The 226342-nt window shown below is 62.0% G+C and carries 209 protein-coding genes and 4 tRNA genes (1 of these 213 running past the window's edge); 96 read left to right on the top strand and 117 right to left on the bottom strand.

Annotation, left to right across the window (positions count from 1 at the left end):
• Positions 1-74 precede the first annotated feature (74 nt).
• The 13 genes from gyrA to AC1D11_RS09960 all read left to right on the top strand — a co-directional run bounded on the left by gyrA (position 75) and on the right by AC1D11_RS09960 (position 14968).
• The gene (gene gyrA, locus AC1D11_RS09900) at positions 75-2723 is read left to right on the top strand and encodes a DNA gyrase subunit A (protein ID WP_477646286.1); all 2649 of its coding nucleotides are present in this window, start codon (positions 75-77) and stop codon (positions 2721-2723) included.
• On the top strand, positions 2723-3298 hold the full coding sequence (locus tag AC1D11_RS09905; protein WP_477646287.1) for a DUF2059 domain-containing protein: 576 nt from the start codon (positions 2723-2725) through the stop codon (positions 3296-3298). Before gyrA ends, AC1D11_RS09905 begins: the two co-directional genes overlap by 1 nt.
• Positions 3295-4401, top strand: coding sequence for a 3-phosphoserine/phosphohydroxythreonine transaminase (serC, locus tag AC1D11_RS09910; RefSeq protein ID WP_477646288.1), 1107 nt, complete (start codon positions 3295-3297; stop codon positions 4399-4401). The genes AC1D11_RS09905 and serC overlap by 4 nt, the downstream gene beginning before the upstream one ends.
• Positions 4402-4484: 83 nt before the next feature.
• Complete coding sequence (pheA, locus tag AC1D11_RS09915; protein ID WP_477646289.1) at positions 4485-5567, top strand: prephenate dehydratase; 1083 nt, start codon at positions 4485-4487, stop codon at positions 5565-5567.
• 33 nt (positions 5568-5600) lie between these two features.
• A complete protein-coding gene (locus AC1D11_RS09920; protein ID WP_457280056.1) occupies positions 5601-6479 on the top strand; it encodes a prephenate dehydrogenase in 879 nt (292 codons plus the stop codon).
• Between the two features lie 11 nt (positions 6480-6490).
• Complete coding sequence (locus AC1D11_RS09925; RefSeq protein ID WP_477646290.1) at positions 6491-8479, top strand: bifunctional 3-phosphoshikimate 1-carboxyvinyltransferase/cytidylate kinase; 1989 nt, start codon at positions 6491-6493, stop codon at positions 8477-8479.
• A gap of 150 nt (positions 8480-8629) precedes the next feature.
• Complete coding sequence (gene rpsA / locus AC1D11_RS09930; protein ID WP_457280054.1) at positions 8630-10315, top strand: 30S ribosomal protein S1; 1686 nt, start codon at positions 8630-8632, stop codon at positions 10313-10315.
• A gap of 63 nt (positions 10316-10378) precedes the next feature.
• On the top strand, positions 10379-10693 hold the full coding sequence (locus tag AC1D11_RS09935; RefSeq protein WP_348043247.1) for an integration host factor subunit beta: 315 nt from the start codon (positions 10379-10381) through the stop codon (positions 10691-10693).
• A 63-nt stretch (positions 10694-10756) separates the two neighbouring features.
• The gene (locus AC1D11_RS09940) at positions 10757-11041 is read left to right on the top strand and encodes a LapA family protein (RefSeq protein ID WP_457280053.1); all 285 of its coding nucleotides are present in this window, start codon (positions 10757-10759) and stop codon (positions 11039-11041) included.
• On the top strand, positions 11031-12176 hold the full coding sequence (lapB, locus tag AC1D11_RS09945; RefSeq protein ID WP_477646292.1) for a lipopolysaccharide assembly protein LapB: 1146 nt from the start codon (positions 11031-11033) through the stop codon (positions 12174-12176). Before AC1D11_RS09940 ends, lapB begins: the two co-directional genes overlap by 11 nt.
• Before the next feature lie 122 nt (positions 12177-12298).
• On the top strand, positions 12299-13246 hold the full coding sequence (gene rfaE1 / locus AC1D11_RS09950; protein WP_477646293.1) for a D-glycero-beta-D-manno-heptose-7-phosphate kinase: 948 nt from the start codon (positions 12299-12301) through the stop codon (positions 13244-13246).
• Positions 13247-13273: 27 nt separating this feature from the next.
• Positions 13274-14278, top strand: coding sequence for an ADP-glyceromanno-heptose 6-epimerase (gene rfaD / locus AC1D11_RS09955; RefSeq protein ID WP_477646294.1), 1005 nt, complete (start codon positions 13274-13276; stop codon positions 14276-14278).
• A gap of 129 nt (positions 14279-14407) precedes the next feature.
• Entirely contained in the window at positions 14408-14968 is a 561-nt protein-coding gene (locus AC1D11_RS09960) for a ComEA family DNA-binding protein (protein ID WP_477646295.1), read from the top strand.
• A gap of 116 nt (positions 14969-15084) precedes the next feature.
• On the opposite strand, the gene AC1D11_RS09965 is transcribed toward AC1D11_RS09960, so the two are convergent.
• The 11 genes from AC1D11_RS09965 to AC1D11_RS10015 form a co-directional block, all read right to left on the bottom strand.
• The gene (locus AC1D11_RS09965) at positions 15085-15630 is read right to left on the bottom strand and encodes a DinB family protein (protein WP_477646296.1); all 546 of its coding nucleotides are present in this window, start codon (positions 15628-15630) and stop codon (positions 15085-15087) included.
• Between the two features lie 410 nt (positions 15631-16040).
• The gene (locus tag AC1D11_RS09970; protein ID WP_477646297.1) at positions 16041-19673 is read right to left on the bottom strand and encodes a hydantoinase B/oxoprolinase family protein; all 3633 of its coding nucleotides are present in this window, start codon (positions 19671-19673) and stop codon (positions 16041-16043) included.
• Between the two features lie 57 nt (positions 19674-19730).
• Positions 19731-20333, bottom strand: a complete 603-nt coding sequence (locus tag AC1D11_RS09975; RefSeq protein WP_477646298.1) for a nuclear transport factor 2 family protein — start codon at positions 20331-20333, stop codon at positions 19731-19733.
• An 18-nt stretch (positions 20334-20351) separates the two neighbouring features.
• On the bottom strand, positions 20352-21314 hold the full coding sequence (locus AC1D11_RS09980) for a TRAP transporter substrate-binding protein (protein WP_477646299.1): 963 nt from the start codon (positions 21312-21314) through the stop codon (positions 20352-20354).
• 49 nt (positions 21315-21363) lie between these two features.
• A complete protein-coding gene (locus AC1D11_RS09985) occupies positions 21364-22131 on the bottom strand; it encodes a putative hydro-lyase (protein ID WP_457280044.1) in 768 nt (255 codons plus the stop codon).
• A 56-nt stretch (positions 22132-22187) separates the two neighbouring features.
• Entirely contained in the window at positions 22188-22892 is a 705-nt protein-coding gene (locus tag AC1D11_RS09990; protein ID WP_477646300.1) for an ABC transporter ATP-binding protein, read from the bottom strand.
• A 2-nt stretch (positions 22893-22894) separates the two neighbouring features.
• Positions 22895-23605, bottom strand: coding sequence for an ABC transporter ATP-binding protein (locus AC1D11_RS09995; protein ID WP_477646301.1), 711 nt, complete (start codon positions 23603-23605; stop codon positions 22895-22897).
• Positions 23602-24618, bottom strand: coding sequence for a branched-chain amino acid ABC transporter permease (locus AC1D11_RS10000; protein ID WP_477646302.1), 1017 nt, complete (start codon positions 24616-24618; stop codon positions 23602-23604). Before AC1D11_RS10000 ends, AC1D11_RS09995 begins: the two co-directional genes overlap by 4 nt.
• Positions 24619-24620: 2 nt before the next feature.
• On the bottom strand, positions 24621-25487 hold the full coding sequence (locus AC1D11_RS10005; RefSeq protein WP_477651003.1) for a branched-chain amino acid ABC transporter permease: 867 nt from the start codon (positions 25485-25487) through the stop codon (positions 24621-24623).
• 35 nt (positions 25488-25522) lie between these two features.
• Positions 25523-26788: an ABC transporter substrate-binding protein gene (locus tag AC1D11_RS10010; RefSeq protein WP_457280039.1), complete on the bottom strand. Its 1266-nt coding sequence runs from the start codon at positions 26786-26788 to the stop codon at positions 25523-25525.
• Between the two features lie 121 nt (positions 26789-26909).
• The gene (locus AC1D11_RS10015) at positions 26910-27863 is read right to left on the bottom strand and encodes a LysR family transcriptional regulator (RefSeq protein WP_477646304.1); all 954 of its coding nucleotides are present in this window, start codon (positions 27861-27863) and stop codon (positions 26910-26912) included.
• A gap of 122 nt (positions 27864-27985) precedes the next feature.
• Here AC1D11_RS10015 and AC1D11_RS10020 point away from each other — a divergent pair, with 122 nt between their 5' ends.
• Genes AC1D11_RS10020 through AC1D11_RS10030 form a run of 3 tightly spaced genes read left to right on the top strand, consistent with a single transcriptional unit; the run spans position 27986 to position 30891 of the window.
• Positions 27986-28969, top strand: a complete 984-nt coding sequence (locus AC1D11_RS10020) for a TRAP transporter substrate-binding protein (RefSeq protein WP_477646305.1) — start codon at positions 27986-27988, stop codon at positions 28967-28969.
• 20 nt (positions 28970-28989) lie between these two features.
• Positions 28990-29523, top strand: a complete 534-nt coding sequence (locus AC1D11_RS10025) for a TRAP transporter small permease (protein WP_477646306.1) — start codon at positions 28990-28992, stop codon at positions 29521-29523.
• A 57-nt stretch (positions 29524-29580) separates the two neighbouring features.
• Positions 29581-30891 carry a TRAP transporter large permease gene (locus AC1D11_RS10030; protein ID WP_477646307.1) on the top strand — a complete coding sequence of 437 codons (1311 nt, stop codon included), beginning with the start codon at positions 29581-29583 and terminating at the stop codon, positions 30889-30891.
• 8 nt (positions 30892-30899) lie between these two features.
• Here AC1D11_RS10030 and AC1D11_RS10035 read toward each other — a convergent pair whose 3' ends face one another.
• Positions 30900-31622, bottom strand: a complete 723-nt coding sequence (locus AC1D11_RS10035) for an aspartate/glutamate racemase family protein (protein WP_477646308.1) — start codon at positions 31620-31622, stop codon at positions 30900-30902.
• Positions 31623-31670: 48 nt separating this feature from the next.
• Here AC1D11_RS10035 and crcB point away from each other — a divergent pair, with 48 nt between their 5' ends.
• Positions 31671-32057, top strand: a complete 387-nt coding sequence (gene crcB / locus AC1D11_RS10040) for a fluoride efflux transporter CrcB (RefSeq protein WP_477646309.1) — start codon at positions 31671-31673, stop codon at positions 32055-32057.
• Between the two features lie 127 nt (positions 32058-32184).
• Positions 32185-33348 carry a helix-turn-helix domain-containing protein gene (locus AC1D11_RS10045; protein WP_477646310.1) on the top strand — a complete coding sequence of 388 codons (1164 nt, stop codon included), beginning with the start codon at positions 32185-32187 and terminating at the stop codon, positions 33346-33348.
• A gap of 15 nt (positions 33349-33363) precedes the next feature.
• Here AC1D11_RS10045 and AC1D11_RS10050 read toward each other — a convergent pair whose 3' ends face one another.
• From AC1D11_RS10050 to AC1D11_RS10080, 7 genes are all read right to left on the bottom strand, one after another.
• On the bottom strand, positions 33364-33849 hold the full coding sequence (locus AC1D11_RS10050; protein WP_477646311.1) for a copper chaperone PCu(A)C: 486 nt from the start codon (positions 33847-33849) through the stop codon (positions 33364-33366).
• Between the two features lie 57 nt (positions 33850-33906).
• Positions 33907-34479, bottom strand: coding sequence for a YcnI family copper-binding membrane protein (locus AC1D11_RS10055; RefSeq protein WP_477646312.1), 573 nt, complete (start codon positions 34477-34479; stop codon positions 33907-33909).
• A gap of 251 nt (positions 34480-34730) precedes the next feature.
• The gene (locus AC1D11_RS10060) at positions 34731-35111 is read right to left on the bottom strand and encodes a DUF2946 family protein (protein WP_477646313.1); all 381 of its coding nucleotides are present in this window, start codon (positions 35109-35111) and stop codon (positions 34731-34733) included.
• A gap of 175 nt (positions 35112-35286) precedes the next feature.
• Positions 35287-36060, bottom strand: a complete 774-nt coding sequence (locus AC1D11_RS10065) for a molybdate ABC transporter substrate-binding protein (RefSeq protein WP_477646314.1) — start codon at positions 36058-36060, stop codon at positions 35287-35289.
• A 140-nt stretch (positions 36061-36200) separates the two neighbouring features.
• Positions 36201-37049, bottom strand: a complete 849-nt coding sequence (locus AC1D11_RS10070; protein ID WP_477646315.1) for an ABC transporter substrate-binding protein — start codon at positions 37047-37049, stop codon at positions 36201-36203.
• Positions 37046-37735 carry an ABC transporter ATP-binding protein gene (locus tag AC1D11_RS10075; protein ID WP_477646316.1) on the bottom strand — a complete coding sequence of 230 codons (690 nt, stop codon included), beginning with the start codon at positions 37733-37735 and terminating at the stop codon, positions 37046-37048. Before AC1D11_RS10075 ends, AC1D11_RS10070 begins: the two co-directional genes overlap by 4 nt.
• Positions 37732-38478: an ABC transporter permease gene (locus AC1D11_RS10080; protein WP_477646317.1), complete on the bottom strand. Its 747-nt coding sequence runs from the start codon at positions 38476-38478 to the stop codon at positions 37732-37734. The genes AC1D11_RS10075 and AC1D11_RS10080 overlap by 4 nt, the downstream gene beginning before the upstream one ends.
• A gap of 167 nt (positions 38479-38645) precedes the next feature.
• On the opposite strand from AC1D11_RS10080, the gene AC1D11_RS10085 reads away from it, so the two are divergent.
• Positions 38646-39758 (top strand): substrate-binding domain-containing protein, encoded by a 1113-nt coding sequence (locus AC1D11_RS10085; RefSeq protein ID WP_477646318.1) that lies wholly within the window; start codon positions 38646-38648, stop codon positions 39756-39758.
• A gap of 35 nt (positions 39759-39793) precedes the next feature.
• Here the strand turns inward: AC1D11_RS10085 and senA are convergent, their stop codons facing one another.
• Positions 39794-41050, bottom strand: a complete 1257-nt coding sequence (senA, locus tag AC1D11_RS10090) for a selenoneine synthase SenA (protein ID WP_477646319.1) — start codon at positions 41048-41050, stop codon at positions 39794-39796.
• Positions 41051-41474: 424 nt separating this feature from the next.
• On the opposite strand from senA, the gene AC1D11_RS10095 reads away from it, so the two are divergent.
• The 5 genes from AC1D11_RS10095 (at position 41475) to AC1D11_RS10115 (ending at position 47326) form a co-directional block, all read left to right on the top strand.
• A complete protein-coding gene (locus tag AC1D11_RS10095; protein WP_477646320.1) occupies positions 41475-43241 on the top strand; it encodes a FimL-related protein in 1767 nt (588 codons plus the stop codon).
• 136 nt (positions 43242-43377) lie between these two features.
• Positions 43378-44439, top strand: coding sequence for a selenide, water dikinase SelD (gene selD / locus AC1D11_RS10100; RefSeq protein WP_477646321.1), 1062 nt, complete (start codon positions 43378-43380; stop codon positions 44437-44439).
• 164 nt (positions 44440-44603) lie between these two features.
• A complete protein-coding gene (locus tag AC1D11_RS10105; protein WP_477646322.1) occupies positions 44604-45143 on the top strand; it encodes a TRAP transporter small permease subunit in 540 nt (179 codons plus the stop codon).
• 47 nt (positions 45144-45190) lie between these two features.
• Positions 45191-46732, top strand: a complete 1542-nt coding sequence (locus AC1D11_RS10110) for a TRAP transporter large permease (protein ID WP_477646323.1) — start codon at positions 45191-45193, stop codon at positions 46730-46732.
• A 96-nt stretch (positions 46733-46828) separates the two neighbouring features.
• On the top strand, positions 46829-47326 hold the full coding sequence (locus tag AC1D11_RS10115) for a hypothetical protein (protein WP_477646324.1): 498 nt from the start codon (positions 46829-46831) through the stop codon (positions 47324-47326).
• Positions 47327-47529: 203 nt separating this feature from the next.
• Here the strand turns inward: AC1D11_RS10115 and AC1D11_RS10120 are convergent, their stop codons facing one another.
• The 6 genes from AC1D11_RS10120 to AC1D11_RS10145 form a co-directional block, all read right to left on the bottom strand.
• Positions 47530-48609 (bottom strand): TRAP transporter substrate-binding protein, encoded by a 1080-nt coding sequence (locus AC1D11_RS10120; protein WP_477651005.1) that lies wholly within the window; start codon positions 48607-48609, stop codon positions 47530-47532.
• Between the two features lie 222 nt (positions 48610-48831).
• Complete coding sequence (locus tag AC1D11_RS10125) at positions 48832-49911, bottom strand: TRAP transporter substrate-binding protein (RefSeq protein ID WP_477646326.1); 1080 nt, start codon at positions 49909-49911, stop codon at positions 48832-48834.
• Positions 49912-50171: 260 nt separating this feature from the next.
• Positions 50172-51251: a TRAP transporter substrate-binding protein gene (locus tag AC1D11_RS10130; protein WP_457280015.1), complete on the bottom strand. Its 1080-nt coding sequence runs from the start codon at positions 51249-51251 to the stop codon at positions 50172-50174.
• A gap of 280 nt (positions 51252-51531) precedes the next feature.
• Positions 51532-53442, bottom strand: coding sequence for a 1-deoxy-D-xylulose-5-phosphate synthase (dxs, locus tag AC1D11_RS10135; protein WP_477651006.1), 1911 nt, complete (start codon positions 53440-53442; stop codon positions 51532-51534).
• A gap of 65 nt (positions 53443-53507) precedes the next feature.
• Complete coding sequence (locus AC1D11_RS10140; protein ID WP_477646328.1) at positions 53508-54428, bottom strand: polyprenyl synthetase family protein; 921 nt, start codon at positions 54426-54428, stop codon at positions 53508-53510.
• Between the two features lie 52 nt (positions 54429-54480).
• Positions 54481-54732 (bottom strand): exodeoxyribonuclease VII small subunit, encoded by a 252-nt coding sequence (locus AC1D11_RS10145; protein WP_477646329.1) that lies wholly within the window; start codon positions 54730-54732, stop codon positions 54481-54483.
• Positions 54733-55011: 279 nt separating this feature from the next.
• Here AC1D11_RS10145 and AC1D11_RS10150 point away from each other — a divergent pair, with 279 nt between their 5' ends.
• From AC1D11_RS10150 to AC1D11_RS10165, 4 genes are all read left to right on the top strand, one after another.
• The gene (locus tag AC1D11_RS10150; protein ID WP_477646330.1) at positions 55012-56130 is read left to right on the top strand and encodes an aromatic ring-hydroxylating oxygenase subunit alpha; all 1119 of its coding nucleotides are present in this window, start codon (positions 55012-55014) and stop codon (positions 56128-56130) included.
• Positions 56131-56227: 97 nt separating this feature from the next.
• Positions 56228-57130 carry a DMT family transporter gene (locus AC1D11_RS10155; protein WP_477646331.1) on the top strand — a complete coding sequence of 301 codons (903 nt, stop codon included), beginning with the start codon at positions 56228-56230 and terminating at the stop codon, positions 57128-57130.
• 10 nt (positions 57131-57140) lie between these two features.
• Positions 57141-58040 (top strand): sulfurtransferase, encoded by a 900-nt coding sequence (locus AC1D11_RS10160; RefSeq protein WP_477646332.1) that lies wholly within the window; start codon positions 57141-57143, stop codon positions 58038-58040.
• A gap of 69 nt (positions 58041-58109) precedes the next feature.
• Positions 58110-58502: a hypothetical protein gene (locus tag AC1D11_RS10165; RefSeq protein ID WP_477646333.1), complete on the top strand. Its 393-nt coding sequence runs from the start codon at positions 58110-58112 to the stop codon at positions 58500-58502.
• A 709-nt stretch (positions 58503-59211) separates the two neighbouring features.
• On the opposite strand, the gene AC1D11_RS10170 is transcribed toward AC1D11_RS10165, so the two are convergent.
• The 6 genes from AC1D11_RS10170 to AC1D11_RS10195 form a co-directional block, all read right to left on the bottom strand.
• On the bottom strand, positions 59212-60474 hold the full coding sequence (locus AC1D11_RS10170; protein WP_477646335.1) for an FAD-dependent oxidoreductase: 1263 nt from the start codon (positions 60472-60474) through the stop codon (positions 59212-59214).
• Positions 60475-60892: 418 nt separating this feature from the next.
• Positions 60893-61117 carry a hypothetical protein gene (locus AC1D11_RS10175; protein ID WP_477646336.1) on the bottom strand — a complete coding sequence of 75 codons (225 nt, stop codon included), beginning with the start codon at positions 61115-61117 and terminating at the stop codon, positions 60893-60895.
• Positions 61118-61282: 165 nt separating this feature from the next.
• Positions 61283-62131, bottom strand: a complete 849-nt coding sequence (locus tag AC1D11_RS10180; RefSeq protein ID WP_477646337.1) for a ZIP family metal transporter — start codon at positions 62129-62131, stop codon at positions 61283-61285.
• Positions 62132-62516: 385 nt separating this feature from the next.
• Positions 62517-63428, bottom strand: a complete 912-nt coding sequence (locus tag AC1D11_RS10185; protein ID WP_477646338.1) for a dienelactone hydrolase family protein — start codon at positions 63426-63428, stop codon at positions 62517-62519.
• Positions 63429-63575: 147 nt separating this feature from the next.
• Positions 63576-64376 (bottom strand): fumarylacetoacetate hydrolase family protein, encoded by an 801-nt coding sequence (locus AC1D11_RS10190; RefSeq protein ID WP_477646339.1) that lies wholly within the window; start codon positions 64374-64376, stop codon positions 63576-63578.
• A gap of 164 nt (positions 64377-64540) precedes the next feature.
• Positions 64541-65449, bottom strand: a complete 909-nt coding sequence (locus tag AC1D11_RS10195) for a helix-turn-helix transcriptional regulator (RefSeq protein ID WP_477646340.1) — start codon at positions 65447-65449, stop codon at positions 64541-64543.
• A 97-nt stretch (positions 65450-65546) separates the two neighbouring features.
• Between AC1D11_RS10195 and AC1D11_RS10200 the strand changes: the two genes are divergently transcribed.
• The 5 genes from AC1D11_RS10200 (at position 65547) to AC1D11_RS10220 (ending at position 69188) form a co-directional block, all read left to right on the top strand.
• Positions 65547-66119 carry a GbsR/MarR family transcriptional regulator gene (locus AC1D11_RS10200; protein WP_457280000.1) on the top strand — a complete coding sequence of 191 codons (573 nt, stop codon included), beginning with the start codon at positions 65547-65549 and terminating at the stop codon, positions 66117-66119.
• A gap of 66 nt (positions 66120-66185) precedes the next feature.
• Positions 66186-66698, top strand: coding sequence for a thiol-disulfide oxidoreductase DCC family protein (locus AC1D11_RS10205; protein WP_477646341.1), 513 nt, complete (start codon positions 66186-66188; stop codon positions 66696-66698).
• 33 nt (positions 66699-66731) lie between these two features.
• Positions 66732-67133, top strand: a complete 402-nt coding sequence (locus AC1D11_RS10210; RefSeq protein ID WP_477646342.1) for a hypothetical protein — start codon at positions 66732-66734, stop codon at positions 67131-67133.
• 50 nt (positions 67134-67183) lie between these two features.
• On the top strand, positions 67184-68122 hold the full coding sequence (locus tag AC1D11_RS10215; RefSeq protein ID WP_477646343.1) for an SAM-dependent methyltransferase: 939 nt from the start codon (positions 67184-67186) through the stop codon (positions 68120-68122).
• Between the two features lie 16 nt (positions 68123-68138).
• Positions 68139-69188 carry an SRPBCC family protein gene (locus tag AC1D11_RS10220; protein ID WP_477646344.1) on the top strand — a complete coding sequence of 350 codons (1050 nt, stop codon included), beginning with the start codon at positions 68139-68141 and terminating at the stop codon, positions 69186-69188.
• 3 nt (positions 69189-69191) lie between these two features.
• On the opposite strand, the gene AC1D11_RS10225 is transcribed toward AC1D11_RS10220, so the two are convergent.
• The gene (locus AC1D11_RS10225) at positions 69192-70217 is read right to left on the bottom strand and encodes a M28 family peptidase (RefSeq protein ID WP_477651007.1); all 1026 of its coding nucleotides are present in this window, start codon (positions 70215-70217) and stop codon (positions 69192-69194) included.
• 21 nt (positions 70218-70238) lie between these two features.
• Positions 70239-73070 (bottom strand): DNA polymerase I, encoded by a 2832-nt coding sequence (gene polA / locus AC1D11_RS10230; RefSeq protein ID WP_477646346.1) that lies wholly within the window; start codon positions 73068-73070, stop codon positions 70239-70241.
• A gap of 153 nt (positions 73071-73223) precedes the next feature.
• Here polA and AC1D11_RS10235 point away from each other — a divergent pair, with 153 nt between their 5' ends.
• From AC1D11_RS10235 to AC1D11_RS10250, 4 genes are all read left to right on the top strand, one after another.
• Positions 73224-73571, top strand: a complete 348-nt coding sequence (locus AC1D11_RS10235; protein WP_477646347.1) for a hypothetical protein — start codon at positions 73224-73226, stop codon at positions 73569-73571.
• Positions 73572-73628: 57 nt separating this feature from the next.
• Positions 73629-74579: a homoserine kinase gene (locus AC1D11_RS10240; RefSeq protein ID WP_477651008.1), complete on the top strand. Its 951-nt coding sequence runs from the start codon at positions 73629-73631 to the stop codon at positions 74577-74579.
• 136 nt (positions 74580-74715) lie between these two features.
• Positions 74716-75558 carry a BPSS1780 family membrane protein gene (locus tag AC1D11_RS10245; RefSeq protein ID WP_477646349.1) on the top strand — a complete coding sequence of 281 codons (843 nt, stop codon included), beginning with the start codon at positions 74716-74718 and terminating at the stop codon, positions 75556-75558.
• The gene (locus AC1D11_RS10250; protein ID WP_477646350.1) at positions 75555-76274 is read left to right on the top strand and encodes a FecR family protein; all 720 of its coding nucleotides are present in this window, start codon (positions 75555-75557) and stop codon (positions 76272-76274) included. The genes AC1D11_RS10245 and AC1D11_RS10250 overlap by 4 nt, the downstream gene beginning before the upstream one ends.
• A 20-nt stretch (positions 76275-76294) precedes the next feature.
• Here the strand turns inward: AC1D11_RS10250 and AC1D11_RS10255 are convergent, their stop codons facing one another.
• Positions 76295-77131, bottom strand: coding sequence for an IclR family transcriptional regulator (locus tag AC1D11_RS10255; RefSeq protein WP_477646351.1), 837 nt, complete (start codon positions 77129-77131; stop codon positions 76295-76297).
• A 185-nt stretch (positions 77132-77316) separates the two neighbouring features.
• Here AC1D11_RS10255 and AC1D11_RS10260 point away from each other — a divergent pair, with 185 nt between their 5' ends.
• Entirely contained in the window at positions 77317-78474 is a 1158-nt protein-coding gene (locus AC1D11_RS10260; protein ID WP_477646352.1) for an ABC transporter substrate-binding protein, read from the top strand.
• On the opposite strand, the gene AC1D11_RS10265 is transcribed toward AC1D11_RS10260, so the two are convergent.
• From AC1D11_RS10265 to AC1D11_RS10275, 3 genes are all read right to left on the bottom strand, one after another.
• On the bottom strand, positions 78467-78868 hold the full coding sequence (locus AC1D11_RS10265; protein WP_477646353.1) for a hypothetical protein: 402 nt from the start codon (positions 78866-78868) through the stop codon (positions 78467-78469). The genes AC1D11_RS10260 and AC1D11_RS10265 overlap by 8 nt on opposite strands.
• A gap of 50 nt (positions 78869-78918) precedes the next feature.
• Positions 78919-81351: a UvrD-helicase domain-containing protein gene (locus AC1D11_RS10270; protein WP_477646354.1), complete on the bottom strand. Its 2433-nt coding sequence runs from the start codon at positions 81349-81351 to the stop codon at positions 78919-78921.
• Between the two features lie 138 nt (positions 81352-81489).
• Positions 81490-82845, bottom strand: a complete 1356-nt coding sequence (locus tag AC1D11_RS10275; RefSeq protein ID WP_477646355.1) for an NAD(P)/FAD-dependent oxidoreductase — start codon at positions 82843-82845, stop codon at positions 81490-81492.
• Positions 82846-83076: 231 nt separating this feature from the next.
• Here AC1D11_RS10275 and AC1D11_RS10280 point away from each other — a divergent pair, with 231 nt between their 5' ends.
• The 4 genes from AC1D11_RS10280 to AC1D11_RS10295 all read left to right on the top strand — a co-directional run bounded on the left by AC1D11_RS10280 (position 83077) and on the right by AC1D11_RS10295 (position 88565).
• The gene (locus tag AC1D11_RS10280) at positions 83077-83802 is read left to right on the top strand and encodes a hypothetical protein (protein WP_477646357.1); all 726 of its coding nucleotides are present in this window, start codon (positions 83077-83079) and stop codon (positions 83800-83802) included.
• A 78-nt stretch (positions 83803-83880) separates the two neighbouring features.
• The gene (locus AC1D11_RS10285; protein WP_477646358.1) at positions 83881-86895 is read left to right on the top strand and encodes a VIT domain-containing protein; all 3015 of its coding nucleotides are present in this window, start codon (positions 83881-83883) and stop codon (positions 86893-86895) included.
• Positions 86896-87124: 229 nt separating this feature from the next.
• Positions 87125-88102, top strand: coding sequence for a GMP reductase (locus tag AC1D11_RS10290; RefSeq protein ID WP_477646359.1), 978 nt, complete (start codon positions 87125-87127; stop codon positions 88100-88102).
• A 73-nt stretch (positions 88103-88175) separates the two neighbouring features.
• The gene (locus AC1D11_RS10295) at positions 88176-88565 is read left to right on the top strand and encodes a tautomerase family protein (protein WP_477646360.1); all 390 of its coding nucleotides are present in this window, start codon (positions 88176-88178) and stop codon (positions 88563-88565) included.
• A 9-nt stretch (positions 88566-88574) separates the two neighbouring features.
• On the opposite strand, the gene AC1D11_RS10300 is transcribed toward AC1D11_RS10295, so the two are convergent.
• Complete coding sequence (locus AC1D11_RS10300; protein ID WP_477646361.1) at positions 88575-89465, bottom strand: alpha/beta hydrolase; 891 nt, start codon at positions 89463-89465, stop codon at positions 88575-88577.
• A gap of 136 nt (positions 89466-89601) precedes the next feature.
• Here AC1D11_RS10300 and AC1D11_RS10305 point away from each other — a divergent pair, with 136 nt between their 5' ends.
• The 4 genes from AC1D11_RS10305 (at position 89602) to AC1D11_RS10320 (ending at position 93689) form a co-directional block, all read left to right on the top strand.
• Positions 89602-90288, top strand: a complete 687-nt coding sequence (locus tag AC1D11_RS10305) for a GntR family transcriptional regulator (protein WP_477646362.1) — start codon at positions 89602-89604, stop codon at positions 90286-90288.
• A gap of 31 nt (positions 90289-90319) precedes the next feature.
• Complete coding sequence (locus AC1D11_RS10310; protein WP_477646363.1) at positions 90320-91201, top strand: phytanoyl-CoA dioxygenase family protein; 882 nt, start codon at positions 90320-90322, stop codon at positions 91199-91201.
• Positions 91202-91364: 163 nt separating this feature from the next.
• Positions 91365-92723, top strand: a complete 1359-nt coding sequence (locus tag AC1D11_RS10315; RefSeq protein WP_477646364.1) for an NAD(P)H-dependent oxidoreductase — start codon at positions 91365-91367, stop codon at positions 92721-92723.
• Positions 92724-92792: 69 nt separating this feature from the next.
• Positions 92793-93689, top strand: a complete 897-nt coding sequence (locus tag AC1D11_RS10320) for an NAD(P)-dependent oxidoreductase (protein WP_477646365.1) — start codon at positions 92793-92795, stop codon at positions 93687-93689.
• 204 nt (positions 93690-93893) lie between these two features.
• Here AC1D11_RS10320 and AC1D11_RS10325 read toward each other — a convergent pair whose 3' ends face one another.
• A complete protein-coding gene (locus AC1D11_RS10325; RefSeq protein WP_477646366.1) occupies positions 93894-95831 on the bottom strand; it encodes a DEAD/DEAH box helicase in 1938 nt (645 codons plus the stop codon).
• A gap of 381 nt (positions 95832-96212) precedes the next feature.
• Positions 96213-96776: an oligoribonuclease gene (gene orn, locus AC1D11_RS10330; protein WP_457279974.1), complete on the bottom strand. Its 564-nt coding sequence runs from the start codon at positions 96774-96776 to the stop codon at positions 96213-96215.
• A 35-nt stretch (positions 96777-96811) separates the two neighbouring features.
• Between orn and AC1D11_RS10335 the strand changes: the two genes are divergently transcribed.
• Genes AC1D11_RS10335 through rsgA form a run of 3 tightly spaced genes read left to right on the top strand, consistent with a single transcriptional unit; the run spans position 96812 to position 99479 of the window.
• The gene (locus AC1D11_RS10335) at positions 96812-98182 is read left to right on the top strand and encodes a M48 family metallopeptidase (RefSeq protein ID WP_477646367.1); all 1371 of its coding nucleotides are present in this window, start codon (positions 96812-96814) and stop codon (positions 98180-98182) included.
• A complete protein-coding gene (locus AC1D11_RS10340) occupies positions 98179-98499 on the top strand; it encodes a 4a-hydroxytetrahydrobiopterin dehydratase (RefSeq protein WP_477646368.1) in 321 nt (106 codons plus the stop codon). Before AC1D11_RS10335 ends, AC1D11_RS10340 begins: the two co-directional genes overlap by 4 nt.
• Positions 98496-99479, top strand: a complete 984-nt coding sequence (gene rsgA, locus AC1D11_RS10345; RefSeq protein WP_477651009.1) for a ribosome small subunit-dependent GTPase A — start codon at positions 98496-98498, stop codon at positions 99477-99479. Before AC1D11_RS10340 ends, rsgA begins: the two co-directional genes overlap by 4 nt.
• 38 nt (positions 99480-99517) lie before the next feature.
• On the opposite strand, the gene hisC is transcribed toward rsgA, so the two are convergent.
• The 7 genes from hisC to rpsP form a co-directional block, all read right to left on the bottom strand.
• A complete protein-coding gene (gene hisC / locus AC1D11_RS10350) occupies positions 99518-100600 on the bottom strand; it encodes a histidinol-phosphate transaminase (RefSeq protein WP_477651010.1) in 1083 nt (360 codons plus the stop codon).
• Positions 100597-101625 (bottom strand): CobD/CbiB family protein, encoded by a 1029-nt coding sequence (locus AC1D11_RS10355; RefSeq protein ID WP_477646371.1) that lies wholly within the window; start codon positions 101623-101625, stop codon positions 100597-100599. Before AC1D11_RS10355 ends, hisC begins: the two co-directional genes overlap by 4 nt.
• A 243-nt stretch (positions 101626-101868) precedes the next feature.
• Entirely contained in the window at positions 101869-102576 is a 708-nt protein-coding gene (locus tag AC1D11_RS10360) for a CoA pyrophosphatase (RefSeq protein ID WP_477646373.1), read from the bottom strand.
• Between the two features lie 66 nt (positions 102577-102642).
• Positions 102643-103008 (bottom strand): 50S ribosomal protein L19, encoded by a 366-nt coding sequence (gene rplS, locus AC1D11_RS10365; protein ID WP_077595343.1) that lies wholly within the window; start codon positions 103006-103008, stop codon positions 102643-102645.
• Positions 103009-103151: 143 nt separating this feature from the next.
• Positions 103152-103931: a tRNA (guanosine(37)-N1)-methyltransferase TrmD gene (trmD, locus tag AC1D11_RS10370; RefSeq protein WP_477646374.1), complete on the bottom strand. Its 780-nt coding sequence runs from the start codon at positions 103929-103931 to the stop codon at positions 103152-103154.
• 58 nt (positions 103932-103989) lie between these two features.
• A complete protein-coding gene (rimM, locus tag AC1D11_RS10375; protein ID WP_477646375.1) occupies positions 103990-104598 on the bottom strand; it encodes a ribosome maturation factor RimM in 609 nt (202 codons plus the stop codon).
• 25 nt (positions 104599-104623) lie between these two features.
• Positions 104624-104884, bottom strand: a complete 261-nt coding sequence (gene rpsP / locus AC1D11_RS10380) for a 30S ribosomal protein S16 (protein WP_457279965.1) — start codon at positions 104882-104884, stop codon at positions 104624-104626.
• Positions 104885-105070: 186 nt separating this feature from the next.
• On the opposite strand from rpsP, the gene AC1D11_RS10385 reads away from it, so the two are divergent.
• Complete coding sequence (locus AC1D11_RS10385) at positions 105071-105607, top strand: N-acetyltransferase family protein (protein ID WP_477651011.1); 537 nt, start codon at positions 105071-105073, stop codon at positions 105605-105607.
• 7 nt (positions 105608-105614) lie between these two features.
• Positions 105615-106091, top strand: coding sequence for a hypothetical protein (locus AC1D11_RS10390; protein ID WP_477646377.1), 477 nt, complete (start codon positions 105615-105617; stop codon positions 106089-106091).
• Positions 106092-106325: 234 nt separating this feature from the next.
• Here the strand turns inward: AC1D11_RS10390 and AC1D11_RS10395 are convergent, their stop codons facing one another.
• The 9 genes from AC1D11_RS10395 to AC1D11_RS10435 form a co-directional block, all read right to left on the bottom strand.
• Complete coding sequence (locus tag AC1D11_RS10395; protein ID WP_477646378.1) at positions 106326-107363, bottom strand: inorganic phosphate transporter; 1038 nt, start codon at positions 107361-107363, stop codon at positions 106326-106328.
• A gap of 127 nt (positions 107364-107490) precedes the next feature.
• On the bottom strand, positions 107491-108138 hold the full coding sequence (locus tag AC1D11_RS10400; protein ID WP_457279961.1) for a DUF47 domain-containing protein: 648 nt from the start codon (positions 108136-108138) through the stop codon (positions 107491-107493).
• Positions 108139-108520: 382 nt separating this feature from the next.
• Positions 108521-108883, bottom strand: a complete 363-nt coding sequence (locus AC1D11_RS10405; RefSeq protein ID WP_457279960.1) for a DMT family protein — start codon at positions 108881-108883, stop codon at positions 108521-108523.
• A 21-nt stretch (positions 108884-108904) separates the two neighbouring features.
• Entirely contained in the window at positions 108905-109867 is a 963-nt protein-coding gene (locus AC1D11_RS10410; RefSeq protein ID WP_477646379.1) for an AEC family transporter, read from the bottom strand.
• Between the two features lie 108 nt (positions 109868-109975).
• Entirely contained in the window at positions 109976-110557 is a 582-nt protein-coding gene (locus AC1D11_RS10415) for a DUF3299 domain-containing protein (RefSeq protein ID WP_477646380.1), read from the bottom strand.
• A gap of 55 nt (positions 110558-110612) precedes the next feature.
• Entirely contained in the window at positions 110613-110897 is a 285-nt protein-coding gene (locus AC1D11_RS10420; protein ID WP_477646381.1) for a hypothetical protein, read from the bottom strand.
• Between the two features lie 7 nt (positions 110898-110904).
• Positions 110905-112122, bottom strand: a complete 1218-nt coding sequence (locus AC1D11_RS10425) for an ABC transporter permease (protein WP_477651012.1) — start codon at positions 112120-112122, stop codon at positions 110905-110907.
• A complete protein-coding gene (locus tag AC1D11_RS10430; protein ID WP_477646383.1) occupies positions 112119-112775 on the bottom strand; it encodes an ATP-binding cassette domain-containing protein in 657 nt (218 codons plus the stop codon). The genes AC1D11_RS10425 and AC1D11_RS10430 overlap by 4 nt, the downstream gene beginning before the upstream one ends.
• Positions 112772-113332 carry a Fur family transcriptional regulator gene (locus AC1D11_RS10435; protein WP_477646384.1) on the bottom strand — a complete coding sequence of 187 codons (561 nt, stop codon included), beginning with the start codon at positions 113330-113332 and terminating at the stop codon, positions 112772-112774. The genes AC1D11_RS10430 and AC1D11_RS10435 overlap by 4 nt, the downstream gene beginning before the upstream one ends.
• Before the next feature lie 174 nt (positions 113333-113506).
• Between AC1D11_RS10435 and AC1D11_RS10440 the strand changes: the two genes are divergently transcribed.
• Genes AC1D11_RS10440 through AC1D11_RS10455 form a run of 4 tightly spaced genes read left to right on the top strand, consistent with a single transcriptional unit; the run spans position 113507 to position 116285 of the window.
• Entirely contained in the window at positions 113507-113662 is a 156-nt protein-coding gene (locus tag AC1D11_RS10440) for a hypothetical protein (protein ID WP_477646385.1), read from the top strand.
• Entirely contained in the window at positions 113656-114441 is a 786-nt protein-coding gene (locus AC1D11_RS10445; protein WP_477646386.1) for a metal ABC transporter ATP-binding protein, read from the top strand. Before AC1D11_RS10440 ends, AC1D11_RS10445 begins: the two co-directional genes overlap by 7 nt.
• Complete coding sequence (locus tag AC1D11_RS10450) at positions 114441-115343, top strand: metal ABC transporter permease (protein WP_477646441.1); 903 nt, start codon at positions 114441-114443, stop codon at positions 115341-115343. The genes AC1D11_RS10445 and AC1D11_RS10450 overlap by 1 nt, the downstream gene beginning before the upstream one ends.
• A 27-nt stretch (positions 115344-115370) precedes the next feature.
• Positions 115371-116285, top strand: coding sequence for a metal ABC transporter substrate-binding protein (locus AC1D11_RS10455; protein ID WP_477646387.1), 915 nt, complete (start codon positions 115371-115373; stop codon positions 116283-116285).
• 69 nt (positions 116286-116354) lie between these two features.
• Here the strand turns inward: AC1D11_RS10455 and AC1D11_RS10460 are convergent, their stop codons facing one another.
• Positions 116355-116624 (bottom strand): hypothetical protein, encoded by a 270-nt coding sequence (locus tag AC1D11_RS10460; protein WP_477646388.1) that lies wholly within the window; start codon positions 116622-116624, stop codon positions 116355-116357.
• 92 nt (positions 116625-116716) lie between these two features.
• Positions 116717-117898, bottom strand: a complete 1182-nt coding sequence (locus AC1D11_RS10465) for an FAD-dependent oxidoreductase (RefSeq protein ID WP_477646389.1) — start codon at positions 117896-117898, stop codon at positions 116717-116719.
• A gap of 101 nt (positions 117899-117999) precedes the next feature.
• Here AC1D11_RS10465 and AC1D11_RS10470 point away from each other — a divergent pair, with 101 nt between their 5' ends.
• Positions 118000-118581: a TetR/AcrR family transcriptional regulator gene (locus AC1D11_RS10470; RefSeq protein ID WP_477646390.1), complete on the top strand. Its 582-nt coding sequence runs from the start codon at positions 118000-118002 to the stop codon at positions 118579-118581.
• Between the two features lie 343 nt (positions 118582-118924).
• Here AC1D11_RS10470 and AC1D11_RS10475 read toward each other — a convergent pair whose 3' ends face one another.
• Positions 118925-122614, bottom strand: a complete 3690-nt coding sequence (locus tag AC1D11_RS10475; RefSeq protein ID WP_477646391.1) for a DUF2339 domain-containing protein — start codon at positions 122612-122614, stop codon at positions 118925-118927.
• Between the two features lie 222 nt (positions 122615-122836).
• Here AC1D11_RS10475 and AC1D11_RS10480 point away from each other — a divergent pair, with 222 nt between their 5' ends.
• Entirely contained in the window at positions 122837-123817 is a 981-nt protein-coding gene (locus AC1D11_RS10480) for a M14 family metallopeptidase (protein WP_477646392.1), read from the top strand.
• Between the two features lie 257 nt (positions 123818-124074).
• Here the strand turns inward: AC1D11_RS10480 and msrA are convergent, their stop codons facing one another.
• The 3 genes from msrA to AC1D11_RS10495 all read right to left on the bottom strand — a co-directional run bounded on the left by msrA (position 124075) and on the right by AC1D11_RS10495 (position 126041).
• Positions 124075-124617 carry a peptide-methionine (S)-S-oxide reductase MsrA gene (gene msrA, locus AC1D11_RS10485; protein ID WP_477646393.1) on the bottom strand — a complete coding sequence of 181 codons (543 nt, stop codon included), beginning with the start codon at positions 124615-124617 and terminating at the stop codon, positions 124075-124077.
• Positions 124618-124733: 116 nt separating this feature from the next.
• Positions 124734-125012, bottom strand: a complete 279-nt coding sequence (locus tag AC1D11_RS10490) for a hypothetical protein (RefSeq protein ID WP_477646394.1) — start codon at positions 125010-125012, stop codon at positions 124734-124736.
• 135 nt (positions 125013-125147) lie between these two features.
• On the bottom strand, positions 125148-126041 hold the full coding sequence (locus AC1D11_RS10495; protein ID WP_477646395.1) for a LysR family transcriptional regulator: 894 nt from the start codon (positions 126039-126041) through the stop codon (positions 125148-125150).
• Between the two features lie 150 nt (positions 126042-126191).
• On the opposite strand from AC1D11_RS10495, the gene AC1D11_RS10500 reads away from it, so the two are divergent.
• The 9 genes from AC1D11_RS10500 to AC1D11_RS10540 all read left to right on the top strand — a co-directional run bounded on the left by AC1D11_RS10500 (position 126192) and on the right by AC1D11_RS10540 (position 137239).
• A complete protein-coding gene (locus AC1D11_RS10500) occupies positions 126192-127388 on the top strand; it encodes an acyl-CoA dehydrogenase (RefSeq protein WP_477646396.1) in 1197 nt (398 codons plus the stop codon).
• A gap of 74 nt (positions 127389-127462) precedes the next feature.
• Entirely contained in the window at positions 127463-128239 is a 777-nt protein-coding gene (locus AC1D11_RS10505; protein ID WP_477646397.1) for a YdcF family protein, read from the top strand.
• Between the two features lie 196 nt (positions 128240-128435).
• A complete protein-coding gene (locus AC1D11_RS10510) occupies positions 128436-129137 on the top strand; it encodes a TetR/AcrR family transcriptional regulator (RefSeq protein ID WP_477646398.1) in 702 nt (233 codons plus the stop codon).
• Positions 129134-130327 (top strand): efflux RND transporter periplasmic adaptor subunit, encoded by a 1194-nt coding sequence (locus AC1D11_RS10515; RefSeq protein ID WP_477646399.1) that lies wholly within the window; start codon positions 129134-129136, stop codon positions 130325-130327. Before AC1D11_RS10510 ends, AC1D11_RS10515 begins: the two co-directional genes overlap by 4 nt.
• A gap of 12 nt (positions 130328-130339) precedes the next feature.
• Positions 130340-133570 carry an efflux RND transporter permease subunit gene (locus AC1D11_RS10520; RefSeq protein ID WP_477646400.1) on the top strand — a complete coding sequence of 1077 codons (3231 nt, stop codon included), beginning with the start codon at positions 130340-130342 and terminating at the stop codon, positions 133568-133570.
• 62 nt (positions 133571-133632) lie between these two features.
• Positions 133633-134316: a protein-L-isoaspartate O-methyltransferase family protein gene (locus AC1D11_RS10525; protein WP_477646401.1), complete on the top strand. Its 684-nt coding sequence runs from the start codon at positions 133633-133635 to the stop codon at positions 134314-134316.
• Between the two features lie 63 nt (positions 134317-134379).
• A complete protein-coding gene (locus AC1D11_RS10530; protein WP_477646402.1) occupies positions 134380-134742 on the top strand; it encodes a rhodanese-like domain-containing protein in 363 nt (120 codons plus the stop codon).
• Positions 134743-134808: 66 nt separating this feature from the next.
• The gene (locus AC1D11_RS10535) at positions 134809-136170 is read left to right on the top strand and encodes a TolC family outer membrane protein (RefSeq protein ID WP_477646403.1); all 1362 of its coding nucleotides are present in this window, start codon (positions 134809-134811) and stop codon (positions 136168-136170) included.
• Between the two features lie 55 nt (positions 136171-136225).
• Positions 136226-137239, top strand: coding sequence for a cupin-like domain-containing protein (locus AC1D11_RS10540; protein WP_477646404.1), 1014 nt, complete (start codon positions 136226-136228; stop codon positions 137237-137239).
• Positions 137240-137537: 298 nt separating this feature from the next.
• Here AC1D11_RS10540 and AC1D11_RS10545 read toward each other — a convergent pair whose 3' ends face one another.
• The 3 genes from AC1D11_RS10545 to AC1D11_RS10555 all read right to left on the bottom strand — a co-directional run bounded on the left by AC1D11_RS10545 (position 137538) and on the right by AC1D11_RS10555 (position 141589).
• Positions 137538-138914 carry a 3-deoxy-D-manno-octulosonic acid transferase gene (locus AC1D11_RS10545; RefSeq protein ID WP_477646405.1) on the bottom strand — a complete coding sequence of 459 codons (1377 nt, stop codon included), beginning with the start codon at positions 138912-138914 and terminating at the stop codon, positions 137538-137540.
• Positions 138911-139969, bottom strand: coding sequence for a lipopolysaccharide heptosyltransferase I (gene waaC, locus AC1D11_RS10550; RefSeq protein WP_477646406.1), 1059 nt, complete (start codon positions 139967-139969; stop codon positions 138911-138913). Before waaC ends, AC1D11_RS10545 begins: the two co-directional genes overlap by 4 nt.
• A gap of 234 nt (positions 139970-140203) precedes the next feature.
• Positions 140204-141589, bottom strand: coding sequence for a phosphomannomutase/phosphoglucomutase (locus AC1D11_RS10555; protein WP_477646407.1), 1386 nt, complete (start codon positions 141587-141589; stop codon positions 140204-140206).
• A 231-nt stretch (positions 141590-141820) separates the two neighbouring features.
• On the opposite strand from AC1D11_RS10555, the gene AC1D11_RS10560 reads away from it, so the two are divergent.
• From AC1D11_RS10560 to AC1D11_RS10575, 4 genes are all read left to right on the top strand, one after another.
• Positions 141821-143329, top strand: coding sequence for a DNA-3-methyladenine glycosylase 2 family protein (locus tag AC1D11_RS10560; RefSeq protein ID WP_477646408.1), 1509 nt, complete (start codon positions 141821-141823; stop codon positions 143327-143329).
• 215 nt (positions 143330-143544) lie between these two features.
• A complete protein-coding gene (locus AC1D11_RS10565) occupies positions 143545-144066 on the top strand; it encodes a methylated-DNA--[protein]-cysteine S-methyltransferase (protein WP_477646409.1) in 522 nt (173 codons plus the stop codon).
• The gene (locus tag AC1D11_RS10570) at positions 144063-145013 is read left to right on the top strand and encodes a DMT family transporter (RefSeq protein ID WP_477646410.1); all 951 of its coding nucleotides are present in this window, start codon (positions 144063-144065) and stop codon (positions 145011-145013) included. The genes AC1D11_RS10565 and AC1D11_RS10570 overlap by 4 nt, the downstream gene beginning before the upstream one ends.
• A complete protein-coding gene (locus AC1D11_RS10575; RefSeq protein WP_477646411.1) occupies positions 145010-145174 on the top strand; it encodes a hypothetical protein in 165 nt (54 codons plus the stop codon). Before AC1D11_RS10570 ends, AC1D11_RS10575 begins: the two co-directional genes overlap by 4 nt.
• A 46-nt stretch (positions 145175-145220) precedes the next feature.
• Here AC1D11_RS10575 and AC1D11_RS10580 read toward each other — a convergent pair whose 3' ends face one another.
• The 11 genes from AC1D11_RS10580 to AC1D11_RS10630 all read right to left on the bottom strand — a co-directional run bounded on the left by AC1D11_RS10580 (position 145221) and on the right by AC1D11_RS10630 (position 158156).
• Positions 145221-145880: a DUF1345 domain-containing protein gene (locus AC1D11_RS10580; protein WP_477646412.1), complete on the bottom strand. Its 660-nt coding sequence runs from the start codon at positions 145878-145880 to the stop codon at positions 145221-145223.
• A gap of 32 nt (positions 145881-145912) precedes the next feature.
• A complete protein-coding gene (locus AC1D11_RS10585) occupies positions 145913-147067 on the bottom strand; it encodes an aromatic ring-hydroxylating oxygenase subunit alpha (RefSeq protein WP_477646413.1) in 1155 nt (384 codons plus the stop codon).
• Positions 147068-147142: 75 nt separating this feature from the next.
• Entirely contained in the window at positions 147143-147967 is an 825-nt protein-coding gene (locus AC1D11_RS10590; RefSeq protein WP_477646414.1) for a siderophore ferric iron reductase, read from the bottom strand.
• Positions 147964-149847, bottom strand: coding sequence for an IucA/IucC family protein (locus tag AC1D11_RS10595; RefSeq protein ID WP_477646415.1), 1884 nt, complete (start codon positions 149845-149847; stop codon positions 147964-147966). Before AC1D11_RS10595 ends, AC1D11_RS10590 begins: the two co-directional genes overlap by 4 nt.
• On the bottom strand, positions 149844-150455 hold the full coding sequence (locus tag AC1D11_RS10600) for a GNAT family N-acetyltransferase (protein ID WP_477646416.1): 612 nt from the start codon (positions 150453-150455) through the stop codon (positions 149844-149846). The genes AC1D11_RS10595 and AC1D11_RS10600 overlap by 4 nt, the downstream gene beginning before the upstream one ends.
• Positions 150445-151683, bottom strand: a complete 1239-nt coding sequence (locus tag AC1D11_RS10605; protein WP_477646417.1) for an MFS transporter — start codon at positions 151681-151683, stop codon at positions 150445-150447. Before AC1D11_RS10605 ends, AC1D11_RS10600 begins: the two co-directional genes overlap by 11 nt.
• A 21-nt stretch (positions 151684-151704) precedes the next feature.
• Positions 151705-153018 carry a lysine N(6)-hydroxylase/L-ornithine N(5)-oxygenase family protein gene (locus tag AC1D11_RS10610; protein ID WP_477646418.1) on the bottom strand — a complete coding sequence of 438 codons (1314 nt, stop codon included), beginning with the start codon at positions 153016-153018 and terminating at the stop codon, positions 151705-151707.
• Between the two features lie 92 nt (positions 153019-153110).
• Positions 153111-155504, bottom strand: a complete 2394-nt coding sequence (locus tag AC1D11_RS10615) for a TonB-dependent siderophore receptor (protein WP_477646419.1) — start codon at positions 155502-155504, stop codon at positions 153111-153113.
• 126 nt (positions 155505-155630) lie between these two features.
• Positions 155631-156695: a FecR family protein gene (locus tag AC1D11_RS10620; protein ID WP_477646420.1), complete on the bottom strand. Its 1065-nt coding sequence runs from the start codon at positions 156693-156695 to the stop codon at positions 155631-155633.
• A 99-nt stretch (positions 156696-156794) separates the two neighbouring features.
• The gene (locus tag AC1D11_RS10625; RefSeq protein WP_477646421.1) at positions 156795-157373 is read right to left on the bottom strand and encodes a sigma-70 family RNA polymerase sigma factor; all 579 of its coding nucleotides are present in this window, start codon (positions 157371-157373) and stop codon (positions 156795-156797) included.
• A 288-nt stretch (positions 157374-157661) separates the two neighbouring features.
• Positions 157662-158156, bottom strand: a complete 495-nt coding sequence (locus AC1D11_RS10630) for an Lrp/AsnC family transcriptional regulator (RefSeq protein WP_477646422.1) — start codon at positions 158154-158156, stop codon at positions 157662-157664.
• A 271-nt stretch (positions 158157-158427) separates the two neighbouring features.
• Between AC1D11_RS10630 and AC1D11_RS10635 the strand changes: the two genes are divergently transcribed.
• Positions 158428-159414, top strand: coding sequence for a Bug family tripartite tricarboxylate transporter substrate binding protein (locus tag AC1D11_RS10635; RefSeq protein WP_477651042.1), 987 nt, complete (start codon positions 158428-158430; stop codon positions 159412-159414).
• 83 nt (positions 159415-159497) lie between these two features.
• Positions 159498-160682: an ABC transporter substrate-binding protein gene (locus AC1D11_RS10640; RefSeq protein ID WP_477651015.1), complete on the top strand. Its 1185-nt coding sequence runs from the start codon at positions 159498-159500 to the stop codon at positions 160680-160682.
• A gap of 122 nt (positions 160683-160804) precedes the next feature.
• Here the strand turns inward: AC1D11_RS10640 and AC1D11_RS10645 are convergent.
• From AC1D11_RS10645 to pip, 10 genes are all read right to left on the bottom strand, one after another.
• Positions 160805-160881, bottom strand: a tRNA-Asp gene (locus AC1D11_RS10645).
• A gap of 104 nt (positions 160882-160985) precedes the next feature.
• A tRNA-Glu gene (locus AC1D11_RS10650) sits at positions 160986-161061 on the bottom strand.
• A gap of 83 nt (positions 161062-161144) precedes the next feature.
• A tRNA-Ala gene (locus AC1D11_RS10655) sits at positions 161145-161220 on the bottom strand.
• A gap of 74 nt (positions 161221-161294) precedes the next feature.
• Positions 161295-162689, bottom strand: coding sequence for a glutamate--tRNA ligase (gene gltX / locus AC1D11_RS10660; protein WP_477646424.1), 1395 nt, complete (start codon positions 162687-162689; stop codon positions 161295-161297).
• Positions 162690-162705: 16 nt separating this feature from the next.
• Positions 162706-163920, bottom strand: a complete 1215-nt coding sequence (locus AC1D11_RS10665) for an O-succinylhomoserine sulfhydrylase (protein WP_477646425.1) — start codon at positions 163918-163920, stop codon at positions 162706-162708.
• A gap of 4 nt (positions 163921-163924) precedes the next feature.
• Positions 163925-165454 carry an amidophosphoribosyltransferase gene (gene purF, locus AC1D11_RS10670; RefSeq protein WP_477646426.1) on the bottom strand — a complete coding sequence of 510 codons (1530 nt, stop codon included), beginning with the start codon at positions 165452-165454 and terminating at the stop codon, positions 163925-163927.
• Positions 165455-165488: 34 nt separating this feature from the next.
• Complete coding sequence (locus tag AC1D11_RS10675; RefSeq protein WP_477646427.1) at positions 165489-165974, bottom strand: CvpA family protein; 486 nt, start codon at positions 165972-165974, stop codon at positions 165489-165491.
• A 19-nt stretch (positions 165975-165993) separates the two neighbouring features.
• Complete coding sequence (locus tag AC1D11_RS10680) at positions 165994-166797, bottom strand: SPOR domain-containing protein (protein WP_477646428.1); 804 nt, start codon at positions 166795-166797, stop codon at positions 165994-165996.
• Positions 166798-166888: 91 nt separating this feature from the next.
• Positions 166889-168199 (bottom strand): bifunctional tetrahydrofolate synthase/dihydrofolate synthase, encoded by a 1311-nt coding sequence (gene folC / locus AC1D11_RS10685; RefSeq protein ID WP_477646429.1) that lies wholly within the window; start codon positions 168197-168199, stop codon positions 166889-166891.
• A 133-nt stretch (positions 168200-168332) separates the two neighbouring features.
• Positions 168333-169304, bottom strand: coding sequence for a prolyl aminopeptidase (pip, locus tag AC1D11_RS10690; RefSeq protein ID WP_477646430.1), 972 nt, complete (start codon positions 169302-169304; stop codon positions 168333-168335).
• A 190-nt stretch (positions 169305-169494) separates the two neighbouring features.
• Between pip and AC1D11_RS10695 the strand changes: the two genes are divergently transcribed.
• Both AC1D11_RS10695 and AC1D11_RS10700 read left to right on the top strand, forming a co-directional pair.
• Positions 169495-169839 carry an ArsC family reductase gene (locus AC1D11_RS10695; protein ID WP_477651016.1) on the top strand — a complete coding sequence of 115 codons (345 nt, stop codon included), beginning with the start codon at positions 169495-169497 and terminating at the stop codon, positions 169837-169839.
• Positions 169840-170045: 206 nt separating this feature from the next.
• Positions 170046-170753 (top strand): glycine zipper 2TM domain-containing protein, encoded by a 708-nt coding sequence (locus tag AC1D11_RS10700; protein ID WP_477646432.1) that lies wholly within the window; start codon positions 170046-170048, stop codon positions 170751-170753.
• 75 nt (positions 170754-170828) lie between these two features.
• On the opposite strand, the gene AC1D11_RS10705 is transcribed toward AC1D11_RS10700, so the two are convergent.
• Both AC1D11_RS10705 and AC1D11_RS10710 read right to left on the bottom strand, forming a co-directional pair.
• Complete coding sequence (locus AC1D11_RS10705; protein ID WP_477650165.1) at positions 170829-171599, bottom strand: anti-sigma factor; 771 nt, start codon at positions 171597-171599, stop codon at positions 170829-170831.
• A complete protein-coding gene (locus AC1D11_RS10710; protein WP_477650164.1) occupies positions 171599-172174 on the bottom strand; it encodes an RNA polymerase sigma factor in 576 nt (191 codons plus the stop codon). The genes AC1D11_RS10705 and AC1D11_RS10710 overlap by 1 nt, the downstream gene beginning before the upstream one ends.
• Before the next feature lie 230 nt (positions 172175-172404).
• Here AC1D11_RS10710 and ppnP point away from each other — a divergent pair, with 230 nt between their 5' ends.
• Together ppnP and argG are read left to right on the top strand one after the other, a co-directional pair.
• Positions 172405-172731, top strand: a complete 327-nt coding sequence (ppnP, locus tag AC1D11_RS10715; protein WP_477650163.1) for a pyrimidine/purine nucleoside phosphorylase — start codon at positions 172405-172407, stop codon at positions 172729-172731.
• Positions 172732-172829: 98 nt separating this feature from the next.
• The gene (argG, locus tag AC1D11_RS10720) at positions 172830-174161 is read left to right on the top strand and encodes an argininosuccinate synthase (protein ID WP_457279903.1); all 1332 of its coding nucleotides are present in this window, start codon (positions 172830-172832) and stop codon (positions 174159-174161) included.
• A 74-nt stretch (positions 174162-174235) separates the two neighbouring features.
• Here argG and AC1D11_RS10725 read toward each other — a convergent pair whose 3' ends face one another.
• The 5 genes from AC1D11_RS10725 to murB form a co-directional block, all read right to left on the bottom strand.
• Positions 174236-176833: a DEAD/DEAH box helicase gene (locus tag AC1D11_RS10725; RefSeq protein WP_477651017.1), complete on the bottom strand. Its 2598-nt coding sequence runs from the start codon at positions 176831-176833 to the stop codon at positions 174236-174238.
• A 28-nt stretch (positions 176834-176861) separates the two neighbouring features.
• Positions 176862-179039, bottom strand: a complete 2178-nt coding sequence (locus AC1D11_RS10730) for a site-specific DNA-methyltransferase (RefSeq protein WP_477651018.1) — start codon at positions 179037-179039, stop codon at positions 176862-176864.
• 5 nt (positions 179040-179044) lie between these two features.
• Positions 179045-179998: a nuclease-related domain-containing protein gene (locus tag AC1D11_RS10735; RefSeq protein WP_477651019.1), complete on the bottom strand. Its 954-nt coding sequence runs from the start codon at positions 179996-179998 to the stop codon at positions 179045-179047.
• A 276-nt stretch (positions 179999-180274) separates the two neighbouring features.
• Positions 180275-181132 (bottom strand): glycine-rich domain-containing protein, encoded by an 858-nt coding sequence (locus AC1D11_RS10740; RefSeq protein ID WP_477651020.1) that lies wholly within the window; start codon positions 181130-181132, stop codon positions 180275-180277.
• The gene (murB, locus tag AC1D11_RS10745) at positions 181132-182196 is read right to left on the bottom strand and encodes a UDP-N-acetylmuramate dehydrogenase (RefSeq protein WP_477647889.1); all 1065 of its coding nucleotides are present in this window, start codon (positions 182194-182196) and stop codon (positions 181132-181134) included. The genes AC1D11_RS10740 and murB overlap by 1 nt, the downstream gene beginning before the upstream one ends.
• Before the next feature lie 45 nt (positions 182197-182241).
• On the opposite strand from murB, the gene AC1D11_RS10750 reads away from it, so the two are divergent.
• Positions 182242-182727: a YajQ family cyclic di-GMP-binding protein gene (locus AC1D11_RS10750; RefSeq protein ID WP_477647888.1), complete on the top strand. Its 486-nt coding sequence runs from the start codon at positions 182242-182244 to the stop codon at positions 182725-182727.
• Positions 182728-182734: 7 nt separating this feature from the next.
• Positions 182735-183412: a retropepsin-like aspartic protease family protein gene (locus AC1D11_RS10755; RefSeq protein ID WP_477647887.1), complete on the top strand. Its 678-nt coding sequence runs from the start codon at positions 182735-182737 to the stop codon at positions 183410-183412.
• A 27-nt stretch (positions 183413-183439) separates the two neighbouring features.
• Here the strand turns inward: AC1D11_RS10755 and plsY are convergent, their stop codons facing one another.
• The 3 genes from plsY to AC1D11_RS10770 all read right to left on the bottom strand — a co-directional run bounded on the left by plsY (position 183440) and on the right by AC1D11_RS10770 (position 185827).
• Positions 183440-184078, bottom strand: a complete 639-nt coding sequence (gene plsY, locus AC1D11_RS10760; RefSeq protein WP_477647896.1) for a glycerol-3-phosphate 1-O-acyltransferase PlsY — start codon at positions 184076-184078, stop codon at positions 183440-183442.
• A gap of 36 nt (positions 184079-184114) precedes the next feature.
• On the bottom strand, positions 184115-184627 hold the full coding sequence (locus AC1D11_RS10765; protein WP_477647886.1) for an aminoacyl-tRNA deacylase: 513 nt from the start codon (positions 184625-184627) through the stop codon (positions 184115-184117).
• Positions 184628-184765: 138 nt separating this feature from the next.
• Positions 184766-185827: an aldo/keto reductase gene (locus tag AC1D11_RS10770; RefSeq protein WP_477647885.1), complete on the bottom strand. Its 1062-nt coding sequence runs from the start codon at positions 185825-185827 to the stop codon at positions 184766-184768.
• A 263-nt stretch (positions 185828-186090) separates the two neighbouring features.
• Here AC1D11_RS10770 and AC1D11_RS10775 point away from each other — a divergent pair, with 263 nt between their 5' ends.
• Positions 186091-186756 (top strand): YiaD family glycine zipper/OmpA-like lipoprotein, encoded by a 666-nt coding sequence (locus tag AC1D11_RS10775; protein ID WP_477647884.1) that lies wholly within the window; start codon positions 186091-186093, stop codon positions 186754-186756.
• Positions 186757-186901: 145 nt separating this feature from the next.
• On the opposite strand, the gene AC1D11_RS10780 is transcribed toward AC1D11_RS10775, so the two are convergent.
• Positions 186902-188710, bottom strand: a complete 1809-nt coding sequence (locus tag AC1D11_RS10780) for an acetate--CoA ligase (protein WP_477647883.1) — start codon at positions 188708-188710, stop codon at positions 186902-186904.
• Positions 188711-188718: 8 nt separating this feature from the next.
• Between AC1D11_RS10780 and AC1D11_RS10785 the strand changes: the two genes are divergently transcribed.
• The 8 genes from AC1D11_RS10785 to AC1D11_RS10820 all read left to right on the top strand — a co-directional run bounded on the left by AC1D11_RS10785 (position 188719) and on the right by AC1D11_RS10820 (position 197378).
• Positions 188719-189657 carry an alpha/beta fold hydrolase gene (locus AC1D11_RS10785; RefSeq protein ID WP_477647882.1) on the top strand — a complete coding sequence of 313 codons (939 nt, stop codon included), beginning with the start codon at positions 188719-188721 and terminating at the stop codon, positions 189655-189657.
• Positions 189658-189810: 153 nt separating this feature from the next.
• Positions 189811-190915, top strand: a protein-coding gene (prfB, locus tag AC1D11_RS10790; protein ID WP_477647881.1) for a peptide chain release factor 2 whose coding sequence is annotated in 2 segments (ribosomal slippage) — positions 189811-189891 and positions 189893-190915 — 1104 coding nt in all. Because the reading frame shifts where the segments join, the coding sequence is not laid out codon by codon here.
• A 23-nt stretch (positions 190916-190938) separates the two neighbouring features.
• Positions 190939-191499 carry a hypothetical protein gene (locus AC1D11_RS10795; protein ID WP_477647880.1) on the top strand — a complete coding sequence of 187 codons (561 nt, stop codon included), beginning with the start codon at positions 190939-190941 and terminating at the stop codon, positions 191497-191499.
• 57 nt (positions 191500-191556) lie between these two features.
• Entirely contained in the window at positions 191557-194265 is a 2709-nt protein-coding gene (gene pepN, locus AC1D11_RS10800; RefSeq protein ID WP_477651021.1) for an aminopeptidase N, read from the top strand.
• A gap of 18 nt (positions 194266-194283) precedes the next feature.
• A complete protein-coding gene (locus AC1D11_RS10805; protein ID WP_477647878.1) occupies positions 194284-195141 on the top strand; it encodes a tetratricopeptide repeat protein in 858 nt (285 codons plus the stop codon).
• Between the two features lie 60 nt (positions 195142-195201).
• Positions 195202-196209: a class 1 fructose-bisphosphatase gene (locus tag AC1D11_RS10810; protein WP_477647877.1), complete on the top strand. Its 1008-nt coding sequence runs from the start codon at positions 195202-195204 to the stop codon at positions 196207-196209.
• A gap of 23 nt (positions 196210-196232) precedes the next feature.
• Positions 196233-196308: transfer RNA gene (locus tag AC1D11_RS10815), tRNA-Thr, on the top strand.
• Between the two features lie 164 nt (positions 196309-196472).
• Positions 196473-197378 (top strand): amino acid ABC transporter substrate-binding protein, encoded by a 906-nt coding sequence (locus tag AC1D11_RS10820; protein ID WP_477647876.1) that lies wholly within the window; start codon positions 196473-196475, stop codon positions 197376-197378.
• Positions 197379-197419: 41 nt separating this feature from the next.
• On the opposite strand, the gene AC1D11_RS10825 is transcribed toward AC1D11_RS10820, so the two are convergent.
• On the bottom strand, positions 197420-198265 hold the full coding sequence (locus AC1D11_RS10825) for a DUF2726 domain-containing protein (RefSeq protein ID WP_477647875.1): 846 nt from the start codon (positions 198263-198265) through the stop codon (positions 197420-197422).
• A 173-nt stretch (positions 198266-198438) separates the two neighbouring features.
• A complete protein-coding gene (locus AC1D11_RS10830; RefSeq protein WP_477647874.1) occupies positions 198439-199776 on the bottom strand; it encodes a hemolysin family protein in 1338 nt (445 codons plus the stop codon).
• A gap of 23 nt (positions 199777-199799) precedes the next feature.
• Between AC1D11_RS10830 and AC1D11_RS10835 the strand changes: the two genes are divergently transcribed.
• A complete protein-coding gene (locus AC1D11_RS10835) occupies positions 199800-200684 on the top strand; it encodes a symmetrical bis(5'-nucleosyl)-tetraphosphatase (protein ID WP_477647873.1) in 885 nt (294 codons plus the stop codon).
• On the opposite strand, the gene AC1D11_RS10840 is transcribed toward AC1D11_RS10835, so the two are convergent.
• The 3 genes from AC1D11_RS10840 to ypfJ form a co-directional block, all read right to left on the bottom strand.
• A complete protein-coding gene (locus AC1D11_RS10840; RefSeq protein WP_477651441.1) occupies positions 200681-201637 on the bottom strand; it encodes a YihY/virulence factor BrkB family protein in 957 nt (318 codons plus the stop codon). The two genes, AC1D11_RS10835 and AC1D11_RS10840, sit on opposite strands and share 4 nt — an antisense overlap.
• Before the next feature lie 97 nt (positions 201638-201734).
• Positions 201735-203180: a DEAD/DEAH box helicase gene (locus AC1D11_RS10845; protein ID WP_477647871.1), complete on the bottom strand. Its 1446-nt coding sequence runs from the start codon at positions 203178-203180 to the stop codon at positions 201735-201737.
• A gap of 359 nt (positions 203181-203539) precedes the next feature.
• Positions 203540-204415 carry a KPN_02809 family neutral zinc metallopeptidase gene (ypfJ, locus tag AC1D11_RS10850; protein WP_477647870.1) on the bottom strand — a complete coding sequence of 292 codons (876 nt, stop codon included), beginning with the start codon at positions 204413-204415 and terminating at the stop codon, positions 203540-203542.
• A 152-nt stretch (positions 204416-204567) separates the two neighbouring features.
• On the opposite strand from ypfJ, the gene AC1D11_RS10855 reads away from it, so the two are divergent.
• Positions 204568-205290 carry a DUF4136 domain-containing protein gene (locus AC1D11_RS10855; protein WP_477647869.1) on the top strand — a complete coding sequence of 241 codons (723 nt, stop codon included), beginning with the start codon at positions 204568-204570 and terminating at the stop codon, positions 205288-205290.
• Between the two features lie 148 nt (positions 205291-205438).
• Positions 205439-206119 (top strand): pyroglutamyl-peptidase I, encoded by a 681-nt coding sequence (gene pcp, locus AC1D11_RS10860; protein ID WP_477647868.1) that lies wholly within the window; start codon positions 205439-205441, stop codon positions 206117-206119.
• On the opposite strand, the gene AC1D11_RS10865 is transcribed toward pcp, so the two are convergent.
• Both AC1D11_RS10865 and AC1D11_RS10870 read right to left on the bottom strand, forming a co-directional pair.
• Positions 206112-206375: a hypothetical protein gene (locus tag AC1D11_RS10865; RefSeq protein WP_477647867.1), complete on the bottom strand. Its 264-nt coding sequence runs from the start codon at positions 206373-206375 to the stop codon at positions 206112-206114. The genes pcp and AC1D11_RS10865 overlap by 8 nt on opposite strands.
• Positions 206376-206427: 52 nt before the next feature.
• Entirely contained in the window at positions 206428-206844 is a 417-nt protein-coding gene (locus AC1D11_RS10870; protein WP_477647866.1) for a hypothetical protein, read from the bottom strand.
• 177 nt (positions 206845-207021) lie between these two features.
• Between AC1D11_RS10870 and AC1D11_RS10875 the strand changes: the two genes are divergently transcribed.
• The 3 genes from AC1D11_RS10875 to AC1D11_RS10885 all read left to right on the top strand — a co-directional run bounded on the left by AC1D11_RS10875 (position 207022) and on the right by AC1D11_RS10885 (position 209486).
• Entirely contained in the window at positions 207022-207927 is a 906-nt protein-coding gene (locus AC1D11_RS10875; protein WP_477647865.1) for a delta(1)-pyrroline-2-carboxylate reductase family protein, read from the top strand.
• Between the two features lie 124 nt (positions 207928-208051).
• Positions 208052-208474: a universal stress protein gene (locus AC1D11_RS10880; RefSeq protein WP_477647864.1), complete on the top strand. Its 423-nt coding sequence runs from the start codon at positions 208052-208054 to the stop codon at positions 208472-208474.
• Positions 208475-208589: 115 nt separating this feature from the next.
• Complete coding sequence (locus tag AC1D11_RS10885; protein ID WP_477647863.1) at positions 208590-209486, top strand: alpha/beta hydrolase; 897 nt, start codon at positions 208590-208592, stop codon at positions 209484-209486.
• Positions 209487-209558: 72 nt separating this feature from the next.
• Here AC1D11_RS10885 and dcd read toward each other — a convergent pair whose 3' ends face one another.
• Complete coding sequence (dcd, locus tag AC1D11_RS10890) at positions 209559-210131, bottom strand: dCTP deaminase (protein ID WP_457279872.1); 573 nt, start codon at positions 210129-210131, stop codon at positions 209559-209561.
• A gap of 297 nt (positions 210132-210428) precedes the next feature.
• Here dcd and AC1D11_RS10895 point away from each other — a divergent pair, with 297 nt between their 5' ends.
• Positions 210429-212645 carry a PAS domain-containing protein gene (locus tag AC1D11_RS10895; RefSeq protein WP_477651024.1) on the top strand — a complete coding sequence of 739 codons (2217 nt, stop codon included), beginning with the start codon at positions 210429-210431 and terminating at the stop codon, positions 212643-212645.
• Positions 212646-212685: 40 nt separating this feature from the next.
• Here the strand turns inward: AC1D11_RS10895 and guaD are convergent, their stop codons facing one another.
• The 4 genes from guaD to AC1D11_RS10915 all read right to left on the bottom strand — a co-directional run bounded on the left by guaD (position 212686) and on the right by AC1D11_RS10915 (position 216233).
• Positions 212686-213969, bottom strand: coding sequence for a guanine deaminase (gene guaD, locus AC1D11_RS10900; RefSeq protein ID WP_477651025.1), 1284 nt, complete (start codon positions 213967-213969; stop codon positions 212686-212688).
• A 106-nt stretch (positions 213970-214075) separates the two neighbouring features.
• Positions 214076-214438, bottom strand: a complete 363-nt coding sequence (locus AC1D11_RS10905) for a 6-pyruvoyl trahydropterin synthase family protein (protein ID WP_477647895.1) — start codon at positions 214436-214438, stop codon at positions 214076-214078.
• Positions 214439-214464: 26 nt separating this feature from the next.
• On the bottom strand, positions 214465-215100 hold the full coding sequence (gene queE / locus AC1D11_RS10910) for a 7-carboxy-7-deazaguanine synthase (protein WP_477647860.1): 636 nt from the start codon (positions 215098-215100) through the stop codon (positions 214465-214467).
• A 245-nt stretch (positions 215101-215345) separates the two neighbouring features.
• Positions 215346-216233 (bottom strand): LysR substrate-binding domain-containing protein, encoded by an 888-nt coding sequence (locus AC1D11_RS10915; RefSeq protein WP_477647859.1) that lies wholly within the window; start codon positions 216231-216233, stop codon positions 215346-215348.
• Between the two features lie 129 nt (positions 216234-216362).
• On the opposite strand from AC1D11_RS10915, the gene AC1D11_RS10920 reads away from it, so the two are divergent.
• Positions 216363-216767 carry a tautomerase family protein gene (locus tag AC1D11_RS10920; RefSeq protein WP_477647858.1) on the top strand — a complete coding sequence of 135 codons (405 nt, stop codon included), beginning with the start codon at positions 216363-216365 and terminating at the stop codon, positions 216765-216767.
• 23 nt (positions 216768-216790) lie between these two features.
• Here the strand turns inward: AC1D11_RS10920 and AC1D11_RS10925 are convergent, their stop codons facing one another.
• The 7 genes from AC1D11_RS10925 to AC1D11_RS10955 form a co-directional block, all read right to left on the bottom strand.
• On the bottom strand, positions 216791-218068 hold the full coding sequence (locus AC1D11_RS10925; RefSeq protein ID WP_477647857.1) for a YbfB/YjiJ family MFS transporter: 1278 nt from the start codon (positions 218066-218068) through the stop codon (positions 216791-216793).
• Positions 218069-218127: 59 nt separating this feature from the next.
• Positions 218128-219180 (bottom strand): adenosine deaminase, encoded by a 1053-nt coding sequence (locus AC1D11_RS10930; RefSeq protein WP_477647856.1) that lies wholly within the window; start codon positions 219178-219180, stop codon positions 218128-218130.
• A 108-nt stretch (positions 219181-219288) separates the two neighbouring features.
• Positions 219289-220443: a BMP family ABC transporter substrate-binding protein gene (locus AC1D11_RS10935; protein WP_477647855.1), complete on the bottom strand. Its 1155-nt coding sequence runs from the start codon at positions 220441-220443 to the stop codon at positions 219289-219291.
• 99 nt (positions 220444-220542) lie between these two features.
• Positions 220543-221463, bottom strand: a complete 921-nt coding sequence (locus AC1D11_RS10940; protein ID WP_477647854.1) for an ABC transporter permease — start codon at positions 221461-221463, stop codon at positions 220543-220545.
• Positions 221463-222572: an ABC transporter permease gene (locus AC1D11_RS10945; protein WP_477647853.1), complete on the bottom strand. Its 1110-nt coding sequence runs from the start codon at positions 222570-222572 to the stop codon at positions 221463-221465. The genes AC1D11_RS10940 and AC1D11_RS10945 overlap by 1 nt, the downstream gene beginning before the upstream one ends.
• Positions 222569-224152, bottom strand: a complete 1584-nt coding sequence (locus tag AC1D11_RS10950; RefSeq protein WP_477647852.1) for an ABC transporter ATP-binding protein — start codon at positions 224150-224152, stop codon at positions 222569-222571. Before AC1D11_RS10950 ends, AC1D11_RS10945 begins: the two co-directional genes overlap by 4 nt.
• Before the next feature lie 76 nt (positions 224153-224228).
• Complete coding sequence (locus AC1D11_RS10955; RefSeq protein ID WP_477647851.1) at positions 224229-225161, bottom strand: LysR family transcriptional regulator; 933 nt, start codon at positions 225159-225161, stop codon at positions 224229-224231.
• Positions 225162-225231: 70 nt separating this feature from the next.
• On the opposite strand from AC1D11_RS10955, the gene xdhA reads away from it, so the two are divergent.
• A protein-coding gene (gene xdhA / locus AC1D11_RS10960) for a xanthine dehydrogenase small subunit (RefSeq protein WP_477647850.1) crosses the window boundary here: on the top strand, positions 225232-226342 show its 5' portion. 362 nt of this gene lie beyond the right edge of the window; 1111 of the gene's 1473 nt are visible here — the first part of the coding sequence; it begins with the start codon at positions 225232-225234; its stop codon lies beyond the right edge, outside the window.

The following is a 226342-nucleotide window of genomic DNA, read 5'->3' on the forward strand; positions in this document are numbered from 1 at the left end:
GGCCATCGCTTTGAACTCCGGCCTTAAAATCAGCGGTTTCCTTCAAGAATCTCGAAATCCCAACCAGGCCGCTCATGACCCAGTTCGCTAAAGAAACCCTGCCCATCAGTCTTGAAGAGGAAATGCGGCGAAGCTACCTCGATTACGCGATGAGTGTGATCGTGGGGCGGGCCCTGCCTGATGCTAGGGACGGCCTCAAGCCGGTACACCGGCGCGTGCTTTTTGCCATGCACGAACTGAACAACGACTGGAACCGCCCTTACAAAAAGTCAGCGCGTATCGTCGGCGACGTGATCGGCAAGTACCATCCGCACGGCGACCAGTCAGTCTACGACACCATTGTGCGGATGGCCCAGGATTTTTCCTTGCGCCACCTGCTGGTTGACGGTCAGGGGAATTTCGGCTCTGTCGATGGCGACAACGCCGCGGCCATGCGCTACACCGAAATTCGCCTGTCGAAAATTGCCCATGAGCTGCTCGCCGACCTTGACAAGGAAACCGTCGATTTCGGCCCCAACTACGACGGCAGCGAGCAGGAACCTCTGGTCATGCCGACCCGCTTGCCGAACCTGCTGGTCAACGGGTCGGGCGGCATTGCGGTGGGGATGGCGACCAACATTCCGCCCCACAACCTCAATGAAGTGGTCGATGCGTGCCTTCACATGCTGAAGAACCCGGGGGCCTCCATTGACGAATTGATGGAGATCGTGCCTGCGCCGGACTTCCCCACGGGCGGCATTATTTACGGCATCAACGGCGTCAAGGACGGCTACCGCACCGGCCGCGGCAAGGTGGTCATGCGTGCCAAGTGCCACTTCGAGGACATCGACAAGGGCCAACGCCAGTCCATCATCGTCGACGAACTCCCCTACCAGGTCAACAAAAAGACGCTTCAGGAGCGCATGGCCGAGCTGGTGCACGAGAAGAAAATCGAAGGCATCAGCCATATCCAGGATGAGAGCGACAAGTCGGGCATGCGCCTGGTAATTGAACTCAAGCGCGGCGAAGTGCCCGAAGTGGTGCTGAACAACCTGTACAAGCAGACCCAGCTACAGGACACCTTCGGCATCAATATGGTGGCGCTGGTCAATGGCCAGCCCAAGCTTTGCAACCTGAAGGACCTGATCCAGGTTTTCCTGTCGCATCGCCGTGAAGTCGTGACGCGCCGTACCGTGTTCACGCTGCGAAAGGCACGGGAGCGCGGACACGTGCTGGAAGGCCTGGCAGTGGCCCTGGCCAATATTGACGACTTCATCGCCATCATCCGAAATGCCCCCACGCCTCCCGTCGCCAAGGCCGAGTTGATGCTGCGCCCCTGGGACAGCAGCCTGGTGCGCGAAATGCTGACCCGCACGCGCGCCGATGGCGGCGTGGTCAACGCCGATGACTACCGCCCCGACGGCCTCGAGAAGATGTTTGGCATGGGCAACGACGGGCTGTACCGCCTCTCGGAAACACAGGCACAGGAAATCCTGCAGATGCGCCTGCAACGCCTGACCGGCCTGGAGCAGGACAAGATCGTGGCTGAGTACAAGGAAGTCATGGCTGAGATCGATGACTTGCTCGACATCCTGGCAAAACCGGAACGGGTTTCCATCATCATTGGCGAAGAACTGTCGGCCATCAAGCTGGAATTCGGCCAGACAAAGCTCGGCGCCCGCCGTAGCCAGATCGAACACAGCTCGTTTGATCTCAGTACCGAAGACCTGATCACCCCCACCGACATGGTGGTGACACTTTCCCACACCGGCTACATCAAGAGCCAGCCGCTGTCTGAATACCGGGCGCAAAAGCGCGGCGGCCGCGGCAAGTTGGCCACTGCCACCAAGGAAGACGACTGGGTTGACCAGCTCTTCATCGCCAACACGCACGATTACATCCTGTGCTTTTCCAACCGCGGCCGGCTCTACTGGCTCAAGGTATGGGAAGTTCCCGCCGGTTCGCGCGGCTCGCGCGGGCGTCCCATCGTCAACATGTTCCCCTTGCAGGAGGGCGAAAAAATCACCGTCGTCCTGCCTCTGACAGGCGAAAAGCGCAGCTTCCCGGCTGATCAATACGTCTTCATGGCCACCTCCATGGGCACCGTGAAGAAAACCGCCCTCGACGAGTTCAACAATCCGCGTAAGGCCGGCATCATCGCGGTCGACCTTGACGCAGGCGACTACCTGATTGGTGCGTCGCTGACCGACGGCAAGCACGACGTGATGCTGTTCAGCGACGGTGGCAAGGCCGTGCGCTTCGATGAGAACGACGTGCGTCCCATGGGCCGCAATGCACGCGGCGTGCGCGGCATGATGCTCGAAGACGGCCAGGGCGTGATCGCCATGCTGGTTGCCGAAGACGAGCAGCAAAGTGTGCTGACAGCCACCCAGAACGGATATGGCAAACGTACGTCCATCACCGAATACACGCGTCACGGCCGCGGCACCAAGGGCATGATCGCCATCCAGCAGAGCGAGCGCAACGGCAAGGTGGTTGCGGCCACACTGGTTCACGTGGACGATGAAATCATGCTGATCACCGACAAGGGCGTGCTGGTCCGCACGCGCGTCAGCGAAATCCGCGAAATGGGAAGGGCTACACAGGGTGTTACGCTCATCGGCCTTGATGAAGGTTCACAATTAAGCGGCCTTCAGCGCATCGTTGAAAACGATGCCACGCTGGATGAACCCGATACTGAAACCGGTACCGGCACAGACACCCCCAACATCGAAAGTACCTGATGAAAAACATCCTTACCGCTATCACGATCGCTGCCATGGCCTGCGGCGCCACAGCTGTTCACGCGCAAGCGGCAGATCCGAAAACAGAGCTGGCCAAAAAAGTGGTCGCGCTGCAGCAAGGGCCGGAGCTTGACCGGCTGGTGAACCAGCTTGCGGGCACCACGGCGCAGGAACTCATTGTTAAATGGGCTCCAAAAATGGAGGCAAATGTTCCCAAAGCCAAGCAGCCAAAAGCGTCTGAGGAACTTAACGCCGAACTCAAGAAATATGCCGATGATGCGAGCCAGCTGATCAGCAAACAGGTTAGCAAAGTCAGCGCCGAATCGCTGGTACCAGCGTATGCAGAACGGTTCACACAGGAAGAACTCCAGCAGCTTGCTGCTTTTTTTGAATCTCCTGCCGTCAAGAAATACCAGTCTACGGCGCCCGAGCTGGGCAATGTCTTTGTACAGAAGCTGGTAGAAGCCTCGCGTGCCGACGTCCTCGCACGTGCCAAGCAGTTCGACGACGTGGCGCTGAAGATCATTGGCACCGGCCCCGCGCCGGGAGCAAGCAAGCCGCCCGCCAAGAAATGACCCGCCCTTTCAATTTTTCCGCTGGCCCGGCGAACTTACCCGAAGAGGTTTTGCGGCAGGCGGCGGGCGAAATGCTGGACTGGCACGGCAGCGGCATGAGCGTGATGGAGATGAGTCACCGCGGAAAGGAGTTCATTTCCATTTATGAAAACGCGGAGGCTGATTTTCGTGAGCTGATGGCCATTCCGGCCCACTTCAAGATCCTGTTCATGCAGGGCGGCGGACTTGCCGAAAATGCCATTGTTCCCCTTAATGTCTCGCAGGGTCGTTCGGCCGATTTCGTGGTAACAGGCAGCTGGAGTGAAAAATCGCAAAAAGAAGCACGCAAGTATTGCGATGTCCAGATCGCTGCGAGCAATGCAGACAACGGGCACACGCTGCTACCACCTCCGTCCGGCTGGAAGCTGCGGCCGGACGCAAGCTACGTCCACCTGTGCACCAATGAAACCATCCACGGTGTGGAGTTTCATAGCCTTCCAGACCTTAAGGCCCTGGGAAGCGATGCGCCACTGGTTATCGATTTTTCCTCTCATGTAGCATCGCGGCCGGTTGACTGGTCCCTCGTTGGCCTGGCATTTGGAGGTGCACAAAAAAACCTGGGGCCTGCAGGTGTCACGCTGGTGGTCATCCGGGAAGACCTGCTTGGCCGTGCGCTGGCGATTTGCCCCAGCGCCTTTGACTACAAGACCGTAGCGGACAACCAGTCCATGTACAACACGCCCCCCACGTATGCAATCTACATTGCCGGCCTTACCTTCGCGTGGCTCAAGCGCCAGCAAGAAGGCGCCGTTACCGGCATTGCCGCAATGGAAGCGCGCAACAAAACCAAGGCGCAGCTTCTGTATGAAGCCATTGACGGCTCGCAGTTTTATCTCAACAAGGTCGACAAAAACTGCCGGTCCCGGATGAACGTTCCATTTTTCTTGCGGGACGAATCACGGAATGACGCGTTTCTCTCAGGTGCCAAGGCACGGGGCTTGCTTCAGCTCAAGGGTCACAAGTCAGTGGGAGGGCTGCGCGCCAGCATTTACAACGCCATGCCGCTGGCCGGTGTCCAGGCACTGGTGGAGTACATGCGAGAATTCGAACAAAAACACGCCTAGGATGAAATGTTTTCTCGCCCCCGTTATGCTTCGCAGCCCAAGCGGGCTTTCTGCGCTCCCCGTACGGTCGGGCGGTCTCTGACATGACCACCCATCTTGCAGATTTGCGCGTACAGATTGATGCACTGGACCGAGAACTGCTCGCCCTGCTGAATCGCCGCGCCCAAGTCGCGGAGCAGGTAGGCGAAGTGAAGAAGCGCGAGGGTACGCCCTTCTTCCGCCCGGATCGCGTTGCCCAGGTCATTGAGCAGATCCAGCAAGCCAATCAAGGGCCGCTCAAAAACGAACATGTTGCTGCCGTATGGCGTGAAATCATGTCGGCTTGCCTGGCACTGGAATCTCCGGTGCGTGTGGCGTACCTCGGTCCGGCCGGCACTTTCAGCGAGCAGGCGGCGCTGCAGTTTTTTGGCGCCAGCATCGAGCACGTTCCCTGTGTCAGCATCGACGAGGTTTTTCGTGCAACGGCTGCCGGCAGCGCCAGCTACGGCGTTGTGCCGGTCGAAAACTCGACCGAGGGCGTCGTGTCCCGATCTCTAGACCTGTTTCTGAACTCCCCGCTGCATATCGTCGGCGAGATCAGCCTGATGGTGCGCCACAACCTCCTGCGGCTTTCCGAGTCCCTGGAAGGTATCGAAGCCGTGTATGCACACCCCCAGGCCCTGGCTCAATGCCAGGGCTGGTTGACCACGCACCTGCCCAATGTGGAGCGCCGGGCAGCCTCCAGCAATGCGGAAGGCGCACGCCTTGCCTCCACCAACCCTGCATGGGCCGGCATTGCCAGTGACCGGGCCGCCACCCAGTTTGGCCTGTATACGGCCGCCCACGCCATTCAGGACGACGCGTTTAACCGCACGCGCTTTGCTGTGGTGTGCCTGCCGCAAACTCTGCCCTCCCCGCCCGTCTCCGGCAAAGACTGTGTCAGCCTGGTGGTTTCCGTACCCAACCGCCCCGGCGCCGTCCACGACATCCTGATGCCGTTGAAAGCTCATGGCGTCTCCATGACCCGCTTTGAATCGCGCCCGGCACGCTCTGGCCAGTGGGAATATTATTTTTATATCGATTTGCAAGGCCACCCGTCGCAGAACCACGTCAAGGCGGCACTGGCTGACTTGCAACAAATGTGTGCCTTTTACAAGGTTCTCGGAACCTATCCTGTCAGCGATTAATGCACGAACTCACAAAACCCCTGGTACCACGACATGTTTGAACAATTAGGTCTCATTGGATGCGGCCTGATGGGCGGTTCTTTTGCGCTGGCCCTCAAGCGCGCCGGCCTGGTCAAACGCGTGGTGGGCTATAGCAAGTCGCCTTCTACGACTGAGCGCGCACGCCAGATGGGTGTCATTGACGTAGAGGCACCTTCCGCCCTGCTGGCGGTCTCGGGGGCTGACATTGTTTTGCTGGCGGTGCCGGTTTCTGCAACCGAAGCCACCTTCAAGGCGATCCGCCACCTTGTTGGCCCAAACACCCTGATCATGGATGTCGGCTCCACCAAGCGCGACGTGGTCGATGCCGCACGACGGGTCCTGCAGGGCAACGTCGGCTCTTTCGTCCCCTGCCATCCCATTACCGGCAAAGAGGTGTCGGGTGTCGAGCACGCCGATGTAGACCTCTACAACGGAAAGCAGGTCATCCTGACGCCCATAGAACGGACTTTCACGGTCCAGCTGCAAAAAGCCACCGATGTGTGGACCGCCATGGGCTGCCATGTCCTCAAGATGTCACCGCAGGCACATGACGCTGCGTACGCCGCAGTCAGCCATCTGCCCCACCTGATCGCCTTTGCACTGATCAACGGCATTACCGGACAGGAGCACGGGAAGGACTACATGTCCCTGGCCGGGCCCGGCTTTCGCGACTTCACACGCATCGCTGCGAGCGATCCGAAAATGTGGCGCGACATCCTGATTGCCAACCGCGAAGAGTTGCTGGCGCAGTCCAAGATCTTTCAGCAGACCCTGCAGTCCCTCGAAGTACTCATTTCGAGCAGCAACGGCGACGGCCTGGAAGCGCTCATTGAGCAAGCCAGCGAGACGCGCGCCAACTGGCGCATCTCCTCCCAAAAATCGCATAAATAAACCTGCGATTCATGTTCGACATCGAGTTCCTGGACATCCCGCCCCTCAGTGGAGCGGGAGGCACTGTCCGCCTGCCCGGATCCAAAAGCATTTCCAATCGCGTCTTGTTGCTGGCTGCCCTGAGCCGCGGGGAAACCACAGTTCACGATCTCCTGGCGTCTGACGACACCGCCGTGATGCTGACGGCGCTCAGGCAGCTTGGCTGCGAAGTAAAACAAGAGGGCAGCACCGCGATGATCACCGGCCTTGGCGGCCGCAACGTCCACACACCGGTCAAGCTGTTTCTGGGCAATGCCGGTACGGCCATGCGTCCATTGACGGCCGCTCTGGCCTTGCTGGGCGGGGAATTTGAGCTGTCGGGCGTGGCCCGTATGCACGAAAGGCCTATCGGCGACCTGGTGGATGCCCTCCGGCAGCTGGGCTGCTCAATCGACTACCTGGGAAATGAAGGTTTTCCGCCCCTGCGCCTGCGTTCCGGCCAATTGAACCTGAAAGACCCCATCCGGGTGCGCGGAGATGTTTCCAGCCAGTTCCTGACCGCCCTGCTGATGGCTCTGCCCATTGTGGCTGTTGACGACATCTGCATTGAGGTCGTGGGGGAGCTGATTTCACGGCCCTACATTGAAATCACGCTCAAGCTGCTCAAACGTTTCGGCATTGACGTGCAGCGCAAAGGGTGGGAGCAGTTCGTCATCCCCGCCGGCAGCCGCTACCAGTCGCCCGGAGAAATCCACGTTGAAGGCGACGCCTCCTCTGCTAGCTATTTCATAGCGCTTGGCGCAATAGCATCGGGCGCTGCAGGCCAAAATGGCATAGAAGTTTTGGGGGTCGGGGCAGACTCCATTCAGGGCGACATCCGTTTCGTGGAGGCCGCACGAATGATGGGCGCGCAAATCGACAGCACGCCCAATTCATTGCGCATCTCGCGCGGTGCGTGGCCGCTCAAGGCGATTGATCTGGACTGCAACCATATTCCCGATGCCGCGATGACGCTGGCCGTGATGGCGCTGTACGCCGAGGGATGCACCACCTTGCGCAACATCGCCAGCTGGCGCGTCAAGGAAACCGACCGCATCGCCGCGATGGCCTGCGAGTTGCAAAAGCTCGGCGCCACGGTGGAAGAAGGAGCGGATTACCTCAAAATCACTCCGCCCCTGCCCGGCGAATGGAAAACCGCACCCATTCACACCTACGACGACCACCGCGTGGCCATGTGTTTTTCGCTGGCCGCTTTCAACCCGGCCCGGTTGCCCATCCGGATTCTTGACCCCAAATGTGTCGGCAAAACATTTCCGGACTACTTCGAGGCCCTGTTCATGGCGGTCAAAGCAGATGTCAACCATATTCCGGTGATTTGCGTCGATGGCCCCACCGCCTCGGGCAAGGGTACCCTGGCAGCCTTGACGGCCCAACGACTCGGCTACCACTATCTTGACTCCGGCGCCTTGTACCGCTTGAGCGCATTTGCCGCCCTGCGTGCCGACGTTTCGCTCGACGACGGGGCGGCTGTCGCCCAAGTCGCCAGTACCATGCCGGTTCGTTTTCAGGGCGACCGGATTTTCCTCGGGGCGGAAGATGTGTCAGAAGCCATCCGCTCCGAAGCTGCCGGGATGGCCGCTTCCCGGGTCTCAGCTCATCCCCAGGTTCGCGCCGCACTGCTGACCCTACAACACAGTTTCCGGCGGTTGCCCGGGCTGGTAGCAGACGGGCGGGACATGGGAACCGTCATTTTTCCCGATGCGCCGCTCAAAATCTTCCTGACGGCCAGCGCCCGGCACCGCGCTGAACGACGGCATAAGCAGTTGATTTCAAAGGGAAATTCAGCTATAATCAGCGAGATTCAGCAAGATTTAGAGGCACGTGACGCCCGTGATTCATCGCGAAAAGCCGCCCCTTTGAAGCCTGCTGATGACGCCCGTCCCCTGGACAATTCCTATCTGTCGATTGAAAAATCGGTTGATCATGTGATTGACTGGTGGCAAGGCACCCGGCCCTTCTGACCCCCGACGCGCACCCTGCGCTTGGTCAGCAGGTTCATTAACGTAACCCGCAGCCTTATTCAACGTCTGGCCGCAAGCAACCGCCGCAAGCAGCTATAAAAACAATAGCAATTCCGCTATTGGAACCCTGTTGTGTGGATGAGGAAAATCATGTCTGAATCTTTTGCCGATCTATTTAACGAATCGCTCCAGCGCTCTGAAATGCGCACCGGTGAAGTCATCACCGCTGAAGTCGTTCGCATCGACCACAACCACGTCGTCGTCAACGCCGGACTGAAGTCCGAGGCCTATGTGCCGCTCGAAGAATTCAAGAACGACCAGGGTGAACTCGAAGTCCAGGTCGGCGACTTTGTCTCCGTGGCCATCGACTCCGTCGAAAACGGCTATGGCGACACCCTGCTGTCCCGCGACAAGGCCAAGCGCCTGGCTTCGTGGATGAGCCTGGAAAAAGCCCTGGAATCCGGCGAATTCGTCACCGGCCAGACCAGCGGCAAGGTCAAGGGCGGCCTCACCGTCCTCGTCAACGGCATCCGCGCCTTCCTGCCCGGCTCGCTCATCGACACCCGCCCCATCAAGGACTTGTCTCCGTACGAGAACAAGACCATGGAATTCAAGGTCATCAAGCTGGACCGCAAGCGCAACAACGTCGTGTTGTCACGCCGTGCCGTGGTCGAAGCCAGCATGGGCGAAGAACGCGCCAAGCTGATGGAAACCCTGAAAGAAGGCTCCTCCGTCAAGGGCGTCGTCAAGAACATCACCGAATACGGTGCGTTCGTTGACCTGGGCGGCATTGACGGCCTGCTGCACATCACCGACATGGCATGGCGCCGCGTGCGTCACCCAAGCGAAGTGGTGACGGCTGGCCAGGAAATCGTGGCCAAGATCCTGAAGTTCGACACCGAAAAGAACCGTGTCTCGCTGGGTCTGAAACAGATGGGTGACGACCCATGGATGGGCGTGAACCGCCGTTATCCACAAGGCACGCGCCTGTTCGGCAAGATCACCAACATCGCCGACTACGGCGCATTTGTTGAACTCGAGCCAGGTATCGAAGGCCTGGTCCACGTGTCCGAAATGGACTGGACCAACAAGAATGTGGCACCGAGCAAGCTCGTGGCACTGGGCGACGAAGTCGAAGTCATGGTCCTCGAGATCGACGAAGACAAGCGCCGTATCAGCCTGGGCATGAAGCAGTGCAAGGCCAACCCATGGCAAGAATTTGCACAGGAAACCAAGCGCGGCGACCGTGTCAAGGGCCCGATCAAGTCGATCACCGACTTCGGCGTCTTTGTGGGCCTGGCTGCCGGCATCGACGGCCTCGTGCACCTGTCCGACCTCTCGTGGAACGAACCCGGCGAAGCCGCCGTTCGCAACTACAAAAAGGGCCAGGAAGTCGAAGCGATCGTTCTTGCAGTCGACGTCGACCGCGAGCGCATCTCCCTGGGCATCAAGCAGCTGGATTCCGATCCGTTCACCACGTTCGTGTCGATCAACGACAAGGGCGCGATTGTGACCGGCAAGGTCAAGACTGTTGATGCCAAGGGCGCTGAAATCGATCTCGGCGAAGACATCATCGGCTACCTGCGCGCCAGCGAAATCAGCCGTGACCGTGTCGAAGACGCGCGCAACGTGCTGAAAGAAGGCGACGAAGTGTCCGCAGTTGTGGTGAATGTGGATCGCAAGACCCGCAACATCCAGCTGTCGGTCAAAGCCAAGGACAACGCTGACCAGCAGGAAGCCATGGCAACCCTGAGCCAGCAGTCTTCGCGTGAAAGCGCCGGCCTGACCAACCTTGGCGCCCTGTTGCGCGCCAAGCTGGACAACAACGAAAAGTAAGGCGACCGTGCAGCGGTGTGATGCGCCCCCGGCGGGTTGCATCGCTGTACAGCTACTTTATCCATGACCCGAAGCGATCTTGTCGAAGAACTGGCAGCCCGATTCAGCCAGCTGACGCACCGCGACGCCGAATATGCCGTCAAGACGATTCTTGATGCCATGAGCGACGCGTTGGTGCGCGGCCACCGGATCGAAATCAGGGGATTTGGCAGTTTTTCCATCAACCGCCGCCCGCCTCGCATGGGCCGCAATCCGCGTTCCGGTGAAAGCGTGGCCATCCCCGAAAAACGGGTGCCCCATTTCAAGCCGGGCAAGGCGTTGCGGGAAGCGGTGGATGCCCGTACCCAGGAGCTCCTGGCGGTCACGGATCCGAAGTAAGGTCTTGCTGTTTTCCCCCGGTGGTCTGGCTACAATCGCGAGACCACCACGGGGGATGACCAAGTGAAATACCTCATGTGGCTGCTCAAGGCAGCCATTTTTTTTACGCTGTTTGCTTTTGCACTGAATAACCAGCAAACGGTTTCGGTGAATTTTTTCTTTGGCACGATGTGGCGAGCACCTCTGGTGCTGGTTGTCCTGAGTGTCTTCGCCTGCGGACTGGCGCTCGGTATTCTTGTCATGATGCCGCGCTGGTGGAAAAAGCGCAGATCGGCCAAATATGCCTCCTCCACCATGGGCCCCCACACCGTGACCGAAGACCCCTCCACGCTCCACCATGGAATTTGATTTCACCTGGGTCCTGCTCGGGTTTCCGATCGCCTTTACCCTGGGCTGGCTGGCTTCGCGACTGGATTTGCGGCAACTGCGTATCGAAAACCGCCAGGCACCCAAAGCCTACTTCAAGGGCCTGAATTTTCTGCTCAATGAGCAGCAGGACCAGGCCATTGATGCCTTTATCGAAGCCGTACAGAACGACCCCGACACGTCCGAGCTTCACTTCGCCCTGGGTAACCTGTTCCGCCGCCGCGGTGAATACGAACGCGCCGTGCGGGTGCACGAACACCTGATGTCGCGCGGCGACCTGACGCAACCGGAACGCGACCGCGCCCAGCATGCACTGGCCCTGGATTTCCTCAAGGCCGGCCTGCTCGACCGTGCCGAAATCGCACTGCGCAAACTGGAGGGAACGCCGTTCGAGGAAGAGGCCCGGCTTGCATTGCTGTCCATTTATGAACGTTCGCGCGATTGGCCTAACGCGACCGAAATCGCCGCCAGACTGGGCACCTCCAGTCATGGCAGCTTCAGTGCCCGGCAGGCGCATTACCTCTGCGAGCAGGCCATTGCGTCCGCGGCGGCAGGCGACACCAGCCAGGCCCTGGAGACATTGCAGCAGGCTGTGGCCATGGCCCCGGTGTCGGCCCGCCCGCTGATTGACCTGGCCAAACTGCAGCACCAGCTCGGCAAGCCACAGGACGCTTTGCACACATTGCAAAAGCTGGAAGGCCTGGCGCCGCAAGGCCTGCCGCTTGCCGCCGGCTTGATTGCCAATATCGCCCAGGCAAGCGGCCAGGAAGCCGCCGCACTGGAATTGCTGAAGACCAGTTACGCCAACGCACCGTCCATCGACGTGGTTGAAGCCATCGTCAAACTGGAAAAAGACCCTGCGTCGGCACGCCAGTGGTATGCCAGGCACATGGAACGCCAGGCGTCCCTGGTCGCCGCCGGCAAGTGGATAGAAGGGGAAAAACTCCAGGATGAGCATCACCACGCCTTGGTGCAGCGCTCGCTGGGTCAGGCAACCAAGCCCTTGATGCGCTATCGTTGTGCCGCGTGCGGCTTTGAAGCCACGCAGCACTTCTGGCACTGCCCCGGCTGCCAGGCCTGGGACAGCTACCCGACCCGCCGGATAGAAGAACTATGAACACCCCCGTGGAGAGTTACGGCACACCCCGTGGAGGCTTCGCCTCCTCCCCCTTGCAGGGGCAACAGCTGTGGCCCGGCAAAGCCGGTTCCACGCTATTCCTAGCTTGAATACAGACATTCATGACCACTATCCCCACACTATCCGCAGAACGAATCGCCAAGGCCCGTGTCCTCGTGGTGGGCGATGCCATGCTCGACCGGTACTGGTACGGCGCGGTAGACCGCATCTCGCCTGAGGCCCCGGTGCCCGTGGTACGTGTCACGCGCACCGAAGAGCGCATAGGCGCCGCTGCCAACGTGGCCTACAACATCGTCACGCTGGGCGCGCAAGCCTCGCTGCTGACCGTAGTGGGTGACGATGAGGCCAGCCACCAATTGGAGGCGCTGGTCGAAAAAACCGGCATCGCCCCTTACTTTGGCCGCGATGCACGGCTCAAAACAACGGTCAAGCTGCGCGTCATTGGCCGCCAGCAACAGCTGATCCGGCTCGACTTCGAGAACACACCGGAAAACGAGGTGCTCGCCTCCCAGTCCGCCACATTTGAAAAACTGCACACGCAGCACGACGCAGTGCTTTTTTCCGACTACGGCAAGGGCGGCCTCGCACATATCGTGCTGATGATCGCCCAGGCGCGCGCTGCCGGCAAGGTGGTGCTGGTCGACCCCAAGGGGGCGGACTACGCGCGCTACAAAAACGCCAGCATCATTACGCCGAATCGCGCCGAGCTCGAGCACGTGATCGGTACCTGGAGCGACGAAGCCGAGCTTCGCACCAAAGCCCACAACCTGCGCACCGCACTCAATCTTGATGCCCTGCTGCTGACACGTAGCGAAGAAGGCATGACACTGTTTGACGCCCAGGGTGAGTTGAATGTACCGGCCGTGGCACGTGAGGTGTTCGACGTCACCGGCGCCGGCGATACGGTGATCGCCACACTGGCTGCCATGGCGGCCACGGGCATGAGCCTTCGTGATGCGGTGCCTATTGCCAACCGTGCCGGCGGCATCGTGGTTGGCAAATTTGGTACCGCAACGGTCAGTTACGACGAGCTTTTTGCTGCGCATTGAATTGCGGCCCAAGTTAAAGGAATCATCATGAAAATAGTTGTGACGGGCGCGGCCGGCTTTATCGGCAGCAATATCATCAAGGGCCTCAACGCCCGCGGTATCGACGACATCATCGCCGTCGACGACCTGACCGAGGGCGACAAGTTTCGCAACCTGGCCAGCCTGCAGATAGCCGACTATGTGGATGCCGACGATTTTTACGACCTGTTTGCCGAAGGCGCTTATGGCCAGGTCGAAGCGGTATTCCATGAAGGGGCCTGCAGCGACACCATGGAGCCCGACGGCAAGTACATGATGGACAACAACTACACGCTGTCGTGCGAGTTGTTTCATGCCTGCCAGGACCAGGGCACGCGACTGTTGTACGCCTCCTCGGCCGCCACCTACGGCGGGTCCGACACATTCAGGGAGTCGCCGGAGTTCGAGCGGCCGCTCAACGTCTACGGCTATTCCAAGCTGCTCTTTGACCAGCGCCTGCGGCGTGAACTCGGCAACCGGTTTGAAGGCGCAGCCACCCAGGTTGCGGGCTTTCGCTACTTCAATGTCTACGGCCCCCACGAACAGCACAAGGGCCGTATGGCCAGCGTGGCCTTTCACCAGTTCAACCAGTTCCAGGCGGAAGGCAAAGTCAAGCTGTTTGGTGAATACGGCGGCTACGGCGCCGGCGGCCAGATGCGCGACTTCGTCTTCATCGACGATGTGGTGGCCGTGAACCTCTGGTTTTTTGACCATCCAGAACAATCCGGCATTTTCAACCTCGGCACCGGAAAGGCCCAGCCCTTCAACGATGTCGCGCTCGCCGTCGTGAACACCTTGCGCAAAGGGCAGGATGCCGCGGCGCTGAGCCTGGAAGATGCCGTGCGCGGCGGACTCATCGACTACATCACCTTCCCGCCGGCACTGGTGGGTAAATACCAAAGCTACACGCAGGCCGACCTCGGCGCCCTGCGTGCCGCTGGGTGCGACCATGTTTTTGCTGATGTGAAAGCGGGTGTAACTGCTTACATGCAGTGGCTGGGCAAGAATCGCTGAAGCCTGGGGTTCCCCAACCCAATCGCGCCAGGCAGGTCAACGCGGTGTGAAACCGGGCCGTTATAAACACAGCATTCTTATTCACAGGATGCATAACGCGCTTCGTCACTCACCATTGAGGAGATTTCCATGTTCAAGAAAGTACTGGCGTTTTTCGCCGCCATGTCTCTCGTTGCAGCCTTTGCTGCGGTCGACGTCAACAAAGCCACAGAGGCCGAACTCGACGGCATCAAACACATCGGCCCCGTCACCTCCAAGCTGATCATCTCCGAGCGCAAGAAAAGCGAGTTCAAAAACTGGGATGACTTCATCACCCGCGTCAAAGGCGTTGGAGACAAACGCGCAGCCGAGTTCTCCGCCGCGGGGCTGACCGTTGGCGGTGCCGCCTATACCGGCCCGGCCGCCGCAGATGCCAAGGCAAAAACCAAGGCCGAAGCCAAAGCGGATGCCAAAGCCAGCAAGAAGGCCGACAAGCCGGTCACTGAAAAGGCCAAAGACGCAGCCATCGCCACCAAGGATGCAGTCAAGGGCGCGGCTATCGCGACCAAAGACGCCGTGGTGGAATCGGCCAAAGATGCCAAAGAGGCGGTAACGTCCAAAAAAGACGCCAAGAAAGACGCCAAAAAAGAAACCAAGACCGAAGTCAAGGTTGAGGCAGCCAAGCCTGCCGCAAGCGCTGCCAAGAAGTAATTGGCCCGCACCCATAAAAAACCCGCTCATAGCGGGTTTTTTTATGTTCATTTTGGCTTCCAACCCTTTAGGGTCGGGCGCAAGCAGCTATCTATTTCATAGCAATTTAAAGACCTCTACACCAGCGCAATCAGGTCCGTCACTCCCACCCCTGCACCAGCCTGCGTGACCAGTGTCGTCACTTGCCCTCTATGGTGTGTCTGGTGGTTGAAAAAATGCGTGAGGGCCTTCCAGACCCCGTGTTCGCGCTGCACCCCTTTCGAGTTGGCGTAGCGCATGGTCATGGCCGGGTAAGCCTCAGGCATGTCGGCAGCCCACTGCTCGATGGCACCATCGAGCTGCTGCCGTTTGGCTTTCAGCCCGGCCCAGTCTTCGTAGAGCACCATGTCCAGTGTGTAGGCCTGCGGCATGTCCAGCACTTCAGCGCCCAGCGACGTGAAACGGATTCCGTTCTCATTACCGCACTGTGCAAAGCGCCTGAGCCAGACCTGGTCGGCCAGGACAAGATGGCCCAGCGTGTGATGGATCGAGCCGAAAAAGGCACCGCGCTCACGCTTGCGCTCCTCATCCGACAGGGTTTCACAGGCGTCATACAGCCGTTCATTCATCCAGCGGTTGTATTGAGCCAGAAGTCGGTAGTTGTCGGAAAATGCACCGGTCATACATGCTCCTGAATTGATAGCTGCTCGCGCCCGTATTGATTGGCCCAGGGCCGGATTTCATTTGAAATTACGGCATTCCGCACCCCTAAAAGCCTGCCTGGCCCCGTCACAAGGTGCGCTGGCTCCACTGCAGATTTTCCACTGTCCTGGCGATGGCCGATCGTTGCCATGCAAAAAAAGATAGTGCTAAACGGGAGGGAGGTCCAGTTTACGGCGCGTCCGCGAAGCACAGCGTCGAGCCGTTTGCAGGTACTAAAGCCAGCCCCAAGTGTTACGGGCGGCTGAGCAGATGACTTCGCGAATGACGATCAGGCGCACGCGTGAACGGGCAGGCGCTTTACCCACCCGTCACAGCTGCGCGGTCGCTCCGCTTGGGAAGCAGGCCGGCATACACCGGCCCGTGATTGGCATCAAGCTTTCCCGAAGCCGCCGCCGCCCGGCGTATGGATTTCAAAAATATCACCGGGCTGCATCTCGGCCTGCCCGATATGGCCCAGTGTTTCGATCTGGCCTTGCGCCCGAACCACAACGTTTTGCCCGACCTGCCCGGCTTGACCGCCGGCCATGCCAAAGGCGCCATGTTTGCGCCCGTTCGACAGGATGCTGGCCGTCATGGCTTCCAGGAAGCGGACACGGCGCACACCGCCGTTGCCGCCCTGCCACCGGCCCGCGCCGCCGGAACCCTGGCGAATCTCGTAGCTTTCCAGCCGCACCGGGAAGCGGAATTCCAGTACCTCCGGGTCGGTCAGCCGCGAATTGGTCATATGCGCCTGCACAACAGAGGTGCCATCAAAACCCGACACCAGCTTGCCCGCATCATCCAGCTTTCCGCCGGCACCCGACCCACCCGAAATGGTTTCGTAGTACTGGTGACGGGCATTGCCGAACGTGAAGTTGTTCATCGTGCACTGGCCGGCTGCCATCACACCCAGTGCGCCGTAAAGCGCATTGGTGATGCAGGTGGACGTTTCCACATTACCCGCCACCACCGAAGCCGGCGGGTTCGGGTTGAGCATGGAGCCCGGTGGGATGATGACCTTGAGCGGCTTCAGGCAGCCGGCGTTCAGCGGGATGTCGTCGTCAACCAGCGTGCGGAACACATACAACACTGCGGCCATGCACACCGCCGTCGGCGCGTTGAAGTTATTGGTCTGCTGCGGCGATGTGCCGGTGAAGTCGATCTCGGCGCTGCGCCCTTTGACGTCAACGCGAATGGACACCTTGATCTGGGCGCCGTTGTCCAGCGGCAAGGTGAACTCGCCATTCTTGAGGCGCGTGATCACGCGGCGCACCGACTCCTCGGCGTTATCCTGCACATGGCGCATATAAGCCAGCACCACCTCCAGGCTGAAGGTGTCCACCATCTTGCGCAGCTCCTGCACGCCCTTTTCATTGGCGGCGATCTGCGCTTTCAGGTCGGCCATATTCTGCTGCGGGTTACGGCTCGGGTATTTGCCGCTTTTGAGCAGCGCAATCATTTCGGCCTCGCGCAGCACGCCGCGTTCCACCAGTTTGACGTTGTTGATCTGCACGCCCTCTTCTTCAATCAATGTCGAGAACGGCGGCATGGAGCCGGGCGTGGTGCCGCCGATGTCGGCATGGTGTCCGCGCGAACCGACATAAAACGTCGGCTGTGTGGCCGCACCAAGGTAGACCGGTGTGATAACGGTGATGTCGGGCAGGTGCGTGCCGCCATGGTAAGGGTCGTTCAGCACGTACACATCGCCAGGCTGCATCTTTCCGGCGTTCTCGCGAATCACCGTCTTGATGCTTTCGCCCATGGAACCCAGATGCACCGGCATGTGCGGCGCATTGGCGATCAGGTTGCCTTCGGTGTCAAACAGCGCGCAGCTGAAGTCCAGGCGTTCCTTGATGTTGACCGAGTAAGCGGTGTTCTGCAGCTGCAGGCCCATCTGCTCGGCAATGTTCATGAAGAGGTTGTTGAAGACCTCCAGCAGCACCGGATCTACCGTGGTGCCCGCCGCAAATTTCACGGCACGTTCAGCCCGGCGGTCGAGCACCAGGTGGTCCAGCGCCGTCAGCGCGGCTTCCCAGCCCGGTTCCACGACCGTGGTGGCGTTCTTCTCGGCAATGATGGCCGGCCCCGAGATGATGTCGCCCGGCCGCAGGTCTTCACGCACGACCAGCGCGGCGTCGTGCCACTGGCCGCCCGAGTACATGCGCACGGTTTCGCGGCGAGATACTTCGCGCGGCTCATGCGTGGTGTGGCGCGGCTCGGCAGGCGCGTCGCCCGCCACCACGGACTCTACCGACACGGCCTCAACCACCAGGCCCTTGCCCTGCATCAGGAAGGCAAATCGCTGGCGGTAAGCCGCTTCAAAGCCGGACTCGATCTCGTCCAGCGTACCAAAGGGCACGATCAACGCCGAGTCACTGCCTTCATAACGCACATGCACGCGGTGATGCGTAGTGATGCTGCCGGTGCTGACCTGCTGGCGCTGCAGCTCGGCCTCTGCCGTTGCAGCGAGCGAGTTGAGCTTGTCGGCAATTTCCGGAAGCACGGCGGCCGAGAGCTTGAGCTCCACCGCCTGCTCACGAATCACATTCTGGTCGGCCAGGCCCATGCCATAGGCGCTCAGCACACCCGCCAGCGGATGCACAAACACCTTGGTCATGCCCAGCGCATCAGCCACCAGGCAAGCGTGCTGCCCACCCGCACCGCCAAAGCATTGCAGCGTGTAGCGTGTCACGTCATAGCCGCGTGCCACTGAAATTTTCTTGATGGCGTTGGCCATCTGCTGGACCGCGATGTTGATGAAACCTTCAGCCACCACCTCGGCACTGCGCCCGGTCTGCCCGGCCAGTTCGTTGAACTGGGCCTCTACCGCTTCGTAACTCAACGGCTCATCGGCATTGGGACCAAATACTTTCGGAAAGTAGCGCGGCTGCACCTTGCCGACCATCACGTTGGCATCGGTCACCGCCAGGCGGCCACCGCGCCGGTAACTGGCGGGGCCTGGGTTGGCGCCTGCGCTCTGTGGACCAACCCGGAAGCGCTCGCCGTCAAACTTGAGGATGGAGCCGCCGCCCGCCGCCACGGTGTGGATACTCATCATGGGTGCCCGCATGCGCACACCGGCGACCTGGGTCTCGAATTCGCGCTCGAACTCCCCGGCGTAATGCGACACGTCGGTGGAGGTGCCGCCCATGTCAAAGCCTATGACCTTGGCATGCCCGGCGATTGCGGCCGTGCGGGCCATGCCCACAATGCCGCCCGCCGGGCCGCTCAGAATGGCGTCCTTGCCCTGAAATACGTGCGCATCGGTCAACCCACCGGAAGACTGCATGAAAAAGAGGCGCACGCCCGGCATCTCACTGGCGACCTGCTCCACATAACGGCGCAGGATGGGGGAGAGGTAGGCGTCCACCACCGTGGTGTCGCCACGGCTCACAAACTTCATCATCGGGCTGGTTTCATGCGAGGTGCTGATCTGGGTAAAACCCACCTCGGCCGCGATGCGTTTGGCGGCTTTTTCGTGCTCCGTGAACCGGTAACCATGCATAAAAACAATCGCAAGGCTTCGCAGCCCTTTCTGGTACTGCGCAAGCAGCTCCTTTTTTAATAGCACTTCGTCGAGCGCCTGAAGCACCTCGCCCTGCGCGCCCACACGTTCCTGGGCCTCCACCACCGCGCTGTAAAGCAATTCGGGCAGCACGATGTGGCGGTCAAACAGCCGGGGGCGGTTTTGGTAGGCAATGCGCAGCGCATCCCTAAAGCCGCGCGTGGTCACCAGCAATGTCGGCTCACCCTTGCGCTCCAGCAGTGCATTGGTCGCCACGGTGGTGCCCATCTTCACGCAGTCCACCACGTCGGCGCGTATCGGTTCGCCCGTTTTCAGGCCCAACAGGTGGCGGATGCCGGCCACCGCTGCATCGCGGTACTGCTCCGGGTTTTCCGACAGCAGCTTGTGCGTGACCAGCGAACCATTGGGCTTCTTGGCCACGATGTCCGTGAAAGTGCCGCCGCGGTCTATCCAGAATTGCCAACGGTCGCCGCCCGGTTTTGAAGTGGTGTCTTGCATGGTTTTTAATTTCAAAGTTAACGTGTTCTTTGCTGATCTTGATGGATCTTGCTGCTGTCAGACCTGGCTTGGCACGACGCTGTGAGGCGTTGCCGGCCGGGACTTCTTGTCCGGAAAATTGGCCATCTGCGCCCTGCCAATGTACCCAAGTACCGGCGCCAGGTGCTGGATGTCTGGCGCGCCCCGCAGGGACGTCGAAGCCGGGCACCAGGGATAGGGAAGACCGGCGACCCAACCCATTACCTCGTCGGTGTGCGAGGCCGGCAGGGTCTGCATGCTCGCGATGGTGATTGAAAGGCTTTCCGCCAGAGATGAGGGCGGCGAAAAACACCAATCGTAGCGGCCGCACCCGACCCGCACGGCGCGGCTGTCTTTTTCCGTCATGGCAACCAGCCAGTCACAGCAAAACACCTGCGCGCCGGCCTCCGGCGGCGAGCCCAGGCAGAAGGTGTAGACATTTTCATAGGATTGGCCAAACCGGCGCACCAGCACCTCACCGATGGCGTCCCTTCCCCGGGACACCGGGGGAAACGAGATCGCACCGGTGTGGACGGTGACCTGCAGCAGGGCATCGTCCGTAAAGGCTTGCGCCAGCAGGTGAGGCCGGTTGCCATCCTTGGCATGAAGGTAGGCGGCGATGGATGCGGAAGGAGTTTTCATGCGATTCGAAGCCTGTGCTTATTGCGGCATGTAGTACGGCACGAAAATATCATTGGCTTCATTGCCCACCGATCGTATCCACTCGCGCGAGAACTTCTCGCCCATACGCTTGATCTCAGTGTCCAGCTCGGGGGGAATGCGTTCTATCTTCACGCCGTTGGCGCGCAATTCCTCGGTCGCGCTGGTCGCCAGCGCCTGGCTGGCCTGCCAGCCGCGGACTTCCGCCTCACCCGCCGCCTTGAGCACGGCGGCGCGCGTCTCGGGCTTCAGTGCATCGAAGACCTTGCTGTTCACAAACACCGCATTTTTGGGGAACCAGGCATTGATCTCGTAGTAATACTTGATCGGACCCCACACCTTGTTCTCCACACCGGTCAGCGCCGACGTGATCATGTTGTCCATCCGGCCTTCGGCCAATGCCTTGCCCACATCGACCATGGTCACATCCACCGGCTTGGCGCCCAGCATTTCCGCGATACGCATGGTAGTCTGGTTGTAGGTGCGCATCTGGGTGCCCCGAAAGTCTGTCGGGCCCCGCACCGGCTTGTTCGAATGCAGGCCTTGCGGCGGCCACGGCACTGCGTACAGGAGCTTCATGCCATGCTCGGTGAAATGCTTTTCAAGGCCTGGCCGCTGCAGTTTCCAGAGGCGTTGTGCGTCCTTGTAGGAGGCCACGACGAAGGGAATGGAGTCCGCGCCCGCCAGCGGAATTTCCTTGACCATGCTCGCCATGATGGTCTCGCCCGCTTCGGCCTTTCCCTGCTGCACGGCCGCGCTGATGTCCGCCAGCTTGGCCAGGGTGTTGTTGGGGTACACCTGTATGACCAGCTGTCCGCGCGTGGCCAGATCCACATCGCGCCCAAACTGCAGGAGGTTCTGCGTATGGAAGGACTCTGCCCGGTAGCCCGTGGCCAGCTTCCAGGTTGTCTGGGCGTGCGCCGCCCCCGCCGCGACGAGCACGGCTATTAAAACTGCTTTCATGGGAACTCCTTGGGAGTTGAGAATTAGCCCGGCGGCGGGTGCATGGAACTCACCCTTTCAGGTCTGTCACAAACATCTTGCCCGGCGCGTGGGTGATGCACATCGACAGTCGGCTCTTCTGGGCAACCCATTGCGGCGTGACGCCGCAACCCCAGAACACCGGGATTTCATCATCCTTGATGTCGACTGCATCGCCGTAATCCGGTCGCGACAGGTCGGTGATGCCGATCGCCTCCGGATTGCCGATGTGAACGGGCGCACCATGCGCAACGTCAAACCGGCCAGAAATCTCCACCACCTTTGCCACATCGCGACTCTTGATGGGTCGCATGGTGACGACCATTTCGCCGCTGAACACACCAGCAGGCTGGCACTGGAGACTGGTACGGAACATCGAGACATTGCGGCCCTGCTCGACATGCCTCAGGGGAATGCCGGCCTGGGTGACCGCGGCCTCGAAAGAAAAACTGCAGCCGATCAGGAAGGCCACATAGTCGTCCTTCCAGATCGAACGGATCTCGTCCCGCTCCTCGACAAACTCGCCGTCGCGGTAAACGCGGTAACCCGGAATGTCGGTCGTGATGTCCGCCCCCGGTGCGCACAAAGGCTCCGTGGCGCCCGGCTTCAGAACCTCCACCAATGGGCAGGGCTTGGGGTTGCGCTGGCAGAACAACAGGAAGTCAAAGGCCTGGGCCTGGGGGACGATCATGAGGTTGGCCTGGATATGGCCGTTCGCATGTCCCGCGGTGGGCAGGGCAAACTCGCCGCAGCGGCTGGCCATCCGGAGGTCTGCGGGACGATCAAAAATCTTGTTCATGGTTGAAAAGCGTATTGGCAATAGAAATAAAAGGGGCGGTACGGCGGGTTCTGCCTTCAAAGGCCCAGGTAGGCCTTCTTGATCCGGTCATCATTGAGGAGATCATGACCCTTGCCCTGCATCACGATACGGCCGGTCTGGATGACATAGCCGTAATGCGCGATGCCCAGGGCTTTTTGCAGGTTCTGTTCCACCAGCAATATCGACACACCGGTGGCATTGACCTGCTGGATAACCTCCAGCACCTTGGTCACAAACTTGGGCGCGATGCCCCACGAAGGCTCATCCAGCATCAGCAGCTTGGGCCGTGCCATCAGCCCACGGGCGATGGCCAGCATCTGCTGCTCACCGCCGCTCATGGTGCCGGCCAGTTGCGTGGCGCGCTCCTTGAGGATGGGGAACAGCTGCAGCATCTCTTCAATGCCCTGCGCCACCTCGTGCTTGTCGGTCCGTGTGAAGGCACCGAGCTCCAGGTTGCGAAGCACTGTCAGCCGGGGAAACAGGCGCCGGCCTTCCGGCACCAGCGACAGGCCCAGCGGAACGCGTTTGTGCGCCGGCATGCGGTGAACCGGCTCACCGTTGAAGGTAATGCTGCCCGCTGCGGCGGCATTGAGGCCTGCCACAGCGCGCAAGGTGGTGGACTTGCCGTTGCCGTTGCCGCCTACCAGCGCCACGATCTTGCCGGGCTCGACCTGGAGGCTGACGTCGGAGATGGCCAGCACGTCGTCGTAGCAGACCTTGAGGTTTTTGATTTCCAGCATCTTCAGTCCCCGAGGTAGGCGGTAATCACGGCAGCGTCGTTCGACACCTGCTGCGGCGTGCCTTCGGCGATCTTCACGCCGCGGTCCAGCACGACGATCTTGTCGGCGATCGGCATGATGCCTTCCAGCACATGTTCGACGATCAGGCACGCAATGCCCTTGTCACGGATCTTGAGAACGACGTCGACCGCTTCGCGAACTTCCGACGGATTGAGGCCCGCCATCACTTCATCCATCAGCAGGATACGCGGCTGTATGGCCAGCGCACGCGCCACGGCCAGGCGCCGCTGCTCGCTGATGGTCATGCTGGCGGCAGGCCGGTCGGCAAAGCGTTCAAGCCCGGCAAAAGCCAGCCAGTCCATGGCAGCCCGGCGTGCCTTCGCAACGTTGTGCTGCAGCAGCATGGCCGCGGTCATCACATTCTCGCAGGCCGTCATGCTGGTGAAGGTACGCGCGATCTGGAAAGTACGTGCCACACCGGCACGGGCGCATGTTTCGGGCGGCAGGCCTGCGATGTCGCGGCCGCCCAGCATGATGCTGCCCGATGTGGGAGCGAAAAACCCCGCCACGCAATTGAACATGGTGGTCTTGCCGGCGCCGTTGGGGCCGATCAGGCCCACCACCTGCCCGGCGTCCACGCTGAAGGAAACATCCTGGTTGGCGACCAGCCCGCCGAAACGCTTGCTGACCTGTTTGACTTCCAGCAACTTCATACAGCCTCCTTGCCGGCGTTCTGCACGGCAGCGGTGGGCACCGCCATCTGCCGCGATGCATCGGCGCGTGCCTCACGGCGCTCCCGGAAGCTGCGCAGCCAGCCAATGAGGCCCGTGGGATAAAAGACTGCGATCACGATAATCAGGCTCGCATAAATGATGACGTCAGTGCCGCGGCCCGTCCCGCCGAAGGCGATGCGGGTGAACTCCTCGATGCTGGTCAGCACCACGGCACCCACGACCGGACCGAACAAGGTACCTACACCGCCGAGAATGGACACCAGAGCCATCTTGATGGAGAGCGCCGTCGACAGCACAGAGTTCGGGTCGATGTAAAGCTCTTTCTGTGCATACAGGCTGCCGCCGACTGCCGTGAGGAAAGCACTGACCGACAGCGCGACCTGCTTGTAGCGGGCGATATTCACGCCGATGCTGCGGGCCGCGTCGGGTTCATCCTTGATGGCTCTGAAGTAGTAGCCGAGGTAGCTGCGCTCTATCCACCAGTTCGCGCCCAAGGTGATGATCAGCAGCCCCAGTGCCAGCCAGTAGTACGGCAATTTGGTAGCGAAGTTCAGCCAGAGCCAGCCTTGTTTGTCCATCGGCACGTAAAGCCCGACCGCCGCACCGCCGTAATCCCATTCGGTGAAGAAAATCTGCACCAGCTCGGCCACGGCGATGGTGGCCATCGCAAAGTAGTGGCCCTTGAGCCGGAAGCAGGACCAGCCAAAACCCAGGCTGAGCAAGGCTGCCACCAAACCACCAGCTAGCACGCCTATCCAGGGATTGATGCCGAACTTGACCAGCAGCAGTGTCGAGACATAGGCACCGAGTCCGTAGAAAGCCGCATGGCCGAGGGACACCTGCCCCGCATAGCCGCCCACGATGTTCCAGGCTACACCCACCTGGGCTGCCATGAGAATCAGGATCGCCATGTTCAGGTGCGAGGCATCCGTGACAGCGGGAACAGCCAGGGCAAGCGCCAGCGCTGCGATGACAAAAATGAGTTGCTTCATGATCATGCCTTGCCCATCAGGCCCTGCGGGCGGAACATCAGCACGCCGAGGAACAGCACCAGCACGATGGCCGTCTTGTACTGCGGGCCGAGCAGCAGGCCGCCCATGACCTCGATCACGCCGACCAGGATGCCGGCCCAGAAGGCGCCCGAGACGCTGCCGAAACCGCCCAGGTTGACCACCACAAAAGCCAGCAGGATGAAGCTCGCGCCGACGTCCGGAAAAATCGGGAAGAAAGTGGACAGCAGCACACCGGCTGCGCCGGCGCAGGCCGCGCCTATGCCCCAGGCCAGCGAGAACATCTTGTGCGAGTCAATACCCATGAGGCGTGCGGCTTCCTTGTCGGAGGCAGTAGCCTCCAGAGCCGCGCCCAACCGGGTCTTGTTGAGGAAAAAGTAAATCAGGCCGGTGACCACGACGGCCCCTACCCCGGCGACCAGCTGCGGCTTGCCCAGCTGCACGCCCAACAGCTTGACCGTTCCGCTGACCGCCGAATTCTCGATGGAGCGGAAATCCGGTTTCCAGAGGAACTGGGCCACGCCGCGCAGCAGGATCATGATGCCGAAGGTCGTGAAGATCTGCGACAGCATGGGCGCGTTGATGATGCGAACAATCACCAGCTTGTACAGCAGTACGCCGAAGCCGAACAGCATGAGCACCGTCAGCGGCAAGGTGATCATGGGGTCCAGCGCATACAGGGAAAACAGCCAGAAGGCCGAGTACATGCCCAGCATGAGGAATTCCCCGTGCGCAAAGTTCACGATGTCCATGACGCCGAAAATCATGGTCAGGCCGATAGCCACCAGCGCGTAAATCAGCCCAATCAGCACGCCGGAGGCCAGCGTCTGAAGCAATATTTCCGTAGTCATGGTTGTCTCTTGGCTTTCAGGTCAAAACGCGCGGCTTATTTGCGCTGGTCCCACTTGGGCATGGGCCAGGTCACTTCACGCGAGGCCATGTCGAACGGCCAGACCGTGTTGTATTTGCCGCCGATGATCTGCACCAGGATGCCCTGGCCCAGGGTGTTCTGGCCGGTTGCATCGAACTTCACACCCTTCCACGGCATGATCAGTTTGCTGCCGGGCATGTCGGTGGCGGCCAGCGCCTTGCGGATGGCTTCGGGCTCGGTGGAGCCCGCGCGGTTGATGGCGTCCGCCATCACCATCAGGCCGGTGAAAGTGCGCGAGGAATTGCCGGTGAAGTTGATCTTGTAGCGGCTGTTGAACAGGTCGTTGACCTGCTTGATCAGAGGATTGCGGTTGGCCAGGTCCAGCGCCCAGACTTCACGCGTGATGATGTAGTCGGCGTCCTTGCCGAGTGTCCTGATGAAATCGGTATCGGTGAAGCCCGCGTTGTTCGCCAGGATCATGTCCGGCGAGAAGCCGAGCTCTTTGTACGTCTTGATCGACAGGATGGCATCGGCCGTATACGACGACTGCAGCACCAGGTTGGGGTTCGCCGCCTTGAGCGTCTGCACCTCCGAAGTCAGCTGCGTGGTCTTGGCCGGGTACATCACCTGCTTGACCAGGTTCTGCTTGAACTCGGGCGCGAGTTTGGTCTGCAGTTTGGTGGTTTCCGTGCCCCACAAGCCGTTCTCGTTGAGGCTGGCGACCACGCCCGCCTTGATGCCTTTTTTGGCTTCGAGTTCTTTCAGGAAATCAAAGGCGTTGTGCACAAACAGGTCGTCGTGCGGCGTGGTGCGAAAGAACCACTTGAAGTTGCGCTGCGTGAGCGATGCCGACGACGATTCAGGGTTCAGGAAAGGGATGCCGGCGCGCTCGGCGATCTGGCTGGCCGTGGCGGTGACGGCGCTGTTGTAGGCGCCCACGAGTGCCACGACTTTTTCCTGTGTGATCAGGCGCTCGGCTTCAGTAGCACCCGTCTGCGGATTGGCCTGGTGGTCAGCAAACACCAGCTTGATCTTTGCGCCCTTGAGGTTGGGCAAGCCCTTGCCGGCAGACAGCGGCAGCTCGGAAACACCGGGTGCGCCGTTATTGATGATGTCGGCGGCGAGTTCCAGCGCGCTGCGCAGCTCGGCACCCACGGATGCGGCCGGCCCGGTGAGCGGATAAAGCACACCGATTTTTATCTCTTGCTGTGCATGCACGCCGAAGGCCATGCCGGTTGATAGCAACACTGCGGCCACTTTGGCCCACCAAGATTTCTTCATGACGCACTCCTCGTAAAAACATGACGGTTGGATGACATGTGGCGAAGTGTGCGATTAGCAAATGACGAAATCAAACAAGTAATTTTTTGCTTACGTCATCGATTTTTTCGATGATTAGTATTTACCCTGATGCACCTTTTTTGCTTGTTTTGGCAACTTTTGCTGCCGGCTTTCGACCCGTTTTGGTGCTGGCGCCGGTGCTCTCCGCGGCAAATTGCACCGCCGACCTGACCACCGTCTCGACCACCGATGAAGTCGGGTCGGTGCGGTAGCTCGCGTGGATCGGCAGCGACTTCACACGGGTGTCGCAGGTGAGCAATTTCAGGCTGGCGAAACCTGTCAGGCGTTGCACTGCGATGCGCGGCAGCAGGGCCACGCCAAAGCCGCCCTGCACCAGCTGGACCATCGCGGAAATGGATGAAATGGCATGCACCTTTTTGGGCTCCATGCGGTGCTGCTTGAAGAGGTCGATCAGCGTGACGTGCGGCTGCGAGCCTTTCTGGAACGTCAGCAATTCCATTTCCGCAAGTTCATCCAGCCGATAATTTCTTTTTTTATGCAGCGCCGGATTCCCCACAAAAGCCATATCCATGGGCGGCAGGGCCTGGTTGCGCACACCGTCCGCCGATGCGGGCAATGCGGCGAAGACCAGGTCCAGCGTGCCGCGTTGCACCTGGTCCATCAGGATGGGGGTGGTTTCCACCGTCAGCTCCAGCTCCAGGCCAGGGTGGTCTACGCGGAGCTTTTCGAGCCAGGGAATCAGCCAGGAGTGCAGCACCGATTCGATGGCACCTATGCGCATCGATACCGCCATCGCCGCACCCGAACCCATCTCATGCTTGACCTCGCGCTGCAGCTCCAGCAGCTTTTGCGCATAAACCAGGAAACGCGCGCCCGCGACGGTGAGCTTGAACTGCTTGTCGCGCCTGTCCAGCAGCAGGATGCCCAGCTCTTCTTCCAGTGTGGCGATGCGGCTGGACATGGCCGACTGCGTCAGGTAGAGCTTCTCCGCGGCGCGCGAGATGCTTTTGAGCGATGCCACCCAATAGAAAGCTTCAACAAAACGCAGGTTCATGGAGGGGCCCCAGGGTCGAGGAAACAGGTAGGCGCCGGTTTTTCGGGGTATGCCCGGTGAACTGGCGCGGGATTTGCGTCTATCCTATTACTACTTATTAATTCCTTGTCCTGGAGCTTTTCATGAAATTCAAAGTCACCCTGGTGGCCGCCGCTCTCGCCTTCGGCGCCAACGCCTTCGCCCAGACCAAGTGGGACCTCCCAGCCGCCTACCCAGCCAGCAACTTCCACACGGAAACGCTGACGCAGTTCGCGGCCGACGTCGACAAGGCCAGCGGCGGCAAACTCAAGATCACGGTGCACGCCAACGCCTCGCTCTTCAAGGCCAACGAAATCAAGCGTGCGGTGCAAGGCGGCCAGGCCCAGATCGGTGAGGTGCTGCTGGTCAATTTTGAAAACGAGAACCCGATTTACGGTGTGGACGGGATTCCTTTTTTGGCCACCTCTTACGCTGACTCCAAAAAACTCTACGAAGCCCAAAAGCCCGTACTCGACAAGCTGCTCGGCACGCAGGGCATGAAGCTGCTCTACACAGTGGCATGGCCACCGCAAGGCATTTACAGCAAGAAAGAGCTCGCCTCGGTAGCAGACCTGCGTGGCATCAAATGGCGCGCCTACAGCCCGGCCACCGCCAAGATTGCCGAGTTGATCGGCGCGCAGCCGGTCACCATCCAGGCGGCCGAACTCTCGCAGGCACTGGCCACAGGCGTGGTGGAAAGCTACATGAGCTCGGGCTCCACCGGCTACGACTCCAAGACCTATGAAAGCATCAAGTACTGGTACGACACTCAGGCCTGGTTGCCCAAGAACGCCGTCATCGTCAACAAGAAAGCCTTTGATGCGCTGGACCCCGCCACGCAGGCAGCGCTGACCAAGGCCGCAGCTGACGCCGAAGTGCGCGGCTGGAAGCTCAGCGAGGAAAAGAACGAGTGGTACAAGAAGGCCCTGACCGACAAAGGCATGAAGATCGTCACGCCACCGGCCAAGCTGGTCTCCGACATGAAGCAAGTCGGCACCATCATGCAGGCCGACTGGGTGAAAAAGGCCGGCCCTGACGGCGAAGCCATCATCGCCAACTTCAACAAGCTCAAAGCCGCGAAGAAGTAAGACATACAACAAGGCAGGCCGTGCGCAAATTTCTCGACAAACTTTACCTGGCAGGCGGCGCGCTGGGCGCCGCCTTTATCGCCTTGATCGCGGTGCTGATGATCGCGCAAAGCATATTGCGCGAGTTTCGCGTTAACACCGGAGCCGTGAATGACGTGGTGGCCTGGTTTTGCGCGGCTGCTGCCTTCTTTGCCATGGCCCATGCCTTCAAGCACGGCGACTTTGTGCGGGTAACGCTGTTACTGGAAAAAGTAAACGCAAAAACCCGCCGTGTACTGGAACTGGCCTCGCTTTTTATCGGCAGTGTGTCGGTGGCCTACCTCGCATGGTCGGCGTGCCTCTTCACCTATGAGAGCTGGGAGTTCAACGACATCTCGCAGGGCCTCTTGCCCATGCCGATGTGGATACCGCAACTGAGCTTTGCACTGGGCTCCATCCTGCTGCTGATTGCCGTGGTTGACGAGTTCATCATCGTGATACGCGGCGGCGTGCCGACCTTTGTGCGCGAAGTCGAGGAGCGTCATGCGCGCGGCGATTTTTCGTCCGAAGTCTGAGTGCCACTTCCCAATCAGTCATTCCCGTTTCATTTTCCAGACTACAAAGACAACAACATGGATATCCTGATGGTGGGCGGCATTTTGCTGCTGCTCATGATGCTGCTGCTTTCGGGCGGCGTGTGGATCGCGATGACCCTGGCCATTTGCGGCTGGGTCGGGCAGGCCTTTTTCGCCAACACCCAGCCGGGCAAAAACCTTTTCAGTGCATTCTGGGAGAGCAACGCCAGCTGGGAGCTGGCAGCCCTGCCCCTCTTTATCTGGATGGGTGAGATTCTTTTTCGAACCAAGCTCAGTGAGGAAATGTTCGAAGGCCTGAGCCCCTGGCTGAACCGCATCCCGGGCCGGTTGATGCACACCACCATCCTGGGCTGCGGGATTTTCGGTTCGGTGTCGGGCTCTTCCGCGGCGACCTGCGCCACCATTTCCCAGGTGGCTTTGCCTGAGCTGGTCAAGCGCGGCTACAGCGAAAAAATCGCGCTGGGCTCACTGGCCACCGCCGGCACGCTGGGCATCCTGATCCCGCCGTCCATCACCATGGTGGTCTATGCCGTCGCAGCGGATGCCTCCATCATCCGGATCTTTCTGGCCGGATTTCTACCTGGCTTCCTGCTGATGGCGCTTTTTTCCGGCTACATCATCTGGTGGGCTCTGCGCAACCCCGAGTTGCAGCCCGCGCCCGACCAGCCCACGACCTTTATGCAGAAGCTGCACAAGTCGCGCAACCTGATTCCCTGCGGCGTGCTGATCGTCTTCATTTGCTGGGTGCTGATCGCCGGCTATGCCACTGCCACGGAGTGTGCCGCCTACGGTGTGGCCGGCTCGCTAGGCCTGGCGCTGTGGAGCCGCTCGCTCACCTGGCAGAACTTCAAGGATGGCCTGATGGGCACGACGCGCACCAGCTGCATGATCATGTTCATACTGGCTGGTGCGTCTTTTCTGACCAAGACCATGGCTTTCACCGGCATTCCGCGTGAGCTGGCCGAGTGGGTGGACCAGATGCACCTTTCGCCTTACGCGCTGATTTTTGTATTGACCATCGTCTACTTGATCCTGGGCACCGCGCTGGACGGCATCTCCATGATCGTGCTGACCAGCGCCGTGGTGCTACCCATGATCCAGAAGGCCGGTTTCGATCTCATCTGGTTCGGCATCTTCATCATCCTGCTGGTTGAGATTGCCGAAGTCACGCCGCCGGTGGGTTTCAATCTCTTTGTGCTGCAAAACATGACGGGCAAAGACAGCAACACCATTGCGCGCGCGGCCATTCCCTTTTTCGCCTGCCTGGTGGTGTGCATTGTGCTGATCACGGTGTTCCCGCAGATCGTGACGAGCTTGCCTGATCTCGTCATGGGCAAAGATAAATAGATAGCGGCTCAGCGGACGCGCCAGGGCGACAGAAGTCTCTCATCGTCAGTCAGCGCCCAGGTCTCAAAGCCGGTGGCCTCTTCAATCGCCTGGCGGTACGGCGGCAAGTTGGTGCATTCAAGCACTACCGCCTGGAGTGTAGGCTCACGCTGACGGAGAGCGATTGCCGCTGCCACCACGTCACCGCACGCCTTCTCCATGTCCATGGTTTGGCGATTCCCCAAAATGGCGGTGGCGAATTCACCGTCAGGATTGACCCCCTGCACCACCACATCCGCCAAGCGTTCATGGGCCACACCCGCTGCACGCAAATGCTCTGCGCCCAACGCCGCTGAACTGATGGTCAGCACGCCCACCCTGGCGTGGCGTGCAAGCAGCACCGGCAATTGAAGCAGGCTGGAAGTGATAACGGGAACCTCCACGGCCGCCTGCAATTCGTCCTGCAACAGCACCAGAAAACCGCAGCTGGTGGTGATGGCCTGCGCACCTTCAGCCGCCAGGGCCTGCACCGCCTGTATGAAAGCCGGCACCACGCCCGCAGCCCGCAGGCCGGCACCGCTCTGCACAACCTTGCCCGGCCAGGCGCCCTGCACCACATGCTGGAGAACCGGAACGCCGAAAGCTTCAGGATGGCCGATGTCGCCCGGCCACCGGGGGAACTGCGTATCAAGCATCACGACTCCCAGGAAGCCAGGAGGCTCGCTGAAACCGGGTGCTGAGGTTAAAGTCATGGCTCTATTCTCCCGCCAAACAACCAACTCACCGCCGCCACCACCGTCATGTTGAACGTCATCGCCATTTCTCTTGGAGCTTCAATCGGTGCGCTGGCGCGCTGGGGCCTCGGCCTGTGGCTGACGCCGGGCGGCCTCATTCCCTGGGGCACCCTTGCGGCCAACCTGATTGGCGGCTACCTGATCGGTATCTGCATCGCGGGTTTCCAGTCCATGCCCCAGCTGGACCCGGTGTGGCGGCTGGCGCTGGTGACGGGGTTCCTGGGCGGCCTCACCACGTTTTCCTCGTTTTCGGCCGAAGTGGTGATCTTCCTGATGGAAGCGCGCTACGGGCTGGCCGCGCTTACGGCCACCGTACACGTGCTGGGATCACTGTTGATGACGGTGGCCGGCCTCAAAACCGCTATGTTTTTTATAGCTGCTGGCGCACGCTGAGAGCCGGTTAAAGCTATTTTTTAGCCAGAAAAAGCGGCCAGGCACAAGCTTGCCCGCCCGCATGGCAATGGCACGGGCCATCCGCATCGCACGCTGCACGCACCGCAGGAATTGGCCACAATGCACCATGGCATCCATGATCCCTTTTCACTCAGCCCCGGCGACGGGCGGGCAAGACAGGCTGGCGCGCATCGGACACGCTCGCCAGGCGGTTCTTCACGGCGATCCGCTACCTGCGGGCACCGCGCCGCTGGTTGAGAACTGGATAGAACGGTCCTGGATACGCTGCCTGGCCCAGGGCCACAGGCCGGAGCAGGCGCCCTCCTTCGACATGGTTTCTGCCGCCGCACTGCGGCGTACCCTGGAAGCCAACCACCGGCTGGTGCAAGCTGCGGCACCTGTGCTGGAAAAGCTGGGCCAGGCCATTGCCGACACGCGCTACTTCGCCATCCTGACCAACCAGGCCGGCGTGGTCATCAATGTGAATGGCCCCATCAACCGGCGCGACCGCCGCGCCGACATGATCACCCGCATCGGCACGGACCTTTCGGAACGACAAGTGGGCACTACCGCCATCGGCGCAGCGCTGACCGAACTGCAACCGGTGTGGCTGCATCGGGGTGAGCATTTTTTTGACGCCACCTCGGTCTACAGCTGCGCCGGCGCGCCCCTGTTCGGCCCCGACGGCCGCTGCGCCGGCATGCTGGACCTGACGGGCATCGAAGTGGTCGAGAGACCCGAGCTCAAACACCTCGTCGCGCAATCCGCGCGCAGCATAGAGAACGCGCTCACTTTGGGCAAACCCCATGCATTGCTGATCCGGCTGAATTGGCCGGGCCGCACGCTGGGGGATGAGACCGATGGGCTGGTGTGCGTGGATACCGATGGTTGCGTCACAGGCGCCAACCAGGCGGCGCGGCAGATGATTTCGCAGCTGGGCTTCACCGCAGGTACGACGCCGCATTGCAACGATCTCTTTGCCATGCCCTTCGAAATGCTGTTTGACGCAGCGCAGCGCCAGGCGCCGGTGAATGGCGGCATCCTCGAGGTGCCGCTCTGGACAGGCCTGCGCCTGCATGCGCTGCCGCAGTTGCCCGGCCGGGACTCGCCGGCCCCGGCAACCAGCCTGCCGCCTTCAGGCGTCGCGTCGCGAACGCTGAAGGAACTCGAAACCGCCTTGATCCACAAGGCGGTGACCGATGCACGCGGCAATGTGCTGCAGGCCGCCAAAGCGCTCGGCGTCAGCCGGGCCACGGTTTACCGCCGCCTGGGCTCGGGCAAACGCAGCTAACCCGGCAAACACAAATCAGTGCTTGTGCTCGGCCGCAGCACCGGCTGCTCCCGGCGCGGCAGTGGCAACCGGCAACTTCAGCTCCAGCTTGCTTTCCACACCTTTGGCGTCCTTGAACAGCAGGGTCACGGGCACCGTGCTGTCTTTGGCCAGCGGTGCTTTAAGGTCCATCAGCATGACGTGGTAACCCCCTGGCTTGAGCTCGACCTTTTTGCCGGCAGGCAAATCAAGCGATGGCACGGCGCGCATTTTCATGACGTCACCGTCCATTTTCATTTCATGCACTTCGGCCACGCCCGCCACCGGTGACGAGACGCCGATCAGTTGGGCCCCATCTTTGGCGGTGAGGCTCATAAAAGCCCCCGTGCCTTTTTGCCCTTGCACCGTGGCGCGCGCCCACGCGCCATCGACCTTGACTGCGGCAGTCTGGGCCAGGGCGGCCATACTGGCCAGTGCCATCGAAAATGCCAACACGGCTTTTGAGAATTTTGCGGATGTCATGCGTAAATGCTCCTTGAAGCAGTAAATTGAATCTGAAATAAAGCCGCCGGGGCTCGCTCAGTGATTGTGTTCACCGCCGCCCGCAAGCATCAACTCAAGCGCGGCAGCAGGATTTTTGAGATCCGACATTTTTTGGCCTGGCTTGGGCACTTCGGCCCAGTCAACCTTGCCGCTCTCGCAAACCTGGCTGACCGGCCAATACAACATGCCCGCTTGTGCAGGCAGTTTGGCCTGCAGCACAAATTCGTCGTACCAGTCGTTCTGCAGGTAGTCAGCGGGGGTTTTGGCCGTCCAGCTGATTCGCGACACGTCTTCGGTAACGGTTTTGCCGTGATCCAGCAGCGGCTGCGCCAGCTTCTCACGTGTGACTTCCAGGGTCCAGCCTGCTTTGGGCATGGGCTTGGCACCCTGCACACCCGCGGGAATGGTAACCACGATCTGTTTGACCGGTGAATTCCCGCAGCCATGCCCGACCTTGAATGTGCCCTTGTAGTAGCTACCCGCATTGGCGACCTGGTATTCCAGGGTGACGTGTGCGGCGGCAGGCAGGGAAATTGCAAAAAACAAGGCTCCGGCCCAATAGGTACGGGCGCAACTTGCTACTATTTTGATAGCGTTTAAGTATTTCATGGTTGATTCTTTATGACGGTGAAAATTGAAAATAGCTAGATCGGAGGCTGAAGTTGGCTCAGCCATGTCGGTAAGCTGCAATCGAGGTGGAGGGGCGCCACCAGGAATTGGCTAGCGCCACGCCAGGTGAGCGCACACGGTGTACGGGAAAGTTTCATGACACGCACGCTTCGAAATGAACGATGACGGCGCACCGGCCGCAAGGCTCGCGCGCGGGGATGCATCAAGCCTCAGGCGAGGGGCGGTTCAGTTCAAAGTGCGGGAGGCCCGCGGCTGAATGGCAGCCCGGGTATGGCGGCGCCGGTGCTTGCCGGGACATCCGCTACGGCAACAGCGGTACCGGAAAAACAGGGAGCAGGCGCCAGCGGCAGCGGCGGCAGCACCAGTCCCGGGGAACTGCACAGGTCGCAGCGCAGCCCCGTGGAAGTCGCGTCACCGTCGGCAGAATCGCTTCCAGCGTCGGATGAAGCGGTGTTGACACTGCAGATGCCGCCCAGCTTGCCAGTGCGCACATCCTGGGCCAGCATGGACACCGGCGCCCACAACGCCGACGCCACGGCGAGAAAACTCAGCCAGGTGGCAAGGCGGGCCCACACAGTCAGTGGCGGGCGTGTTGGAGGATGGTGCGGCACAGCGGAATTATATGCAGCCCCCACGCTCCCCCACTTCGTGTGGGTCGCTGCCCCCCGAGGGGGCCGCCCGCCTGCGGCCCGGCAAAGCCGGTTCCGCGGCTCATGCTGGCATGAAGAGCCAGTGGCGTAACCAGTGGGTTATTCAACCAGGTGGTCGCGGATCTGGTACCTTGCCTCAGGGCGCGCCGAAGCCGAACCGGCGAAACACGTCCTGCGCTTCAGGCGTCAGCAGATAAGCGGCAAACTGCGCGGCCGCAGCATCCCCGCTTCGCGCAGTCAGCCCGTAGGCAGCACTCACCTGCAAGGCAGCCGGCATCTCCACCACATTCATCCGCGGCACTTCTTTGCGAACCGCCACGGCGTTGGTGCAATAGGTCAGGAACAGGTCCGCGCGGCCTTCCGTGATCAACCACTCATAGGCGCCGCGACCAGCCGGAGGCTGCGGCGCTTCGGGCGAACCGGTGAGCTTGAGGGCCTTGGCGTCCAGTGCCGCATACGCGCCGGGCCTCAGCGCCTCAGCCTTGCGGAACACTTCCCATGCGTAGTCGCCCGACGGGTCTGCCTTGGGTGTGGAGGTGCCGAGTTTGACGCCGGGGTCCAGCATCAGGTCAAGCAGCTTGCCGGGCTCGGCGTTGAGCTGCGGCACGGCCAGTGCACATAACTGGTTGCGCACAAACAGCGTGGGTTGCACCCATGCGCTGCCCGCTGCGGAATAGAGGCGCTGGGGATGCTGCGTATCGGCCGAAGCAAACACCTGCGCCGGCTCGCCCTTCTCGATGCGTTCGCGCAGCAAGCCAGAGGCGCCAAAGGTGAGCTGGGTTTTCACGCCGGTGTGCGCTTCGTACGCACGGGCCACTTCGGTGAGCGCTTCACGCAGGCTGCCCGCCGCATAAACGCGCAGCGGCGCGGCGCCTTCAGCAGATGCTGCGGGCGACTGGGCATGAGCCATATTCAGGCCTCCTGAAAAAACAACCACCGCCGCAGCAGCCCATACCAGCAGGCGCCGCGGAACCGGCTTTGCCGGGCCGCAGGCGCCGTCCCCTGGAGGGGAGAACAAGCTACACGCAGTGAGCTTCGACAGGGGGGTACTCATTTGGTTGCGTTGGGAAAGAACAGCTGCTCGCCGTTGATCTTGTAGCCAGCGATCACCGCCTGGCCCGCGGGGGAGACCACCCAGTCCACGAACTTCTGTGCCTCTGCAGCCTTGGTCTGCGGATGTTTTGCGGGGTTGACCACCATCACGCCGTACTGGTTGAACAGCTTGGTGTCGCCTTCCACCAGCACAACCAGGTCACCGCGGTTTTTGAAGGACAGCCAGGTGCCGCGGTCGGCCAGCACATAGCCGCCGCTGCTGGCCGCGATGTTGAGGGCCGGGCCCATGCCGCAGCCGCAGGCCTTGTAATTGGTGAAGGCGGGCTTGTCGGCCGGTGTCTCGACGCCTGCGGCTTTCCAGTAGCGAAGTTCGGCGGCGTGCGTGCCGCTCTTGTCGCCGCGCGAGACAAAACCTGCATTGGCGGCGCTGAGTTTTTTCAGCGCTTCGACAATGTCCCTGCCCCTGGTTTTGGCCGGATCAGCTGCAGGGCCGATCAGAACGAAGTCGTTGTACATCACGGGGAAGCGCTTGATGGCAAAGCCCTCAGCCACCACTTTTTCTTCCGCCACCTGGTCGTGCACAAAGAGCACGTCGGCATCACCCCGGCGGCCCATGTCGATGGCCTGGCCGGTGCCGACAGCGACTACTTTCACGTCAATGCCTGTGGCTTTTTTGAACTCGGGCAACAGGTAGGGAAACAGGCCTGATTGCTCGGTCGACGTGGTTGACGCCATCACGATGGTGCTGGTTTGTGCCATCGAAACAGTCGCTGCCAGCGCAAGCGGCACAAGCAACAAAGCCCTGATTGACCTCAAAGTTTCCATCATTCCGCTCAATCTGTTCATGCAAGTTCTCCTTTTAAAAATGCTTCTGCCGCTGCGGGAACCGGGCCTGTGAAAAAGGCCGTGGTCGGCAGGTCGGCTACCAGCCGGCCGTGCTCGAGGTAAATCACCCGGCTGGCCAGCCGCTTGACCTGCCCCAGGTTGTGGCTGCTGAAAATGAGTGTCATGCCGGCGTCGGCAAATTCCGCCATCAGGCGCTCGACCTCGCGCTTGGCCGTGGGGTCCAGGCTGGCCGTGGGTTCGTCGAGCAGCAGGACCTGCGGCTTGAGCGCCCAGGCGCGCGCCAGCGCCACACGCTGCTGCTGCCCGCCCGACAGCGCCTTGGCATTGCGTGCGGCCAGGTCTTCCAGCCCCACGCGCTCGAGGGCAGCCAGCGCCTGGACTTTGGCCTCTTTCCAGCGCACACCACCCAGCCACAGTCCCAGCGCCACGTTGTTCAGCACGCTGGCGCGCAGCATGTAGGGCCGCTGGAACAGCATGGCCTGCCGCAGTTGCACATCGTGCTGAAAGCTGCCGGTGGAAGGCCGGACCAGGCCGTTGAGGGTCCGAAGCAGCGTGCTCTTTCCGCTGCCGTTGGCGCCCACCAGCGCCAATCTTTCGCCGGCCTTGATACGCAGGCTGCAGCCGCTGAGCGCCTGCACCTGGCCGAACTGCACACCGATGGTGTGCAGGTTGAAAACCTGCGTCATGGCTGCGCACCCCCGGCGGCAAGGGCCACATCCGGCAGGCGGTCGTCGAACTGCTCGCGCCAGCGCCGCACCAGCGCTATCAGGATGTTGAGCAGCAGCACCACCCCCAGCAGCACGATGCCGAGCGCAAGCGCAAGCGGCAAATCGCCCTTGCTGGTCTCCAGCGCGATCGCGGTCGTCATCACGCGCGTGAAGCCGTCGATGTTGCCGCCCACCACCATCACCGCACCGACCTCCGAGATCGCCCGGCCGAACGCGGCGATCAGCACCGTCAGCAACGCATAACGCTCGTCCCACAAAAGAATGAGGCCGCGCACGAAGCGGCCTGCGCCCAGCGACTGGAATTGCTCGCCATGGGAACGGTCGGCATCTTCAATCGTCTGGCGAACCAGCGCGGTGACAACCGGCAGCACCAGCACCGCCTGCGCCAGAACCATGGCCTTGAAGGAAAACAGCCAGCCCAGGAAACCGAGGGGGCCGGTTCGGGAGAGCAACAGGTACACCACCAGCCCGACCACCACCGAAGGCAGGGCCAGCGCGGTGTTGAGCAGGGCCAGAACCGCACCGCGGCCGCGAAAGCGCGACACGCCCAGCCAGGCACCGAGCAGCAAACCGCCACTGCAGGCAATGAGGCAGGCACACGCACTCACGGCCAACGAACGGGCCACGATGCTGGCCAGCATGGGATCGAGCGAGGTGATGAGCGTGAATGCCGTGGCGGCGCTGTCTGAGAAGGTGTTCATGTCAAAGCTGTGCGGCACTCTAGCCTAGGGCCTAAGTCCTTGATTTGCATCAGGAATCATCGCTATGAATTGATTTGCATAAGTTGGTCGGGCCAGTCGCCATGCGCGCCGCGAAATCTTTCTCCCCTCGCCGATGCACTGATAATCCATGCACCCTCCGCCTTGCCATGCATAAAGTCGAACTCTCTTACCTGCTCACGCCACAGCGCGGCAAAAACGCCCTGATCCGCAATCCGCTGATGGACATGCTCCATGCGGTGCGTGAACAAGGCTCCATCTCCAAAGCCGCCAAAGCGCTCGACCTGTCGTACCGCCACGTGTGGGGTGCACTCAAAGACTGGGAGCAGACCCTGGGCCGAACGCTGATCGTCTGGGACAAAGGCCAGCGGGCACGGCTCACGGAATTCGGCGAGAAACTGCTTTGGGCCGAGCGGCAGGCACAGGCACGGCTGGCACCGCAGATCGAGGCCTTGCGAGGCGATATCGAGCGGGCGTTTTCCACCGCCTTTGACGACAACGCCCATGTGCTCACGCTTTATGCCAGCCACGATGCGGCGCTTTCCGCGCTGCGCGAGCAGGCGAGCCCGCGCGGGCTGCACCTGGATATTCGCTTCATGGGCAGCGTGGACGCCATTGCCGCCCTGAACGCGGGGCGCTGCATGATGGCCGGATTTCACACGCTGGACCAGCCTGGCAGCCAGTCCGTGACCGCCCTCACCTACCGCAGCCTGCTCAAGCCCGGACTGCACAAGCTGATCGGTTTCGCCCATCGCAAGCAGGGCCTGATCGTGGCCAAAAACAACCCGCTGCAGATCGCCGGCATCACCGACCTGGCAAGGCCGGGCGTGCGTTACGTGAACCGGGCGGAAGGCACCGGCACGCGCGTGTTGCTGGACGAACTGCTGGGCAAGGCCGGCGTGGCAACCTCAGATATCCAGGGCTACCAGAGCCAGGAGCCATCCCATACGGCCGTGGCCCAGGCGATTGCCAGCAATGTCGCCGATGCCGGCCTTGGCATTGAAACGGCCGCACGCGAGAAAGGCCTGGGCTTCATCCCCCTGGCCGAGGAGCGCTACCACCTCGTGTGCCTGAAGTCCGAACTGCCCACGCCGCAGGTGCAGGCACTGCTCAAGGAGCTCCAGAGCCGCGACTGGCAGGCCACGCTGGAAGAGTTGCCAGGCTACAGCGGCGAAACGGCCCAGAGCGGCAAGGTGCTGTCCCTGCGCGCCACCTTGCCCTGGTGGACCTACCGCAAGGAAAAATTGGAAAAAAGTTCCTGAAACCGTTTATTGACGGGCGCAAGCAGCTATTATTTTTATAGCGCGCAAGACCTGAACCCACAGAAAATATCATCCCGTCCGGGCAGGCAGAAGTTGCGGAAGCGTGGATGCTTCAGGCGCGCACGCGTTGCGAACGAGCCGCCGCGCAGAACCTTGTGGCTGCCGAACCAGGGTTCGGAATACGCGGCGAAAGGGCCGGGCACAAAACCCGGGTAAGCGCGAAAGGTGGTGCCCGTCCACTCCCACACGTCGCCCCAGCGAAAGCCCCTGCGGGCGGCCGTGCACGCAGCGGTTTCCCATTCCACTTCTGCGGGCAGGCGGCGGCCAGCCCAGCGGCACCAGGCGTCAGCTTCCCACCAGCTCATGTGCATGGCCGGCTGGTTGCCGAGCATGCGCATGGCCTTGCCAAAGCGGGTCAGCATCACGGCGCCGCTGGCCACGCCGATCTGTTCAACGTAACGCGGACCGCGCCTGCCTTCGCTTTTCACGATAGCCTGCAACCACTCCCATCCCTCGGGCTGCCAGAACTCGGGCCGGTCATAGCCGCCGTCATCGACAAATTCCACGAACTGCGACCAGCTCACCGGCTGCGCGTCGATCTCGAACTCGGGCACGCTGATGTCGTGCTGTGCCAGCTCGTTGTCGAAGGCAAAGCCTTCAGCGTCCGATGGTGCGGCAGAGCCCATTTTCCAGACAGTAGCCGGGACCAGCAGCGCGCCCCGCAAGGCCATGGGCGGGGGCGTGAAGGCTTGCAACAAGTCCTTCTCAATAGGCACACCCAGCATCTGCGCTGCGTGGGTCAAGGCTTCAGCCTGCATGTCCTCATAAAAAAGGCACAGGCGGTAGAAGTAGAGTGCATCGCTGTCTTCACCGGCTTTTCCCAGCAGCTCCAGGGTGCTTTCCAGCGTATCGAGCAGATAGGCACGGCAGGCCTGCACATCGGGCAGGTCAAGCGCCCAGCGCTGGCTGTGCGGAACACTTGCAGGGTCCCAACAGCGGTCGGCGTTGGGCTCCATCGAAGCGAGACGGGTGTGCCCCGGTGCGCAGCGTATTCCCTGTGCGCGCTGCACATTGCGGCCGATCCACCATTCCTGGAACCAGCCGACGTGGCCGAGCATCCACAGCGGAGGGCTCAACAGCGGGGAGGCCGGCACGGCGAAGCCAACGGATTCCAGCGCCTGTTGGTACTGGCCAAAAATCCGCAAGGTGTGGTTGCGGGCATCCATCAGCGCCAGCGACAGGACGTCACGGCCGGCGCTGCGCATCAGGGGCGAGTCAAGCAGGCTGTTCATTGTGGCGAATGTCTGAAGACGTGAGGGATGAGGTGCTGGACGAGACGAGTAATAAAAAGGTGTGGCGCCTCACGCCGGACAAAGTTGCGCCAAGGGCTGCCAGGGATGGACACAAACAAGGCGCCACCAAGGCAGGCGCCGGTTAAAGCCAGAATAGCAGACGGACCGACGGCGACGTCACATAAGTGATTAGGTTGCATGTTGGCCGGGAGTACAAATGAGAGCCAGGCCAAGGCTTTGCCTCACCGCCGAAAATATTGATGAAAAGATGTCGTGCTACAGCGACTTACCCCCTTTTGTAACAACAAGTACACGGATAGACTCCGGCCAGTCGCCCCGTATCTTGAGAATGCCTGCAGGTGTCTGGAGGACGCATCGACTGCCCCTGACCCCGCCCCTTGACTCACTCACCAGCACGCCACTTATGCAACCACACGATCTGAACTCATCGCCCGCCGAGCTCGACATGACGCTCCTGGACCTCGGGCCCCTGGCGTGGGTGCTGGAAGAACTGGGCAAGTCGCTGGAAGGCTCCAACAAAGCCCTGAAACGCTTTTTGAGGGAGGCCGAAGGCGTCAGCAACTCGGATCTTGCGGCACTCGATGCCGGCCAGTTACGCATTGCCCGCCAGCAGTTGCACCAGGCGGTCGGCGCGCTCGAGATGGTCGGCATGAGCGCGCCTGCACTGGTGCTGCGGGCGATGGAAACGGCGGTGCAGAAGTTCATCCAGTCGCCGGGGCAATGCACGCAGGATGCCGCAGCCAAGATCGAACTTGCCGGTTTTTCCCTGGCGCATTACCTCGAAGACGTGCTGGCCGGCAAGCCGGTGTCTGCGGTGTCACTTTTCCCCCAGTACCGCGACATCCAGGCCCTGGTTGGCGCAGATCGCGTCCATCCTGCGGATCTCTGGGTGTTCCAGTGGCGCTGGATAGAGCCGGTCCTCAATATCACCGTCGACGCCAGGGCGTACGGCGGTGAATCCCGGCAGCTGCTGGACCGGCTGATGCTGACCCTCATTCGAACCGGTGATGCAGAAGCCGCGCAAAGCCTCAGCGATGTGTGCCTGGGGTTCGCCCAGGGTCAAACCGGCATCGAACCCAGGACCTTCTGGAAAATAGCAGCGGCGTACTTCGAAGCACTGGCAAAAGGCCTGCTGAAGATCGATCTTTACGTGAAGCGCGCCACGCTGCGCATCCTGCTGCAGTATGTCTGGCTGGCCAAAGGCACGGAGGCTTCGGCCCGGCTTGCGGAAGATCTGCTTTTCCTGTGTTCGCAGGCGAAAGTCCCGCGTTCCAGCGATGCACCGGTGCTGTCGGCAGTGCGCTCGAGTTATGGCTTGACGCGGTTCAAGCCGGTTGACTATGAGTCGGTCCAGTTCGGCCGCTTCGCCCCGGCCCTGATCGCGCAGGCCCGCAAGCGCATCGGCTCGGCCAAGGAAAGCTGGTCCGCGGTCACGGCAGGAGACGTGAGCAAGTTCAAGTCCCTGAACGACCAGTTCAGCCTGGTAACGGATTCACTGGTCAAGCTGCACCCGCCGAGCGAGCCGATGGCGCGGTCGCTGACGCGCGTGATCGCCTCGACGGTCAGTTCGGGTCAGGCTCCCAGCCCCGAGTTGGCGCTGGAGGTGGCAACCGCCGTGCTGTACCTGGAAGCCGTGTTTGACGATTTCGACCCCAACGACCCGCGCCTGTGGGCCCGGACAGCCCGGCTCGCGGAGCGGCTTGAAAGCGCCAGGACGGGCGGACAGCCACAACCGCCGGAATCGTGGATGGAGGAGCTGTACCAACGCGTCAACGACAAACAGACCATGGGAAGCGTGGTGGGCGAACTGCGCGTGGCCCTGGGTGTGCTGGAAAAATCCCTCGACAGCTTTTTCCGCACGCCAGAGGACAAAAAACCCCTGGCCGTGGTGCCAGGGCAGCTCGCACAGATGCAGGGCGTGCTGTCCATGCTCGGGGTAGACCAGGCAGCGGTGGCGGTGATGCACATGCGCGAGCTAGTGGAACAAATGCTCAAACCTGGTGCCAATGAACAGCAGGCCCACATGGCAGGATCGGTCGATCGCCTCGGCAATAATCTCGGCGCCTTGAGCTTCCTGATTGACATGCTCAATTACCAGCCCGGCCTGGCAAAAAAACTGTTTGTGTATGACGCGGTGAAAGGTGAACTGAAGGCGGACAAGGACAACTGAAACGGAAGGAGCGCGGCCGGGGCTGCGTCTTGGGGCAGCAGGTGAAATGCCTGAGAAAACATCCTTGTTTTAAACTGGCTGCCACGCACACCACCCGCGCACCGACGGTACCGCGGGAACGCCATTGAAAGCACCCATGAACGCCCCTGAAACACTTCCGGGCACCCCACCCCGGCTCACCAGCCTGTCGCATGGCGGCGGTTGCGGATGCAAGATTGCGCCTGGCGTGCTGAGTGAAATTCTCAAAAACTCCAGCACTCTCCCGATTCCGCCGCAGCTTCTGGTGGGCATTGAAACCGCCGACGACGCAGCCGTTTACCTGCTCAATGACGAGCAGGCGCTGATCGCAACGACCGATTTCTTCATGCCCATCGTCGACGATCCCTACGACTTCGGCCGCATCGCCGCCACCAACGCGATCAGCGATGTGTACGCCATGGGCGGCACGCCCATCATGGCGCTGGGACTGGTGGGCATGCCCATCAATGTGCTGCCGCTGGAGACCATAGGCGCCATCCTGCGCGGCGGGCAGGACGTTTGCCGCGATGCGGGCATTCCGATCGCAGGCGGCCACACCATCGACTCGGTCGAGCCGATTTACGGCCTGGTGGTGCTGGGCCTCGTGCACCCTTCGCGTGTCAAGAAAAATTCCGGTGCCAAGGCCGGGGACGTGCTGGTGCTGGGAAAGCCGCTGGGCATCGGCATCCTGTCCGCGGCGCTGAAGAAAGATCAACTGGATGCTGAAGGCTACGCCCGCATGATCGCGCTCACCACACAGCTCAACAAGCCGGGTATCGAGCTGGCGCGTATGGAAGGCGTGCATGCACTCACCGACATCACCGGCTTTGGCTTGGCAGGCCACGGCCTGGAACTGGCCCGCGGGGCCGGCGTCCAGTTGCGCATTGACTGGCAGCGCGTGCCGCTGGTCAGTGGCGCGCGTGAACTCGCAGCACAAGGCTGTGTGACGGGCGCCTCGGGGCGCAACTGGGCCAGCTATGGGAATGAAGTGAGTTTGCCCGCAAGCTTTGCCGACCTAGACAAAGCCTTGCTCAGCGACCCGCAAACCTCGGGAGGCCTGCTGGTGTCATGCAGCGCCGACAGCGCAGCGGAGGTTCTGGCAGTTTTCCACGCCCAGGGGTTTGCCGAAGCGTCCGTGATCGGAGAGGTCGCTACGGGCCAAGGGATGGCCGTACGCTAAAAAACCGCGCGAGAGTCTGGCACAAGCCGCAAAACCCTAGGGTAAACCCGGAAATTTTTTGTCAGTCTTTATTCAGTGCGGGAGCGGGCATCCGTCGTACCATTCATGCCTCGACGTACCTTGTGGGTACTTTCTCATTCAAAAGAACTTATCGGAGACATCCCGTGTCCGCACTCCTCAAACTCGCACTGGCCTACGACTGGCTGACCACGCGACTGGGCAAGATCGCCGCCTGGACGGTGCTCCTCGCCGCAATGATTTCGGCTGGCAACGCCTTTGTGCGTTACGGCCTGGACATCAGTTCCAACGGCTGGCTTGAAATCCAGTGGTACCTGTTCGCCGCCACCGTGATGCTGGGCGCGCCTGTGGTGCTCAAGCTCAACGAGCACGTGCGGGTGGACATCATTTACGGCAAGCTCAAGGGTAACGGACCGGTGTATGTGGATATCTTCGGCCTGACCGTCTTCCTGCTGCCGGTCATGGGCCTGCTGGCCTACCTGAGCTGGCCGCTGTTCATGAGCATGCTGCGCTCGGGCGAAGTCTCGGGCAACGCCGGCGGCCTGATCCGCTGGCCCGCGATGTTGCTGCTGCCGCTGGGCTTCGGCCTGATGTTCATGCAGGGCCTCTCGGAAATCATCAAGCGCATCTGCTATCTCCAGGGCAAATTCGAGATGGATACGCACTACGAAAAACCGGTTCAGTGATCCATTTGCATCGCTCGTTCCCATAAAAATACTTTCAGGACTACCCCATGCAGATGGAAAATTTTGCCCCGATCATGTTCGCGGGCCTCGTGCTGATCATGCTGATCGGCTTTCCCGTGGCTTTCTCGCTCGCAGCCCTCGGGCTGGGCTCGGGCTTCCTGGCCATCGAAATGGGCTGGTTCCCTGCCAGCTTCATGTCCAACCTGCCGCTCAACATGTTCGGCATTTTGTCGAATGAGCTGCTGCTGGCGATTCCCTTCTTCACCTTCATGGGCGCCATCCTTGAAAAGTGCGGCCTGGCTGAAGACATGCTCGACTCCATGGGCCAATTGTTCGGCCCCGCCAAAGGCGGCCTGGGCTACTCGGTCATCATCGTCGGCTTCATCCTGGGCGCCATCACCGGTACTGTGGCCGGCCAGGTGATCGCCATGGCGTTGATTTCACTGCCCGTGATGATCCGTTACGGCTACAACATGCGCTACGCCACCGGCGTGCTGGCAGCCTCCGGTACCATTACGCAGCTGGTGCCGCCGTCACTCGTACTGATCGTCATGGCCGACCAGCTGGGCCGCTCCGTTGGCGACATGTACAAGGGCGCCTGGGGCCCCTCCATCCTGCAGGTGCTGATCTTCGCTGGCTACACCTTCATGCTCGGCGTGTTCAAGCCGCACCATGTTCCCGGTGTGCCCAAAACCGCACGCACGCTCAACGGCTGGGCGCTGTGGGCCAAATGCCTGCGCGGCATCATTCCCTCGGCCATCCTGATCTTCGCGGTGCTGGGCTCTATGGGCGGCCTTCCCGGTATCGACACCGCCATCGCTACGCCGACGGAAGCCGGCGCCATGGGTGTGGTGGGTGCACTGGTACTGGCCGCCATGCACAAGCGACTGACCCCCTCGCTGATCTGGGAAGCCATGAGCGGTACGATGCGACTGACAGCCATGGTCGTCTTCATCCTGATCGGCGCGCGTGTCTTCTCGATGGTGTTCCAGGGCGTGGACGGCGCCAAGTGGGTCGAGCACATGCTCAGCGGCCTGCCGGGTGGCCAGACAGGCTTCCTGATCGCCGTCAATCTCTTCATCTTCTTCCTGGCCTTCTTCCTCGACTTCTTCGAGATCGCCTTCATCATCCTGCCGATGCTGGGCCCCGTTGCCGACAAGCTGGGCATCGACCTGATCTGGTTCGGCGTGCTGCTGTGCGTGAACATGCAGACCAGCTTCATGCACCCGCCCTTCGGCTTCGCACTGTTCTATTTGCGCGGCATCGCCGACACGCTGTTCAAGGAAGGGCGCATCCCCAAGCCGATCAAGTCCAATGACATCTACCTGGGCGCGATTCCCTGGGTGGCGATGCAGCTGATCCTGGTGGCGATCGTGATCTTCGTGCCGCAGACGGTAACGATCTTCCTCGACAAACCCGCGGTGATCGACCTGGATAAAGTCAAGATCGAGATCCCCGTCGACGAAAGCGCGACCCCACCTGCGGGCGCGGCCAGCGGCGCGGCAGGCAGCGACCCGCTGGCACCGCCGGCAGAACCGAATTCCGACGACGAACAGAAAAAGGTCGACGAACTGTTCAAGACCAAATAATCCGGTTACGGCCTTCCAGGCCCGTGCGACGCCCCTTTCGCGAGGGGCGTTTTTTTTGCTACCCTGGGCCCACCCGCCTCACACACTCAGCCCTCCATGGATCCCATTTCCACACCCAGCCCTTATTTTGGCCCGCCACCCTTCAAGTTCACGCCGACGGGCGGAAGCATCTCGGGGCAGGCATTTTCCGTGACCTTCAAGATCCTGGCGACCGTCATCGTGCTGGCACTGGCTGCAGCATTTGTGCAGGCCTGGCTGGCCGGCAGGGCCTCGGGCGCATCGGCCGGTGGCGGCTGGTTCATCGCGGGCCTGCTGCTCGTTGGCTATACCTGGTGGCACATCCTGCGTAGCGTCACACGCCTCGATGAGCAAGGCCTCTACCAGAGCTGGGTGTGGGACAAGCACATGGAGCTGCGAGAACTCGCCTACGGCAAGCTGATCCGCGTGCGCGGACTCGAATGGCTGATCGCACCACGTCTGTATGTGCGTACCTTGATGGGGAAGTTCGCGGTGTTCTACGCCGCCTCACCCGAGATGGTCGCGGAATTTGAACGGCTCGTCAGCGAACTGAAGACCTTTCGCAGCCAACGCTGAAGGCGCCCTCACTGCCCATCGAAAAGGCAGATGAAAAAAACCGCGACTTGTCGCGGTTTTTTATCCCCCCTGGAGAACGAGAAGGCCACGGGTCCCTTCAAGCAGGGACCGCGGAACCGGCTTCGCCGGGCCGCAGGCGCAGCGGCCCCCTCGGGGGGCAGCGCATTACACGAAGTCGAAGACGCAGTGAAAAGCGTGGGGGCTTATAAAGTGACACCCTGCATGTACGTGTCGAAGCGCGACTCGGCGAAGCGGAACCAGAGGATCTGGTCCTTCTGGAAAGCACGGTAGTCGCTGTAGATCTTCTTCCAGTCAGGGTTCTTCTCGGCCAGCTCGGCATACAGCTCCATCGACGCCTTGAACGAGGCATCAAGCACGGGCTTGGGAAAGGGCAAGACCTTGGTCTTGGCGCCCACCAGCTGTTTCAGCGCGGTCGGGTTGCGTGCGTCGTACTTGGCCTGCATGTCGATATGGGCGTGCGAAGCGGCTGCTTCAATGATCGCGCGGTACTCTGCGGGCAAGGCTTCCAGCGCCTTGTTGTTGATGAAGAAATCAACTTCAGGGCCGCCTTCCCACCAGCCGGGGTAGTAGTAAAACGGCGCCACCTTGTTGAAGCCCAATTTCTGGTCGTCGTAAGGACCGACCCACTCGGCAGCATCCAGCGTGCCCTTTTCGAGAGCCTGGTAGATTTCGCCGCCGGGAAGGTTTTGCGGAACCACGCCCAGACGCTCAACCACTTTTCCGGCAAAGCCGCCGATGCGGAACTTCAGGCCTTTCAGGTCGGCCACGGTCTTGATTTCCTTGCGGAACCAGCCGCCCATCTGGGTGCCGGTGTTGCCGCCGGGGAAGCTCACCAGGTTGTATTTGGCGTAGAACTCATTCATGAGCTTGCGGCCGTTGCCTTCGTACATCCAGGCCGACATCTGGCGCGAGTTCATGCCGAAGGGAATCGCTGCACCGATGGCAAACGCTTCGTTCTTGCCGAAGTAGTAGTACGGCACGGTGTGGCACATTTCCACGGAGCCTTGGCCGACGCCGTCGACCACACCAAAAGCGGGCATCAATTCACCGGCTGCGTGGACGCTGATCTGGAACTTGCCGCCAGTCATCTCGCTGACCTTCTTGGCGAACACTTCGGCACCGCCGTAAATGGTGTCAAGCGGCTTGGGGAAACTGGAAGCCAGGCGCCAGCGGATGGCGGCCTGCGCGTGAACGGCAGGTGCCACACCGGCGGCCAGTACACCGGCAATACCGGCGTTTTTGATAAGTGAACGACGATCCATTAAATGCAATCTCCTGAAGGGTGGTCGGTTTGCGGTCCGAATGGACCTGCGGACGCCCAGCTGGCAATCGACGGCTATGCAAGCCGTGCTTTTGAGCAAGAGGGCAGGGGTCTATTTTGTCAGCATTTCACGCCTCTTGCCCAACCCGTTTTTATAGTATCGGGACAGACGTAAAAAAGCCGCCTGCAAGAGGCGGCTTTCAGGATGGCCGATGGGCGGGGTTCAGAGTTTCTGGGCTTGCATGAAGCGGTCAAACGTGGCTTCCGTGAAACGGAACCACAGATTCTGCTCGGCGCGGAACTTGGAGTAGTCGGCGTAGATCTTCTTCCAGTTTTCGTTCCTCGCGCCGATCTCTTCGTACAGCGCCATGGACTCCTTGAAGGCCGCGTTCATCACGTCGGCCGGGAAAGGGCGCAGCTTGGTGCCCGCGCCCACCAGTTGCTTGAGAGCGCCCGGGTTCTTCGCATCGTATTTGGCCTGCATGTCGCCGTGGGCCTGGGCCGCAGCCGCTTCCACAATCGCCTTGTTCTCTGGCGTGAGGGCTTCGAATGCCTTGTTGTTGATGAAGAAGTCCAGCTCGGGGCCACCCTCCCACCAACCGGGATAGTAGTAAAAGGGAGCAACCTTGTTAAAGCCCAGCTTCAGGTCGTCGTAAGGTCCCACCCATTCGGCAGCATCGATCGTGCCTTTTTCGAGCGCCTGGTAAATCTCGCCGCCGGGAATGTTCTGGGGCACGCCGCCTATGCGCTCCAGGACTTTTCCGGCGAAGCCGCCTATGCGCATCTTCAGGCCCTTGATGTCCTTGACGGACTTGATTTCCTTGCGATACCAGCCACCCATCTGGGCGCCGGTATTGCCGCCCGGGAAGTTCACGATGTTGAACTTGGAATAGAACTCGCGCATCAGCTTCATGCCGTTGCCTTCGTACATCCAGGCACTCATCTGCCGGCTGTTCAGGCCGAAGGGAATGGCGCAACCCAGCGCAAAGCATTCGTCCTTGCCGAAGAAATAGTAGGGCGCCGTGTGGCAAGCCTCGATGGAGCCTTGCTGCACGCCGTCGACCACACCGAAGGCCGGCATCAACTCACCGGCCGCATGCACCGAAATTTCAAACTTCCCGCCGGACATGGCCTTGACGGCTTTGGCAAATACTTCGGCGGCACCAAAAATCGTGTCAAGGGATTTGGGGAAACTGGAGGCCAGGCGCCAACGAACAGCAGCCTGCGCATGAACGGCAGGTGCGACACCTGCGGCCAGCACACCGGCAATACCGGCGTTTTTGATAAGTGAGCGACGATCCATAAAACTCTCTCCTGAAGTTATCGAATTTTGCGTTGATCTGCCAGATCGGTTCGGCGTACTACAACAGTTGAATTGCATTGCCTTGATTGAATCGGCGGAGCATGGATACTTTGTCACTCTTTTGCATAAAAACACCCCGTTTTTACCCGTAGATCGCACACAAAAAAGCCGCCTGGGCAGGCGGCTTCTGGCGAAAACGTTTCAGCGAGCGGCTCGCCAGTTGCAAGCCGCTCGCTCCCTATCTGATCAAGTTGATGGCTCTACAGCTTCTGGCTCTGCATAAAGCGGTCGAAGGTCGCCTCGGTAAAACGGAACCACAGGTTCTGGTCGCCGCGGAACTTCGAATAGTCCGCATAGACCTTGCGCCAGTTTTCATTTTTGGCCGACAGCTCTTCATACAGCTTCATGGACTCCTTGAAAGCGGCGTTCATGACATCGGCAGGGAAAGGCCGGAGCTTGGCGCCAGCACCCACCAGCTGCTTCAGGGCCGTCGGATTCTTGGTGTCGTATTTGGCCTGCATGTCGACGTGTGCGGCGGCGCTGGCCGCTTCCACAATCGCCTTGTATTCGGGCGACAAAGCATCGTAGGCTTTCTGGTTGATGTACAGGTCCAGCTGCAGGCCGCCTTCCCACCAGCCGGGGTAATAGTAGTTGGGCGCCACCTTGTTGAAGCCCAGTTTCTGGTCGTCGTAGGGACCGATCCATTCGGCAGCATCGATGGTGCCTTTTTCCAGGGCCTGATAAATCTCACCGCCGGGAATGTTTTGCGGGACGCCGCCCAGACGTTCAATCACTTTGCCGGCAAAACCGCCAACGCGGAATTTGAGGCCTTTCATGTCGGCAATGGACTTGATTTCCTTGCGGAACCAGCCACCCATTTGCGCGCCGGTGTTGCCGCACGGAAAGCTGATCATGTTGTACTTGGCGTAGAACTCGCGCATCAGCTTCAGGCCATTGCCCTCAAAGGTCCAGGCACTCATCTGGCGACTGTTCAAGCCAAAGGGGATCGCGCCACCGATGGCAAAGGTTTCGTCCTTGCCGAAGAAATAGTAAGGCGCCGTATGGGCTGCCTCGATGGAGCCTTGCTGCACGCCATCGACCACGCCAAACGCAGGCATCAGTTCGCCTGCGGCATGGACGGAAATTTCAAACTTGCCGCCGGAAATCGCCTTGACATGCTTGGCAAACGTTTCAGCACCTCCATAGATCGTGTCCAGCGATTTGGGAAAGCTGGATGCCAGGCGCCAGCGAACAGCGGCCTGCGCGTGAACAGCCGGCGCAACGCCTGCTGCCAAAACACCGGCAACGCCAGCGTGTTTGATGAGTGAACGACGATCCATCAGGTTGACTCCGAAAGGTAAAAATGAAAATTCCACTGGGCTCGCGCACCAGCCAGACCGCTTTGCAGGTCTTCAGGAATTCTAAAAATGAGGGGGTCTCGACCCGGCCGGGTTTACCCTTGAAGAGCTGACGGGAAGCTGTCTATGTGGCCCCCACGGTCGCGCACTTCGTGTCGCTCCCTGCCCCCCCGAGGGGGCCGCTGCGCCTGCGGTCTGGCGAAGCCAGTCCCGCGGCTCCTGCTTGATTTAAGAGCCTTTCAGGGTCTGACTGAATCCGTGATCAAGCGACGGATTTGAGTGCGGGCTTGGGGGATTTGCCAGACTGCAGCAGTGAGGCAAAACGTGCCGTGATGGACGCTTCAATGCCGGCGGCGTCCAGGCCTTGCAAGGCCAGTAGTTTGGCTGGGTCACCGTGTTCGATGAACTCGTCTTTGAGGCCCAGGTGCAGCACCTGCTTGTTGACGCCTGCGGCTTGCAGGGCTTCGCTGACGGCGCTGCCGGCGCCGCCCATGATGGCGCCTTCTTCGACCGTGACGAGGGCTTCATGGCTGGCCGCTACTTTGAGCAGCAGTTCGGTGTCCAGCGGTTTGGCCCAGCGCATGTTGACGACGGTGGCGCCGATTTTTTCGGCGGCTTGCAGGGCCGGGTATAGCAAGGTGCCGAAAGCCAGGATGGCAACACCCGAGCCTTCGCGGCGGACTTCGCCTTTGCCGAAGGGCAGTGCCTCAAGGCCGGTTCCCGGCTTGATGCCGGCGCCGGCGCCGCGCGGGTAGCGTACAGCCACCGGATGGTTTTGCTCGAAAGCCGAGCTCAGCAGCATGCGGCATTCATTTTCATCGGCGGGGCATGCCACGCTCATGTTGGGAATGCAGCGCAGGTAAGGAATGTCATAGGCGCCCGCATGCGTGGCGCCGTCGGCGCCGACCAGGCCGGCGCGGTCCAGTGCAAACACGACAGGCAGGTTTTGCAGGGCCACATCGTGGATCAGCTGGTCGTAGCCGCGCTGCAAAAAGGTGGAGTAAATCGCCACCACGGGCTTGAGCCCTTCGCAGGCCATGCCCGCGGCGAAGGTTACCGCATGCTGCTCGGCGATACCGACGTCGTGGTAACGCTCGGGAAAGCGCCTGTGGAACTCAACCATGCCCGAGCCTTCTCGCATGGCCGGTGTGATGCCGACGAGCCGGCTGTCGTGCTCGGCCATGTCGCACAGCCACTGGCCGAACACCTGGGTGAAGGTCTGCTTGGCCGGTGCGGTGGACTTTTGCAGGCCCATGGCCGGATCGAACTTGCCGGGACCGTGGTAGGCGATGGGGTCGGCTTCGGCGAGCTTGTAGCCCTGGCCTTTTTTGGTGACCACATGCAGGAACTGCGGGCCGCCTTTGGTGTCCATCAGGTGTTTGATGTTCTCGAGTGTGGGAACCAGCGACTCCAGGTCGTGGCCGTCGATGGGACCGATGTAATTGAAGCCGAAGTTTTCAAACAGCGTGGCAGGCACGACCATGCCCTTGGCATGCGACTCCAGGCGTTTGGCCAGTTCCAGCAGCGGCGGCGCCACGCGCAGCACCTGCTTGCCCATGTGCCTGGCGGATGCATAAAAACGCCCGCTCATGAGCTGGGCCAGGTAACGGTTCAGCGCACCCACCGGCGGGCTGATGCTCATGTCGTTGTCGTTAAGCACCACCAGCAGCTTGCAATGGTCGTGCACACCCGCATTGTTCAGGGCCTCGAAGGCCATGCCGGCGCTCATGGCACCGTCGCCAATGATGGCCACCGCATGGCGGTCTTCGCCTTTTTGCTGGGCGGCCAGCGCCATGCCCAGTGCAGCGGAAATCGAGGTCGATGAGTGAGCCGTGCCGAAGGTGTCGTAGGGGCTTTCGTCGCGGCGCGGAAAACCCGACAGGCCGCCAAACTGCCGCAGGCTGTCCATGCGCTCGCGCCGGCCCGTGAGGATTTTGTGCGGGTAGGTCTGGTGGCCCACGTCCCACACCAGGCGGTCTTCGGGGGTATTAAAGACGTAATGCAGAGCCACCGTCAGCTCCACGGTGCCCAGGTTCGAGCTCAGGTGGCCGCCGGTTTTTGAAACACTGTCAAGCACGTAGGCGCGCAGCTCGTCGGCCAGGGGTTTCAGGTCAACGCGGGGCAGGCTCCGCAGGTCGGCGGGGCTGTTGATGGTTTCAAGCAATGGGTACATCGTGGTGTCGCTGTTTGTGGCAAGGCCGGTTTCCCGGTCCGCGGTATTCAATCCTGATGACGGCTTCAATGATGACGGTTCACAAGCATGTCCGCCAGTGCGCGCAGGGCATCAGTGTGGCCCAGCCCGCTGGCGTCCAGGCTGCGCAGCGCCTTGCCCAGCAGTTGCTGCGCATAGGCTTTGGAGTCTTCCAGCCCCATCAGCGATACAAAGGTGGGTTTGTCCTGGGCGGCGTCCTTGCCGGCCGTCTTGCCCAGCGTGGCGGAGTCAGCGGTGACGTCCAGGATGTCATCAACGACCTGGAAAGCCAGGCCGACGGCGGCGCCGTAATCGCGCAAGGCGTCTTGAGCGGCCGGCGTCGCAGCACCACAGGCTGCGCCCATCATCACGCTGGCCTGCAGCAGCGCACCGGTTTTCAGCCGGTGCATTTCATGCAGCTGGGAAGACGTCAGCGGCAGGCCCACGCTGGCAAGGTCAATGGCCTGACCGCCGGCCATGCCCTGAAAACCGGCCGCCTGGGCCAGCATGCGGCACAAGCGCGCCTGTGTGGCCGCATCAACTGAATCATCGGGGGGCGTGAGGAATTCAAATGCCAGCGCCTGCAGGGCGTCGCCGGCCAGCAGTGCCTGAGCCTGGCCGAACTTGACATGCACCGTGGGCTTGCCGCGGCGCAGCACATCGTTGTCCATGCAAGGCATGTCGTCGTGCACCAGCGAATAGGCGTGGATCAGTTCTACCGCGCAGGCGGCTCGCAGGGCGGCTTGCGCATTGCCCTGCACGGCCTCACAGGCCGCCATAACCAGCAAGGGCCGCAGGCGTTTTCCACCGTCGAGCACGGCATAACGCATGGCGTCGCCCAAGCCCGCAGGCGCAGGCGCGTCGCTGGGGCAGGCAACCCAGCGCGACAAGGCGCTCTCGACATTGGCAAGCTGCCCGGCACTCCAGGCGCTCAAGGTAAACAAAGGCAATTTTTCAGGGGCGTTCAATCGTGGGTCTCTTTTTTAGGGGTGAAGGAATGTTCTGCCTGCAATGAGCCGGTTATTCCTGCACCCACGGCTTGAGTTCCGTGCCTTCCAGCACCTTGATCTGGGTTTCCACGGCTTCGAGCTTGTCCCTGCAGAACTTCAGCAGTTGCGCACCGCGCTGGTAGCCGGTAAGCAGTTGGTCCAGCGGCAGCTGCCCGGATTCCAGGCTGTCAACCAACCCCTCAAGTTCCTGCAATGCGGCCTCATAGCTGGCGGGCAATGCCGGCGCGGAGGCAGTGGCGGCGGACGAAGGACTTTTGGCCATGGTGTGATTTGGGTGAAGGGTGATTTTAGGCCGTTGCAGGCAGGTTGCAGCCCCGGCGCCCGGGACTACGAATCCATACATCTCTATTATCCGGCGGCGGCGTGCGAAGACTCGCAAAAAGGCCTGCGCGGGTACAATTGATAACAGTTCTCGATAACAGCAGTGCCCTGCTGCGGGATATCCGGCCTTGTTTTATCCGTGGGCTGTCGCTCAGCCTGCCTACCCGCTTGTCAACAGCCTCCACCGCCTTGGCGCAGGGGCATGTTCACCGAAATTTGCATGTCTGATCTCAGCCTCCGTCTCCTGCAGGCAACCAGCCAGCTCCCCATTTCCAGCTACTTTGATGCAGGCCTGTACCAGCGGGAGCAGCAAAAGCTGTTTGCCCGCGGGCCGCGCTACCTGGGCCATGAACTGGCCGTGCCGCACCTGGGCGACTATTACGCCCTGCCGCATGAGGGCGAAGGCCGGGCGCTGGTGCGCAACGCTTCGGGCATCGAACTGATCTCCAACGTCTGCCGGCACCGCCAATCCACCATGCTGCAGGGCCGCGGCAATACCGGCAGCAACATCGTCTGCCCATTGCACCGCTGGACCTACAACACGTCAGGCGAGCTCATAGGCGCACCGCACTTCGAGATCGACCCCTGCCTGAACCTGAACCGCTACAAGACCACGACCTGGAACGGCCTGGTGTTCGAGGACACCGGCCGCGACGTCGCCGCCGAAATGTCGCAGCTGGCCACCTACGCCGACCTCGACTTCTCCGGCTACCAGCTCGACAAGGTGCACCTGCACGAGTGCAACTACAACTGGAAAACCTTCATCGAGGTCTATCTGGAGGACTACCACGTTGGCCCTTTCCACCCCGGCCTGGGCGGCTTCGTCACCACCGACGACCTGCGCTGGCAACTTGAACCAAACTATTCAGTGCAGACCGTGGGCGTGTCGGACAAGCTGGGCAAGCCCGGCACCGACACCTACAAGAAATGGCATGACGTGGTCCTGCAGTACCGCAAGGGTGTGCCCCCCAAATACGGTGCCATCTGGCTTACCTACTACCCTCACGTCATGGTTGAGTGGTACCCGCACGTGCTGGTGGTCAGCACACTGCATCCGCAGGGACCCGATAAGACGCTCAACGTGGTCGAGTTTTTCTACCCCGAAGAAATCTGCGCCTTCGAGCGCGAATTCATCGAAGCGCAACAAGCCGCCTATATGGAAACCTGCGTGGAAGACGATGAGATCGCCCTGCGCATGGACGCCGGCCGCAAGGCGCTGATGATTCGCGGCGACAACGAGTTCGGGCCTTACCAAAGCCCCATGGAAGACGGCATGCAGCACTTTCACGAGTGGTATCGCCGCGAAATGGGCGCCAGCAAAACCACGCAAATGATTTGATAGCGCCGGCATTGCTACTTATTTGATAGCTGCTCGCGCAATACCATTGCGGATCTCAGCCCCTTTTACCCCTCATAACTCCCTACCCTGAAAACCGATGCAAGCCGTCTGGATGATTCTTTCCTCCTTCCTGTTTGCCACGATGGGGGTCTGCGTCAAGTACGCGTCGGAACACTTCAACAGCGCCGAACTGGTGTTCTACCGCGGCACCCTGGGCATCGTCTTCATGGCCGCCTACGCCCGCGCGCGCGGCATCACCCTGGTCACCCGCTACCCCGCCATGCATGCCTGGCGCAGCGTGATCGGCGTGATGTCGCTGTCGGCCTGGTTTTACGCCATTGCCCATTTGCCGCTGGCGACCGCCATGACGCTCAACTACATGAGCAGCGTGTGGATCGCGGCTTTCCTGGTGGGTGGTGCGCTGATGCTGGGCAAGGCCGGCCAGAAAGGGCCCAGCCAGGGGCCTTTGGTCATGGCCATCCTGGCAAGCTTTGCCGGCGTCGTCATGCTGCTGCGTCCCGCGATCGACCAGAACCAGACCTTTGCCGGGCTGGTGGGCTTGATGTCGGGCCTGGGGGCTGCCTTTGCCTACATGCAGGTCATGGCAATTTCGCGCATGGGCGAGCCCGAAACGCGCACCGTGTTTTATTTTGCCGTGGGCACGGCGGTTGCCGGCGCTCTCGGCATGGCAGTCATGGGCATCACGCCCTGGAACTGGGAACACGCGCTGTGGCTGCCGCCCATCGGCATCCTGGCTTCGCTGGGCCAGCTGTCCATGACCAAGGCTTATTCCATGTCTGAAAACCATGGCGGCACGCTGATGGTGGCCAACCTGCAGTACTCGGGGATTGTGTTCGCGGCTATCTACAGCCTGATCCTGTTTGGCGACAATATCCCCCTGATCGGCTGGGCCGGCATGGGCCTCATCATCGTCAGCGCGATTGCCGCAACTGTTTTGCGCGCCCGCGCCGCGCCGAACGCCCCGGCAGAGGAACACTAAGGAGCATGCAATGAGCTACACCACCCTGATTTCCGCCGTACAACTGCAAGCCCTGATGTCATCGGCCAAGCCCCTGCGCATCTTCGACTGCACGTTTGACCTGATGAAGCCGAACGTGGGGCACGAGCAGTACCTGGCCTCGCACATTCCCGGCGCCGTCTACGCCAATCTGGACACCGCCCTGAGCGCGAAGCACGGCGTGGCAGGCGCCCATGGCGTGATCACCGCCAGCGGCGCTGATGCACCCGCGTCGGGCGGACGCCACCCGCTGCCTAACCGCGAGAAATTCGCCACCTGGCTTTCCAGCGTCGGCTTTGCCAACAACATGCAAGCGGTGGTGTATGACCGCAACGGCGCCAACTACTGCGGGCGCCTCTGGTGGATGCTCAAGTGGGCCGGCCATGAAAACGTGGCGGTGCTCGACGGTGGGCTGCAAGCCTGGCAGGCCGCAGGCGGCGCCGTCAACAGCGGCGAAGAACCAGCCCATTTCCAGGCCAACTTTCTTCTTGCGCCCGAAAAAGCCACGCTGGTATCGGCCCAGACCGTGGCGAGCCAGCTGGGTCGCCCGACACAAACACTGGTTGACGCGCGCGCTACGCCGCGTTTCAAGGGCGAAGTGGAGCCCCTGGACCCGGTGGCGGGCCACATCCCCGGCGCATTGAACCGCCCCTTCGGCCAGAACCTGGGGCCGGACGGGAAGTTCAAGCCGCCAGCCCAACTCAAGACCGAGTTTGAAGCACTGCTGGCTGGCCGCAACCCTGCCACCGTGGTACACCATTGCGGCAGCGGCGTCAGCGCCGTTCCCAACCTGATTGCCATGGAGTTGGCCGGCCTCGGAAGAAGCGGGCTCTACGCTGGCAGCTGGAGCGACTGGTGCAGCGACCCGGCGCATCCGGTAGCACAGGGCTGAGATCACCCGGCCCCGCAACGCCGGCAGAAACACAAAAACCTGCATGCTTTCAGGCATGCAGGTTTTTTTATGTTGAAACGGCCGCGCAGGACCCGTTCAAAAAAAGCCGGTCAATGCCGGATTTTCATACCCGATTATTTGGCCGGAGCGCTGGATGGCGCACTGGGCGCCGCCGCGTCACCTGTCATCGGGGACGTGCTGGTTCCCGATGGGGTGCTACCGGTTGTGGACGTACCCATCGAAGAGCTGCTGCTTGTTGGGGATGGCGTGGTCGACGGCGAAGGTGTGGTCGAAGGTGAAGCGGCAGGTGTCGAAGGCGACGCGCCGGTGTCTTCCACCTTTTTGCCACAGGCTCCCAGTGCCAGCAAAGCGGCCAGGGCAACGGCGGTAAGGGCAGCAGGTTTGAATTTGGATGCGTGCATGTCGGTTTCCTTTTTTGAAGATGAAATGGCTGAACGGTGAGTGGCTGAACGTCAGCCGGAATTCAATTTAGCCCGGTACATCGGGCTTACCCCATGAGACGGTGTCCCACAGGGCTGTAAGCGTTTTTCGCCTGATGCCCACGCGGACGCGTGATGAAAAAGCGCCCGTATCAACACGCGCGCGCGTGGCCGGACAAACGGATGCGCTTGTGCGGGTTGTCAAGGCGTGAACCCGACGAAGGGCCGGCACCACGACTGCTCCGCGAGCCGTTGTCCGGCCGGTCACCCAGGCGCCCTTTAGAAGGGCTGGGTTCGGGCCTGTGGGAGTGAAGTGTCTCTGCGGTGGTTTTCATGACGGTCTCCTGAAAGTCACCTCTGCTTGCGGCAGAAAAGCCGTGGCGAGGTGCAGACTGTTGAGTGGGATTGGGGTTGGGGTGGTTTGCGGCGCTTGCACACCTGCTACGCACCTGTGCCTGCCTTATTCACTTTAGGCACCGTTGCTGCCGGGGAATGTAGGCAATGCCTCTGGATTGCGTAGGAAAAAACCTACAAACCGTCTTCTTTCGTCTTTTTCGTTCGGACGCCACGTTCACATACCCACTGGAAAATGGAAGGTAGAAAAAGAAAGCCGATAGAGGTAACGGAAAGGCCGGGCGTCCCGAAAATCCTTACAAATTCAAGTAAAAACGGCCATTCGTCCTTATGGAACGGGCGCAAGCAGCTATTAAATCAATAGCATTCAAGACCATTCAGCCGGTATCGGAAGTCACCGGCTGCGCTGGTGAGCGCACGTGCTCCGGCCGCACGCCCACGCCGACCGCATAGGCCGGCAGCGCCTGCAGCACGGGCCAGCGGCGCATCAGCTTCAGTGGCCAGGGCAGTGCCATGGGCGGGCGGTCACGCCCCCGCGCCGCCAGTACCGGGCTGAGCAGTCGGTTCTGGATGGCGACCTGCACCGCCTGCGTGACGCGTGTGGGAAACAACCGGCGCCTTTGCACCTGCGCCAGAAAGGGGGTCAGCGCGGCGCGGTCCAGCTGGGGGGTTGCCAGGGGTGCAGCCAGAATGTTGGCCGCCGCCACGGCATCCTGCACCGCCAGGTTGATGCCCACGCCGCCCACAGGCGACATCGCATGTGCAGCGTCGCCGATGCACAGCAGGCCGGGCTTGTACCAATGCTCCAGCCGGTCCACCGTCACACTCAGCAGCTTGATGTCGTCCCAACTGGCCAGGGTGGCGATACGGTCGGCAAAGAGCGGTGCTACCTTCACCACATCAGCCCTGAAAGCCTCGAGCCCCTGCAAGCGAACGGCCTCGATGCCGCCCTTGGGGATCACATAGGCGCACTGCCAGTAAGTGCGGCGGTCAATCATGGCCAGGAAAATGCCGTTGGTAATGCGCCCACCCGTCGTGGAAGGATCGCCCGGCATCTTGGGCAGGCGCATCCACAGCACATCAATAGGCGCACCCAGATCGCGCACGACCAGCCCCGCCGAACTGCGCACCGTAGACCGCCTGCCATCGGCACCGACCACGAGGTCCGCCATCACCTGCAAGGCGCCCCCGGGCGTCGCGACCTCCACGCCCGTCACCACGCCATCTTGCTGGATCACGCCGGTCACTTCGGCGTTCTGGATCAGGCGAAAACCGGGATACAGCTCCGCTTCATCGCGCACAAAATCCAGGAACTCCCACTGGGGCATCATCGCGATGAATTTGCAGCGCAGGCGCAAATGCCTGAAGCTGGCCAGCACGAGCTCGGTGTTGCCGACCACGGCGCGCAACTCGCTTACTTCGTCGTGCGGGCGCGCCAGGAATTTCTCCAGCAGGCCCAGTTCGTGAATCACTTCAAGGGTGGAGGGATGCACGGTGTCGCCGCGAAAGTCACGCAGGAAATCGGCGTGCTTTTCCAGCACAAGCACCTGCACTCCTGCGCGCGCCAGCAAAAGGCCCAGCATCATGCCGGCCGGGCCACCGCCTGCGATGCAGCAGCGCACATTCATTACGTCGGCCATGGTGTCTCCCGGAGATGAAAATCCCACGACCATATCCAGGCTTGATGGCCCTTGCAAGCTCCAGGCTGGGCAGCCACCGCCCAGACCCGTCAACATTTCTAGCGGAGCTGATTTCGCCTATTTCAGCGTCATTGGCATGGGGGTGGTCTGCACTTCACCGGGGTCCGGCGGGGTGTCCAGGGGCGGCAGGGGCTCGGGTGGTGGAACGTTCGGATTGGTGGCCATGGCTACTTCCTGCTTCCCTTTTCCGGCGTTGTTCGGCCCCTGCCAGGCGACTGCAGAGACTGCGGCGGCTCCGCCCGCTTGGGCAGGTCACGAATCATCGCTTCACCTTTTTCGTCCCGGCCGTCGGACGGCAAGTCCGCCTCCGACGTCGGTTCGGGCTCTTCATTGCCCGGCCGCTTGCGCGTGCCGCTCATCACAGGCCCACCACCATCAAAGGCATGTCATGGATTGCCAGTGCAGCAGCGGCTGCCATGCTGGCGAAAACGGTAATGAAAAAAGCGATGTACGCGGCTGCGCGCGGGCGGTGAAAACTACGCGGCTTGCGCTGCGGCGCTTCTTGAGCCCACTCGCCGCTGACATCGTAGGCCGAAGGGCGGAAAGCGCTGGAAACCGTGGTGGAGTCTGAATGGAAGTTCATGGCGGGCCTGCCTTTTGCACAGTGTTTTGCACAACGCAACGGAGCATCAAAAGGATGCTTGGCCTTATCTTCCCGCTCCGCCCGAAACCCGCCTATAGGTCGCCAGGCCTTGTACCTGTCGGGCGCCGTCTGACAGCAGCCGCAACCGCAATTGCGCCTTGCCGCTCAATGGTGGTGCGCCATCCCGCTGATCAGCGTTACCAGGCCGATGCCGATACCCAGCCAGGCGATTTGCGCCATGGTTTCCCGGGCGGTGACGCGTTTTTGCAACTGGGGAATCAGGTCGGCCAGCGCGACGTAAATGAAGCTGCTGGACGCCATGATCAGGAAAAACGGCAGGTAGTCGTACAGCTGGTCAACCAGCGCATAGCCGACCACGCCGCCCAGCGCGGTGACGGCACCGGCCAGCGACACCTTGATGAAAGCGGCGCGGCGGTTGTTGGAGGTCTGGCGCAGCACCACCAGGTCGCCCATGTGGTGAGGCACTTCATGCACCAGCACCGCCAGTGCGGCGACCACGCCCAGCCGCAAATCGGCCATGAAGGCCGACGCGATCAGGATGCCATCGCCGAAAGCGTGCACGCTGTCGCCGGCCAGCACGGCCCAGCTGCCGCTTTTGGTTTCGCCATGCGTATGGTCATGGTGGTGGCCGTGGTGGCTATGCGCGGCATGGACGTGTTCCGTATGGTCATGGTGTGCATGCGCCGCCGCCTCGGGGCCATGGTGCTCGCCGCCATGGTGCTCATGGCCGTGGTGCCACAGTTCGGCCTTGTCGAGCAGGAAAAAGAACACCAGCCCGACCAGCAAGGTGGCAAACAGCTCCTTGGCCCCGGCCTGGCTTTCAAAAGCCTCGGGCAGCAAATGCATGAAGGCCGTGGCCAATAGCGCGCCGGCCGCCAGGCTGAGCATGTGCTGGGTGTACCGGGCCAGCACGCCAAAGCTGAGCAGCGCCGCCAGCCACACGCTGCCAATCCCTGCAGCCAGGGTCCCCACCAAAATTGCTATCAAAGTCATAGCTGCTCGCGCCCGTTCCGACTGGGCCGGAGCCCAAAATGATGATTCAACACCCCGTGGAGGTTACACCACACACGACAAAAACCCGGGCGCGGCATCCAATGCCTGCGACCGGGGTTGCTTTTATCTTATCGTGGCTGTCAAGCGGTTGGCCCCCACGGTCGCTCACTGCGTGTAGCTCCCTGCCCCCCCCGAGGGGGCCGCCCGCCTGCGGCCCGGCAAAGCCAGTCCCGCGGCTCATGCTGGCTTGAAGAGTTCTGTGGGTGCGACCAGTGATGGAGGTATTTCACCAGCGGGGGCCGAGGGTCCGGCTTTGCCGGCCCCAGGCGCCGCCCCCTCGAGGGGGGAACGGGCTACACGAAGTGAGCCCGGACGGGGGTGCTTTTTAACTCACGCCGTGAGACTTGAACCACTCCAGGGCGCGCTTGAAGCCGTCATCTGCCGCATCCTTGCGGTAGCTCGGGCGGTAGTCGGCATGGAAGGCATGGGGAGCTTGCGGATAGACCACAAACTCGGAGGCGGCCGCGGCCTTGTTGCCCTTGGCGCCAGCCTCGGCCAGCGCGTCTTTCATCTGGTTGACGGTGGTCAGCGGGATGCCGCCGTCCTGCCCACCATAGAGGCCGAGCACGGGTGCCTTGAGGTTGGCGGCCAGGTCCAGCGGGTGCTTGGGCGTCAGCGCTGACGGCTGGCCGACCAGACGGCCGTACCAGGCCACGCCGGCTTTGACGTTCCTGCTTTGTTCGGCATACAGCCAGGTGATGCGGCCACCCCAGCAAAAACCGGTGATGCCCACCTTTTTGGCATTGCCGCCGTTAGCGGCCGCCCACTTCACGGCGCCGTCCAGGTCTGCCATGACCTGTTCGTCAGGCACTTTGGACACCACTTCGGCCATGAGCTTGGCCATTTCGTTGTACTTGCTGGGGTCGCCCTGGCGCGCATAGAGCTCGGGGGCAATCGCCAGATAGCCGGCTTTGGCAAAGCGCCGGGCCGTGTCGGCGATGTATTCGTGCACGCCAAAAATTTCCTGGATCACCAGCACCACCGGCAGATTGGTCTTGCCGGCGGGCGCCGCAAAGAAAGCTGGCACCTTGAAGCCATTGACTTCATACGTGGTTTCGCCGGTCTTCAGGCCTTCTGAGGAAGTTTTGATGGCTGTCTGCGCCATGATGGGCATGGCGGTGGCGGCATACCCGACCCCCAGTGCCGTTTTGAGCGCGGTGCGGCGGCTGGCGCCGGCTTCAGTGGACCGCCCGGGCAGCAGGGCGTCGAAGTCTTTCTTCTGGTCGTGTTCAAGCATGGCGGTTTCCTCAGTTAGTTGTTGGAGGGCGAAAGGCGAAAGAAGGCAAGCTGTCGGAGTCTATGCGGCCCCGAAAGTTCTTGCCACCGCGGGGCGATGACACGGGTGTTTTCCCTTGCCCCGCCCCTCCCCGTCAGCTGTCTTCCCTTAAACAATCTTGACGCTGAGCTCCGGCAGACCGTCGATATGGCATTCGATGACATCACCCTTGACCACCGGGCCGACGTTTTCAGGCGTGCCCGAGTAAATGATGTCGCCGGGAAAGAGCTCAAACGCCTCGGACAGTTTGGAGATCTGCTCGGCCACCGACCAGATCATGTGGTTCAGCGTGGCCTGCTGCTTGACTTGGCCGTTGACCTTGAGCCAGATCGCGCCTTTGGTGTAGTGGCCGGTCTGCGCAACCTTGTGGATGGGACCGATGGGAGCAGACATGTCAAAGCTCTTGCCGATTTCCCAGGGCTTTTTCTGGTCGCCCATGCCGCGCTGCAGGTCGCGACGCGTCATGTCCAGGCCCAACGCGTAGCCGTAGACCAGGTCCAGCGCCTTGTCCATCGGGATGTTGCGCCCGCCCTTGGCCAGCGCCGCCACGAGTTCGACTTCATAGTGGTAGTTTTTGGTCAGTGTGGGGTACGGGTGGTCGGCAACCTTGCCCGGCGGCACCACCTGGATCGCATCCGTCGGCTTCTGGAAAAAGAATGGCGGCTCGCGGCTCGGGTCGGAGCCCATCTCGATCGCGTGCGCCGCGTAATTGCGCCCTATGCAGTAAATGCGACGCACCGGAAACATCTCGGCGCTGCCGGCAATGGGGATGTAGGTCTCGGCCACCGTGAAAGGCGTGGCCGGCGCATTGGCCGCCGTGCCCGGCGTGGCGCAACCGACGACGGCGCCTGTCGCCATCAGGGCGCCTGTTTGCAGAATTCCGCGTTTGCTCATGTCTGGTCGTGTCATGTGTGTCTCCTGGGATTGATGAAAGCTGGAGCTTGTTGTCAGTGTTTTTTCTCCAGCTATCGAGCTTAGGGTTCACAGGCCGCGCGCAGGAGGACGCAATTACGCATTTACCGGACGATTCAATGCAGCGGGGTTACGCCAGTGCTGTTGCGCCGCACCACGTCTCAGGCCGCGCCGGAAATCTTGGCTCGCACGCTGTCACGGTAAGCCTTGGGGGTCTGGCCGAAACGCTGGCGGAAGCGCCGTGCGAAATAGGCCTCGTCAGCAAAGCCCGAGGCATGGGCGATGCTGGCGATGCGCTGGCTGCTGTGCGCCAGCTGCTCCTGCGCAAACTCCAGGCGCCGCTCGGTCACCAGGTCGGTGAAAGTCTTGCCGGTTTCTTTCTTCAGCAGATGCGCAAGGTAGTTGGGCGAGAGGAAAGCGGCCGCTGCCGCGTCGGCCAGCGTCACTTCGCCGGCCAGGTGCTCGCGGATGTAACGCACCGCGCGCTGCAGGCTGGCGCGCCGGCTGCCCTGCTGCGCCTGGCTGGCCGAAAAACGCAACAGATCGGCTTCGTACTTGCGGCAGACCATGCCTATCAGCTGCAGCATCAGGCCGCGGATCATCTCGATGGAGCCGAAGCGGCGATGCGCGTTCTCCGCCGCGAGTTTTTCCAGCAGCGCTTCGATCTCGGGAAACTCTTCTTCAGAAAAAAAGAAGTCTGCGTATTCCTGGAACAGGAAGGGCGCGAGTTCGGGCGCGCGGCTCAAGGGCACGTCTTCCAGGTCCAGCGGGTCCACATCGAGGCCGGGGCGCAGGAACTGCTGCGACATGTTGATGATGACGTAGCGCGAACCCTCGGGATGCGGGATCACATGCACGCGGTAAGGCAGGATAAAACTCAAATAGCCGCGCCGGAAAGGCCGCACCGTCCCGGCCACATTCTGTTCGGTGTCGCCTTGCAGGCTGATCTGGATCTGGAAATACTCGTGCCGGTGGGGACGCACCAGCGGCGGCCGCACCAGCTGGGACCGGATGTCGAAGTCGAGGTGATCGGCCCGCTCCGACATGCCGTAGGTCTTGATGTCTGTCATGCGCCGTATTCTCGGGCTTGGGTCTTTGCTGTTGTTTCTTTTTAGAATCTTTTATTTCTGTCTTGACAGAAATTTCAGACAGCGTATATTCAGAGTCATGGAACTCAGCCCCGTCGCCCGCAAATTCGTTGTCCACTGGGGGGAAATGGGCACCGCCTGGGGCGTGAACCGTACCGTTTCACAAATCCACGCCCTGCTTTTCTTCCACGGTCGCCCGCTGCATGCCGAAGACATCGCCGATACGCTGGAGGTAGCGCGCTCCAATGTCAGCACCAGCCTCAAGGAACTGCTGAACTGGAACCTGATCCGTGCGACCCATGTGCTGGGCGACAGGCGCGACTATTACGAAACCTCGCTCGACGTCTGGGAACTCTTTCGCACCGTGGTGCGCGAACGCAAGGAGCGCGAGTTTGACCCGACCGTGCGCATGCTGCGGGAGCTGGTGAAGGAAGACGGCTTTGAGGCCGAGTCCGCCGATGCCCAGGACCGGGTGCGGGAAACGCTTCGCCTGATGGAATCCCTTGGCTTGTGGGCCGACGAGATGCTGCGGCTGTCACCCACTACGCTCGAAAAAGTGCTGCGAATGGGTGCCAGCGTGCAGAAGTTCGTGCGGGGCGACAGCGACGCGAAACTCATGGATCCTTCGGAGTTGTTGCCACCCACCTTCTGAAAGGTGGGGTCGGCTTTTTTTTGACTGGTAATTTCTGTTTGTACTGAAATTTATAAAGGAGAGAAAATGACTGTCATTAAAGGCTTTACCAACGCAGGCAACACGCGTTACGACGACTTCAAGGCCGGCAATCCTGACCCGCTGACCTTTCCTCTGACCCTCTTCTACGAGTCGGCCTGCCCACTCTGCAACGCAGAAATGACCAATCTGATGCTGCGCAATACCGCAGGCCACCTGCGCTTTAGCGATGTGTCGGCGCCGGATTTTGCCGACATTCCGGCTGGTACCACCATGCAGGACCTGCTGGACCTGATTCACGCCCGCACGGCAGACGGCCGCGTTCTCAAGGGTGTTGATGTATTCCGGCTGGCTTATGAGGCGGTCGGCCTGGGCTGGGCCAGTACGGCAATGCGCCTGCCGGTGCTGGCCCCACTGGCCGACTGGGCCTACCCGATGCTGGCACGCAACCGCCACCGCATTCCGCGCCGGCTGGTGGGCCTGCTGTTTGAAGGTGCGGTACGCCGCGCCGCTGAACGGTCCGCCAGTGCCCGTTGCGATTCCGGTACCTGCGCACGTTAACCATCCCCACCGATAGAAACGAAAGGAAACCTCATGAGCCCCAACCTGTTTTTCATCTCGCTGCTGATTGCACTGGTCGGCCCCGTGATTGCCATCGGTTACCTCAAGCCCATTCTCTACAAGGTGCTTCGCATGTTGTGCGACGCGGAGGGCGGCGCAGAGTTCTGGATACGCTGCGCCTACCTGCTGGCGGTGTCCGGCACGCTGCTGCTGATGCTGACCTTTGGTGAATTCAATGACAGGAACGACGTCATTGACGCGGTGCGGCGATCGCTCTGGCTGGTAATGGCCGGGGTGTTTGTCACCGTCGCCATCATCGCGCGCAATGTCTGGACGCAGGTACGGCAGTGGATAGCCGCGCAGGAGCTGGCCGCCCATGTGTCGGCTGCCGGCAGCGCCGCGCCGGCCGTACCTGCGGCTATTGATGCTCGCTAAAGATCGCCGAAAGTATTGACGGGTCGAAGCAGCACTGAAGGAGAAGAACAATGCTCACCACAACACCTGTTGCGCGCCGCGCCGATATGCCAACGGACAAGGGCCGGGAAGCACGGCTGGCGGACATCCGGTCTTATTACAACGCCGTGGCCGATGATTACCGTGCCTGGAGCCCCGGCATGAACATGCACTTCGGCTACTGGTCCTGGCAGGTCAGTCCCCTGGCCCGCGAAGCGATGCTGGAACGCATGAACAGGGAAGTGCTACACCGGCTGGCCCTGCCGGGCACTGGCGCCGTCCGGCTTGCCGACCTCGGCTGCGGTGCCGGTGCCACGGCCAGATCGATCGTGAAAAACCGCAAGCACAGCACCGTGGACGCCGTCACACTGGTGGCGCGGCAAATCATCCAGGGAGTCGGGCTCAACCAGGCCGCCGCCCTACCCAACCAGGTTCGTTTTCATCTGGCAGATTATGTGGACACGGGCTTGCGTTCAGGCGCGTACGACGGCGTTTACGCCCTGGAAAGCGCTTGCCACGCGCCGGGAGCCGACAAACGGGCACTGGTACGGGAAGCTGCACGCCTGTTGCGGCCTGGCGGCACGCTGGTGATCGCCGATGCCTTGCGGCGCAACAACAAGCCCCTGCCGGGGTTCATGGAGCGCATCTATCGCCTGTGGTGCCATCACTGGGCGGTCAATGAGCTGGCCGAAAAACAGGCGCTGCACACAGCGCTTGCAAGCCAGGGCTTCACCGATATCCGGTTTCAGGACATCAGCCTGCGGCTAGCGCCCAGCGCATTGCAGATACCTCTGTTTGCCACCCGCTTTGCCTTGCGTGAACTCTGGCGGGCACGCTTTCGCCTGTCGCCGCTGCGCCGCGGCCATATAGTGGCTTCCTACGCAGCCTTCCTGCTGGGCATGTGGCTGCCGGGTTTTGGCTACTTCATGGTCACCGCGCGCAAACCAGCAGATAAGCAGGCATCGAACTAAACCTGTCAATACACCCATGACCGCAGAACAAAACAAGCCGACAGCTGATCTCGCTCCGCACGATCGCATACCCGCGCCGAAAGAGGGATTTGCGTCTTCGGACGGCTTGCCGTTTTCAGGCTGGACGCCTTTTCTTGCCGGAGCGCTGAGCGGGCTGGTACTGCGCCTGGCGTTTTCCGGAAAACCGGGGAGTGCACTGTCGGCCATGGCGGCCGGTTTTGTCTGGTTTGCACCATTTGCCGTAGGAGCCATCACGGTGTATGTGGCCGAGCGGCACAAGCGCAGGAGCTTTTCCTATTACCTTTTTGCACCGGCGCTGGCAACCTTCGTGTTTGTGCTCGGCAGCCTGGCCATCCTGATAGAGGGGGTGATTTGCGCCATCGTCATCCTTCCACTCTTCACCGCCGTCGGCATGCTCGGCGGTGTGGTCATGGGCCTGGTTTGCCGCATGACCAATTGGCCCAGGCAAGCGGTCTATAGCATCGCCGCGTTGCCACTGCTGGTGGCGATGGCATTTCCACAAAACCAGGTAGAGCGCATCGGCAGCGTGGAGCGCAGTGTGCTCATACAGGCAACTTCTGCTGAAGTTTGGCAGCAGATCAACAACGCACGCGATATCGCGCCTGCAGAGGTTCAGCATGCCTGGGCCTATCGCATAGGCGTTCCGCTTCCGGTCAGCGGCATCACGACCGACACGGCTGAAGGCCCCATACGCAAAAGCACCTGGGGCAAAGGCGTTCATTTTGACGAGGTGATACGACAGTGGGAGCCGCAGCGGCATATGCGCTGGACCTACCGTTTCGCAGAGGATTCATTTCCCTCAGGCGCACTGGACGACCACGTGAAAGTGGGCGGCGCTTATTTTGATCTGCGCGACACCTCCTACACATTGACGCCCGAAGAAGGCGGTACACGCCTGCACATTCGCGTGAGCTATCGCATCAGCACGGATTTCGACGCGTATGCGAACTGGGTGGCCCAACGCCTGCTGGGCAATTTTTCAGAAGTGATCCTGGACATGTACAAGGCACGCAGCGAACATACCGGGAACGCGGCGCTGTCCTGAGTGCTACCGTGCCGGTCTGGCCGCTACAGCGTGCTGCATGACCACCGCACGTACACCTTCGACAACTTTTGCCATGCGGCGATAGTCCAGCCTGTCTGCGGTGTCCTGCGGCGTGTGATAAGCCTTGTTTCTGTAGAAAGCCGTGTCGGTGACCATCATTCCTACATAGCCCTCATTCCAGTAATTGAGATGGTCCGAAAAATCGACGCCAACGACAAACCCCGGTGCGTTGATGGAATACACCGGCAGGTCGGAGGCCGACTTCATCGCCGCCTTCACCTGGCGCGCGATGTCGCCGTCCTGGTAGAAGCCCACCAGTGAAATGAAATTTCCGGTAGTGGGGTAGATCGCATTGAGAAGCCGCACGGGATGGTCCTGGCTTCCCGGCTCATCACTGAAGTAGCCGATGCACTCGAGCGACAACATGAGGGACGCTCGCTTGCCGGACTCTGCAAGAGACCGGGCGTGAATGGCGCTGCCCATGTAAGGTGTGCGGAAAAAAGGAGGCTCTTCATTCGTGTAGATCACCAGTTCCACCCGCTGGCGGAAAGTTTGCCCCTTGAGCAAGCGCGCCAGCTCAACGAGGCCCGCCACGCCGCTGGCATTGTCGTCCGCGCCGGGCTGCTCACCAGCCACGTCATAGTGCGCGCCCACCACCATCACCTCAGGTGTATCGGGGCCCAGCTTCACGACCAGGTTGCGGTAGGGCCTGCCTCTGGCCGTGAAGCGCTGGCTCTCCACCTGAAGACCCAGTCCGGAAAGCTGTGACTCCAGATAGACGGCAGCACCTTCAAGCCGGGTTCCGTTATCGAACGTGCGGTTCGGAAAATCGGTGGAGAGTTTGTAGACCAGTTCCTTCAGCCTCGCGGCGGATACCGTTTGCGAAGCCGGTGCTGGCGTCTCGCCAGCCGGCACAAACGGCTGGGTCAACCGATACCAGGCATAGCCTGCCGCGGCGCCGGCCATCAGCAGGGACAGGACGACACCAGCGACGAGGATTTTCCGGCCCCGCCTCACACGCAGCCCCATCGCAGGGGAAATGGAGCCGGCTTAATGCGCCTTGTCCCAGTTGGGCCCAACGCCAATCTCTGCCAGCAACGGCACTTTCAGGTCCGCCACGCCGGCCATCAGGCGAGGGATCTCAGTGCGCACCCATTCGACTTCCGCCTCGGGCACTTCAAACACCAGTTCGTCGTGCACCTGCATGATCATCTTGGTGGCACGCTTCTCTTCGTCGAGCACCTGCTGCACTTTGTTCATGCTGAGCTTGATCAGGTCGGCCGCCGTGCCCTGCATGGGCGCGTTGATGGCCTGCCTTTCCGCGGCCTTCTTGCGCGGCCCATTGCCGCCGTTGATTTCCGACAGGTAGAGGCGCCGGCCGAAGACGGTCTCCACGAAGTGATTCTCCTGGGCGAACACCACGGTCTGGTCCATGTAGTTCTTGACGCCCGGGTAGCGCTGGAAATACTTGTCGATGTAGGCCGCCGCGGCCTTGGTTTCGATGCCGAGGTTGCGTGCCAGGCCGAAGCTGCTCATGCCGTAGATCAGGCCGAAGTTGATGACCTTGGCGTAGCGGCGCTGCTCACTGCTGACTTGTTCCAGCGCCACGCCGAAGACTTCGGCGGCCGTGGCGCGGTGCACGTCCAGGCCGTTGGTGAAGGCACTGAGCAGCGCCTCGTCCCCGCTGATGTGCGCCATGATGCGCAGCTCGATCTGCGAATAATCGGCGCTGGCGATCACGCTGCCGGGAGGCGCTATGAAAGCCTCGCGCACACGCCGGCCCTCAACCGTGCGTATCGGGATGTTCTGCAGGTTGGGGTCGTTGCTGGAAAGCCGCCCCGTGACCGCGACGGCCTGAGCATAGTGCGTGTGCACGCGGCCGGTGCGGGGCAGCGCCAGTTGCGCGAGCTTGTCGGTGTAAGTGCCCTTGAGTTTGCTGAGCGAGCGGTGCTCGAGCAGCTTGGCGGGCAGCGGGTAATCTTCCGCCAGTTTTTCGAGCACTTCTTCATCGGTGCTGCGTGCACCGCTGGGGGTTTTCTTGATGACCGGCATGCCGAGCTTGTCAAAGAAAATCTCGCCCAGTTGCTTGGGACTGCCCAGGTTGAAGGGCTGGCCGGCGATCTCGTAGGCCTCGGTTTCCAGCTGGATGATGCGTTGGCCGAGTTCATGGCTTTGCGCGGCCAGGGTGGGCGCGTCGATCATCACGCCGTTGCGTTCGATGCGGTACAGCGTTTCGCTGCTCTGCATTTCCAGTTCGTAGATAAAACGCAGCTTCTCATTGGCCTGGATTTGCGGCCACAGCACACGGTGCACGTCCAGCGTCTGGTCGGAGTCCTCGCATGAATATTCAGCGGCCTTGGCGATGTCGACCTGGTTGAACTTGATCTGGTGCGCGCCTTTGCCGCACAGATCTTCGTAGTTGATGCCGCTGCGGCCCACATGCCGCTCGGCCAGGCTGGCCAGGCCATGCGGCTTGGTCACTTCCAGCACATAGCTTTGCAGCATGGTGTCGTGCGCATAGCCCTGCACCTCGAGGCCGTGGTTGGCGAACACGTGGCGGTCGTATTTGACGTGCTGGCCCAGCTTGGCTTTACCCGGGTTTTCCAGCCAGGGCTTCAGGCGCGCCAGCACTTCGTCGCGCGGCAATTGCGCGGGCGCATCGGGGTAGTCGTGCGTAAGCGGAATGTAGGCCGCCTCGCCGGGCGTGACGCTGAAACTCAGGCCGACGATTTCGGCCTGCATTTCGTCGAGCGAGGTGGTTTCGGTGTCCAGCGCGACCAGCTCAGCCGCTTCGATTTTGGCCAGCCAGCGGTCGAACGCATCCCAGGTGAGCACCGTGTCGTAATTCAGGTTGCTGGCACGTTCGGCCAGCGGTGTATCGACCAGGGGCGCTTCGTCAAACAGGCCCGGTGAATCCGAACGGCCGCCTGAACCGCCGGCCGGCGCGGGCTTATGCCTGCCTTCAGGTCCGCCAATCAATTCCGGCGGCGTGCTTTCAATTTCGATCTGCCTGACCAGGCCTTTGAAGCCGTACTTTTCATAAAAGGCTTTCAGGGCTTCCGTCTGCTGGCCGCCGATGGTGATGGCATCCAGGGCCGGCAGGCCGGCGATGTAGCCGTCCAGTTCGCAGTCCTTCTTGATGGTCAGCAGCTCCCGGCCTTTGGGCAGCCAATCGAGTGACTGGCGCAGGTTCTCACCCACCACGCCCTTGATTTCGCCGGCACGGGCCACCAGTGCATCGAGCGAGCCGTATTCGAGCAGCCATTTCACGGCGGTCTTGGGGCCGACCTTGGGCACGCCGGGCACGTTGTCGACCGCATCGCCGACCAGGGCCTGGTAATCCACCATGAGCCGCGGTGGGACGCCGAATTCGGCCTCCACGCCAGCCAGGTCGCGCCGGCGGTCGTTCATGGTGTCGATCACAGTGATGTTTTCGTCGACCAACTGGCTCAAGTCCTTGTCGCCGCTGGAGATGATGACTTCGATACCCTGCTTTGAAGCAATGCAGGCCAGCGTGCCGATCACGTCGTCGGCCTCCACGCCCGGAACATCCAGTACCTTCCAGCCCAACAGCCGAACCACCTCGTGGATGGGTTCGACCTGGCTGCGCAGGTCGTCAGGCATGGGTGAGCGCTGGGCCTTGTATTCAGGGTACAGCGCATCGCGAAAGGTCGGCCCTTTGGCGTCGAACACGCAGGCAGCGAAGTCAGCGCGCACGTCCTTGCGCAGCTTTTGCATCATGTTGACCATGCCGCGTATGGCGCCGGTCGCCGGACTGGCCGGGTCGCCCGGGTTGGCACGCAGGTCGGGCATGGCATGGAAGGCGCGGTACAGGTAGCTGGAGCCGTCCACCAGCAGCAGTGTTTTTTTGTCGGTACTCATGAAGCCGATTGTCGGGGATATCGGCCCGCCGCCGCCCGCGGCGCCGATAGTGACCGGCGCTGGCCTTCGGGGAAGCTTTCCGCCTACAGCCGCAGCCCCCTTATTACGACATGCCGGGCTTGTCGGCCGGGCCCCGCGGCCTACAATGCAGACATGAACCACGCATTCCGCCCTCTTCTTGCCGCCGCGTTTGCGGTGCTGCCGCTGGCTGCGGCCATGGCTCAAGCGCCTGCACAAAACGCAGTGCCGCCCGTGACCGCGGAGGCCCCGGCGCCTGCAGGCCGGCCGGACAAGGCGATCCAGCGCATTCGCACTGAAGACGCGGGCAGCCGGATCGATGAACTTCGTGTGGGCGGCGAAACGCAGCAAATCATGGTCCAGCCCAAAGTCGGCGGTGCGGCTTACGAAATCAAGCCCGCGGAAGGCGCCCGGGGTACCGCGCCCGCGTCGACCAACAACGACACCAACGGCTCACGCGTCTGGAACGTGCTGAAGTTCTGATTTTCGCAGCTCCACGTACTCCAAGAACTCCAAGAACTCCAGGATCCAGTTTCAGGCATGGCCGTATATACCGAAGTCTCGTTTGACGAGGCTGCAGCGTTCTTGAACGCCCTGAATCTGGGGCAGCTTCAAAATATCAAAGGTGCCGCGGGCGGCATCGAAAACACTAACTACTTTGTCGACACCGACCAGGGCCAGTACGTGCTGACCCTTTTCGAGCGACTGACATTCGAGCAGTTGCCGTTTTACCTGCACCTGATGAAGCACCTGGCGGCGCACGGTATTCCGGTGCCTGATCCGGCAGCCGACCCCAAAGGGAACATTCTTCACCGCCTGAAGGACAAACCGGCCTCCGTCGTCAACAAGCTGCGCGGCCACAGTGAGCTGGCACCTGCAGGCAGCCACTGCGCAGGCGTCGGGGAAACACTGGCACGCATGCACCTCGCAGGCCTCGAATACCCGCGGCGCCAGCCCAACCTGCGGGGCCTGGCCTGGTGGAACGAGACCGTTCCGGTCGTGCTGCCCTACATAACACCCGAGCAGCGCAGCCTTATTCTGGGCGAGCTGGCCTACCAGAACCATGTAGCGGCTTCATCCGCTTTTGGCAGCCTGCCGCGCGGCGCCATACACGCCGACCTCTTTCGCGACAACGTGATGTTCGAAGACGGCCGGCTCACCGGTTTTTTTGATTTTTACTTCGCCGGCTGCGACACCTTCCTGTTCGACATTGGTGTATGCCTCAACGATTGGTGCATAGACCTGGAAACCGGTGCGCAGGACGAAGCCCGTTCGGCGGCCTTCATGAAGGCTTACGAAAGCGTGCGTCGCCTGACGCCGCAGGAGCGCAGGCTCCTGCCGGCCATGCAGCGCGCCGGAGCCCTGCGCTTTTGGCTATCGCGGCTTTGGGACTGGCATTTGCCCCGTGAAGCTGCAGTGCTCAAGCCGCACGACCCCAGCCATTTCGAGCGTGTCCTGCGCGAGCGGCTCACACACCCTTACGTCCTCTAGCCCAAGTCACCCCGCGGGCTTGATTGCCCTTCGGTCAAGGCCTGTGTGAGGGCCAGCGCCAAGCGTCGCTGCTTTCAGGCAAACTGCCCTCCTGCAATATCCCGGTCTCGTCCGGCCCCATTTCCCGCTGAAGACCATGAAACTTAATATTGTTCCCGCAAGCACCGGCATGACCTGGGTCAGGTTGGGCATCAAGACTTTCATGCAGCAGCCGCTGGCCATGTCGGGCCTGTTTTTCCTGTATATGGCGGTGGGAACGCTGCTGTCTTTCCTGCCGGTGCTGGGCCTGATCCTCGCGCTCATGATCGTGCCGGCCGCCACGCTGGGCCTGATGGTCGCTACCCAGGAAGCCCTTAAGGGGAAATTCCCCATGCCTACTGTGCTGGTCAGCGCCTTTCGCGCCGGCCGCCAGCGCATGCGGGCCATGCTGGTCCTGGGGGCGCTGTATGCGGCCGCCGGCCTGCTGATCATGATGCTGGTGCCTTTGCTGGTGGATGCGCCGCCCCCCTTGCCGGCCGGCGCCGGACCAGAGGCCATGATGACCCCCGAATACCAGTTGGCCGCCATGAAAGTCATGTCCGTGAGGGCATTGCTTTCCTTTCCCGTGCTGGCGCTTTTCTGGCACGCTCCGGCCCTGGTTCACTGGCACGGGATTTCTCCTGTCAAAAGCCTCTTTTTCAGCGTTGTGGCCTGCGTTCGTAACGCGGGAGCTTTCCTGATGTTTCTGTTGGGCTGGTTCGGCGTAACCCTGGGCATGAGCACAGTGCTGAGTTTGCTTACCATGCTGACAGGCAGTGTTGAATTCATGACTGCGGCGTTGACGCCACTCGTACTGCTCATCGCAGCCATGTTTTCCACCTCGATTTACTTCACGTTTCGTGATAGCTTCGTGGCCACGCTATCCGGTGACTCGCCGGACGGCGCCAATAACCCGGAAAACACCAACAACGACCCCGCTACCCCAGGAGATTCTTCATGACCCAGCACCAGTTGCAAGGCCGTACCGAACAGGAAATTTTGTGGTTTCAACGGCGTGACACGCTCAAGGCAGCAGCCGCCTGGGTAGCGATGGGAGGTTTGCCTGCAGCCATGGCCCAGCAGCGAAGCAATATCGTCGAGCTGAGGGGCGATGCCCTGCTCAACGGCAACCGGCTGCAGACCGGCCAAACCATTCTTACTGGCGACCAGATACAGACGGGCCCGGGTTCCAACCTCATGTTTGTCATCGGCAACTCGGCATTCCAGGTGCGTGAGAACTCCATGATGAAGGTGGAGCGCGGCAACTCGCTCAATACCGTGAGCCTTCTGCGCCTGCTCACGGGCGCCGTGGTCAGCGTCTGGGGCAAGGGCAACAGCCGCTCCATTGTCCTGCCCACGCTGACAGCCGGCATACGCGGCACGGGCGTCTATGCCGAGGTCTTCGCCGACCAGGGGAACCGCAGCTATTTCTGCAACTGCTACGGTACGGTTGACATGGAGTCGAATGGCGAAAAGACCGTGTCACAGTCAAGTTACCACCAGTCATTCTGGGGCGAAGTGGAGCCCAAAAACGGCCGCCGTCTCACCCCCGCCAACGCGATCAATCACAGTGACGAGGAACTGGAATTCCTCGCCGGCCTGATCGATCAGCGTACCTCCTGGCAAATTGCAGGCAGGAAAGGGATCAAGGACGGCAGCGGGAAAATGACCTACTGACCTGGCCATGCCAGCGCTGCCTACAGGGCATCGCCGGATGCGTCTTGCAGCCGCCTGACCAATGCCACCAGTTGCGGCTGCACCTGCGTCATCAGGAAATGCGGCGAAAGATTGAACCCCGGGCCACCGCAGCTCACCACCATGACGGAGCGTCTGCCCGCTGGCCGGAATGCAGCAGCAATAGCGTTAACGTCCTTCTGCCAATCACCAAAAGAGGCGCAGCAGCCGTGATCGCGGTAATGCGCCAGCGCCAGCGCCATCACCTCGCGGGTTTTAGGCCACGCTTCCTCGTCCTGGACCCGAATACGCTCAAGCAGGGTCTCACGCTCCTTATCCGAACAGCCGCACAGGTAGGCTCGCCCCATCGCAGTGCTGGCCAGTGGAATGCGCGAACCCACGTCCAGGCTGAGCGTGAGCGCAGATTCGCTGCGGCAGTTTTCCACATAAATCATGCTCAGGCGATCGCGTATCCCCAACGACACCATGGCCTGCGAACTGTCGGCGAGATCCTGCATCAGCGGCCTGGCGAGCTGCCGCATGTCCATGCGCGCCAGCATGGCGCTGCCCAGCGCCAGTACCGCACTACCCAGCCGATAACCCGCGCGGCCGCTGGCGTCCTGCGCATGCTCCAGGTAGCCGTGCTTGGTCAGCGTATAGGTCAACCGCGAAATCGTTGACTTGGGCAGGCCGCAACGGCGTGCCAGTTCCGTGTTGCCCAAGGACCGGTCTCGCGAGCGAAAAGCGCTGAGCACATCCAGGCCGCGTGCCAATGCCGTCACAAAGTGCCGATCCTCCTTGGCATGAACGGGGCTGACCGTTCCGGGAGCCGACCTGTTGGGAACAGGAGATTGAGACATGGCCAGTTCTGCATTGCGGAATAAAAAGTCCAGCGATTGTGGCACCCGGACAGCATTGCACCCATCACCCGAGGGAAATCCACTATCAAAAATGTATCTTAATGTTTCACAATTTGAATGAATGATCAAGCAAACAGTTCTGCAATGCAGAACAAGTAAGTAATCTTAATTAACCAGGAAGACTGATGGAACACAAAAAAATTCATCTCATGGCCAAAGCCCTGAGCTTGGCCGCCCTGCTGTCGGTTGTCCTTTCCGGGCACGCAGCGCCGGCACGCGAAGATCTGGTGATCGGGCAGGTGGCACCGCTGACAGGCACCATCGCCGGAACCGGTAACGAATACGTAGCCGGCGGCGCTGCATATTTCGCCTATGTCAACGACAACGGCGGCATTTATGGCCGCAAGATACGCGTCGCACTGAAGGATGACAGCTACAAACCGGACCAGACCCTGGCCCTGACGCGTCAGCTTCTGGCAGAGGAAAAGCCTTTGGCCCTGTTCGGTTTTGTTGGAACCGGCAACGTGCTGGCCCTGAACAAGAACAAGGTGCTTGAGGAAGCGGGCATTGCCCTGCTGGCGCCCTACACGGGTGCTCAGGAGTTGCGCGACCCGGTGAACCCCCTGATTTTCCACATCCGCGCCAGCTACGCCGACGAAACTGCCCGCATGGTGGAACACCTGCACACCATTGGCCTGCGCCGCTTCGCGGTGATGTACCAGGACGACCCCTTCGGCAAAAGCGGCCTGGCCGGGGCGGAAAGCGCGCTGAAAAAACTGGGCATGACAGCCGTGGCCACGGGCAGCTACGACCGCGCCAAGCCTGAGGAAGTCGATGGAGCCGTCTCGGCCATCACCCCGGCCAATCCGGACGCCATCATCATGGTTTCAGTCAACCGTGCCTCCGCCGCTTTCATCAAGAAGATGCGGGCGCAAGGCAGCAAGGCTCGCCTGTTCAGTATCTCGGTGGTGAATTTCAAGGAACTGCTGAAAAATGCCGGTGAGGACAACGCCCGCGGCATCGGCATTTCCCAGGTCATGCCCTACCCTTATTCCACCCTGGCGCCGGTGGCCCGCGAGTTCCAGACCCTGATGGCCAAATACCAGCCGGACAAGGTGGTTTCTTATGCCAGCATGGAGTCCTTCATTGCAGCCAAGATTCTTGTTGAAGCCATGCGCCGCAGCGGCGCCGATCCAACGCGCCAGAAAATCATCACCCAGCTGGAGAAGATGAACAGCTACGACGCAGGAGGTTTCAAGGTAAGCTTTTCGCCGGAGAACCGTGTCGGCTCGAAGTTTGTTGAAGTGACCGTGATCGGCCGCGACGGCAGGTTGCTCAAGTAGCGCGGCGCACTTCGAGTATTTCGTACTCCATCGCTTCTTCGTAGGTCTTGGCGTCACTGAGCGCCAGGTGCAGCAATATCCTGGGCGCATGGGCCTTGATAACCCTGTGCATCAACACGCCGACGACGACCATCGGCAGGCCCACCCAGAGGTAGCCATACATGGAAAGCACCACACCGATGCCCAGGAGGGGCAAGGAAATGCCGACCACAAAGAGCCGGTGCTTGACGTATTTTTGTGCACGCTCCGGATTCACGATCACGCGGAACCGGCCGTGCGGCAGGCCGGTGCGGAATTCCTGGTGCGGAACATAAATCGCTGACGGGCCTTCAGCGTTTTCAGTGCCTTCACTTTTTCCGGTCTCGATTCCGGTTTCGGAATTTGTCTCTGTCATTTTTTTCCCGTCAGTTTGAATTCATCAAAATGCCGCAGGCGGCCCGGCAACTACACCACCGTCAGCTTGGCCACGCTCAGGGCCAGCCACTTCACGCCGTGCCGCGTGAAGTTGATCTGTGCCCGCGCATCGTCGCCGCTGCCCTCCAGCATCAGCACTTTTCCTTCGCCGAACTTGGCATGGAACACTTCCATGCCGCTTTTGAGCCCATGCGAAGGCGCATTCTTCTGAGGCGGCACCGGCGGGTTGGCAAAACGCTCCGCACCGCCAGTTTTTGAAGAGAAAACGCCGCTGGCCCAATCTCCACGGGCGCCACCAGCTCCTGAATTGCTAGCGCCAGACCATCCGCCGGAACCCATGCCCGATGCGAAACCGGGGTTCTTCGGCGTGATCCACTTGAGCGCGGCTTCGGGCAACTCGTCAAAAAACCGGCTCTTGAGGTTGTAGCGCGTCTGGCCATGCAGCATGCGGGTTTGCGAGTGGCTGAGGTAGAGGCGCTTGCGCGCGCGCGTGATCGCGACATACATCAGGCGGCGTTCTTCCTCCAGACCGTCACGGTCGCTCATCGAGTTCTCGTGCGGAAAGATGCCGTCTTCCAGGCCGGTGATGAAGACGCAGTCAAACTCCAGCCCTTTGGACGAATGAACAGTCATGAGCTGCACCGCATCCTGTCCGGCCTGGGCCTGGTTGTCGCCCGACTCCAGCGCGGCGTGCGTGAGGAATGCCGCCAGCGGCGACAACGTCTCGCCGGTTTCAATGTCGGGCGCCAGCGCCTCAGGCAAGGGCTCGTTCACCAGCGGCGCAGACGCATCCAGCCCCTGACTGGCTGGGGACTGGGTGAGCCGCGCGCCCAGCTCGTCGACCGGCAGCGCCACCGCATCGCGGCCAAAGCCTTCCTGACTGACGAAAGATTCGGCAGCGTTGACCAGTTCGGCCAGATTCTCCAGCCGGTCCTGGCCTTCTTTTTCGGTTTTGTAGTGTTCTTCCAGCCCGCTGTGCTGCAGCACCAGTTCAATGATCTCCCGCAGCGTCAGCCCCGTGGTCTGCTCGCTCAGCACCTGGATCTTGGCGGCAAAGGCGCCGAGGTTCGCGCCCGCCTTGCCCGCCACGGCACTCACGCCGTCGTACAGCGAACAGCCGGCCGCGCGCGAAATATCCTGCAGTTGCTCAATGCTGCGCGCGCCAATCCCGCGCGGCGGAAAATTGACGACACGCATGAAGCTGGTGTCGTCGTGCGGGTTCTCAAGCAGGCGCAGGTAGGCCAGTGCATGCTTGATTTCAGCGCGCTCGAAAAAGCGCAGGCCGCCATAGACGCGGTAAGGCACCCCGGCATTGAAAAGCGCGGTTTCCATCACCCGGCTTTGCGCATTGCTGCGGTAAAGCAGCGCGATCTCTTTGCGCTCGGTGCCGTCACGCACCAGTTGCTTCACTTCATCCACAAACCACTGGGCCTCGGCAAAATCGCTGGTGGATTCATACACACGCACCGGTTCGCCCGGCCCCGCTTCGGTGCGCAGGTTCTTGCCCAGACGTTTGCTGTTGTGGCTGATCAGTTCGTTGGCTGAATCAAGAATGTTGCCGAAGCTGCGGTAGTTGCGCTCCAGCTTGATCTGGTGCTTGACCTCGAACTCGCGCACAAAGTCGGCCATGTTGCCCACACGCGCGCCGCGGAAGGCGTAAATACTCTGGTCGTCGTCGCCCACGGCCACCACCGAACCGCCTGGCATGGCGTCCACGCCCTGGGCCGCATCGGACCCTTGCCCGGCCAGCATCTTGATCCAGGCGTACTGCAGTTTGTTGGTGTCCTGGAACTCGTCGATCAGAATGTGGCGAAAACGCCGCTGATAGTGCTCACGCACGGGCACGTTGTCACGCAGCAGTTCGTAGCTGCGCAGCATGAGCTCGCCGAAATCCACCACGCCTTCGCGCTGGCACTGCTCTTCATACAGGGCATAAATTTCGACCTTCTTGCGGCCTTCTTCGTCGCGCACCTGCACGTCTTTGGCGCGCAGGCCGTCTTCCTTGTTGCCGGCAATAAACCACATCAGCTGCTTGGGCGGAAAACGTTCGTCGTCAACGTTGTGCTGCTTGCACAGTCGCTTGATGGCCGAGAGCTGGTCCTGCGTATCGAGAATCTGGAAACTCTGCGGCAAGTTGGCCAGCTTGTAGTGCGCGCGCAGAAAGCGGTTGCACAAACCGTGGAAGGTGCCTATCCACATGCCGCGTACGTTCACCGGCAGCATGGCCGACAGGCGCGCCATCATTTCCTTGGCGGCTTTATTGGTGAAAGTGACAGCCAGAATGCCGCCGGGCGACACCTGGCTGGTTTGCAGCAGCCAGGCGATGCGTGTCGTCAGCACCCGGGTCTTGCCGGACCCGGCGCCGGCCAGGATCAGCGCATGCGTATTGGGCAGCGTGACCGCTGCGAGTTGCTCCGGATTGAGGTTTTGCAAGAGGGGGGAGCTGGGGACTTCTGGGAACATCCCCCATTGTAGAAAGATCAACGGCACCAGCACGGTGCCGGGATACTCCCCGTACGCCGGAGGCAGATTTCTCTTCACCAGCCGGAGCCGTGGCCTGCAAGGCCTCGGGGCTACACGCAGTGAGCGACCGGGGGGGCTCTAGCTCGCGTCCGTCTTCAGGATAGTCTCACCCTTGAGCGCTCCCACGTCGCGGATGGCCATGCGGTGGCGCTTCCAGCCGTCCCAGGTACGGCGGAAGTTCGCCAGCGAAATACCGTAATAGATCGCCTTGAACATGCGCAGCCGGCCCCAGAAAGGCGTCTTGCCGAAAATGTCGCCCGCCAGCAGCGACAGCAGGGCTTCCTTGACGCGCAGCGGATTGGCCGGGTGCATGAACATGTGCCGGATGGTCGGGTTGGTCACACGGTAGATGAACCACGAGTATTCCCTGGGCCCCTTGCGCATCATGGCTTCGAAGTTTTTGCGCACGGCGGGCAGGTCGGCCGGCTGGTCAAGCGCAGTGGCCACCAGCTCGGCGCCGTCAAAAGCGCTGTGCATCGCAAGGTAAACACCTGACGAGAACATCGGGTCGATGAAGGTGAATGCATCGCCCAGCATCAGGTAGCGGTCGCCGGTGGCGTGGGTGCTGCTGTACGAAAAATTACCGGTGGCATGCACCGCGTCATCAACCAGTGTGGCGTTGGCAAGGCGCCGTTTCAGCTCCGGTGCCAGGGCGATGGTGTCCATGAAGAACTCGCGCAGCGGCTTTTCGCGCGACTTCAGGTAATACGGCCAGCACACCGCGCCGACGCTGGTCGTGCCGTCGGCCAGCGGAATGAACCAGAACCAGCCGTGGGGGAACCAGCAGATGCTGATGTTGCCTTCGCGCTTGCCCTGCAGCCGCTCGACATTCGTGAAATGGCCGAACAGCGCCGTGCTGTTGTGTTCCTTGCTCTTGGCTTTGGAGCGCAGCTTGTTCGCCAGCAATGTGTCGCGTCCGGAGGCATCCACCACAAAGCGGGCCCGCCAGCTGCGCTTGGCGCCGCCCTCCAGCTCCGCCTGCACGGTGGCGCCTTCCGCGTCAAACACCACATCGCGCACGGTGCAGCCCTCGAGCGTTTTTGCCCCACGCGTCGCCGCGTTGCGAAACAGCAGTTCGTCCAGTTCAGAGCGCCGCACCTGCCAGGCCGAAGGCATCGATTTGTCCCAGGCGTCGGCGAATTCGATGTAGCTGCAGTGCGCGTGTTCGGGTGAAACAAACTCAATGCCCCATTTGGGCATGCCGATGCGGTCAACCTGGTCGCGCACCCCCAGGCGCTCGAAAAGCTCCACATTGGCCGGCAGCAGCGATTCACCAATGTGGAACCGCGGGTGGTGCGCTTTTTCGAGCAGTACCACGTCGCGCCCCTGGGCGGCCAGCAAGGCCGCAATGGTGGAGCCGGCCGGACCGCCGCCCACAATCAGTACGTCACAGGTGGAGGTAGGTGTAGAAGCAGAAGCGGGGATTTCGTTCATGGCAGGCTTGGCTATGGGTTCGCGCAACGGTATGTCAGGCACGCCGCTGCAATTGTGAAAGACTGCGCGCAGGGTAACACCGCTCGCGCCGCACGTTCAACTTTGCCTATTTTGAAATTGTATGGTTCAGTTTCTTCCGTCACCCAACGGTATACGCCGGACTGCGACCCGGAAACCGTAAATCCCCGCCCGGTTGCAGCTTCTGCGAACATAGCCGTATTTGGGGTTTTCATGACTACAGGTTTGGGCCCATCAGGGCCTGCTTGGCTGGCCGCCAGCCTTTTGGCGGTGGGTCTCGGGTTTGCCGGCATGGCGCGTGCGCAGTCATCCTGCTCCAGCGACGGCCAGGGCCGGCCGGTGATGCTGCTTGAGCGTTTTATCAATGCCAACTGCGACACCTGCTGGGCCGACCCGGCCACTCCGAAGGCCGCGGCCGGCCAGGTTGCGCTGGACTGGGTGGTTCCTGGCGACAAGGGCAGCGACGCCCCGCTGTCCGCCGTCGCCGCAAGCGAAGGATTGCAACGGCTGGAGGCGATGCGCCAGGCCGTCCCCGCACAGAGCCTGGCCAACACCTCGCCCGTCAAAACCCTCAGGGGCGCCACCCTGCGTGTCGCGCATGGCCTGCCGCTGAGCGGTTATCTTGGCGCCTCCATCGAGCTCAAGCCCGTCCCGGCAGCCGCAAAGGGCCGCCAATGGACAGCCTGGCTTGCCCTGGTCGAAACCTTGCCGGCCGGCACCGAGGGTTCCCCGGTCGAGCGGAATTTGATTCGAAATGTGCTGCAGACCAATTGGGACGGGCGCAAGCAGCTATCAAAAACAGAGCAAAACCGGTTCTTTGACGCGCGCTCCATGAGCATTGCGGAGGGCGCCAACCCGGACCGGATGCACGTGGTGGGCTGGGTGGAAAACGAAAAAGGCCTGGTGGTGGCCGCGGCGCAGTCGCACTGCGTGCCTTGAAAATATTTCGCGCCATTTAACCCCTTTGTGTTGCGTGCGCCGTTTCACGGTGCATCGCCAACAACAAAAGGGGTTTTCATGCCAAACGGCTTTCACGTCTTTCGCGGGTTCACCCGGCTGACTGCCGCCCGCCTCCTTCAGGCCACCGCCGCAGCCTGCTTCAGCCTGCAAGCACTGGCACTCAGCCCGATGCCGCAGCCTTTCCCCAACGGAAAATTCGCGCCGCCGCCCGACTGGCGGCCGCCGGTCATCGCCGTAAACCATGCGGGCCAGCCCATCCAGCTGCGGGCCGTTTCCATCGAAGTCGACCTCTTCGGCGACCAGGCCCGTACCAGCGTTGAGCTGCGCCTTTTCAACCCCAACCCCCGCGTGCTGGAAGGCGAGCTGCAGTTCCCGCTGCAGGAGGGCCAGGTGGTGACCGGCTTCGCGCTGGATATCAACGGCCAATTGCGCGACGCAGTGCCTGTACCCAAGGCCAAAGGGCAGGAGATCTTTGAAGACATACGCCGCCGGCGCGTAGACCCGGGCCTGCTGGAAGCCGCCGCCGGCAACCAGTACAAGCTGCGCGTTTATCCCATCCCGGCCCAGGGGGAGCGCCGCGTGCTCATCACATTCAACGAGACCCTGCCGCGCCAGCGTGATGCGGGTGTACTGAGGGTACCGCTGGTGTTCGCGTCAAGCGTGGGCCAATTGCAGGTGAAAGTGCGCGCCCACGGCGCCGCTCAACAAGACGTGGAACTGCTGCAGGCACCCGCCGGCACCGCGCTGAACGCCGGCGCCACCGGCACGGAACTGGCGCTGCAAAAAACGCACTGGCAGGCGCCCCAGGGCCCCGCGGGCTGGCTTCAGGTGGCGCTGCGCCGCACCGGCAAGCCGCAGGTCATGGTCGGTGAATCTGCCGGCAAGCCGTTCTTTGCCGGGCAACTCGATGTGCGCGACGAGCTGGTGAAGCGGCCCGCCCCTGCCCACATCGCACTGGTGTGGGACGCATCGGCTTCGGCCGCTGCGCAGGCCCGGGTGCTGCCGGTGCTGGAGGCCTACTTCCGCAAGCTGGGCAAGCCCGTCAAGCTCAGCCTGCTCGTGGTTCGCAACAAGGTCGAGGCTGTGCGCAGCTTTACCGTCATGCCAGGCCGCTTTGGTGAACTGGCCGACGCATTGCGCGCAGAGCCCTTCGACGGTTCCAGCAATTTTGACGACCTGCCCATTCCCGCCGACGTGGACACCACCCTGATGGTGACCGACGGCCTGATGACGGACGGTAAAAAACTCATTCGCTACACCCACACCGCACCGGTGATGGTGATCAACGGCGCAGCCTCCGCCGACATGGCGCGGCTGGCCAGGCTGGCCGACCGCACGGGCGGTGCGCTGGTCGATGCCGCGCTGCAATCGCCCGACGAGGGCGCGCAGGCCATGCTGATGCACGGCTGGCGCATCGAGAAGCTGGACAGCCTGTCCGCGCGGCAACTCGTGACGCCGACAACGCGCATCAACCAGGGCCGCGTCTCGGTGGCAGGCGAGTTGCTGGACAGCACCGCCCGTATCGACATCACATTGGCGCACCCAGACGGCCGCAAGCGCACACTGGCATTGCAAGTCAACGCCAAACCGGTCAGCGGCCATTGGCCTGGCCAGCAGTGGGCCCAATGGCGTAGCGCAGAGCTGGCCGAAAATGCCGGCCTGCACAGCGCGGAACTTCAGCGCATCGCCGCGGCGCACGGTGTCGTGGGGCCCAACAGCTCGCTGATCGTGCTGGAGCTGGCCACCGACTATGCACGCTACAACCTCCCTGCCCCGCCCGAGCTGGCAGATGAAGTGGCGCGGCTGGGCCAGCAGCAACTCGCACAGGCCGCGCAGACGCGGCAGGCGCACATTGAGGCCATGGTGGGGCAGTTTGACGAGAAGCAGCGCTGGTGGGGCAGGGACTTTCCCAAGGAAGCGCCCAAACGTGCGGAGCCCAAGGCAGAAAAGCACATCAGCCAGGGCGGCCTGGGCAGTCTGGCCGGCGCAGCGCGCTCACGCGAGCAAGCCCAGGGCGCACCCGTAGCGGCTCCTTCCTTCGCCCCCGCTGCCCCTGCCGCTGCAGCCCCCGCAGCCGCACCCGCCGTGATGGCCGAAGCACGCTCCGACACCATGGACAAACGCAGTGCCAAGGCGGTTGCGGCAGCGCCCGTCTCCACCATCGCGCTGCAGGCCTGGGTGCCCGACGCGCCTTACATGAAGCGCCTGCAAAATGCCGGCAAGGACGAGCTCTACCGCGTCTACCTGGACGAGCGCGCCGCCTACCTCAGCAGCAGCTCTTTTTACATGGATGCGGCCGGCGTGTTCTTTGACCGCGGCCTGCCCGAGCTGGGGCTGCGCGTGCTCTCCAACCTGGCAGAAATGAACCTGGAGAACCGCCAGTTGCTGCGCCTTTATGCCTACCGCCTGGTGCAGGCGCGCCGCAACGACCTGGCCGTGCCGGTGTTTGAACGCATCAGCGAATTGGCGCCCAACGAGCCGCAATCCTGGCGCGACCTGGGCCTGGCGCTGGCCGAGAGCGGCCAGCCGCAGCGCGCCGTCAACGCCTTGTGGGAAGTCGTGTCGCAGCCCTGGAACGGCCGCTTCGCCGGCATCAACATGATCGCGCTGGCCGAACTCAACGCGATTGCTACCCAGCCCGTCGCCAGTGGCCAGCCGGCGCTGGACATGAGCCGTGTGGACACGCGCCTGCGCCGCAACCTGCCGCTGGCCTTGCGAGTGGTCATGGCCTGGGACAGTGACGACACCGACATCGACATGTGGGTGAGCGACCCGAACGGCGAAAGGGCCAGCTATGCCAACCGTCTGACCCATCAGGGCGGCGCCATGAGCCCCGATGCCAGGGGCGGCTACGGGCCGGAGGAGTTTTCGCTAAAGACCGCCAAAGCCGGCAAGTACAGCGTGGAGGCGCAGTTCTACGGTCACCGCCAGCAGGTGCTGTCGGCCGGCACCACGGTGATGGTGCGCGTTACCACCGGGTTCGGCACTCCCCAGGCACGCGATGAATGGACGACCTTGCGGCTGGCGCGCGGCCAGGAAACCGTGCGCGTCGCCGAGATCGAAGTGCGCTAAGGCCTGGCGCCTCAAGCCCGGGTTATCAAGATGCCACTATGCATATAAAGGCTATACCGTTTTGCGGGGTAGCGCCCGCTTGAGAGGCGCATAGAATCAATCACCGGGCCCAAGCAATTGCGCCCGGTTTTTTGTTTCTGCCTTGCTTTGTTGCAAGCGCCCGCAAACAAAGCCGGTCCAGTCCAAGCGCCTTCTGTTCTTCAACAGTTTTTTCAAAGGCTTGGGAATCATGGAAATCTTCGACTACGACAACATCCTGCTGCTGCCGCGCAAATGCCGCGTGGAAAGCCGTTCGGAATGCGACGCCAGCGCCACGCTGGGCGGCCGCAGCTTTCGCATTCCGGTGGTGCCGGCCAACATGAAGACGGTCATCAATGAGGAGATCTGCGCCTGGATGGCGAAGAATGGGTACTTCTACGTGATGCACCGCTTCGACCTGGACAACGTGCAGTTCGTCAAGGACATGAAGGCCCGCGGCGCCTACGCCTCGATATCCCTGGGCGTGAAGAAGCCCGACTACGACACGGTGGACCGCCTTGCCGCCGAGGGCCTGGTGCCCGACTACATCACTATCGACATCGCGCACGGCCATGCCGACACGGTGCAGAAGATGATCGCCTACCTGAAGCAGAAGCTGCCGGCATCCTTCGTGATCGCCGGCAACGTGGGCACGCCTGAAGCCGTGATCGATCTGGAGAACTGGGGCGCCGACGCGACCAAGGTCGGCATCGGCCCCGGCAAGGTCTGCATCACCAAAATGAAAACCGGTTTCGGCACCGGCGGCTGGCAGCTGTCGGCGCTCAAGTGGTGCGCGCGCGTGGCCACCAAGCCCATCATTGCCGACGGCGGCATTCGCGAACACGGCGACATCGCCAAGTCGGTGCGCTTTGGCGCGACCATGGTGATGATCGGCTCCATGCTCGCAGGCCTGGAAGAAAGCCCGGGCAAGACCGTCGAGGTGGACGGCAAGCTCTTCAAGGAATACTACGGCAGCGCTTCAGACTTCAACAAGGGCGAGTACAAGCACGTCGAAGGCAAGCGCATCCTGGAGCCGGTCAAGGGCACGCTGGCCGACACCTTGCGCGAGATGGAAGAAGACATCCAGAGCTCCATCAGTTACGCCGGTGGCACGAAGCTGCTGGACATCCGCAAGGTCAACTATGTGACATTGGGCGGCGACAACGCGGGTGAACACCTGCTGATGTAGGCCGCTGGTAACAAATAGTAGCAAGGCCGGCTCCGGCGACAATAGGCCTTGTTCCTGAAGAGACCCACTCCCCTTGCCCACCGCAGCCATTGAAGTACGCCGGCCCTATTCCGGCGAAGAAGAATCCGCCCTCATGGACGCCGTCCAGGAGGCGTTGACCTCTGCGCTGAAGGTGCCGCTCTGGACAACCTCCATCCGGCTGGTTGTCCATGAGCCGCAGCGCTTTCGCGCGCCGCCCGACAAAGGCGACCGCTACACGCTGGTGACGATCGACTGTTTCGTCGGGCGATCCCTGGAAACAAAACGCGCCCTGTACCAGGCCATCGTGCAAAAGCTCGGGCTGTGCGGCATTCCCGCAGACCACGTGAAAGTGCTGCTGCGTGAGGCGTCACGCGAAAACTGGGCGATACGGGGCGGCCTGCCGGCGTCCGACGTGGTGCTGGAGTACGACGTCGATATCTAGGCTGGTTAGCTAGCGCCTGCTGCCCGCCAGCAATTGCAATGCAAGCTGGTGCAGGCGGTGAGACGGCTCCGTCAGCGCCTCCAGGATGCTGAAATGGTTACGCCCCAGATGGGACTCGCAGACCGCCACCACCCCGGCGCCCCAAGCTTGCTGGATCAACACGTTCTGGCGCAGGAACTCCGCGCTTTCGTCGGCACCTGCCACGCTGTACAAAGTACCGCGGCCCGGCGCCGGCAGCAGGGCCGGGCTGGCCTTGAGCACCTGTTCAGGCGTGAGTTTCAGCGAATCCTTCAAAAAAGGCGTGTGGCGCATGGGTTCAAGGTCATACAGGCCTGAAATCGACAGGGCATTCTTCAAAAGGTCTGCCGACAGGTCGCGGGCATAGGCCTTCCAGTCACACGCCATCAGCATGGCGGCCAGGTGCCCACCGGCGGAATGGCCCACCACCGTGATGCGGGACGGGTCCCCACCGTAGCGGGCAATGTGGCGCCAGGTCCAGGCCAGCGCCGCCACCATCTGCATCGTGATCTGGGGAATGGTCACCGCGGGGCACAGCGCATAGTTCGGCACCACGACACAGGCGCCCGTCTGGGTAAAAGCCGGCGCCACAAAGGAATGGTCGGCCTTGTCGAGAGACCGCCAGTACCCGCCGTGAATGAACACCAGCACCGGCGCACCGGCCTGGCCGTGGGTGCCGCCATGGGTGGCGAAATCACCCGCCGGAAACACGTCGAGCATTTCACCCGCATGGTTGCCATAAGGAATATCGATCTGGCAGGGCACGCGCTTGCGAATGGCCTGCGAGCTCTCAGCCCAGCGAGCGAAGTACAGCCCATGGTCTGGTACCAAAGCCCGGTTGTTGTACATGCGGTCAAGCCAGGCGGGATCGGGCTGGGTCATTGTTCTTCTCCTGAAAGTGTCAAAGCGGCTTCAATGGGTGCCATCTTGGCACAGCCCGGCCACCCGCAGCCCTTTACGGGTAAACCCGAAATTTCACGCCTTTGATAGCGGTGTATTCTGTATACAGAGTACGAATATGCCGCAACAACTGATCAAAATCGAATCCACTCCCGACCTGGTTGACCAGGTCTACCGCAGCCTGCTGGACGCCATCAGTGAAGGCTCGCTGGCACCGGGTGCGCGCATCATGCAGGAAGACATTGCCGAGCAACTCGCGGTGTCGCGCCAGCCGGTGCTGCAGGCTTTGCGCCTTCTGAAGAAAGACGGCTTTGTGCTGGACGCCCCGGGCCGCGGCGTGCTGGTGGCGCCACTGGACGTAGCCTGGCTCGTGCAGATTTACCAGGTACGCAGCGCACTCGATGCGCTGGCCGCCCGGCTGGCCGCGCAAGGCCGCTGCAGGCTCGACCCGCAACTGATCAGCCAGGGCCGCAAGGCCGCGCGGGGCGGCGACGTCAAGGCCATGATGGCGGCCGACGCGCAATTCCACGCAGCGATTTACGCCGCATCGGGCAACCCGCTGATCGCCCAGAGCGCGCAGCTGCACTGGCACCACATCCGCCGCGCCATGGGTGCTGTGCTGCAGGTATCGACCATGCGCGAATCGATCTGGGATGAGCACGAAGCCATTGCCGAGGCCATCGCGGCCGGCGATGAAACCCGGGCCGAAACACTGATCCGCGAGCATGGCGAGGAGGCGGGCCACAACCTCGCCAACCTGCTGTCCAGCGCACTCGGCCAAACCGGCGCTCGCGCGGCGCCCTGAACACCCGACAACACACACCAGGAGACATGCGATGAAACTGACCCCGGAGCAACTTGCGCAATTCGACCGCGACGGCTACCTGTTTTTTCCCGGCCTCTTCACGCCCGAAGAAACCCGGGTACTCAACGACGCCGTGCCCGAGCTTTACAGCCGGCGCGAAGACTACAACGTGCGTGAAAAAGGCAAGGACGCCGTGCGCACCAACTTCGCCGCCCACATGTACAGCGAGCCCTTTGCGCGGCTGGCGCGGCACCCGCGCATGATCGAGCCGGTGCAAGACCTGCTGGGCGAAAAACTCTACATGCACCAGTTCAAGATCAACGGCAAGATGGCTTTTGAAGGCGACGTGTGGCAGTGGCACCAGGACTACGGCACCTGGCTGAACGACGACATGATGCCCACCGAGCGCGCGATGAACGTGGCCATCTTCATGGACGACGTGACCGAGCACAACGGCCCGCTGATGTTCATCCCCGGCAGCCACAAGAAGGGCGTGGTCGATGCCAAACACGATCTCACCACCACCAGCTATCCGCTCTGGACGGTGGACAACGACCTGATCCGCCAACTGGTGCAGCGCGCCGGCGGCAAGCAGGGCGGCATCGTCAGCCCCAAGGGCCCGGCAGGCTCGATGATCCTGTTCCATTCCTGCCTGGTGCATGCCTCGGGCAGCAACCTCTCGCCCTTCAACCGGGTCAGCGTCTACCTGAGCCTCTGTGCGGTGAGCAACCACATCCGTCGCCACAAACGCCCCGAATACATCGCCCACCGCGACTTCACGCCGATCGAATGCCTGCCCGACGACTGCCTGCTCAAAGACTACCCGGTGGATTTGCCGTGGAAAGACGGTGTGCCGGCCACGGCGTTGCAGACGTCGATGGAAGAGATTGCGCCTGAGCGCAAGGCGGCCTGAACATATATCGCTCCCCCCGTTGCTCGCTCACTTCGTGTAGCAGCCTCCCCCTCAAGGGGCATCACCAGTGGCCTGGCAAAGCCAGTTCCACGGTGATCCCACGAAAAGATGCACGCTTCATCCCAACTATCCCCGGTTTTTCAGAGCCAATAGAGAAAGTGATATGAACCTTTACACCAAACTCCAGCAGCGTGCAGCCGAAGGAAAACCGGTGCGCATCGGCCTCATAGGCGCCGGCAAATTCGGCTCCATGTACCTGGCGCAAGTTCCACGGACACCGGGCGTGCACCTGGTGGCGATTGCCGACCTGTCGCCCGACGCGGCGCGCGCCAACCTTGCCCGTGTAGGGTGGAATCCGGCTGCAGCCCAATCTGAATCAGCGCAAGCAGCTATTAAAACAGGAGCAACCTGGGTCACCGACGACTGGCAGGCGGTGGTCACGCATCCGCAGATCGACATCATTGTGGAATGCACCGGCAACCCGATCGCGGCGGTAGAGCATTGCCTGAAAGCCTTTGAACACGGCAAGCATGTGGTCAACGTGACGGTGGAAGCCGACGCTTTCTGCGGCCCGCTGCTGGCGCGCAAGGCAGCTGATGCGGGCGTAGTGTATTCGCTGGCCTTTGGCGACCAGCCGGCACTGATCTGCGACCTGGTGGACTGGGCGCGCACCTGCGGCTTCCCGGTGGTGGCGGCGGGGCGCGGCCACAAATGGTTGCCGCATTTTTGCGAATCAACACCCGAGACGGTGTGGGGCAACTACGGCCTCACGCCCGAGCAGGCCGCGCGCGGCGGGCTCAACCCGAAGATGTTCAACAGCTTTCTCGACGGCTCCAAGCCTTCCATCGAATCCACCGCCGTGGCCAACGCCACCGGCCTCACGGTGCCGAGCAACGGCCTGCTCTATCCGCCGGCCAGCGTTGAAGACATTCCCTACGTGACACGCCCCACCAGCGAAGGCGGCGTGCTCGAGCGCAAGGGCATGGTCGAAGTGATCTCGTCATTGGAAGCCAACGGCCGCAAGATTCCCTACGACATCCGCATGGGCGTCTGGGTCACCGTGGAGGCGGAGACCGACTACATCAAGAACTGCTTTGAGGAATACAACGCCCACACCGACCCGAGCGGGCGTTACTTCACCTTGTACAAACGCTGGCACCTGATCGGGCTGGAAGTCGGCGTGTCGGTGGCCAGCGTGGCGCTGCGAGGTGAGCCCACCGGTGTGGCGACCTGCTGGAACGCCGACGTGGTGGCCACCGCCAAACGCGACCTGAAACCCGGCGACATGCTGGACGGCGAAGGCGGCTACACCGTGTGGGGCAAGCTGCTGCCAGCCGATACTTCCATGAAGATGGGCGGGCTGCCCCTGGGCCTGGCGCATAACGTGAAGGTCGTGCGCGCGGTCAAAAAGGGGCAGAGCCTGAGCTGGGCCGATGTGGCGATGGACACATCGACCCACGCGTGGAAAGTGCGCCAGGAGATGGAAAGCATGTTTGCGCCGGCGATGAAAAAAGCCGCCTAGAAAGCTGCCTGACAGCCTTCTCCCCACCGGTTCCTTCATGATGGTTCAACGCCATTCCGAGGACACGAATTGACCATCACAAGCGACACACCCCTGCCCCGCATCGCGTTTTTGGGTACGGGCATCATGGGCCTGCCCATGGCCAGGCGCCTGTGTGAAGCGGGCTACACGCTGCAGGCATGGAACCGCACGCCGGGCAAGGCCGAACCGCTGGCGGCGCTAGGCGCCACGCAACATACGCAAGCCAGTGCCGCGGTGGCCGCAGCCGACATCGTCATCAGCATGCTTGAAAGCGGCCCGGTGGTGGAAGACGTGCTGTTCACGCAGGGCGTGGCCGCCGCGATGAAACCGGGTGCGCTCTTTCTGGACATGGCCTCCATCCAGCCGCGCGAAGCGCGCGACCATGCAGCTCGCCTGGGCGCATTGGGCATTGCCCATGTGGATGCGCCGGTCTCAGGCGGCCCGGGCGGCGCGCAAAGCGGCACGCTGGCCATCATGGCCGGCGGCAAGGCGGAAGACTTCGCGCGGGCCCTGCCTGTGCTCAAGCACTTTGGCCACGCCGTTCACGTGGGCCCGCACGGCAGCGGCCAACTCACCAAGCTGGCCAACCAGATGATTGTGGGCATCACCATAGGCGCGGTGGCCGAAGCGCTGCTGTTCACCGCGCGCGGCGGGGCCGACATGGCCAAAGTCAAGGAAGCGATTACCGGCGGCTTTGCCGACAGCCGCGTGCTGCAACTGCATGGGCAGCGCATGCTGGAGCGCGATTTCGCGCCGCGCGCCCGCATGGACATCCAGCTCAAGGACATGCGCAATGCGCTGGCCACCGCACAGGAGATCGGCTTTGAAGCGCCCGTGACAGCCCTGTTTGAAAAGCTCTATGCCGAAGGCGTTGAAAACGGCCTCACCGACCTGGACCAGTCGGCGCTGTTTGTCGAGCTGGCCAGCCGCAACGGCATGAGCTGACTTGCGCTGCCCATGCAGGCATAGATAGGTACCTGCAATTTTTCATACAAATGGCCTGAAAGCCAATACTAACGAGCGCAAGCAGCTATTTAATTCATAGCACTCAGGACGCTGTAACCCGGCCATATCCATGAAAAATGCCGCTGCAGATTGCTCCGCAGCGGCATTTTTCTGAGGCGGTCACCAGGGACCGCCCTTTAGCGTTCAGTCACGCGCGGGCTTGGAAAACTTGCCGGACTTCTTGGCCGCATCACGAGGCACAAATACCTTGCCAGCTGGCTTGGCAAAGCCGCCGGGCTTGCGATTGGCAAAGTCAGGGCGCGGTGCAAAACCTTCGTTGCGGGCGCCGAAGTTGCGGTCTTCACGCGGGGCGAAACCGGTGTTGTTGCCGCCACCAAAGCCACGGTCATCCTGGCGGCGCGGGCCGCGGTCATTGAAACCGGAACGGTCGCCATAACCACCTTGTGGTCCGGGCGCACGACCCTGGAAGGGAGCGCGGTCGTCACGGTCGTTGTGGCGGGGAGCGCCGAAGCCGCCACCGCCGCCGAAACCACCGCCAGCACCACCACCAAAGCCACCTGCAGGCTTGCGGCCGGCATAGCCGCCGCGATCACCACCACCGCCGCCGAAGCTGCGGCCACCGCGGTCGCCGCGGTCACCACCGAAGTTGCCGCGTGGGCGGTCGGAGGTCGGGGCAAAGCGCTGCTGTGGCTCCAGGCCGGCGATCACGCTGGGCTTGAGGTTCTGCTGCATGTAGTGTTCGATGTCCTGGATCTTGCGGCGATCGCGGAATTCGGCAATCGTGATGGCCTGGCCTTCGCGCCCGGCACGGCCGGTACGGCCAATGCGGTGCACATAGTCTTCGGCTTTCATCGGCAGGCCGTAGTTGATCACGTGGGTGATCGACGGAACGTCCAGGCCGCGGGCAGCCACGTCGGTCGCGACCAGGATCTGGACGCGGCCATCGCGGAAAGCCATCAGGCGGCGGTTGCGCAGGCCCTGGCCCAGCGCGCCGTGCAGCGCCACAGCGCTGAAACCTTCCTGCACCAGGTCATTGGCCAGGCCGTCGCATTCAACCTGGGTGCAGGCAAACACGATCGACTGGTTCATGGTGGTGTCGCGCAGCGAATGGTCCAGCAGCTTGCGCTTGTGGGTCATGTTGTCGGCCCACAGCAGCGACTGCGTGATCGACGCATGTTTTTCATGCGGCGAGTCGATCTCGACACGCTGCGGCTGGCGCATGACGCGCGTGGCCAGCTGCATGATGCGCGGCGCAAACGTGGCGCTGAACATCATGGTCTGCTTGCGCTCGATCGTGAGCTGGTTGACTTCCGTCAGGTCATCGGCAAAGCCGAGGTCCAGCATGCGGTCGGCTTCGTCGACGACCAGGAACTGCACCTGGTCCAGCTTGATCTGCATGCTGCGCTGCAGGTCGAGCAGGCGGCCGGGGGTGGCCACCACGAGGTCGGCATTTTGCAGCTTGGCAATTTGCAGCTGGTAAGGAATACCGCCCACCACGTTGGCAATGCGCAGGCCGCGGCAATGGCGAACCAGGTCGATGGCGTCGGCGCAAACCTGCTGGGCCAATTCACGCGTCGGGCACAAAATCAGCGCACCGGGCGTGGCGGCCTTGAAGTTGCGTGGGCTGGTCGGGTCTTTGCGCTTGGGCTTTTTCAGCGGTGCTTCGCCGCGGGCGACGGCTTCGGCGCTCAGGCGTTCAAATTCGGAGCGCTCAAAACGCTCGGCTTCTTCCTGCTGTTTCAGCAGGGTGTGCAACACGGGCAGCAGGAAAGCTGCAGTCTTGCCGCTACCAGTCTGGCTGGAAACCAGCAGGTCGGTGAATTTGGCTTTAGGGTCGCTCTTGGCGTCATGGTCCAGGGCCTGCATGGCCTTGGGGATGGTGGCCATCTGCACGGACGTCGGCTGGGTAAAACCCATGTCGGCGACAGCTTGCAGGAGTTCCTTGGCCAGGCCCAGCTTCACGAAACCATTGGGTTCGGCTACTACGGCTTCCAGGGAGGTGGGAGCCATCGAAGGCTCATCCGAGGAAAAATCCGGAATCACGTGGATCACGGCTTCAGCGGCGGTATCAATATTTGTGTCGGGCAAAACGTCGCCACGAGCCTCAAAAGAGTCAGTCATGTTTTTTCTCACTAATCACCTGTCCGCAACGCTTTTGGCGAGGGAACAGGAAACTTCACCCCCGCGATGCGGAGGATTCGTTCATGGTTAATAAAACATCAACCATCAAACGAATATGCGGTCCAGGCAGCAGAAATGTGCCCGAAGCGGTGACTCCGTTATTGGAGTCAAAAGTGTGAGGTAGATGTACAAATGCAGGGCACCCAGTGCACTGCAAGCCCACGATTATAGCGTGCTTTGCGGGTTTCTACCAGTCCCCTGCTCAACCGCGGGCATCGCGGCTTCCTGCCGCCAGCCTGTTCCGTGCGCACTCGCTATCATTTCAATAGCTGCTTGCGCCCGTTCTGCCTGGCCAAAACCCCGAAATGGCTTAAAGGGTATTCACTTCAGAAAGTGTTGCCGGTAGTGCTCAAGTTCGTCAATCGACTCATGCACATCGGCCAGGGCGGTGTGGCTCTGGCGCTTTTTGAAGGCGCTGTAGACCTCGGGACTCCAGCGTTTGGCCAGCTCCTTGAAGGTACTGACATCCACGTTGCGGTAATGCAGGAAAGCTTCGAGTTTGGGCATGTACTTGACCAGGAAGCGCCTGTCCTGGCTGATGGTGTTGCCGCACAGCGGCGAAACACCCTTGGGAACGTATCGGGCCAAAAAAGCCAGAATCTGCGCTTCGGCATCTGCCTCGTCCACGGTGCTGGCCTTGACCTTGTCGATCAGGCCGCTACGCCCGTGGGTGCCCTTGTTCCAGTTGTCCATCTGGTCCAGCAACTCGTCGGTCTGGTGGATCGCCAGAACCGGGCCTTCAATGCGCGGCGTGAGTTGCGGGCCTGTGACGATGACGGCAATTTCGATCAAGCGCTCTTTTTCCGGGTCGAGGCCGGTCATTTCGCAGTCCAGCCAGACGAGGTTCTGGTCTGATTTTTTAAGTAGGGGTTCAGTTTCAGGCATCTTGCGATTCTCGCTGATCGCCTAAACTGCCAGCCATGACCGACTATTCGCTTGTTTTCACCGGGGTGTTTTCTGCCTTTCTGGTGCTGGGGCTGCTCACGAAGTTCTACCTGGCTTCGCGGCAGATCCGCCATGTGGCGCGCAACCGGAATGTCGTGCCCGCTGCCTTTGCGGCCACCATTTCGCTGCAGGCGCACCAGAAGGCAGCCGACTACACCATCGCCAAGGCACGCTTCGGCATGCTGGAGATGGCCTTCGCCGCAGCCGTGCTGCTGGGCTGGACGCTGCTGGGCGGCATCGACGCGTTGAACCAGGCCATCGCCGGTTCCGGCCTGGCCACCTGGGGCGTGCTGGTGCCGCAACTGGCCCTGCTGGCCGCTTTTGGCCTCATCAGCGGTTTGCTCGACCTGCCCTTCACCCTGTACAGCACCTTCCGCATTGAAGAGCGTTTCGGCTTTAACAAGATGACCTTGAAGCTCTGGCTGGCCGACCTGGTGAAGTCAACGCTGGTCGGCATCGTCATCGGCCTGCCCATCGTGGCGCTCATCCTGTGGCTGATGGGCAGCGCGGGAAGCCTGTGGTGGCTGTGGGCCTGGGGCGCCTGGATGGGCTTTAACCTGCTGGTGCTGGTGCTCTACCCAACCGTCGTCGCGCCGATGTTCAACAAGTTCAAACCGCTCGAGGACGAAACACTGAAGGCGCGCGTGACGGCCCTGATGCAGCGCTGCGGTTTTGCGGCCAAAGGCCTCTTCGTGATGGACGGCAGCAAACGCTCGGCCCACGCCAATGCCTATTTCACCGGCTTCGGCGCGGCCAAGCGCGTGGTGTTTTACGACACCCTGCTCAAGCAGCTCAACCCCGGTGAAGTTGACGCGGTGCTCGCGCATGAGCTGGGCCATTTCAAGCACAAGCACATCATCAAACGCATCGTCTCGATGTTTGCCATGAGCCTGGCCGGTTTTGCCTTGCTGGGCTGGGTGTCATCGCAAGTCTGGTTCTACACCGGCCTCGGCGTGCGGCCAAATATCGCCCCCACGCTCAGCGCTGTCGCGTCATCGCTGCCCCCCGGGGGGGCGCTCGCGCCTTGGGGCGGCCCGGCGGCGCTCATGCCTGTCGCCAACGACGCGCTGGCGCTGCTGCTCTTTTTGCTGGTGGTGCCGCTCTTCAGCTTCTTCATCTCTCCGGTGTTTGCGCAGTTCTCACGTAAACACGAGTTCGAGGCCGATGCCTATGCCGTGGCGCAAACCGACGGCAAGGATTTGCAGAGCGCCCTGCTCAAGCTCTACCAGGACAATGCCAGCACCCTCACGCCCGACCCGGTGTTTGTGAAGTTTTACTATTCGCATCCGCCTGCCTCCGAACGGCTGGGCCGCATGATTCCTTCTGTTGAAAGCACCGCGACATGAGCAACCCGATTCACCAAAACCGCCGCGCCCTGAGCGCCACGGAGATCGTCACCCAGCTGAGCAAGCTCAATGGCGAGCAGGCCCTGGGCTGGCGCCTGATCGACGGGTCGCTGGAAAAAACCTACAGCTTCAAAAACTACTACGAGACCATCGCCTTCGTCAACGCACTGGCCTTCATCGCCAATGCCGAAGACCATCACCCCGACCTTGCCGTGAGTTACGGCAAATGCACCGTGCGTTTCAACACGCACGACGTCGATGGTGTCTCTGTCAGTGATTTTTTCTGCGCGTCGAAGGCTGACGCCTTGCTGGCTTGAGCAAAACGGCACGCCCTGCCGCCGCGCCCATCGCGGGCACGCGGCCCGGGCTGGTGGTGGCGGGTTTTGGCCGCCATGTGCTGGTAGAAACCGACACCGGCGAACGCCTCATCTGCCACCCGCGCGGCAAAAAAAGCCAGGCCGTGGTGGGAGACCGCATTCGCTGGCTGCCTTCCGAAGACGAAGGCACCATCGAGAAAATTGAAGAGCGCCGCAACCTGTTTTACCGACAGGATGAGATGCGCACCAAATCTTTCGCCGCCAACCTCGACCAGGTGCTGATCCTCATCGCAGCGGAACCTGAATTTTCAGAAAGCCAGCTGACCCGCGCGTTGATTGCCGCTGAGGCCGAGGGCATCACCCCCATCATCGCCCTGAACAAAAGCGACCTCACCGAGCCTTTCGGGCGCGCCTGGGCCAAGCTGGCGCCCTACCGCGCCATGGGCTACAGGATGCTCTCGCTGGCCATCAAGCCCAAAACAGCGACAAGCGGGCCGGCCGATGCCCCGCACCCGGAACTGCAGGAACTGACGGACTTGCTGCGGGACAAGAAGACGCTGGTGCTGGGACCTTCTGGCGCCGGTAAAAGCAGCCTGACCAACCTGCTGGTGCCCGACGCGCGGGTGCTGACGGCGGAAATATCGCAGGCCCTGAATTCAGGCAAACACACCACCACCAGTACCACGCTGTACTGGGTGAATACCGGGACGGACGGCCAGAGGACCACCGCGCTGATCGACTCGCCGGGCTTTCAGGAGTTCGGGCTGCACCACATTGACCCAGTGCAGCTGGCCAACTACATGCCCGACCTCAAGGCGCACGCCCAGGACTGCAAGTTCTACAACTGCACCCACCTGCATGAACCGGGTTGTGGCGTGATTTCAAAGGTCAAATCGGGCCCCAGCCCAGACGGAATCAGCGCAAGCCGCTATCGTTTGTATAGCGAATTGTTTGCCGAGCTGTCGCAGCCCCGCTATTGACGGGAATTGACGGGCAGCGCCCCTGCCGGGCAATAGCGTCAGGCTTTGAGCAGCTCGCGGCAGGCCTGCACCAGCGCCTCACATTGCGCCGGGGTGCCCACGCTGATGCGCAAATGCTGGTCGATGCGCGGCTGCCTGAAATGACGCACCAGGATGTTTTTTTCGCGCAAACCGGCCGCGAAGGCCGCTGCGTCGTGGCCAGGATGGCGAGCCAGCAGGAAGTTGGCCTGCGAAGGCAAGACTTCAAAGCCCAGGCTTTGCAGCTGCCGGCTTAACAGATCGCGACTCTGGATAACGGCCGCACGGGTCGCTTCAAAATAAGCGCGATCCTCGTAAGCAGCCACGGCGCCGGCGATGGCCAGGCGGTCCAGCGGATAGGAATTGAAGCTGTCTTTCACCCGCTCAAGGGCTTCAATCAGGTGGCGCTGGCCGGCGGCAAAACCAACGCGCAGCCCGGCCAGCGAGCGCGATTTGGACAGCGTGTGCACCACCAGCAGGTTGGGGTATCGCGCAATCAGCCCGATGGCGGTTTCGCCGCCGAAATCCACATAGGCTTCGTCTACCAGCACAACCCGCTCGGGCTGTTGCTGCAGCAGTTGCTCGATCTGCGCCAGTGGCAGTCCGGTGCCGGTGGGCGCATTCGGGTTGGCAATCACCACGCCTGCGCATGGTGCGGTGTAATCCGCCACATTGATGCACAGAGACGCATCCAGCGGCACGAGCCCGGCCTCAATGCCGTAGAGCCCGCAGTACACCTTGTAAAAGCTATAGCTGACATCCGGCATCAACAGGGGCTGGCCGTGGCGGAAAAATGCGCAGAAAGCGTGCGCCAGCACTTCATCCGAACCATTGCCGGCAAAGACCTGATCAGGATCCATGCCGTGGCAACCCGCAATCGCACGCCTGAGCGCGGTGGCCTGCGGGTCGGGATAAAGCTGCAGGCCGTTTTGCGCGGCGGCCGTGATGGCGGCAACGACACGGGGCGATGGCGGGTATGGGTTTTCGTTGGTGTTGAGCTTGACCAGGTCCGCAACGCCGGGCTGCTCTCCCGGCACATACGGCACAAGACCGCGCACCGCAGGGCTCCAGAAGGATTGCCCGGAAGGCGGGCTGCCGCTCATCCGAGCAGGCGTGCCAGGGTCAGCAGCGCCAGCAAGACCATCCACAGCACCACGGAACGCCACACCAGCCCCACGATGCTTCGCAGGTGCGCCACTTCGGGCTCACGGCCCGAAGTGGCTTCTGTGGCGATGCCGTCTTCCGCGTCCAGGCCACCCGCCTGGAAACTTTGCGAGGTGTCCGCTGAAAACGTGGTCTTGAGCGCTTCGCCGCCCAGGCGCACGTTCACGGCACCGGACGTAGCAGCCAGGATGATCCCGTCGTTGCGATTTTCAGAGGCCGAAGGTGTGCCAACCGGAAACCGGTGCGTGTAGTTGCGCCAGGCATCAATGGCGTCTTCAAAACTGCCGACCACCGCGAAACCCAGCGAGGTGACACGGGCAGGCACAAAATCGATCACGCCCCAGGCTCGGCTTGCGGCGAGTTGCAGCGCCGTGCTGGCGCCCTCGCCTGCCGCGGCGGCGGTCCTTCTTTTATAGGCCCAGTAGCGTGAAACGAACTCGCTCATGCGGTAGAGCACGGCGCCCGCAGGCCCCAGCCCCAGCGCAGCGAGCACCGAAAACCAGCCCAGCACGCCGAACACATGGCGGTGCGCGGCCAGCACCGAATATTCAATCACGTGGCGGACGATTTCGCTGCGTGGAAGCTCGCTCGCATCGACCTGGCGCCACTGCGCCAGCAATTCGCGCGCCGTCGTTTCGTCGCCGTCATCCAGCGCGTCGCGTATGTCCGTGAAGTAGTGACTGAACTGCCGAAAGCCCAGCGTGACATAAAGGATTGCCACGTTCCACGCAAAAGCCAGCACGGGATTGATGGTCCACAGCAGCCAGTGAATCAGGAAGGTGACCAGCGCCGGCACCAGCACGGCGACCGTCCATGCGATCCAGCCATGGTGCGGTTTGCCAGCATCCAGGCTGCGGTTGGTCCAGCGGGCCCAGCCCCGAAATCCCGCATGAATCCAGTTGCCGCGGGCCAGCGGACGGGCCTGTTCGATGATGAGTGCAAACAAAACGGCAAAAAAGCTCATGAGGAATCATAACGTGGCCCCCACGGTCGCTCACTTCGTGTAGCTCCCTGCCCCCCGAGGGGGCCGCCCGCCTGCGGTCTGGCATAGCCAGCCCCGCGGCTCATGCTGGCTTGCAGAATTCTTTGGGGCGCTGCCAGCGGGGGCCGTGCAAGCAGGGGCCGCGGAACCGGCTTTGCCGGGCCGCAGGCGCCGCCCCCTAGAGGGGGGAACAAGCTACACGTAGTGAGCTTGGACGGGGGTGGGCTAAGCCATCAGAAAACGATAGAGATTACGCAGCATGCCAGCCGTCGCGCCCCAGATATAACGCTCCCTGGCCTCGTTGCCATCACCTTCCATGGAGGGGTCGGAGTACGGCATGGAAAGCCATTGGCGTAGGGCGCCGTCGAATTCCATCTCGTGGCGGCGATGATTGGCCGGGTTCATCAGGTAGCCCAGCGGCACCTCGAAGACATCTGCGACTTCACCTGGGTTGGGCTGCAGCACGAAGCCGGGCTTTACCAGCGCTACGACCGGCGTGATGATGAAAGCGGTGCCGGTGACGTAGGTCGGCAAGGTGCCCAGCACCTCCACATGGTCGCGCGGCAAGCCGACCTCCTCGTGTGCTTCCCGCAGCGCGGTGTCCACTGCATCGCGGTCGGTTTCGTCCGTGCGGCCGCCAGGCAAGGCGACCTGGCCTGAATGCGTGGACAGGTTGGTGGTCCGCTCCGTCAGCAGCAGTGTCAGCTCGTCCCGCATGACCAGCGGAATCAGCACCGCAGCCAGCGCAGGCGTGCGGTCGGTGAATTTCTTTTCGACGCTGTGTTCGGGAGTCCACACAGGCGGATGCCGAAAACGCTGGCGCAGGGCCTCCGGTGAAAGGTGCGCCGAAGGGACCCCCGCCAGATGGTCATCAATACCCAGCACCGGGATGCTGCGCGGGTCAAACTTCGGCAGGGGCCGGGTGTTGTTCATGGAGTGAGAGGTTAGCAGGCAAAAAAAAGCCGCTCAACAGAGCGGCTTTTCAGGGCGGAGGTGCTTTTAGGCAGCCTTGGCGCCCAGCTTTTCCTTGATACGTGCGGATTTGCCGCTGCGGCTACGCAGGTAGTACAGCTTGGCACGACGCACATCACCACGGCGCTTGACTTCAATCTTCGCGATCAGCGGGCTGTAAACCTGGAACGTACGTTCCACGCCTTCGCCGTTGGAGATCTTGCGAACGATGAAGCTGGAATTGAGGCCGCGATTGCGCTTGGCAATCACCACACCTTCAAAAGCCTGCACACGTTTACGCGTACCTTCCACTACATTGACGCTGACGATCACGGTGTCGCCGGGAGCGTAAACGGGAATGGTCTTGTTCAAGCGGGCAATTTCTTCCTGCTCAAGGGTCTGGATCAGATTCATGGTTTATTCCATCTAACTTCTTCGCTCATACACGCGCTACGCTAAAGACCGCAAATCCATGGATTCACCCGAAGATGATTCAGATGGTTGCAGTGGCCGCCAGAGGATCGAAAAGCCTTTGATTATAGCAAGTCAGTGCTTTTTCAAGCGTCTTTGTCCGGATTTTCGACCAAATCGGCCAGAAAAGCTTCGTCACTTTCGCTCAAATTCCCACTCTGCCGTGCCATTTGCACCAATTCTGGGCGCTGGCGCTGCGTCAGCGCCAGGCGCTGTTCGCGCCGCCACCGCTCAATGTGGGCGTGGTTTCCAGACATCAGGGTGGTCGGAACAGGCTGGCCGCGCCAGCTTTCGGGCCGCGTGTAATGGGGGCAATCCAGCAAGCCGTCGAGCGCAGGGTTGAAGCTGTCCAGCTGATGGCTGCCCTCGTCATTGAGCACGCCGGGCTGGAGCCGCGCCACCGCATCCAGCAAGGCCATGGCGGCAATTTCCCCGCCCGACAGCACAAAATCGCCCAGGCTGATCTGCAAGTCAACATGGGCCTGGATGAAGCGCTGGTCCAGCCCTTCGTAGCGGCCGCAGATCAACACCGCACCAGCGCCGGCCGACCAGCCTTCAACGCCGGCATGATCCAAAGCCTTGCCCACGGGAGAAAAAAGCACCGTGGGAACTTTGGACGCACCTGAGGAAACGCGATCAGCCTGTATTTTTTCAAGGCACAGCGCCAGCGGCTCAGCCATCATCACCATGCCCGGGCCGCCGCCGAAAGGCCGGTCGTCCACGCGGCGGTAGTTGCCGTCGGCAAAGTCCCGCAGGTTCCAGAGCTTCACCTCAACAAGGCCTGATTCGTAGGCGCGGCGGGTCACGCCGCTGACCAGGAAGGGCGCAAAAAGCTCGGGGAAAAGTGTGATGATGTCGAAGCGCATGGGGCTATTGTGTGCGAGCCCGGCGCTTCGGGGCAACAGCCCCTTTGGGCTACAAAAATCAGTAGTCCGGCTGCCAGTCAACCGTGATGCATTTGCCGACGATATCCACCGCGTCGACATACACGGAAACAAACGGAATCATGCGTTCGGCGGTCACGCTCGTGCCGTCTTCCTGCTGGACGGTGTACTCCACACACAGGACAGAGTGCGGGCCGGTGGCCATCAGGTCACGCACCAGGCCCAATGGCACGCCTTCGCGGTTGACCACGTTCAGGCCGATCAGGTCGACCCAGTAGTACTCATCCTTGGAGGCCGCAGGAAAGCTGCTGCGTGGCAGGAAGATGCGTGCGCCACGCAAGGCCTCGGCCGCATTGCGGTCATCAAGGCCCATGAATTTGGCGACAACGGTATCGGAATGGACTTTGGCTTCGTCGACGCTGAGCGTGACTGTGCCGGAGAACACGGTGAATCCCGGGCGGAATTTGGCGTCAGGCGCCTGCAAAAACCAGGATTTGGCCGCAAAAAGCGCTTCTGGATCGGTGCTGTGCGGCAGGATTTTCACCCAGCCCTTGACGCCCCAGGCATCCAGGATGCGCCCGACTTCGATGGCGTCGTGCGGAAGGCTTGAGGGCGTCAAGCCTGCCGACGATTGAAGGCCGGGCTGCATCAATCTCTAAATCAGACCGAGTTCTTCAGGCCGTTTTGACAGCAGCCGTAGCACCTTGCTTGACCAGGCGCAGAACGGTAGGAGACGGCTGGGCGCCCACACCGATCCAGTGGGTCAAGCGGTCTTGCGCAATGCGCAGGCCTTCTTCGCCACCTTTGGCAATCGGGTTGTAAAACCCGATGCGCTCGATGAAACGGCCGTCGCGGCGAACGCGTTTGTCAGCCACGACAATATTGAAAAAAGGACGGTGCTTGGAACCGCCGCGTGCAAGTCGAATGACGACCATGATTTATCCTTCGGGTGGTGGGGCTTACCGGTAAGGTAGATACCCCAATGTTCTGCAGCGCTTGAGACACACGACATGGCCACCCGGCCAGCGAATTGCTGCAAAGCCTGAGATTATAGCCTGCGGAACGGTTTTGGCCCAAATTCACCTCCCCGCCCTTCTCCTATCCCCGAAACCACGACCGATATGCCCCTCATACGCCCCAGCCGCGAAGAAGACATCCCCGCCATCACGGCGATCTACAGCCACCAAGTCCTGCACAGCACAGGAACGTTCGAAACCGAGCCTCCCAGTGTGGCCGACATGACGACCCGCCGGGCTGACGTACTGTCCAAAGGCCTGCCCTACCTGGTCGCCGAGGAAGACGGAAAAATTGTGGGCTTCGCCTACGGTAACTGGTTCAAGCCGCGCCCGGCCTACCGGTTCTCTGTGGAGGACTCGATTTACCTCGCGCCTGACCTGCACCGCAAGGGCCTGGGCCGCGCCTTGCTTGCCGAGCTGCTGGCACGGCTTGAAGCGGTGGGCGTACGCAAGGCCATGGCCGTGATCGGTGATTCGGCCAATGCCGGCTCGGTGGGCGTGCACCGCTCGCTCGGCTTTACCGAAGTCGGCACCATTGCATCGTGCGGCTGGAAGTTCGGCGCCTGGCGCGACATCGTGATCATGGAAAAGACCCTGGGCGCAGGCGACACGCAGCCGCCGGTGAATGCACCCGCCGCATAATCACCGCATGCAAGCAACTGCCTCCACAGCCCCTAAAGCGCCCAAAAACAAAACCCTCGCCGCCTGGCTCGCCTTTATCGGCGGTCAGCTCGGCGTGCACCGTCTTTACCTGTTCGGCCTGGGCGACGTCTGGGCCTGGCTGCACCCCATCGCAGCGGCGCTGGGCTGGTGGGGTGTCGAGCGCGTACGGCTTTATGGGCAAGATGACCACCTCGCCTGGGTGCTGATTCCGCTGCTGGGCTTTACGCTGGCCGGCACGGCATTGACCGCCATTTACTACGGCCTGATGCCGACGGAAAAATGGAATGCGCTGCACAACACGGGCACGCCGGCCACCCAGGCGGGCAACACCAACTGGCTGACCATAGGCGCGGTGGTGTTTGCCCTGCTGTTCGGCACTATCTCACTGATGTCCAGCATCGTCTTCAGCTTTCAGCGCTACTTCGAGTACCAGGTTGAAGAGGCCAAGAAAATCAGCCAGTGAATAAGGCCCCCACGGTCGCTCACTTCGTGTAGCTTCCTGCCCCCCGAGGGGGCCGCCCGCCCTACGGCCCGGCAAAGCCGGTTCCGGGGCTCATGCTGGCTTAAGAGTTCAGTGGCGTAACAAGCGAAGGGGCTATTCACCAGTGGGGGCCGCGGAACCGGCTTTGCCGGGCCGCAGGCGCCGCCCCCTCGAGGGGGGAACAGGCTACACGAAGTGAGCCTGGACGGGGGTGGGTCAGAAAACCTGAAGGCTGACCCAGTACGCGATCGCAGCCACAAAAGCCGAGGCGGGAATGGTGAAAATCCAGGCCCAGACGATGTTGCCGGCCACGCCCCAGCGCACGGCTGAAGCGCGCTGCGTGGAGCCTACGCCCACGATGGCGCCGGTGATGGTGTGCGTGGTGGAGACAGGAATACCCAGCCCGGTCGCCAGGAAGAGCGTCAGCGCACCACCGGTCTCGGCACAGAAACCGCCTACGGGCTTGAGCTTGGTGATCTTCTGGCCCATGGTCTTCACGATGCGCCAGCCGCCGAACATGGTGCCAAAGCCGATGGCGATGTAGCAGACGATGACCACCCAGATCGGCAGGTGTTCCGTGGTCGCCATCATCCAGACCGGCAAACCCTGCACGTTGCTGGTGGTCGCGGCGATCAGCAACAGCCAGATGATGCCGGCGGTCTTTTGCGCGTCGTTGCCGCCGTGCCCCAGACTGTAAGCGCCTGCGGACACCAGCTGAAGCCGGCGAAACCATCGGTCGGCCTTCGACGGGGTCGTCCTGCGGCACACCCAGGCCACCGCCACCATCATCAGCGAGCCCAACAAGAATCCGAGCAGCGGCGAGACAAAGATAAAGGCCACCACCTTGAACACACCCGACGCAATCAAGGCACTTGCACCGGCCTTGGCGATGACGGCCCCCACGATGCCGCCTATCAGCGCATGCGAAGAGCTGCTGGGGATGCCGTAGAACCAGGTCACGATGTTCCAGGTAATGGCACCCATGAGCGCGCCGAACACCACATGCGTGTCCACCACCCCCGGCATCACGATGCCCTTGCCGATGGTCGCCGCCACGCTCAGGTGGAAGATGAAATACGCCAGGAAGTTGAAGAAGGCGGCGAACAGCACCGCCTGCCCCGGCTTGAGCACGCCCGTCGACACCACCGTGGCGATCGAGTTGGCCGCGTCATGAAAGCCGTTCATGAAGTCGAACGCGATGGCCAGGAAGACCAGCAGGAACACCACCCACAGGGCGGCCTGTACGGTTTGCATATTTATCCCAATGAGGTAGCTGGGGAAACGAACGCGCCGGGACGCAGCGCAGGGCCGCCCCAAGCAAGGCCAGCCCCCTCGGGGGGCAGCGAACTACGCGAAGCGAGGAGCGTGGGGGCTGCCATCTTCAGGAGTTCTCGAGGACGATGCCCTCGATCAGGTTGGCCACATCCTCACACTTGTCGGTGATGGTTTCCAGTAGTTCGTACACCGCCTTGAGCTTGATCACTTCCCGTACATCGGGCTCTTCCCGGAACAGCCGGCTCATGGCCGAGCGCATGACGCGGTCGGCGTCGGACTCGAGCTTGTCGATTTCCTCGCAGGTTTTCAGGGCCGCTTCAGCCGTCGCGGCATCGCTGACTTTTTCAATCAGCGCCACGGCGTCCTGCAGGCGTTCGCAGCATTTGACGCTCAGGTCGGTCAGCCGCACGATGTCGTCGGTCATGTGGCGCACGTCGTACAGCGCCATGGTTTCGGCCGAATCCTGGATCAGGTCGGCCACGTCGTCCATGGTGTTGATCAGCTTGTGGATCTGCTCGCGGTCGATAGGCGTGATGAAAGTCTTGTGCAGCGCCCGGTTGACTTCATGCGTGATGCGGTCGGCAGCGCGCTCGGCGTGGTCGACTTCGCGGTTGAAGGCTTCGCGCTTTTGCACGTCAGCGTAGTTCGCGACCAGGTTCGAGAACGCGTGGGCGGCCTCGACGATGCGTTCGGCATGCTGGTTGAACATCTCGAAAAAATTGCCTTCGCGCGGCAGCAATTTGCCAAACAGCATGGGGACTCCTGGGGGGAATGTGTCAAAAATATGACGTTTTTGTGACTGCCGGGAGTTTAACCGCCCGGGATTTTGGGCGGTTTGGGGTGGCTGATAGAGATTTTCTTGCTGAGGCTGCTGGCCGGGAGTTGCCCGGCGGCAAGTAACTTTCTTTTGCTTCGCCAAAAGAAAGTCACCAAAGAAAAGGCGACCCTGGTTCCTGCGTCCCTTCGCTGCGCTACGGGCAACCTGCGGTGCTCGGTCCAGCCGGGGTCAAAAACAACTCGCCTGCGGCTCAAACAAGTTTTGCCCTGATCCGTCTGGCCCTCCGCTCCTCGGCGCATCCACAAGGGGTGGAGAAGGAATACCAAACAGCCAAATACCGAAGACAAATACCGAGTACTCAGGCGCTTCGGAAGATGAAATACACCGCGCCAACCATGCAGAGGGCTGCCCACAGATAGTCGAGCTTGAGTGGCTCGTTCAAATAGAACACCGCAAAAGGCACGAACACGCTCAGCGTGATGACCTCCTGCATGATCTTGAGCTGCCCGACGCTGAACTGGGTAAAGCCGATGCGATTGCCGGGCACCTGGAGCAGGTATTCAAACAGTGCGATGCCCCAGCTGATCAGCGCTGCGATATACCAGGGCGAGGTGGCCAGGTTTTTCAGGTGCCCGTACCAGGCAAAGGTCATGAACACGTTGGACAGCAGCAGCAGGCCGATGGTTTGTGCCGACACCGGCAGGGACTGGAGGAATTGCATCAACGGCTCCGTAAATGATGACTAGACAAACCGCCCGACCAGCAGCAACACCACGGTCAGCGTCACCAGCGCCAGCGCGGTGGACACCACGACACTGGCAGTGATCAGGTCTTCCGCGACCTTGTAGCGCTGGGAAAACAAAAACACATTGGCGCCAATGGGCAAGGCCGAAGCCACCACCATGACCGCCATCGGCACGCCACCCACACCCAGCAGGCGGCACAAGGCGAACACCAGCAAGGGGTGCAGCAGATTTTTCACCCCCGCCAGTGCCAGCGCCGGGCGCCAATGCTCGCCTACACGCGTGTTGGCCAGCGTCACGCCCACCAGCACCAGCGCCAGCGGGCCGAAGGCATTGGCCAGCAGTTCGAGTGGCTTGTCGACCACCGCGGGAATCGTGAGGCCCGTCTGTGCAAACAGCAGGCCGGCAATGATGGGCAGCGGCACCGGATGCAACAGCGCGTTCTTCACGGCCATCAGCACGGTTGCCACGGGATGCCGCGGCGCGGCCGTGACTTCGTCGTGCATACCCAGCTTCTGTTCGTGCGCCACTGCCAGTTCCAGCACCACGGTGGCGCTGGTCAGCAACACCAGCGAATGCACCGACACCAGCGTAAAGAGCGTCACCAGCCCTTCGGGCCCGTACATCAGCCCGACCAGCGCGATGCCGATCATGACGGTGTTGGAGAAGGTGTTGGCCAGTGCCAGTACGGCGGCGCGGCGGTTAAAGCCCTGCAGCAGCAAGGTGCCACCAAACAACACGACCACGGCCAGAAAGTAGGCCAGCACCGGCTTGAAGTCCAGCTGCTCAACACGCACCTTGCTCATGGTGCGAAACAGCAGCGCCGGCGTAAGCAGCAGGAAGACCAGGTTTGAAAGGTCTTTTATCGCTCCGGGCCTTATCCACTGTGCGCGACCTGCTATGAAACCTGTAGCAATCAACAACACGACGGGAAGCAGGGACACGAAGACAAGCTGGTTCATTGCGCAATCTTAGCGTGCGGGTTGCCAGGCCGTCGCGGTGCCGTCTCCGTATTTTGCGGGGCGGCCCCGCTTAGAAAGCGTCAGCCACGGCAGTTTTGTGTGTGGCTCTTACCTGACGCTGGTGGCATCCGTAATGCGGTAGTAAAGGCCGTAAGAGTCGTCATTGAGGACCAGGAAGCGCCCTTCCACCACCACCGGCTCCATGCTGTATTTCACCGGCGTTTTGGTTTTGACTTCGACCATGCTCTCGGGCCCGCCGGGCAGGCAGAAGGCGCAGGTCAGCGGCACTGACGACAGCAAAAAATGCTTCTGCTTTTCGCCCGGGTCCAGCGGCATCATGAAACCCTGGATGCGCTGGGTTTTCTGGTTCAGCGCCATCTGGTCGAGGGTGAAGACCGGAAGGATGCGGTTTTTCTCGGTTTTGGTTTTCACGGCCGTCAGCACCGACCAGGGCACCACATCCGTGCGGGCCGCCAGCGGTGGAAACGGGCTGTTGGCGCCATGCACGCCCGCGCCCTGCCCGACCGGTATGTCAAACGCCGGCCCTGCCGCGGCGGGCTTGCCGCCATTCGCCATCGGTGAAGACAGCGTTTGCGCCGAGAGGCCTGCTGCGGCCAGCAGCGTGCAGCAGGCCAATGCCCACTTCAATCCGTGAAGGCCTGGTGTGCGAACGCGAAAAGAGGCTGTCATGCAATGCTCCAGAAAAAAACCGGCTCGATCACTTCAGGGAATGTATGAGTGAAAGTCAATGAACGTGTTTCATCCCGCAGTATTTGCCGACAGCCAGGCCTTTGCAAGCGGCCTGCAGCTCTTTTTCACAAACTTCGTCTTTCTTGCCCGATTCCAGGCATTTGGCGGCGTTTTCATGGGCGGCGGCCATGGCGCGGTGGCGCTGGATGTCTTCCTTGGTTTCCTTGTCGTTGTGCTGCGCGTGGGCCAGCGAAAACGTGGCGCTCAGGGCCACCGCCGCAAACGCAGCCGCAACAGGAGACAAGGTGAGGAATTTTTTGATGGTGTAGAGGTTTGTCATAAGAAGGTTACCTTGATTGGAGAAGTTCAAACACACTGACGCGGTAGGCTTCCCAGGCGGGCAGCAACGCAGACGCGAGCGCCACACCCAAAGCCAGTACCGGCACACTGACCAGCTCGACCGGCCATGACAGCGCACCGATCAGGACAGATTTTTCAAGTTGCAGCGCCCAGGCCAGCAGTGCCGTCAGCCCCTGCCCCGCCAGCACGCCCAGCACAGTCGCCAGCAGCGCCAGCCACAGCGCTTCGCACAGCAGCAGGGCGGCCACGCGGGCCGGCGGCGCGCCCAGCATGCGCAGCAGCGCCAGGTCGGCCCGGCGCTCGCGCACGGCACCCCACAGCGCAATGAAAACACTCAGGCCCGCCGTCAGCAGCAGCACGCCGGCCAGCGCCCGCAGCACGTCGGTACCCACACCCGCCATGCTGAGCAGGCGCGTAATTTCCAGCGCCGGCGCGGCAGCCTGCATCTCGGTGCTGCTGTTGATGTAGCGCGGAAAAGTCACGGCTGCCAGCGGCGTCTTGTACTGGATCAGCGCCAGCGTGATTTCACGCTCTTCTTCCAGCACCTTGCGGTCGTCGTCGTCCAGCGCGGTGTCGGTCTCATGCACTTGCCAGACGGACTCGGTGGCTGTCAGCACCAGGCGGTCCAGCACCGTGTGGCTGCCGGCCAGGACGCCCGACACCACATAAGGGCTCAGCTTGTGCTCTTCCCCGCCGCCGCCCAGGCCGTGCGTGCCGGTAAAGCTGTCGCCCACTTTCAGGCCGGTTTGCCGCGCCACCTGCGCGCCAATGACGGCCTGCATGGGCTTGGACCACAGCACGCCCTGCGCGAGTTGCGCGTCGTAATGGCGGATGTAGTCGGGCGTGGTGCCCACGATGCGAAAGCCGCGAAAACTGTCGCCCAGGCTGATGGGGATGATCTTGGCCACCTGCGGGTGCTTTTCCAGTTCCTTCACCGCCGCCAGCGGCACGTTGCCCGTCGGCACGTCGAGGTGGAACACGCCCGACAAAATCAGCTGCATCGGGCTGCCCTTGGCGCCCACCACCACATCAATGCCGGCCACGTCGCGGTCAAACGCCTGGCTGATCTGGTGGCTGACCAGCAGCAGAAAGGTGATGGAAGCCAGTCCCAGGGTGAGCAGCAGCAGGTTAAGCGCTGCCGCCAGCGGCCGCGACCACAGGTAGCGCCATGAAAATGCGACCGTGTTGAATGCTATCGTTTTCATAGCGGCTTGCGCTCGACCAATAAGGACTGCAGGCTCTTTTCGTCTTTAAAAAAGTCCCGGACACGTGCATCGTGCGTGGCAATCACCAGCGTGGCGCCCTGCTGCTGCGCCGCACTTTGCAACAAGGCCAGCGACGCCGCAGCCGCGTCGTCGTCCAGGCTGGCCGTGGGTTCATCGGCCAGGATCACGCGCGGCTTGAGCAACACCGCACGCGCCAGCGCTACACGCTGCGCCTGCCCGCCAGATAGTTGGGGCGGCTTGCGATCAGCCAACGCGCGCACGTCGAGCGCGTCCAACGCTTCGGCAATTCGGCCTTCATCATCTGGCTGGCCGGCGGCCCACTGCGCCATGGCCAGGTTGCCCTGCACCGTCAGCGCCGGGCTCAGGTGAAGCTTCTGCGGCAAAAAACCAATGGTTTGAGCCCGCCACGCGTCACCGGCACGCCCGCCCAGGGCCTTGATGGACTGGCCGGCCACCGTGATGTCGCCTTCACTGGGCGCCAGCAAACCCGCCGCCAGCGCCAGCCAGGTGGATTTGCCCGAGCCCGACGCGCCGCGCAGCAGCAGCACACCGCCCTGGGCAACGTCCACATCCCCGAACTGGAGGCCGGGGCCGTTGGCATAACGGTAAGCCAGTTGCCGGGTGCTGATCATGAAGAGGCCGTGCCGGTGGCGCAGTCGGCGCACACGCCCCGCACGGCAAAGTCCATGCTCATGCCCTGGTAGCCCAGCGCTTTCAATGCCTCCAGCGCGGTCTGCGCGGCGCGTTCCAGGTCTTTGGTGCTGGCCTTGAGCGCACCCGAACGCTTGCCTGACAACGCGCCCGACAAAGGACTGTCGCGGTGGCAGCTCTGGCATTCAAAGTGGGGAATGGCATGCACGCTGCTGGGCATCGCCTGGTAGCGCCGCACACGGTTGGCGTCCACGCGGCACAGCAGCAAGCCCACCTGCGTGAGCCGGTCGATCAGCCGGTACAGCGTGACGCGATCCAGCGTGACGCCTTCGCCGACATCATCGTCGCCGCCCAGCGCGGCCTGCAGTTGCGCGTGCGTGTAGCTGGTGTCCGGGTGGGCCAACAGCCAGCCCAGCACCAAACGCGCAGCGCTGGTGCGGCGCAGGCCGTGGGCTGACAGCAACGCGTCAATCGGGTCTGCGTCGGCGGTGATGCCGGGGCCGGTTCTGGAACGCCTGAGAGGTTGGACGGATGCCATGGATGAAGCCATTCCAAAAGAGTTTGGCAAAAGGGAGCGCGGTGTATTTTCACCATGCGCACAAATAACGCAACAATGTTGCATTAAACTATACAGCAATTCAGTTGCATTATTACCGCAACCGAGTGGCTTTTTATGACTTCCCTGCCCGACTGTTTGTAAAGACGACTTCCCTTGCCAGTTTCACTTCCGCCCTTCCCCCCACAGCCTCCGCGCCGCCGCAACATCCTCGCCTGGCCGGCCTGGCGCCGGGTGCTCGCGGTATTGCCGGCCGTGGCGCTGCTGTGGCTGGCGGTCGCCTGGGCTTCGGCGGAGATCGCACCATGGTGACGCTGGACAACCTCACCGTCAGCTACCGGCAGCATCCGGCGCTGCACCACGTCAGCGGTCACTTCACGGCGGGTTCGCTGACCGCCGTGGTCGGCCCCAACGGCGCCGGCAAAAGCACGCTGTGCAAAAGCATCATGGGGTTGCTGCCACGATCAGGCGGGCAGGTCACCACGGCAGCGCCGCGCGCGCGCATTGCCTACCTGCCGCAACAGGCTGAGCTGGACCGCAGCTTTCCGATGGACGTGTGCGACGCAGTGCTCCTCGGCTGCTGGCCTTCGCAGGGCGCGTGGGGCGGCGTCAGCAAGGCGCAGTGGGCGGCTGTCGGCACGGCCTTGCGCACCGTCGGCCTGGAGGGTTTTGAAGCGCGGCCCATCGGCACGCTTTCCAGCGGGCAGTTCCAGCGTGTGCTGTTTGCCCGCCTGCTGGTGCAAGACGCCCGCCTGATCCTGCTGGACGAGCCCTTTAACGCGATAGACAGCAAGACCACCGCCGCGCTGCTGGCGTTGATTCGCCAGTGGCATGCCCAGGGGCGCACCGTGATTGCCGTACTGCATGACGACGCCCAGGTGCGCGAACATTTTCCGCAAACACTGCTGCTGGCACGCGAAGCCATTGCCTGGGGCCCCACCGCACAGGTCATGACCGAAGGCAATCTGGCGCGCGCCCGCGCGATGGCGGAGGCATGGGACGAAAGCGCCGAAGCCTGCCGCATCGACGACAAGGAAGTAGCCACACCAGCGGCATTGCACGCGCCCCTGCTGCACAAGGCCGCGGCGTGATGGAAGCTGCGCAGCATGCTTTTCACGGTGCCTGGGCCGTTCTTTTTGCGCCGTTCGCCGAGTATGCTTTCATGCGCCGCGCGCTGGTGGCCACGATGGCGTTGTCGCTCAGCGCCGCGCCGCTGGGCGTTTTCCTGACCCTGCGGCGCATGAGCCTGCTGGGTGATGCGCTCAGCCACGCCATACTGCCCGGCGTCGCCATCGGGTTCATGCTGTGCGGCCTGTCGCTCACGGCCATGGCCGCAGGCGGCGTGCTGGCCGGCATGCTGGTGGCCGCGCTGGCCGGTTTCATCAGCCGCGCCACCACGCTGAAAGAAGACGCCAGCCTGGCTGCCGTTTACCTGGTCGCACTGGCGCTGGGCGTCACGCTCATTTCCGGCCACGGCACGCAGCTTGACCTGCTGCACATCCTGTTCGGCAGCGCGCTGGGCGTCGACACGCCGGGCCTGCTGCTGGTGGCCGGCGTGGCCAGCATCAGCCTTGTCGCGCTGGCGGCAGGCTACCGCGGCCTGGTGCTTGAGAGTTTTGACCCGGTGTTCCTGGCTGCAACAGGCCGCAGCGCCTCTTTTAAATGGGTGTGGCAGCAGGGCTTTTTGATGCTGGTCGTCATCAACCTCGTGGCCGGCTTCCAGACGCTGGGCACGCTGATGGCTGTCGGCCTGATGATGCTGCCCGCGGTGTCGGCGCGCTTGTGGCACGACACCCTGCCCGCGCAGCTTGCCAACGCCGGTGCGCAGGCCATGGCGGCAGGCTACGCCGGGCTGCTGCTGTCTTACCACTTCGATACACCGTCGGGCCCGACCATCATCGGCTGCGCCGGCGCGCTGTACTTTGCATCACTGCTGCTGGCGCCCGGCGGCTGGCTGCCGCGCACGTTCGCGCGCACGCACCGTGTTGCCTGAGCCCATTTTTTTTACCCCGGAGCTTCCATGACATACATCCAACACCTGCTGAGCAAACTGCTGACGCCCCTGGTCGGGGCTGCACTGCTGACCGCCGCCACCGCCGGCATGGCTGCCGACAAAATCCCCGTGGTCGCAAGCTTCAGCATCCTCGGCGACCTGGTCCGTGTGGTCGGCGGTGACCGCGTCGCTGTCACCACGCTGGTTGGCCCCGATGAAGACGCGCATGTGTTTGAACCCAAACCCGCAGACGCCAAAAACCTGCTGCAAAGCAAACTGCTGGTCAGCAACGGCCTGGGCTTTGAACCGTGGGCGCAAAAACTCGTCAAGTCCGCCGGCTACAAGGGCCAGGCGGCGGTCGCCTCGCAAGGCGTGAAGGCGCGCACCATGCCTGGTGAAAAAGGCGGGAAGGAAACCGATCCGCACGCCTGGCAGGATCCAGCCAACGTCGTGATCTACGTGCGCAATATCGCGGCGGCGCTATCACGGCTCGACCCCAGCGGCGCAGCCACCTACAAGGACAACTGCGACGCCTACGTGCAGGAATTGCAGGTGCTGGACACCTGGGCCCAACAACAGCTCAGCGCCGTCCCGGCCGCCAAACGCAAGGTCATCACCTCACACGACGCCTTCGGTTATTTCGGTGCGCACTACCAGGTCAGCTTCCTGGCGCCGCAAGGAATTTCCACCGAAGCAGAACCCAGCGCAAAGGAAGTAGCCCAACTGATCCGGCAGATCCAGCGCGAAAAGATCAAGGCCGTGTTTTTTGAAAACATGAGCAACCCGAAGCTGCTCACTCAGCTGAGCAAGGACGCCGGTGTGACGCCCGGCCCCGCGCTGTATGTCGATGCCCTGTCAAAAGCCGGTGGCCCGGCCGACAGCTATCTCAAGCTGATGCGGCACAACGTGACGCAGCTGGTGGCGGGGATCAGGCAGAACTGAATTGGAATCAACCGGCGTCGTAATACGGCCCGTCGGCCATACCGGTCTCCGGGCAAAGCTGTGAAGCGTTCAGTCGCGATAGGGTTGATTACTTCGCGGCGCATCAGGCAACTGTTCATCCAATGACTGGCGGTAACGGATGCAGCCGCGAAAGAACTGCGGCCAGTCGGGTACAGCGGGCACCGGGTCGGTCTTCTCCGGCAGCAGCGCCCACAGCGCCGGATGATGCCAGCACAGTTCGTGGCCTGTGCTGTCGCGGTGCTCGCGAATGCCCTGTCGGAGCTTTTTGACTTCCACAATCAGCTGCTCACGTGACAAGCCTTCAAGGTCTGCGTCCATGGTGCCTCCAGATTCAACATGCGATGTTCAGAGTGTGCGGCCCCTGACATCATAGGCAACCGCAGGCGGGGCAGCACGCAGCGGACGCTTCATCAGCGGTAGATCAAACCCGACAGCTGCCACGCCAGGCGCTTGCGTACCTGCGGCAGGCGCGACACCACCGACATCGCCAGGTTGCGCAACGCACGTAGCCCGGGCCGGACCGTGGCCAGCCGCGTCAGGCGGTCAGCCAGGGCGACGACCTGACGGGCCACGGGTTGCCGCTCTGCACCGTAGGCATCAAGTGAGGTCGTGCTGCCGGCCAATGCCTTCTCCAGCGCATCCGCCAGGCTGATCGCGTCGAGAATGCCGGCATTCATGCCCTGGCCGCCGGCCGGGCTGTGCACATGGGCAGCGTCACCTGCCAGCAGGATGCGACTGGCGCGGTAATTTTCAGCCACACGGTGGTGCACGCGAAAGCGCGAGCCCCATACCACCTCAAGCACTTCGGCGCGTTCGCGCTGCGGGCCGCGTGCATCCAGGAGCGCCTGCACATACGCGGCATCGGGTTGCTCCGGCGCGTCGTCGACCGTTGCAACCACGCGATGCACACCATCAGACAAGGGAGCCAACACCACCATGCCGGCAGGCGAGAAGTAGAGGATCACTTCGTCAGACGGGACGCCGCCGCTCAAACGCACGTCTGCCAGCACAAACGATTCACCGTAGCTGCCACCGTTGAAGGCGATGCCCGCGCTCTCACGCACCGCGCTGTGCATGCCGTCGGCGCCCACGACATAGCGGGCACGCAGACGGCTGCCGTCGTCCAGTGTGGCCGTAGCGCCCGACGCGTCTTGCACCAGCGCAGCCAATGTGCGTGGACGCAGTACCTGCCCGCCCAGTTCCACCAGACGCTGCAGCAACACGCTCTCGGTGACTGCCTGCGAGACCATCAGCGTGTAGGGGTACTGCGTGGGCAGCTCGGTGAAACCGATAGGCATCAGCACCCGGTCGCGGTCGCGGATGGTGAATCGCCGTGCCTGTATGCCCAGCGCAACCAGGCGCCGCGTGACGCCCAGGGACTCCAGCACCTCGAGAGTGCGGGCGTGTACGACCGCCGCGCGCGAGGTGTTGGCGCCTTCGGCCTGCCGGTCGATGACGCAGATGCTCACGCCGCGTGCCAGCAGCGATGCCGCCAGCGTGAGGCCCGTGGGCCCGGCGCCGACGATCAGGACGTCGGCGTCAAAACCCGCGGATGAGGCAGGGGAAATGTGATTGCTTGAGGGAAAGGTCATGGTTTGCTCCAAATAAGTCAACAAGTGTTGGTCAACAACTGTTGGCAATCATAAATGGCATTTTTCAAAAAGTCAACACGTGTTGGCCTATACTTGTTGACATGACCCAAACGCCCGCCAGTCCACCTCCCCTACCCCGCCGCTCCGACGCCACCAAATCAGCCATCCTGGCGGCCGCGCGCGAACAATTCGCCGCCGTGGGTTATCAGGCTGCCACCATCCGCGCCATCGCAACGGCGGCCGAAATCGACCCCGCCATGGTCATGCGCTATTTCGGCAACAAGGAGAAGCTATTCGCGGCAGCCGCCGAGTTCGATTTGCGCCTGCCCGACTTGAGCGATGTGCCGCGCGAAGACGTGGGCGCCGCGCTGGTGGAGCATTTCCTCAATCGCTGGGAGAATGACGAAACGCTGATGGCCCTGCTTCGTACAGCCGTCACCAACGAGGCGGCAGCAGCGCGCCTGCAGGAGATCTTCGCCACACAGATGGCCCCGTTGATTGCCAAGCTGAGCGGCGAGCCGCGCCCGGCAGCCGCCGCGCGCGCAGGGCTGATCGCCACTCAGATCCTGGGCCTGGCTTTATGCCGCTATGTGCTGAGGTTGCCGCCGGTGGTCGGGCTCAAGCGCCCGGACATCGTGCGCCGTGTGGGCGCTACCGTTCAGGCCTACCTGTACGACAACTGAGAGGCTAGGGACGCTCCGCCACCGGGCGCCCAAACGTCACCACAAAGTCGAATTGCCCGTCAGTTGCATGCGCAGCGCGCCAAAAGCCTCGCACACCTCACGCCGCCATGCACACAGGCGGCTGAGGTTCATCACAAAGCCTTGTTGCCCTACGTCGCTTTGATAAAAGGCGGGCGGTGGCGTCACTGTCAGCGGGAGTTTGCAGAAACATGGTGAGTCCTTTCCAGGTTTCCAGGTTCAGTCAGCCATTGCGCCGCTGCGCCAGCTTTGCATCCGATCCAGAAAACCGCGTGACCCATGCAAAATCTCCGAACTCCAAAGCCCGGCCTGCTGTCAGGCCTGCTTACCGGGACTGATTCATGTCGAACACCCCGGAATGCCCGGGATTGCCTTCTGGCCGCGGCACGCCCGCAGCCACGAAGAAGGTGACGGAGTGCGCACCATAGAGTCCCGCTGGATAACGCATGGGCTTGAGGACGACATACGCCCTCCCGCGTAGAAAATTGCCGGAAGACATTTCGGACTCCTCCCCAATCACACGGACCCGCGGCAGGTTTTGAGACCGGTTGATGGCATCGCGCCATGCAGACAAATCCTGCTGCGTCGCCATGCGCAACTTGCCTTCCCGAAGCAATTGCTCAATACCGGGTTGCCCGGCCAGCGGGGCATCTTTGTCCCGGTAGCTACTGACGGTCGGCCCCAATCCCTGAACATAGGAAGAAGCCTGGTTGCCAAACGTGACCTGGCCGCCCGAGGCCACAAAATAGGTTTCGGCGGAGCGGCCAAACACCTTCCTCACCACCGCGTCGGCTTTGGCCACATCATTGCGGTCAAGGTAGAAATAGCCACAGGGGGAGGGGGACCGGTTTTCATAGCTGGCATTCAGCACCGGCACCTCTGTGCCCAGGCCTGCTACAGCCTGCCGGTGATAGCCCGACACCATCACACCGGCCACCACGGTTCCCGGTGACCAGCGAATGTTCCAGACAGAGGGCTCGTAAGCGCCCAGCGCAAGAACCACTTTCTTGCCCGGTTCGTTCACCAGGACATCGAAACGGGTGGCTTCGTGGCCGGACTGGTCGATCTGGAAATCGAGTTTGCTTCCGCTGTATGCGCCGCCGGCGTAGAGCACGTAATCTGGCGGCAGCTGGCCGGCAAACACCGTGCAGGCATCCGATACGTTGATCGGTGCGGCAGCAGTTGATGACCTGCCTGACGGCACGATGACCGGCGGGTTGCGGTTCTCCGTCAACGCCGTCTTCACGGGGGGGGCGGCCGGCGCATTCGCCTGGGCTGTCCGGGCGACGGCCCGCTCCGCTGCCGTCGCTGCTGATTGTGCGGAAGACTCGCTCGCGAGTTTCATTTCAACGGCTTGACGCGTGCTGCGGTGATGGTGCGTCCACCATTGCTGCCCCAGGACGGCGACCCCCAGGGGCAAGCCGATCACCAATACCAGCAACCAGTTAAAGCCACCCGCCGGCGCAGCGGTCCGCGGCACGGAACGGCCGGCGGTGCGTTCCGCACCAGGCGCCGCAGCGGGCACAGAGGCGAAATCGGCTGGAACGGCAACAGCCGCTGCAGCGATGCCCGCGGGTTTTTCAAATGGGCTCGGGGCTGCAGGCTGACCTTGCAGCGGACTCGGCTGTGTCTGCTCGTAGTCTTCATCCTCAGGCTGCGCAGGCGCTTCGTTGTGCTGCGCTGCGGGGGGTGTTTCACGCCGGGCTTCCCGCTGCGAATGCGATACGGCCGGAGGAATAGGCGCAAACCATGCGACCGCCAGAAAGAGCAGCCCCGCACCGATGAGCGCCAGGATGTTGCCCAGCTGGTCAAGCGCGCCAAAATCCCTGAAGACCAGCTTGAAGGCAGTCAACGCCAACAGCGCGACGCCGGCACTCCACTGGCCGCGCGACTTGACTTTGGTACCCCACCACGCGAGGCCGGCACCGAGGCCGCCCCACAGCAGAGACACCACCGCGGGCAATTTCATCTGAAGAATGTCGGCCGCACTCATGATGCGGTCGGGTCCGAAGATACGCAGCAGCATGGCCTGCACAACCAGGAATGCCGCAATGATGACGACCACGCCTTGTGCCCCTCCAGCGGGGTTCCTGTGCAAGCCGACAAACATCGCCATGTAGGCCAGCGCCAGCACCTCAAACACGACCGGCCAAAGCCCGCGCTCGATATGGAAAAGCACGGCATACAAGAGTGCCGCACTGGCCACGCCAAAGTGAACGAGCGAGATATGGCGATACCAGACGGACCCAGCCGGGCTCCACATCCTGGCGGCCAGCATCACGGCAAAGCCACTGCCCACCAACACCGACATTTCCAGCCAGTTGCCGGTTGCCTCGAATTCCGGCGCGAGGGCAAACACCCAGGGGGCCCAGGCCAGCGGAAGCAAGCCCAGCGCCACGGAGAAGGCCAGGTCATCTTCCTGGCTTGCCTTGTTTGCCCGGGTGGATTCGGCATTTGAGGCAATCCACAGGAAGGCCAATGGCGTGCCTGCGGCAAATACCACGGCTATCTCGAAAGCCGCATCGGTCGCGGCCCAGAAACTGACCCCGGTGACAGCGAACAGCAGCAAGGCACCCCAGACCGGCGCTGTATGCAGAAGACGGCGCGGAAACGATGCCACCAGCGCAACAGCCAGCAGCGCGCCATAAGCCAGCTGGGGCAAAAAGTCCACGTGCAGGCGCAGCAACTCCGCCGCGACCGCAAGACAGCCCCAGGCCGCAGCCATGGCGCCCAGCATGCGGCCGAACGATACCCCGCCCCGGCTCGCAAACCACGCGCCCAGGCCCATCAAGGCACTGGCGAGCGCACGCTGCGCAAAGAGTTCATTGACAAACGGCTGGCCTGCAGCCGACTGGAAAATCGAAAACACCATGTGCAGCGCACCGGCCAGCATGGCACCGCCGCACAGCAACTCCTGCGCGCGCGTGGACCATCCCAGTCGCGGAGCGGCAACCAGGCCCATGACCGCCAGCGCCAGGCCCAGCATCAGCCAGGGGACATCTGTGGCGGCCAGTGCGCCCGCCGCAATCGCCAGCAGCCCGGCCACACAGGCATGCCGTGTCGCCTCCGGCTTGCGCTGCAGAAAAGCCAGCACCACCGTGGCAACGCCCCAGAGCAGCGCCAGCAGACCCAGCCCCATCGCACCTTCGCGGGAAACCTGAGGCGCGATCTTCAGCGTCAGCCCTGCGGCCACCAGCGGCAGCAACACAAAATAGCCCATGTCGAAACGGGCAAGCCAGCGTGAAGGCGTGCCGCGATGCTCGGCGATCGGCATCGCCAGGTGCAACGCCACCAGGGCCAGCAGCAGCGGCTGCATGTCCTGGTAATGCTCGGCCCGGTAAAACTGGTGGGTCCATGCAAAAAAGAGACCGCCGGCCAGCGTGAACAAAAAGCTCAGATGAATCAACGGGCGCCAGCCGCGCAGGCGCACCATGACAAAAGTCACCGCGCTGGCGGCCAGGTAATAGCCGTACAGCACGCCAGGGTCGGGCGCGTTAATGGCAAATTTGGGCGCAATGTATGCGCCCGCCATGGCCAGGACGGCCACCGACATGGCGCGCGCGGACACTGCAAACAATCCCGCTGCCAAAGACACCACCACCATCAGCGCCAGCCCGCTGACGTCGTTGAGGTAATGGAAAAAATCGTAGGCGGCATAAGCGGTGAGGTAGGCGACGGCAAACGCCGTGCCGCCGAGTGCCAGATAAATGGCGCGGCGCTCGGGGCGGGACTTCAGGGCCAGCGCGGCGGCGCCCAGCACGGCGGCGGCGACAAAGCCGCTTCCCAGCTTGAGCTCCGGGGGAACGTCAATGTTCAGCAAGGCATAGCGCAGCAGTGCGCCAACGCCAAGAATGAGAAGGCCGGCCCCGACCTTGGCCGGCCAGTTGCCTGAAATCAGCCAGGTGATGAGGCCGGCTGGCCTGAACCTCGGCTGCGAGGAATCGCCGGCTGACTCAAAGGCAAAGAGCAATCCGAACAGGCATACAGCCGAGATGACGAACAGGGTAGAGAGCATGGGCAAACCCGGTAAAAAATAGAACACGCTTGTCACCACGCCGTGGCCGTTGCCGGCCGGCGAAGCCCGTGACAAAGCCGTAGCGCGAGAGGCAATTCATCATAGGCGGAAAACGTATCAAAACGTATCCTCTGATTGAAGGACAGCCGCGGCCGTGCCAGCCCAGCCGGCAAGCGGTATAAACAATCCCATGGGCGCCCTTGCTCACGACACCTATCGCACATGACAACCCACTCCAAGCACCCTACCCACCTGCGCAGCCACACCTTCCACGGCCTCGCTCCCGGCCCGCGCCTGCTGGTCACCGGCGCCGTGCATGGCAACGAGACCTGCGGCACGCGCGCCATCAGGCAGCTGCTGGAAGAAATCGACAACGGCCAGTTCGGCATCGAACGCGGCACCGTGACTTTTGTGCCCGTGACCAACCCGCTGGCCTATGAGCTCAAGCAGCGCACCGGCGAGCGCAACCTCAACCGCAACATGGCGCCGAGTGCGATTCCGCAAGACTTTGAGGACCGCATTGCGAACGTGCTGTGCCCGCTGCTGGATGCGCATGATGTGTTGCTGGACCTGCACTCCTTTCACACTGGCGGTGCGCCGTTTGTGATGATCGGCCCACAGAACAACACGGGGGCGCTGGAGCCCTTTGACCACGCCGCGGAAGAAATGCAGCTGGCGCTACACACCGGACCGCACCGGATTGTGGAAGGCTGGCTGGAGACGTATGCCCGGGGTGTGCAGCGGCGCACAGCGACAGCTGCGGCCAGCAGCGGGGCCGCCCGGGCCCAGACGCTCGTGACGGACCCGAACTACGGCGTGGGCACGACCGAATACATGCGTTCACGCGGCGGCTACGGCGTGACGCTGGAGTGCGGCCAGCATGACGACCCGCAGGCGGTGCAGGTGGCGCGGCATGCAATTGAGCAGACGCTGGGCCTGCTGGGGCTGATTGGGCAAAAACCCGCGCCGGTGCCGATGATGCGCGAGATCCTGCGGCTCGTTGACGTGGTGGACCGCGAGCATGCGGGCGACACCTTCACGCGCGAGTGGCGCAGCTTCGACGCCGTGAAAGCCGGCGAGGCCATTGGCACGCGAAATGGCGGCGCACCTATTGCCGCGCCGGCGGACGGTTTTGTGGTGTTTCCGAATCCGCGGGGCGAAGTGGGCCAGGAGTGGTTCTATTTCGCGCAGCGGCGGGTTTGAGCCCGGGTGGCCGGGCCAGCGCCGTTGCGGGGCGGCTACGGCTTACCGCAAGGTGCCGGCATTGCTATCTATTTAATAGCTGCTTGCGCCCGTCCCAATTGGCTTAAACCCAAATTCCATCAATAAATCGGGGGGTTTCAACGTCGAAACGGGCAAAAAACCGCCGGAAAGCACGGTTTTCCAGCATCAAAAGTGGCTTCATCCCAATACTGACGGGCGCAAGCAGCTATCCATTCGATAGCGCTTACGCTCAACGCTCAGTCCTTCACACGTGACGCAAAGGTCTTGCGGAATTTGTCGACCTTGGGGCCCACTACAAAGGCGCAGTAACCCTGGTTGGGGTTGTTTTCGAAATAGTCCTGGTGGTAGGACTCGGCGGGCCAATAGTTTTCCAGCGGCAGCACCTCGGTGACGATGGGTTTGCCAAAGGTCTTGTCCTGGCTGACCTGGCGGATGAAGTCGTCGATCTCCGTCTTCTGCTCCGGCGTCGAGTAATAGATGCCGCTGCGGTATTGCGTGCCGGCGTCGTTGCCCTGGCGGTTCAGGCTGGTCGGGTCGTGGATGACGAAGAAAATTTCGAGGATCTCGCGCAGCGTGATGTCGGCCGGGTCGTAGGTGAGCTTGACCACTTCGTTGCTGCCGGTGCGGCCCGTGCAGACCTCTTCGTAGCTGGGCCGTGCGGCCTGGCCGTTGCTGTAGCCCGACTCCACGTCGGTGACACCGCGCACCTTGACGTACACCGCCTCGGTGCACCAGAAGCAGCCGCCGCCGAGCGTGATGGTTTGGGGGGAAGAAGGCATGGAAATCTCCGCTGAAATCCGTTGGTCGTACGGGGAGCGGCAATCTTACGCCGGGGCTTGCAGGCCCGCGGAAAGCCCCACACATTGCCCCTGAAACGAACTGGAAAGCGTCCGGTTCAGTCGCGCCGGCGCGGGCCCTTGGTGACGTGCTGGGGGCCGACTGCCCGGCGCATCAGCCGCAGCAGGGCCAGCGCCACAAGGCCGCCGGCAACGGCCAGGCCAAGCGAGCCCATGCTGAAGTCCTTGTCGTTGGTGGCGCCCTTGCTGAGCATGCCGGCCACGAAGTCGCCACCGATGAAAGCGCCGAACATGCCGACGCCGAGGCTTTCGAGGATGAGGATTTTTTCGCGGGTGCCCGCGACCAGGCAAGCAGCTCCGCCAAGAAGAGCACCCACCACACACCAGATATACGGGTTGATGCCGTTCTCCTGAAGACTATGAACTGCCCCATGGTGACAGCTTTACGCCCCCAGCGGTGGACATACTTTTAGCAAGGCCATTCGCCAGGGCACCTGGGCGGGATGGAATCTTCATGCTTTCGCCGCCGGGGCGATTGCGCGCACCGCCTTCACAAACGCCGCCAGCGCCTGGTGGTCGCGTGCGGTTTTCCAGAGGCAATGCGTTTCATAAGGTGTGGTGGCTGCGTCCAGCGGCACAAAGGCGGCGCCCGCCATGGCCGACTGCCTGAGCGCCGCCGGCACCAGCGCCACACCCATGCCTTGCGATACCAGCGACACCACACTGAGCCAATGCCGAAGTTCGTAGCGGATTTCCGGGTAAAAGCCGGCTTCGGTGCAAATGGCCAGGATACGGTCGTGGTAGTCGGGCGAGACGGCGCGCGACACCACGGCAAACGGTTCGCCCTGCAACTGCTGCAGCGACACCGATCGCTTGCGCGCCAGTGCATGGCCCGCAGGCAGGCAGCAGATGAAGGCCTGGCTGGACACAAGGATTTGCGACAGCTCGGGCGGCACACGCGTGGTGTGCACAAAGCCGAGGTCCAGCCGGTCATGGGCCAGCTCAACCAGCTGCTCGCTGGAGCTAAGTTCTTTCAGCGTCAGGCGCAGCAAGGGGTGCTCTGCCTGGAAACGTTCCAGGATCCTCGGAAGCCCGCTGTACAGCATGGTTCCTGAAAAGCCGATGGCCAGGCTGCCGGCCATGCCCTGCCCCACGTCGCGCACGTGGCCGGCTGCCTGCGCCGCCTGGTCCAGCAGGGCACGCGCTGCCGGCACAAAGGCCTGGCCCGCGGCGGTGAGCTGCACCGACTTGCTGTTGCGGATGAACAGCCTGGCGCCGACCGAGGCTTCAAGCTGCTGGATGTTCAGTGACAAAGGCGGCTGGGAAATCGACAGGCGCCGGGCAGCGCGGCCGAAATGCAGCTCTTCGGCCAGCGCGAGGAAATAGCGGAGGTGGCGAAATTCCATGAACCATCCATGAATATGTTTTTTATATCGTTGAATCGATATTTGATATTAGACAACTATTCATGCTTGTCAAACAATCGTGCTGCCGGCGGGCATTCGATGCCACGCCCCTACACTGCAAACCAAGCCACCTTTTTCCGGAGACAACCCATGAAAACCCAATTTAACTGGCAGGACCCGTTTTTCTTTATGGACCAGCTGAGCGACGACGAGCGCGCCATCAGCGAAGCCGCCCACGCTTTCTGCCAGGAAAAACTGCAGCCCCGCGTGCTGATGGCCGCACGCCACGAGAAGTTCGACCGCGAAATCATGAACGAAGCCGGCGCCATGGGTTTCCTGGGCTCCACCATTGAAGGCTATGGCTGCGCCGGCCTCAATTACGTGAGCTACGGCCTGGTCGCGCGTGAAGTCGAACGCGTCGACAGCGGCTACCGCAGCGCCATCAGCGTGCAAAGCTCGCTGGTCATGCACCCCATCAACGCCTACGGCAGCGAAGCGCAAAAACAAAAGTACCTGCCCAAGCTGGCCACCGGCGAATGGGTGGGCTGCTTCGGCCTGACCGAGCCCAACCACGGCTCCGACCCCGCCAGCATGCTGACGCGCGCCAAGCCTGTGGACGGCGGCTTCATCGTCAAGGGCGCCAAGATGTGGATCACCAACAGCCCGATCGCCGACGTGTTCATCGTCTGGGCCAAGCTGGAAGACCCTGACGGCAAGGTCGGCGGCCAGGAAAGCATCCGCGGCTTTGTGCTTGAAAAAGGCATGAAGGGACTCTCCGCCCCCAAGATCGAAGGCAAGATGAGCTTGCGTGCCTCGATCACCGGCGAGATCGTGATGGACGATGTGTTTGTGCCTGAAGCCAACCTGCTGCCCAACGTGAGCGGCCTGAAAGGCCCGTTCGGCTGCCTGAACAAGGCGCGCTACGGCATCGCCTGGGGCGCTTTGGGCGCTGCTGAAGATTGCTGGTTCCGCGCCCGCCAGTACACCATGGACCGCGTTCAGTTCGGCCGCCCGCTGGCGCAAAACCAGCTGATTCAAAAGAAGCTGGCCGACATGCAGACCGAGATCACGCTGGGCCTGCAGGGCTGCCTGCGCGTGGGCCGGCTGATGGACGAAGACAAGTCGGTGCCGGAAATGATTTCGCTGATCAAGCGCAACTCCTGCGGCAAAGCGCTGGACATCGCCCGACTGGCGCGCGACATGCACGGCGGCAACGGCATCCATGACGAATACCACGTGATCCGCCACATGATCAACCTCGAAACGGTGAACACCTACGAAGGCACGCATGACGTGCATGCACTGATCCTGGGCCGCGCCCAGACCGGCCTGCAAGCCTTCTATTGAGGATATTTCAGGGCTCCAGCCCAATCAGGACGAGCGCGAGCAGCTATCTATTTCATAGCAAATAAATACAACGCATGGAATTCGGCGCGCTCAAGCCTTTGTTAGCCAGCCTGGCGCTCCCGCCAGCCTTGCTGCTATTGCTGGCCTTGCTGGGCCTGGTGCTGGCCTGGCGAAATAAAAAGGCCGGGCTGGCGCTGGCAACCTGTTCAGTACTGCTGTTGGCACTGCTCAGCTGCCACGGCACGGCCGTGTGGCTGGCGCGCACCGTGCTGCCGCAGTTTGCCGCCATGCCGGTGGCCAGCCTCAAGGCCCACAAGATACAAGCCATCGTCGTGCTGGGCGGAGGTGTACTGCCCGAGGCGGCTGAATACGGCAGCAGCCAGCCGGGCGCACACACGGCGGCGCGGCTGCGCTACGGTGTGTGGCTGGCGCGGCAGTCGGGCTTGCCGCTGGCCTTTACCGGCGGCATGGGCTGGGCAGCCAGCAGCGCGCAGACCGATTCCGAGGCCGTGGTGGCCGCACGCATGGTGCAGCAGGACTACGGCATGACGCTGCGCTGGAACGAAGCCCTGTCACGCGACACAGCCGGCAATGCCCGCCTGCTGGCGCCGCTGCTGCAGCAAAGCGGTGTGCAGCGCATCGCGCTGGTCACCGACGCCTGGCACATGCCGCGCGCTGTGGCGGCCTTTGAGCGCGCCGGCCTGACGGTGACGCCCGCCCCCATGGGTCAGGTGCAGCCGGCGCAGCACGACCTGATGGAATGGGTGCCTTCCGCATCGGGCCTGGTGGTTTCACAGCAGGTATTGCGTGAATGGCTGGCGCTGATGGTTGGTCGGTTCACGCCTGTTTAGGGCTTTCAAACAGATCACGCAGCCTCTTCGCCTGCCCCAACGGGCACGGCCAGCGGCACAAGGTGGCCCTTTGCGGCTTTACCGCGTGTTTACTTTGGAGGGTGCTTCCGGCTGACTGCCGCCGGTGTAGCCTACGCGGTTTGGGTTGACGGTCGGAAAGTAAGCAGATATATTACTAACCAGTCAGTCAGTAACTATGTCACTTTCCAAATTATTTTGCGACAAAACCTCCGCGGTCGCCGCCAAACGCGAGCGCCGCAAGGAAGCACGCCCCGGCGAACTGCTGGACGCGGCGCTTGACCTGTTCGTGGAAAAAGGCTTTGCCGCCACCCGCGCGGAAGAAGTGGCGGCGCGCGCCGGGGTCTCGAAAGGCACACTGTTCCTTTACTTCCAGAGCAAGGAAGAACTGTTCAAGGCCGTGGTGCGCGAAAACATTTCGGGCCGCTTCACGGAGTGGCGCGCCGAGCTGGACACCTTTGAAGGCACCACCCCTGAATTGCTGGCTTACTGCATGAACAGCTGGTGGGAGCGCGTGGGCCTGACGCGCGCCTCGGGCCTGACCAAGCTGATGATGAGCGAGGCCAAGAACTTCCCCGACATCGCGGCCTTCTACCAGCAGGAAGTCATCATGCCGGGCCACGGGCTGATCCGCAGCATCCTGCAACGCGGCATGGACCGCGGCGAGTTCCGGCCCATGGACCTGGACTATGCCGTTTACCTGGTGGTCGCTCCCATGATTTTCCTGATCCTGTCCAGGCACACCGCCGGCATCTGTATCAGCAGCGACGCGGACCTGGATCCGCAAAAATACATCGCCTTCCAGGTGGAAACCATCCTGAACGGCATCTCCGCACCGGCCGGCGCCGCCGCAAAGGCCAACAGGAAACCCGCAGCATGAAGCGATGGATCAAGTGGGCGGTCGCCGGGCTCATCGTGCTGCTCATCGTGGGCGGCGTGCTGCGTGCACTGTCCGCGCGCAAGGCCCAGCAGCAGGCGCTTGCCGCAAGCACCGCCGTCAAGGACATGGGCCAGGTCGAGCTGGCCGCCACCGATGTGGTCAAGGCCCAGACGCGCGAGGTGGTCCAGGGACTGCCGGTGTCGGGCTCGCTCAAGGCCGTCAACTCCGCCGTCATCAAGGCGCGCGTAGCCGGTGAGCTGCAGGGCCTCACGGTTCGCGAAGGCGACGTGGTCAAGGCCGGCCAGGTGATTGCGCGCATCGACGCCACCGAATACCAGTCACGCGTGCGCCAGGCCAGGGAGCAGGCCGAGTCGGCCAAGGCACAGGTCGATGTGGTGCAGCGCCAGTACGACAACAACAAGGCGCTGGTTGACCAGGGTTTCATTTCAAAGACCGCGCTGGATACCTCCCTGGCCAACCTCAACGCCGCGCAATCTACCTACAAGGCGGCTGTAGCCGCTACCGAGGTCGCGGCCAAATCGGTGGACGACACGATTCTCAAGGCCCCCATCTCCGGCCAGGTGTCGCAGCGCCTGGCGCAACCCGGTGAACGCGTGGGCATCGATACGAAAATCGTCGAGGTGGTGGACCTGAGCCGGCTCGAGCTGGAAGCCACCTTGAGCGCCACCGACTCCATGGAGGTGCGCGTGGGCCAGACCGCGCAGCTGCAAATCGAAGGAAGCCGGCAACCCGTCACGGCCAAAGTGGTGCGCATCAATCCCACGGCGCAGGCCGGCAGCCGCAGCGTGCTGGCGTACCTCAGCATCGAGAACCCGGGCGCAGCCGGTGACGCCAGCGCGGCGCCTTTGCGCCAGGGGCTGTTTGCGCAGGGCGCGCTGGGCACGGCCAGCGCTTCGCTGCTGTCGGTACCGGTCAGCGCCGTGCGCACCGACAAGCCCACGCCGTATGTGCAGGCGGTTGAAAACAACCTGGTGGTGCACAAGAGCGTCGAACTGGGCGCGCGCGGCACCGCCGGCAAAGACAGCGTGGTCGCCGTCAAGGGCCTGGCCGACGGCGCGGTGGTGATTCGCGGCGAGATCGGTGCATTGCGCGAAGGCACCAAGGTGCGCTTCACACAGCTTCCGGCTGCGGTGCAAGCAGCCAGTGCCCCTGCCAAGCCGGCGCCCTGAGGACTCGCGCGCATGTGGTTCACGCAGGTCAGCCTCAAGAACCCGGTGTTCGCCACCATGGTCATGCTGGCCATCGTGGTGCTGGGGCTGTTCTCCTACCAGCGCATGCAGGTCGACCAGTTCCCGAACATCGACTTTCCGGTGGTCGTCATCACCGCCGAATACCCGGGCGCCTCGCCCGAGATCGTTGAAAGCGAAGTCACCAAAAAAATTGAAGAAGGCGTCAACTCGATCGCCGGCATCAACGCGCTGACCTCGCGCAGCTATGAAGGCCAGTCGGTCGTCATCATGGAGTTCCAGCTCTATGTGGACGGGCGCCGGGCTGCCGAGGACGTGCGCGAAAAGATCGCCGCCATCCGGCCCACCCTGCGGGATGAAGTGAAAGAGCCGCGCGTGCTGCGCTTCGACCCGGCGAGCCGGGCGATCTGGTCGGTCGCAGTATTGCCCAACGCCCAAAGCGGCAATGCCATGTCGGCTGTGGAGTTAACCAATTGGTCTGATCAGGTCTTGAAAAAGCGCCTGGAGAACGTGCGCGGCGCGGGCTCCGTCACGCTCGTGGGCGGCACCAAGCGCGAGATCAATGTCTACCTGAATCCGCAGGCCATGGAGTCGCTGGGCATCACGGCCGACCAGGTGGTCAATGCCGTGCGCAACGAAAACCAGGATTTGCCGGTGGGCGCCATCCGTTCGCTGCAGCAGGAGCGCGTCGTCAAGATCGATGCGCGCATGAAGCGCCCCGAAGATTTCGGAAAAATCATCGTTGCGCGCAAGGGCACTGCGCCGGTCACGGTGGACCAGGTGGCACGCGTTGCCGACGGCGCGCAGGAAATCGACAGCCTGGCCCTTTACAACGGCCAGCGCACACTGCTGCTGTCGGTGCAAAAAGCGCAGGACGAAAACACCATTGCCGTGGTGGATGGCCTGAACCAGGCCATCAAGGAAATCCAGCCGCAACTGCCGCCCGGTGCACGGCTGGAACTGATTACCGACGGTTCGCGGCCGATTCGTGTGGCGGTTGAAAACGTGCGCCGCACGCTGATTGAAGGCGCGCTGCTCACGGTGCTGATTGTTTTCCTCTTCCTGAATTCGTGGCGCTCCACGGTGATCACCGGGCTCACGCTGCCGATCTCCATCATCGGCACCTTCCTGTTCATGAACCTGTTCGGCTTCACCATCAACATGATCACGCTGATGGCGCTGTCGCTGTGCGTGGGCCTGTTGATCGACGACGCCATCGTGGTGCGCGAGAACATCGTGCGCCATGTGCAGATGGGCAAGGGCCCCTACCAGGCCTCGCTGGACGGCACGCAGGAGATCGGCCTGGCCGTGCTGGCCACCACGTTTTCCATCGTGGCGGTGTTTTTGCCCATCGGCTTCATGGGCGGCATCATCGGCAAGTTCTTCCACGAGTTTGGCGTGACCATCGTGGCGGCGGTGCTGATCTCGATGTTCGTGAGCTTCACGCTGGACCCGATGCTCTCCAGCATCTGGCACGACCCCTCGATAGAAGCGCACGGCAAGCGCCATGCGCCCGTCACTTTCTACGACAAGACGATAGGCCGCGTCACCGGCTGGTTTGACCACGCCACCGACTCGCTGAGCAACAGCTACCAGGGCATCCTGCGCTGGTCGCTGGGCCACAAGCTGGCCACCCTGGCCCTTGCTGTGGTGATTTTTATCACCAGCATTTTCATGGTGCCGCTGCTGGGCACTGAGTTCGTGCCCAAGGCCGACTTCTCGGAAACCTCACTCAACTTCTACACACCCGTGGGTTCGTCGCTGGAAACCACCGAAGCCAAGGCGCGGCAGGTGGAAGCCATCATCCGCGAATTCCCCGAGGTGAAATACACCCTGGCCACGCTGAACACCGGCAACGCCCAGGGCAAGATGTACGCGAGTATTTATGTGCGCATGGTGGACCGCAAGGCACGCACGCGCAGCGTCGACGAAATGTCGGGCGTGCTGCGCGAGCGGCTCAAGCAGGTGCCGGGCATCACCGTGACGCACGTCGGGCTGCTCGACGCGGTCGGCGGCAACAAGCAGGTGGAGTTCTCGCTGCAGGGGACGGATTTGAAAGAGCTGGAGCGCCTCACGCGCGCCATCAACGACAAGATCCGCGGCATCCCCGGCCTGGTGGACCTGGACTCCAGCGTCAAGGCCGACAAGCCGGTGATTGAAATTGACGTGCGGCGTGACGCGGCTTCCGACCTGGGCCTGTCGGTGTCGCAGATCGCCGCATCGCTGCGCACACTGGTGGCCGGGCAGACGGTGGGCAACTGGCGCGCGCCCGACGACCAGACCTACGACGTGAACGTGCGCCTGGCACCCGATGCGCGCAACGCGCCGCAAGACCTGGAGCGCCTGCCCTTCATGAGCACGCCCGGCAGCAGCGCCGACGGCGCCGCGCACATGGTGCGCCTCAACCAGGTGGCCACCGTGAAGGAAGCCACCGGGCCCAACCAGATCAACCGGCGCGACATGGCGCGCGAAGTCGCGATCAATGCCAACGTCTACAACCGCTCGGCCGGCGAGGTGTCGAACGACATCAAGGCTGCGCTGGAGAACTTCAGCTTTCCGCCCGGTTACCGCTACCAGTTTAGCGGCTCCACCAAGAACATGGCCGAGTCTTTTGGCTACGCCGTGTCGGCACTGGTGATGGCCATTTTGTTCATCTACATGATCCTGGCCAGCCAGTTCAAGAGCTTTTTGCAGCCCATGGCGCTGATGACCTCGCTGCCGCTGACCTTGATCGGTGTGGTGCTGGCCCTGCTGCTGTTCCGCTCCACGCTCTCGATGTTTTCCATCATCGGTGTGGTGATGCTGATGGGCCTGGTCACCAAGAACGCCATTTTGCTGGTCGACTTTGCCATTCGCATGCGCGCTGACCAGGTCGACGTGGACGGCCACCGCGTACCCGGCATGAACCGCAGCGATGCGCTGCTGCATGCCGCCAAAGTGCGGCTGCGCCCCATCCTCATGACCACACTGGCGATGATTTTCGGCATGGTGCCGTTGGCGTTTGCCCTGACCGAAGGCTCGGAGCAGCGCGCGCCCATGGGCCAGGCCGTGATCGGCGGTGTCATCACCTCTTCGCTGCTGACCCTGGTGGTGGTGCCGGTGACGTATTGCTACCTGGACGACCTGGGCCAGTGGTTCAAGCGCAAATTCGGTCCCAAAACACCGCCGCAGGACCCCGCAGACATGCCTGCTGCAACGCCGGCCGCCGTCATGGGCGACCGCTAAAATCAAAGGTTTATCTCGTGTACAGCTCACCCTCCCCCCTTTCGCCAACCTACAGGTCCGCCATGAACTACGAACAAGCCCGATTCAACATGATTGAGCAGCAAATCCGCCCCTGGGAAGTGCTGGACAACCAGGTCCTTTCCCTGCTGGCCGTGGTCAAGCGCGAAGACTTTGTGCCTTCCGCCCAAAAGGCACTGGCCTTTGTCGACATGGAAATCCCGCTGGGCACCGGGCCCGGCCAGTGCATGCTGGCGCCCAAGGTGGAGGCCCGCATCCTGCAGGAACTGGCCGTGCAAAAGCATGAAAAGGTGCTGGAAATCGGCGCCGGCTCCGGCTACATGGCCGCACTGCTGGCTCACCGCGCGCAACAGGTGATCACGCTGGAAATCGACCCCAAGCTGGCACAGACCGCGCGCGACAACCTGCAAAGGGCGGGCCTCTATAACGCTGAAGTACGCACCGGCGACGGCGCCGCAAAAATCGCCCAGGCCGTTTCCAGCAACGACCCGCTTCGTGGCCCGTTTGATGTGATCGTGCTCAGCGGCTCGGTCGCCGAAGTGCCGGCTTCGCTGCTGTCCCTGCTCAAGGTCGGCGGCCGCCTGAGTGCCATCGTGGGCTTTGAGCCGATGATGCGCGCCACCCTGGTCACACGCGTGGCCGAAGACGCCTGGCGCACCACCCAGGCCTGGGACACCGTGGCGCCACGCCTGCTGAATTTCCCTGAGCCTTCGAAATTCAGCTTCTGAGCCTGGGCGCCGTACACGATTTCACCAACGCCAAGCACGCATTCCAACGCAGGACAGCCGACCATGATTCCCCAACTGAGCCCCGCCGACTTCGCCGACTGGCGCAACAACGCCGGGGAAGGCGCGCCTGCATTGCCGGTGGTGCTGGACGTGCGCGAGCCCTGGGAACTGCAGACGGCCTCGGTCAAGGAGGACGGCTTCAGGCTGGTGCATATCCCGATGCGGGAAATTCCCACGCGCCTGGCCGAGCTGCAGCAAACTGAAGCCGGGACCGGCCAGCCGATCGCCTGCCTCTGCCACCACGGCATGCGCAGCCTGCAGGTGGCCAACTTTTTGACGCAAAGCGGCTTCACCGAGGTCGTCAACCTGCAGGGCGGCATTGACGCGTGGTCGCGGCAGGTGGACCCGTCGGTCCCTGTGTACTGACCTTTGCCGCCGCTGCGCACCGTACTCATCTCCACATCGCCGATTCACCCATTCCTCAGGACCTTTATGACTACGCCCAAGAAACCGCCGGCGCTACGCCTGTCGATGTTGCCCCTGTCGCTTGCCGTCACCGCCGCGCTGATGATGGCAGCCCCGGCCGCCCAGGCGCAGAGCCTGGTCGAGCTGTATGAGTCGGCCCGCACCTTTGACGCCTCTTACCAGTCGGCCAAGCTGCAATACGACGCCAACCTCGCCCGGGCCGACCAGGCCAAGGCCGGCATCCTGCCGACGGCGGGTATTTCTGCAGGCGTGTCGCGCACCAATTTTGAAAATACAGCACCGGTGATCGAGCGCAGCTTCAACACGCAAAACGCCACGCTCAATCTCTCTCAGCCGCTATACCGCCCGGCCAACTGGGCCACCTACCAGCAGGCCTCCAGGCAGGTGGACCTGGCCAAGGCCCAGCTGGAGGCCGCCGACCAGGACCTGATCGTGCGTACCAGTCAGGCCTACTTTGACGTGCTGGCCGCGCAGGACACCCTGACCTTTGTACGGGCCCAGAAAGCTGCGGTGGCCGAGCAACTCGCGTCGGCCAAGCGCAACTTCGAGGTGGGCACCTCCACCATCACCGACACGCGCGAGGCGCAGGCCCGCTACGACCTGGTGATCGCGCAGGAGATCGCCGCCGAGAACGACCTGCGTGTCAAGAAACTCGCGCTGGACACTCTGGTCGGCAAAACCGAAACCCAGCCCAAGCCCCTGGCAAATCCGGTCGGCCTGCCCACAGTGACGCCGGCCGACGTCGGCATCTGGGTCTCGCAATCCGAGCTGGTGCATCCCAGCATCCGCCAGGCGCAAAGCAATGTGGAAATCGCAGAACTGGAGGTCAACAAGGCCGAAGCCGGCCACAAGCCCACGCTTGACGCGACAGCCAGCTACAACGTCACGCGCAACCCGTCGGGCACGGCAACCACCATTCCGCCGTTTGCCTTCCGCACCAACACCACCACTGTCGGCGTGCTGCTCAACGTGCCGCTGTTTGCGGGTTTCGCCACGCAGAACCGCGTGCGCGAAACCCTGTCGCTGCGTGACAAGGCGCAAAGCGACCTGGAAGGCGCGCGGCGCACTGTGGCGCAGGCCACGCGTACCGCTTACTTCGGCGTGCAATCGGGCCAGGGGCAGGTCAAGGCGCTGGAGGCGGCCGAACTCTCCAGCCAGAGCGCGCTGGATGCCAACAAGCTGGGTTACCAGGTCGGTGTTCGCATCAACATCGACGTGCTCAACTCGCAGAGCCAGTTGTTTCAGACCAAGCGCGACCTGGCCAAGGCACGCTACGACGTGCTGCTGGGCGACCTGAAACTGCGCCAGGCCAATGGCACACTGACGCCGGAAGACCTGCAAAAAATCAACGCACTGCTGGCCAGGTAAATCGCGGTACGCTTCACAACACTCCAACAAAGGCCGGCCCGGGGCCAGAATTTCCATGTTGATGCCCGCACACAATCCCCTGCCCTTGCCGATAGAGGCTGAACGCGTGACCGATGCGCCGGTACACATCCCCAAAGGCCCCAGCTTCGAGCTGATCGAGGAAACCACCTGGGAAGAACTCAAGCGCGCGGGCCGCCAGCCACCGTTTGACAAACCCGTGCTGGTCAAGGGCGGCATCCACCACTGGCCGGCCTGGAAAAAATGGTCGTTTGAATTCCTCGCCGACGTCTGTGCCGGCAAGGGCGCCGAGGTGCCGGTCAAGTTCACCGATGGCCTGGTCGAACAGGGCGTGACCAAGGGCCGCCCCTTCCTTCCGGTCGCACCCTACCTGCGGGAACTCGGCAAGTCGGCGCAGCATACGCCGGACCCCATGGCCGGCCTGCTGCCCAAGCCGGTGCGGGACGGCTACAAACCCGGCGAGCGCTTTCACCTGAACTGGGCCCACATGCAGTCGTTCAAGCCGACGACCTTGTACCTGGCGCAGTGGGACATTCTCGAAAAATACCCCGAGCTGCGGCGCGACCTCATGATCAAGAGCCTGTGGCCCGGCCGCATGACCTGGGAATACGTGTTCATGGGTCCGGCCAATACCGTGACCGGCCTGCACAACGATTTCCCGCACAACTGGTTTGTGCAGCTCCAGGGCGTCAAGGAGTTCATCCTTTTCTCACCCGACCAGCGCCAGCACATGTGCCCGGCCGCCAAATACGACTGGGGTGCCACGCTGAGCGACATCAACGTCTCGCGCCTGCCCGAGCAAGTCCGCGAACTCGCCTCCTTCGAAAAAGCCCATGGCTACCACGCCCGCGTTGAAGCCGGCGATGCCCTGTTCATCCCCAGGCGGACCTGGCACTCCGTGGTGTCAGTGGAGCCCTCCATCAGCCTGGGCATGTTCGGGCTCACGCCCTGGGAAGTCGCCACCGGCGGCGCCTGGGCCACGCTGCGCGACTGGGCGCACCATTTGCACCTCTACGCGTGGAACAACTGCACCTGCCACAAAAAGAGTTAGCCCGGTGGAATAGGGCCCCCACGCTCCCCCACTTCGTGTGGGTCGCTGCCCCCCGAGGGGGCCGCCCGCCTGTGGCCCGGCAAAGCCGGTTCCACGGCTCACGCTGGGTTTAAGAGATCATCCCAGTCGTTCACTAAATACCCGTTCGCCCTGGGCCTGTCGAAGGGTGACTTCGTTAGATCAGCGTGAGGATCACATAGGCGCCGAAGCCGAAGAGACAGGCGGCCATGAAAAGCAGCATCCAGAACCAGATCGGTACACGTAGTCTGGTTTTAGATGACTCGGTCATGGTGTGGCCTTACTTCGCTGGGGCCGCCAAAAAGCTCTCGAGCGCATCCACCGTCTTCACAGTCGCACCGCGATTGCGGTCGGCGAAGGCCAGCCCGGCGGCCACAGCGGCGGCACGTGCTTCGGATTTGTCCATCAGCTTTCGGGCGGCACGCACGCCCTGCTCCATGTCGACCACGCGCCGGGCTGCACCGGCCTCGATGGCCAGCTCGGCGGCTTCGGTGAAGTTGAAGGTATGGGGGCCCATCACGACCGGACAGCCACAGGCAGCCGCCTCGATCAGGTTTTGCCCACCCAGCGGTGCGAAGCTGCCGCCCAGCATCGCGACATCGCTCATCGCGTAATACAGCGCCATTTCACCCAGCGAGTCGCCCAGCCATACATCCGCATGCAGCGCATCGTCGTTCACGGCCGGGCCGCCCGCCGTATCGGGCCAGTGCGAGCGGCGCGAGACGCGCAGGCCGTGCTGCTGCACCAGCGCCTCCACCTCATTGACGCGTTGCGGGTGGCGCGGCACCAGCAACACCCTGAACTGGCTTCCCGGCCCCTCCTTGTGTGCTTCTGCCTGCAATTCATTTGCTACAGAATTGATAGCTGGTTGCGCCCGTTCAGATTGGGCCGCGGCACTTAATTGCTTTAAAAATTCCTGCTCTTCGCCTTCGCGTGAGCTGGCAAACATAAGCACCGGAAGCCCAAGCGTCCGGCGCCAGACCTTGCCTTTTTCCAGCTGGGCGTCGTCAGGCGAAGCGTCAAATTTGAGGTTGCCGAACACGCCGCTCACCGCAGCACCCGCCTGGCGAAACCGCCGGGCGTCGTCATCGGTCTGGGCATACACCGCAGACAACCCCGCGTAAGCCGGAAACGACAGCGGCGACATTTTCAGTGCCTGCTGCAGGGATTTTTCGGACAGCCGGCCGTTCACCAGCACCAGCGGTATGGCGCGCGCCTGGGCGCCGGCCACCATGTTGGGCCATATCTCGGTTTCCATCAACAGGCCCAGCCGCGGCCTGAAGTGGCCAAAGAACCGCGCTACTGCACCCGGGCTGTCCCAGGGCTGCCACACCTGCACGTCACCGGCCTGCAGCAGGGCCACACCCTCGGCGCGCCCTGTGGCCGTGCCGTGCGTCAGCAAAATACGCAAGCCCGGATGCTGCGCGCGCAGCGCCTTGAGCAAAATGGCCGCCGTGCGCGTTTCGCCGAGAGAAACGGCATGCAGCCAGACCAGCTCAGAGCTGGTTTCCGCGGGCTGGGTGTAGTGGCCAAACCGTTCCTGCACCGCCTGAAGGTAGCCGGGCTCCTGCCTGCCGCGGCGCGCCAGTTTGCGGCGCAGCAGCGGCTGGCCCAGCCACATCAGCAGCGAATAAAGTTTCAGGGCCAGCGCGCTCATTTCGCCCCACCGGCACGGGCGGGGCTGCTCACCGCCCAGCAAGCCAGCCAGGCCTGCCAGACGGTTTCCACCGTGGGTGCCGGCCGCGCAAACACGCTGACCTGCCGCCCCCCGTGGCCGAGGGTGCCGGGGCCGGTGCGCCACGCCGTGTCGAAGTTGTAGATCTGCACATGCGGCAAATCCAGCGCCACGGCAATGTGGCTGACACCGCTGTCGACACCAATGACACCGGCGCACTGCGCCAGCGCTTCGGTGAGCGCATCGAGCGGCAGCAGCGGCAGCACCAGGGCGATGTCCGCGGCGGTTTTGGTCAGCGCCTGCGCAATGGCCTGGCTGGTGGCCAGCTCGTGGGCGTTGCCGTGCGCCAGTGCCACCGGGTAGCCGGCCCCATTGAGGCGCCGCCCCAGTGTGACCCAGTGGTCCAGCGGCCACTCCTTGTCGGCACGCGAGGTTCCGTGGACCAGTACCACCCGGCCTTTCGACGCTGCAGGCGCTATCTTTTCAGTAGCTGCTTGCGCCCGTCCCTCAAGGGTTGCAGGTATTTTTAGTCCAAAATCCGGCGCCCCTTCCGGGGTGTAGCCCAGCGCGCGCGCCGCCAGCTCGCGCGAGCGCTGCACCGCGTGAATATGCGGTGGGAGGGTGATGGCCACGTCGGCCACCCAGCGGGTAGGCGCCTCATAGCCCGAGCCCTCGGTCTGGTTGGCCAGGGCATAGCGCTTGCCGCCGGGTGCCAGCGAGGCAAGCCGCGCCACCAGCGCCGACTTGGTCAGGCCCTGCAGGTCGATGACGGCGTCATAGGCTTCACGTTGAAGGTCGCGCTGGAAGGCACGCCATTCGTTTCGCGTGGCCAGCGTCCAGAATGACTTGCGCCAGCGCCGGATCTCGCAGGGAATCACCCGGTGCAGACCTTTGTGGCGCGCCAGCAGCGGCGCAAATGACTTTTCCACCACCCAGTCAATGCGCGCATCCGGGAGCGCTGCGTGGATGTCCTGTACCACCGGCAGGGTGTGCACCACATCGCCGAGCGAGGACAACTTGACCAGCAAAATTTTCATGAAGACAGTGAAAGCCGAAAACGCTGATTTTCACCGCAGAAAGCCCCCGGAACGTCCACTTGCCCCGGAAACCTCAAAAAAGCCAATCAAGGGCCCTACACGGCGCTCGAACGCGATGCGAAGCGAGCCCTCCAATACCAGTGGGGGCCGCGGAACCGGCTTTGCCGGGCCGCAGGCGCCGCCTCCTGGAAGGGGGGAACAGACTACACGAAGTGAGTCTGGACGGGGGTGAGCTTAATGCATGGCGGCAGCAAAGCTCGCGTCCGGCTTGACGCTCCGCAACAAGGTCAGCATGTCGGCCTCGATACGCTCCAGCGCCTGCTGGGTGTGGCCCTCAAAGCGCAGCACCAGCACCGGCGTGGTGTTGGACGCCCGGATCAGGCCAAAGCCGTCGGGCCAGTCGACGCGCACGCCATCGATGGTCGAGATCTTGGCGGGTGCCGCGAATTTCGCTGATTTGATCAAGGCCTCCACTACCGTGTGCGGCTCGCCTTCCTTGCAGGCTACGTTCAGCTCAGGCGTGCTGAAACTCGTGGGCAAGGCATTGAGTACGATGCCGGCGTCGGGCACGCGGCTCAGGATTTCCAGCAAGCGCGCGCCGGCGTATGTGCCGTCGTCAAAGCCGTACCAGCGCTCTTTGAAGAAGATGTGGCCGCTCATCTCGCCGCCCAGGGGCGAGTTGACCTCTTTCATCCTGGCCTTGATGAGCGAGTGACCGGTCTTGTACATCATCGCTACGCCACCGGCGGCCTCGATCTCGGGCGCCAGGCGCTGCGAGCATTTCACGTCGAACAAAATGGTGCCGCCCGGTACGCGTGAGAGCACGTCGCGGGCAAACAGCATCATCTGCCGGTCGGGATAAATGTTCTGGCCGTCTTTGGTCACGATACCGAGGCGGTCGCCGTCGCCGTCAAAGGCCAGGCCCAGTTCAGCGTCTCCGCTTTGCAGGGCCTTGATCAAATCCTGCAGGTTTTCGGGCTTGCTCGGATCGGGGTGGTGGTTGGGGAAATTGCCGTCCACCTCGCTGAAGAGTTCGGTCACCTCGCAGCCGAGCGCCCGAAAGATGGCGGGCGCTGATGCGCCGGCAATACCGTTGCCGGAGTCGATGACGATCTTTATCGGGCGCTCCAGCTTGATGCCGGAGACGATGCGGTCACGGTAGGCCATGCCCACGTCAACCTGGCGGATGGCGCCGGCCTGTGAAGGCAGCACCCACTTGTCGCCCTCAATCACGCGGCGCAAACCCTGAATCTCTTCGCCGTAAATGGCGCGGCCGGCCAACACCATCTTGAAGCCGTTGTAGTCCTTGGGGTTGTGGCTACCTGTGACCTGGATGCCCGAGCCGGCCAGCGTGCTGGCCGCGAAATAGAGCATGGGTGTGGTCACCATGCCCACATCAATCACATCAATGCCGGTGGCGGCCAGGCCGCGCATCAGCGCTGCGCTGAGCGCAGGCCCGCTGATCCGGCCGTCACGGCCAACAGCTACCGCCTTTTCACCTTCTGCCAACGCGGCCATGCCAAAAGCCTTGCCCAGCGCCTCGGCCATTTCCTCATGAATGGTGGAGGGAACGACACCGCGGATGTCGTAGGCCTTGAAGATGGACGGGTTGATTTGCATCGGCGAGATCCTTCAATTTGATGAATTTGATTGTAGGTGGCAGTCCTTTCGCGAACTGTAGGCCGCCACCGTTTCCAGGGGGCCCGTTCAGACTATGGAAAGCTTTGCCAAAGTGGTATCTAACGGGACACAAACGGGGAATCTGGAAGGAATTTTGAGGAGGCTTTAAGGCCAAAGGGACATGTCCGAAAACGGCTAGTCAGAAGCCTGCTGCGGCGTATCATTTCCCTCATGAACCGCGAAACCACCCCTCTTGCCGACAACGACTGCTACCTCGCACTGAAGGCGCGGGACGCCCGTTTTGACGGCAGCTTTTTCACCGGCGTGACCTCCACCGGCATCTACTGCCGCCCGGTCTGCAGCGTGAAGACGCCAAAGCGCGAGAACTGCCGTTTCTTCCACCATGCGGCGCAGGCCGAGAACGCGGGCTTTCGCCCCTGCCTGCGCTGCCGGCCCGAGCTGGCGCCGCACTCAGTGGTGTGGTCAATACAGGATGCGTCCTACATCCTGGCGCACCAGGCGGCCCGCCTGCTGGACGAACCCGAGGTGTGGGCTGAAGAAGGCCCGTCTGTAGAAAAACTGGCCGCCAGGCTGGGCGTGAGCGACCGCCACGTGCGGCGGATTTTCGAAGCACAGTTCGGCGTCTCGCCCATGCAATACCTGCAGACACACAGGCTGCACACCGCCAAACAATTGCTGGCCGACACCAACCTGCCCATTACGCAGATTGCGCTGATCAGCGGCTTTGCCAGTGTGCGGCGCTTTAACGCGGCTTTTGTGGAGCACTACAAACTCAACCCCACGCAGCTTCGGCGCCAGGGCCCGGCGCGGGTCGGCGAGGTGGGCGAAGGCGTTATCGTGCGGCTGGGCTACCGCCCACCCTATGACGTGCAGGCCATGCTGGCCTTCTTCAGCAAGCGCTGCATCAGTGCCATTGAATTCATTGCCGCAGACGCCGCGCAGCCCGCTCTGGGCAGGACCTTCAGCATCGAGTCCGGCGGCAAGCTACATGCCGGCTGGCTGCTGGCAAGCTTTGACGAAAGCCGTTCTCAGCTGGTGCTGCGCGTCAGCGATTCGCTGCGCGAAGTGTTGCCGCTGGTCATACGCCGCGTGCGCACTACCTTTGACCTGGACGCCGATCCGGCCACCATCAACAACGTGCTGCACGATAGTTTCCCCGAAGGCGACGGCCTGCGAGTGCCAGGCGCGCTGGATGGCTACGAGCTGTCGGTGCGCGCCGTGCTGGGCCAGCAGATCACCGTGGCCGCCGCACGCACGCTGGCGCAGCGCATGGTCGACCATTTTGGCGAACCCGTGGAAACACCGTGGCCACAGCTGACGCGCCTCTTTCCCGCGCCGGCCGTGCTGGCCGCAGCCAGCGGAGACGCACTCGGGCAACTGGGCATCGTCAGGCAGCGCCAGGCTGCCATCGTGGGAATTGCGCAGGCAGTGGCAGGCAAGCGGCTGCAACTGCACAGCGGCGCCGACGTCAACACGACGGTGACCGCGCTGAAAGCGCTGCCTGGCATCGGCGACTGGACGGCGCAATACATCGCCATGCGGGCACTGCGCTGGCCCGACGCCTTTCCGGCGGGCGACGTGGCACTGCACAAGGCGCTGGGTGTGCAGAAAAAAAAGAACCCGGCACGGGAGGCCGAGCTGGCCTCGGATGCCTGGAAACCTTGGCGCAGCTACGCGGTGATACGCGCCTGGAGCGGCACGCTGGAGCGCCCAGGCTGACGGCGCAACAGCGACAACATGCCGATTCATGCGTTCGGGGAATGAATGTGGCACCTCGATTTCATTGGACGGTCCAGCGCCTTGGCGCGAACATCGCCGGTGAATGATCGAGCCACTCTTTGCCCGCGAAAGAGACAAGTCAGCTTAAGCCGCCTATTCAGGCCCGGAAAAGACCTGATAAGGCAGAAACTCGAAACCATTCAAAGGTGAACAAGATGAAATTCGACAACTCCATCGTCCAGACGACCTTCCACAGCCCCTTGGGGGAAATGATCATTGCCGCGACCGACAAAGGCCTGGCCGGCACCTGGTTTGCCGGCCAGCGGCACCTGCCGCCGCAACTCGTGAAACCTTATGTGTGGCGCGAAGACCCGAACCACCCGGTGCTCAAGCAGACCATCCAGCAACTCACGGAATACTATGCCGGCACGCGCACGGTGTTTGACCTGCCGCTGGACCTGGGTCACGGAACGGCCTTCCAGCAGTCGGTGTGGCAGGCGCTGCTGGCCATACCTCAAGGCGGCACCCTCAGCTACGGCCAGGTGAGCCAGCGCATTGGCAAACCCGACGCAGTGCGCGCCGTGGGCGCTGCGGTCGGGCGTAACCCGGTCAGCGTGATCGTGCCCTGCCACCGGGTGCTGGGCTCCGACGGTTCGCTCACGGGCTATGCCGGCGGCCTGCACCGCAAAACCGCCTTGCTTAAACTCGAAGGCGCACTTCAGGAGAACACGCTGTGAGTTCCAGCCCTTCCGGTATCGTCGCGCCCCTGGGCGCAGCACTCGCCAAGCCCAAAAACTGGGTCGCCGATTTTGTGATGCTGGCCGCCATCTGGGGCTCATCCTTTCTCTTCATGCGCATCAGCACGGTGGAGTTTGGCCCACTGCCGACGGCCGCCGTGCGCGTGGGCATTGCGGCGCTGTTCCTGTTGCCCATCGTGTGGCTGCGCGGCCTGTTGCCTGACCTGAAGAAAAACTGGAAGCGGATTTTTTTCATCGGCGTGCTGAATTCAGGCATCCCGTTTGCGTGCTTTTCGTTTGCGCTGCTGTCCATCACCACGGGCCTGTCGGCCATTCTCAACGCTACCGTGCCCATGTTCGGCGCACTGATCGCCTGGCTGTGGCTCAAGGACAAACCCAATGCCTCGCGCATCCTGGGCCTCTTCGTGGGTTTTGCCGGCGTCGCCATGCTGGCCTGGGACAAAGCCACCTTCAAACCCGATGCCTCGGGTGTGGCACCCGGCTGGGCCGTGCTGGCCTGCCTGTTTGCCTGCCTCTGCTACGGCATCTCAGCCAGCTATACCAAACGCTACCTCTCGGGCATGCCGCCGCTGGTGACGGCGGCCGGCAGCCAGATAGGCGCAACCCTCGGCCTGGCCCTGCCCGCTGCCTGGCTGTGGCCGGCGCAGATGCCGGGCTCGCACGCCTGGCTGGCGCTGCTGGCCGTGGGTGTGGTCTGCACCGGGCTGGCCTATATCCTGTTTTTTCGCCTGATCGAAAACGCGGGCCCGCCGCGCGCTCTGTCGGTCACCTTCCTGGTGCCGGTGTTTGCGGTAATCTACGGCGTAATCTTCCTCGGTGAGCATGTGACCGCCTGGATGGTGATCTGCGCCTTGGTGATTGTGCTTGGCACCGCGCTGTCGACCGGCTTGCTCAAGCTGGGCCGCAAAGGCCCGACGCAAGGATGACTTCAGCCCGCAAGACCAAGCTCAAGCTGACCGCGCCCAAGCCGCGCAACCCTCTGGTGGCGCCGGCGTCGCAGCGCAAGGCCGGCTCGCACCGCAAATCCGAGGCGAGCCTGCGCAAAAAGGAAAAGATGGCGCTGAAGAAGCAGTTGCTTCGGATTTAGAAACCGGCGCGCCGGGGTACGGGCGTCAGACGGGCGTTGCGGCCGCTTATTGCAGCGCCCCTGCCACCACATTGATGCTGAGCGCCAGGATCACCATATTGAAACCGAACGACAGCACGCTATGCACCAACGTGAGACGGCGCATTTCGCGCGAGGTGACCTGCACGTCGGATACCTGCGAGGTCATGCCCACGACATGGGCGTAATACAAAAAATCAAAATAATCCGGATCCAGCCCACCGGGAAAACACAGGCCAGGCCCATCGGGCTCCCCAAGTTTTTCTTCGTGGTAATAGCGATGGGCATAGCGAAACGCATAAATCGTCTGCATGAAAAGCCAGGAAGCGGCCAGCGCCGCGACTGACAGCACGATGTGCAGCGTGCGTTCCATGCCCGACAGGTTTTTGGCCTGCTGCATCATCAACGTAATTGCCGCGACGCAGGCCATGGTGGCCAGCAGCATCAGTAAAAACAGCACCACACTGGGTTCGTCCTGAGCCTGCGCGCGTTCCCGCGTTCGTTTGGCGTCGAAGCGCACGCACAGCCACCAGGCCAGCCACAGGTAAACGCCGACTCCGGCACACCAGCCCAGCAGGCCGCAAAACTGCCAGCCCAGGGGCAGCGGCAGCGCCGCCACAATCAGCCCCGCCACCAGACCCAGGGTGAGCCGCTGCGGGCCCGTGGTTTCGGAGAAATGTTTGCGCATGGCTGCATTGTGAGGCCAGCGGCATCCCGGCCTCAAGGGGGAGATGAGGCCCCCATGGTCCGCCGGTACCACTCGTGGAAATGCTGCATGCCGTCTTCCAGCGGCGACTGGTAGGGCCCGGTGTCCGAGACGCCGCGCGCCAGCAGCGCGCGCCGGCCCGCATCCATGCGCTCACCGATCTCGTCGTCTTCCCTGGCAGTTTCCATGTAGGCGGCGCGATGCGCTTCGATGAACTCCCGCTCGAAGGCGGCGATCTCTTCGGGGTAGTAAAACTCCACCACGTTGACCGTGTCCTGCGGTCCCTTGGGGTAGAGCGTGGACAGCACCAGCACGTGCGGGTACAGCTCGATCATGTGGGTCGGAAAGTAGGTCACCCACACTGCTCCGAAATCAGGCGGCGTGCCGGTGCGGTAGTTCAGCAGGCGGTCATGCCAGATGCTGTAAATGTCCGAGCCCGGTTCGTTCAGCGACTCGTGCACGCCGACACGTTGCATGCTGTACCAGTTGGCAAACTCCCAGCTGAGGTCGTCACAACTGACGAAGCTGCCCAAACCCGGGTGAAACGGGGCGACATGGTAGTCCTCCAGGTAGACCTCAATGAAGGTCTTCCAGTTGTAGTTGCACTGATGAACCTCCACGTGGTCAAGCACAAAGTCCGAGAAATCGAACTCTGGCCGTTTGAACAGCGGCGCCATATCCTGGGCCGGGTCGCGCGGGCCTTCGAACAGCTGGCCGTGACAGTTTCGCAAGGGAAAACGCTGCAGGTTCTTGCAGGGTTTTTGCTCGAACTGCGGCGCGCCCAGCAACTCGCCGCTACTGTTATACGTCCAGCGGTGCAGCGGGCAGACGATGTTCCCGCCCGCCGCCGCCAGGTTTCCTTTCGGGTTTGCGGGCCCGCTCACGTCGCCGGTTTCACCGCCCAGGATCAGCGCCTGCCGGTGCCGGCAGACGTTGGACAACAGCTCCACGCCCTGCGGGCTGCGCACCAGTACGCGGCCACCGCCTTCCTGCGCGAGCCGGTGCCAGTCGCCGACCTGCGGCACGGCTTTTTCATGGCCGAGGTAGCGGGCGGACTGGTTGAAGATCAAGGCCTGCTCACGCGCGAACAAGGCTTCGTCGAAATACGCGCCTACGGGCAGCTGCGGATCGGCCGGCATGACATGCACCAGGCGTGCGATATCGTTCATGGAACTCTCCAGGGCGTGGCGAAGCACACCGGCCTTGAGAAGGGCACAGCCGCATCGCGGAATCAATGGCCCGGACTACGAAGGATCGGCCAGCAATCGGGCGATACGCTTGTCGAACGGGAGCTTGGGGCAGGTGCTGCATTTCTCGCCGTCATGGCGGCGAAAGTAGTGGCAGCACACCTTGCGGTCGAGGGCGAGCGCGGGCGTCCCGTCACGCGCCCGGTAGGCAAAAAAGCCGCAACCGCCGCTGATGCCCAGCTGCGCCAGCCATTCCTCACCTACCGCGGCGACCTCGCTATCGGCCAGAACTGACCGGCTGCGATGCACCAGCAGCAGCGCGCCCAGCACACACTCGGCCTGCAGCCGGTCGGCGGCGCGTGCATGCAGGGCCACCAACGGCATGAGTGCCGCGCGCGTCAATTGGCACAGGTCGCGCAGCTCGCCTGCTGCCAGGCGGATGCGTGAAGGCAGCGCCCCGGCCTTCATGGGCGCGTGCACCGGCAATTGAAAACCGCTGGGAAACCCGTCCACCACGGGTTGTGCCAGGCCGGCCAGCCGCGGGACATGCGTATCAAGATGCGCGGCGATCACGCTCAAGTAGACCGGCTGCCAGATCGCCAGGCCCCAACAACGCAGTGCCACATAGTGCGCGCCGGCTTCGGGGTAGGCCTCTGCCCAGTGCCGGCACAGCGCCCGCAACGGGCCCGGCCTGGGCGCTGCGTCGTGGCCATGACGCAGTGCGCTGGGCAGCGGCGCATTGCCCTGCTCGCCGCGCAGCGAGGGTGCGATGCGCCCGGCCAGTTGCAACACGCGGGCGAGGTCAGCGTTGGGCGCGGACGCCCACGCCTGCAACGGAGCGCCGTCGCGCACCGTGTCCTCCGCCCGCATGTCAAAGCTCATGCAACGCTTTCCACAACCGGTTCTGCCTCGGCCCGGTGCGCGGCGCGGCGGCGGAGCCCGGCAATCGGGTTCACGAGATTGCCGGCCATCTTCAGGCTGGAAGCGGGGTCGGCCAGGTTGACCATCTGCACGTTGTTGCCGAGTTGCAGGCGGTTCAGGCAGGAATGCAGGAACTCGGGCACGAACATGTCATAGTGCGCGAACTTTGCGGCCATCTCGGGGTGGGCATCCTGGTAATCGGATACGCAGTCGGCCACCGATTGCCAGAAGTCTCCCTCGCTGCAGCAGGCGTTTTCCACCAGCACCTGGTTGATGTGGCGCAGCACGCCGTCGAACACGTCGATAAAGATGCCCAGCAGTTTGAAGTGGTCGGGCACATCGACCGCCAGGCGATTGACGCGCTCCGGTAGCAGCGCCTTCGCTTCGATATTGAGGATGGCGCATTCCTCGGCGATGTCTTTCATGATGGCGCGCACCGGCACATGCTTGTCGAGCACCAGGATCAGGTTCTCGCCATGCGGCATGAAGGTCAGGTCGTGCTTGTAGAAGCAATGCAGCAGCGGCGTGAGGTAAGACGCCAGATAGCTTTTCAGCCAGGCCATTGTGCTCAGGCCGGAACGGCGGATCAGTTCAGGCAGCAGCGCGTGGCCGTCCTTGTCGACATGCAGCAGCGCGGCCATGGTCATCAAGCGTTCGCCCGGTTTGAGCAAGGGCAGCGGGCTCTCGCGCCACAGCGCCGAGAACATCTTCTTGTAAGGGGTGTCGACCGGTATCGCGGCTTCGTAATAGTGGTTGCGAAAGCCGATTGACGCGACCTCTCGCAGGATGGTGAAGCCGTTCGCGCGCAGGAAGGCATCGCCCGACACCAGGTCCTTGATGAACTCATTGATAGCCGGCGTGCCCGACATGTAATAGGGCGACAGGCCGCGCATGAAGCCCATGTTCAGGATGGACAGGGAGGTCTTCACATAGCGCTTGCTGCGGTCGCTGGTGTTGAAGAAGGTGCGGATCGACTGCTGGGCGATGTAGGTGTCGCGGCCGTAGGCCAGGCAGATGATCTTGCGCTGGGCCACATAACCAGCGAAGGCGATCGACAGCTTGTTGAACCACTGCCACGGGTGAGCCGGCATGAAGTTGTAGTCGGCCGGACTCACGCCAAGTGCCGCCACTTCGCGGTTAAAGCCGTCCACGGTTTCTTGCCCCAGCTCTTCAGCCAGCAACTGCTCGTAGCTGAGCGTGGAGATGCTGGAGAAAGCCGCGTGGTCTTTGTGCACGGCCAGCCAGATGACGCGAATCTCCGAGCCGGCCTCAGGCGCGTAGGCCTGGTAATCGGCCGCGGTGAAACCCAGCCGTCCGTTGTTGGCGACAAACCCCGGATGGCCTTCGGTCATGGCGACTTCGATGGTCTGGAAGTCGGTGGCGTCAGCCAGCTGGGCGCTGCTGGGTGCGTCTGCCTTCATGCGCTTGTAGGCGCTGCCGAAGAGCGTGCTGCTGATCTCGTCGAGGTAGATGGGCAGCAGCTCATCACGTATGCCCAGACGCTGGCGGCATTCGATGATGAACTGCAGCGCGTCCAGCGGCTGGTCTGTGCCGTTCACCAGCTTGCAGATGGATTCCGGTTTGATGTACCAATGACGCAGCGCCAGGCGTTGTGCTTCGAACTGATAGCACACGACGCCGTCGTCCGAGCACACCTGGTACAACGCGAAGCCACCCTTCCCTGCACGCAGTTGCTCCGGTTCGATGATGATCTCATGGGCATATTCGGCAATGGCTTTGCGCAACAGCAGGCGGTTGGCCTGAGCCCAGACCTCCGGCGTCAGGTGGACGGCGAACCGGGCCGGGTCGTGCGCGATCTGGTGGGCGATGGTGACGTTCATGAATGGACTTCCTCTAGGGTGGCGGCCGTAGCCTGTTCAAAATCCCGCCGTGTGCAAAAGGCGAGGCTGGCGATCTTCTCGGGGAAGATCACATCACGGTCGTAGGCAAAGCCCGCCGACCGGTTCAAGGCATGGACCTTGTGATTGGTGGCATCAGGCTCCACGACGATGCGCTGCGCACCCAGGTGGGCGAACATGAAGCGCATCAGCGCATGGAACACGGTGCGCGAATAACCGGCGATGCGCCGCTCAGGCGGCCCGATAAAAATGTGCATGCCCAGGTCGCCGCGCCGCACCGTGTAGAAGGCCTTGATGCGGTCCTGCGCGGGGTCGTAGCACTCCGCCAGGAAGGCTGGCTGGCCTTCGTACCAGCCGATGTAGGGCGTGGCGCCGCCGGAATCCATCATGCGCTGGTAGGCCTCACGAACTTCGTCCTCGGTCTTGTCCTGCATCAGCCAGAAGGCCGCACGCTCTTGCGTAAACCAGCGGTGCAAAGTCGGGATGTCCTCCGGTATCCGCAGCGGGCGGAACACAAAACCGGCCTCGTCGCGATAGGGCTTTTGCACTGCATCGGCGCGGCGATGGATCGTGTCAGTATCAATTGGCATGGGCGGGCTCCTTTAGAGAGGCGGGATGGGCTGACTTGTCGCCTTCCTCCAAATGCCCGGCGCTGGGCACTTTGAGAATCAGGCGGTCCAGCAGCGCTGTAAGGACAAAGCCGCCGGCTGCCAGCAGGAATGGCACATGCAGCCCGTAGCGATTGACAATCGCGCCCGCCGCAAACGAGGACAGCAGCACGCCCATGTTCTGGAAGAAATTGGTGATGCTGTAGTCCTGCGCATAGCGCTGCGGCGTTGATAGGCGGAACAGGTTGACCTCCAGCTTGACGATGATCTGGAAGAAGGCCCAGCCGTACAGCACACGCCCCAGCACGACCAGAAAGGGATCGGGTGCCGCATGCAGCAGCAACCCGACCGCACCCAGCATCAGATTGCCCACCGTGTGGTCGGGCAGGTCCCCACCGCGCGCCCGTATCCAGGCATGAAGCCGCAACGCGACGATGGCCACCACGCCCGGTATAGCGAAGGCCATGCCCGACAGCAGCTCGCTGTCGTTGCCAGTGATCTTCTGCCAGTACAGCGCGAAGAAGGGACGGATCAGGTAGGCGCTGAAGTCGAACATCAGCATCACCAGCGCCAGCCTCAGGATGGGCAGGCGGGCCAGCAGCCCAACGCGGCGCGCTTCGGTGGCTTCGGCCATTGCCTGCTCACCGGTGTTGACGCGAATGATCTTTCCGCTGCGGATCAGGTAAAAGCAGACGGCCATCTGGAAATAGTCGCCGGCCGCCATGGCAAAAATGCTGGCGCGCGGCCCCCAGGTCTGCAGCACAAAGCCGCCCACCACCGCGCCGAAGATGGCGCCGAAGTGCACCACCACCGACAGAATGCCAATGGTTGCCGCGTGCTGCTCTTTAGGGGTCAGGCGCATCATGTACGGGTACATCAGCAGGTAGCTGCTCTTGCACATGAACATCAGCATCGACAGCACCCAGTAGATCTCCACAGTGGGCGCCCAGTCGCTCAGCAGGCTGAAAGTGCCGGCGGCAAACTGCGTGTAAACGAGCAAGTGCAGCGGTTCGACGCGGCGTGCTACGCGCGCCCACAGCGGCAGGGTGCACATCACGGCGATGGAAATAGCCGCCACGTAGGCGCCCACATGCACGGGGCTGTCGATGCCGTAGCGGGCGCTGAAAAACTGCGGGTAGAAGGGAATCAGGATGGCGTCGCTGATGACGGCCAGCACCGTCATCGTGATGATGTGGAATCTGAGGTTCATGTTGGTTGTGCGCCTCAGGCCTCAGAGCAGGACAAAGTCCGCAGTGGCCGGAATGGTGAAATCCTGGATCGCGACGCGTCGCTCTATCTTGTAGTGCTCCACGCCCGTGAGTTCGCGCAGGATGTAGGAGTTGCGGTAGCAGCTCATGCCCAGGTCCTGGTTGGTCATGCCATGGGTGTGCTGGCCGGCGTTTTGCACGAATATCTCGTTGCCGTTGAAATCGGCGGCGTAATTGCGCGCGAGGCGATAGCGGCCTTGTTCGTCCCAGCGCAGGCGGTGGCGGATGCCGTCAACGAAAGGCGGGATGTTTTCGCGGTAACCCGTGGCAAAGACCAGCCCCTCGCTGCGGTGCGCATAACGTGCGTCGCAGTCAAGCTGACGGAATTCGATCTCGTAGCTGTCGCTTCCGGCGTCGTAGCGGCACCCCTGCAACTCGCAATTGGTAATGAGGTGCGTGCGCAGTGGCCCCTGCTTTCGCCTGTCGTCCAGCAGGTCGTAAATCTGGTTTATCAGGCTGGCGTTGACACCCTTGTACAGGCTGTCCTGCGCACGGACGATGCGCTCCTTCTTCCCATCGGCCAGGTTGTAGAAGTAGTCGATGTAGTCGGGAGAGAACATCTCCAGCGTGAGCTTGGTGGTCTCCATCTGGAAGAAGCGCGAAGAGCGGGTGATCCAGGTCAGGCTGTAGTCGTGCCCATCGGCGTCCTTGAGCAGGTCGTGGTAGACCTCAGCCGCGCTCTGGCCGCTGCCAACGATGGTGATGGAGTGCTTCTTCTGCAGCTCGGCCTTGCGGGTGATGTAGTCGGCGGTGTGCAGGTAGCGATGCCCGCCCGGCGCGCAACATTGTGGGAAACGGGGCTTGGAGCCAACGCCCAGCACCAGTTTGCGGCAGCGCATGACAAAAGACTCGCGCTGCGGGCCTTGCACACCGGTCACGACATAGCAGCCGTTCTCGATGTCGTGGACGATCTCCTGCACGTCGTACTCGAAGCGCGCGTTGGACAGGCGCGCCGCTGCCCAGCGGCAGTAGGCGTTGTACTCAGCCCGCGTCAGGTAGAAGCTCTCGCGGAAGTAGTACGAATAGATTTTCCCTTCTTCCTTGCAGTAGTTGAGAAAGCTGAAGCAGCTGGTGGGGTCCGCCAGGCTCACCAGGTCGGCCAGGAAGGGGTTTTGCAGTGTGGTGTTGTCAATCAGCATCCCGGGGTGCCAGTTGAATTCCGCATTGCGCTCCAGAAAAACCGCGTTCACCTCGGTGATCGGCTCCGCCAGACAGGCCAGACTCAGATTGAAGGGTCCAAGCCCGATCGCAATAAAGTCATAGACATCATTTTTCATTGCACTGAACTCCCTGATTTCTGGTGCGCCATCCGGCGGCGCATGGTGATCAAAAGAATGCCCGCCGCTGGCTACAGCACCGGGCCGCGTTCCTACCACTGATACGTCAGGGTCGCGTTGACGCTGCGCGCGTCGCCCCAGTAGCAGTACTGCTGGCTCAGGCACGACGCCACATAGGTCTTGTCGAGGAGGTTATTGACGCTCAGGCGAAGGTTGGCGCCCTTGAGCGACGGATTCAGCTGGGCCAGATCAACGCGCAGCATCAGGTCCACCAGCGTGTAGGGCGGCACCTTCATGCTGTTGGCGTTGTCGACCCAGCTCGAGCCCACATGGCGCACGCCCGCACCCATGGTGTAGCCCTGTGCGAAGTTCCAGTCGCCCCAGACCGAGGCCATATGGCGCGGCGCCTGGTACGGCGTGTTGCCGGTGAAGCCGTCCGACGATTCGGTGAACTTCATGTCGGTATAGGTGTAGCTTGCCAGCACCGAGACCTTGCGGCTCAGCTGCGAACGGGCCTCCAGTTCCAGGCCGCGCGAGCGCACCTTCCCGGTAGGTTCAAAGTAGGTGGCGCCTACCGGGCGTGTGGCGACATTTTTCTGCGACAGGTCGTACACCGCCGCCGACAGCAAGGTGTTGGAGTCCTTAGGCTGGTAGCGGATGCCGACTTCCAGCTGTTTGGTCTCCGCGGGCGGCAGGTTGTTGCCTTGCCGGTCATTGCGCAGGCTGGGATTAAAGCCGTCCGAATAGCCCACATAGGGCGCAACGCCGTTGTCAAACAGATAGACAACGCCGGCCCGCCTGGTGAATTTGGAGCCGCTCCACTGCGCCGGATTTCCCAAACCATACTGGTTGGAGGCCTTGGCCCAGTCCATGCGGCCGCCCAGCGTGAACCGCCAGCGGTCCAGCTCGGTCTGGTTTTGCAGGTAGAGGCCGGTCTGCTCCAGCTTGCGGTCGATCGGGTCGCTGGTCACGCCGGTCAGGCCCGGGGCGCCGTAACTCGGGTTGAACACATTGATGGGCAGCGCGCTGCCCGACTCCCAGTTCCCGCTGACGCGGCGCTTCTGGTAGTCCAGCCCGGCCAGCAGGGTGTGCTTGAGCGCGCCCGTCTGGAAGTGGCCTTCAAGCTGGTTGTCGATGGTGTTGCCGCGTGTCGATTCATTGGCGCCGGAATAGTAGCGCGTCAACTCACTGGAGCTGGCCCAGCCGTAGCCGTAGATCTGGCGCAGCGTGGTGTCTGCCGTCACGTGGCGGAAGTTCTGCCGGAACTTCCACGCATCGTTAAAGGCATGCTCGAACTGGTAGCCGAGGAAGCGTTGCTTGCGCTGGTATTTCTCCACGCTCGGATCGCCGTCAAAGAAGTAGCGCGAAATCAGGCGGCCGTTGTGATTGGCATTGAGGCTGGCGTCCGCCGGAACCCCGCTGTGATAGCTGCCCTCCGGGTCATCCTGGAGATAAGCCTGCAGCAACAGGCGCGTGTCGTTTGACGGGTGGATCGCCAGGGATGCAGAAATCGCCTGGCGCTCTTCCTTGACCGTGCTGAACTGGGAATCGAGCGAGCGCGTCAGTGCCGTCAGGCGAAAGGCCATCACACCGTCTTTGTCGATGGGCCCCGAAAGATCGACAGCCGCTTCCCGGCGGTTGCGGTTGCCGATGGTGAGCTGCACTTCCCGGTAAGGCTGGAACTGCGGTGTCATGCTGGTCAGCGCCACCAGGCCGCCCGGCGACGCCCTCCCGTACAGCACAGACGCCGGGCCTCGCACCACGTCAATGCGCTCCAGGAAATAAGGATCCACCTGCATCGAGGTGTAGCTGCCCTGGTCGCTCAACATGCGCAGCCCGTCAAGCAGGGTGCTGTCTACGCTGCTGTCCTTGAAGCCGCGCAGCGCCACGTAGTCATAGCGGTTGGACGCGCCCACCAGCCCTGTGAAGGCACCGGGCGAGTAATTCAAGGCCTCGGAAACGCTGCGCGGTTTCTGGTCTTCCAGCTGCTGCTTGGTCACCACCGAGATCGACTGCGGCGTCTCGATGATGGGCGTGTCGATCTTGGAACCCGAGGCACTGCGCTTGGCGACGTAGCCATTGCCGCCGCTGGTGGCCGTTTCCTGCTCCGCGCCGGCCGTCACGGTCACCAGCGGCAATGTTGCCGCGCCCGATGACGTTGAAGCAGGCTTGACCACAAACACATTGCCGTCTATGGCCGCCGCCAGGCCGCTGCCGGCCAGCAACTGGTCCAGCGCCTGCTGCGGCGTCAACCGGCCCGATACCGCGGGCGCCGTCTTGCCAGCCACCAGAGCGGGCTGGACCATCAACTCCAGCCCGGCTTGCTGCGCCAGGTCGTTCAGCGCCTGGGCCAGGGGCTGCACCGCGATGCTGATCTGTACCGGTATGGCGGCACGCGCGCTGCCGGAAGTTTGGGAATAAGCCACCGTACTTCCGAGGGCCAAAGCCAGGGCCAACGGGGGCAGGTGGAAGCGGGAACGAGGCATGCGTGCAATCTCCGGGAGAAGGTTTAAATAAGAATCCTTCTCATGTAGACGCGTGGGTTCCGGGAAACCCTAGGTCAGGCGCAAAGTTTTTTTGTGTCCTGATGTCAGCCCCGTCCAGGCTAATGACTAATGACCGGCGGCGACGATCTCGGCCTCGTCGCCCTGCTCGCGCAGCCGCACCGGCAAGACCTGCGGCAGGATGCGGGCGAAGTTGCCCGGCCGCCGCGGGTCGAACGTGCCCGTCACACGCAGTGCGGCCACGGCCGGCTCCCGCACCGTCAGATGCACCGGGCCGTAACGCTCGAATTCGGCCAGCGCCTGGTTCAGAGGCGTGTTGTCAAAACTGACACGGCTTTCACGCCAGGGCGCAATCCCGGCTGCGGGCACGACAGACACCGCACCCAGCAATCCCGACATGTCGCTCGCGATCTGCTGGCCAGCGACCAGTTCGATCGCCGCATCGGTAGCGGACCGTTCGGCGCGCGCCACGCGCACACGCCCTTCTTCCACCGCAACCTGCACACCTGTACCGCCGGGCACACCGGGCGTGTAGCGCACAGAAAACCGCGTGCCGACCACCGTGATGCGCAAAGGCCCGGCCAGTACATCGAAAGGACGCGCCGGGTCACCCCTGACCTGGAACACTGCCTGTCCCTGCGGCAGGCGCACTTCACGGCGCTCACGGTACAGCGTCACGTCGGCGGTGGTAAGGGTGTCCAGCCTCAGGCGGCTGCCTTCCGGCAAGACCACCTCCAGCTGCTGGCCTCGCGTGGTGGCAAAACTCTGCTCGAACACTGGTTGCTGCTGCCAGAGGCTCCAGGCCATATAGCCGCCGCAGGAAACCATCAACGCCACGGCGGCCGGCGCGCCCTGCGGCACCCAGGCAGACAGCCCCTGCCACCAGGCGCGCCGGCGCGGCGGGTTACGCGCGGCAGCAGCCTTGTCATCGGCAAGGTTCTGCCTCAACGTGCGCAAGCCGTTTGCCGGTAGCGCGTCGAGCAAACGCCAGTCACGCTGGTGGCGCGCAAAGGCCACGCCGTGGGCGCTGTCTGCCGCCAGCCAGGCCTGGAAGGCAGCCTCGTCCGCCGCCCCAAACTGCCCGCCGGTACGCCGCACGAACCAGTCCAGCGCCGCTTCGTCGGGCTCTGTGGACGGTGCGGCTGGCGGGTGGGCTGGCGGCGGGGTGTTCATGGTGTGCTTATCGGCTCTTGGATGTAGACGCACGGACAAGCCGAAACCCTATGCCGGGAAAGCAAGAATACAAATAAAAATTCATTCGAAAGCCGGAAGTCATTCGCGGGCGGGTTTTCTTCGTCGGAGCACCGGGGTAGAGATGGGGGTAGAAGCAGGGCCGGCAGCGGCGGGCGCCCCGTCGAGCGTGTCTTTGCAGCGCCTGCAGGCGTCCATGGCCAGCTTGATGTGCTGCTCGACCATCTTGCGCGAGATGCCCATCTGCTCCGCCACCTCCGCATGCGGCAGACCGTCAAACTTGTGCAGGATAAAAGCCTCGCGGCAGCGCAAAGGCAGGGCATCAATCGTGGCCAGCAGCGCATTCACCCCCTGCGCGGAAGACGCCGCCGCATCGGGCTCGCAGGCCTGCGGCGCCGCGAGGCTCTCGAGCTCGGCGGCCGAGGCCTCGGCATCGGGATGCAGCGCCTCGCCCCGCACCTCGCTGCGGCGATGCTGGTCGATCTGCAGGTTACGCGCCGTGCGATACAGCAGCGCCCGCGGTTCCGGCACTGCCTGCCCCGAATGCTGCACCGCCAGGACGCGCGCATAGCTCTCCTGCACGACATCGGCCGCGGCATCGCGGTTTCGCACCGTGCGGGAACAGAAGTTCAGCAGTTCTTGGTAATAGCGCTCAAGCACAGGTCGGTCATTGCCATGGAGGTGACGGATCCCTTCAAGCGGCAGACGAGATGTGGCGGTGGCTGACCAGGCGCGCGTCGTAGATGGGAATTATTCTCATTATGACCGAAGCGTGCTACCGGGCCAGACCATTACCTTTGATACCACGCTGCCTTGCTGAACAGCGGTTCGTGAATTCACATGCGGGTCTCAAAGGCCCGAGACATCGCAAGAAGGAAGCGAAGAAATGCGCGTTGTCTATGGTCGGGTGCGCTTCAACCTTCATCGGGATTGTCAACACCCCGAAAACTACATCACAGGCAGTTCCGTCGTTGAGAGCACCTGCTTCAGCACGACGAAGGTGCGGATCTGCCGTACTCCCGGGAGGTAGAGCAGCTCCGCGGCATGCAGGCGGTTAAACGATTCGTTGTCCTGCGTGCGAACGGTGACGAAGTAGTCGAACTCGCCCGTCACCACCACGCATTCCAGGCAGCCCGGCACCTTCTGCACCGCTTTTTCGAAGTCGGCGAAGGACTGCGGTGTGGACCGGTCCAACACCACGCCGATCACGACCAGCATGCCAAGGTTCAGCGAAGCAGGATTGAGCAACGCGACTATGCGCTGTACCAAGCCCATCGATTTCAGGCGCTCCACCCGGCGCAAGCAGGCTGCGGGGCTCAGGTGTACCTTGGCCGCCAGTGCCACATTGGAGATCGATGCATCGCGCTGGAGCAGGCGCAGGATCACGCGATCAACCCGGTCCAGGTCAGGCCGCGGGGTAGTTGTTTCATTCTGTAAACGCACTTTAATTTCTCGTTTTTCCTTAATCACACACTTCTCCAGGTTTTCAAATCCAATTATTCGAATAACTAATCTTAAAAGTCAATTATGTTGCAACCCTGTTGCGCCACCTCGGCGATAGACTTTCCTTGACTCCTCAAGCGGATTTCCGACATGCCCTCCAACTTTGCCGCTTGGGAATTCTGGATATCTCGAAACGCAATGCCTGCAGTTTCCTGTTTCGCAACGGTTGATCAACGCGGCCCATGCCGTATCAAAGAGGAGCAATACGATGATGAACCCAAGGTATGAGAAGCGCTTCTTCCTGGCCATGGCGCTGGGCTTGCTGGCCCCCTGGGCCAGCGTTCACGCGCAGGGCTATCCAACCCGGCCGGTCCAGCTGGTCATTCCTTTTCCGCCGGGTGGTGCCACCGACATCGCCGGGCGGCTGGTCGCCAAGAAACTGGCGGAAAGACTGGGCCAGCCGGTGGTCATCGACAACCGGCCGGGCGCCGGCACCGTCGTCGGCGCCGCTTTTGTTGCCAAGGCGGCGCCGGACGGCTACACGCTGCTGATCAGCTCTGGTTCCACCTTCACGGTGAATCCAGCGCTCATGCCCAAGCTGCCTTACGACCCGATCAAGAGTTTCGAGCCTGTCGGGATGGTGGCGCGCGTTCCCCTTGTTTTGCTGGCCAACGCCGATGTCCCGATCAACGACCTGAAGCAACTCATAACAGCAGTGCGCGCCGCGCCGGACAAGTACGTGTACGGGTCGTTCGGCAACGGCACCACAGGGCACTTCGCCGGCGAAATGCTCTGGAGCGCCGCTGGCATCAAGCTGCAGCACATCGCTTACAAAGGCAGCGCACCGGCGATGAACGACTTGATGGCCGGCCAAATCCCCTTCTCGATTGACACCGTCGCGGCGGCGCTGCCGCAGCTGAAGGCGGCCAAGCCGAGGATCAAAGCCATCGCCGTCACTGGCGAGAGCCGCGCGACGCAAATGCCCACGGTGGCGACTGTGGCGGAGAGCGGTTTCAAAGGTTTCTCGGCCGATTCCTGGCTGGCCATTGCCACGCCCAAGGGGGTGCCGGCGGATGTAAAAGCCAAGCTGCAGAAGGCGCTGGCTGAAACCATGAAGGATCCAGAGCTTCGCGAAAAACTCGTCGCGAACGGACTCGAGCACGCATGGGAGCCCGCTGCCACGGTTGCGGCGCGCATCGAAAACGAGCTGCCCCGCATGCGCGTGATTGCCCTGCGTTCCAACATCCGGATCGATTGAAAGTGGCGGCCGGCAAGGACCTCGTGGCCTTCTCCGGTTGATTGTTACCCGTGGGGCTGGATTCACTATCTACAGCCTCAGGCTTGACAGGTGAAAGCGTTGCACGTGCGAGTTGGACCACGTTAAGGAAACTGGAAATGAGAACTGGTCAGTTGATTGCCCGCCTGGCGGGCCTGGTCATCGCAAGCGGTATAACGTCGTCCGTGCTGGCCGCTCAGCTTGTAGTCGGTCAGGTGGCGCCATTGACCGGTATTGACGCGAGCCAGGGCCGTGCCTACGCGGCCGGAATGCAGTTGCATTTCAACGCCGTGAACAAGGCGGGCGGGGTCAACGGAAACACCTTCATCCTGGCGCGCCGCGACGATGCTGGACGTCCCGATGAAACACTCACCCAAACGCGCGCGCTTCTGGCCGAGGACAAGCCCGTGGTGCTTGCCGGCTACTTTGGAAGCCGCAATATCGCCCAGCTGGTCAGCGCGGGCGTATTTGAGCGCGAGCACATCGTGCTGGTCGGCTTCCGCGCGACCGAACTGAATCTGGACGTTCCGCAACTTTATGGTGTGCGCGCCACATTGCGGGACGAACTTGCGAGAATCACGGCGCACCTGGCGACAGTCGGAATCACCAGGCTTGGCTTGTTTTACGAAAACGGCCCCGGTGCTGCGCCACTCATCGCCGCCGCACAGGAAGCAGCGGCGAATGCCAAGGCCAGGATCGTGCAAACGGCGGGTTATGACGCCGGGACCAGCCGCGTGGCTGCCGCCGCTGACGCCATGCTGCAAGCCTCGCCGCAGGCGATCATCATGATTGCAAGTGGAGGCGCAGCTTCCGGTTTTATTGAGAAATACCGCTCGGCCGGAGGAACGGCTCAGTTGTTTGCACACTCGGGCGCAGACATTGAGCAGATGGCGAAACGGCTTTCTGACGAGCAAATGCAAGGCATCGCGATCGCCCAGGTTACGCCCAGCCCCTACAAACTGACAAATCGGCTTTCCAAGGAGTTCAACGACATCGCGGCAACGGCCGGAGCGCAGGATGTTCCGATCAGCTACGCAATGATGGAAGGCTTCATCGCGGCCAAGGTGATTGTTGAAGCGGCCCGGCGGCAAGGCTCGCGTGTGACCCGTGAAGGTTTTGCTTCCGCTCTGGATGGACTGGACAGCTTTGACCTGGGAGGATATGTCATCGGATTTCGCCCGGGGATGCGCAATGGTTCGCGCTTCGTGGAGATGACAATCGTCAGTGGAAACGGAAGAATCCGGCAATAGAAAGGCAGGGTCGATGCCGCTGCTTTGCGCCACTCACCCAATCTTGAGGACGCAGTCAGGAAACAAGGGCCGGAAAAGAGAAAAGGGTTAGCAGATACTTACCTGCTAACCCTTATCAATATTGGCGGAGTGGACGGGACTCGAACCCGCGACCCCCGGCGTGACAGGCCGGTATTCTAACCAACTGAACTACCACTCCTGGTAGTGACAACATTCGCTCTTTCGAGCCAAGTCGCTTGGCCCTTGCGGGCCGGCGGTTGTCAACTTGCGCCTTGGGCATCACACGCAAGGTGTGATGAATTCTGGCGACCCTAAGGGGATTCGAACCCCTGTAGCCACCGTGAAAGGGTGGTGTCCTAGGCCTCTAGACGATAGGGTCAAAACCTTGGAACTTCCGGATGAGCCCCTGCTTTCACATGAGCCCACAAAACTTCAAATTCTTCCCGACTAACTTTTAACTTTTGGTGGAGGTAAGCGGGATCGAACCGCTGACCTCTTGCATGCCATGCAAGCGCTCTCCCAGCTGAGCTATACCCCCGTCAAGTTATTGAGGTTTCCCTGCAATTGTCGAGCCTTGAATTATAGCCCGAAAAATTGGCCTATTTCAAATCCTCAAACAAGCTTCAACCGGGAGACCACATCTTCGCGCTTCATGAGTTCCAGAATCGCGTCGAGGGACGGGGTTTGCGGCGTGCCCATGACCAGCACGCGCACGGGCATTGCCAGCTGCGGCATCTTGAGGCCAGTGTCGGCCAGCACCTGTTTGATGGCGCCCGAGATCGCGGCCTTGGTCCACTCGCAGGCCACCAGCGAACTGCTCAGTTTTGCAATGGCCGGACGCACCGCCTCCGTGACGTGCGTGCTGATGTCTTCAGCGCTCGGTTTGCCCCCGGTCACCAGCAGTTGCAGCCAGCCGGCCAGCTCTACCAGCGTGCTGCAGCGGTCTTTAAAAAGCCCGCAACCGCGCGCCACCCACGCCGGGTCCACGCCGGTAATGCCCTGGGCTGCCAGGAAGGGCTGCACCAGCGTTGCCAGCGTGTCATCTGCAGTAGCCTTCAGGTGCTGGGCATTGACCCAGCGCAGCTTGGCTTCATCGAACTGCGCGGCGCTCTTGCCCAGGTGATCAAGGTTGAACCACGCAATGAACTGCTCGCGGCTGAAGATTTCGTCGTCGCCGTGGCTCCAGCCCAGGCGCGCCAGGTAATTGACCATGGCATCGGGCAGATAGCCTTCGGCGGCGTACTGCGTCACCGGCTTGGCGCCGTTGCGCTTGCTGAGTTTTTCGCCCTGCTCATTGAGCACGGTCGGCAGATGGGCATAAACCGGCGGCTCCTTGCCCAGCGCTTTAAAGATGTTGATCTGGCGCGGCGTGTTGTTCACGTGGTCGTCACCGCGGATCACGTGGGTCATGGCCATGTCGATGTCGTCGACCACCACGCAGAAGTTGTAGGTCGGCGTGCCATCGGGCCGCGCGATCACCAGGTCGTCGAGTTCGTCGTTGCTGATCTCGATGCGGCCCTTGACCTTGTCGTCCCACACCACGCTGCCGCCCTGCGGGTTCTTGAAGCGCAGCACGGGCTGCACGCCTTCGGGCACGGGCGGCAGGGTCTTGCCAGGCGCAGGGCGCCAGGTGCCGTCGTAGCGTGGTTTCTCTTTGGCGGCCATCTGCTTTTCACGCAGGGCGTCGAGCTCGGCCACGCTCATGTAGCAGGGGTAGACCAGGCCATCAACCTGCATCTGCGCAAGCACAGCCTTGTAGCGGTCCATGCGCTGCATCTGGAAGAACGGGCCTTCGTCGTGGTTCAGGCCCAGCCAGCGCATGCCTTCGATGATCACGTCGACGGCTTCCTGGCTGGAGCGCTCGACATCGGTGTCTTCGATGCGAAGAACGAAGTCGCCGCCGGTGGCGCGCGCAAAAGCCCAGGGATAAAGCGCCGAGCGGATATTGCCGAGGTGGATGAAGCCTGTCGGGGAAGGAGCGAAACGGGTTCTTGTCTTTTGGGTCATTGGGGCAGTCATGCAGTCATACGATAAGGCTCAGGCCGCGCGAAAGATCGGCCTTGATGTCGTCTACGTGGTCGAGCCCGACGGCCACGCGAACCAGGCCCTGGCCTATGCCGGCGGCCTGGCGCTGCTCTTCGCTCAGGCGCCCGTGCGACGTGGTGGCGGAATGGCTGATGATGGTCTTGGTGTCGCCCAGATTGGTCGCAATGCTGAGCACCTGCGTGCTGTTGATCACCTTGAAGGCATTGGCGCGTGCCGCTTCCGGTGTGTCGCCACGCACGTCAAACGACAGCACCGCGCCACCCAGCCCAGATTGCTGGCGCATGGCCAGCTCATGCTGGGGATGCGATTCAAGACCAGGGTAATAAACGCGTGCAACCGCAGGCTGCGTTTCAAGCCATCTGGCAACGGCCAGCGCGTTGGCGCTCTGTGCCTGCATGCGGATGTTCAATGTCTCCAGGCCCTTGAGCACGACCCAGGCGTTGAACGGCGCCAGCGTCATGCCGGCGGTGCGCACGATCGGGCCGAACACATCAACGATGAGTTTGGACGAGCCGCAGAGCGCACCCGCCATCACACGGCCCTGGCCGTCCAGGTATTTGGTGCCCGAATGCATGATGAGGTCGGCGCCGAATTCCACCGGACGCTGCAGGGCCGGTGAGCAAAAGCAGTTGTCCACCGCAAGCAGCGCGCCCACGCTGTGCGCCAGATCAGCCAGCGCCCGGATGTCGCAGACTTCGGTCAGCGGATTGGTCGGGGTTTCAGCAAACAGCAGCTTGGTGCCGGGTCGCAATGCGGCCTTCCACTCGCTGACGTCCGTCTGCGACACAAACGCGGTTTCAACGCCGAACTTCCCGAACTCGCGGCCTATCAGGGCGATCGTCGAGCCGAACATCGAACGCGAACAAATGACGTGGTCGCCGGACTTCAACAGCCCCATGCACATCATCAGGATCGCGCCCATGCCGGTCGAGGCACCGATGGCGGCTTCGGTGCCCTCCATCGCGGCGAGGCGGCGTTCAAAACTGGTAACCGTCGGGTTGGAGGTGCGGCCGTAGGTATAGCCTTCTGTCGGGTCGGCAAAGCGCCGCACCGAGGTCTCGGCGTCGGGCTGCACAAAACCGCTGGTCAGATACAGCGCTTCGGAGTTTTCACCATGCTGGCTGGGCTCCACCGCCACGCGCACGGCCAGCGTGTCGCGATGCAGGTTGCCGGGCAATTGTTTTTTCGTCATGGGCTCAGGCTTCTTGCGGATTGGGCAGCGCCAGGCGGGACACGTCCACGTCGCTGTCTTCGCCAATCTTCTCGGCAGTGTCGGCGCGCTGGGAATTCATCGCTGCGATGGTCTCTGCAGTCACGTCGCCCGTGATGTAAACGCCATCAAAGCAGGAGGCGTCAAAGCCGTCGAGCTTGCCGTTGAGTGAGCCAATGGCGCGCTTCATGCCTTCCACGTCCTGGTAAATCAATGCGTCGCAGCCAATGACTTCACGGATTTCTTCAATCGTGCGGCCGTGGGCCACGAGTTCATCAGGCGTGGGCATGTCAATGCCGTACACATTGGGAAAGCGCACGGGCGGCGCAGCGCTGGCAAGGTAGACCTTGCGCGCGCCGGCGTCACGCGCCATCTGCACGATCTCGCGGCTGGTGGTGCCGCGCACGATGGAATCGTCGACCAGCAGCACGTTACGGCCCTTGAACTCGCTGGCGATCACGTTGAGCTTCTGGCGCACTGACTTCTTGCGCACGCCCTGCCCCGGCATGATGAAGGTGCGGCCCACGTAACGGTTCTTGACGAAACCTTCACGGTAAGGAATGCCCAGCAGGTGCGCCAGCTGCGTGGCGCTGGGGCGGCTGGATTCGGGGATCGGGATGATCACATCGATCTCGCTGGGTGGCACGGTAGAGACCACGCGTTTGGCCAGCGTCTCGCCCAGGTTCAGGCGGGCCTGGTAGACCGAGATGCCGTCCAGCACCGAGTCGGGGCGCGCCAGGTAGACGAATTCGAAGATGCAGGGATTGAGCTTGGCATTGGTTGCGCACTGCTCGGCGTGCACATTGCCCTCCAGGTCCACGTACACAGCTTCGCCCGGCGCGATGTCGCGTTCGAACTGGTGCGACGTGCCTTCCAGCGCCACCGATTCGCTGGCCACCATCACGGTCTTTCCGTCTTCGTTCTGCCCGTGCCCTATGCACAGCGGCCGGATACCGAACGGGTCGCGAAACGCCAGCAGGCCGTGGCCGGCGATCAGCGCCACCACGGCATAAGAGCCCTTCACACGCTTGTGCACGCCGCGCACGGCGGCGAACACATCAACCGGCTTGAGCGGCAGGCCGCGTGTGGTTTTTTCGAGTTCGTGCGCCAGCACATTGAGCAGCACTTCAGAGTCGCTGTCGGTATTGATGTGGCGGTGGTCGGTGTTGAAGAGCTCGGCCTTCAGCTCGGCCGCGTTGGTCAGGTTGCCGTTGTGCGACAGCACCAGGCCGAACGGCGCGTTGACGTAAAACGGCTGGGCCTCGTCTTCGCTGTAGGCGTTGCCTGCCGTGGGGTAGCGCACCTGGCCCAGGCCCACCGTGCCCGGCAGTGCGCGCATATTGCGGGTGCGAAACACGTCGCGCACCATGCCCTTGGCCTTGTGCATGTAGAACTTGCGCCCCTGCTGCGTGACGATGCCCGCGGCATCCTGGCCGCGATGCTGCAGCAGCAACAGGCCGTCATAAATCAGTTGATTGACCGGGGCTTTGCTGACGACGCCGACTATCCCGCACATGGTGTTCCGATCATGATGAGTTGACTCTTCAAAGTTAAATTAAATACTTGGCAAACTGTTCGGGCAATACCGGCTTCAGGGCTTTGAGCATGGCCGTCAACATCGGCGCACCGTTGGACTGCACCCACCAGTCACTGGACTTCAACGCCGTCATGTTGATGACCACTGTGGCGGCCAGCAGCAAAATAATGCCGCGCAACACACCAAAACCAGCCCCCAGCACCCTGTCTATCGGCGCCAGGCCGATGGCCGCCACCAGTTTCTTCAGCAAAAAAGCCAGCAACCCCGCCGCAAACACCGCCGCAATAAATATCAGCAAAAAAGCCGCCGCATAGCGCACCGGATCACCAGCGGACTGCAGCGGCAGCCTGGCGGCAAGGTCCGGCGCAAACCATTGCGCCACATAAAACGACACCGCCCACCCCAGCACCGACAACACCTCGTACACCAGGCCCCGCCAGGCGCCCAGGAGCATGGAAAAGACCAGCACTCCCAGCAAAATCCAGTCAACAGCTGTCACGAAACACCAACTGAGTTGCTTACAAGGTCAGGATGGCAGCGGGTAAATCAAGGGCCTTGATCTTGACCGCCGCCTTGTCGGCCTCGGCCTTGGTGGCAAATGGGCCCACGCGGACCCGGATGCGCTTGCCGTCTTTGGTTTCCGCCACTTGCGTATAGGTTTTCAGGCCCGCCTTTTCCACCTTCAGGCGCGCTTCGCGGGCCTTGGCCACATCAGCAAACGCACCGACCTGAACGACAAAGCGGCCGTCAGCCTCGCTGGCAGACGGTTTGGCGGCCGGCACGGCAGTGCCATTCAGCAGCGCGGCGGCACGCGTGGCGTCATCGTTCGCAGCGGGCTTGGCCGGCTTGGTTTCTGGCTTGGCTTCCGGTTTGACCGGAGGTTTCACCTCGGGTTTGGCTTCCGGCTTTGCTTCATTTTTGATAGCTGGTGGCGCAGATGCAGCAAGGGCTGGAGCCGGTTTTGATGAAAGAATTTCTTCCCTGGGCGCCAGGCTGGCGTCAGCGGTTACTTTTTCGGCGGGCTTGTCGGCCACCTTGGGGGCAGATGCGGAAGTGGCTGCCGGGGCACCGGGCCCGGGAATCACCAGGGGCTTGACCGTGCCTTTGCCGGGAATTTCAATCGGGATGTCGACCGGAATGGGCCGGGGCTGGGTGTCAAACAGCAGCGGGAAACCCAACACGCCGATCAGCACCAGCACGGCAGAACCGATCAGCCGGTGTTTGGCGCGCTTGCGAATCACTTCCACGCTTTCCGTTTGAGCGGCTGACCCGGCATTGGAGGCAGCGTTGGAGCCGCCCCGGCGGAAGTTGAAAAACGGCATGGTGTGGCTTGGATCCGATAAGGGGTGACGTTAACGGTGAACGCGGGCTGACGGCCCTTTTTTGAACGCGTTGCGGGCCGCTTGTCCGGTCTCAGGCGGCCAGGTGCGGGGCCGAAAGACGCGGCACACCGTCCTTCAAAATGCCGCCCACCGTATAGAAGGAGCCGAACACGACAATTCTATCAGCGGGGGTTGCGGCCCCGACCGCCGCCTGCAGCGCCGCTTCGGGGGATTTGTAAGTGCCGGCGCTTGCATCAGGGCGGGTATTGGCCGCCGTCCACCTGGCCTGCAAATCCTCGGCAGAAGCGGCCCGCGGTGTCGGCAAATCGGTGAAATACCACTTGTCGATGAGCGGCGCCACCCGCGCCAGCATGGGCGCGAGGTCCTTGTCGGCCATGGCGCCAAACACGGCGTGCGTACAGGGGTAAAAGCCCATGGCATCGAGGTTTTCGGCCAGCGCGGCCACCGAGTGCGGGTTGTGCGCCACATCCAGCACCAGCGTGGGCTGGCCGGGCACGATCTGGAAGCGCCCCGGCAGTTCGACCATTGACAAGCCGTTGCGCACTGCCTGGGCGGTGATCGGCAGGCGCTCACGCAAAGCCGTCAGCGCTGCCAGCACGCCGGAGGCATTGACGAGCTGGTTGGCGCCGCGCAGCGCCGGGTACGCCAGGCCGGCGTACCTGCGCCCGCGCCCTGCCCAGCCCCACTGCTGCTTGTCGCCCGAGAAATTGAAGTCGGTGCCGAAACGCCACAAGTCAGCGCCCACTGCAGCGGCGTGATCAATGATGCTTTGCGGCGGCACCGGATCGCTCACGATGACCGGCTTGCCGGCGCGCATGATGCCGGCCTTTTCGCGGCCAATGCTTTCACGGTCAGGGCCCAGGTATTCCATGTGGTCCAGGTCGATGCTGGTGATCACCGCGCAGTCGGCGTCCAGCATGTTGACGGCGTCCAGCCGGCCGCCCAGGCCGACTTCGAGGATGACCACGTCGAGCTTTGCGTCGGCCAGCAGCTGCAGGATGGCCAGGGTCGTGAATTCAAAGTAGGTGAGAGAGATCGCGTCACCGCCCTGCGTGCGCGCCGCCTCGACGCGCGCGAATTGCGCAACCAGCTCGTCAGCCTTCACGATGTCGCCGCGCACCCGGCAGCGCTCTTCAAAATGCACCAGGTGCGGCGAAGTGAAGACGCCGGTGCGGTAGCCGGCCTCAAGCAAGATGGCTTCAAGCATCGCGCAGGTCGAGCCTTTGCCGTTGGTGCCGGCCACCGTGATGATGGGGCAGTCAAAGGCCAGGCCCATGCGCCTGGCCACAGCACTGATGCGCGTCAGGCCCATGTCGATGCCCACAGGGTGCAGGTGCTCGCAATAGGCGAGCCAGTCGTCGAGAGTTGAGAGTTTTTGCATACAGCCCACCATTGTCGCAAACTGCCCTTTTCCTTTCAGCAGGGGCCGCGGTCCGGCTCTGCCGGTCGCAGGCGCCGCCCCCTGCAAGGGGGGAGGACGCTACACGCAGTGAGCGTCAACGGGGGTGTTCAAGCTATTTGGCGAAACGGTCTGTCGCGGCTATTAGCTGGCGCAGGATGCCGGGCTCGTTGAAGGCGTGGCCGGCGTTGTCGATCATGTGGAATTCGGCTTCCGGCCAGGCACGGTGCAGGTCCCACGCGGTTTTGGCCGGCGTGGCCACGTCGTAGCGGCCCTGCACGATGACACCGGGAATCCCGGCCAGCTTGTGCGCGTCGCGAATGAGCTGTCCCTCTTCGAGCCAGCCGGCATGCACAAAATAATGGTTTTCGATGCGGGCGAACGCCAGGGCAAAGGCGTCGTCACCATGCTGGGCGGTAAAAGACGGGTCGGGCAACAATGTAATCGTCTGGCCTTCCCACAGGCTCCAGGCGCGGGCAGCCGCCAGTTGCGCAGCCCGATCGGCGCCCACCAGGCGTTTGCGGTAGGCGGCAATCAGGTCGCCGCGCTCCGCCTGGGGAATGGGTTTGATGAACTCTTCCCACAAATCAGGGAACAACCAGGACGCCCCCTCCTGGTAGTACCAGAGCAGCTCGGCGCGGCGCAGCGCAAAGATGCCCCGCACAATGAGCGCCGACACGCGGGCCGGATGGGCCTGCGCATAAGCCAGCGCCAGTGCGCTGCCCCAGGAGCCGCCGAACACCAGCCAGCGCTCCACACCCAGCAGGGTGCGCAAGCGCTCGATGTCGGCCACCAGGTGCCAGGTGGTGTTGTTGTCCAGCGAGGCACTGGGGCGGGAGCGGCCGCAACCGCGTTGGTCGAACAGCAACACGCAATAGCGTTCGGGATCAAACAGGCGGCGATGCTCGGGCGAGCAGCCCGCGCCCGGACCACCATGCAAAAACACTGCCGGCTTTCCTTTGGGGTTGCCGCACAACTCCCAGTACACCGAATGGCCGTCACCGGTTTCAAGAATGCCTGTGCGAAAGGGTTCGAGAGGCGGGTAAAGAACGGCGGGGGCAGTGCGCGTGGCTGAAGCAGCGGTCATGGGGCAAGGCATCCATACAAAAAAAGGTTGAGCCGGTCGGCGTTCTTCATTATTCCAGCCTTGCCAAAGGCCTGCCCACGCGCCCAGCCCCTTGCCTGTCTTTGCGTTAACGCTACTAATTTGATAGCTGCTCGCGCTCGTCCCGCTTGGCGGGAAGGCCTGTTTCCCTTAAATCTGCGAAAATCCGGCCATGATCATTCTTTACGGCATCCCCAATTGCGACACCGTCAAAAAGGCCCGCACATGGCTAGTCGAACAAGGTGTTGACTACCAGTTTCACGATTTCAAGAAGCAGGGCGTGCCGCCCGACCAGCTGACGCGATGGGCCCAGGCGGCAGGCTGGGAAAAGCTGCTGAACCGCCAGGGCACCACCTGGCGAAAGCTGGACCCGGCGCTGCAGGCCAACGTGCATGACAGCGCCAGCGCCCAAACGCTGATGCTGGCCAATCCCAGCGTCATCAAGCGGCCCGTGGTGGACTGGGGCAAAGACATCACAGTGGGTTTTGACGCCCAGGGCTGGGCGGCGAGGGTTTGAACGCACGGCAGGCCAACCGGTCACGTTTTGCAGCCTGTTTTGCCTCCAGAGAGACTAAAAGGGCAGCTTTACCGTCGATTTACCGAACTCCGCACCCCAAAATGACTCTGACTTACTAAAATTACGTTTGCCACCCGAGCCATCACCCGACCAGGGTGAGCCCTTTGGCGGTGCAACTTCAGCCACGTGCTGAAAAGGGTCGAATCATGAAAAAAGCGCTTGTTCTCTCTGCTCTGGCCGCCGCCTCCGGGTTGGCAGCTGTACCCGCCTTCGCCATGGACATCCTGGCCCGGGTGATTTCAAGCACGCCGGTGGTGCAGCAAGTGGCCGTACCGCGCCAGGTCTGCAGCAACCAACCCGTCGTCGTCCAGCAACCGAACTCGGGCGCAGGCGCGCTGATGGGCGCCCTTGCGGGCGGTGCAGCCGGTAACGCCATCGGCAATGGCGGTGGCCGTGCCGTCGCCACCATGATCGGCCTGGTGGGCGGTGCCATCGTTGGCGACCGCATCGAAGGCTCAAACAACCAGGTTCAAAACGTGCAGCAGTGCGCGACGCAAACCTACTACGAAAACCGCCCCAGCCACTACAACGTGGTGTACGAATACCAGGGTACGCAGTACAGCACGCAGATGGCCACCGACCCGGGCCAGTATGTACGCCTGCAGGTCACGCCGGTCGGTGCCATGGCGCCTGCGCCGCAGACCTTCCAGTCTGCGCCGCAGCAGCCCCAGACCTATGTGCAACCGGCACCCCAGCCGGTGTACGTGCAGCCTGCCGTGACTTACGCGGAGCAGCCGGTGGTTTACCCGGCTTACTACCCCCGTCCCTATTACCAGCCGTACTACGCACCTATCGGCCTGTCGCTGAACTTCGGTTACAGCCGGGGCTATGGTGGTCACCGTCACTGGCGTTAAATCGCGGTCCGGCAGAACCAAAAAAAGGGGCGTTCGCAACGCCCCTTTTTGCTGTCCGCGAATATTCGACTGTTGCTATTTGGGCGTTTCGATCAGCGCACCCTTGAACAGCACCGGCCCGGTCGGCCCGCTGCCCGGCGGCACGCCACCCTTGGGCTCCAGCGTGATCGCCAGTGTCGGCACCTGGCGCATGTCGGTGCCCGCGGCGGTCAGGCGCACCACCGGGTCCGCACTCATCACACCCAATGATTTGGGCGCCGCGCCGGGCGGCAAAGCCCAGAGTTCCAGGGACTTGTCAGGCTGCTCCCTGAAGCCGCCTACACGCTTGAGCACCAGCGTTTTGTTCTTCGGGTCAAACGTCACCAACAGCGACGCCGAAGCCTTGTCATCCGTCAGTACGGCCACGTATTCGATCTCGGGCGTGGCTGTCAGTTTGGCGGTCAGTTCGCTCACCTGCCCGCTCAGCCGGCCGTTCACGTTCAGCCCCACGACAACCGCCGCTGCAGTCGCGAGTGCGCCCGCCACAGCCCCGCCGCGCCACAGGCCCAGGCTGGACCACCAACCCATGGCACTCGGAGCGGCCCGCGCCGCCTGCATGGCGCGCGCCTCCTTGTCGGCCCGCACCAGGTTTTCAATGCGTTTCCAGACCACCGGGCTGGGCGCCTCTTGCGGCTGCAATTCGGCCACCGACGACAGGCGGCTTTGCCAGACCAGCGCCGCGGCGCGCAAGGTCGCGTTGTCACGTGCCAACGTCTCAAACCGGCGACGCGCACCGCCGCGCAAGGTGCCCAGCGCATAGCTGGCCGCGAGTTGCTCCATCAGGGTGGGATTACTTTGTAAATTCATCAGGCAAACCTCGCCATGCAGCCGCGAAGCTGTTCCAGTCCGCGCCGGATCCATGTTTTGACAGTGCCCAGAGGCAGCTTCAGCTGCTCAGCCAGCTCCCCATGACTCAAATCCCGCAAATACGCCAGGCTCACCACTTCACGCTGCTTGTGCTCCAGTTGGCCCAGGCACTGATGCAAAGCCCAGGCCTGTTCGCTGGCCTGTGTGGTGTCCATCGGGTTGGGCGAGTCGCCGGCCACCGTGTCGGAAATCACGTCGTCAAGTTCCTGCATCAGGTCGGCCCGGTCCGAAGCCCGGCGCCGCAAAAAATCCAGGCCGCGGCTGCGCACCACCAGCGCCATCCAGGCCATGGGCGGTGACAGGGTCGCCTTGTAGTCGCCTGCGATGCGCCAGATGTTGAAAAAGGCCTCCTGCAACACGTCTTCGGCCCATTCACGGTTGGTCACCACACGAATCGCGACACCGTAGAGCTTGGACGAAGTCAGCTCATACAGCTCCCGCAGGGCTGACTCATCGGCCTGGGCCACGCGGTCAATCAGTGCGATCAATTGTCTGTCCGGGCTTTCTGGCTTCATGAAGAACATTGTCAGGCATTGGTGGCTATCGGGAAACACCGGCAGGCGGCGGGTACTGGGGATACGCCACAAAGGGCCAACCGGATTCACCGCGGGCCCGGCGAAGGGCTCCGGGTGACCTAAAATCAACGGTTTGGGCGCCATGCGGTGCTTTCCCACAGCCCGGAACAGCCCCTTTCGTCTCTTCCTGTCTCTTTCCGCCTCTTTCAGTCTCTTTTCAGCACCTTCCCATGCCTACCGAAAAAATCGACAACATCAGCGTGATCACCAAGGCCAACGTCTACTTTGACGGCAAATGCGTGAGCCACGGCATCACGCTGGCCGACGGCACCAAAAAATCGGTCGGCGTGATCCTGCCGGCCACCCTGACCTTCAACACCGGCGCGCCCGAGATCATGGAATGCGTGGCCGGCGCCTGTGAATACAAGCTTGCCGGCAGCGACAGTTGGGTCAAATCCTCGGCAGGCGAAAAATTCAGCGTGCCCGGCAACGCCAAATTCGAAATCCGCGTTGCAGCGGGCGAAGCGGCTTATCACTACATCTGCCATTTCGGCTAAAAAGCGTCTAAGTCCACCCTCAACCGATCCTTCGCTCCTTTTTTCATAGCTGCTCGCGCCCGTTCTGCGCGGCTTACAGCGATATTCAGGCCTAAAACATGTCTAACACCATTCTGCAAAACATCCCCGCCAACCAAAAGGTCGGCATCGCGTTCTCTGGCGGCCTGGACACCAGCGCCGCGCTGTTGTGGATGAAACAGAAGGGCGCCCTGCCCTACGCCTATACCGCCAACCTGGGCCAGCCCGACGAGGCCGACTACGACGAGATCCCGCGCAAGGCCATGGAATACGGCGCCATCAAGGCCCGCCTGGTCGACTGCCGCCCACAGCTCGCCGCTGAAGGCATTGCTGCGCTGCAGTCTGGCGCCTTCCACATCACCACCGCCGGCGTCACCTACTTCAACACCACGCCGCTGGGCCGCGCTGTAACGGGCACGATGCTGGTGTCTGCCATGAAGCAGGACGACGTGAACATCTGGGGAGATGGCTCCACCTTCAAGGGCAATGACATCGAGCGCTTCTACCGCTACGGCCTCTTGACCAACCCCGCGCTGAAGATCTACAAACCCTGGCTGGACCAGCAGTTCATCGACGAACTGGGCGGCCGCGCCGAGATGAGCGCGTTCATGACAGCCAACGGCTTTGGCTACAAGATGAGCGCCGAAAAAGCCTACAGCACCGACAGCAACATGCTGGGCGCCACGCACGAAGCCAAAGACCTGGAAAACCTCAACAGCGGCATCAAGATCGTCAACCCCATCATGGGCGTGCCGTTCTGGAAGGACGACTGCGTCGTCAAGGCCGAAGAAGTCAGCGTGACCTTTGAAGAAGGCCGCCCCGTCGCCCTGAACGGCGTTGCATACCCCGACCTCGTGAGCCTGATCCTCAAGGCCAACGAAATCGGCGGCCGCCACGGCCTGGGCATGAGCGACCAGATCGAAAACCGCATCATCGAAGCCAAGAGCCGCGGCATCTACGAAGCCCCTGGCCTGGCGCTGCTCTTCATCGCCTACGAGCGCCTGGTCACCGGCATCCACAACGAAGACACCATCGAGCAATACCGCGACAACGGCCGCAAGCTCGGCCGCCTGCTGTACCAAGGCCGCTGGTTCGACAGCCAGGCCATCATGCTGCGCGAAACCGCCCAACGCTGGATCGCCAGCGCCATCACCGGCACCGTGACGCTGGAACTGCGCCGCGGCAACGATTACTCGCTCTTGAACACCGAGTCACCCAACCTCACCTACGCGCCTGAGCGTCTGAGCATGGAGAAGGTGGAAGACGCGCCGTTCTCGCCGCTGGACCGTATTGGGCAACTGACCATGCGCAATCTGGACATCACGGATACGCGGGCCAAGCTGGGGATTTATTCCAACGCTGGGATGCTGGAGCTGGGCAAGGGGGATGACTTTTTGAAGCTCGGTAAGTAAGCCAACTCAAGCCTTAAAGAAAAAAGCCCGCCAAGTGAAAGTTTGGCGGGCTTTGTTTTTTCAGAGCTTTTAGGTCAAGCGTAGTCATCAGCGAGTAGCCCTTCGAACAAAGACTTAGCAGATTTTGAATTCAAGATGGCGTCGCGAACTTCCGAGCGAGTCAAATCCAACGCCCGTAGTTTCCCGTTGATTTCTGCCACTGAAACAATACGCCGATATGCACTCGCATGTACCTTTGCATATTCGGCCAAGCCTTGTAGCTTCGGAAGGGCTTCAACCAAGTGGATGCCATGGGGATCAACAATGTCTGCCATGACTTTGCCATCTTGCTCCGCGAAAAAAACAAAGTCGGGACGGACAATTTTGTATTCCTCATCCTCGATATAGGCCACACCAAGCGAAGACTGGCCTGGTTGCGGGGGGTTGCGATACCAAAAACGAAAACCAGGTCGCTTCATTTCAGCATCTATAACTGCCAACTCCCAGCTGCTCTTGAAGTCGGCCGGGAATCCTCCATCCTTGTCACACAGCAAGTGATTCTTCCAAGTTCGGAATCTTGTTTCATTTCCATTCTCAACTGCCTTGGTCGCTTCATAGCGCGATTCAGGTTTGGCCAGATCGACGCTTTGGGGATCGGTACTCATTTCAATGATTTGCCGATACGACTCTTTGCGGTCGTCGCTCAGTGTCTTGATTTGGGCTGAATAGGTTGTAAGGAATGTCTTTGCCAATTCATCAGCTTGGGCATCAAAGTAAGGGCCGATTTCGGTGACCAGGCCAAGACCGGCAACCGTCACGCGCGCTTCGGTGATGGCCTCAAGGTATTCCTCGGGGTCATCGTCAATGCTGCTAGTTTCTTGCGCCAGATGCTCCACATAGGTTCGAGCTACGTCCGGGCTCAAGACTCGGGCGGCGCGCCGATAGGCATCGTCAACAACAGCCACATCAGCATCCTCCCAAAACTCGTCAAAACTCTTTTCCCTTCCCTTCAGATCGGCCGTAACGGTCTTTCCGTCCACCGTCAAAACAGCTTTACGTTTGGCTTCAATCTTGTCCTCGTGATGAGCTGCAAAGGTATCGAGTGCTTCATGCAGCTTGCGGTGCGCCTGCTTGCCCGCGCCAGCCAGAATGCCGTCAGAGGCAAGTTCGTGCGCCAGAGCGGTCAGACGCTTGGCAGGCTTCGCGCCGCGCTGCGGGCGGGTTTGCGATGGCAAAGACTCAAAGAGTTGCCATACGGCTTCCGTCGCATCAGGGTTGGGCTTAACTTCTACATAGTCAATCAAAATGCGTCCGGTGGGCGGTCCTGACTCATCACCATTCATCAGCACGTCAACTACTTTCTCAACGGTCTTCTTGTTGAACTTAGGCAACAAGCAGTCCACCGAGTTCAGCCGGTCATTGCCGGGTATCCGGCGCGCCAAAGGCGAACGAACCATACGCCCTAGCAACTGCGTGATGTGGGTTTCGTCACTCGCGGAACGGAAGGACACCATGACCTCTGCGCGAGGGCAATCCCAGCCTGTACTAATGGCATCTTTGGCAATCAGCACCCGAACCCAAGTGGAATCGTGAACCCGTTGCGGCTCGATGTAGGGCACGTCGCGGTTTCCAAACCTCTGCGTAGTGTGATCGCCAAACACATGAGCCACGCTAGCTACAGGCAGGTCAGGGTAGCGTTCAAAGATCGTATCCAGGGCGCGACCAATTTCGTTCGGGTCCGGAGTGTTCGGTACTTGAAGCACCATCAGAGGAACGACAACGCGAGCCTCGTCCTGCTGCTTGGCGTATTCAGCCCATGCGAAGGTGGACTCCTTCAGCTTGTCCGTAGCACGACGCACCAGCACGGTATCAAAATCACCAGTTTCATCGGGAATGTCCAACAAGATCGTGTCTTTAATGAGGCCCGACTCCTGCACCTTGGCTGGATCCACCACTACGTTGGGTAGCTTGATGTGCCTGCCCGCTGATGCAATGGCTTGGTTGAACCTCTCAACGGTGGCCGATATCCCCCACACCACCGGAATCCCGGGGACACCGCCGGAACCGTTGATGAGCCGTTGCACGATGGTGCTCTTGGAATTTTCGGCAGCGACAGTTTGTTTGCCCATACCTCGGTGCGCTTCGTCCAGTACCAAGTACAAGGTCAGCTCGGGATCTTCAATCGTGTTCTGGATCGTGTCCCAGATGGTGAAGGCGCGCAAATCAGGCCGTGTTTCGGGGAGCAAGTCGCCGCCCTTGGCTTGCAGCTCTGCAGGGTCATGGCCGCGAACTAGCAAGCTGTTTTTGCTCAACTTTTGTGTGTTGAGGAAGTAGATTTTTCCCGCCTGAAACCGGGGCTGGTTGAACGTGTTTTCCACCACCACCATGTCGGAGTGGTTGATTCGGTCACTCGCCTCCATCAAGCGAAAGCGAGTCTGCTCATTCAGCGAGGGGTCATCGCTGAACCAAATCACCACCGCCCCCGCGTCTGCATCAAAGTCCAACTCATCATCACCATGAAAAAGCGCCTCAAAGGCGGCCGCTGCCATCACGGTTTTACCCGCGCCGGTGACAGCGGTCAAAGAAAAAGCAGTTTTATCAGCATCATCACGCCAGAGCTTTTTGCCTTTCTTGAGATTTGCCAAAGCATCGCGCACAGCGTCCTGTTGGTAATCTTTGAGGGTGAACTTCATGCTTTATTCCTCGTCTCATTTCCCACGTTCATTCCCCATTCGTGAAACTGAAATTGGTTAGGTATGACTCATAAAGTCGCACGGGCTCTATAGTGTTGGGCAAGCGTTTTGCGATAGATTGAAAACGCCGATCATCATCGGTGACGATGTAGGCCATACGCAGACCGGGTGCTTTTCCTACAGCACGAATGAACTGCGTGGATTGATCCACTTCCGTTAGCAGCCCATAGGTATCTGCCAATGCCCACCCATCGGCCGGAAGCTTGTCAATGAGCCCCCCCTGAGAGCCAGCCCTCAGCCAGAGCAAAGGCGCGACTCGTGCAAAGGCCAGATTGTGGTTGACTGCGTTGCGCGCTTCGTATGTCAGGGTGAAGAACTCGGCATTGGCCTCAAAGCCCTCTGCCATTTGAAACTCGTCGGTGAACTTGTAGTCGCCTTTGATCGGCTCGCCGCTGGGCGTCTTGCCTGTGATGGCCGAAGCAACACGAGGCTTGGTGACATAGTCACAAATGCCATGCTTTTCCCATTCGGCATCGCCGGGGCGTAAGCCTTGCTCGCGCAAGGCTTTTTGCTCATTGGCTGCGACCTCATTATTCGTAACGGAAATGCACTGACGGCGACCACCATCCTGACGATTAAGCCGCATCACAGCATGTGCTGTGGTGCCGGATCCTGCAAAAAAGTCTAGGACGATGGCTTCTGGTTTACTCGCCACAAAAAAGCGAAGCGCGTCTTCGACAGCATATAGAGACTTAGGAAAAGGAAATTTACGATCAGGAATCAGTAGCTTTAGGAGGTTGGTCCCTCCTTGTTCAGCGTTATGTGAACCGATACGCCACTGGGTACCCGGTATGAACATTGGTTCATACTCGGAAGAGTCGACAAGAATCGAATTGTCTTTCTTCCTTCCGACTATTGGGAACTGACCAGACGCAACTTTCTTTTGCTCACCCCTTGCCAAGTAAGTAACTGCGGTATCTTCACCTCTCCACCTACCAAGGCGCGCATATCCTTTTTCAATAAAAATCCGAAGATTTGTCGCACCATTTGACCAGTTTCCTTCCTGTCCATTGGCCCGAATAGGCCAGATAGCTGTAGCGCCCTCTGGAGGCTTGATCTCGTACCGATCGTTTCCGAAATACGGCTCACCCACGGAATGAAATACTGGTCCTTCTGGCGTATTTTGGATAAAAATCGGGTAAAACTGGTTTGGACTATCTGAACGTAACGGGTGATTTCCCGAGCGCAACAGGTCCGCCCATCGCAGTTTCTCTGCCCGGCGATCTCTAACAATTTTCCATTCAGTGTCCAGCGCCAATGGGGAGGGGCCCGCTGGTCCAAACATTACGAAATAAACATACTCGTCTGTTCTGCCGAATGCCGATGAGCGAGCCGCCCCTTTTGGATTAATTACGCTACTTATCATTTGAGTACGCGCTTCAGGGAAAATCTGCTCTAGCAGCAGGCCAAGCCTCAGATATTCCTTTTCATCAATCGTGACTATCAATACCGAGTCCGCAGGATTGAGCAACACCTTTGCCACCAGCAGCCGACGCTCCATCATCGCCAGCCATTTGCTGTGCCGATATTGATCGTCACTCTCTACGTAATCGTTGTTGTACTTCCAGTCTTTCGCGCCCGTGTTGTAGGGCGGGTCGATGTAGATCGCGTCCACCTTGCTACGGTGGGTATACGTCAACGCCTTGAGCACATGGTAGTTCTCGCCATTGATAACGGTGTGAAAGGGCCTGTCACCACAACGCTCCACTTTGCCGGTGCTGACCAAGCCGGGATAGATGGTGTCGCGGAATTCGGCCACCACCACCAAATCGTCCAGTGAAACGGTTTGTGTTTCTACTGTCTCAAAGCCTAGCAGTTCAAGCTCAGCCACCTTTTTCCCTTTGTGGATGGTTTTGACTTGCCACAAGCGTTGGTCGCCTTTCTTGACCGAGCCACGCGGAGGCAATGCGCGCACCTTGTCACCCTTACGGACGGGGCGTAGCGGCAGTTCCACGGCTTCAGGGCTGTGGCGCTCAAAGTTCAGACCAAATGGCAGACGAGTAGATAAAGCCTTGAACTCACGCTCTAGGTCTATTCCAAGTTGGGAGTCCTTTAGCTTCGCTTTAGCAAGTAAATCCGTTAGGCGCGACACAAATTCTTTCCTGCGAAATTGAGAAATTGGCTTGTACAAAGTAAGACACTGCAAGCCATTTAAGTGAATAAGCTCTGATGGTCCCGGCAATACTGCAACCCGCCAAAACGCTTGGCGTTATTCCAGCAGAACTTGCCTTCGGGGAAGCTGATCTTCTCACGGCAATGGGCGCAGATCAGCTTTTTAGCCAATGAGGCATCGGCCTGCGTGGGTGCCGGGGTGGCGGGTACTGCTGCAAACAGTGGCACTGCAGGCCGAGGCTCCATCACAACCTTGGCCGTTTGAGGCTTGGGTTGCATGAAGTCTGGCAGGTCCAGCAGGTCTTGCGGCCGGTGCTGGCGCTTGAGCTTTTCGCCCCATTCCTTGATGGTGTCGGGGCTGCGCATGTTGAGCATGGCCTTGAGCACACCACCTGTACTGATGCGGTCCACCAGCTTTTCATGCCAGGCGCGGAACTGGTCTGCCTTGATGAGGAAGCTGGTGTCAAAGGCCTTGGCGTCTGGCCGCTCAATGATGGCTTGCGGGTGCATCAGCACCACGTTGTGGAATTCGGGCAGCTTGTCAGTGCGGGTGCCGATTTCCAGCCGTTCCAGAAGTTTGCTCAGGATGCGCGCGTGGCGGCGGCTTTGCTCGTAGGGGGATGGGATACCGTAGCGCTCTTTGCCGTAGCGCACGGTGAATTCGCCATGGGCGTTGACTTCCAGGTCGCCTGAGTAGTTTTTGGTTTCGATCAGGACCATGTAGCCTGTGCGATTGATGACCAAATGATCAATTTGGGCTACCTCACCATCGATCTGGAACCGCAAGTCGTGCAGCAGGACGTTGTTTTGGCCATCCTTGTAATGGCCGTCGAGGTGGAAGGCGGCTTCGCGTTCGCCCTTGATGCCGGCGCTCAGGTTGCGCAGTTCAACGCGCAGCCACTCTTTTTGGCGCGCGTCCAGCAGGGGTGACTGCTGTAAATCCTGCAGCAAGGCCAGACGCCTGGATTTGTCGTCCGCTGATTTGATGAGCATGTGACTCCCTCTGCTTTTTGTCCTCTGACTGTAGCGCAGGGTTAGTGGGTTACAACGGGCCGGTCGGTGGTGGAAATACCGATAGCTGGCCAAAACCGAGCCGGGAGGCACCGGAAATGACTGTAAAACTTTTTCAGCGGCTTTTAAGCTCTGTTTTAAGTATCAAAAGTGCGTAGAGTCCGCTCGCGTCAAGCGCGAGCAGCTACTAAAAACATAGCAAACGTCAAAAAGCCGCCTTCAGGCGGCTTTTTTGTTGGCTTCCGTTCCCGGCACGCGCTAGTCGCCACCCCCGCCGCAACCTCCGCCGCATCCACTACCGTCGCTACCGCCATCACTGCCCCCGTCACTGGAGTTACTGCTACTGCTGTCGGAGCCACCAAACCCATCCGCATCGCCGCTGTAGCTGCCGTCGGAAAAGCTTTCGCCGCAATAAGCGCCCGCTGAACCGCCTGTTCCGTCGTCACGCTGCGGCTGGCTGCAGTCGGGCAGGTAATGAAAGCCGTTGGGGATCGCCAGCTTCGCGTCCAGGGCAAAGAGCAGCGGCAGGCGGCTGGGCGAGCGCGGCTTGATGGCCTCGTCGCGGCAGGCCCAGTACCACGCGCGCCGCAGGCCGTCGTTGCTGGAAGCGCGGCGGCCCAGCACTTCGGCCGGCACATGGTCCATGAAGCGGCCCAGAACCAGGTCGCACCACTCACGGTAGGCCCGTGTGTGCAGGATGAATTCGTGCCACATGCTGTCGACCACGCGCGACGGCATGGCCACAAACTTGCCCTTGCTGCGCACGCAGGCCAGAAAAAACTGCCGCAGCCCGCGCTCGACCAGCTCGGTGTCTTTTACGCTCAAGTGCGGATAGGTGTCGCGCAGCTTGCGCTTGAGGAACTGCGGCAGCGGCGCCTCGCGCACCAGGCGTTCACGTTCACGCGTTGCCCACACGGCCAGCACCACCATGGCGGCGACCAGCCCGAATACGCCAGTCGCCAGCCCCGTCGGTTTGCGCCAGCCGGCCTCGCCGGCCATCACCACCACCACCCAGAGGATGACCAGCACGACCGCAAGCTGCCGCGCATGGCGCAGTACCAGGCGGCGCCAGAGCGCGATGTCGGGCCCGGTGTAGACCTTACCGGCAGTCGCCATCAGACCACCACCGGTTCAGGCTCCAGCAGGATGCCGAAGCGTTCGTACACACTGGTCTGGATGGCCTTGGCCAGCGTCATGACCTCGCCGCCCGTGACCGGGTCGGCCGTGCCGCCGCGGTTGACCAGCACCAGTGCCTGTTTTTCATAGACACCGGCATTGCCGATGGTCTTGCCCTTCCAGCCGCAGGCGTCAATGAGCCATCCGGCGGCCAGCTTGACCGTGCCGTCGGCGAGGTGGTAGTGAACGATTTTGGGCTCCCTCTGGATGATGTCGGCGCATTGCTCGGGCGAGACAGTCGGGTTCTTGAAAAAGCTGCCGGCATTACCGATCACCTGAGGATCAGGCAGCTTGGCTTTGCGGATCTCGCAGATCCAGTCGTAAATTTGCTGCGCGTCGGGTGCCTGAATGCCGGACTGCGCCATTTTTTTGTCGATGTCGGCATAGCCCAGCACCGGCTTCCACGCCTTGGGAAGGGAAAAGCGCACCCGCGTGATGAACGCCTTGCCCTCCAGCCCAAAACCATGGGCTGCCGACTCCGGCGCCGAACTGCTGTGCTTGAACACCGAATCACGGTAGCCAAACGCGCACTGCGCGGCATTGAGGGTAAATGGTTGGCCGGTCGTCAAGTCGATGGCGTCGAGCGACTCAAAGCGGTCTTGCAGCTCCACGCCATAGGCGCCGATGTTCTGCACCGGTGAGGCACCGACCGTTCCGGGAATTAATGCCAGGTTTTCCAGGCCCGGGTAGCCGTTTTGCAGCGTCCAGGTGACAAGGTCGTGCCAGTTTTCACCAGCGCCTGCCTCGATGATCCAGGCCTTGGCGTCTTCCCGAAGCAGCCGTTTACCCATGATTTCGACCTTGAGCACCAGCGGCTTGACGTCGCCGGTCAGCACAATATTGCTTCCGCCGCCCAGCACAAACTTGGGCGCGGCTTTCAGGGCCGTGTCCTGCAAAGCCGCGGCAATATCGGCCTCCCTGGCCACCCGCACCAGGCTGAGTGCCTTGGCGACGATGCCAAAGGTGTTGGAATGCTGGAGTGGAACGTTTTTCTCGACTAACATCCGGGTGATTGTCTCACTCCAACCCCCGTAAAAAAGACTTGCACCATGCCCTCTTTCGACACCGTTCTTGAAGCCGATCTGGTCAAGGTCAAAAACGCCGTGGAAAACACCGCCAAGGAAGTCGGCAATCGCTTTGACTTCAAGGGCACCTCGGCCTCCATCGAACTGAAGGACAAGGACATCATCCTCGTCGGCGACGGCGACTTCCAGATCGACCAGATCAATGACATCCTGCGCTCCAAGCTCGCCAAGGCAGGCGTTGACGTGCGCTTTCTGGACACCGGCAAGATCGAGAAAATCGGCGGTGACAAGGTCAAGCAGACAAACAAGGTCCGCAATGGCATCGACACCGAAACCGCCAAGAAGATCCAGGCCGCCATCAAGGCCAGCAAACTCAAGGTGCAGGCCGCCATCCAGGAAGAAAAAGTCCGCGTCACAGGCGCCAAGCGCGACGACCTGCAGGCCGCCATGGCGCTGATCCTCTCGGAGATGAAGGACTTTCCGCTGAGTTTTGACAACCGCCGCGATTAGGCTTGCCATGAATTTTCTGCCTGCCCCTGCCCATGCAGCATTTTTGCTGTCTGCGTCTTTGTTGCTGCATGGCGCGGCCCAGGCACAAAACGAAGGCCAATCCGTGGCGCTGGCCGGCATGATGGGCACCAAGGCCCTGCTCGTGGTTAACGGCAGCCCGCCCAAAAGCGTGGCTCCGGGCGAAACGCACCAGGGCGTGAAAATTATTTCCACCACCAGCGATCAGGCCGTCATCGAGCAGGGTGGCAAGCGGCACACGCTGCGGGTGGGCGATGCGCCGGTGAACTCCGGCGGCAGCACTACCTCAGCCGGTCGGGGCACGCGCATTACCATCACCGAGAGCGGCGGCGGCCACTTCATGACGGCCGGGCAGATCAACGGAAAGACCGTGCAGTTCATGGTTGACACCGGTGCCACCAACATTGCCATGAGTATTGCGGATGCAGAGCGCGCCGGCATCAGCTACCAAGACGGGCAGCCTGTGCGCATGTCTACCGCCAATGGCCCCACGCAGGGCTACCGGGTCAAACTCAACACGGTTCGTGTGGGTGACGTGGAGATATTTGATGTGGATGCCGTGGTCATTCCGCAGCCCATGCCTTTTTTGCTTTTGGGCAACAGCTTTTTGTCGCGTTTTCAGATGAAACGCGACAACAACCTGATGACGCTGGACAGGCGTTACTAGCCTGCCGCAGCGCGTTACGGCCCTCGCCTACTTGGCGGCCTGTTTTGAACCACCGAGCTTCGACTCTGTTCCCTTGATCAGCTTGTTGATGTTCTCGCGGTGGCGATAGATCAGGAGCGCACTGACAACGACCATCATGGCCAGCAGACTCTTGTCGACATACCAGGCGGCCCGGTCGCCAAACAGGTAATACAGCGGCGAAAAAACGGCTGCCACCAGTGAGGCGAGTGAGGAATAGCGCGAGAAAAAGGCCACGATCAGCCAGGTTGCCAGCGTGGCAACACCCAATACCCAGCTGACGCCCAGCAACACCCCCGCTGCAGTCGCCACACCCTTGCCGCCCTTGAACTGGAAAAACACCGGATAGAGGTGACCCAGGAAAGCCGCCAGCCCCACGGCGGCCATCGTGCCTTCACCCAGGCCGTAGTCGCCGCCAAACCATTTGACAAGCACCACCGGCACCCAGCCCTTCAGGCCGTCCAGCAGCAGCGTCGTGACTGCCGCGGCCTTGCTGCCCGAACGCAGCACGTTGGTGGCACCGGGGTTCTTGCTGCCGTAGCTGCGGGGGTCGCTCAAACCCATCACCCGGCTGACAATGACGGCAAACGACAGCGAGCCGATCAGGTAGGCCAGCAAGGTCGCGCCGGCTGAATACACGTAGTCCAAATTCATCTCCCTTGTTATGTGGTGGCCACCGGCATTTCAGCCGTGGCCCGTTGCGTTGTCGATGCTCAATGCGCAGTTGACTGATTTTGCACCCAGCAAGGTGACACAAACCTGCGGGTCAATACCAATCAGGTAGCCGCGCCGCCCGCCGTTGATGGCGATTTTGGGCAAGGCCAGGATGCTTTCCTCGATATACACAGGCATCGCCCTGCGCGTGCCGAAAGGCGATGTGCCGCCGACCAGGTAGCCGCTGTGGCGGTTGGCAACTTCGGGTTTGCACGGTTCGACCGATTTGGCGCCGATCTGCCGCGCCAGGTTTTTGGTGGAAACCTTGCGGTTGCCGTGCATCAGCACCAAAAGCGGTTTGGCATCCTGGTCCTGCATGACCAATGTCTTGACGACGGTAAAGGGATCGAAGCCAAGTACTTCGGCGCTGTGCTGTGCGCCGCCGTGCTCAAGGTACTCATAGGGGTGCTCAGTGAAGGCCACCTTGCTGGCTTTCAGTAACTGGGTGGCGGGGGTTTCGCTGACGTGCTCTTTTTTGCTCATGAACCTAGGCCCCCACGGTCGTTCGCTTCGCGTAACTCCCTGCCCCCCGAGGGGGCCGCCCGCCTGTGGCCCGGCAAAGCCGGTTCCACGGCTCGAACTGGCAATTCGGGGATCATGGACGCTGCGAATGTCTAGGACTTACAGCGCCGGGTCGCGCGTTTCCCATCGGATTTTGTCGATCTCGGCAAGTACTTCAGCAGACAGCTTGGTGCCCCAGGCGTCGATATCTTCGTCCAGCTGCGCGACCGAGGTCACGCCGATGATGGTGCTGGCCACCTGCCACTTGGTGTAGCAGAACGCCAGCGCCAGCTGGGTCGGGGTCAGTTTGTTGTCACGCGCCAGCGCGTTGTAGCGCCGTGCGGCAGCCAGTGCCTCGGGGCGGCCCCAGCGTTGTTTGCGCACCGATTCGAACTTGGCGATGCGCGCATCTTTGGGCGCGGCCGGGCCTTCAGTGCCGGACTGGTCGTATTTGCCTGTGAGCAAGCCAAAGCCCAGGGGCGAATAGGCCAGCAATGAGACGCCCAGGCGGTGCATGGTTTCGTCCAGGCCGTTTTCCACCGTGCGGTTGACGAGGCAGTATGGGTTCTGCACAGCGGCCACGCGCGGCAGATTGTGTTGCTCCGCCAGGCGCACAAACTCATGCACGCCGTAAGGTGTTTCGTTCGACAGGCCGATCGCCTTCACCTTGCCGGCCCTCACCAGTCCGCCCAGCGCTTCCAGCTGCTCGTGGATCGATGTTGCTGAGCGCTCTTGCTCGGGGTTGTAATACAGCGCGCCGAACGCGGGCACGTGCCGTTCCGGCCAGTGGATTTGATAAAGATCGATCACGTCGGTTTGCAGGCGCTTCAGGCTTGCGTCGCACGAAGCCACGATGTCTTTGGCCGTCATGCCGGCGCCTTCACGCACCCAGGGCATGCCGCGCGAAGGGCCGGCGACTTTGGTAGCGAGCACCAACTTGCTGCGTGCAGAAGGGTTTTTCGCGAACCAGTTGCCGATGATGGTTTCGGTTGATCCGCAAGTCTCGGCGCGCGCCGGCACTGAATACATTTCGGCGGTGTCGAGAAAGTTGACGCCGCGCTCCAGCGAGCGGTCCAGGATGGCATGGGACGTCGGCTCATCCACCTGCTCGCCGAATGTCATGGTGCCCAGGCAAATGGGGGTCACGTGAAGGTCGCTGGAGCCGAGTTGAACTTTATTCATGGAGGAGCCACATGTGAGATTAAAGAGGCCGTACGACAGCAAAACCGCTGTGACGGAATTCACGGAATTGACAAAACGGCTAGTTTAAGGTCTCCGTAAACGGCGTGCAGGCGCGCCTATCTCGCGCCCTTGTCTTACAACTGCTCACTTTTTGCATGCCTAGTATTCACACACCCGCGCTTTAATGCGCTGCTGATTGAAGTGAGACCGACAACTGCTCTCTTTCATTCCGATACCTACATTAACTTTCCGAGGAGCATTTCATGAACAAACTGACCATCACATCCATTACCTGTGCGGCGCTGGCTGCGTTGACCCTCTCCGGCTGCGCCAACATGAGCGAAACACAGCAGGGCACCGCCAAGGGCGCCGGCATTGGCGCTGTTGCAGGCGCCGTGCTGGGTGCCGCAACCGGCGGATCCAAAGGCGCAGCCACCGGTGCTGTCCTGGGCGGTGCTGTGGGTGCCGGCGGTGGTTATATCTGGTCCAAGAAAATGCAGGACCAGAAAGCTGCGATGGAAAGGGCGACTGTTGGTACCGGTGTGGCCGTCAGCCAGACCACCGACAACCGCCTGAAGCTCGACATCCCGAGCGACGTTTCTTTTGACGTGGGCCGTTCCGCCATCAAGCCGAACTTCGCCCCCATCCTGAACCAGTTCGCCACCAGCCTGAACCAGAACCCGGTGACGACGGTAACCATCATCGGCCACACCGACAACACCGGCTCTGACGCCATCAACAACCCGCTGTCCATTGACCGTGCCGATTCGGCCCGCGACTACCTGGTCAGCCGCGGCGTGGCGCGCACCCGCATCGTGACGGACGGCCGCGGTTCGCGCGAACCGGTGGCTGACAACAACACGCAGCAAGGTCGCGACAAGAACCGCCGCGTTGAAATCTACGTGGCTGAACAAGTCGCCGCGAGGTAACTGGCACACCCCTGCCGGCGCTCACTTCGTGTAGCGCCACCTCCCCTTGCAGGGGACGACGCCTACGGCCTGGCAAAGCCAGTTCCGTGGCGTCTGCTGGAATTTAAAAAGCACCCATCGGGTGCTTTTTTATGGGTGCTCTTTTTCAGCCTGCTGAGTTTTTGAAGCGCTCTTCCTCTTGCAGGCGCAGCACGCGCCTTTGGACTTTTCCGGTGGTCGTCATCGGTAGCGCATCAATGAACTCAATCTCTTTCGGGTACTCGTACGGCGCGAGCATGGTCTTGACGTGGGCTTGCAGCTGCAGCGTCAATTCATCATCAAATCGGGCTGTACCGCCCGGGTGACGGGCGCGAGTCGCTATCAAATCAGGAGCAATCACCACATAGGCCTTCACGACTGCGCCACGCTCGCGGTCGGGTTTGGGCACCACGGCGGCGTTGGCGACGGCTGCGTGCTTGACCAGGCAGTTCTCGATCTCGCCGGGGCCGATGCGGTAGCCGGCCGCCTTGAAGACGTCGTCGGCGCGGCCTTCGTACCAGAGGTAGCCATCGGCATCCCGCCTTGCCAGGTCGCCTGTGCGGCACCAGTCGCCGGTGAACTTGCCGCGGGTGGACTCGTCTTTCTTCCAGTAGCCCAAAAAGAAAATCGGGTCCGGGTCGCCGTGGATGTCGTAGCGGTTGACCGACACATCGCCCGGCACGCCCACCGCGCATTCATTGCCTTCGTCGTCAATCACCGCCACGCGGTGGCCCGGGTAGCCTTTGCCCATGCTGCCCGGCCGGGCAGACCAGAAGCGACTGCAGTTGCCAACGACGTAGTTGATTTCGGTCTGCCCGAACATTTCATTGACGGTGACGCCGAGCTGATCCTTGCAGTACGCAAACACCGCATCGCCCACGGCTTCGCCGGCGCTCATCATGGCCTGCAGTTTCAGCTTGAAATGCTGCCTGGGCCGGGGGTAGGCCTTCATCATGGCCTTGAGGGCCGTCGGGAACAAAAAGGTGTGCGTGACGCCCTGCTCCGCCATCAGGCTGAAGGCCAGCTCGGGGCTGAAACGTCCGTTGAAAGCGACGATGGGCCGGCCGAAGTAGAGGCTGGGCAGCAAGGCGTCCATCAGGCCGCCTGTCCACGCCCAGTCTGCCGGGGACCAGAAAACAGCGTCCGACTTTTTATTGGTTTTGCCGTCAAAGCCAAACCAGTTCTGGCTGCAGATGAAGCCGGGCAGGTTGCCGATCAAGGCGCGGTGCGGCAGCAGCGCACCCTTGGGCGGGCCGGTGGTGCCGCTGGTGTAGATCAGGATCGCGCCTTCGTCGGCCTTGGTCTTGACGGCGGTGAAGGCGCTCCTGTGTGCCGCTAACGCAGTTTCGTAGTCCACGTCACCCTTGCCCTGGGCCGCACCTGCAGCCACCACCGTGCGCAACGCCGGGCAGTTGCCGCGGATGGCATTCAGGCTGTCAATCGAACTTTCGTCGCAAATGGCCAGCACCGCATCGCTGTCCTGCAGGCGGTATTCGAGCGCGTCAGGGCCGAACAACATGGACAGCGGCATGGCGACAGCCCCCATCTGGAACACCGCCATGTAAGCCACAGCGGTCTCAAAGCGTTGCGGCATCACGATGGCGACGCGGTCGCCGCGCTGAACGCCCAGGCCGGTCAGCACATGGCTCAGGGCATCGGCAGCGCCCTGCAGTTCCGAATAGGTATAAAAAACGGCTGCAGCGCCCGGTTTGTGGGCGCGAACAGCTATTCTTTTAGTAGCGCCTGGTTTTTTACCTTCACCCCTGGCCCAGCGGCTGCAGCACACCTCGGCGATGTTGAAGTGCTCGTCGACCTGCCAGCGGAAGCCGGCGTGCAGCGCTGCGTACAGGTCAACCGGTCCACTTTCCGAGGAATTCCTGCCGCCACCGGTCTTGTCGCTGCCTTGACTGCGTTTCGATTCGTGTCTCTTTATCATGGGAACCAATGTACAAAGAAAAACGATCATCACGCAGCGAGTTTGTCCCTATACGTGGCTTGAGTTACCACGTGTGGCTCTGGAAAAGCGCAGCAAGCGCGAACCCCGCTTTGCCGCCGCTGGTTCTGGTTCATGGATGGATGGACGTGGCGGCCTCCTACCAGTTCATGGTTGACGCGCTGTCGGACGCCTTCGTGCAAGGCCGGACCATCATCGCGCCCGACTGGCGCGGTTTCGGGTTGACCGCCTCCGGCCCCGCAGGCAACCCTGCTGACAATTACTGGTTTCCCGATTACCTGGCCGACCTGGACTTTCTGCTTGACTATTACGCGGGCGACAAACCCGTTGATTTGGTAGGCCACAGCATGGGCGGCAATGTCGCCATGCTGTATGCCGGCGTTCGGCCCGCACGCATCCGCAGGCTGGTCAACCTGGAAGGCTTTGGCCTGCCATCCACCCAGGCTGGGCAAGCCCCCTGCCGTTATGCCAAATGGATAGACGAGCTCAAAAGCCTGCATAAGGGCGAGCTGGAACTCAAAGCCTATGCCGACGTGGCCGGTGTGGCGCGCCGCCTGATGAGAACCAACCCGCGCCTGTCCGCCGACAAGGCCGGCTGGCTGGCCAGCCATTGGGCCCGGCAGAATGCCGAAGGGAAATGGGAGATTCTGGGGGAAGCTGCCCACAAGATCACCAGCGCGCAGCTCTACCGCGTCGATGAAGCCCTCGAGGTCTATCGCTGCATCAGCGCGCCGGTGCTGGCCGTCGAGGCGTCCGACGATTCGCTGGCCACCTGGTGGCAGGGCAAATACTCCCTGGCCGAGTACCACGAACGGCTCAAACAGGTGCGCGAAGCCCGTGTCGCCGTGATCCAGGATGCCGGACACATGCTGCACCACGACCAGCCGGAACAGCTGGCAACACTGATTGAGGGCTTTCTGGAGTCATAGCCCCCACGCTTGTCGCTTCGCGTACTGTGCTGCCCCCCCGAGGGGACTTGTTTCATCTTGGGGCGGCCCGGCGATGAAACAGCCCACCGATCATGAGAAAATGACGGGTTCAGCCGCCAATGCGGCAATCACCCATTTCAGGACAGAAAAATCATGGACGCAGAACGCATCAACCTCATCAGCAACCAGCTCGTGGACCTCAGCAACCGGGTCAATGAACTTCGGGGGTATCTTTGACTACCCTGCCAAAGAACGAAAGCTGAACGAAGTCAACGCCGCACTGGAAGACCCGAAGGTCTGGGACAACCCCAAACGCGCGCAGGAACTCGGCAGGGAAAAGAAATCGCTGGAAGACGTAGTCCATGTGATCGACCGCCTGAGCGCCGAGCTGGCCGACAACACCGAGCTCTTCGAGATGTCCAAGGCCGAAGGCGACGACGCCGGCATGCAGACGATTGAAGGCGAAGCCGCCAAGGTGGCCGCTGAAGTCGAGAAGATGGAATTCCGCCGGATGTTCAACAACCCGGCCGACCCCCTGCCCTGCTTTCTGGACATCCAGGCCGGCGCCGGCGGCACCGAAGCCTGCGACTGGGCCAGCATGCTGCTTCGCCAGTACCTCAAGTATGCCGAGCGCAAGGGTTTCAAGACCACCGTTGAAGACGAATCGCCGGGCGACACCGCCGGTATCAAGGGCGCAACGATCAAGATCGAAGGCGAGTACGCTTTTGGCCTGCTGCGCACCGAAACCGGTGTGCACCGCCTGGTGCGCAAGTCGCCGTTTGACTCTTCCGGCGGGCGCCACACCTCGTTCGCTTCGGTGTTCGTCTACCCCGAGATTGATGACTCCATCGAGATCGAGATCAACCCGTCGGACGTGCGCACCGACACCTTCCGCGCCAGCGGCGCCGGCGGCCAGCACATCAACAAGACCGACTCGGCCGTGCGCCTGACGCACATCCCGACCGGAATTGTGGTGCAGTGCCAGGACGGCCGCAGCCAGCACAGCAACCGTGACGTGGCCTGGAAGCGCCTGCGTTCGCGGCTGTATGACTTCGAATTGCGCAAACAACAGGAAGCCCAGCAAAAGCTTGAAGACACCAAGACTGACGTGGGTTGGGGCCACCAGATCCGCAGCTATGTGCTGGACAACAGCCGCATCAAGGACCTGCGCACCAATGTGGAAGTCTCGGCCACGCAGAAAGTGCTGGACGGCGACCTGGACGTGTTTATTGAAGCCTCGCTCAAGCAAGGCGTATAAGCGCCACCAACCGGAAGCACTGCATGAACTGGACCCTGAATCTGACCCTGGCCGCGGCATGCTCCTTCCTGGTGGCGTGCGGCACACCGCCGCAAACTTCGCCTTCGGCAAACGCCATGGCAGCACCTCCTGAAAATGTCGACCAGGCGTGGAAGGCCGCGGAAGCGCAGAATGCCGATCCGGCAGCTCAAAGCTATTCGCGCAAATGGGTGCCTGCCGGCGCGATCTGGAACGACAACGGCGTTCAAAGACGGGTCACCATGCCCGAAGAAAAAGCCCTTCTTGAATGCGTGACAGCCGTGTTTCCGGCGCCTCAGTCGGCACGCCTGGTGTTTGCACTGGATGAGAAAGGCGTAGTCACCCGGGCCTTTTCAGACCAGACCGGTTATTCGGCCGAATGCATTCAAAGCAGGCTGCCAGGGCACCGGGTGCCGCCTCCGCCCAAAGCACCGTTTTACCTTTGCACCCAATACACAAAACGCGGCGACAGCGGCAGTGTCACGACAGGCTGCGGTCCCCGCCCTCTTTCCACGAGCTGCGAGCGCAAAGGCACAACGAGCACCTGTTCCGTCTATCAACGGTGAAAATTTCGCGTCAGTGACTCTTTAGTCCCCATCACACACTATCCGAAAGCAAACCAAATGCTGCTACGAGAAGGCCAATCACCGGTCATCAACCGCGCTGACTACGTCGCACCCGCCTACTGGATCGACACTGTCGAGCTGTGCTTTGACCTGGACCCGCAGAAAACGCGCGTGCTCAACAAGATGAGCCTGCGCCGCAACCCGGACGTGCCAGCGCAGCCCCTGAAACTGGACGGGGAAGAGCTCAATCTCTCGCGCGTGCTGGTGAACGGCCAGGGCACCTCTTTCAAGATGGAAGGCAACCAGCTGGTGCTGGAAAACCTGCCCGAAGGCACCGAGCCCTTCGAGCTGGAAATTTTCACCACCACCTGCCCGGCCAAAAACACCAAGCTGATGGGCCTGTACGTCAGCAATGACTCTTTCTTCACGCAATGCGAAGCTGAAGGTTTCAGGCGTATCACCTACTTCCTGGACCGCCCCGACGTGATGGCCAGTTACACCGTCACCCTGCGCGCCGACAAGGCGCAGTACCCGGTGCTGCTGTCTAATGGCAACCTGGTCAGCCAGGGCCCGCTGGAGCCCGGCCCCAACGGCGCGCGGCATTTCGCCAAGTGGGTAGACCCGCACAAGAAACCGAGCTACCTGTTCGCTCTGGTGGCCGGCCAGCTGGTGGCCCGCGAGCAGCGCATCACCTCCCGCGCAGGCAAAGAGCACGTGCTGCAGGTGTATGTACGCCCCGGCGACCTCGACAAGACCGAACACGCCATGACTTCGCTGATGCATTCGGTGGCATGGGACGAAGCCCGCTTCGGCCTGCCGCTGGACCTGGAACGCTTCATGATCGTCGCCACCAGCGACTTCAACATGGGCGCCATGGAGAACAAGGGCCTGAACATCTTCAACACCAAGTACGTGCTGGCCAACCAGGCCACCGCCACCGACGTTGATTTCTCCAACATTGAAAGCGTGGTCGGCCACGAGTACTTCCACAACTGGACTGGCAACCGCGTCACCTGCCGCGACTGGTTCCAGCTCAGCCTGAAAGAAGGCCTCACGGTGTTCCGCGACCAGGAGTTTTCACAAGACCTGTGCGGCGAGGCTTCAGCCCGCGCCGTCAAGCGCATTGAAGACGTGCGCGTGCTGCGCACCGCCCAGTTCCCTGAAGACGCCGGCCCCATGGCACACCCGGTGCGGCCCGACAGCTATGTCGAGATCAGCAACTTCTACACCGTCACCATTTATGAAAAGGGCGCTGAAGTCGTCCGCATGATGCAGACCCTGGTGGGCCGCGCCGGCTTTGCCCGAGGCATGACGCTTTACTTTGAGCGCCACGACGGCCACGCCGTGACCTGCGACGACTTCGCGCAAGCGATTGCCGACGCCAACCCGATGTCGGACCTGGCGCGCCTCTTGCCGCAGTTCAAGCGCTGGTACAGCCAGGCTGGCACGCCGCGCGTTCGTGCACAAGGCGCGTATGACGCTGCCGCACGCACCTACACCCTCACGCTGTCGCAAAGCTGCATGCCCACAGCAGGGCAAGCCGTGAAGGAGCCGTTTGTCATACCGGTCGGCCTGGGCCTGCTGGGCGCAGATGGCCAGGACTTGCCGTTGCAGCTTGCAGGTGAAAGCCAGGCGCCCGCCAGCACGCGCACCGTGGTGCTGACGCAGCCCAACGAAACGCTGACTTTCGTCAACATCGATGTCGAGCCGGTGCCCTCCATCCTGCGCGGCTTCACCGCCCCGGTGGTGCTGGAGTTTGACTACACCGATGCCCAGCTGCTGCACCTGCTGGCACATGACAGTGACCCCTTCAACCGCTGGGAAGCCGGGCAACGCCTGGCGGTCAACCGCGCTATCAAATCAATAGCTGGTGGCGCAGGCCCCGTAACGGCTGCGGTGCTCGACGATGCTTATCTTGATGCGATGCGCCAGGTGCTGCGCCACCCCGCGCTGGACTCCGCATTTAAAGAACTGGTGCTGACGCTGCCGTCTGAGACCTACCTGGCCGAGCAGCTCGACGTGGTGGACCCGCAGCGCATCCATGCAGTGCGCGAAGCCATGCGCCTGCAGCTGGCCACAGCCCTGGCTGCCGACTGGCAAGCCGTGTACGAGGCCAACCACGACACCGGCGCCTACACGCCTGACCCGGCCTCCTCGGGCCGCCGTGCGCTCGCGGGCATGGCGCTCACGCACCTGTGCCTGGCGGCCCAGCTTTCTGGCGATAGCGTCTGGCCGGGCAAAACCCTGCAGCGCTTCAAGGACGCCGGCAACATGACCGACCGTTTTAACGCGCTGGCCGCGCTGGTCTCCAGCGGCCACGCACTGGCTGCCGAGGCACTGCCGCTGTTCCACGCCATGTTCAAGGACGAAGCCCTTGTCATCGACAAATGGTTTGGTCTGCAGGCCGGCGCGCCGGATCGGAACGGCAACATCCTGCCGGCCGTGAAGCAGCTCATGAAGCACGCCGACTTCAGCCTGCGCAACCCCAACCGCGCGCGCAGCGTGGTCAGCACCTACTGCCAGGGCAACCCGGCCGCCTTCCACCGCGCGGACGCCGCGGGTTATGTGTTCTGGAGCGACCGCGTGATGGAGCTCGACGCCATCAATCCGCAAGTGGCGGCCCGCCTGGCGCGCGCGCTGGACCGCTGGAGCAAGCTGGCCGAACCCTACCGCAGCGCGGCACGCGAAGCGATTGCCCGCGTCGCGGCCAAGACCGATTTGAGCAAGGACACACACGAAGTCGTCTCTCGCGCACTGGCCGACTGAACGCGGACGGCACCCGCCATGGCATTCTTCACATTCAATACCCCCGCACAGCGGTTTGCGAAGAAGTTCAACCCGCTACGCGACACGGTGTACGACGCCGGCGGCATGTTCAGCGGTTCGCTCATGTCAGCCGACCTGGCCGCGCTGGAGCCCCTGGCCGAGGCCCTGGGCGCCGACTCCGCCGAGCTGGCTGACTTGCTGTGGTTGCAGTTCGTGGTGTTCCGCAAACGCCAGCTGGATGCCGAGGGCCTGCCCCTGGGCCTGCGCGCCCTGGCCATCCGCGCGGCCAAGGGCAGCCTCACGCCCACCGAGCGCTACGAACAGCATTACGCCATCGGCGAGTCGGCCCTGGAAGCCGAAGAATATGACACCGCCGTCGAGCACCTTCAGCAGTCGGTCCACTGGGCCGGGCACGAAGGCGCCACCCTGAACACCGACCAGATGCTGGGTATTCGCGAAGAGACAGGCTACGCCCTGCACGAGGCCGGCCGCTTCGCCGAGGCACTGGCGCACAACCGGCAACTGCTGGCTGATGCACAAAGCGCCTTCGGCTCCGGCACGGACAAGCGCCTCTGCGGCCTCATCAACAACCTGGCGCAAAATACCTACGAGCTCGGCGAGCATGCGCAGGCGCAGGCCTGGCTGCAACAGCGCCTGGTGCTGGGCCAGGCCTTGCAGGACACCGACATCGTGCTGGACACCCTGTTCCAGCTCGGCGTGCTCGCCCATGAAACGGATCAGCCCGCCGAAGCGCGCGCCCTCTTCCAGCAACGCGTGGACATTGCCCGTGCGAAGGACGACCAGGACCTGCTGGACGACACCCTGGCCACGCTTGCCGAATTTGAAGAACGCGAACAGCAAGGCGAGCCCGGCTAAGCGCCCCGCCCGGCCATACGCTACCCAAACAAACTATCCCTCACCCGAACGGAGCCCCCCATGTCGCAAAAAATCTCCCTGACCCGCTACCTGATCGAGCAGCAGCGCATCGACGGTCACATTCCCTCGCAGCTTCGCCTGCTGCTCGAGGTGGTCGCCCGCGCCTGCAAGAGCATCAGCCAGGCCGTCAACAAGGGTGCGCTCGGCAGCGGCATGGGCAGCGCCGAAAGCGAGAACGTGCAGGGTGAGATCCAGAAGAAGCTGGACATCATTGCCAACGAAGTGCTGATTGAGGCCAATGAATGGGGCGGCCACCTGGCCGGCATGGCCAGCGAGGAAATGGAAGGCATTTACGTGGTGCCGAATCGCTATCCCCAAGGTGAATACCTGCTGCTGTTCGACCCGCTCGACGGCTCCAGCAACATCGACATCAACGTCAGCATTGGCACCATTTTCAGCGTGCTGAAAATGCCCGAGGGCGACCGCGGTGTGGATGAAGGCGACTTCCTGCAGGCCGGCCACAAGCAGGTGGCGGCGGGTTACTGCATCTACGGCCCGCAGACCACGCTGGTGCTGACCGTCGGCGACGGCGTCGCCATGTTCACGCTGGACCGTGAGCAGGGCTCCTTTGTGCTGATCGAGGAAAACGTGCAGATTCCGGCCGACACCAAAGAATTTGCCATCAACATGAGCAACATGCGGCATTGGGACGAGCCGGTCAAGCGCTACGTAGACGAGCTGCTGGCCGGCAAGGACGGTCCGCGCGGCAAGGATTTCAACATGCGCTGGGTCGCCGCCATGGTGGCCGACGTGCACCGCATCCTGTGCCGCGGCGGCATCTTCCTTTACCCCTGGGACAAACGCGAGCCCGAAAAAGCCGGAAAACTGCGCCTGATGTACGAGGCCAACCCCATGAGCTGGCTGATCGAGCAGGCCGGCGGCGCCGCCACCAACGGCAAGGAGCGCATCCTGGACCTGCAGCCCACCAGGCTGCACGAGCGCGTCAGCGTCATACTCGGCTCCAAAAATGAGGTCGAACGGGTGACCTCTTACCACTCCGGGCTATAATTGAAGGCTGTATTTCATACAAAGCCGGTGTAGCTCAGTCGGTAGAGCAGCTCATTCGTAATGAGAAGGTCGGGTGTTCGATTCATCTCTCCGGCACCAATTGAAGCCCCTGTTTCGCAAGGAACTGGGGCTTTTTCATTCATTCCTGCAGGTCACCACGGCACAGTGAATACCTAGGTGGTACCGGGAAAGTCATCCCCCCGCATTGTTTGCGGATTAATGCCTTTTACATAAGAATCAAACCCAGTAACAGGGGGATTCGCATGAGGACATTTCCGCTTCGTTCTTTTTGGCTGCGGCTTTTTCCGGCCGTCCTGGCTCTCGCGGCGATTGCCATGCCGCAGTGGGCTCAAGCGCAGGCCACACTGGAGAAAATCAAGAGCCGTGGGCAGATCAATGTGGGCTACCGCGCAAACTCCGCGCCTTTCTCGTCTCACCGGACGGCGGAAAAACCTTTCGGCTACAGCATCGAATTTTGCAAACCCATCATTGAGCGGCTACGCCAGGCCGCCGGCAAGCCGAGCCTGCCGGTACGGTATATCGAAACGTACGTGGACGCCCGCACACGTTTGCTGTCTGAAGGCAGTGTGGATTTGCTGTGCGAGAACGTGACCGACACACCGGAGCGCCGGGCGCGGATGGATTTCTCGACACCGATTTTTATCGAAGCCGTCCAGGTGGCGGTGCGCACCAAGGACAAACTCAGCGCGCTCGACCAACTGCAAGGCAAAAGCATTGTGGGCATTGCCGGAACCACCGTGGTTCCCGCACTGGATCTCTACGCGCAGCAGCATTCATTGAAGTGGCAACACGCCAAGGCAGTCAACGCGGATGCCGCCCTTGGACAGTTGCAACTGGGCTGGGTGGCAGGGTACGCCCGCGACGGTGTAGCGCTCGCCGCGCAATTGGCGAGCCTGCCCAATGCAGGCGACTACCTGATCCTGCCGGAACGCCTGTCGGTAGAACCTATTGCCATCGCCTACCGCAAGGGGGATGCAGCCATGGGTGAGCTGGTCAATGGCTCTATCAAGGAATCCATGCGCAGCGGCGCAGCGCAGGGCTGGTATGAACAATGGTTTTTAAAACCCATGAAACCGGGCGGCAAACCGCTGACAGCCGTGATGCCGGCGGAAACGAAGGCATTGTTTGACACCGCGAAAGCAAATTGAGTAACGACTGAAAACCGCAACACCGCTGCGGCTTTAGACGTTCAGGCGTTGGTGCCGTTCGGCGTATCCGGCTCTTCCGGTGTGATGAAAGAGTCTTCCCACTGCACAGCAAAATTGTGGTCGGCGTTGTCATGAACAATGCCTGAACCGGTGCTGAGCGGGTCGAAATTGGTGAACCGTATCCTGCGGTTGCGTTCCAGCTTGGCTTGCAGGCTGCTTCGGGCTGCCGCGATGTCCATGCTGGCGACTTTTGGCGCGTCCTCCAGGAGGGTTCCGTTGGCTGCACGCATGGTGTCGGGCACGGTGGCCATGTTGGCATCGGCGTCGGCATCCACCTCGACCGGCAAGGCCAGGGGAGGCTCGCCGAGCACGGCGGGTTCGTCGTCCGACAGGTCGATTTCTCCGAGGAACGCCGCGCGAACATCTTCCAGCGTGGGTAGGTTGCTCGCACGCACGACGGCGTAGGCAATCCCGCATTCTTCAAACAGCTTGCGCTTGAGGTCGCGGTTGCTGGCCTTGAGCCCCCGGGGACCGGGGACATCCAGGCAACCAATGACGGTTCCATCCGCGGCGCATACAGTGAAAGTGCAGTAAACGGTTTTCAGCAATTCAAAGGAACGCTGCCCTTCGGCTTCGGTTCGCGGCGAGACAAAGCGGATGACCGGGACTTTGATCAGGACATGGTGGTCAAAAAAGGCCCGTTGAAGCCAATGCCATACGTCCTGCTCGGCTTCCAGTACCAGTGGTCTTGGCTGCAGGTGCCAATGCGTGGGAAGGCGCCTTTTTTTGCGCGCGGAGCGCGCCAGCCAGCCATGGTGGCAAGCTGCTCCCGTCGCCATTGCAGACACCGCCGTCGCAGTGAGCGCCAACACAAAAACATCAAACATGAGTGCCTTAACTTTTTTTCAGTTTAAACACAGCCCCGTTAAGTTACAACTATTTACGTATGAAGGTGTTGTGAAGGCGACTCATGTTGAATCCAATCTACCTAAAAGCGGCCTTTTTTCACATAGATGTCCCGTCAATACAACCCAAACGGCCTACTGGAAGAAACAAATATTTACATATCGGGATCGACCGGGATGGGGCTGGCCAGGATCTTGTCGATCCGCTTGCCGTCAAGATCAAGGACTTCGAAGCGCCAGCCCGCGCAATCCACCCGCTCGGCGGTTTTCAGCAACCGCCCCGAAACGCTTTGAAGCAGGCCTGCCACCGTGTTGTAGCGGCCCCGGCCTTCCTCGGGCAGTTCCCTGATATCCAGACGGGCTTTGAGTTCAGAGACAGGCATGACACCGTCAATGAGCCAGCTGCCGTCCTCCCTTTGGGTCGCCCATGCGTCCATCTGCGCGCCGGGCTGCAATTCACCGGTGATGGCTTCGAGCATGTCCATGGGCGTCATGAGGCCCTGCACCACCCCGTATTCATCGACCACAAACACAATGCGGGTGGAGCGGGCCCGGAACTGCTCCAGCAATTCCATGCCCGTGAGCGTTTCCGGCACGAAGACCGCCGGCACGGCATAAGCACCTATGCGGTCGGTCACCGAAGGCACTGCGCCAGCGCCCTGGATTGGTGGCACAGGCTGGATCTGGCCACGCAAGGCCAGCAGCTTGGCCACATTGACTACACCCACCACGTCGTCCAGGCTGCCGCGGCACACGGGGTACCAGGAATGGCCAGTAGCGCCCGCCTTGTCGATGGCCTGGGCAATGGTGTCGGAAGCATCGAGCCACTCGATGTCGGAACGCGGCAGCATCAGTGAAGTGAGCAGGCGGTCATCCAGCAGAAACACGTTCTGCACCATCTGGTGTTCATGCTCCTCAATCAGGCCGGCGTCCACACCCTCCTCGAGGCTCGCCGCGATTTCTTCTTCGGTGACGGCCCGGCCGGCGCTGTTGTCGATACGCAGCAGCTTGAGTACCGCCTGCGTGCTGATGGACAGCAGCCTGACAAAGGGTTTGAAGCCCGTCGCCACCCACATCATGGGCCTTGAAACCAGGCGTGCAACGGTTTCCGGGTAGAGCTGCCCGATGCGTTTGGGCACCAGCTCGCCAAAGACGATGGTGATGAAGGTGATGACTGTCACTACCAGCGCGGTAGCGGTGATCTCGGAAACGCGCGGCCGCACGCCGAAGGTCTGGATCCACGCAGCCAGGCCGCTGCTGAAGGCCGCCTCGCCAATAATGCCGTTCAGCATGCCGATGGAGGTGATGCCAACCTGCACCGACGAAAGAAACTGCGTCGGGTTGTCCAGCAACCCCAGCGCGGCCTGCGCGCCCTTGTCGCCGGATTCGCCCATGGCCGAGAGCCGGGCTTTGCGGCTCGAAGCCAGTGCCATCTCCGACATGGCAAACACACCGTTGAGCAAGGTCAGAAAAGCTATCAGGAAAAAGTCCATGGGGCCTGGCGCAAAATAAACACATGTCACTTTACTGTATCGGCGACCTGCAGGGTTGCCACGCACCTTTTCAGCGCTTGCTGGACAAGATCGACTTCTCCCCGAGCCGCGACACCCTCTACATCCTTGGCGACCTGGTCAACCGCGGCCCCGGCTCCCTGCAGGTGCTGCGCACCCTGACGGCATTGGGCGATGCTGCGCAATGCCTGCTTGGTAACCACGACCTGCACCTGCTGGCTGTCTGGCAAGGCGTGCGCAAACCGGGCCGCAGCGACACCGTACAGGGCATCCTCGAGGCCAGGGACAGCGCGGAGCTGCTCGACTGGCTGCGCCACCGTGCCATGGCCGTCCATCGCCAAGGCTGGCTGATGGTGCATGCGGGCGTGCTGCCGCAATGGACTGCGGCACAAACCCTGGCGCTGGGCTCAGAGGTGGAGCAGGTGCTGCGCGGCGGCCATCTCAAGGACTTTCTGCAGGCCATGTACGGCAACACGCCTGATCACTGGAGCGACAGCCTCCAGGGCGCCGACAGGCTGCGGGTCATCGTGAACGCGCTCACGCGCCTGCGTTTTTGCACCCCCGAAGGCGTGATGGACTTCAGCAGTACCGACGGTCCCGGCAGCGCGCCTGAAGGTCACCTGCCCTGGTTTGATGTTCCCGGCCGGGCCACAGCAGGTACGCCGGTGGCGTTTGGCCATTGGTCCACACTAGCCAGCGGCAGGAACAGCACACCCACCTTGCGCAACAACACCTTGCCACTCGACACCGGCTGCGTGTGGGGCGGCTGCCTCACGGCGGCCAGATTGGGGGCGGCGCCCGGCGAGTTTGAACTGGTCAGCGTGCAATGCGAACAGGCACAAAAGCCAGGCAAGGCAGACAAAGCCGATAAGCCCCGTAAATCAGCTTAAGCCGCAGGCTCAACCGTTGAAGCAGCGCCTTCCGGCAAGCGAGACCGCCCCCGGGCGCTTGCCTCGTCCGCCCACGCCCTGGCGACGCTCGCCGCGAGCAACAGCACGGCCGATGAAAAGTAGATCCACATCAGGATCACCACCAGCGAGCCTGCCGCGCCATAGGCCGACACAACCGCTGCGGTGGAGAGGTAAAAAGCCATCAGGTGCTTGCCGACCGCAAACAGGATGGCCCCCGCGGCGGAACCCATCACCAGATAGCGTAAAGCGGGCTTGGGGCCTACGCTCATTCTCATGAGCGCTACAAACAGAACAACGCAAAATCCGAAAGACACAACCTCATTGAGGACCCAGGCGATCTTCTCGATCGGCAAATAGCTGCCCGCCCAGCCTGAAAGAAGGCTGAGAAAAGTCGAGATCACCAGCGAGACCAGCAACAGAAAACCGAAAGCCAGGATGTAAGCCACTCCGCGCAAGCGCAGGGAGGCGCTGTGCCACCACTTTTGCTGCGGCTCCTCGCCGCTGCCCTGGCGCCACAGCCTCTCAAACGCGTCCTGCAACTCGGCAAAGACACCGGTGGCCCCAAACAGCAGCAAGGCAAAAGCAAACAGCGACGCCACAATGCCTTCCGAAGGCTCCTGGGCGCTGGAGAGCGCCTGCTGCACCACCTGGGCGCCCTGCGCGCCGATGACGCTGCGGATCTGGTCAACCAGGCTGGTTTCGATGTAGGCGCGGTCCAGCCACCAGCCCAGCACGGCAACCAGCAATACCAGCAGCGGCGCCAAGCTCAGGATGCCGTAGAAAGACATGGCTGCGCTCATGCGCATGCCGTCGGCGTCTATCCAGTGATCGACGGCGCGCCACAAGGAGCGAAAGATTTTCAGGAATTTGTGGGAGCGCGCGGGAAACCCCAAAGCTGGCGGCTTCAGGTGCGGATCGGAGTTCGCCATCATAAGGACAGCGTAGAAGGCGCGCCACAAGGGCTACACCGGACGGCCTCGCAATCCGCCGTAGGCGCTGGCCGACGGCCGATGCGTAACCTGTGCGGGTTTAGCCGGCGGTTTTGAAAAGGGCCGCGACTTTTTTCTTCGGCTTGATATTGGCCGAAACACTGCTGCGCGCGGGGGCAGCCTTGGCGGCGGCTTCCCAGGCGGGCGTGGCATCGGGCGCAGCGGTTGGTTCGTAGGGCTGGTCGAAAAACGGGTCACGCGGCGCCGCCGGCTGGCGATGCGGCGTGTACTCGCGCCGCTCCCGCGGCTGGCGCGCTTCACGCGCATGGCCGCCCTCTTCGCCTTCGCGGTACATGCGGCGGCCGTCATTGATACGGCCCTGCTCGCTGATGCGGGGCTGGTCTTCCTCGAACTCGATGGGCTCCAGCTCGATCTTGGTCTTGATCAGCTTCTCAATATCGGCCACCAAGCGCTGGTCGCTGCTGGCAACAAAACTCACCGCCAGGCCCGATGCGCCAGCCCGGCCGGTACGGCCGATGCGGTGCACGTAATCTTCGGCATTGAAGGGCACATCGAAGTTGAACACCGCGGGCACATCCTTGATGTCCAGGCCGCGCGCCGCCACGTCGGTACACACCAGCAGGTCGACTTCACCCTTCTTGAAGGCTTCCAGCGCTTTGAGGCGCTCGTCCTGGCTCTTGTCGCCGTGCAGCGCCGTGGTCTTGAGGCCTTCACGTTCCAGGGAGCGCGCCAGCCGCGCGCAACCGAGCTTGCTGTTGACGAACACAAAGGCCTGCTTCATGCCGCGCTGTTTCAGGATCTGGTGCAGGGCACGGCGTTTGTCGTCAGCGCCCACGCTGTAGAAATGCTGCTCGACGGTGGAAGCCGTGGCGTTGGAGCGCGCCACTTCAATCGTGACCGGGTCCTGCAGGTAGCTGGAGGCCAGTTTTTTGATTTCGGGTGAGAAGGTGGCGGAGAACAGCAAGGTGATGCGCTGCTTGGGCAGGTAGCTCAGGATGCGCTGCAGGTCGGGCAGAAAGCCGATGTCGAGCATGCGGTCGGCCTCGTCGAGCACCACGTACTCGACCTGGTTGAGCACGGCGTTCTTGGCTTCGATATGGTCGAGCAGCCGACCCGGTGTGGCCACCAGCACTTCCACGCCTTTTTTGAGTTCGGCGGTCTGCGGCTTCATGTCCATGCCGCCGAAAACGACGGCGCTGTTCAGATTGGTGTATTTGGCATACAGCTTGACCTGCTCGGCGACCTGCACGGCGAGTTCACGCGTGGGCAGCAACACCAGTGCACGCACCGGGTGGCGGGCTGGTGAAGTCGAGGCGTTCTCGTGCTTCATCATGCGCTGCAGCAGCGGCAAGGCGAAGGCAGCGGTCTTGCCGGTGCCGGTTTGCGCGGCGCCCATGACGTCCTTGCCCTGCAGGACGACCGGGATGGCCTGTTCCTGGATGGGGGTCATGGTTTCGTAGCCCATTTCGGCCACGGCACGGGCCAGCGGTTCTGCCAGCGAAAGATTGGAAAAAGAAGATGTCATAAAAAAGCTCGGCGGTATTGTGCGGGTTGTGTTGCGAAGGGTGTACGAACCGGAAGTCGCGAACCGGCGCGCTGGCAGCCAACGGCACCGCTGCACCATTGGCAAGAAAGGGAACGCAACAGGCCGCCTGGCGTGGCACGGTCATCGACCGTGATGAGGCTGTTGCAGCGCTTCCTTAGCCCTCTATTGTCGCACTTTAGGCCCCGACGCCGGTTTTGCCGACCCACTGCGCGGCCCGGGGCATTCGGACCAGGGCACCCGCCGGGGCAACACCCCTTCATTGCTATCTATTCTATAGCTGCCTGCGCCCGCCAGTAAAGGGCTGAGACCCGATTTCATTCTTAATTATTGGCTGCCGGCTAAATACTGCGGGCGCTAAAGGTGTCGCAGGCCTTCACGCTGCCGGTTTTCAGGCCCGTGTCGAACCACCGCTGCCGCTGGGCGCTGGTGCCGTGGGTGAAGCTTTCGGGCACCACCGCGCCACCGCCGGCCCGCTGCAGGGCGTCATCGCCGATTTTGGCGGCCGCGTTCATGGCCTCCTCCACGTCGCCCTGCTCCAATATCTGGCGCGCACTCTGCGCGTTATGTGCCCATACGCCGGCAAAACAATCGGCCTGCAGCTCCAGGCGAACGCTCAACGCGTTGTATTCGGCCTTGCTGACCCGGCCACGCATCTGGTCCATCTTGCCGCTGATGCCCAGCAGATTCTGCACATGGTGGCCCACCTCATGCGCGATCACATACGCCTGGGCGAAGTCGCCGGGTGCTCCCAACCGGCTACGGAGGGTTTCGTAAAACCCCAGGTCGATGTAGACCTTCTGGTCGCCCGGACAGTAAAACGGCCCCATGGCGGCCTGGCCCTGGCCGCAGGCCGTTTGTGTGGCGCCACGAAAGAGCACCAGCCGCGGTTTCTGGTAAGTGCCGCCGCCCTTGGCAAACACGTCGGTCCAGACATCTTCAGTATCCGCCAGCACGGTAGAAACGAATTTCGCCATGCGGTCATCGGCCGGCGGCTTGGGAGCCGGGCCCTGCTGCACTTGTGCCGGGGATCCGCCGCCGCTGAGCAGGTTCAGGATGGTCATCGGGTTGATGCCAAAAATCCAGCCGCCTACCAGCGCCACTACGATGGTGCCGATGCCTACGCTACGGCCCCCAAAGCCGAAGCCGCCTCCCCCGCCGCCGCCGTCGCGCCGGTCTTCAACGTTGTCGGATTCGCGATTGCCTTCCCACTTCATGGTGTCTCCCTGTCTGTCATCCGTGCATACTGGCATTTCCGGCCTGCTGCGGCACCTGCCCCAAAGCCCGGTCCGCTGTCAGCGCATGCGCCGACTTTACTTGAGCGGCCCCCCGCCGTGGAACAAAATTGAACCTGGTGTATCCATTCTTCATGACCACTTTTGCCCACCCAACGGCCGCGGGCCCCGGCACCCAGGGCGGCGCCATTTCCGTGTTTTTCCCGCTGCGCCTGGCGCTTGCGTTGCTGCTGGCCGCGCTGCTGTCGGCCTGCGCCAGCCCCATCACCACCCGCGTGACCAGCTTCAACCAGTGGCCGGCCGATACGGCGGGCGCTACCTTCAGCTACATCACGCCGGTGGACTCGACGCGGCAGCTGGAACAAGCCACCTATGAGGGCTACGTGCAGGCCGAACTGGAAAAGCGCGGCCTCAAACGCGCGCCTGAAGGACAGACCGGGCGCCTGCACGTCGACGTGGCGGCCAGCAGCCGCAGCGAGGAGAAAACCTTTCTGCAGCCGGTTTACCAGGACAACTTTGTCTTCCTGCCGCCCTACCGCGACGCCGCGGGCCGCCTTTATGCAGGCGGCTGGGTCCCCGACCCTTTCGGACCGCGCTATGTAGGTGACCGGCAGCTCAACATGACGATTTACACCAACAGCCTGCGCGTGCGGCTGCTCGACACCCAGGGCACACCGCCCGGCAAGCCGCCACGCACGGTGTTTGAGTCGCGTGCCGTGTACGAAGGCGCCAGTGGCGAGCTTCCGCTGGTCGTGCCTTACCTGGTTCGCGCGGTGTTTGACAACTTTCCCGGCCAGAACGGCCAGGTGCGTGTCGTGAAGTTCGACAGCGAAACCGGGGCGGTGATCAAAAAGTAAGCTCAACCGCCGAGCAATCGAGTGGGGCCCGGTCTCCCGTTTCACCCCGCTTCGGAAGGCTGGTACCTTTTCCAGGGGGCGGCAACCAGCGCGGAAATGTCCGGATGGTTGGGGTGGCCAAAACACCGCCGTCCTTCACAATGGCGGCATGCGCACAGCCCCTTCCGCTTCTTCGCTCCCCCGTGTCCTGCTCACCGGCTTCGACCCCTTCGGCGACACCGGGCACAGCGGCTTGCCCCTCAACCCCAGCTGGCTGGCGGTACAGGCGCTGGGTGGCAAGCGCATAGGCGGCCACCTCCTGGTGGCGGCGCAATTGCCCACCGTGTTTCAGGCTTCCATCGCAGAACTCCTCCGGCTGCTCGCGCTGCATAAGCCGGTACTGGTGATCTGCGTCGGCCAGGCGGGCGGGCGCAGCGCGATCTCGCTGGAGCGCGTGGCCATCAACATCAACGACGCCCGCATTCCCGACAACACCGGCAGCCAGCCTGTCGACACGCCCGTGGTGTCCGGCGGCCCGGCGGCTTACTTCAGCACGCTGCCCATCAAGGCCATGCTGCAGGCCATGCAAAACGCCGGCGTTGCCGCCGAGGTGTCACAAACGGCAGGCACCTTTGTCTGCAACCACGTGTTTTATGCACTGATGCATGCCTTGACCACGAAGCGCGGCCTCAAGCAAACGCGTGGTGGCTTTATCCATGTACCTTACGTACCTGAGCAAGGCACCCCCAGCCTGCCACTGGAAGAAATCGTTCGCGGTCTGCGGCTGGCAGTGGCTGCGGCGCTGGCCAACACGCATGACATCGCAAAAGGCGCGGGAGCCGTCAGCTAGCTTTGTCTTGCGGGGCTTCCTGGGTCGTGTTTTCAGCAGGGGCGGCCGGCTCACCACGCAGCAGACGCCACGCAAGCCACATCCCCAGCACCGCATTGCCGATCGCAAAGCAGGTCACCACCAATGCCGCAGCTGTGTTCAAAGGCCGGTTGTGCACCACCCAGGCCAGCAAAGGAGACAGCCCGTTGAGCACGAGCATCAGCCAGAACAAGGGGTTTCGCGGCTGGTAAAGACGCAACAGGCGTGACAAATCCATCGTGGCCACATGCTAACCGCACCGGCCGCAAGACCTTGCGATGGTTGCTGAATCAGCGGATAGCGAAGGACGCCGGCATAAAGCCCTGCGCAGGCTGCATTGGCAGCATGCTGCTGACAGTGGCGCCTGCTGCGTTGCTGGCCATCACACCGCTGGATTCCCCCGACGAATCAGCCACAGCCTGCCCCTTTTGCGCGCTGGCGGTGACGGGCGGCAAGGCCGAGGCGGCCGTGATGCGGGCCTGCTGGATACAACCCTGGCGGGCGGGACCGGCGGTGTTTTCGATGCACTGCGCAATCGCCTGCACTTCAGCCTGGCGCTGATAGTCGCGGATCCTGGCTTTGGTGACTTGCCCGTCCGCCACAAACGCGAAGGCTGCGAGCTGGCAAACAAACATCAGTCCGGCCGCTACCCAGAGCAGCGTCTTGTAAGGCATTTTGTCGAATTTTTGCAAGTGGTCAGAAAACATGGCAGGCCTCCCAGTGAACCTGCTTTCATCCTAGGGAGGCGTTTGCGGTTTCCATCCAGCACTTTTCCCGGGAATATGTAGGATAAAAACCTTTCATTTTTTTACGCGACGTAACGCAGCGCGCCGACACCCTCCCGTCTCGCCCTTGCACTTCCTTCCTCGCTTTACCATCGCCCCATGACGCCCACCCTGCTCAGCCCCGCCCAGACCGCCGCCCGCCTGCCTTACCCATTGCTGGTCAGCGAGCTGACGCACCTGCTCAAGGACAGCTCCGTCCAGGTGCCGCCGCGCGTGGTGCAGCCCCTGCCTGGGGGCGGCAGCCTGTTTGTGATGCCGGCGCTGGATGCCCGTACCGCGATCACCAAACTGATCACCTTTACACCCGGCAATGCCGGCACCGGCCGACCCACTATCCAGGGCGACGTTGTGGTGTTTGACGTGGCCACCGGCCGCCGCCAGCTGATGCTGGACGGCCCCACCGTCACCGCCCGGCGCACGGCAGCCGTCTCGTTGCTGGCCGCGCAGCGGCTGGCGCCCAACACGCATGGCCCCATGCTCATCGTCGGTGCCGGTGTTCAGGGCCTTGCGCATCTGGAGGCTTATGCCGAAGGTCTGGGCGTGCACGAATTTCGCATCGCTTCGCGCAGCTACGCCAGCGCCCAGGCCCTGGCGCTGCATGCTGAGGCGCTGGGCCTGAACGCCCGCGTGGTACACGACGCCGATGCTGCGCTGGCCGACTGCCCGCTGGCCGTTACCTGCACGCCGGCTGCCGCCGTGGTCCTCAGCGCGCTGCCCCGGCCTGACGGCTTCATCAGCGCCGTTGGGGCCTTCACCCCTGCCATGATGGAACTGAGCGCCGCGTTATGCCAATACTTCGCGGCGAAGGGTTCGGTGTTTGTCGACACGGCTGATGCCATCCACGAGGCCGGGGATTTGCTGCAGGCCGGACTGGACGTGGCCCGCTTCGCAAGCTTGGGCGATGTGATCCGCCAGGACATCAAAAAACCCGCCGGGCCGGTGCTGTTTAAAAGCTGCGGCTGGGCGGGCTGGGACCTGGCCGCAGCGCGGACGGCCCTGGCCTGAACGGCGCCTGGTCAGCACCTGGAGACAAGCCATTTGCCCGGACTGCCCGACGAAGACAGGCGCTCACCTATAGCGGTATGACGACGCTGGTGTTACGCTGATCCGATCACACCGGAGAAAAACCATGAAGATTCTGTTCGCCGCCGACGGCAGCAAGTACACCAAAAAAGCCCTGGCCTTTCTGGTCAGCCACGATGAGCTCGCCGGTACCGAAGGCGAGGTGGTGGTGATCAACGTGCAGGCTCCCGTGCCGGGCCGCGTCAAGACCATGCTGGGTTCGGCCAACGTCACCGCCTACCACGCCGAAGAGTCGCAGAAGGTGCTGGCGCCGATCGAGCGTTTCCTCCAGCGCCACAAGATGGCGTTTAAAACTCTCGCCGTGGTCGGCTCGCCCACCGCTGAAATACTGCGTGCCGCCAAGCGCGAAAAAGCGCACCTGATCGTGATGGGCACGCACGGCCAGGGACTGCTCAGCCGCGCACTGATCGGCAGCGTGGCCCAGCGCGTGGTTGCCGAGTGCGAGATTCCGGTTTTGCTGGTCAAGTAGCAAGGTTCACCGAGGCCCATTCTCGCCCCGGCATCCGTTGGAGCCGTTGCGTGAGAGCGCTTTCAAGCGTCCGGCATTTACCGGATACTTGCCCCCACACAACAAGGAGCTCAAGATGGAGACAGGCATGGGGTTCAAGTCGATTCGCAAACTGCTGGGCTGGGTTTTACTGGCACTTGTTGCGGCTGGCGCACCGCTGTCGTTTGCCAGCGAGGTCACCGTCAGGTCCTTCACCTCAAAGGCCTTGAACACAGACTACCGATACACGGTCTACCTGCCGGACGGCTATGAGAGCGGCAGGCTGCGCTACCCGGTGCTGTTTCTGCTGCACGGCAACGGCGGCGACCACAATGACTGGCTGGTCAAGGGCCAGATCCAGGCGACCATGGACACGCTGGTCCGGGAAGGCCGCGTCCAGCCGGCCATCATCGTGATGCCCGGCGGCGGCTCCACCTGGTGGGTGGACGGCAACAAGGACAAGGCGGAGACCGCGCTCATCAAGGAGCTCATCCCGCACATCGACACCACCTTCAGAACCGTCACCGCGCGCGAAGGCCGCATGATCGGAGGGCTGTCCGCCGGCGGTTTCGGCACGGTGAACGCCGTGTTCAAATACCCCGAACTGTTTGTTTCCGCCGCGGCGTTGAGCCCGGCGATCTATTCACCGACACCCCCGGGCCACTCTTCGGCCATGCAGGTGGCGCCGTTCCAGGCAGGCGGCAAATTTGACCAGGCCTCATGGGACCGCCTGAACTACACCGCCAGCTGGGAAGCCTACAAAAGCAAAAAAATCGTGGTGCCCCTGTACATCAACAGCGGCGACCACGACACCTTTTCCATTGCCTACCACTCGGCCGGCCTGTTCCAGAAATTGTTTGAATACCAGCCCAAGCTGGTGGAATACCGAGTCGTCGACGGCGACCACGAATGGCCGGTGTGGCGCGACACCATTGGCGACGCCATCAAGTACATGAGCGGCTTTGCCAGCCGCCCCCAGGTCGCCAAGCCCTGATGCTGTAGGGGGCAGAAACCAAAACGGACGCCCTTTGCAGGCGTCCGTCCAAATCAGTCGCGTAGATGTCCGTTACGCCTTCGGCAAGGTCACCCCAACCTGCCCTTGGTACTTGCCGCCGCGGTCCTTGTAGCTGACCTCGCAGACGTCGTCCTTGTCGCTCTCGAAGAACAGCACCTGCGCGCAGCCCTCACCCGCGTAAATCTTGGCGGGCAACGGCGTGGTGTTGGAGAACTCCAGCGTTACGTAACCTTCCCATTCGGGCTCAAACGGCGTGACGTTGACGATGATGCCGCAGCGCGCATAGGTGCTTTTGCCCAGGCAGATGGTCAGCACATTGCGCGGGATGCGGAAGTACTCCATGGTGCGGGCCAGCGCAAAACTGTTGGGCGGGATGATGCAGCTGTCACCGTGGAAGTCGACAAAACTTTTTTCGTCGAAATTCTTCGGATCCACCACCGTGCTGTGGATGTTGGTGAAAACCTTGAATTCAGGCGCGCAGCGAATGTCGTATCCGTAGCTGCTGGTGCCATAGCTGATGATTTTCTGGCCGTCCCGCTGGCGGATCTGGCCGGGTTCAAAAGGCTCGATCATGCCGTGCTGCTCGGACATGCGGCGTATCCATTTATCGCTCTTGATGCTCATGGGATAGGGCTCCTGTTGTGGCTGTGATTGTAAGTTGGGGCTGGAGTGCCCTCCCCACTGACCGTCAGTCCGGAGGCAGCCAGCCTTCCTCACCAAGGGGGCCCGTCGGCAAAAGGCACGGGCTGAGGACTATCGCTGCCCCACAATCCGATAAAAGCGCCGCGGACGCATGGACGGGGAAAGTGCCGCTGGTCAAGACATCACATTCCGCGTAACGTTGCCCCTACGACAGGCACAGGTGCAAGCTGAACTGCCGTTGTCCCATATCTGAAGCCGGTTCATGCGAGGCGCCCCACTATGAAAACAAGTTCTACCCAGAACAAGGACCGTATTCTTGTCGTGGACGGCAGTCCCGGCATTCACGATGCCTTTCGCAACCTGCTTGTTGAAAATGAGAATGCGCGAGGGACATTCGAACTGGATGGTGCCCGCGACGCACGCGAAGCGCTGGCCCTGGTACAACAGTCACTTCTGGCTTCGCGCCCCTACACCGCGGCATTTATCGGTGTTTCTAATACGGCGGGAGGAAGTGAGCTCGAAATAGCGCCTCAAATATGGGCGCTTGATCCGAGGGTCCAGATGGTGCTTTGCGTGGAGCGGCCGGGTCTTTCTTCTGATGTGCTGCGCACAGCCATGGGAGCCATGAATAGCAGGTGGCTGGTGCTCAAGACGCCGCTTGATCCTGTAGAAGTCATTCAATTGGCGTACTCCCTGGCAGAGAAGTGGCATTTGCAACAACTCGCCGGGTCTCATCCAGGCGGGCACCCTGAGGCGGATGCTACGGAGAAGGGGAGCGCGGCGGCTGACTCCCAGATCAACGAGCAGGATTTGTTGCGCACGCTTCTGGACAACGCTCCCGATCACATTTACTTCAAAGATGCGCAGTCCCGCTTTCTCAAATGCAGCAAGGCACAGGCGCTGCAGTTTGGGGCATCGCCGGAGGAGCTGGTGGGCAAGACGGATCACGATTTTTTTTCCGAAGAGCATGCGCGCCCCGCCTACGAGGATGAACAGAAAATCCTGCGCACAGGTCAGCCGATCATCGGCAAAGTGGAGAAGGAAACCTGGAAAGACGGACGCGGTGAATCCTGGAAGCTGAGTACAAAGATGCCGCTGCGCAACAACGCCGGGGCCATCATTGGTACCTTCGGTATTTCCAAGGACATTACTGCCCTGAAGCAGACTGAAGCAGCGCTGGCGCATCACCATGATCTGCTGACTACGCTGATGGAGAGCTCTCCAGATTCCATCTTCTTCAAGGATCTGAAATCACGTTTGGTAAAAGTCAGCCGCTCGGAGGTTCACAACCTCCTGCGGCTATCGATCAGCCGCTATCGCGCAGCACATCCGGACATGGTTGAGGAGACACTTCCACCGCATTTGGCCAGTGTGGAGGAGTTTGAAAAGTATGTGATTGGTAAAACCGATGCAGACATTTACGGCCAGGACAGGGCGAGTGAATTTAGCCACGACGAAGAAGAGATTATCCGGACGGGGAAGCCGATCCTCGAAAAGAGCGAAAAAACCGTTCATCCTGATGGGCGTGTCGTCTGGTACCTCACCAACAAGGGCCCCTGGAGAGACAGGAACGGCACACTGATCGGAACCTTCGGGACTTCGAAAAACATGTCCGAATTGAAGGAGGCGGAACGAAAAATTGAAGAGGTTCAAGCCCAGCTGCTCACTACGGCGCGCCTGGCGGGCATGGCAGAGATCGCAACCAACGTGCTGCACAACGTGGGAAACGTTCTCAATAGCGTCAACGTGTCGGCCGAATTGATCAGCAGCCAATTGCGGACGTCCAAGCTCAAGGGGCTCGCCCGCTCTGTGGGTTTGATGGACGCCCACATCGGGGATTTGGGGGAGTTTTTGACGCAGGACAGCAAAGGCAAGCTGTTACCCGCCTATCTGCGCGAATTGGCCCGGACACTGGAGGCAGAGCATGAATCCATCGCGAAAGAACTCGACGCACTTTGCAGCAGTGTGGACCATATCAAGCAGGTCATCGCGACCCAGCAATCATACGCAGGCACCCCGCGTGTCGTCGAATCCGCCAAAGTGGATGAGTTGCTGGACGACGCGCTGCGCATGAATGCGGATGCACTGACGCGCCACAAAGTGGATGTTGAAAAAAAATACGCAACGTTGCCTACCCTTTTGCTGGATCGGCAACGCGTGTTGCAAGTGCTGGTGAACCTGATCAGCAACGCCAAGCAGGCTTTTGGCACGATTGCAGACAGGCGCCCCGTTATCGTGCTCAATGCTGTTTTGCTGGAAGGGCCCGTGCTGCGCATCACGGTGACAGACAATGGGGAAGGCATCGCACCGGAGAACCTGACACGCGTTTTCTCCCACGGCTTTACCACCCGCAAAAACGGGCACGGCTTTGGTCTGCACAGCTGCATTCTGGCCGCACAGGAAATGGGCGGTAGCTTGCATGTCCACAGCGACGGCCCCGGGCAAGGCGCATCGTTCATCCTGGAGATTCCCGTCGCTACTGCGCAGGTTCATTGAACCGGTTGGTACTGCGCCGCCCTCACGAGACACCGGTGCGCTAAATGGCCTGAGAAATGACCGTCTTCTCAACCAACCGGTCATCACCCAACACAATCAGCGCGAACAGCAGTTCGTCCAGGCTGGCGGCTTGCGCCGTCTTGCGCGCCAGCAGCGGCGTGGCCTGGAGATTGAGCACGACGAAGTCGGCTTCGCAACCGGGCTGCAGGTTACCGACAACGCCTTCCAGGCCCAGTGCACGCGCCGCACCCGCCGTGTGCTGCCACCACAAGTGCTGCGGCTTGAGCGACAGGCCGGTTTTGGTCTGCCCCTCCCTTCCCACGTAGTAAGCCGCCAGCATGGTGTGGAAAGGGCTGAACGAGGTGCCGCCACCCACGTCGCTGGCCAGGCCATAGGGGAAACCGATGCGGTCTGCACCCTCGTAGTCAAAAAAACCGCTGCCCAGAAACAGGTTGCTGGTCGGGCTCACGGCTGCCGCCGTGCCGGTGCCGCGCATCAGGGCACGGTCTTCGTCGTCAATGTGGATGCAATGCGCATATACGGCGCGCGGGCGCAACAGTCCGAACTGTTCGTAGACGCTGAGGTAGCTGCGCGCCTTCGGGTAAAGCTGCCGCACCCAGGCGATTTCGTCCCTGTTTTCGGCGACATGTGACTGGATCCACACATCCGGGTATTTCGCCGCCAGCTCGCCGGCACCGTGCAACTGCGCCTCACTGCAGCTGGGCACGAAACGCGGTGTGATGGCGTAGCCCAGCCGGTCCACCCCATGCCAGCGCTGGATCAGCGCTTCGGTGTCCCGCAGGCTTTGCACCGTTTCGTCGCGCACGCCGTCAGGGGCGTTCTGGTCCATGAGGCATTTGCCGGTCATGAGGCGCAGCTGGTTTTTCTGTGCCTCAGCGAACAGCGCGTTGACTGATTCCACATGCGAGGTCGCGAAAGCCAGCGCCGTGGTGACTCCGTTGCGAAGCAATTCTGCTATGAAAAACGTAGCTGCTTGCGCACAGTAGTCCTGACTCGCGAAGCGTTTTTCTTCTGGAAAGGTATAGTTTTCAAGCCAGGGCAGCAGCCCTTCGGCAGGCGAGCCAATCACGTCCAGCTGCGGATAGTGAACGTGCATGTCGACAAAACCCGGCGCGATGAGGCGGCCCGGCAGGTATTCGGTGGGCACCTCGGCGAACTGTGAAACCAGCGCGTGGTAGCTGCCGACGGCTTGCACCACCTGGCGGCCTTCTGCGTCGGGCCCGGTTACCAGCAGGCCATCGGCCTCATAAACGGCCTGCGCAGGCGCGGCAAAGTACAAAAGGGCGGCGCGATAGGCTTTCATGGCTGCAAGATTAACCCAGTCAACGGCGGGCGGAATATTCAGAACCCGATAACGCCTATAGGGCTTATCGGGCTTTTTGGGCCTGTTGCCAGCCGGACGGCCTGGTTCAGCGGCTTACGCGGCAGCCGTCGCCGAGCGAGGCGCGCCAGACACGTACCGAAGTCAGGCCCGGCAGGCGTGCGTCCAGCTTGCGAAAGATGAACTGGCACAGGTTTTCCAGTGTGGGCGGACCCAGACCTTTCACGTCGTCGAGCAGGTGGTGGTCCAGATCCTCGCGCAGTACGTCGATTTCGCGCCGCACCAGGCCGAGGTCCATCACCATGCCGGTTACCGGGTCGGGTACGCCGGCCAGGAAAACTTCGGCGTTGTAGGTGTGGCCGTGCACGCGCTTGCTGCTGTCGGCCTCGATGACACGCTTGAGCGTGTGGGCTGCATCAAAGTAAAAAGTCTGGCTGATTTCGCAGCGCATGGGGGCTGCCGTGGTTTTTGTTGTGCTCATCGGATGCCCGTGATCTTGTGGGTCTGCAGGCTGAGGCGCCACGCGGGGCGGGCCATGCACAGCCGGATGCAGGTTTCGGTGTTCTGCTGGCGCTGGGGGTTGTCCATGGGCTGCAGGTAGCGGTGGGTGAAGTCGGCAGCTTCCAGTTCGGCCAGGTCAAAACTGCTCTGCGGCCACACCACCTTGAGTTCATGGCCCGCGCGTTGCACCCAGGGCGCGCCGGCCTTGGGGCTGACGCAGATCCAGTCGATGCCCTCGGGCGCGGCGATGGTGCCGTTGGTCTCGACCGCGATCTGGAAGCCGCGCGCGTGCAACGCGGCAATCAGTTCGGCATCGACCTGCAGCAGCGGCTCGCCACCCGTCATCACCACAAAGCGGTGGCTGCTGTCACCGGCCGGCCATTGCGCAGCGATGCGGTCGGCCAGCGCATCGGCAGCGCGAAACTTGCCGCCCAGCGTGCCGTCGGTGCCCACAAAGTCGGTGTCGCAAAACTTGCAGACGGCGGTGGCGCGGTCCTGCTCACGGCCTGTCCAGAGGTTGCAGCCGGCAAAGCGGCAGAACACCGCCGGCCGCCCGGCATTGGCGCCCTCGCCCTGCAGCGTGTAGAAAATTTCCTTGACCTGGTAGCTCATGGCGCGGCCTGCGCAGGCATCTGCGGTCGCAAGGTCAGTCGGAAAACTGGGGGGGAAAGAGAAATAAAACAGGCGCCCACAGCGGCCGGAAGACCAGGGGTCGCGAGGTTTTTATACATGGTAGTCCTCTACATGGCCCCGGAAACAAAGCAGATGCCGGCGCGCCGAGGCAGCACGCGAACCCTGATTTTAACGGCCAACGGCCGATGGCGGTATTTCGGGGGATTTACCGGCCAATAGCGGCTTCAAGGTGCGGGAGCTTCGTGCGCCTGTTTTTCGAGCCAATCGCAAAATCTGTCCAGCCGCACATCCGCCCTGGCCCGGCGCCTGGCCACGTACTGGTAGCTGCTTTCCTCAAAGCCCAGCGGCGCCACCAGCCGCTCTGCGCGGATATCGTCCATCACCAGGTGCCAGGGCGCGATGCAAACGCCCAGCCCAGCCACTGCCGCCTCAAGCGTGAAGTAATAGTGCTCAAACTCCGGACCGTCCTGAATGGGGAGGGCAAGGCCGCGCGACTCGCACCACATCTTCCAGGCATCCCGCCGCGTTCGGGTGTGCAGCAACGGCAAGCGGGCCAGGTCGATCGCTTCGCGCACATTCGCCTGATTGGCGAGCGCAGGCGCCATGACAGGTCCCAGGCGCTCCACAAACAGCGGCAGCAGCGTGGCCGATTTTTCGCTGTCCCTCCCATCTACCGTTATGACGAGGTCGTAGCGGTCACGGTCCACATCGACCACACGCTCGGCGGCGCTGAGCCGGACGTCGATATCGGGATGGCGCGCATTGAAGTCATAGAGACGCGGAATCAGCCACTTGACGGTGAAGGTGCTGAAACAGGAAACGTCCAGCGTTCCGGCCTCGCTGCTGCGCACTTCACGCACGGCGGCTTCCATCTGGTCCAACGCAGTGGAAAGGGCCGGCCACAGCGCGGCGCCGGCATCGGTCAGTTGCGGTTTGTTTTTGGCGCCTTCAAAGAGCGGCACGCCCAAGGACTGCTCCAGCTGGCGCACCTGACGGCTGATGGCCCCGGGGGTCACCGACAACTCCTCAGCTGCAGCCGTCATGCGGCCCAGCCGGGCAGCAGCTTCAAAGGCACGCAGGGCATTCAAAGGTGGAAGATGGCGTTTCATCATTATGTGAGTTTATGGCACATATAACTTGCGAACAAATCGCTTTTCCTGGGCGTCATTGCTTGCCAGAATTGCCCGCATCCCGGTGAAAGCTTCAATTCACCGCCCTCTATTAAATTGAGAAAAAATCACATGCCTTTTGTCCGTACCAGCGTCCACCACAGCAGCAGCCCCGAGCAACGGCAAGGCATCGTCGACGGGATTCACCAGGCGCTGGTCGACAGCATTGGCATGCCTGAAGACGAGCTTTTTAATTTGGTCAGCGGCTACGATGCGCAGCAGTTTTTCTTCAGCCGCAGCTTCAACGGCATGGCGCGTTCAGAGCAACCGGTGGTCGTCGAGATCACGATGCGGCGTGGCCGCAGCGACGCGATGAAGCGCGCACTCTATGCGGCCATCGCGCGCAATTTAAAGGCCAACGCCGGTGTTGCGGCCGACGACGTTTTCATCTTCATGCATGAGAACGACTATTCGGACTGGTCGGTGGGCGGCGGCAAGTTCGCCATGGCGCTGGTGCAACAGCCCGGTCCTCACTGAGCCCTAACTGATGAGCGATGCACTTACTTCTGCGCCGCAGCGCCGCCAGCCGGCAACACCGGATAAGCCTTCGCCATCCACAGATACATCACCGCTCCCACCAGCAGCGAGGCTGCTGCAATTTCCAGCGAGAGCGTGAAACCCGCGCCGGCGTTGGGCGTGCGCCGCAGCAGCACCGCGACCAGCGGCGGGCCGAGGATCTGGCCAACACCGTAGGTGGCTGTCAGCAGGCCCATGAAACTGGCGGCCGTGGCGGGTTTGAGGCGCCGCACTTCCTGCATTGCAAAAAAGGTGATGGCGGTAAACGGGATACCCAGCATCAGGCTGCCGATGGCAAAGCCTGCGAGGCTGGGGCTCCAGAGACTGGCGGCGATGCCCAGCGCCTGCAAAAAGTAGCAGCCAGCCAGCAGCAGGCGGAAATCTTTGCCCGGCGGCAGGCGTGTGGCCAGCAGCGCACCCACCATGACGCCCAGGCCGAAGATGGGCCAGAACATGTCCAGCCAGGCTGATCCCGGCAAGGCCGCACGCGCAATCACCGGCAAAAACGTGGCGGTGATGATGTAGCCAAAACCGGCCAAGCCGTAGGCCAGCGTGAGCAGGGTCATTTCGGCATGGCCGTGGTGCTGTGGCGCATCACCCGGCCGCGCAGCAGCGCGTGGCACCAGTGCAGTCAGGCGTTCATCGCCGCCGCGCAAGACATGCCAGACCGAGGCTGTCAGCGCAAACGCCAGCACGCCGAAAATCATCCAGCCGGTGGCGGCCGTCCAGTGCCAGGCCACCATGCCGGTGGCAAACAGGCCGCTCACCAAAATGCCGGCGCCCGGCCCGACGTAGATGATGCCGCCCATCGCGGGCACGCCGCGCCTGGCCAGCTGGGACAGGCACCAGCCCGAAGTAAACACAAACACCACCGCGCTGGTCACGCCCGCGGCAAAGCGCAGCAGCGGCCATGCAGCCGGAAAATGCCAGCCCATCGCCAGCGTAAGCACACCGGTGGCAACCAGACCGGCGCGCACCAGAGACGAATACGCCAGGTGCGGCAGCCACTTGAAGCGCGCCCACAGCCAGGGCTGCAGCGTGCAAAGAATCGCACCCAGCATGTAGCCGAAGTAGTTGGCGCTGGCCAGCCAGCTGGCCGTCGGCAAATCGACCACGCCGTCGTTGAGCATCATCGGCAGCAGCGGCGTGAAGGCAAAGCGCCCGAGGCCCATGGCCACTGCCAGCGCCACCAACCCCGCCAGAGCGATGGGCCAGGGATTGTGGGCGACAAGGGTTTGCCCTTCTTTTGGCGTCAACGCCATACACAGTTCTCCGTCATGTTGAATTCAGGCCGCACCCCGGGGGCAACACGCTGAGGGGCTTATTGAAATGTTTCGAAGGCCTGGTTGAGGCGGTCGATATAGCGGGACTTTGCCGAGGCTTCGATGAAGCTTGCCTCAAAGCTGTTGCGCGCCAACGCATAGGCATGCTGCGAATTCAGTCCCGTCGCAGCAAAAGTCTGCGTGAAATTGTCATTCATGTAGCCGCCAAAATAGGCCGGGTCGTCTGAATTGACGGTAGCCACGAGCCCGGCATCGAGCAGCTCGCGCAGGTTGTGACTCGCAAGATCCGGGAACACGCAGAGCTTGAGGTTGGACAGTGGGCACACAGTCAGCGGAATGCGGTCCTGGGCCAGGCGTTGCATCAGTGATGCGTCGCGGCTGGAACGCACGCCGTGGTCCACGCGCTCTACCTTGAGCACATCGAGCGCCGTCCAGACGTATTCGGGCGGGCCTTCCTCACCGGCGTGGGCCACCAGATGAAAGCCCAGCTCGCGGCAGCGCGCAAATACGCGGGCAAACTTCTCGGGCGGGTTGCCGACCTCGCCCGAATCCAGCCCGATGCCGATGAATTTGTCGCGAAACGGCAAGGCCTGCTCCAGCGTTTCAAACGCGTCCTCCTCGCTGAGGTGACGCAGAAAGCACAGGATCAGCGAGGCGCTGACGCCCAGCCCGGCTTGTGCATCCACACAGGCACGATGCAGGCCATTGACGACCGTTTCCATGTTGACGCCGCGCGCCGTATGCGTTTGCGGATCGAAGAACATTTCGGTGTGCACCACGTTGTCAGCGGCGGCTTTGCGCAGGTAGGCTTGGGCCATGTCGTAAAAGTCCTGCTCGGTGATGAGCACGCTGGCGCCTGCGTAGTAGATGTCGAGAAAACTCTGCAGGTTGGTGAAGGCATAGGCGCTGCGGAGTTCTTCAACGCTGGCATAGGGAATGTTCACGCCATTGCGGCGGGCCAGCGCAAAGATCAGTTCGGGCTCAAGCGAGCCTTCGATATGCATATGCAGCTCGGCTTTGGGCATGCGCTTTAGCAGCGCGGGCAGGCGGTCTGCTGACACGGGTTTTACATTGAACGGTGTGGGCGTCATTTCAACTCCAGAAACAAAAAAAGCTGCCCGAAGGCAGCTTTGAAACTACGTTGCGAGCGCTCCGGCCCAGGAACTGTTGCCCCAGGCACGGCGCTGCGTCCATTATCCTCAGTTGCCGGGAACCTTGCCTTCGACACCCTTGACATACGTCTTCAGGCCGCCGAGAAATTTGTCGTCCGCCACCACGTCCTTGGCCAGCAGTTCCTTGCCGGTGTTGTCGGTGATCGGGCCTTTCCAGATCGAGAAGCTGCCGTCCTTCAGGCCTGCCTTGACTTCGTCGATGCGCTTTTTGGTGTCGTCCGGCACGTCGGCGGCAATCGATACGATGTCAATCGCGCCTTCCTTGACGCCCCACCAGGAAGCCGTGTTGCCGGTCCACTTGCCCTCAAGCGCCTCACCCACGGATTTCACGTAGTACGGGCCCCAGTTGATGATGGCCGATGCCAGGTGGGCCTTGGGGCCGTAGGCGGTCATGTCTGAATCCCAGCCGAAAGCGCGTTTGCCCATTTTTTCGGCGGTCTGCAGCACGGCAGACGAATCAGTGTTCTGGAACAGCACGTCGGCGCCGCCGTTGATGAGCGCCGTGGCAGCCTCGGTTTCCTTGGGTGGGTTGAACCATTCATTGACCCACACCACCTTGGTCTTGACCTTGGGGTTGACCGACTGCGCGCCCAGCGTGAAGCTGTTGATGTTGCGCACCACTTCAGGAATCGGCACCGAGCCGACCACGCCCAACGTGCCGGTCTTGCTCATCTTTCCCGCGATCACGCCGGCCATGTAGGCGCCTTCGTAGGTTCGGCTGTCATAGGTACGCATGTTCTCGGCCTGCTTGTAGCCGGTGGCGTGCTCGAACTTCACGTCTTTGGTATCGCCTGCCACTTTGAGCATGGGTTCCATGTAGCCGAAGGTGGTGCCGAAGATCAGCTTGGCGCCGTTATTGGCCATGTCGCGGATCACGCGCTCGGCGTCAGCCGACTCGGGTACTCTTTCGACGAAGCTGGTGACGACCTTGTCGCCATAGGCTTTCTCCACGGCCTTGCGGCCGTTGTCGTGCGCAAAGGTCCAGCCGCCGTCGCCCACCGGGCCGACATAGGCAAATGCGATTTTCAGGGGTTCGACCTTGGCAGGTGCGGCGGCCGCCGGCGCGGGCGCTGCAGGCGCCGCTGCCGGCTCTTCCTTCTTGCCGCAGCCCATCAGGGCTGCCCCAGCTACAGCCGACAGGGCCGCCAGCTTGAGCAGGGAACGTTTTTGCAGGTCAGTCATGTGAACTCGCTTTCGTTTTTAGGAAATGACATTGAAATGAAAAGTGAAACGGGACGGCGAAAAAAAGCAATTATGCGGCGGATCGACCTTAAAACACCATCAGGCTCCCGGGTAAAACGGCTTGCCGATGGAGCTCGGCATGTTGACGCGAATCCACAGCGGGTTGCGCGAGATCAGGACCAGCACCACGATGGTGGACAGGTAGGGCAGCATGCTCAGGAACTGCGTGGGCATATTCACGCCCAGGCTTTGCAGGTGAAACTGCAGCATGGTCACGCCACCGAACAGGTAAGCCCCAAGCAACACCCGTGCCGGGCGCCAGGTGGCAAAGGTGGTGAGCGCCAGCGCTATCCAGCCCTTGCCGGCGATCATGCCCTCAACCCACAGCGGCGTGTAGACCACCGACACATAGGCGCCCGCCAGCCCGCACAGCGCACCGCCGGCCACCACGGCCGCCAGCCGGATGCGCCGCACCGGGTAGCCCAGCGCATGTGCTGACTCAGGGCTTTCACCCACCGAGCGCAACACCAGGCCGGCGCGCGTGCGGTACAAAAACCAGATCAACCCGCCCGTCAGCACCATTGCGATGTAAACCATGGGGTGCTGACGGAACAGCGCCGGACCAACGAGCGGAATATCGGCCAGAAAGGGAATCGGGTACTGCGACTGCTCGGGCAATTTCTCCTGCACATACTTGATGCCGGCAAAGGCCGAGAAACCCGCACCGAACAGGCTGAGCGCCAGGCCCGTGGCGTACTGGTTGGTGTTGAGCCAGATCACCAGCACGCCGAAAACCGCGGCCAGGAAAGCGCCCGCCGCCATGCCGGCCGCAAAGCCCAGCCAGCTGTTGCCGGTGTGCACCACGGTGGCAAAGCCTGCAATGGCCGCGCACAGCATCATGCCTTCGGCGCCCAGGTTGACGATGCCGGCTTTCTCGTTAATCAGCAGGCCCAGGGCCGCGATGGCCAGCACGGTGCCGGCGCTGAGTGTGGCCGCGATAAGCAATGCGGTGGAGTCCATCAGCCGGCTCCTTTCACAAGATCGGCGGAAGGCGGCGTGGCCACCGGTGTGGTGATGGGTTTTGCCAGCTTGAGGCGGTAGGCGATCAAGGTATCGCATGCCAGCAGGCTGAAGAGCAGCAGGCCCTGGAACACGCCAGTGATGGACTTGGGCAGCCCCAGGCGCGACTGCGCTAGCTCGCCGCCTATATAAAACATGCTCATCAGGATGGCCGAGAACACCACGCCGACCGGATGCAACCGACCGACGAAGGCGACGATGATCGCGGCAAAACCATACCCCGCCGGCACATAAGGCGTGAGCTGGCCGATGGGACCGGCCACCTCGAGCGCGCCTGCCAGGCCCGCCGCGGCACCGGATGTCAGTAGCGCCAGCCACAACGCGCGGCGCGACGAGAAGCCGGCGTAGCGTGCGGCAGCGGGTGCCAGGCCGCTGACCTCATGCCGAAAACCCGCGTGTGTGCGGAACATGAACAGCCACAGCCCTGCCACGCCCAACAGCGCCAGAACGATGCCGATGTTCACGCGCGAACCCTGCATGAGCCGTGGAATTTGCGTCACGGCCTCGAAGGTTTTGGTTTGCGGAAAGTTATAGCCGTTGGGGTCTTTCCAGGGGCCGAAGACGAGGTAGTTCAGCACCATCTCCGCCACATAGACCAGCATCAGGCTGACCAGGATTTCATTGGCGTTGAAACGATCGCGCAGCAAAGCGGTGATGCCGGCCCACACCATGCCGCCCGCAAGGCCTGCCAGCAATATGGCCGGAACGATCCAGGGGCCGGTGGTTTTTTCAGCCAGCAGCGCCACTCCGCCTGCGGCGATCGCACCCATGACGAACTGGCCTTCGGCGCCGATGTTCCAGACATTGGAGCGAAAACACACGGCCAGCCCCAGCGCGATGATAAGCAGCGGCGTGGCCTTGACCAGCAGTTCGCCGATGGCGTAAGGCGACTTGATGGGTTCCCAGAAAAACACCTGCATGCCCTTGACGGGGTCTTTGCCCAGCGCCACAAACAGCGCCACGCCGATCAGCACGGTAATCAGCAGGGCCAGCACCGGGGAGGCGTAGCTCCAGAAGGAAGACGGCTGGGGACGGATTTCGAGCTTCATGCCGAGGCCTCCGCCGTGGTTTGTGTTGTTTCTGTCTGGTGTGTGCCGGGCGCCCAGAGCCCACTCATCCACTGCCCCACCAGTTCCACCGTGGCGTCGGCGCGCGGCAGCGAGGGCGAGAGCTGTCCCTTGGCCATCACATAGAGCCGGTCGCAGATGTCAAACAGCTCTTCGAGCTCTTCGCTCACCACCAGCACCGCGCAGCCGGCGCCCGCCAGCTTGAGCAGCTCACCGCGTATCTGCGTGGCCGCACCCACGTCAACACCCCAGGTCGGCTGCGAAACGATCAGCAGCTCAGGCCGGGCATCAATCTCGCGGCCCATGATGAATTTCTGCAGGTTGCCGCCCGAAAGGGATTTGGCCACCGCCTGCGGCCCGCCGGACTTCACCTTGTAGTCGGCAATGATGCGGGCGGCCTGCGCCTGCAATGCGCCGCGGTCGAGCCAACCGCTTTTGCCGACGGCCTCCTTGCGCGTGAGCAACAGGTTGCGCGCCAGCGAAAGCGACGGTACGGCGCCGCGGCCCAGGCGTTCTTCAGGCACAAAGTGCAGGCCCAGCGCACGCCGGCCGCCAGGGCCGAACTTGCCCACCGGCTGGCCTTTGACTGTGATCGCATCGCTGGCTGCGCGGGTGTCTTCGCCCGACAGCGCATAGAGCAATTCTTTCTGGCCGTTGCCCGACACACCGGCAATGCCCACCACCTCCCCCGCCCGCACCTGCAGCGCGACCTGGTGCAGGTCGACGCCGAACTGTTCTTCCTTGGGCAGGTCGAGATGTTTCACCTCAAGCACCACGGCACCGGTGCGCACCGCCCGGTGTTCCAGCGCGGGTGGCTCGGCGCCAATCATCAAGCGGCTCAGCGAGGCATTGGATTCCTGCCGCGGATCGCAGAAACCGGAAACCTTGCCGCCGCGCAACACCGTGCAGGCGGTGCACAGCGCGCGAATTTCATGCAGCTTGTGGCTGATGTACAAAATACTGCAGCCCTGCGCAGCCAGCGTCCGCAGCGTGACAAACAGGTTCTCGACCGCCTGGGGCGTCAGCACCGACGTGGGCTCGTCCAGGATCAGCAGCCGCGGATGCGTGAGCAGCGCCCTGACAATCTCCACCCGCTGGCGCTCGCCCACGCTCAGGGTGTGCACGGGACGTGTCGGGTCCAGCTGCAGGCCATAGGCTTGCGTCGTCTGCATGATGCGCAGCGAGACTTCGGCCAGCGTGAGGTGCTTGTCCAGCCCCAGCCAGACGTTTTCGGCCACCGTCAGCGTGTCGAACAGGCTGAAGTGCTGAAACACCATGCTGATGCCCAGCGCCCGCGCCTCGTGCGGGTTGCGCACCACAACCGGTTTGCCGTCCATCGCCACGCTGCCGGCGTCGGGCTTCACCGAGCCGTAAATGATCTTCATCAGTGTGGATTTGCCCGCGCCGTTTTCACCGAGCACGGCGTGGATTTCACCGGGCTGTACCGTCAGCGAAATGCCACTGTTGGCCACCACGCCGGGGTAGCTTTTGGTGATGCCGGAAAGCTGCAGCCGCGGCGGCTGGCCGGTCGGGCTGTCAGTCTGGGGCGGGGTTGCGGTCATTGTCTCTGGGTATCCGGTTTTGTCTTCGATTTATAGGCAATCCTGGCTGCAGACCATACAGGACGGGCGCAAGCAGCTATTCTTTTCGTAGCGTTGAGGCCACGGACTTGACACGCTCGCGCAGCCACCGGGCCGAGTTGGAGGCGTGTGTGCGTTCGTGCCAGAGCTGGTAATACATCATGCGGGGAAAGGCGATCGGGATGGGCAGTATTTTCACCGGCAACAGGCTGGCAAAGCGTTCGCAGTACTGGCGCCCGGTGGTCATCACCAGCAAGCTTGATGCCACCATGGCCGGCATGAGGCTGAAGTGCGGGCAGCGCACCGTGATGTTGCGCACCATGCCCAGGGTGTCCAGATGCTCATCGATCACGCCCTTGGCGCCGGGGTGCGTGGCGGTGGGAGCGATGTGTTCGGCGTCCAGCCAGGTCGCGGCATCCCAGCCGCGGCGCACGGCCGGGTGCTCCTTGGCAACCAGGCAGACCACCTCGTCGCCGAAAAGGCGCGCCATGTGCAGGTCGTCGGGCGGTGCGGCCCAGTTGCCTATGACGATGTCGGCCTGGCCCTGCGCCAGGTGCGTGCGGTAGTCTGATTCAGCGGACAGGGGGTGGATTTCAATATGGCAGCCGGGCGCCTGCGATTTGATCTGCGCCACCAGCTGCGGCAGGAAAGACGGGTCCAGGTAGTCGCTGGCTGCCAGGCGAAAGGTGGTCTCGGCGGTGGCCGGGTCAAACCCGCGCGCATCGCTGAACAGCATGCCGGCCGCACGCAAAATGCTGGCCGAGGGCTCGATCATGCGCAGGCCCGCATCCGTAGGCACCATGCCGGCGCCGGAGCGCACCAGGATAGGGTCACCCGCCAGCGTGCGCAGGCGCTTGAGCGCCGCGCTGACGGCGGGCTGGTACATGCCCAGGCGGAGGGCGGCGCGTGATACGCTGCGTTCAATAAGCACGGTATTCAAGACCCTGATGAGATGGAGGTCTATCTTGTCGAAAAGCGCCTGGTCTTTCATACCTTTTCACCCATGCGGTTGATATGCACTTTTGTATGCCGGCCGCAGCAAGGCTGTTTTAACCTGAAGCATGGCTGTCCCATCATTTTCCAGACCCATCCGCTTCGTCAGGCGGGGTGAAGTTGTTTCCGTCAGCAATGTACCACCCAGCCGCACCCTGCTGGAGCTGCTGCGCGAGGACCTGGCCTGCACCGGCACCAAGGAGGGCTGCGGCGAAGGTGACTGCGGCGCCTGCACCGTGGTGCTGGGCGAGGCGGCCGGCGGCAAGGTCGAATACCGCGCCATCAACAGCTGCATTCGGCTGGCGCACTCCATAGACGGAATGGCGCTTTGGACTGTGGAAGATATTGCCACGGACGGTGCCCTACACCCTGCCCAGCAGGCCATGGTCGATAAGCACGGCTCCCAATGCGGCTTCTGCACACCCGGCTTCGTGATGAGCCTGTTCGGCGTGTACCAAAACCACGTCTGCAAGGGCGAGCCCATCACGCGGGAGCTGGCGCAGGAAGAACTCTCCGGCAACCTCTGCCGCTGCACCGGCTACCGGCCCATCCTGGAGGCCGCGCAGACCATGGGCAGCCTGCCTCCCGTCCGGGTCGATGAAGCCGGTTTGCTACAAAAACTGGAGCTGCTTGCGCCCGCCCCTGTTGGGCTGCAGGCCGATTTGGCTTACAAATCTCCACAAACACTGGCAGCCTTGCTGCAGGCCCGCGCCACCCACCCCGACGCCCAGCTGGTCGCCGGCTGCACCGACGTGGGATTGTGGGTGACCAAGCAGCACATACAGTTCGGCAAGGTGCTGGACGTCACCAAAGTGCGGGAACTGCGCCGCATTGAGGACTACCCGCATCACATCGCCATCGGCGCCGCCGTGACACTGGCCGACGCCTATGCGGCGCTGGTCAAAGGCCGGCCGCAGCTGCACAACTTCGCCGCCCGCTTTGCCGGGCTGCCGGTGCGCAATTCGGGCACGCTGGGCGGCAACATCGCCAACGGTTCGCCGATTGGCGACTCCATGCCCTTGCTGATTGCGCTGGGGGCCAACATCGTCCTGATGAGCGTGCGCGGCCACCGCGAAATGCCGCTGGAAGCGCTTTATACCGGCTACCGCAAGAATGTGATGGCGCCCGACGAAGTGCTGGCCTGGATCAAGGTGCCCAAGGTACAGACCCGGGAGGCCA

This window comes from Polaromonas sp. P1_E11, from assembly GCF_056405995.1.

Excerpts from the sequence above, each read along its gene's own strand:
- gyrA (WP_477646286.1), top strand. The coding sequence starts at position 75 with ATGACCCAGTTCGCTAAAGAAACCCTGCCCATCAGTCTTGAAGAGGAA.
- AC1D11_RS09905 (WP_477646287.1), top strand. The coding sequence starts at position 2,723 with ATGAAAAACATCCTTACCGCTATCACGATCGCTGCCATGGCCTGCGGC.
- serC (WP_477646288.1), top strand. The coding sequence starts at position 3,295 with ATGACCCGCCCTTTCAATTTTTCCGCTGGCCCGGCGAACTTACCCGAA.
- pheA (WP_477646289.1), top strand. The coding sequence starts at position 4,485 with ATGACCACCCATCTTGCAGATTTGCGCGTACAGATTGATGCACTGGAC.
- AC1D11_RS09920 (WP_457280056.1), top strand. The coding sequence starts at position 5,601 with ATGTTTGAACAATTAGGTCTCATTGGATGCGGCCTGATGGGCGGTTCT.
- AC1D11_RS09925 (WP_477646290.1), top strand. The coding sequence starts at position 6,491 with ATGTTCGACATCGAGTTCCTGGACATCCCGCCCCTCAGTGGAGCGGGA.
- rpsA (WP_457280054.1), top strand. The coding sequence starts at position 8,630 with ATGTCTGAATCTTTTGCCGATCTATTTAACGAATCGCTCCAGCGCTCT.
- AC1D11_RS09935 (WP_348043247.1), top strand. The coding sequence starts at position 10,379 with ATGACCCGAAGCGATCTTGTCGAAGAACTGGCAGCCCGATTCAGCCAG.
- lapB (WP_477646292.1), top strand. The coding sequence starts at position 11,031 with ATGGAATTTGATTTCACCTGGGTCCTGCTCGGGTTTCCGATCGCCTTT.
- rfaE1 (WP_477646293.1), top strand. The coding sequence starts at position 12,299 with ATGACCACTATCCCCACACTATCCGCAGAACGAATCGCCAAGGCCCGT.
- rfaD (WP_477646294.1), top strand. The coding sequence starts at position 13,274 with ATGAAAATAGTTGTGACGGGCGCGGCCGGCTTTATCGGCAGCAATATC.
- AC1D11_RS09960 (WP_477646295.1), top strand. The coding sequence starts at position 14,408 with ATGTTCAAGAAAGTACTGGCGTTTTTCGCCGCCATGTCTCTCGTTGCA.
- AC1D11_RS09965 (WP_477646296.1), bottom strand. The coding sequence starts at position 15,630 with ATGACCGGTGCATTTTCCGACAACTACCGACTTCTGGCTCAATACAAC.
- AC1D11_RS09970 (WP_477646297.1), bottom strand. The coding sequence starts at position 19,673 with ATGCAAGACACCACTTCAAAACCGGGCGGCGACCGTTGGCAATTCTGG.
- AC1D11_RS09975 (WP_477646298.1), bottom strand. The coding sequence starts at position 20,333 with ATGAAAACTCCTTCCGCATCCATCGCCGCCTACCTTCATGCCAAGGAT.
- AC1D11_RS09980 (WP_477646299.1), bottom strand. The coding sequence starts at position 21,314 with ATGAAAGCAGTTTTAATAGCCGTGCTCGTCGCGGCGGGGGCGGCGCAC.
- AC1D11_RS09985 (WP_457280044.1), bottom strand. The coding sequence starts at position 22,131 with ATGAACAAGATTTTTGATCGTCCCGCAGACCTCCGGATGGCCAGCCGC.
- AC1D11_RS09990 (WP_477646300.1), bottom strand. The coding sequence starts at position 22,892 with ATGCTGGAAATCAAAAACCTCAAGGTCTGCTACGACGACGTGCTGGCC.
- AC1D11_RS09995 (WP_477646301.1), bottom strand. The coding sequence starts at position 23,605 with ATGAAGTTGCTGGAAGTCAAACAGGTCAGCAAGCGTTTCGGCGGGCTG.
- AC1D11_RS10000 (WP_477646302.1), bottom strand. The coding sequence starts at position 24,618 with ATGAAGCAACTCATTTTTGTCATCGCAGCGCTGGCGCTTGCCCTGGCT.
- AC1D11_RS10005 (WP_477651003.1), bottom strand. The coding sequence starts at position 25,487 with ATGACTACGGAAATATTGCTTCAGACGCTGGCCTCCGGCGTGCTGATT.
- AC1D11_RS10010 (WP_457280039.1), bottom strand. The coding sequence starts at position 26,788 with ATGAAGAAATCTTGGTGGGCCAAAGTGGCCGCAGTGTTGCTATCAACC.
- AC1D11_RS10015 (WP_477646304.1), bottom strand. The coding sequence starts at position 27,863 with ATGAACCTGCGTTTTGTTGAAGCTTTCTATTGGGTGGCATCGCTCAAA.
- AC1D11_RS10020 (WP_477646305.1), top strand. The coding sequence starts at position 27,986 with ATGAAATTCAAAGTCACCCTGGTGGCCGCCGCTCTCGCCTTCGGCGCC.
- AC1D11_RS10030 (WP_477646307.1), top strand. The coding sequence starts at position 29,581 with ATGGATATCCTGATGGTGGGCGGCATTTTGCTGCTGCTCATGATGCTG.
- AC1D11_RS10035 (WP_477646308.1), bottom strand. The coding sequence starts at position 31,622 with ATGACTTTAACCTCAGCACCCGGTTTCAGCGAGCCTCCTGGCTTCCTG.
- crcB (WP_477646309.1), top strand. The coding sequence starts at position 31,671 with ATGTTGAACGTCATCGCCATTTCTCTTGGAGCTTCAATCGGTGCGCTG.
- AC1D11_RS10045 (WP_477646310.1), top strand. The coding sequence starts at position 32,185 with ATGGCATCCATGATCCCTTTTCACTCAGCCCCGGCGACGGGCGGGCAA.
- AC1D11_RS10050 (WP_477646311.1), bottom strand. The coding sequence starts at position 33,849 with ATGACATCCGCAAAATTCTCAAAAGCCGTGTTGGCATTTTCGATGGCA.
- AC1D11_RS10055 (WP_477646312.1), bottom strand. The coding sequence starts at position 34,479 with ATGAAATACTTAAACGCTATCAAAATAGTAGCAAGTTGCGCCCGTACC.
- AC1D11_RS10065 (WP_477646314.1), bottom strand. The coding sequence starts at position 36,060 with ATGGCTCATGCCCAGTCGCCCGCAGCATCTGCTGAAGGCGCCGCGCCG.
- AC1D11_RS10070 (WP_477646315.1), bottom strand. The coding sequence starts at position 37,049 with ATGAACAGATTGAGCGGAATGATGGAAACTTTGAGGTCAATCAGGGCT.
- AC1D11_RS10075 (WP_477646316.1), bottom strand. The coding sequence starts at position 37,735 with ATGACGCAGGTTTTCAACCTGCACACCATCGGTGTGCAGTTCGGCCAG.
- AC1D11_RS10080 (WP_477646317.1), bottom strand. The coding sequence starts at position 38,478 with ATGAACACCTTCTCAGACAGCGCCGCCACGGCATTCACGCTCATCACC.
- AC1D11_RS10085 (WP_477646318.1), top strand. The coding sequence starts at position 38,646 with ATGCATAAAGTCGAACTCTCTTACCTGCTCACGCCACAGCGCGGCAAA.
- senA (WP_477646319.1), bottom strand. The coding sequence starts at position 41,050 with ATGAACAGCCTGCTTGACTCGCCCCTGATGCGCAGCGCCGGCCGTGAC.
- AC1D11_RS10095 (WP_477646320.1), top strand. The coding sequence starts at position 41,475 with ATGCAACCACACGATCTGAACTCATCGCCCGCCGAGCTCGACATGACG.
- selD (WP_477646321.1), top strand. The coding sequence starts at position 43,378 with ATGAACGCCCCTGAAACACTTCCGGGCACCCCACCCCGGCTCACCAGC.
- AC1D11_RS10110 (WP_477646323.1), top strand. The coding sequence starts at position 45,191 with ATGCAGATGGAAAATTTTGCCCCGATCATGTTCGCGGGCCTCGTGCTG.
- AC1D11_RS10115 (WP_477646324.1), top strand. The coding sequence starts at position 46,829 with ATGGATCCCATTTCCACACCCAGCCCTTATTTTGGCCCGCCACCCTTC.
- AC1D11_RS10120 (WP_477651005.1), bottom strand. The coding sequence starts at position 48,609 with ATGGATCGTCGTTCACTTATCAAAAACGCCGGTATTGCCGGTGTACTG.
- AC1D11_RS10125 (WP_477646326.1), bottom strand. The coding sequence starts at position 49,911 with ATGGATCGTCGCTCACTTATCAAAAACGCCGGTATTGCCGGTGTGCTG.
- AC1D11_RS10130 (WP_457280015.1), bottom strand. The coding sequence starts at position 51,251 with ATGGATCGTCGTTCACTCATCAAACACGCTGGCGTTGCCGGTGTTTTG.
- dxs (WP_477651006.1), bottom strand. The coding sequence starts at position 53,442 with ATGTACCCATTGCTTGAAACCATCAACAGCCCCGCCGACCTGCGGAGC.
- AC1D11_RS10145 (WP_477646329.1), bottom strand. The coding sequence starts at position 54,732 with ATGGCCAAAAGTCCTTCGTCCGCCGCCACTGCCTCCGCGCCGGCATTG.
- AC1D11_RS10150 (WP_477646330.1), top strand. The coding sequence starts at position 55,012 with ATGTCTGATCTCAGCCTCCGTCTCCTGCAGGCAACCAGCCAGCTCCCC.
- AC1D11_RS10155 (WP_477646331.1), top strand. The coding sequence starts at position 56,228 with ATGCAAGCCGTCTGGATGATTCTTTCCTCCTTCCTGTTTGCCACGATG.
- AC1D11_RS10160 (WP_477646332.1), top strand. The coding sequence starts at position 57,141 with ATGAGCTACACCACCCTGATTTCCGCCGTACAACTGCAAGCCCTGATG.
- AC1D11_RS10165 (WP_477646333.1), top strand. The coding sequence starts at position 58,110 with ATGTTGAAACGGCCGCGCAGGACCCGTTCAAAAAAAGCCGGTCAATGC.
- AC1D11_RS10170 (WP_477646335.1), bottom strand. The coding sequence starts at position 60,474 with ATGGCCGACGTAATGAATGTGCGCTGCTGCATCGCAGGCGGTGGCCCG.
- AC1D11_RS10175 (WP_477646336.1), bottom strand. The coding sequence starts at position 61,117 with ATGAACTTCCATTCAGACTCCACCACGGTTTCCAGCGCTTTCCGCCCT.
- AC1D11_RS10180 (WP_477646337.1), bottom strand. The coding sequence starts at position 62,131 with ATGACTTTGATAGCAATTTTGGTGGGGACCCTGGCTGCAGGGATTGGC.
- AC1D11_RS10185 (WP_477646338.1), bottom strand. The coding sequence starts at position 63,428 with ATGCTTGAACACGACCAGAAGAAAGACTTCGACGCCCTGCTGCCCGGG.
- AC1D11_RS10190 (WP_477646339.1), bottom strand. The coding sequence starts at position 64,376 with ATGACACGACCAGACATGAGCAAACGCGGAATTCTGCAAACAGGCGCC.
- AC1D11_RS10195 (WP_477646340.1), bottom strand. The coding sequence starts at position 65,449 with ATGACAGACATCAAGACCTACGGCATGTCGGAGCGGGCCGATCACCTC.
- AC1D11_RS10200 (WP_457280000.1), top strand. The coding sequence starts at position 65,547 with ATGGAACTCAGCCCCGTCGCCCGCAAATTCGTTGTCCACTGGGGGGAA.
- AC1D11_RS10205 (WP_477646341.1), top strand. The coding sequence starts at position 66,186 with ATGACTGTCATTAAAGGCTTTACCAACGCAGGCAACACGCGTTACGAC.
- AC1D11_RS10210 (WP_477646342.1), top strand. The coding sequence starts at position 66,732 with ATGAGCCCCAACCTGTTTTTCATCTCGCTGCTGATTGCACTGGTCGGC.
- AC1D11_RS10215 (WP_477646343.1), top strand. The coding sequence starts at position 67,184 with ATGCTCACCACAACACCTGTTGCGCGCCGCGCCGATATGCCAACGGAC.
- AC1D11_RS10220 (WP_477646344.1), top strand. The coding sequence starts at position 68,139 with ATGACCGCAGAACAAAACAAGCCGACAGCTGATCTCGCTCCGCACGAT.
- AC1D11_RS10225 (WP_477651007.1), bottom strand. The coding sequence starts at position 70,217 with ATGGGGCTGCGTGTGAGGCGGGGCCGGAAAATCCTCGTCGCTGGTGTC.
- polA (WP_477646346.1), bottom strand. The coding sequence starts at position 73,070 with ATGAGTACCGACAAAAAAACACTGCTGCTGGTGGACGGCTCCAGCTAC.
- AC1D11_RS10235 (WP_477646347.1), top strand. The coding sequence starts at position 73,224 with ATGAACCACGCATTCCGCCCTCTTCTTGCCGCCGCGTTTGCGGTGCTG.
- AC1D11_RS10240 (WP_477651008.1), top strand. The coding sequence starts at position 73,629 with ATGGCCGTATATACCGAAGTCTCGTTTGACGAGGCTGCAGCGTTCTTG.
- AC1D11_RS10245 (WP_477646349.1), top strand. The coding sequence starts at position 74,716 with ATGAAACTTAATATTGTTCCCGCAAGCACCGGCATGACCTGGGTCAGG.
- AC1D11_RS10250 (WP_477646350.1), top strand. The coding sequence starts at position 75,555 with ATGACCCAGCACCAGTTGCAAGGCCGTACCGAACAGGAAATTTTGTGG.
- AC1D11_RS10255 (WP_477646351.1), bottom strand. The coding sequence starts at position 77,131 with ATGTCTCAATCTCCTGTTCCCAACAGGTCGGCTCCCGGAACGGTCAGC.
- AC1D11_RS10260 (WP_477646352.1), top strand. The coding sequence starts at position 77,317 with ATGGAACACAAAAAAATTCATCTCATGGCCAAAGCCCTGAGCTTGGCC.
- AC1D11_RS10265 (WP_477646353.1), bottom strand. The coding sequence starts at position 78,868 with ATGACAGAGACAAATTCCGAAACCGGAATCGAGACCGGAAAAAGTGAA.
- AC1D11_RS10270 (WP_477646354.1), bottom strand. The coding sequence starts at position 81,351 with ATGTTCCCAGAAGTCCCCAGCTCCCCCCTCTTGCAAAACCTCAATCCG.
- AC1D11_RS10275 (WP_477646355.1), bottom strand. The coding sequence starts at position 82,845 with ATGAACGAAATCCCCGCTTCTGCTTCTACACCTACCTCCACCTGTGAC.
- AC1D11_RS10280 (WP_477646357.1), top strand. The coding sequence starts at position 83,077 with ATGACTACAGGTTTGGGCCCATCAGGGCCTGCTTGGCTGGCCGCCAGC.
- AC1D11_RS10285 (WP_477646358.1), top strand. The coding sequence starts at position 83,881 with ATGCCAAACGGCTTTCACGTCTTTCGCGGGTTCACCCGGCTGACTGCC.
- AC1D11_RS10290 (WP_477646359.1), top strand. The coding sequence starts at position 87,125 with ATGGAAATCTTCGACTACGACAACATCCTGCTGCTGCCGCGCAAATGC.
- AC1D11_RS10300 (WP_477646361.1), bottom strand. The coding sequence starts at position 89,465 with ATGACCCAGCCCGATCCCGCCTGGCTTGACCGCATGTACAACAACCGG.
- AC1D11_RS10305 (WP_477646362.1), top strand. The coding sequence starts at position 89,602 with ATGCCGCAACAACTGATCAAAATCGAATCCACTCCCGACCTGGTTGAC.
- AC1D11_RS10310 (WP_477646363.1), top strand. The coding sequence starts at position 90,320 with ATGAAACTGACCCCGGAGCAACTTGCGCAATTCGACCGCGACGGCTAC.
- AC1D11_RS10315 (WP_477646364.1), top strand. The coding sequence starts at position 91,365 with ATGAACCTTTACACCAAACTCCAGCAGCGTGCAGCCGAAGGAAAACCG.
- AC1D11_RS10325 (WP_477646366.1), bottom strand. The coding sequence starts at position 95,831 with ATGACTGACTCTTTTGAGGCTCGTGGCGACGTTTTGCCCGACACAAAT.
- orn (WP_457279974.1), bottom strand. The coding sequence starts at position 96,776 with ATGCCTGAAACTGAACCCCTACTTAAAAAATCAGACCAGAACCTCGTC.
- AC1D11_RS10335 (WP_477646367.1), top strand. The coding sequence starts at position 96,812 with ATGACCGACTATTCGCTTGTTTTCACCGGGGTGTTTTCTGCCTTTCTG.
- AC1D11_RS10340 (WP_477646368.1), top strand. The coding sequence starts at position 98,179 with ATGAGCAACCCGATTCACCAAAACCGCCGCGCCCTGAGCGCCACGGAG.
- hisC (WP_477651010.1), bottom strand. The coding sequence starts at position 100,600 with ATGAGCGGCAGCCCGCCTTCCGGGCAATCCTTCTGGAGCCCTGCGGTG.
- AC1D11_RS10355 (WP_477646371.1), bottom strand. The coding sequence starts at position 101,625 with ATGAGCTTTTTTGCCGTTTTGTTTGCACTCATCATCGAACAGGCCCGT.
- AC1D11_RS10360 (WP_477646373.1), bottom strand. The coding sequence starts at position 102,576 with ATGAACAACACCCGGCCCCTGCCGAAGTTTGACCCGCGCAGCATCCCG.
- rplS (WP_077595343.1), bottom strand. The coding sequence starts at position 103,008 with ATGAATCTGATCCAGACCCTTGAGCAGGAAGAAATTGCCCGCTTGAAC.
- trmD (WP_477646374.1), bottom strand. The coding sequence starts at position 103,931 with ATGCGCTTCGACATCATCACACTTTTCCCCGAGCTTTTTGCGCCCTTC.
- rimM (WP_477646375.1), bottom strand. The coding sequence starts at position 104,598 with ATGCAGCCCGGCCTTCAATCGTCGGCAGGCTTGACGCCCTCAAGCCTT.
- rpsP (WP_457279965.1), bottom strand. The coding sequence starts at position 104,884 with ATGGTCGTCATTCGACTTGCACGCGGCGGTTCCAAGCACCGTCCTTTT.
- AC1D11_RS10385 (WP_477651011.1), top strand. The coding sequence starts at position 105,071 with ATGCCCCTCATACGCCCCAGCCGCGAAGAAGACATCCCCGCCATCACG.
- AC1D11_RS10390 (WP_477646377.1), top strand. The coding sequence starts at position 105,615 with ATGCAAGCAACTGCCTCCACAGCCCCTAAAGCGCCCAAAAACAAAACC.
- AC1D11_RS10395 (WP_477646378.1), bottom strand. The coding sequence starts at position 107,363 with ATGCAAACCGTACAGGCCGCCCTGTGGGTGGTGTTCCTGCTGGTCTTC.
- AC1D11_RS10400 (WP_457279961.1), bottom strand. The coding sequence starts at position 108,138 with ATGCTGTTTGGCAAATTGCTGCCGCGCGAAGGCAATTTTTTCGAGATG.
- AC1D11_RS10405 (WP_457279960.1), bottom strand. The coding sequence starts at position 108,883 with ATGCAATTCCTCCAGTCCCTGCCGGTGTCGGCACAAACCATCGGCCTG.
- AC1D11_RS10410 (WP_477646379.1), bottom strand. The coding sequence starts at position 109,867 with ATGAACCAGCTTGTCTTCGTGTCCCTGCTTCCCGTCGTGTTGTTGATT.
- AC1D11_RS10415 (WP_477646380.1), bottom strand. The coding sequence starts at position 110,557 with ATGACAGCCTCTTTTCGCGTTCGCACACCAGGCCTTCACGGATTGAAG.
- AC1D11_RS10420 (WP_477646381.1), bottom strand. The coding sequence starts at position 110,897 with ATGACAAACCTCTACACCATCAAAAAATTCCTCACCTTGTCTCCTGTT.
- AC1D11_RS10425 (WP_477651012.1), bottom strand. The coding sequence starts at position 112,122 with ATGAAAACGATAGCATTCAACACGGTCGCATTTTCATGGCGCTACCTG.
- AC1D11_RS10430 (WP_477646383.1), bottom strand. The coding sequence starts at position 112,775 with ATGATCAGCACCCGGCAACTGGCTTACCGTTATGCCAACGGCCCCGGC.
- AC1D11_RS10435 (WP_477646384.1), bottom strand. The coding sequence starts at position 113,332 with ATGGCATCCGTCCAACCTCTCAGGCGTTCCAGAACCGGCCCCGGCATC.
- AC1D11_RS10445 (WP_477646386.1), top strand. The coding sequence starts at position 113,656 with ATGGTGACGCTGGACAACCTCACCGTCAGCTACCGGCAGCATCCGGCG.
- AC1D11_RS10450 (WP_477646441.1), top strand. The coding sequence starts at position 114,441 with ATGGAAGCTGCGCAGCATGCTTTTCACGGTGCCTGGGCCGTTCTTTTT.
- AC1D11_RS10455 (WP_477646387.1), top strand. The coding sequence starts at position 115,371 with ATGACATACATCCAACACCTGCTGAGCAAACTGCTGACGCCCCTGGTC.
- AC1D11_RS10460 (WP_477646388.1), bottom strand. The coding sequence starts at position 116,624 with ATGGACGCAGACCTTGAAGGCTTGTCACGTGAGCAGCTGATTGTGGAA.
- AC1D11_RS10465 (WP_477646389.1), bottom strand. The coding sequence starts at position 117,898 with ATGACCTTTCCCTCAAGCAATCACATTTCCCCTGCCTCATCCGCGGGT.
- AC1D11_RS10470 (WP_477646390.1), top strand. The coding sequence starts at position 118,000 with ATGACCCAAACGCCCGCCAGTCCACCTCCCCTACCCCGCCGCTCCGAC.
- AC1D11_RS10475 (WP_477646391.1), bottom strand. The coding sequence starts at position 122,614 with ATGCTCTCTACCCTGTTCGTCATCTCGGCTGTATGCCTGTTCGGATTG.
- AC1D11_RS10480 (WP_477646392.1), top strand. The coding sequence starts at position 122,837 with ATGACAACCCACTCCAAGCACCCTACCCACCTGCGCAGCCACACCTTC.
- msrA (WP_477646393.1), bottom strand. The coding sequence starts at position 124,617 with ATGCCTTCTTCCCCCCAAACCATCACGCTCGGCGGCGGCTGCTTCTGG.
- AC1D11_RS10495 (WP_477646395.1), bottom strand. The coding sequence starts at position 126,041 with ATGGAATTTCGCCACCTCCGCTATTTCCTCGCGCTGGCCGAAGAGCTG.
- AC1D11_RS10500 (WP_477646396.1), top strand. The coding sequence starts at position 126,192 with ATGAAAACCCAATTTAACTGGCAGGACCCGTTTTTCTTTATGGACCAG.
- AC1D11_RS10505 (WP_477646397.1), top strand. The coding sequence starts at position 127,463 with ATGGAATTCGGCGCGCTCAAGCCTTTGTTAGCCAGCCTGGCGCTCCCG.
- AC1D11_RS10510 (WP_477646398.1), top strand. The coding sequence starts at position 128,436 with ATGTCACTTTCCAAATTATTTTGCGACAAAACCTCCGCGGTCGCCGCC.
- AC1D11_RS10515 (WP_477646399.1), top strand. The coding sequence starts at position 129,134 with ATGAAGCGATGGATCAAGTGGGCGGTCGCCGGGCTCATCGTGCTGCTC.
- AC1D11_RS10520 (WP_477646400.1), top strand. The coding sequence starts at position 130,340 with ATGTGGTTCACGCAGGTCAGCCTCAAGAACCCGGTGTTCGCCACCATG.
- AC1D11_RS10525 (WP_477646401.1), top strand. The coding sequence starts at position 133,633 with ATGAACTACGAACAAGCCCGATTCAACATGATTGAGCAGCAAATCCGC.
- AC1D11_RS10530 (WP_477646402.1), top strand. The coding sequence starts at position 134,380 with ATGATTCCCCAACTGAGCCCCGCCGACTTCGCCGACTGGCGCAACAAC.
- AC1D11_RS10535 (WP_477646403.1), top strand. The coding sequence starts at position 134,809 with ATGACTACGCCCAAGAAACCGCCGGCGCTACGCCTGTCGATGTTGCCC.
- AC1D11_RS10540 (WP_477646404.1), top strand. The coding sequence starts at position 136,226 with ATGTTGATGCCCGCACACAATCCCCTGCCCTTGCCGATAGAGGCTGAA.
- AC1D11_RS10545 (WP_477646405.1), bottom strand. The coding sequence starts at position 138,914 with ATGAGCGCGCTGGCCCTGAAACTTTATTCGCTGCTGATGTGGCTGGGC.
- waaC (WP_477646406.1), bottom strand. The coding sequence starts at position 139,969 with ATGAAAATTTTGCTGGTCAAGTTGTCCTCGCTCGGCGATGTGGTGCAC.
- AC1D11_RS10555 (WP_477646407.1), bottom strand. The coding sequence starts at position 141,589 with ATGCAAATCAACCCGTCCATCTTCAAGGCCTACGACATCCGCGGTGTC.
- AC1D11_RS10560 (WP_477646408.1), top strand. The coding sequence starts at position 141,821 with ATGAACCGCGAAACCACCCCTCTTGCCGACAACGACTGCTACCTCGCA.
- AC1D11_RS10565 (WP_477646409.1), top strand. The coding sequence starts at position 143,545 with ATGAAATTCGACAACTCCATCGTCCAGACGACCTTCCACAGCCCCTTG.
- AC1D11_RS10575 (WP_477646411.1), top strand. The coding sequence starts at position 145,010 with ATGACTTCAGCCCGCAAGACCAAGCTCAAGCTGACCGCGCCCAAGCCG.
- AC1D11_RS10580 (WP_477646412.1), bottom strand. The coding sequence starts at position 145,880 with ATGCGCAAACATTTCTCCGAAACCACGGGCCCGCAGCGGCTCACCCTG.
- AC1D11_RS10585 (WP_477646413.1), bottom strand. The coding sequence starts at position 147,067 with ATGAACGATATCGCACGCCTGGTGCATGTCATGCCGGCCGATCCGCAG.
- AC1D11_RS10590 (WP_477646414.1), bottom strand. The coding sequence starts at position 147,967 with ATGAGCTTTGACATGCGGGCGGAGGACACGGTGCGCGACGGCGCTCCG.
- AC1D11_RS10595 (WP_477646415.1), bottom strand. The coding sequence starts at position 149,847 with ATGAACGTCACCATCGCCCACCAGATCGCGCACGACCCGGCCCGGTTC.
- AC1D11_RS10600 (WP_477646416.1), bottom strand. The coding sequence starts at position 150,455 with ATGCCAATTGATACTGACACGATCCATCGCCGCGCCGATGCAGTGCAA.
- AC1D11_RS10605 (WP_477646417.1), bottom strand. The coding sequence starts at position 151,683 with ATGAACCTCAGATTCCACATCATCACGATGACGGTGCTGGCCGTCATC.
- AC1D11_RS10610 (WP_477646418.1), bottom strand. The coding sequence starts at position 153,018 with ATGAAAAATGATGTCTATGACTTTATTGCGATCGGGCTTGGACCCTTC.
- AC1D11_RS10615 (WP_477646419.1), bottom strand. The coding sequence starts at position 155,504 with ATGCCTCGTTCCCGCTTCCACCTGCCCCCGTTGGCCCTGGCTTTGGCC.
- AC1D11_RS10620 (WP_477646420.1), bottom strand. The coding sequence starts at position 156,695 with ATGAACACCCCGCCGCCAGCCCACCCGCCAGCCGCACCGTCCACAGAG.
- AC1D11_RS10635 (WP_477651042.1), top strand. The coding sequence starts at position 158,428 with ATGAACCCAAGGTATGAGAAGCGCTTCTTCCTGGCCATGGCGCTGGGC.
- gltX (WP_477646424.1), bottom strand. The coding sequence starts at position 162,689 with ATGACCCAAAAGACAAGAACCCGTTTCGCTCCTTCCCCGACAGGCTTC.
- AC1D11_RS10665 (WP_477646425.1), bottom strand. The coding sequence starts at position 163,920 with ATGACGAAAAAACAATTGCCCGGCAACCTGCATCGCGACACGCTGGCC.
- purF (WP_477646426.1), bottom strand. The coding sequence starts at position 165,454 with ATGTGCGGGATAGTCGGCGTCGTCAGCAAAGCCCCGGTCAATCAACTG.
- AC1D11_RS10680 (WP_477646428.1), bottom strand. The coding sequence starts at position 166,797 with ATGCCGTTTTTCAACTTCCGCCGGGGCGGCTCCAACGCTGCCTCCAAT.
- folC (WP_477646429.1), bottom strand. The coding sequence starts at position 168,199 with ATGCAAAAACTCTCAACTCTCGACGACTGGCTCGCCTATTGCGAGCAC.
- pip (WP_477646430.1), bottom strand. The coding sequence starts at position 169,304 with ATGACCGCTGCTTCAGCCACGCGCACTGCCCCCGCCGTTCTTTACCCG.
- AC1D11_RS10695 (WP_477651016.1), top strand. The coding sequence starts at position 169,495 with ATGATCATTCTTTACGGCATCCCCAATTGCGACACCGTCAAAAAGGCC.
- AC1D11_RS10700 (WP_477646432.1), top strand. The coding sequence starts at position 170,046 with ATGAAAAAAGCGCTTGTTCTCTCTGCTCTGGCCGCCGCCTCCGGGTTG.
- AC1D11_RS10705 (WP_477650165.1), bottom strand. The coding sequence starts at position 171,599 with ATGAATTTACAAAGTAATCCCACCCTGATGGAGCAACTCGCGGCCAGC.
- AC1D11_RS10710 (WP_477650164.1), bottom strand. The coding sequence starts at position 172,174 with ATGAAGCCAGAAAGCCCGGACAGACAATTGATCGCACTGATTGACCGC.
- ppnP (WP_477650163.1), top strand. The coding sequence starts at position 172,405 with ATGCCTACCGAAAAAATCGACAACATCAGCGTGATCACCAAGGCCAAC.
- argG (WP_457279903.1), top strand. The coding sequence starts at position 172,830 with ATGTCTAACACCATTCTGCAAAACATCCCCGCCAACCAAAAGGTCGGC.
- AC1D11_RS10725 (WP_477651017.1), bottom strand. The coding sequence starts at position 176,833 with ATGAAGTTCACCCTCAAAGATTACCAACAGGACGCTGTGCGCGATGCT.
- AC1D11_RS10735 (WP_477651019.1), bottom strand. The coding sequence starts at position 179,998 with ATGCTCATCAAATCAGCGGACGACAAATCCAGGCGTCTGGCCTTGCTG.
- AC1D11_RS10740 (WP_477651020.1), bottom strand. The coding sequence starts at position 181,132 with ATGGCGACTGCCGGTAAGGTCTACACCGGGCCCGACATCGCGCTCTGG.
- murB (WP_477647889.1), bottom strand. The coding sequence starts at position 182,196 with ATGTTAGTCGAGAAAAACGTTCCACTCCAGCATTCCAACACCTTTGGC.
- AC1D11_RS10750 (WP_477647888.1), top strand. The coding sequence starts at position 182,242 with ATGCCCTCTTTCGACACCGTTCTTGAAGCCGATCTGGTCAAGGTCAAA.
- AC1D11_RS10755 (WP_477647887.1), top strand. The coding sequence starts at position 182,735 with ATGAATTTTCTGCCTGCCCCTGCCCATGCAGCATTTTTGCTGTCTGCG.
- AC1D11_RS10765 (WP_477647886.1), bottom strand. The coding sequence starts at position 184,627 with ATGAGCAAAAAAGAGCACGTCAGCGAAACCCCCGCCACCCAGTTACTG.
- AC1D11_RS10770 (WP_477647885.1), bottom strand. The coding sequence starts at position 185,827 with ATGAATAAAGTTCAACTCGGCTCCAGCGACCTTCACGTGACCCCCATT.
- AC1D11_RS10775 (WP_477647884.1), top strand. The coding sequence starts at position 186,091 with ATGAACAAACTGACCATCACATCCATTACCTGTGCGGCGCTGGCTGCG.
- AC1D11_RS10780 (WP_477647883.1), bottom strand. The coding sequence starts at position 188,710 with ATGATAAAGAGACACGAATCGAAACGCAGTCAAGGCAGCGACAAGACC.
- AC1D11_RS10785 (WP_477647882.1), top strand. The coding sequence starts at position 188,719 with ATGTACAAAGAAAAACGATCATCACGCAGCGAGTTTGTCCCTATACGT.
- AC1D11_RS10795 (WP_477647880.1), top strand. The coding sequence starts at position 190,939 with ATGAACTGGACCCTGAATCTGACCCTGGCCGCGGCATGCTCCTTCCTG.
- pepN (WP_477651021.1), top strand. The coding sequence starts at position 191,557 with ATGCTGCTACGAGAAGGCCAATCACCGGTCATCAACCGCGCTGACTAC.
- AC1D11_RS10805 (WP_477647878.1), top strand. The coding sequence starts at position 194,284 with ATGGCATTCTTCACATTCAATACCCCCGCACAGCGGTTTGCGAAGAAG.
- AC1D11_RS10810 (WP_477647877.1), top strand. The coding sequence starts at position 195,202 with ATGTCGCAAAAAATCTCCCTGACCCGCTACCTGATCGAGCAGCAGCGC.
- AC1D11_RS10820 (WP_477647876.1), top strand. The coding sequence starts at position 196,473 with ATGAGGACATTTCCGCTTCGTTCTTTTTGGCTGCGGCTTTTTCCGGCC.
- AC1D11_RS10825 (WP_477647875.1), bottom strand. The coding sequence starts at position 198,265 with ATGTTTGATGTTTTTGTGTTGGCGCTCACTGCGACGGCGGTGTCTGCA.
- AC1D11_RS10830 (WP_477647874.1), bottom strand. The coding sequence starts at position 199,776 with ATGGACTTTTTCCTGATAGCTTTTCTGACCTTGCTCAACGGTGTGTTT.
- AC1D11_RS10835 (WP_477647873.1), top strand. The coding sequence starts at position 199,800 with ATGTCACTTTACTGTATCGGCGACCTGCAGGGTTGCCACGCACCTTTT.
- AC1D11_RS10840 (WP_477651441.1), bottom strand. The coding sequence starts at position 201,637 with ATGATGGCGAACTCCGATCCGCACCTGAAGCCGCCAGCTTTGGGGTTT.
- AC1D11_RS10845 (WP_477647871.1), bottom strand. The coding sequence starts at position 203,180 with ATGACATCTTCTTTTTCCAATCTTTCGCTGGCAGAACCGCTGGCCCGT.
- ypfJ (WP_477647870.1), bottom strand. The coding sequence starts at position 204,415 with ATGAAGTGGGAAGGCAATCGCGAATCCGACAACGTTGAAGACCGGCGC.
- AC1D11_RS10855 (WP_477647869.1), top strand. The coding sequence starts at position 204,568 with ATGACCACTTTTGCCCACCCAACGGCCGCGGGCCCCGGCACCCAGGGC.
- pcp (WP_477647868.1), top strand. The coding sequence starts at position 205,439 with ATGCGCACAGCCCCTTCCGCTTCTTCGCTCCCCCGTGTCCTGCTCACC.
- AC1D11_RS10865 (WP_477647867.1), bottom strand. The coding sequence starts at position 206,375 with ATGGATTTGTCACGCCTGTTGCGTCTTTACCAGCCGCGAAACCCCTTG.
- AC1D11_RS10870 (WP_477647866.1), bottom strand. The coding sequence starts at position 206,844 with ATGTTTTCTGACCACTTGCAAAAATTCGACAAAATGCCTTACAAGACG.
- AC1D11_RS10875 (WP_477647865.1), top strand. The coding sequence starts at position 207,022 with ATGACGCCCACCCTGCTCAGCCCCGCCCAGACCGCCGCCCGCCTGCCT.
- AC1D11_RS10880 (WP_477647864.1), top strand. The coding sequence starts at position 208,052 with ATGAAGATTCTGTTCGCCGCCGACGGCAGCAAGTACACCAAAAAAGCC.
- AC1D11_RS10885 (WP_477647863.1), top strand. The coding sequence starts at position 208,590 with ATGGAGACAGGCATGGGGTTCAAGTCGATTCGCAAACTGCTGGGCTGG.
- dcd (WP_457279872.1), bottom strand. The coding sequence starts at position 210,131 with ATGAGCATCAAGAGCGATAAATGGATACGCCGCATGTCCGAGCAGCAC.
- AC1D11_RS10895 (WP_477651024.1), top strand. The coding sequence starts at position 210,429 with ATGAAAACAAGTTCTACCCAGAACAAGGACCGTATTCTTGTCGTGGAC.
- guaD (WP_477651025.1), bottom strand. The coding sequence starts at position 213,969 with ATGAAAGCCTATCGCGCCGCCCTTTTGTACTTTGCCGCGCCTGCGCAG.
- AC1D11_RS10905 (WP_477647895.1), bottom strand. The coding sequence starts at position 214,438 with ATGCGCTGCGAAATCAGCCAGACTTTTTACTTTGATGCAGCCCACACG.
- queE (WP_477647860.1), bottom strand. The coding sequence starts at position 215,100 with ATGAGCTACCAGGTCAAGGAAATTTTCTACACGCTGCAGGGCGAGGGC.
- AC1D11_RS10915 (WP_477647859.1), bottom strand. The coding sequence starts at position 216,233 with ATGATGAAACGCCATCTTCCACCTTTGAATGCCCTGCGTGCCTTTGAA.
- AC1D11_RS10920 (WP_477647858.1), top strand. The coding sequence starts at position 216,363 with ATGCCTTTTGTCCGTACCAGCGTCCACCACAGCAGCAGCCCCGAGCAA.
- AC1D11_RS10925 (WP_477647857.1), bottom strand. The coding sequence starts at position 218,068 with ATGGCGTTGACGCCAAAAGAAGGGCAAACCCTTGTCGCCCACAATCCC.
- AC1D11_RS10930 (WP_477647856.1), bottom strand. The coding sequence starts at position 219,180 with ATGACGCCCACACCGTTCAATGTAAAACCCGTGTCAGCAGACCGCCTG.
- AC1D11_RS10935 (WP_477647855.1), bottom strand. The coding sequence starts at position 220,443 with ATGACTGACCTGCAAAAACGTTCCCTGCTCAAGCTGGCGGCCCTGTCG.
- AC1D11_RS10940 (WP_477647854.1), bottom strand. The coding sequence starts at position 221,463 with ATGGACTCCACCGCATTGCTTATCGCGGCCACACTCAGCGCCGGCACC.
- AC1D11_RS10945 (WP_477647853.1), bottom strand. The coding sequence starts at position 222,572 with ATGAAGCTCGAAATCCGTCCCCAGCCGTCTTCCTTCTGGAGCTACGCC.
- AC1D11_RS10950 (WP_477647852.1), bottom strand. The coding sequence starts at position 224,152 with ATGACCGCAACCCCGCCCCAGACTGACAGCCCGACCGGCCAGCCGCCG.
- AC1D11_RS10955 (WP_477647851.1), bottom strand. The coding sequence starts at position 225,161 with ATGAAAGACCAGGCGCTTTTCGACAAGATAGACCTCCATCTCATCAGG.